A 203,180-nucleotide genomic window follows, 5' to 3' on the forward strand; every position below is an offset into this window, starting at 1 on the left:
GCAACGGAATGACCCTCGTGTTGCCGGATCGGGCCAGTTCCTCCCGCAGGCCCTCGATCACGGCATCACGCTCGGCGATACCGCACGTCAGCACCTGGATACGCTGCGCGAGCACGTGCGGGCGAGCGCCCGCAGCTCGGCCATCTCGGCCACGCGGCGCAGGTTCCGCTTCGAGTGCGCGGATGCGTCCCTTGAGCACCAGGGGCGACGATTCCCGGCGGCGCGCTTCGGCGGTGGAACTCGGCGAGCACATCGACCGCGCGGTTCGCCGTCGCCCGGCTGACGCCGGCCTCGCGCGCCAGGTTTGAGACTGTCAGCGCGCCGTCGGTACTCGAGGCGGCCGTCGAGCAGCCGCGCCAGGCCAGCCGCCCTCAGCGCGGCTTCCCTCTTCGGCCCGAAGGCGCGGTCATGCATCACCGTCCATGAGCGGTGCGATCAGCCCGGCGCTTGCGCTCGTTGTCCGCAAGGATCGCCGTGCGCTGCAGCGGCGACAGGCGCCGGTCAGTCGGCCAGAAACGCTTCGCCCTCGGCGATCGAAGCCTGCCACGGCTCGCGGTGCCGATCGGTCAGGCAGGCGTTCGGGCAACTGGTCGGGGCTGCATCGCGACCAGGGCTGGCGCCGTTGCTCAGCATCGGTGCATCTTTGAGGCAGAGCGCGGTCGCCGCATCGAACAGGCAGTCGTTGAGGAAGCCGACATGCAGGGTCCGGCGGAATGGAGCGGCATGGTGCGCAGCCGCTTGCGGTCCGTGATCCGGCCCGGAAGATCGCCAAGCTCGTGCTGGACGCGGGCGAACTCGCGGAGCAGTCGGTGAAGCCCGGCTTGCCGATGTACGGCGAACAGGCCTCGTAATGGGCGACAATATCGTCGAGTTGGCCGAGCGCACGCTCGCCGCTCGATCGCCCCAGGCGGAAATCGGCCGGCGCCGATCCGGCATAGCCCTCGAACATGGCGGCCGAGCATGCTTGTACTGGATCTTGCCCGCGACCGTGCCGAACGGCCGGTTGGCGATGTACCCAGGCGATGGTGCGGCGCAGTTGCCGTGTCGTGAACTTCGCCGACGCGCGCAGGATCGCCGGTCCCCCTTCCGAGCGTCCATCAGGGCCGTCGCGGAACAGGTTGAACGTCGGCGTCGCACCCATCCAGGAATGGTGTTGCTCCAGGGCCAGTCCTTCAGCGCCACCCACAGCGACGACAATCCCTTCTCCTTGCGATTGCGCGCCGAGAATACTCCATGACCGCGACGGCGCGGGCGACCGGCTCGATCAGGTCCAGTCGGCCTGAGCGCCTCGTGCCCCATGGCGCTTGTAGACGGTGCTGCGCGCATTAGCGCTCGACCAGGCCGTCGGCGCTGCGCATCACCGACACCCACAGGCGGCGTGTGCATCGCCTGCACCTCGCTGTCGCGCATGCCGGTGAGGTAAACGCAGACGAGATAGCGAGCACCCTGCAGCATCCGTTCCTCGCGGGCAGGAGCTGAGGGAGACGTCGAAGCGCTCGCGCCGCGCGTAGTCCTGGTCGGATCGGTCGAGATCGGCGTGTCGAGGCCGCCCACCTCGGTGCCGAGCTCGAGCCGCCTGCTCGATCAACCGCGCCGTCGGTTCCGGACTGGCTGATGCGGCCGCTCTCGCGCACCGGCGTCAGCCGCATCAGGTGAAGATTGTAGGGCGGGGTCTGTTCGCCGGTGAGCGGGTCGATGCGGCGGGCGACGTTGGGCGCGTGCTCCCAGATCGGTGCGCCTCGGCCCATGGCCCGGCGCACGTCGAGCCACTTGCGCGGGCGCGATAGGTGCTGGCGACGGCTCGTCCCGGTCCACCTCGTCCCGCGCCATCACCTTTGCGCAGCAGGCTTCGAGAGCGTCCAGTTCTGCCCGCGCGGCGAGGATATCGGACGCATAGACTTCGACATATCTGAGCGCCCAGCGCAGCGTAGCGCAGATGACCAGCTCGGAATCCGCGGCGTGGCGTTCTCGGCGGGGCGCCGGCGGCGGCTGCAACGCGGTGCGCCGCACGTCCACGCCCCGGCAGGAAACCTATGCCGCCGCCGGTTGGCCATGGCGCCAGGTGATGCAGGTCGATCGGCACCTCGACCCACTTCACCGTCTCGTGCGGCGTCCGCCGCCCGCCGTCCGGGCATGCACCAGGTAGGCGTCGAGCAGCGCCTGATCGATCCGGCTGAGATCGACGGCGCCAGTCCGCGCGCGGAGGAACGCGGCGAAATGCTGGACGTAGCGCAGCAGCCGGATCGCCGAGGTCGCGCCGCAGGGCGCCCGGTATCCGGCACATGAATGCGCAGCCGGGCGATCATACTCCTTCGCCAACCGTCGCGTGACGGGATCGGCGATGCCGGCGGATTCAGCCGGTAGTTGCTGTAGCGGGCGTTGACCCGGAAGATGGCGGCGCCCAAATCCAGGATCGTCCCCGAAGCGGGGAAGCTCACTGCGGTCGACATCGTCCCTGACCGCGACACCGGCAAGCACGGGCTCGCCGTCGCCATAAATGGCCGACGGCAACGACGTCCGCGGCGAGCGTGATGGAACCCGGCATTATGGCGCTGCCGCTTCGGGCGGCAGGTAGATGAGCGCCGGGTCCGACGCCGCAATCTGGCGAGCCTCCTCAATCTCCGCGTCGGCAAACCGGGACAGATCTGATCGGCAATGCGTCCGTGAACGCGGCCGAACTTGGCGATCCAGTCGCCTTCGCTGAGCGCCTGCCGTTGTGCCCGGATGAAGTTGAGGAATGCGAGAAGCGCGGGCAGCTTGCGGGCGGTAATCACCGCATTGCTGCATTCGAGACACCCCCGGAAGGGCGACGGACAGGCTTCCCCTTCTAGCCCGAACGGGCTCTTGTAGAAGCCGGCGCAACTGGCGAGCCAGACATCCTGCTCGCCGCCGAGCAGCGCGCCGATCGCGGCGGGCATCGGCAACGGGAAGACGTTGCCTGCTCGGGATCGGCCAGGACGGCACCCTCCTCTTCCGAGGACAGGACGCACGGCCGCAACGCGGCATCGAGCGCGATCGCACATGGCGTCGGCCACGGTCGCCTCATGCAGGTGGCGAAGCGCGGGATATCGGCGTAGTGATCGGCCGCGACTGCGACGCTGTGGCCAACTGGCGAAGCGGTCAAGCTGGCCACCGGTGCGCCGGTGCACCATGCCGCCTTGTGCGTCTTGCGCAGGCGCGTCAGGTTGAGGCGAAGGGGCCGGCCCTGTTCATCGAGGATGCCGCTTCGGCCGATCCATGAAGCCACGGGCTCCTTCATGCTGATAGGACGCGGGGTCAATCGGCCCCAGGCGCAGTGGACCCAGAGCGTGTCGGCGCCAAGCCGGCTTCTCGCCGGACCGGTCCATTGCAGCACCTTGCGGATCAAACCGCCCGGCGTCGAGGAGCCGCCGTCGCGCCCGCGCAGCCGGCTTCCACTCGGCGCCCCGCGCCCGCCGCTTGCAATACTCAACCTCGACATAGCCGCCGGACGGGTTCTTCAGGCAGTCCGCCCGCAGGCTCTTGATCGCTTCAATCTCCAGGCCGGTGTCGAGCGGAATGAGGACGATGAGCGGCACGAGGTCGGCAGCGATCAGATGCCGGCGGCCGTGCAGATCGTGGATCAGGCGATCGTTCGGCAGGCCGCTTTCACGGCGCAGCGTGTAGAGGCACTTGAAGAGAGCATGCCGGTGCCCGATGACGCCTTCCGCGTCGATCACCGCCATCACCTGTTCATGCGCCCTCGCCAGAACGCGGCCCGATCGGCATCCTCGACGGTCGGGATGCGATCGGCCTCGGCGAAGCGGCGGATGATAGCAGCGAGATCGGCGCGTGCCGCGGTCCGCAATGCCGTGGCGATGTCGTCGCCATAGGCATCGCGCGGCCGGGCGCGCACACCCGGCCGGTCGCTCGTATACATCAGCCGTCGCGAGGCATCGGGTGGCAGAAGGCCGGGCTCCGCCGCCTCGGCGAGGCGGAGCAGGTTGAGCACCTTGCTCATTCGATGCAGCCGGTGATTGGGATGCAGGCCGCTCTCCTCCATCCATGCGTCGAAGCCGTCGATCAAGGCAGCGCTCACGTCGGGAGAGCCGTGCGACGTGCATTCCGGCGGAATCGAGATAGCGCCAGAACGTCTTGAGCGCATTGGCATAGGCATAGGCCGTCGAGATCGAGCCGGCCGGACCGCCGACCTGGCAGGCGCGCCAGAGCGCGCCGGCAAACGTCCGGGCCAGTGCCTTGCGGCCAGCGAGCATCGTCAGGTCGATCGCCCTGCTGCGGTCTGCCAGCGGGCTGGTGAAAGCCGGAGCGGCACCGCGGTGCAAGCAGCAGCCTCGCGCTCGGGATCGGGCAGCGCCTCGGGAAGAGGCACGGCGGCCCGGCCGTCGTGCTGGAGCCGTCGTCGCGGCCATCATGCTGCATCACCAGCCGTATCGTCCGCCCAGCGGTCCACGGCCACCTCGACCAGCTCCTGCGCCTCGTCGAGACCTGGATAGATGTAGGTGCTGGTGATGCTTGCGTGCCCCAGGAGGTGCTGGAGCTTCTGCAAGGGGTCGCCGAGCATCCGGCGATAGGCCGCGCCGTGCCGGTCGTGCGGATCGAACACGGTTCCGATCTGCTCGCGGATCAGCATGGAGAGCATGTTGACGGCGAAGGTGTGCCGCAGAGTGTGCGGCGTCACCTCGACCTCGATACCGAAGCGGCGAAGCGGCGGACGCAGGCGCGCCGAAAGCGGCTTCCCAGGTTGCGGAGGGCACAGGCCGGCCGGCTTCCGTCAGCCAGAGCAAGCCGTGCTGCGCTCGGCCAGGCGCGTCAGCACGCGGCGGCGCTCACCCGGCGTCAGGCGGTCGAGCCGGACCTTCTTGCCCGCCGGATGCTGCCTTCCCATCCTCCGGTGAACCACAGCGGGATGGGACACCTGGGGTTCGAGACCGGAGCAGTGGAGATCAGCGATCGAGATCGGCTTCGTAGTCCAGCAGCGACTTGCCGCACCCGGCGGGGAACGCGGATGCGCCGCGTACGCCGCCCTTGGCGATCGGACCAGGAAGGTCGAAGGGATCGAGCGTGATGCGGGCTCCGGAAGCTCGGCCAGAAGCAGGCCGCGGCCTGCGGTCGGCCACCGACGGTCGTGACCAGAAGCTCAGCAAACAGCGCATTGCGCTCGCCGTTGCGGCCGCGCCACGTCCGATCTTCGGAGCCGTCGGGAAGCCGGCCTGGCCCTCGCGGAACAGCAGGTAGCGGCCGAGATCGATCACCAGCGGTGTGGCGGCGCGCTCGCGGGCGCGGTTGGCCGCCACGGCGAGCACGGCGCGGCTGCCGGCGGTCCGACGAAGGGTGACGCCATAGCTGAAAGGCGAGGCGAAGATGATCCCTTCCTCGACGGCCCAGCGATAGAGCTTGTCGAGCGCGGCGATGCTTCGGTTTCCAGCTCGCCGCTGAAATGCGGAACGCCGCGTCCGACAGGCGACGTGCCCGGTGAAGGCCAGGACATCATGGCGGTCGAGCTGCCAGGGCGTCTACCCACGCGTCGCTCGCTGAAAAGCGCGCCCAGACGAGAAAGTATGCTTGGGCACCAGGAACGCCTGGCCAGTCAGGCGACCGCGCGCCCATGCCCGGACAGGCGCGGGGAACCGGTTGAGATTGAGATCGTAGCTGCCGTCATCCATCAGGATGAACGGCATGCCGTCGATCAGCCCAGCGCGCTCGACCACGTCGAGCGCGCCAGGAACGAAAACCGCTTTAAAGGTCATCAGGGAAAAGCGGACTGCGCGAAACCCAGCGTCAAGATTGGTAAAATACAAATGCACGCACGATACCTAAGCCCAGGCTGCTTCGGCTGTTATGTCTTATGTGCGAGGGGTTCCCCTCGCGCGCTCTCACTTCGCCGCGTGGCAGAGTGCGAGTTCGCCTGCACCCCATGAACAAGCTTGTGGAGCCGCCGCCGCGTAAAGCGTTGTCCTCGCTTCGCTGCGGGAACGCTTGACCCGGACGTCGACGAGCTTCCCTGGAACCGTCGGTGAGGCGCTTCCATGCCTGATTCTGAGACAGGATTACAGAGTCAGGATAAGGCGCGGTGTGAGGTCAGGCCGCACTGAAGGTTGATGCCGGCCAGCGCGGCAGGGAGCTGCCTGCAGGTAGTTCGCGGGCGCCCCGACCAGGCTGGCGAGCTGGCCGAAGCTCCAGTGCGTGGGAGCGACCGGCGCGTGCGCGTCGGGCAGCATCAACGTCAGGCGTTCGGGATTGTCGCGGCTCGCTGCGACGCAGATGTTTTCGCTTTCGACGATGCGGGTCTTGCAGCGTTTTGATCGCCTGGCCACCAAGGTGTGGAGATGTTGAAGGCGAGAGATAGCGCTCGTCGGCCCGGACGATTGAACCATTCAGACGAAACGCGCCCGATACGCTCGCCTTTGCTGATGTCGACCTTGTAGCCGTTGGGCGCCATGCGCGTCGGCGCGTGAATTTGCATAAGGGTCATTGCTGTTCTCCTCGACGGGCGCCGGGAGCCTCTCCTGGCCTCGACCCGCCGCCACATCCACAGCCTCCCCTCTGCCTCTGCCTGCCCCAACCGCGGAGGAGAAGCGCCAGCGCCGCGGCCGGCTACAAGAAAGCAAAAAGTAGACCGCAGGTCGGGCTTCAATCGAGCCGCAACTCATCGGGACAAGCGGTCGAATTCAGAGCGGCCGGATTGGGGTTGGGGCGAACGCGCTGGCTTCTGCGCCCACTCTTCTGCGGTCGAGGAGGACTTGCTCAGGATGGCAATCCATGACCCAATGGAAGGCAGGGGGATGCGGCGGCGTCCAGGGCGATGGAGGCGATGCGACGTTTCAAGCTTGATGACCAAACGATAGAAGAGACCGCGCCTGCTTTGCAGAAAGTGCTGGCGGATGCCTACCGGCGACGAGTTCAGCCTCTCTGCCTGTGTCGGGAGTCAGGCCTTGCGATGTATATCGCCAACGTGGGCGACCAATACATCGTCAAGCGCATGCCGTTGTCGGGGTGTGGACATGATCCAGCCTGCCCGTCCTACGAACCGCCTGATGAGCTCTCCGGCCTCGGCGCCCTGATCGGTAGCGCGATCCAGATCGACTCCGAAACCGGGCTATCGGCACTCAAGGTAGGCTTCAGCCTGACAAAGTTGGGTGCGCGCGCTGCTCCGGTTCCCGGCGTGGAGGGTTCAGACGGTGTGGTTGGCGAGGCGAAGAAGCTGTCGCTCCGAAGTCTGCTTCACTACCTCTGGCACGAGGCCGAGTTGACGGCCTGGACGGCGCGATGGGCCGGAAAGCGCCATTGGTGGAACGTTCGCTGGCACCTGATCGAGGCAGCCCGCCAGATGACGGTGAAGGGCGGAATATTGAGCGACGTTCTGTTCGTACCGGAATCGTTTCGTTCGGCAGACAAGGTTGCCATCGAGCAACGGCGCGTAGACGCGCTTGCGCCCGCACTTCCTCCCAGGACCGGGCCGAGGAAATTGATGATCCTCGTCGGCGAGGTCAAGGATATAGCGCCGGCTCGCAATGGCTTCCGACTAGTTATCAAGCATCTTCCGGACTTTCCATTGCTGCTGGAAGAAACATTGAATCGTCGGCTTCAGGTTCGTTTCGAGAATGAAATAGCGCTCTGGAGCGCGAACCAGGATTCTCACTTGATCGCGATCGCTACCTTCGGCCTCACGCTTGCCGGGCTCGCGGTTGTCGAGGAAATGGCGGTGATGGTCGTGTCGGAGAACTGGATTCCATACGACTCCATCCATGAGAAGCGGCTTGTCGATGCGCTGGCACGGGTAGGCGATAGAAGTGTGAAGGGCTTCCGCTATAATCTGGCAATGGACAAGCCAACCGCGGCGGCGATGCTGCAGTTGCAGCCAAAGCCGGTTGGGCTCTACATCGTTCCACCATCGGCGGACAGCGCCTACGACGAGGCGCTCAACGAGCTTGTTGCATCTCGACCTGAAATCGATGCGTGGATCTGGCGCACGGCTGATGGCGCGATGCCGCCGCTCCCTTGCCGGTAGTATCGGGCACGATCGTTTTGCGGCGCGCGAGTGAAGCTACCTTACCATGCGCTAGGATGGCGCACCCAAATGTGGTGGTCACGGCAAGTTGGCTATGCATCCGATCGCATTCGTGCGAAGGTTCAGAATGATGCGGATGTCCTCCTCGGCCCGGCTGCTTGCGATCCTCGCCATGATTGGCCTGTTCTTCGCGCCAGTAGCGCCGTCGGTCGCATCGTCCGCGATGGCGATGCCGATGACGGCCGAAATGCCCGACGGCATGCCGTGCTGCCCTGATGATCAGCCTGCGACCCCGGACTGCGCGAAGGATTGCCCGTTCGCCGTGGTCTGCACCGCCGTGTTCGTTAGTGCGTCGACGCCGGAGCACCATCTGCTTGCTCTGCGCATCCTGATGCGGGACCGCTTTACCTCGCGCGGCGATGTCGTGCTTGCGTCCCTGATTGGCGAACCCCCGCCCCGACCTCCTCGAATCTGACTGTCAGCGGCGTTTCGGGCGCCGAAACCCGGCGGGCGAACCCCTCGGGTCGGACCGCTTGGCCTCGGCTAAGCGAGAAGCCGTGCGCGAGCGCGGTCCAATGACAGTCGGAACCATTGACCATGAGAGCGAAACCTTGCCTTCGCGCCGCCCCGCTGGCGCTCCTATCTGCCATCGCCGTCTCCACGGCCACACTGGCCGGTCCCGAAGACTACGAATTCCAGCTTGTCGAAAGCGAGATCAAGCAAGGTGAAGGCGCGACCGTGACGGTCCGGCTGATTGACAAGCGGACCGGCAATCCGGTTGTCGATGCCGTCGTGTTCGCAACCCGAATGGACATGCAGCCCGACGGAATGGAGGCGATGACAACGCCGGTAGAGGCGATGCCGTCCGAAGATCCGGGCGCCTATCGCTTCCAGGCCAACCTCATCATGGCCGGCGGCTGGCGTTTCTCGATCGCGGCCAAGGTTCAGGGTGAGGAGGAGACCGTTGAGAGTCGGCTGGTTTTCGAGGCTGTCGAATGAGCAGGCTCGGCACCTTTCTGGCCTTCGCCGGTCTGGCGGCGGGGGTAGGCGCGGCCGGATACTGGGCCGGACAGCGCGATCTATCCGTCCCGGCGGTCGTACGGGACGTGCAGGCAATGGCGATGCGGGCGCTTGGCGGCGAGGCGGAGCCTATGACCTCCGCAGGCTCAGGGGCAGTCCTCTATTACCGCCATCCGGACGGTGATCCGGTCTATTCGGCGACGCCAAAGCAAACCGACGACGGCCGCGATTTCATTGCGGTGCTCGCCGGCGAGGATGTGAGCTTCGACGAGCCGGGCAAGGCCGACATGACGGTTGTCGAAGCGAACTCCGGCGAACGAGAGGTCCTCTACTACCGCAACCCTATGGGTCTACCCGACACATCGCCGACGCCGAAGAAGGACTCGATGGGGATGGACTACATCCCTGTCTACGACGGCGAGGACGACGACGGCGCCACCGTCACGGTCTCGGCCGGCAAGCAGCAACGGACCGGCGTCAAGACGGTCCTCGCCACGAAAGGCACCATTGTCAGGCCGGTCCGGGTTCCGGGAACCGTGACGCTCGACGAGCGCCGCGTCAGCGTCGTGTCCATCCGAACGGAGGCCTTCCTCGAAGAGGTGGCCGACATCACAACCGGGCAGATGATCGAGCAGGGAGAGCCGCTGGTGCGCTTCTACGCCAAGGAGATCGCCGCGGCCGGCGCGCTTTACGCGGCCGATCTGAAGAGCGGGGCCGGCAAGGGCGCCGCCGGGGGCAGCCTGCAAAGGCTGGAAAACCTCGGGGTTCCAGCCGAAGCCATCGCCGAAATCGAGAAGACGAGGAAGGTTCCCATCTCGGTCACCCTGATGGCGCCGCGCGGCGGGGTCGTTCTCGAGCGCATGGCGATCGACGGCATGATGGCCGAAGCCGGAGAAACGCTGTTCCGAATCGCCGACATATCGACCGTCTGGGTGATGGCGGACGTGCCGGAATATGAGCTGGGTTCCGTGCGCACCGGCGATAGAGCGACCATCAGCATCCGAAGCCTCCCGGGACAGGTGTTCCAGGGCGAGGTCGGCCTTATCCACCCTGAAATCCAGAGTCAGACCCGTACCGCCAGCCTGCGCATCGAACTGCCCAATGCGGATGGGCTGCTGCTCGCCAACATGTATGCCGATGTGGAGATCGCGACCGGCGGCGGCAGGCCTGTCGTGACGGTGCCGGACAGCGCGGTCATCGACACGGGCGACCGCCAGGTGGTGATCCTCGACAAGGGCGAAGGCAGCTTCGAACCGCGCCCTGTGAAGATCGGCGGGCGCGGCGAAGGTATGGTCGAGATCATGGACGGCGTCGCCGAGGGCGAGCGCGTCGTCGTCTCGGCCAACTTCCTGATCGACGCCGAGAGCAATCTCAAGGCGGCGCTTTCCGCGCTGACCCCGGCGGAAGAACAGCCATGATCGCGCGTCTCATCGCCTGGTCGGCGCGGAACCTTGTCCTTGTCTTCTTCGCCGCCGCTCTGGCGACGGCAGCGGGCGTCTACGCGGTCAAGACGTTGCCGCTCGACGCCATTCCCGACTTGTCGGACGTGCAGGTCATCGTCTTCACCGACTATCCGGGCCAGGCGCCACAGGTGGTCGAGGATCAGGTCACCTATCCGCTGACGACAGCGATGCTGACGGTGCCGCGATCCAAAGTCGTGCGCGGTTTCTCGTTCTTTGGCGTGTCTTTCGTCTATGTGATTTTCGAGGACGGCGTCGATCCTTACTGGGCGCGCAGCCGCGTGCTCGAATATCTGAACGCCGCCGCGAGCCGCCTTCCGGCTGGCGTCGCGCCGGCGCTCGGCCCGGACGCGACCGGCGTCGGCTGGGTCTATCAATATGCCGTCGTCGCCAAGGAACTGTCGCTGGCCGAACTGCGGTCGCTGCAGGACTGGGTGGTGCGCTTCGCGGTTTCGAAGGCCGAGGGCGTTTCTGAGGTCGCGAGCGTCGGCGGCTTCGTCAAGCAGTATTCGATCGTCGTCGATCCAGCGCGCATGCGCGCGCAAGGGTGACGCTGTCGGAGATCGGCGAGGCGGTGCGCGACAGCAACATGGACACCGGGGGGCGCACCGTCGAAATCTCCGAATTCGAGTTCATGGTGCGCGGCCGCGGCTATCTGAAGAGCATCGCCGATATCGAAAGCATCGCGCTCAAAACCGTCGGCGGCGTGCCCCTTAGGCTCGGGGACGTGGCCAAGGTCGAGATCGTGCCCGACGAACGGCGCGGCATCGCCGAGCTGAACGGCGAGGGAGAGGTCGCCAGCGGCATCGTGCTGCAGCGCGTCGGTTCGAACGCGCTGACCGTCATCGACAATGCCAAGTCGCAACTCGCAGACATCGAAAAGAGCCTGCCTGGCGGCGCGGAAATCATCACCGTATACGACCGCTCGGAACTGATCGGCGCGGCGATCGAAACCCTCAAGATCACGCTGATCGAGGAGAGCGTCATCGTCGCGCTCGTCACGATCGTCTTCCTGCTGCATGTCAGGAGCGCGCTGGTCGCCATCATCATGCTCCCCGTCGGGATCCTGATGGCGTTCGCCGCGATGAAGCTCCTCGGCCTTGGCTCCAACATTATGAGCCTCGGCGGCATAGCGATTGCCATCGGCGCGATGATCGACGCGGCGATCGTGATGATCGAGAACGCGCACAAACATCTGGAGCGTGCGCCGCCGGACAAACCCCGGACCGAAGTGCTGATCGAGGCGGCGAGCGAGGTCGGCCCGGCGCTATTCTTCAGCCTGCTGATCATCACCGTCTCGTTCCTGCCGATCTTCACTTTGGAAAGCCAGGAAGGGCGGCTGTTCGGGCCGCTGGCCTTCACCAAGACGTTTGCCATGGCTGCGGCCGCGCTGCTGTCGGTGACGCTGGTTCCGGCGCTGATGGTGGTGTTCGTGCGTGGCAGGATCGTGCCGGAGCACAGGAACCCGCTCAACCGCCTGCTGATCGCGATCTATCGACCAGTTATCAAGGGCGTGCTCCGGGCGAAGACGCTTACCATCCTGCTTGCCGTCGTTGCCCTTGCGGTGACGGTCTGGCCGGCGCGGCAGCTCGGCTCCGAGTTCATGCCGGCTCTCGACGAAGGCACGCTGATGTATATGCCCACCACTCTTCCCGGGCTTTCCGTCACCAAGGCGGCGGAATTAATGCAGATGCAGGACCGCATCATCAAGTCGTTCCCCGAAGTCGAGAGCGTGTTCGGCAAGGCCGGCCGTGCGCAGACCGCGACCGACCCGGCGCCGACCGAAATGTTCGAGACAATCATCAACCTAAAACCAAATGGGGAGTGGCGCGACGGCGTCACCTCCGAAAGCCTGAAGGCCGAGATGGACGCGGCGCTGCAATTTCCGGGCGTGTCCAATGCCTGGACAATGCCGATCCGCGCCCGCATCGACATGCTGTCGACCGGCATTCGGACTCCGGTGGGCGTCAAGGTCTACGGCATGGATCTCGACCAGATGGAAAAAGTCGCACGCCAGGTCGAGGCGGTGCTCCGAAACGTCCCAGGGACGTCGAGCGCCTATGCCGAGCGGGTCGTCGGCGGCTACTTTCTGGACATCGTGCCGGACCGTGTGTCGCTCGGCCGCTACGGGCTGTCGGTCGGCGACGTACAGGACGTGATCTCGATGGCACTGGGCGCCGAGGTGATCACCACGACGGTCGAGGGCCGTGAGCGCTACGGCGTCGCCATCCGCTACCCGCGCGCGCTTCGGAGCGACCCGCAGGCAATCGCGCGCGAGGTGCAGGTGGCACTCCCCGGCGGCGGCTCAGTTCCACTGGGCGAGGTCGCCAAAATCGAACTGACGCGCGGCGCGACCTCTATCCGAACTGAGAACGGCCAACTGGCCGTCTACATCTTCGTCGATATCGCCGGGCGAGATCTCGGGGGTTATGTGGCCGATGCGCAGTCTGCGGTCGCGGCGGGCGTTGCGCTCCCGGCCGGCTATTCGCTCGGCTGGAGCGGCCAGTTCGAATATCTGGAGCGCGCCCAGGCGCGGCTGAAAATCGTGGTGCCGCTGACGCTCGCGCTAATTTTCCTGCTGCTGTTCCTGAACTTCCGCCGACTGACGGAGACGCTGATCGTCATGCTGTCTCTGCCCTTCGCGCTGGTCGGCGGCATATGGCTGATGTGGTGGCTCGGCTTCAACACTTCGGTTGCGGTCGCCGTCGGCTTCATCGCGCTCGCCGGCGTTGCGGCCGAAACGGGCGTCATCATGCTGATCTATCTCGATCATGCGCTTGTTGAAGCCCAAGGAAAGTGCGCCGCCCAGGGCCGCGCATTCGCGCGAGCTGACCTAGATGACGCGATCAGGGTGGGCGCGGTGGAGCGCGTCCGGCCAAAGATGATGACAGTGGTCGCCATCATGGCGGGGCTTTTGCCCATCCTGTGGAGCACTGGGGCCGGCTCGGAAATCATGCAGCGCATTGCCGTGCCGATGATCGGCGGCATGATCTCATCGACCATCCTGACCCTAGTGGTGATCCCGGCGGTTTACGGCATCGTGAAGGGTCGGGGCCTGCCGAGGCGAGCCGCGGCTGAGAGCTCATCGGCGCCGGTGAACCCTCTGAAGTCCGCCGCGGAATAGAAGGAAAGAAAATGATGATTGGATGAGCTGATGTCAGGTGAAATGTGTGTCGAAACGGGATCGGCGGCCTGATCGTCCTGGCGATTGCCGGTCTCGTGATCGCCGCCTTGGTGAAGTTTGTTTCTTCCTCGGATGAAATCTTGGTCGTAGGCGCGAGGCATCGACGTCGCGCCTACGAACAATCGGCTATTAAGCCGCCATCTTTCGACAGCTCTCCGCGCAGCGGCGGCAGGTATCGACGCAGTCCTGCATGTCGCCAATACGCTCGCAGTCATCCGCGCACTCGTTGCAGATTTCCGCGCATTCGCCGCAAATATGCTTGTGGTGCTCGGAGCCGATGAGCATGAAATGCGCCGAGGTTCGGCAGATTTCGGCGCAGGCCATCATCAGCGTGAAGTGCTGTTTTTCGGTGTGTTCTCCGCCCATTTCCAAGCAATGGCCCATCGCTGTAGACAGGCACATCGAATAGCAGCGCAGGCACTCGTCGATACAGTTTTTCATCTCGGGGCTGAGGTGATGCATATCATGGATCCTTGTGTGATCGGGGAGCGCCTGTGGCGCCCCCTACGACCTCATTTGACGTTAGCTTCGAGCCATTTTTTAAAATCAGCGATCTCCTTGGTCTGGTCGTCGATGATTTTCTGCGCGGCCTGTTTCGCTTCGTCGTTGTCGCCGTATTTCAGCTCGACGCTGGCCATGTCAATGGCACCTTGATGGTGCGCGATCATCGTGCAGACGAATGCGACATCTGGATCCTTGGCCATGATCCCCCGCATCATCGCCGGTTGCATTCTTATCATTCCGGCCATGAAGGCTTTGTGCGCCTCGTCCATGCCAGACATGTCCATTCCCGACCTATCCGTCATCGGCATCTTCTGGTCTGCGGCCTCACCGCACTGTGCGGGCAGCGTGACTGGGGCCATTTCCATTGGTTTGTTGGAAGATTCCTGCCCTACCGCAAACGACGCGGTCCCCGTGAGCATCAACGTTGCGAGAATGAGCTTCGACGTTTTCATCATATTTCTCCTGGTTTCAGAATACGACTACGGGCTTTGGAGCCCACCTGGGATTCGATAGCAGCTTCGTTAATGATTTCGGAGGCCGCTCAAGTCAAACCGCTGCACCGAATCCCCGTCAGGATGGTCAAGCTCTGCGGCGGACGTCGTTGTCAAAAAGATCGCGGTCAGTGCGACTATCGCAAGCGAAGCCAAGCTGACGAGCCTGACGAACTGGAAAGATTCTGCGCAAGACATCTCCAATAACCACCGCGTCCGGGCTTTGTTCCGGGACCCTATCCGACTTTCTTGGGCGGTGTATCGCCCAAGACAAATGAGCATGTTTGCTCGCGAGGAACCTCCAGCCTGCTTGACAGGCTACGACCTGAGGCGGCGTCCAGCTTTAAAGTGGAGGTGAAAATTCCGCTTGACCTTCCGGTAGCTGGAAGGCGCAACAATACGCCGATCAAATCGGAGGTCGCGCCATGAGCACCCATTCACCTGACAATCACTCGCACGCAACGGGGGACGCGTGTTGCTCGACGCATGCCAAGCTGGCCAAAGGCGAGGTCATACGCGATCCCGTATGCGGCATGACTGTCGACCCAGCCGCAGGCAAGCCCCGCACCGAGTATGATGGTCACACCTACCATTTTTGCAGCGCGTCGTGCCGGGACAAGTTCGTCAAGGCGCCGCAGGAGTTCATCACGGCGATCGATCCGGTCTGCGGCATGAGCGTTGAGCGCGCGACTGCCGCCAACTTCACGCGGCATGAGGGCAAGGGCTTCTATTTCTGCTCGTCGGGATGCAAGGGCAAGTTCGAGGCGGAACCGCCGAAGTATCTCGGCGACCGGCCTGCGCCGGAGCGGATGCCGAAGGGCACGCAATACACCTGTCCGATGCATCCGGAGATCGTCCGCGACAAGCCAGGCTCCTGCCCGATCTGCGGCATGGCGCTGGAGCCCATGGGTGTTCCGACCGGCGACGAGGGCCCCAATCCCGAACTCATCGATTTCACTCGGCGGCTGTGGGTCAGCGGCTTGCTCTCGGTCCCGCTGCTTTTCATCACGATGGGACCTATGCTCGGCCTGCCCGTCCGCGACTGGCTGGGTGCGCAGATCTCGACCTGGCTGGAATTGGTGCTGGCTACCCCTGTGGTGCTCTGGGCCGCCATTCCCTTCTTCCATCGCGGCTGGGAGTCCGTCGTCAATCGTAGCCCGAACATGTGGACCCTGATCTCGATCGGTGTCGGAGTCGCCTATCTCTACAGCGTCGTTGCGACACTGTTTCCGGATCTCTTCCCGCACCAATTCCGTGGCCATGGTGGCTCGGTGCCGGTCTATTTCGAGGCGGCCGCGGTGATCGTGGCGCTCGTCTTCCTGGGACAGGTGCTTGAACTGCGCGCCCGGGAGCGCACCGGGTCGGCGATCCGCGCGCTGCTCGACCTCGCGCCAAAGACTGCGCGGCGGATAGGAGCGGACGGATCGGAAAAAGACGTACCTCTCGACGAGGTCAAGTCAGGCGACAGCCTGCGCGTCCGCCCTGGCGACAGTGTCCCCGTTGACGGAATTGTGCTGGAAGGCAGGACCTCGATCGACGAAAGCATGATCACGGGGGAGCCTCTTCCAGTTGAGAAGACCGAAGGCGACAGCGTCACCGGCGGCACGCTCAACCGCAACGGAACGCTGGTCATTCGCGCCGAGAAAGTCGGCGCCGAGACCATGCTGTCACGGATCGTCGAGATGGTCGCCAAGGCCCAGCGCTCACGCGCACCGATCCAGGGGCTCGCCGACCGTGTATCGTTCTACTTCGTGCCGACCGTCGTGCTCGTGGCGATCCTGGCCTTCGTCGTCTGGGCGGTCTTCGGTCCAGAGCCGTCGATGATCTTCGCCATCGTCTCGGCGGTCTCCGTGCTCATCATCGCCTGCCCGTGTGCTCTCGGCCTGGCGACGCCGATGTCGATTATGACGGCGACGGGTCGCGGAGCACAGGCAGGTGTGCTGATCAAGAATGCCGAGGCTCTGGAACTGTTCGCCAAAGTAGACACGCTGATCGTCGACAAGACCGGGACGCTGACGGAGGGCCGTCCCAAGCTCACCGACGTCGTCGCAGCGGAAGGGTTCGACGAGACCGAGCTGCTATCGCTCGCAGCCAGCCTGGAGCGTGGCTCCGAACACCCGCTGGCCGAAGCGATCGTCGAGGGCGCCGAGGCACGTGGCGCGACGATATCAGCCGCGTCTGACTTCGAGGCCGTCACCGGCAAGGGGGTGTCCGGCTCGGTCAACGGCCGCAAGATCGCGCTCGGCAACGCCGCGATGATGATCGATCTCAAGGCGGACGCGGCCAGCTTGAAGGACCGCGCTGACGCGCTCCGCTCGGACGGCAAGACGGCAATGTTCGTCGCGGTCGATGGCAGGCTGGCCGGCATCGTCGCCGTTGCCGACCCGGTCAAGGCGACCACGGCGGAAGCCATCCGGGCGCTGCACCAAACCGGCCTCCGGATCATCATGGCGACCGGCGACAACGAGCGGACGGCGCGGGCGGTCGCGGCTAAACTGGGCATCGACGAGGTGCGCGCCGACATGCTGCCCGAAAGCAAGCAGAAGCTGATCGAGGAGCTGCGCGCCAACGGGGCCAAGGTCGCCATGGCCGGAGACGGGGTGAACGACGCGCCGGCGCTCGCCGCAGCCGATGTCGGCATCGCCATGGGCACCGGCGCTGACGTTGCGGTCGAGAGCGCGGGAATCACGCTGGTGAAGGGTGATTTGAACGGCATCGTCAGGGCCCGCCGGCTGTCTCAGGCGACGATCCGCAACATCAAGCAGAACCTGTTCTTCGCCTTCGTTTACAACGGGCTCGGCGTTCCGGTGGCGGCCGGGGTCCTCTATCCGGTCTTCGGCACGCTGCTATCGCCGATGATCGCAGCGGCAGCCATGAGCCTGTCGTCGGTCTCTGTCATCGCCAACGCGCTGCGGCTGCGCACGGTAAAGCTTGGCTGACGCGAGGCGAAGGAAGGAGCGCTTCTATGAACATCGGAACCGTGTCGGAAAAGTCAGGTTTGCCGCCCAAGACAATCCGCTATTATGAGGACATCGGCCTCATCCGGCCCGAGCGACGCGACAACGGCTACCGTGACTATTCAGTCGAAGATGAACACCGTCTGCGCTTCCTGCAACGTGCGCGCAGCCTGGGTTTTTCTGTCGAGGAGTGCCGCGAGCTATTGTCTCTCTACAACGACACGTCTCGCGAGAGCGTGGAGGTCAAGGTTATGGCCACGGCCAAGCTTGCAGAGATCGACCGCAAGGTTGCGGAACTCTTGGGACTGCGCGAAATGCTGAGCCATTTGATGGCCAACTGCCATGGCGACAAACGTCCGCATTGCCCGATTATTGAAGGACTCTCAGGCGAGGTAAAGCTTCAGTCGTATGCTGCCATGAGTGAGAACTCACGGCCGGATACCGGCGGCGGTGTATGCGTGGTCACCGCAGGGGGACCACATCCGTGGATCATCATAAATGCGCTCATCGACCGCTTTGGGGACGTCCGCGTCATCATCGAGGATTCGGAACCGCGCGGCGAGTTTCTTGCGCGCCGCGCCCGCCTGAAGGGATGGTTCACAGTTGGCGGCCAATTTGGCACCATGTGCCTCATCGGCCTTGGCAAGGTTCTCTTACATCGGCGGATCGCTCGCATCATCGAATCCGAAAGCCTCTTTGTGAAGCCTCGTGCGGAACGGATCGTTCGAACGGTGCCCTCGGTGAATTCCGTCGGCTTTTTGCAGGCGATCGATGAAATCCAACCTTCCGTCATTCTCCTTGCCGGCTGCAGGATCGTGAAGCCTGAGGTTCTCGCTCGCGTGACATGCCCTGTCCTGAACTACCATGCCGGCATCACGCCGCAGTACCGCGGCATGAATGGCGGCTATTGGGCTCTCGCCAACCGAGACAGCACGAACTTCGGCGCCACCGTCCACGTCGTCGATGCGGGGGTCGACACGGGCGAGGTGGTCGCGCAAGTCCGAGGCGAGCCATCTGGTGACGATAACATTATGACTTACGCGTACAGACTTGCGGCGATATCACGGCAGATGTGCGTCGATGCAATCGAAGACGCCTTGGCCGGCCGGCTCGAGTCTCGTAAACAGGGCGGAAACTCGCGGCAATGGTTCCACCCAACGATTTGGTCCTATGTCTGGACCGGCGTCACGAAGGGGATTTGGTGATGCCTTGGGGACTTCGATCGGAAGCCCCGTCGAATGACGGGGCCCACCGGTTTCCGCTGCTCGAAGCGCCCGAGCTTCCGGTGATCTTCTTCTCGTTCCTTCTCCATTTCGTCTGGGAGTTCCTCCAAGCGCCAACTTATGTTGGTATGATGGAAATGAAGCACTGGGACGGCATCAAGCTCTGCTTGTCGGCAACCTTCGGTGACGCCGGATTCGCGTTGGTCGCATTTTGGATCGCGAGCATGTCAGTGCGCGATCGCAACTGGATAGGCGCCCGTGGGGGTCTGCCGACCGCCATATTCCTGGCCGTTGGCATCGCGCTTACCGTTGGGTTTGAGTACTATTACACCAATGTGAGCCTGCGCTGGACATATTCGGTGCTCATGCCGCTGATTCCTCCCTTCGGAACGGGGCTCAGCCCGCTGCTGCAGTGGACCGTGATCCCGCTAGCCGTAATCAGCTTGGCCCGCAGGCATTTAGCCGGCGCACGCATTCTGCGAGTCAAGCCATGATCACGTTTCGGTTCCCCGACAGAAAAGAAGGATGGCGCAACTTGACTTGGCGCCCGAACTTGTGTGGAAGCTGGTGAGATGACGAACTTCGGTCAACATCGGCTAGCGAGAATTTCGTGGTTTCGTGCCGCGCTCGCGCTCTTGTTTCTCGTCATGGCGTCGCTGCAGCCTGGAATGGTGGCGATGGCCAAATCGGCGATGCACCCCAGCAGCGTCGCCGGCCTCATTGCGTCCTCTGACGCGAAAGTGTACACGAACAGCGATCACGAGCACGGATCGGATGCGACGACTGAGGTTGATGGGGCAAGCGCCAAGAGTCATCACGGCAACCCCAAAACCGCCGATATCTGCTGCGATACCCACTGCGCCCCGTCTCAGGCGGTTCCCGTCAGTTTTCCTCCGTTCCCCCAACCGTGCTCCGGGGTATTGGCGCTCGAAGTTTCTGCGGCAATAATGCCCGGCGAACAGACCGACTTCCTCAGACCTCCTCGAACCTGAGCTGATATGCGCGTCCTCCGGGCGCCACGTTCCGTCCGCGCCTGCTATTGGTACGCGCGGTTCACGCTCCACATCATGTTCAGGGTCGAAAATGAAGCTCATATTATTTGCGATGCTCGCTGCATCGCTGGCAGCGTCAGGCTGTGCATCTACTGCTCCGCCTGACATTCTCCCTTCGTTCAACGCCGCCGATCCCATCATGGGGATCAGCGATGCGCATTATCATCCTGTGGTCACCAACTACCAACACCGCGAACCGGTCGACCCCAAGAACTGGCGCCAACTTAACGATGATCTATCTCCGGCGGAACGCGGGAGCGGATCATGAACAGGATCGCAAAGGGATTTCTGGTCGCAGGCCTGGTTCCGATCGTGGCGGCCGGGTGCACGACAACCGCACTGGTCGACGGCATCTCGGAGCCGGGATCGGGGTTCGCGACGGTAGCTGCCCGAACCGCATCCGTTGCTGGGAAGGAAGCCGTCTGGGTTCAGTCGAGCGCGGAAGCGAGAGTGCTGCAGGAGCGGGTCACCGGCATCGTCCGCAAAAGGACGCTCGGCCCCGATGCAGCGGTTCAGGTTGCCCTCCTGAACAACAAGGGCCTCCAGGCGGCGTATGCGGATATTGGCTTGTCCGCGGCCGACGTCTGGCAGGAGACCATGCTGGTAAATCCGCCGGTTTCGATCGGGGTGATTGGCGTCGATCCGGTGCGAACGGTCGAAACAGCCATCGTCACGAATATCCTTGCGCTCATCACCCGGCCGCGCAGGGTGGCGATCGCCGATGCGCGGTTCCGGCAGGCGCAGTTGCGGGCGGCGGAGGAAACCTTGCGTCTCGCCGCCGATACGCGCCGCGCATGGATCGAGGCCGTGGCAGCGTGGGAGCGCGTTTCCTATCTTAACCGGGCTCAGGCCGCGGCGGACGCAGCTTCCGCGCTGGCGCAGAAACTCGGCGAGACAGGAGCCTTTACAAAGACCGGCCAAGCGCGGGAGCACGTTTTCTATGCGGAACTTGCGGGCCAAACAGCCGAAGCCAAGCTCGCCGCGCGCGGCGCGAAGGAACAGCTCACGCGCTTGATGGGGCTCTGGGGGTCTGACATCGACTACTCGGTGCCCAACGCTCTTCCCGCTCTGCCGAAGGGCGCAAAAGCAAAACGCGCGATTGAGGCAGAGGCACTCAAGAACCGCGTCGATCTAGAAATCGCGCGGCTCGAATTGGAGGCGCTCGCACGATCATACGGCCTGACGGAGGCGACGCGCTATGTGACGGACCTCGGCCTGCGTTCCGGCGTCGAGATCGAGCGTGAAATGGCCGAAGACGGCGGCACAGAAACAACCGTCATCCCTATCGCGGAGGTTGATTTCGTCATCCCTATCTTCGATTCGGGCAAGGCGCGCATGCGCAAGGCCGAATTAGCCTACATGCAGGCTGCAAATCTGCTGGCCGAAAGGGCTGTCAACATCCGTTCAGAAGCCCGTGGCGCCTATGACGCGTATCGCTCGACTTATGACATCGCACGACACTACCGGAATAATGTTCTGCCGTTGCGCACGAAGATCGAAGAGGAATCGGTCCTCACCTACAATGGCATGATCACAAACACGTTCGAGCTTCTCGCTGATACGCGCGCCAAGATCGAGTCGATCATGCTTTCCCTTAACGCCAAGCGCGATTTCTGGCTCGCCGACGTAAATCTTGGCACCGTCGTCTATGGCGGCGGGTCGTCCGGAGCGAGCGAAGCACCCACTGCAATGGCCAGCGGCGGCGACGCCGCGGCGCATTGAACGAGAAGGAGATCTAAATTGGTTACGAGACGTCAGATACTTGGCGGCGGCGCGTTCTCGCAGGTGCGGCCGCATGGACGAAGACATCTGCGATGGGACTTCCTGACGCTGCGATCATGGAATCCCCCGACATGCAGCCGCCGATCTTCCCGTCGAGCGGCCCGGACTATCAGCCGGTGGTAACTCTGAATGGATGGACCGCTCCTCATCGCCTGACTAACGGCGTGAAAGAATTCCACCTGGTCGCCGAGCCAGTCGAGCGCGAGCTTGCTCCGGGCATGACCGCTTATCTCTGGGGCTACAATGGACAATCACCAGGACCGACGATCGAGGCGGTCGAAGGCGATCGGGTTCGCATCTTCGTGACCAACAGGCTTCCGGAACACACCACCATCCACTGGCACGGCATGATCCTGCCGAACGGCATGGATGGCGTAACCGGTCTCACACAGCCTGGCATCCCGCCGGGCAAGACCTTTGTTTACGAGTTCGACCTCGTGAAAAGCGGGACGTTTATGTATCACCCGCATGCTGACGAAATGGTCCAGATGGCGATGGGCATGATGGGGTTCTTCGTCATTCATCCGAAGGATCCTTCCTTCATGCCGGTCGACCGGGACTTCGTCTTCCTGCTCAACGCATATGACATCGAGCCCGGCTCCTATGTTCCGAAGGTCATGGAGATGACCGACTTCAATCTCTGGTGCTGGAACAGCCGGGTCTTTCCAGGTGTAAGTCCGCTGGTCGTTTCGAAGAACGATAAAGTGAGGGTACGGGTCGGGAACCTCACCATGACCAACCATCCGATTCACATGCATGGCTACGACTTCGAGGTGACCTGCACGGACGGAGGTTGGACGCGGCCTGAGGCGCGCTGGCCGGAAGTCTCGATCGACATCCCGGTTGGCGCGATGCGCGCCTACGAGTTCGACGCCAAATCCTCGGCGACTGGGCGATACATTGTCACAAGTCGCATCACACGATGAACGCCATGGGGCATGACGTGCCAACGTTCATTGGCGTCGACAAAACCGAGGTGACGAAAAAAATCCGTCGCGTTCAGCCGGAATACATGCCGATGGGCAACCGTGGCATGGCCGACATGGGCGAGATGGAAATGCCGCTTCCTGACAATACGATAAAGATGATGGAAGGCTGGGGACAATTTGGAGCGATAGAAATGGGCTCCATGTTCTCCGTAGTGAAAGTCCGAGAGGGCATTGCAGCGAACGATTACGCCGATCCGGGCTGGTATCAGCACCCCGAAGGAACCGTCTCCTACGAATGGACGGGCGACACTCCCGCTCCCGTCAAATCAGGCGACGCAAAAACGATGACACCGGCGGCGACGCACGGCGGTCACACCAAGGGATAACAGCGATAATGACAACCGAAAGGAACCCGAGAACATGAAAAGATTTGTGATTGCGACCGCCGTTCTGGCTTTGACGACTGGAGCTGTCTTCGCAGCAGGGACGCACTCAGGTGGCCACGACACTGAAAAAATGGCAATCGGCGAACCCGGAGAGAAAGGAAAAGTCAAGCGCACCGTCAACATTGCGATGACCGAAAAAGATGACGGCAAGATGCTTTTTGAACCGGCGACCATCAAGGTCAAAGCTGGGGAGACAATTCGTCTACGCTTCACGAACAAGGGCGAGGCTGACCACGAATACGTCATGGATCAAGAGCCGGCTGTGATGGAGCACAAAGCGGTCATGGAGAAATTCCCTGACATGGAACATGCCGACGCGAACTCCATACGGCTGGCTCCCGGCAAGACCGGCGAGATCGTATGGACGTTCTCAAACGCCGGGGACTACGTATTCGCCTGCTTGATTCCGGGTCACTATGAATCCGGCATGAAGGGCGCCATTCAGGTTTCGCAGTAACCCGTACAACACAAAGGACCTATTCTATGAAAAATACCGCAAAGATACTATCGCTGCTCGCCGTCATGCTCACTCTTGGCGGTAACGCGTTCGCGCAAGAATATACAAAGGGTGAGATTCAGAAGATCGATACTGCCCAGAAGAAGCTCACCATCAAGCATGGCGAACTCAAGAACCTTGAGATGCCTGCCATGACTATGGTTTTTGTCGTGGCCGATGAAGCCATGCTGAACAAGGTCAAGGAGGGTCAGGCGATCGAGTTTATCGCCGACCGGGTCAACGGCCGCATCACGGTTACAGAAATCAAGTAAATTACAAATGCTTCCCGGGACGAACCCTTCGGTTCGTCCCGGTCTTGGCAGACCTCATCTGTCTCTCAAGCGGGATTCAACCTGCAAAAATCCATAACGGAGTCACGAACCGCGTGCTGTGCCCCTTGGGCATGGCATGCCGCTGCATTCAAGAGGTCAAGGGAGCGACGGCGTGGCCGACGCCTGGAAATCAATGCTTATGAAAATTCTTCTCGTCGAGGACGATGGCCGCACGAGCGAATACATTGCGAAGGGCCTCACGGAGGCGGGCCACACGGTTGACGTTATCAGAGATGGAAGAGACGCTCTGGGAGTCGGACTGCGCGAGGCATTCGACGTCGCAATCGTAGACAGAATGATACCTGGAATAGATGGGCTGGCGCTCGTTAGGAGCTTGCGCGCAGCCGGCTCCAGAATCCCTGTCTTGTTCCTCACTTCCATGGGCGGCGTAGACGATCGTGTCGAGGGTCTCGAGGCCGGCGCCGACGATTACCTCGTCAAGCCATTTGCGTTTTCAGAATTGACTGCACGGGTTAACGCGCTGGCGCGTCGTCCCCCGATCTCGTCCGAGAAGACCAAACTCAAGGTCGCCGACCTCGAACTTGATCTAGTGCGAAGGCTGGCGACGCGCGGCGGCACGGTGATCGAACTGCTGCCGCGCGAGTTTGCACTCCTCGAATTGTTGATGCGAAATGAAGGCCGCATCCTCACCAGGACAATGCTTCTGGAAAGGATATGGAACTTTAATTTCGATCCACAAAGCACGGTGGTCGAGACCCACATCAGCCGACTGCGCAGCAAGATCGACAAGCCGTTCGACACTCCCCTCCTTCATACGACCCGCAACACGGGCTATAGCATCCATGCGCCGCGCTAGCATTGCGCACAGCACATCGTTCCGGCTTGCTGCGCTTTATGTTCTGCTGTTCCTATTCGTCTATTTCGCGGCGAATCTCGTCGCCTATAACCTCGTGGCATCTTACCTCTACGAGCGACTTGACTCCCATGTGATGGAGCGCTTTCGCGAGATTGAGACTGCGTTTGTGGCCCGCGGACTTGCCGGTGCGGAGGCCATGATCGTCAATCATGGCCCAGCTATCCGCGGGCAGGAGACGCTGTATTCGCTCCGCAGTTCGGACGGCTCGTTTCTCGCGGGCAACATCGACCTTGCCGGAGCGGTGAAGGGGCTTTCGACCCTGGACGCGCGTAACCTTGGAACTAAATCGACGAACTATCGGCTATACATGCAGAATCTGGGGCCCAATCAATTGGTGGTCGGTGTCAGCTACGACGATACCAATCGCCTCAGAGATATCGCGCTGGTGAGCTTTGGTTGGGCAACAGCGATTGTGCTGGCGGCTGGGCTCGGGGGAGGTGCATTATTGGCATTCAAAACCAGACGCCGTATCGCCTCTCTGTCCGGCGTGATGCGGATGGTCGGGTCTGGGGAACTCGGGAGACGCCTGCCGATATCGCCGCGAATGGACGATATCGACGCATTGGCTGCGGAGGTCAATGTGGCGCTGGGACACTTGCAGTCAAATGTGAGCGCCATGAAGCAGGTTACAACAGATATCGCCCACGACCTCAAAACTCCGATATCGCGCTTGTTTCTGATGCTGGAAGCCGCACACGAGGCCGACACAATAGCGTCCAGCCGAACGCTGATCCAGGCGGCCATGGAGGAAGTGCGGCGGATCACGTCGACGTTCGAAGCACTTTTGAGGATCTCCCAGATCGAAACTGGCGCCAGACGTGACCGCTTCAGGCGGGTCGACGTGACATCACTCGTTAACGAGGTTTTTGAGGTCTACGCGGATATTGCGACCGAGCAGGGACGAAGATTGAGGCTCCTTAGGTCCGAACAAACGTTCTCGGCGCATCTGATTGGCGATAGCGAACTCCTCAAGCAGATGTTGGCCAATCTGGTTCAAAATGCGGTCCGCCACACGCAGCCCGGCTCACATATCGGCTTGGGCTATATTTGTAGGGCCCAAGGCGTCAGCCTGTTCGTCATCGACAACGGTCCTGGGATACCGCCGTCCGAAACGGACAAAGTGTTCAAGAGATTCTATCGGCTGGACAAAAGCCGTACCACGGAAGGCACGGGTCTAGGGCTTAGCATGGTGAAAGCAATCGCCGACCTTCATGGAGCTACGATCAGCCTCCGTGACAATGGCCCGGGGCTTGTGGTTCAAATCGATTTTCCACACTCGGTTACGGATGAGAAAAGCCCGCCCGCGGAGGTCAGCTACGCGGGCGGGGAAAAGGGCGCTGCTTAGTTGCGCATGGCCCATTGGAGATACGTCGTGAGCTTGGCGACGAAACTTTTGCTCCCGTTTTCTCGGGCCTTACAAATCTGCAAGCTTTCCATGAATGTTCAGCGCCCAAGGCAATTGTAGTCCTCCGGTCCACTAGCGCGGCTCGGCTCGTTATGGCCCGCATGCACCGCAGCCGGAGTATTTTTGCCAAGGGATGATCGCTTCCTGAGCCGGACCAGGACCGGAGGCGAGTGCCACAGCCAGCACTATAGGCAGCGACTCTAGCAGCGGTTTCTTGGCCCCAAAAACGCTTACAATCTCGGGCGCTCCAAGCGCTGGGCTGTGGTCAATCGGCAACACATGGCTGCTGATCTTCGCGGGAGAGACTTATCTTACACGCATGTAAACTTGCCGCAAACGCCGCGCAAACAGCCCAACTCTTACTCCACCTCGCGCTCAAGGCCGGCGATATCCGTCGGAACATCGGCGCAGTTACACCCTAACTGGAGGTGGGAACCCGTGAAAAAATCTCTGATCCTATTGTCTTCGGCGTTCGGCGCATTGGCGGTAATGCCCGCTTGGAGTGCAGACGCTGTCATGGCGCCTGAGCCTGAGCCCGTGGAATATGTGCGCATCTGCGACGCCTACGGGGCAGGCTTTTTCTACATCCCCGGCACCGAGACCTGTCTGCAGATCTCTGGCTACGTCTGGTATCAGATGGGCGCCGGCAGCTATGAAGCTGGCACGGGCGACACACCGTCCTACCACTACGGTGACACTCCGCAGGATGGCTGGCGCAAGAACGTCCGCGCTCGCGTCAACTTCGACGCGCGTTCGGAAACTGAATGGGGCACGCTGCGCTCCTTCATTCGCTTGGAGTCTGTCTGGAACGGCGTGGGCGACGGTCCGGCCTATGTGGACCAGGCTTACATCCAACTCGGTGGTTTGATGATGGGTTACTCTGAGTCGTTCTGGGTCGACTCAAAGAACGGTGGCGCCTCGAACTGGGGCTCGCACTCCTGGTCTGGTATGTACTACGGCTACACCCAGCGTGCCCTTATCGGCTACCGCTTCGACTCGAACGGCTTCTTCGGCGCGATCTCTCTGGAAGACGATGCTCTGGCTGGTGAAGGCTACATGCCCGACGTGGTCGCCAAGATCGGCTATACCGGGGGCTGGGGCACCGCCTGGTTGAAGGCGGCTTACGACGAAAGCGCCGAATTCTTCGCGGCCGGCGCGGGGGTTCAAGTTAACGTCCCGAATATGGCGGGTTCTTCGCTCCGCATCCTTGGCTATTACAACGAGGGAGACAACGCCTACGGCACCGGCAGCCCGCTGGGCACCGACGCAGAATTGTCGATCCTTGCGTCCTACAACCACCAGTTCACCGCGACACTGGGGGCGTCGGTTGGCTTTCACTATTTCAACGATCTGTATGCTGCCGGCACGAATATTAGCACCGGACTTGATGCATGGGCAGCTGAGCTGTCGGTGGTCTGGTTCCCGGTGTCGCAGTTCGAAGTTCGCACCGAACTCGGCTATGCTGAGGTCGACGGTCGCGATGGCTCGCTCTCCGGCTTCCTCCGCTTCACGCGCTACTTCTAACTGATACTTGTTCGGTCCTGTCGGCGCCTTGCTCGCGCGTCGACAGGACTGCTTGTCCTGATGCAAGCGTTCTCCTAATCGCAATTGTGGCGACCGCAAACGCAGGGTCATGACTGTGCTGATACGCGAAAAGTTTGCCGGCTAAAGCTTGGATGCCATTTTCTGAGGCCTTACAAATCGGCAAACTTCGTTGCACGTTCAGCGCCCACGGTAATTGTAGTCTTTTCGCATAATTGAACGCGGCCGCTGGGTTTCGACGATACCGAACCGCTCGTTGCGGCGCTCGATGGACCCCGATTCCGTTACGCGAAACACGACGTCCGGGTTTGAGACCGAGCGCACGACATCACCGGGCTTACCGTCACCTCGGTAAAGGCGTCGATTCGCTGGACATTTGATACGGCTGAGTTCGGTTCGGCCGTTGCGCCAAGCGGGTGCGCGATTGCTAAGGTGGCGGAACTCAGAAGGATAGCTGAAGAAATTGCTGTGAGTTTCATAGATATCTCCTTGCACTCCGGCGGGGAGTTTCTGTGCGGCTAGTATCCGGGCTCATCCTACAAGGTGGCCCAGATTACTTCCCCGAATGATTCGGATCTCGCTCGCCAGGGAGAAGCGGGCGCCGGTAATCGACGGTATCGTAACGCTGGTTGCGCCGCTCAACAGTGCCATTTTCCATCACTGTGAATACGACATCCGGATTTGAGACCGAACGGATGACATCGCCCGGCTGGCCTTGGCCGCGGAACAACCCTTCTATCCGTGCGGCGTTAGATGCCGCAGAGTTCGGTGACGCACCCGGGTCTGCAGTGTGAGCGAATGCTGCAGGCACAGGAGCGACAATCAGGAAGGCAATAAGGGGTGCGGTCGGCCTGATCATGATTTCCTCTTTTCGGTTTCTCTGGGCGCGATCTGCTGATCGCGCCCAGAGCCGCTCAGCGCGGGGGGGACTGGACGCGACTTGCCTACTTGCCCGAATAGATGTCCGAGCGCGTGACGTTTGCAGAGTAACCGTAGAGCGTCGGATCGGTGTCCTGCGAGCGAGGCGCGATGGAATGAGTGCGGTTGTAATCCACCGCCGGCGTGCTGCTTGTGTCGTGGCCCGTGCGCACCGCTGCCGGAGTATTGTTACCCGGGAACACGGTGGCTTCCTGAGCCAGAACGGGACCGGCGGCGAGGGTCAAAGCCAGCACCAGAGGAAACTTGTAGGCAGACATAGGATGGTCCTTTCATTTTCTGCTGCAGCCGTCGGGAGCAAGTGGCTGCACCGCCTATTGATCGGCGATGAAAGGAAGATAGCCGGCGACTCTCGCAGCGGCTTTTCCTTGGCCTTAAATATCTGACAATCTCGGCGCGCCGAGCGTCGCGCTGTGGTCAATCAGCAACACATGGCCGTTGATCTGCGCGGGAGCGACATGCCTTACGCGCATGTAAACTCGACGCAAAAGCCGCGCAAAGAGCCCGGTTCCTACTCCACATCGCGCTCATGACCGGCGATATCCGTCGGAACACCGGCGCAGTTGCATCCAAATTGGAGGTGGGAACCCGTGAAAAAATCTTTGATTCTATTGTCTTCGGCGTTTGGCGCATTGGGCGCAATGCCCGCTTGGAGCGCCGATGCCGTTATGTTGCCTGAGCCCGAACCTGTTGAATACGTGCGCATCTGCGACGCCTACGGGGCCGGCTTTTTCTACATTCCCGGCACTGAAACGTGCCTGGCGATGAGCGGTTACGTCTACTATCAGATCGGCGCTGAGAGCCGAGGCGTCGGTGACACGCCGCCTTTGACCTTTCATCCCGGCGATCAGTTCAACGAAGGCTTCTACAAGACTGTTCGCGCGCGGGTGAACTTCGACGCACGCTCGCAGACTGACTGGGGCACGCTCCGTTCATTTATTCGCCTTGAAGCCAACTGGAATGGAGCAGGCGACGGCCCCGCATTCGTCGATCAGGCGTTTATCGAACTCGGCGGTCTGCGCATGGGCTATACGGAATCGGCATGGACATCCACGCAGGGCGGCGGAGTGTCCAACTTTCCGGGCTCGCACTCCTGGTCTGGACTGGGTTATGGCTACCAGCAACGGCCACTCATAGCCTACACCTATACGGCCGGAAACGGCTTCTACGGTACTCTGTCTCTTGAAGACGATACGCTCGCCGGGGATGGCTATATGCCGGACGTCGTTGCAAAGGTCGGCGTCAATCAGGGATGGGGCGGTGCGTGGGCTCAATTCGGCTACGACGAATCGTTCCTTGGAACTGATGGGTATGCGGCGAAGCTCGGTCTTCACCTGAACATGCCCAACATGCCTGGATCGTCCCTCAGGCTCATCGGCACCTACGCCAACAATGCGAATATCTATTCGACCGGCCAGTTCGATGCAATCAGTTCTGAATGGTCGATCCTCGCGTCGTACAACCAGCAGTTCACAGAAACGCTGGGCGTCTCGGTCGCAGGACACTACTACAACAACCTGCACGCGGGTCTGGCGACGACCGGCATCAATGCATATGCAGCTGAGACCTCAGTAGTGTGGTTCCCTGTCTCGCAGTTTGAAGTGCGCAGCGAGCTTGCCTACAGCAAGATTGAGACTCTCGACGGGACGGTCTCCGGGTTCCTTCGCTTCACCCGCTACTTCTAACTCACGACTTGATCGGTCCTGTCGGCGCATTTTCTCCGTGCCGACAGGACTGGTGATCATAATGCAAGCTCTCCTCCTGTTGACAATAGCAGCGACTGCGAATGCAGGGTCGCAGCTGTTCCTGAAGATGGCAGCCATGCGCCATCTCGGACTCAATGCGACGAGTTACGCCTCCTTTTGGCGACTTGTCGCCTCCTGGCATTTCTTGGCAGGTGTTTTTCTATTTTTCATTTCACTGGCAATATACATTTATCTACTGTCTATTTACGATATCGTTCTAATATTCCCCGCGATGAGCCTTACTTATGTCGGCGTTATCTATTTGTCTTGGCGAGTTCTGGGCGAGCAGATCGACAACTGGCGATTGATCGGCGCAGCGTTTATCGCTGCCGGAATCGCTGCGCTTGCCGTGGGATCCGATTGAGCCGACGGCAAGCTCTCATTCTACGTGGGCTGCGACGATGTGAGGTCGGCACCCACTACGTGCGGCGCGGATTGAACCGGTCCCGGCGAGCGAACGGCCAGCATCTTTGGTCGACTGTAGGCCCGGCAAGGCGATCGTCGCCCTGCTGCCTTGCGGCATCGACGCTTCGGCCTGGCGATCCCGAGGCAGATTAGCCGGGATGGCGGCCTAGCGCCGGAGAGCCCTAATGGCCGCGAGATCGTTTCGGATGGTCGTGGCGGCCACGGCCGCTTGGCCCATCGCATGGCTAATTTGATCCAGCCCAGAAACAACGTCGCCGGCCGCGTAAAGCCCGCGGATGCTGGTTCTTTGATGACGGTCAATCACTGGACAGCCATCGCCTGTCGCCTGCGCGCCGATAGCTAACGCTAGCTCCGATCGGATAGTCGTCCCGAGCGCCGGATATATGCTGGCGAATGCTACAGATCTTGCAGGTAGTTTCACCTGGATGGTTCCGGAATGCAGTGAGAATTCCAGACACGGCCCTTGAAGGAGGTCGATCTCCGCAGATTGGATCCGCGCGCGTTCGCTTCTGTCAAAATCATGATCGCCCTCTGGGGAAATCAAGCTCACCTTGTCCGTATAGCTCCGCAAAAACTCCGCTTCTGCCAGGCCAGATTCGCCCGTGCCAATCACGGCGACCGGGCGATCGGTCACCTCGTAGCCGTCACATATCGGACAATAGCGCAGCAGCCCACTTGCGACAGCTTCGTCATGCTGCCCGCGGGGCATCCTCATCGGGCGATTGTTTAGAACGCCGGTAGCGAGAAGCACGGTGCGGGCCGAAAACGTGCGGTCGACTGTGTTGATGACGAACCGGCCGCCAGCAGCCACCGAGAGGGAGTTGACGATACTTGGTTCGAAGGCTGCGCCATATTTAGTCGCTTGGTCTCGCATGCGGTCGAGCAACTCGAAGCCGCTTATTCCGTCGGGAAATCCAGAATGGTTGTGCGTCATCGGGATCGTTGCTGCCCGACCATCCCCGGCATCGATGACCAGGGTCAACAGATGGAATCGAGCCAAGTAGGTCGCTGCTGTCAGGCCTGCGGGGCCGCCGCCGATTACGAGGCAATCGACGATTTCGGCTGATCGGGCTGACATGGCTGAGGTCCATTTCTCATTCGAGACCAGCACAGCTGTTTCACTGAATCGGTATCATCATCCATCAAGAATTCTGATGCCTAGCCTCGGCGTCACGAATTCAACCGGCCAGGATCCAGCGCCCGCAGCCTGTGACCAGTGCAGTCAGGGTGCCGGGTGCCTTGCCTCGACATATGACACATACGCCGAACTTCCTGCCGAAAGTTCCGCTGGCACTTTTACGATGAAAAAACCCCGTCGACCGTAAACCCTAGGCTTGGAGCGGCCGTGGACGGTGCCATCATGCAATGTAAATTCTGTTCCGTCAGCCGCTCGTATTTGCGCATCCACATGGCCTGAGAATACGCCATTTCTGATACGTTTCGGGAATCCGACATCCCCGCGAATGACAACGCCGGTTTCGGTGGAATAAGCCCGAGCACGTAGGACGCGCGCGCCGGCCGTGGAACTATTCGGGGCAATTGTGACGCTCAATGGGAAGCGATTTTCTAGCTGTGCAGCGGTGCTTGACGGCACGGTGGTCATCAGAGCCAGCGCCACAAGCGCTGTGGAAACGACCGCTCTCATAGTGCTCTCCAAAGATAGACCTAGATGATGCCTTACCATTCCTAACTACGAATTACCTCAGCCTTCCACCAAGCTTACATATTTGTAAAGTGGTGCCCGTTGGGTAATGGTTGGCCGTCGTTGCGGCCGAACGTGGCTTGTTGTAGCGATAGCGAGGGCGCGCACGTCGCGAAGTTTCGCCTAGCTCGTGAGATAAGTGTTCAATCGGTAGGAGAAGCGAATTGAGGACCTACAGATCGATGCTGCGGCTCGCAGTTTTCACCGCGACTGCACTGATCAGCCAAGCCGCGTGGGCGGCGGGGCAAATGGAGGTTCTGAAATCTGCTTCTTGCGGCTGCTGCGTCTCGTGGGGCAAGCACATGCGAGAGGCAGGATTCACAGTTACTGAGCGGGACCTTCCGCTGGCAGATCTCAACGCGGCGAAGGCCGAAGCGGGCCTGAAGCCAGGACAAACGTCGTGTCATACCGCGCGGATCAACGGCTACGTCATCGAGGGCCACGTTCCTGTGCGCGAGGTGACGCGACTGCTCGTGGAGCGGCCGGAGGCAATCGGGCTGACGGTACCCGACATGCCCTACGGCTCGCCTGGCATGGGCGACGCGGCCAACGCTGATCCCTACGACGTGCTGCTGATGAAGCGGGATGGCGCGACCGAGGTTTACGCAAGCTATCCTTAGCTTGCCGCTTGCGACGAGCCTTTCAATCATGCTGTTTGCGACGCAAACTGATGGAACGCGCCGCGGTCACGACACCGGCGCGTGCGCAGACAGCCCATGATTGGCGCGATCGTTCAATAATTCCAATAGGCGATGCGGCATCCTCCGAGGACACAATCCTTGGAGGTCGCCTTGCGCATCACCCTCAACCGCCAGACGGCGGAATTGCCCCGCGAACTGGCCGAAGAGCCACTACTCTTCGTGCTTCGGGATCATTTCGGACTGAATGGCCCACGCTTCGGTTGCGGCGTCGGATCGTGCGGCGCCTGCACGGTCGTCATCGATGGCGAGGCACAGCGCTCCTGCGTCTATGCCACGGCGGCGGCAGACGGCCGTCAGGTGCTGACGCTGGAAGGACTCGCAGAAGGCGACAGTCTGCATGCGGTCCAGCAAGCCTGGATCGAGGAAAGCGTGCCGCAGTGCGGCTATTGTCAGAACGGCCAGATCATGACCGCGTTCGCGCTGCTGGCTGCCCGGCCGGATGCCACGGCGGCAGAGATCGAGGAGGTCATGGACGGGGTCCTCTGCCGCTGCGGCACGCAGGCACGCATCCGCAAGGCGGTGGCGCGGGCGCAATCTGTATTGGCGGGAGGCGCGTGATGGCGGGCCTGTCGCGACGCCGTTTCCTCATGGCGCTCGGCTGGGGCGCGGCCGGGATCACGGCCGTCGCCGGTGGGGCGGCATGGGCGCTGATGCCGACACTGCCTCCGCGCAACGCGCCGACGCATGCAGATGCCACTGCGTGGCTCAGCCTCCGGCCGGATGGGGTTTTCGAACTCTACTCCAGCCGCGCCGAGATGGGCCAGGGGATATCGATGGGTCTCCGCCAGGTCGCTGCCGACGAACTGGGCGTTGAAGTGGCTCGTGTCCGGCTCGCGCAGGCGGATACGAGCCTCGTTCCGGTCGCGCGCTCTACCGTCGGCTCGGACGCGATGCGCGAGACGGGTGTCCTGGTGGCGCGCGCGGCAGCGGCTCTTGCTAGCGCGATCCTGCGCGAAGCGGCGCAGCGGCTCGGCCGTCCGGTTGCGGACCTGCGGCTGGCATCGGACGGTGTCGTATCCGGTGGCAAGACCATGCTGACATTCGAAGAACTGGGCCCGGGCGCGTCACTGCTCGTAACCGCCGAGGATGTCGAGACCGCGACACCCAGGCTGCTTGCGGGTCCGGACGGTCGTCGCGAGGTCGGTCGCGCCCATCCAACCCACGATGTCGATGCGATCGTCACCGGCAACCGCCCTCTCTATGCCGACGACGTGCGCGTGCCCGGGATGGTGTTTGGGGCGGTCGTCCGTCCGCAGACGCTTGGAGGACGAATCCTCGGCATCGACGCGTCGGCATGCCAGTCGGTTCCAGGATTCCTCGGTCTCTACCGCGATGGTGACTTCGCCGGCCTCGTCGCGACCCGGCGCGGCGCGCTGGCGCAGGCATTGGGCATGCTCGTCGTCGAAGAGGAGGAAGGCCCGGATGTTGATTCAGACGACATTTCGGGGATGGTCGACATCCGCAGTGCGTCCGACGTGCTGGAGCATAGTGTCTTCGATACAGGCGACCAAAGTGACGGGCCGTTCGACGTCGACCTGACGCTCACTGTTCCTCTTGCGGCACATGCCTCGATCGAGCCCCGCACGGCCGTTGCCCGGTTCGGCGACAACGGCGGCCTCGAAGTGTGGACAGGGACCCAGGATCCGTTCTTCGTCCGCAACAGTCTCGCCGACACGTTCGGCCTCGGCCCGGACAGGGTGGTGGTGCACGGCATGCGCATCGGCGGGGGTTTCGGCGCACGCACGATCGTCGCCGCGGAGATGGACGCGGCGCGGCTGGCGAGGCTCTGCGGGCGGCCGGTGAAGGTGCAGTGGAGCCGGAGCGACGAATTCCGAGCAGGTTTCCACCGTCCTCCATCGTCGCACCGCATTCGGCTTTCGGCGGACGCAGAGGGGCGGATCACCCACTGGCATCACGCGTTCCGGTCCGGGCACGTGATCTTCACGTCTGCGGCGATGGGTCCGGGCCTGCAGTTTGCGACCAGCTTCGTCGCCGATCCGGGTGTCGCACGCGGCTCCGTCCCGCCCTATGCGGCGGATGCCACCGCCGTCGAATTCGAGGACGTTCGCCTGCCAGTCAAGACCGGTCCGTGGCGCGGTCTCGGTGCGGCGGCCAACAGCTGGGCGGTCGAGACCGCCGTAGATGCGCTGGCGCGGGCGAAGGGCATCGACCCGCTGGACATGCGCCTGAGGTCGATAGGGCCTCAGCACGCGCGATTAAGTGCGGTGCTCTCGGCAGCCGCCGAGATGGCCGGCTGGACCGCGCGGCCGAAGGATTCGGCCGATGAAGGCTGGGGGCTCGCCTGCGGCATCTACAAGGAAATGTCCTACGCTACCGCGGTCGCGCGCGTGACAAGGACGGAGGCCGGATACAGAGTGACGGGCCTGTGGTGCGCGCACGATTGCGGCCTCGTCGTGAATCCCGATCAGGTGCGGGCGCAGGTCGAGGGCAACCTGGTGTGGGGGATCGGCATGGCCTTGAAGGAGGAACTGCTTGTGGACGGCGGTCGTATTCGGCCCGAGAGCTTTTTCGACTATCCGCTGCCTGTGCTGTCGGATGTGCCGGACATCGAAATCCGCCTGATCGAGGACGGCAACGAGCCCACGGGCGCCGGAGAGACCGCTATCGTCTGCGGAACGGCAGCCGTCACCAACGCTGTCGCGGCGATGACGGGCCGGACGGTCACCGCGCTCCCAGTCAAGCAGGCCTGACGTGGAGGATTTCGCCAGCGCGCTGGTTCTGGCGATGGTGCGCCGTTCGCTTGCGCGGCAATCGATCGAGGTTGCCGCTTTAAGTTCTACGGCCAACCGGACCGTCCGCCTGGAGGAAAAACAGGCATTGCTTGAAGCCGTGCTCGTTTCCCACGGCCCCGCAGCCATCCTGAGCGTGGCAGACATCGTGCCGGAGTTCGCCGACCATCCCGTGGCAGGCGTGTTCGCCGGATGTCGGAACCCGACCGATGTGGTGACATGTTGGCTCGCGATCGAGCGCTATTTCCATTCACGGCATCGCACCCGTGTCGTAGACCGCACCGACGATCGGATCGTCATGGAGCACTTCGATACGCGCGGATCGCGGATATCAACCGGTGAGAACCTCGCCGTGGCCGGATTAATCCTCGGCATTCTCCGCTGGCGGGGCGCGCACGGTGTCGAGTTGGGTTTCGATTCGGCAATCTCGACCGCTGATCCTGCCGCATCGGCGGAACAGACACATCGCTGGATGATCTGCTGGAAAGGATTCAATCCTCTGCCAGGCGCTCCTTCGGCATGGGACGACGGGTCGGTTCCTTCCGTGGATTTTAGCGGACGAGCCATATCCGATCCCTTTGTGGCGCGTCTATTTGCCGAGGAACTGGGCGGGCCCCGCGCGCGCCGCAACGCTGCCCGAACTGCGCGCGCCGCCGGGCTCAGTCTACGAACGCTCCAGAGGCGGCTGGCTCAGTCTGGCTGGACTCTCGGTGATATCGTCGCATCCGCCCGCGTTCATGTCGCGACACGCCTGCTCGCGTCAACTGACACGCCGCTTGCACTTGTCGGCCTCCTCGCAGGCTATAGCGACCAGCCGCATTTCCAGCGGGCGTTCAAGATCGCGGTCGGCCCCACGCCAGCGGAGTATAGACGCCTCGTCGCTCCCGTCTGAGCAGGCCAGAAATCGAGGCAGTCGGGCGCGCGCATTATCCGGTAAACGGGAAACTGCCGCGGAAGGCTGCCATCCGCGGCAATGTGATGACCGAAAATTAGTCGGGCTTGAGCTCCGGTGCGTCGGGATCGAATCCCTCAAGCTCCCGCTGTATCGCGTCCTTCGCAGCCGTCGCCTGGTCGCCGTCACTGCCATGCCGCGCTGCGACCGTGAACGTCTCGACGCGGGGCTGCACGACCCATGCGACCTCGATGTCGTGCATCGGGAGGCGCTTTCGGACGAAGGATTCGAGCTTCCGGATCACGTCCGGGTCCTTGAACCGCTCTCCGTTCGGCGGGACGACGATGAACGCACCCGGCGGGCCGGACCCGCCGGGACGGTCGGCTTTTTCCATCGCCGCCTACATCATCCGCTTGATGTCGGAATACGCGCCGCTGGTTTTCAGCGTCACCGTGACGGGCGCGTCCGTGCGATTGCGCCAAAACCAGCCATGATTGCCGTCGAAGGCAGCTTCCAGCACACCCTCGTCCTCGGCGACGCCGCGGCCCTTCTCGTAGGAGATGTTCTCGCCGCCGCCGTCGCCATGGGTGTCGAAATTCACCACGGCGCCATTCGCGGTCCAGGCGTAGTTCGCCTGCGCGCCCTTGCCCATGACCAGCTTGACCTCGACGCCCTCGCCGGGAGCGAGCGTCAACGACATCTCGTCGGAACGCGTCTCCTGAGCATAGGCGCTACCGACGAGGAACTCCGACATGATGCGGTGGAGGAGGCTCGACCCCTGCTGCGAGGTGTTGGGAACGGTGGAAGGCGCGGCAGCCGGAACGGCACTCGGTGCATCACGCATGCGGTCGGCTTCCGCTTCCTCGGCGAGCTGCGTCTTGATCTCGCCCATCTCGGCCAGCCCGAGCGCGCCGCCGACCCCGGTTGGGTCGATGCCGTATTCGGACGGCAGGACGACCGCGACGAGGATGGCGACGGCCGCCACGATCGCGATGATCGTGGACTTGAGGAGCTGCGCCGAGGTCGGCAGTTCGGCGCGGGTGGGGGTGTCGGAATTTGTACATGTGTGGTTCTCCTTGTTCAGGCAACGAAGTAGCCGGTGAGCTGATATCCGATCAGCACGAACCCGGCGGTCATCATGAAGACGTTGGCGGTGTAGGCGTGTTTCCAGAAGCTGGTCGTGCGCCGCCAGTACCCCATCGCGATGAGGATCATGGCGAGCGCGATCAGCTGTCCGATTTCGACGCCGACATTGAAGGCGAGCAGGTTGGGCAAGAGCCCGTCCCGCGCGATGTCGTATTCCAGGATCTTGGTCGCGAGGCCGAGTCCGTGGAAGAAGCCGAAGATGAGCGTCGCGAGCTTGGTGTTCGGCTGATAGCCGAACCAGCGCTGGAAGGCGCCGAGATTGTCGAGCGCCTTGTAGACGACCGACAGGCCGATGATCGCGTCGATCAGATAGGCGCTGACGCCCCACCCGAACCACACGCCGAGGATCATCGTCGTGGAGTGCCCGATCGCGAACAGGCTGACATAGATTGCGATGTGCTGAGCGCGATAGAGGAAGAAGACCACGCCCAGCAGGAACAGGAGGTGGTCGTATCCGGTCACCATATGCTTGGCCCCCAGATACATGAACGGGATGAGGTGGACCCTCGTGATCTCCTGGATATAGCCCTTGTCCCCCTCGGCGACGGCGTGAGCCGCGGCGAGGCCGGTGGACAGGAGCATGGCCAGTAAGACCGACAGGATGGCCACCGGAAGGACGAACGGCGCGCGCGCGGCGAACCGTCCGCCCTGAGGCGGATAGGATGTCATGGGAATTTTTCCGTGATTGCGGGAAGGATGATGACGGCCGGAGCCGGAGTCAGTCCGTCACGCCTGCCGGGGAGGTCGGTCGCCCGGCGGATCGAACCGCGATACGACGCGGTCGTCCAGCATTCCCGGCCCGGAATAATCTGGAGATGCGAACCGGAAACTTGTCAACGCGGCGGCCGCCGGCGTGTCGTGGCTATGGTCGCCGCCATGGGATTGGTCGTGTTGGTGATCGACCGGGGCAGAGGCTTGCTCTTCCTCGTCATGCGAATGGCCGTGATTGTCATGCGCGACCGTGCTGAATTGCATAGGACCGGAAGGCGTGCCGACGGGCGCACGGAAACCGACCAACGCCAGCGCGAGCAGGCAGATCAGCAGCGTCCTTGCGGTGGCGATTCGATCCGGCATCATTGCCAGCCCTATAAGCAGTTGGTTAAGGCAAGGTAAAGGCAGAACCGGGATACATGGTTTGACAAAATCCTAAGGGGGAGGATAGGAAGCCAAATGTCCGAACATCGTCATTCTTCCCATCCCGACATCATCAAGCGTCTCAAGCGTGTCGACGGGCACGTGCGCAGCGTCATAACCATGATCGAAGCCGGAAAGCCGTGCCTCGACATCGCCCAGCAGCTTCATGCGGTTGAGAAGGCGGTCGCGCAGGCCAAGCGGACGCTGATCCACGATCACCTCGACCACTGCCTTGAAGAGACGATCGGACCCCTGTCGCTGGAAAAGCGCGGTTCGGTCGACGAGTTCAGGGAAATCGCGAAATACCTCTGATGTCGAATGGTCACCGCTTGTCCAGCCACATGAAGATGACTCCGACCATATGCTTCGTGACCGCCGGCGGAGATCATCCCTGGATAATTGCGAATGCGTTGGCTGCTCGCTTCGGCGACGCCCTGGTGCTGATCAAGGAGGATCCGGAAAGCAAATGGGATATCCTTGCACGGCGCGCTCGGAAGCTCGGCTGGTTCAACGCCGCGGGTCAGTTCGGCACCATGACACTGATACGGATCGGAAAGCTCGCCCTCCGATCGCGGATACAACGATACATTGGGCGGCAGGGGCTTGACGTCGAGCCGCCCCGATCGTCGGAGGTGGTGAAGGTCCCATCCGTGAACTCCGAGGAGTTCTTCCGCGCCATCTCGAACTTTCAACCCGATCTCATCTTTCTCGCGGGTTGCCGCTTGATGACGAAAAACACCCTCGGTCGAATGCCCTGTCCGGTGATCAACTATCACGCCGGCGTAACACCCAACTATCGGGGGATGAACGGTGGATACTGGGCTCTCGCAAGCGGGGAAACCGATCAATTCGGCAGCACCATCCACATCGTTGACGAAGGGATCGATACCGGACCCATCCTCGAACAGCCGCGGTGCCTGCCCGAGCCGGGCGATAGCATCATCACCTATCCCTACACTCTCGCCGCCGCCTCGCGCGCCGCGTGCGTGAAGGCCGCGGAGGATGTGCTCGCCGGCCGCATACCCACGATTCCAGCGGTCGGGCAGTCGCAGCAGTGGTACCACCCGCCGATCTGGCAGCACTTGTGGACCGGGTTGTCCGCGCGAGTGTGGTGAAGCCCGCTCATCGACAAGGCGAACACGCATGCTGGCACCTCTGAAGAACCGCACCTACCGCCATCTGTTTGCCGCGCAGGTAATAGCCCTGCTCGGCACCGGGCTGTTGACAGTCGCGCTCGGCCTGCTCGCATTCGACCTCGCGGGCGAGAATGCCGGAGCCGTCCTCGGCACGGCGCTTGCCATCAAGATGATCGCCTATTTCGGCGTTGCACCGATCGCCTCGGCCTTCGCGGAGCGCGTGCCGCGCCGGGCCATGCTGGTGGCGCTCGATCTCGTGCGCGCGGGGATCGCGCTGTTCCTGCCGTTCGTAACGGAGATTTGGCAGATCTACGTCCTGATCTTCGTGCTGCAGTCGGCATCAGCCGCCTTCACGCCGACGTTCCAGGCGACCATTCCGGACGTGCTGCCGGACGAGAAGCAATATACTCGCGCCCTGTCGCTCTCCCGCCTGGCCTACGATCTCGAGAGCCTCGTCAGCCCGATGCTGGCGGCGGCGCTCCTGACCGTCATCTCCTTCCACAATCTGTTCGCCGGAACGGTCGTCGGCTTCCTCGTCTCGGCGGCGCTTGTGGTGTCGGTCGTCCTGCCAAGCCCGAAGCCGGCCCAGCCGCGCGGGATATACGACCGGACGACGCGCGGCATCCGCATCTATCTCGCGACGCCGCGCTTGAGGGGTCTGCTCGCGATCAACATGGCGGTCGCGGCGGCGGGCGCGCTGGTGATCGTGAACACCGTGGTCTACGTGCAAGCGGCCTTCGGCCTCGACCAGAGCGACACCGCATTGGCGCTGGCAGCCTTCGGCGGCGGCTCGATTCTCGTGGCGCTCGTCCTGCCGCGCCTTCTCGACACGATCCCCGACCGGACGGCGATGCTCGCGGGCGCATCGGCCCTGGCGTTCGCGACGTTGGTCGGTTCGGTCATCCCATCCTATGGATGGCTGCTGCCGCTCTGGTTCATCATGGGGGCCGGATACTCGATGGCGCAGACCCCGTCGGGACGGCTGCTGCGTCGATCATCGCACGCGGAAGACCGCCCCCGCGCTGTTCGCCGCCCAGTTCGCGCTCTCGCACGTCTGCTGGCTCGTCACCTATCCGCTTGCGGGTTGGGCAGGGACTGTGTTCGGACTTCCCGCGACTGCTGTCATCCTCGCATTGATAGCGGGGACCGCCGTGGCGGCTGCCGCGTGGCTCTGGCCTGCTGGCGATCCGGAGGTGGTCGAGCATTCCCATGACCGGTTGCCCGCCAGTCATCCCCACTGGAACGAGGGAGTTGTCGACGGTCGCAACAGGCATGCCCATGCCTACGTCATCGACGACCTGCACGCCGTCTGGCCGCATGCGCGGTGAGTCCAGCCGGACGCATGGGCGCCGCCGCAGTGGATGACCTTACCATTCTGGGCGGCCTGTTCGCCACCGCCTTCGTCGCGGCAACGATCCTTCCGGCCCAGTTGGGAGCGGCTCTCGTTGGGCCGCTTGTCGCCGGAACGCATTCGCCCATCCTGCTTGTCGCCGTCGCCGGCCTCGGCAATTTGCTCGGCGCGTTTGTCGACTGGGCGCTCGGGCGTGGCGTCGAGCACTTTCGCGACCGGAAATGGTTCCCCATCGGTCCAACTTCGTTCGAACGGGCGACCGGGTGGTACCGAAAGTGGGGCCACTGGAGCCTGCTGCTCTGCTGGGTGCCGATCGGCGGCGGTGCGCTGACGGTCGCCACGCTGGGCGTCCTCGCATGATGGGTCTGTTCCAGGATCTCGTCGCCATCCAGCGCGAGATCTACCTGGCCTTCGCCGACCGCATCGGCGAATTCGCGAAGACCGGGGACTGGGCGCTGCTCGCCGCCTATCTACCGATGGGAATTCTGTTCGGCGCGGTTCATGCGCTGACGCCGGGACACAGCAAGGCGGTGCTGGCCACCTATCTGACGGCTTCGAAGGCCAGCGTGCCGCGCGGGCTGGCGGTGTCGCTGGTCCTCTCCTTTGTCCATGTCGGTCTGTCCGTCCTCATTGCGCTCCTGTCGCTGCCGTTGGTATCGGTGGCGCTTGGCAGCGTCGGCCGCGCGCCGCTGCTGGAGGATATCAGCCGCGGTCTGCTCGGCGTGATCGGCCTGTGGATGCTCTGGCAGGGATGGCGCGGCACCGGACATGCGCACGGCCAGGGGATGGCGGCGGGAATCGCGGCCGGGCTGATCCCGTGCCCGCTGACGCTGTTCGTCATGACCTTCGCCATCTCGCGCGGCGTGCCTGAGGCTGGCGTCGCCTTCGCGGCAGTGATGATGATCGGCGTCGCAATCGTGCTCGGCACGGTCGCGCTGGCGGCCGTCCTGTTTCGCCAGCAACTCCTGCGACTGCTCGCCGCGCGACCTTGCACCGTCGACGCGGTCACGCGCTCAATCCAGATCATTGCCGGCCTGGTTCTGATTGCAATGGCGCTAAACACAATCGCAGTCTAATCGCGATGGTCTTCTGTTAAGGCGACATATTTCGACCGAGGCATCGCGGCCTCAATGTGTTAGACCAAGGCGAAGCTCGTAAGTCTCAGCGCATTCCCGAGAACGAAGACGCTGGGGAGCGCCAGCGCGCCCGCAGCCAGCGCAACTCCGCGCGCCATCGCCTCGGCGAAAGTGGCCGTGGCCAGAGGATGAGAGGAGCCGGTTTCCAGGTCGGCAGCCAGTTTCAGCATATCGGCCTCGCACCGTTCGGCGCCGATGATGTCGGTGACCTTCGGCTTGCCTTCCGTCAGCGTGCAGGCCTTGTCAAACGCCGCGACGGTGATCTCGCCGAGCTGCTCCGGTACCGCTCCGCCCTTAATCAGCATACCGCGCCGCGCGCCCGCAGAAAGACTGGCCGCGAATGCCGCAGGCGTCGATATGACGAGCGCGCACGGGCAGCCGATCAGCAGCACCGCGAGGCCCTTGTAGACCCACTCGTTCCAGTCGCCGCCGAATGCCATCGGCGCGGATGATGGCGATGAGTGTAGCGACACCGCCGCCAACCGGACGGCCGCTGGCGTAAGCGTCTTTGGATCGAATGGATCCGGACTGAATGCAATGAAGTCTTGCACGGGCGAAATGAGCTCCGCCTTACCGTCCCATCCGGAGCGGAACAGCCCGTGGCGAGTTGCGATCAGAAGCTTTTCAGATCTTGGGTATCGACGGCTAGCCCGCGAACGTGCATGTGCTCTTTCAGCTGCGAAACCAAGAGGGCCTCGGCTCCTGCCACCGAGCCTGACGCGACGGCTGCAATCGCAAGGCCTGCGATCAGGTTTGCGGCGATCATTCCCATAAATTTTCTCATCTTGTGCACCGCGCTTGTGAGATTGAAGTTAGTTGCGGAGATAGCGATACCCGAGCCATGCCGACAGCGCGATGGACGCTGCCCATATGCACGCGATCACCACTGCGGCGGTTCGGCTCGCTGGACGCCGTCCAGCGAGAGCCGCGGCCGCTCGGTGCTCGGCCATGACCTCCGGCGGGATCATCTTCACCACGGCCAGAATGCCGAGCGGCACGATTATCGCGTCGTCGAGATACCCCAGGACGGGGATGAAATCCGGGATCAGGTCTATCGGCGACAAGGCATATCCGGCAACGCAAAGCGCCAACGCCCTCGCATACCAGGGTGTGCGAGGGTCGTCGGCGGCAAGGTAGACGGCATGCACGTCACGCTTGATCGTGCGCGCCCAGTATTTCAGCCTGTGGAGCACTAGATGATTCAGGCAGCCTCGTTTGCATATCCGGCGGTCTCTACCGCCTTCGAAATTCTTGAAGCATCGGCGGTCGTTTCGATCGTCACGATTTTCGACTGGAGATCCACGGTCACAGCCGCATTGCTATCGACACTCTTCACCGCCTTCGTCACGGTTCCGACGCAGTGCCCACAGGTCATGTCAGGCACGTTCAATTTCAGCATTTCGGTCTCCTTCATATGGTTTGGCATGTCGCCAGGACTTGAACATGGGGTTTCCAGTCGCTGGAAGGTCAACCCCCATCGCGATCACGGATGCGTTACCGTGGGTCTCTCGCCTTGGTCCGGGGTGTAGAAGACGTGCACATGGACGTCGGTGGCGCAAAGGCCGCGTTTGATCAGCATCGGTCCGGCGGCGTCCACCATTGCTGGCGGGCCATGCAAGATAGGCTTTCCAGCCATCGAGGGCGCCGAGTCAGCGGCGACCGCGCCGGAGACGTAGCCCGGCCCGAAGTCCGGGCCGGTTTCCTCCGACATGACCGTCACAAAGCTGAGATTGGCGTGCCTCCCCGTTAGCGCGGCGAAGCGGTCCAGCAGATAGAGGGTCGCGTTCCGAACGCGCGCCGAAATAAATGCGAATCGGCCGGCCCCATGCCCTTGGCGAGCGCGGTCTCGGTCACCGCCTTGACCGGCGCAAGTCCCGACCCGCCGGCGACGCCGAGGATCGGGCCGGAATGTTTTTCGCGCAGGAGAGCCGAGCCGAGCGGACCTTCGATGGCGACGCGGTCGCGAGTTGAGGCGCGCGCCCAGATCAGCTGGCTCGTCGTGCCTTCGGGAACGCGCCGGACATGGAATTCGACAAGCTCCTCGTCCGGGCGGCTGGCGACGGAATAGTCGCGGGTCGGCGCGCCCGGATAAAACAAGCGGGCATATTGCCCGGCCTTGAAGGTGAAGCCTCCGCGATGGTCGAGCCTGACCCGGATCAGCTTGATGTCATGCGTTGCATCCTCCACAGTCGCGATGGCCCCTTCGAACCGGCCAACAGGTATGTCGGCGATCTCGTCCGCGCCGCCGAGCCATGCGACGGTGGCGTTAGAGAGCGGCTGCGCCCGGCAGGCAAGGATCGGCCCGTGAGCACGTTCCTCCGGGGAGAGCGCGAAGGGCGTATGCGGAAGCAGGTCGACCTCGCCGCTGACCAGGCGCGATTTGCAGGAGCCGCAGCGCCCCGATTTGCAGCCATGCGGATACGCAATGCCGGCTGCGAGCGCGGCGAGGAGGATGGTCTGGCCGTCATTGACTTCGAGGCTGCGGCCGGCCTGCGGAATGAACACTTTCGGCATGGAAGCATCTCCTCTCAGGCCGCCTGGACGAGGCCGAGGGCGGCCGCGATCAGGGGCTTCTGTTGCGGGAAGGTTCCGTAAAACACCTCTCCGCCGACGATTGTGATCGGCGCCACGCGGACGCCGGTGCGGCGCTTTCGCCTCCTCGGCGATCGCCGGGTCGAGTAGGTCGCGCTCGACGAAGGGAATGCCCTGGTTTTCGAGCCACGCCTTCAGCGCGCGGCAATCGGGGCAGGTGGGAGTCGAGAAAATCTCGATCCAGGGATGATGATGGCTGGACATAGCTTTGCCTCGAAGTTGGGCGTTGGGATGAGGGAACCGCCTCGAGGCGGCTCCAGGATCACTCGGCGGGGGCGAGCCGCGCCTGGCCGGCCACGGCGACGCTTTCGCCGCGCCCGAGCGGCTGGCGGAAAGCCTTGAGGCGCAGGGCGTTCGACAGGACAAAGATGCTGGAGAACGCCATCGCGCCAGCGGCGAGCATCGGCGACAGCAACAAGCCATAGGTCGGGTATAGCAGACCGGCGGCGACGGGGATCAGCACCACGTTGTAGGCAAAGGCCCAGAACAGATTCTGCTTGATGTTGCGGATCGTCGCCTTGGACAGCGCGATGGCGTTCGCCACGCCGCGCAGGTCTCCCGACATCAGCACCACATCGGCTGATTCGATCGCAACGTCTGTGCCGGTGCCGATGGCGATGCCGACGTCGGCCTGGGCGAGCGCGGGCGCATCGTTGATGCCGTCGCCGACAAAGGCGATCTTTCGCCCGTTGGCGGCGAGCCGCTTCACGGCGTCGACCTTGCCGTCCGGCAACACCTCGGCGACCACCTCGTCGATTCCGAGCCGGCGCGCGATCGCTTCCGCTGTGCGACGGTTGTCGCCGGTGATCATCGCGACCGTCAGTCCCATCGCGTGCAGCGCCGCGACCGCTTCCGGCGTGGTTTCCCGAACCGGATCGGAGACAGCGATGATCGCCGCAAGCTTGCCGTCGATCGCAGCATAAAGCGGCGACTTGCCTTCTTCGCCGAGCCGGCGCGCGGTCTCGGCGAACGCCGTTAAATCTAGGCCGAGGCGCACCATCAGGCGATCCGCGCCGACTTCGACCTTGCGGCTGCCGACCGACGCCTGCACGCCATAGCCCGGCGTAGCCTCAAAGCCACTCACACCTTGCAGGGTCAGTCCCCGGCGTCCGGCCGCCTCGACGATCGCTTCCGCGATGGGGTGCTCGGAACGCGTCTCCACCGAGGCGACCAGCGTTAGGACCTCGTTGCGGTCCAGACCTTCGACCGTGACGAGATCGGTCAGTTCAGGCCGACCGCGGGTCAGCGTGCCGGTCTTGTCGACAGCGATCACCTCGGCGTCCCGGAGCGTCTGGAGTGCGTCGCCCTTGCGGAACAGCACCCCCATCTCGGCGGCGCGCCCGGTGCCGACCATGATCGAGGTCGGTGTGGCGAGACCCATGGCGCACGGGCAGGCGATGATCAGCACCGCCACAGCGTTGACCAGCGCGAAGGTCAGCGCCGGCTCGGGCCCGAACACGAGCCAGACGAGGAAGGTGAGCGCGGCCGCCGCGATGACGGCTGGCACGAACCACATAGTCACCTTGTCGACCAGCGCCTGGATCGGCAGCTTTGCGCCTTGGGCCTGCTCCACCATGCGGATGATCTGCGCCAGCACGGTGTCAGCCCCGACCTTCGTCGCGCGATAGGAGAAGCTGCCGGTCTTGTTGATGGTGGCGCCGACAACCTGTGCTCCCTCGCCCTTCGAGACGGGCACGGGCTCGCCGGTGATCATGGATTCATCGACGAAGGACGAGCCGTCGACGACTTCGCCGTCAACCGGCACCTTCTCGCCCGGCCGGACCAGCACGATGTCACCAACCCGGACTTCCTCGATCGCGAGCTCGAGACTCTGGCCGGCGCGCACGATCCGGGCGGTCTTGGGCGCGAGCCCGACCAGCCGCTTGATGGCTTCGCTGGTGCGCCCCTTGGCCCTTACCTCCAGATAGCGGCCGAGCAGGATCAGCGTCACGATTACGGCCGCCGCCTCGTAGTAGACATTGGCGGTGCCGGCCGGCAGCGTTTGCGGCGCAAATGTCGCCACCACCGAATAGCCCCAGGCAGCGATCGTGCCGAGTGCGACCAGCGAGTTCATGTCGGGCGCGAAGCGAATGAGCGCCGGAACGCCTTTTCGGTAGAAACGAAGGCCCGGCCCGAACAGCACCAGGGAAGCCAGAGCGAATTGGACGTACCAGCTCTGCCGCATCCCAATATTGTTCATGACGAAATCATGGATGGCCGGCACCAAATGCGCGCCCATTTCCAGCACGACGATCGGCAGCGTGAGCGCGGCCGACAGAGCGAGGCTGCGCTGCAGCCGCGTCATCTCGGCTGCGCGGGCTTCCTGCTCCTGATTCCCGGTCTCGGCCGAAGCGGCGCGCGCTTCGTAGCCGGCGGCGCGAACAGCGGCGACCAGGTCGCCAGTATCGACGACGCCGCGCAGATAACGTACAGAGGCGTGTTCGGTGGCAAGGTTGACCGAAGCATCGGTGACTCCCGGCACGGCCCCCAGCGCCTTCTCGATGCGGCCGACGCAGGACGCGCACGTCATCCCGTCGACGGAGAGTTCGACAGTATCCTCCGGCACGGCATAGCCGGCCCCTGCGATCGCATTCACGACCGCGCCGACATCCGGCGCTCCTGCGAAGGTAACTTCCGCGCGCTCGGTTGCGAGATTGACGGATGCCTTGGACACCACAGGCAGTTTGGCGATGGCGCGTTCCACCCGGCCGACGCAGGACGCGCAGGTCATGCCCTCGATGGAGAACTGGCGAATGGTCCCGCCAACGGCGGAGGGTGGGGAAATGTTCATGATGCAACTCCGTCTAATCGGTAATGCATGCACGTTTGCACCTTCCCACGACTGGAAGGTCAAGGGCTTTTTTTAGCGCTATGCTGTTTTGTTCCTAACGGAGGCCAAAAGCCGCCGTTAGGTGCGGAACCACGCGAGCGACATTGTTCTCATTTTTGCAGGTCCGCCTGGAGAGAAAATTGTTGGCTGTCAATCGGCGCGCAAAGATGACCCCGCATCGGCGTCCAATATTGACCCCCTCGTAGTGCGCGACGGTGAGCGCCCGACCGGGTGGAGCTGGTCTGGGTTGCGCAGCCCGGTCGGGCGCGTCGGTGAGACTTTCCGGCTTTAGCTTTGAGTGCGGTTCTTGAAGCGCCAGGATTCGTTGCCGGTCTCGATGATCTCGCAGTGATGGGTGAGCCGGTCGAGCAGAGCGGTGGTCATCTTGGCGTCGCCGAAGACGGCCGGCCATTCCCCGAAGGCGAGGTTGGTGGTGACGATGATGGAGGTCCGCTCGTAGAGCCGGCTGATCAGGTGGAATAGGAGCTGGCCGCCGGCCTGGGCGAAGGGGAGGTAGCCGAGCTCGTCGAGCACGACGAAGTCGAGCCGGGTGAGGTAGTCGGCGATGCGTCCCTGCTTGCCGGAGCGGTGCTCGGTCTCCAGCCGGTTGACCAGATCGACGACGTTGAAGAAGCGGCCACGAGTTCCGTTGCGGATGAGTGCGCGGGCGATCGCGATGGCCAGATGCGACTTGCCCGTGCCGGTGCCACCGATGAGCACGGCGTTGCGCTGGTCGGCGACGAAGGCGCCGGTGGCGAGGTCGCGCACGAGCGTCTCGTTGACGGGAGTGCCGGGGAAGTCGAAGTCGTCGATGTCCTTGGCCAGCGGCAGCTTGGCGACGGTGAGCTGGGCATTTGATGGAGCGCGCCTGCTTCTCGGCGATCTCGGCCGACAGCAGGTCGCCGACGACCCTCGGCGGCTCATGCTGGCGCTTGATCGCAGTGGTCATGATCTCGTCGTAGGCGCTGCGCATGCCGTAGAGCTTCAGCGTTCCCATCAGGTCCAGAACCTGGGTGCGTTCCATCAGCTTGCCCTCCTGAGGCTGTCGTAGCGGGCGCAGTCGGCCTGCGGCTCGTGTCGCAGGCGAAGCGCATCCGGGGTGAGGATGGTCACGGCAGGCGCCGGATCGCGCCGGCGGGCCAGGATGTTGAGGATGACGGCGGACGAGCAGACGTTCTCGGCAAGCGCCTGCTGGCAGGCGGTCTCTACGGCAGCGAGCCCATCCGACAGCACCGCCGTCAGGATCGACACCATCTGCCGGTCGCCGTCGTCGGCAGCCTTCAGCCTGCGCCTGACCCGCTCCATCGCCGGCGGCAGTTCCCAGCCCTGGAACGGTGCACCGTTGCGCAGCGCGCCGGGCTTGCGCGCCAGCACCGGGACGTAGTGCCATGGATCGTAGACCGTCTGGTTGCGGCCGAACGAGCGGGCATGCTCACCAACGATCGTACCGTCCTGGCGCATGACGATGCGATCAGCATAGGCCTGGATCTCGACGGGCCGGCCGACCGCGGTCGACAGCACCGAGTACTTGTTGTTGTCGAAGCGCACGGTGCAGGTCTTCGTGACAGAGGCGGGAACCGTGTGGAAGCCGTCGAAAGGGCCGCGATACTCGACCAGCTTGCCGCGCTCCTCCTCGAACACGTCCCAGATGGTGCGCTCCGGCTGGTCGACATGGCGGTGGGCCTTGGCGTAGGCGACGCACTTATCGAGCAGCCAGGCGTTCAGCTCCTCGTAGCTCCTGAAGCGCAGCCGAGGCGTGAAGAAGCGCTCCCTCACCAGCCCGACCTGGTTCTCGACCTGCCCCTTCTCCCAGCCCGAGGCCGGTGTGCAGGCAACCGGCTGGACCAGATAATGGCTGCACATCTGCAGGAAGCGACGGTTATGCTGCCGCTCCTTACCGACGAAGACCGTCTCCACCGCCGTCTTCATGTTGTCGTAGATGCCGCGCGTGCAGGCGCCGCCGAAGAAGGCGAAGGCCCGGTCGTGGGCGTCGAACACCATCTCCTGCGTCTCGCGCGGATAGGCCCGCACGAACATCATGCGGCTGTGGCAGAGCCGGACATGGGCGACCTTCACGGTCACCGTCACGCCGGCGAGCAGGACGATCTCGTGGCTCCAGTCGAACTGGTAGGCTTCGCCTGGCGCGAAGAGCAGCGGCACGTAGGCCTCGGCCGTCGCCGATCCTCTCGTCTTCGCCCAGCTCCCGGCGTAGCGGCGCACGGCGTCGTAGCCGCCCTCATAGCCGAGCGCGCGCAGTTCCTCGTAGATCCGGATCAGCGTCAGTTGCTCGCGCGCCGGCTTGCCGAGATTGCCGTTCAGGAGCCCGTCGAGCTGGTCTTTCCACGGTCCGATCTTCGGCTTCGGCTGTCGCTCCCGCTCATAAGAGAACGATGTCTCGTCGGACCTCAGGATCTTGCGGACGGTGTTGCGCGACACGTGCAGCTCGCGGCAGATCCGCTTGAGCGACCACCCCTGCACATGAAAGGCACGCCGAACCCGGGCAATCGTGTCCACTGTCTTCATCCCCTCTCCACCCGCTCGCCAAAACGAACGGATGGTCGCAGATCGACTTCACGAGGGGGGGGTCAAAATTGGACGCCGATCCTCCCGCCTAGGGGGTCAAAATTGCATGCCGATTCACAAGGAAAGAGCGATAGCGAACGATGAAAGTGCGCCGGCTGCTGGCGCGCGCGTGCAGCACTTTGTCCGACGCTCCGCAGCCAATGGGGTTCTTGCGGCCCCGGGCACTGCGGACCGCTGTCGTCCCGTCAGCTTTACCTACGAGGGTCGCGCCGGCGGCGTCAAAAGCGGCCTGGGCCAACGATCGAAGCCACGCGCAGCGGAGATGAGCATGACAAGAACCCAATATTGACGCCGTCGGGCACTACGGAATGAGCCGTTGCATCGTCAAAGTGCGATAGGTGGAGCGCGAAAACCTGTTTTCTAGCAAAGACGCGACCGGCCTAATTCACGCTATGCACCTATAGCCAACCGCGTCTTTTGAAATAAAGATAGGGAAACACTGCCGAGAGCACCATCAGGCCAAGTGCCCAAGGATAGCCGAAGGTCCAATGCAATTCAGGCATGAAATCGAAGTTCATGCCATAGATTGAGGCGACCAGCGTTGGCGGCAGGAGTGCGACGGCGGCAACGGAGAATATCTTGATGATCTGGTTCTGCTCCAGATTAATCAATCCAAGCGTTGCATCGAGCAAAAAGTTGACTTTTCCGGAGAGAAAAATTGAATGCTCCCCCAGTGAGGTTGCATCACGCTGGATGAGTTCGATGCGTTGTTGGCTGTCCTTTGCCGAGCGGGCGGGTCTGCGGGCGCTATGGTAAGCGACCAGCCGCGCTGTGCTGACCAGGCTCTCCCGGACTTTCGTCAACAAGTCGCCCTTACGACCGATCTGTTCAATCAGCGACTGAAGATCGCGCGTCTTTTTGGATGCGCTCGTCGATCTATTGCGGAAAACCTCGCGTGAGATCGCATCGGCCTCGTCGCCGATTCGTTCGAGCGTGTCTGCCGCCCGGTCGATAAGCAGTTCAATGAGGCCCAGCATCACCGATTCGCCTGACATAGCGGGGGCGACACCTACTCGCTGGAACTTCAGCGGATATGTGCGAAACGGCGAAGGGTCGGCATGGCGGACCGTAACCAACGTTGGCCCTTTGACGATGAAGGTAACCGGAGCCTTGACCGGATCGTCGCTGTCGATGTTGGCAACTGCCGTCATCGTCATAAATTCGGCATCGTCTTCATCGTAAAGGCGGGCTGAGGGTTCAATCTCCGCCATTTCGTCGCGCGTTGGGATGTCAATTCCAAGATGCGCTTCGACCAGCTTCACCTCGTCAGCGTCGGGGTTAAGTAGATCGAGCCAGATAGGACCAGTGGCTTCGATCTCATGAAAGTTTTCGGCAAGCGCCAGATGGCCATTCCGGCCCGTGAAAATGCGCAGCATAACGGAGCTCCTTTCGGCAAGGCTTAAGCCCAGCCGCGGAGCCCTTCAGCTAGAAGCGCGGCACGGCTGGTGACATCGAAGGTCGAGATCGACTGTCAGGGTCCATAATTCTTTCCTGTGATCGGCAATGGTCACCTGACCATTGCACCTGCGCAATGCTGCAACTCAAAACCTCTGTCAAGCCGCATCGTGTTAGCCATCGCTCCGCCCACCGTGAGCGCCCTGTACGAGGTCTCAGCAGAAGGTCTGTCCCTTCAAGGGCTATCGAATTCCGTTCGCCCGCTGAAGCTCGCGCACATAGGCCACGATCGTAGCGACGTCGGCCCTCGTCAGACCCGGCTGAGCAGGCATGTTTCCGAATTTCCAGTGATGCGCGCGCACGCCGTTGGCGACGGCCATTTCAAAGGCGTAGTCTCCGTGGTGAGAAGGCTCGTATATCCGATGGATGAGCGGCGGGCCGGCATCGGTTCCGGCCGCGTTCTTGCCGTGGCACGCTGCACAGACGACGTTGAAACCTCGTTCTCCCATCTTTGCGGTGTCGGACAATGACGAAGGCACGACAACCGAGTATGCCGGCCCCTGGCCCGATACTCCTCTTTTGGCTTCGTCTTCCGGTCCGGCTCGGTTCCAAAGCGCAAAGCCCGCAACCGCTGCCGCGGCCACGAGGAGAGCGAAGACGTTTCTCTTGTTCATTTGTGAATCCTCATGTCTTTAGGCCGCCGATCACCCTCTCTGCCGCCATCAACCGCCGAACCCGTCGGCATGAATGTGGTGGTGGGGCAGCGCGCGATTGTGAGGCCACGAAATTGCTTTCGTGGCCTCCGGCGTGTCAGCCGTTCGAGATGCGGCGTTGGTAGTCTGCCTCTCGCTGCGGCCAGGTACTCTTGATGTAGTCGAGGACAGCCTCGATCTCGGCGGAGGTCAGAGCCTCCCGAAAGCCGGGCATGCCACTCTCGTAGCCACCGCCAACCACCGCTGCGGTCCCGTCGGTGATGATTGCGAGGAGTTGCCTGTCCGAATGATGCCAGGTGTGACCGGTCTCATCATGCGGCGGCGCCGGAAGGCGGCCGCTCGTGCCTGGGCTGCGCCAGTCGGGCTGGCCTTCGAGTTTCGTACCGTGACAGCTCGCACAGTTCGCTAGATAGACTGCCCGGCCAAGCGCGATGTGATCGCTCGCCTCCTGACCGGACCGTCCCTTTCCGACGAAGATCGCACCGGCCGCCGCCAGGAGAGTTGCGGCGACCGCGATCCAGAGCGGTTTCATGCAGCGATCCTGAGCTCGGTCATCATCCCGGTGGCCAGATGCGGCATATGATGGCAATGCAACATCCAACTCGCGGCCTCGCCGGCATCAAGGGCAACAGTGACCATCGACATCGGCGGTATGTACGGTGTCGCGGCGCGCACCTTCGAAGCGTCGCCTGTTGATGCCGACAACCTGGAATGCATGCCCATGCAGATGCATCGGATGTCCCATCATCGACATATTGTGGAACATCAGTTCCACCCGGTCGCCGCTCGTTGCGGCAATCGGCCGATGCTTGCCCCATGTTGCTCCATCGATGGTCCAGACGTAGGGCTGCATCGAGCCGCCGAGCATGATCATGTGGCTTCGATCCACCGGACGGGCGGCAAGCGTGTCGACAGCGACCAGCCGTGACTCCTGAGACAGGTCCGTGTCGAAGGCCGGGGCGTCATTCGCTGAAAGGGAACCGATCCTGTCGATCGTGGCGCCCGCGGAGGCGAGAATGATGCCGGTCCTTTCACGTTCGCCCTCCCTGAGCGCCAGAATCGGCCATGCGCGGGTCTCATTCGGAAGGTCGATCTCCAGGTCGAGACGCTGCCCCATGGCCAGCCCGAACCGCGAACCCGCGACCGGCTGGACCTCATGCCCGTCGACAGCGACGAGCCGGGCTTGTGCTTCGCCCGTGTCGATCCAGAAAGCGGTGGCTGCGGCTGCGTTGATGACACGGAGGCGAACTCGGCCGCCGCGTTCAACCTGGACGACATCGGGATCGGACAGGGTTCGGTCATTGGCGAGATAGGCATCCCAGTCGTAGTCGTTGAGATCCATCGCCATGTTACCCATATCCATGGCCATCGAGCCCATTCCCCCGGCCCCGCCCTGGTTCATTCCAGGCATGCCGCCATGGTTCATGCCTTGCATCGCGCCTGGCGTGGCGGCAGCGCCATGTCCATCAGCGCTTGCGCTAGTGATCTCTTCCAGCACTTCTTCCGGTGTCTTGAACGCGAAGTCGTGCAGGAACAGGACGACTTCCTGCCGATCGGCGGATAGGTCTTCTGCCCTCCGGACGATCAGCGGCGCGGCGAGCAATCGCATTTCCTGGATCGGCACATGGCTGTGCATCCAGTGCGTTCCGAGCTGGGGCGCGAAATCGAAGCTGCGCGTTTCACCGGGCTGAAGAAGCGGCTGCGGCATATCCGGGACGCCGTCCTGAGCGTTCGGGGGAATCTGGCCGTGCCAATGAATGATCGTGGGTTCGGCGAGATCGTTGGTCAGATCCACCCGAAATCGCTCGCCCGGATCGAGGAGCAGCCCTTGCCCGTTGGGTCCAGCGAGCCCGAAAACGGTGGCCGGTCGATTGTCTATATCGAGCGTGCGGCTGGTGGCGGCCAGGCGGATCGCAGCCGCGTCCTGGCCGTAGGCCCTGATGGGGAAATGGGATGCAGCAAGCATCGCTGCGCTGGCGGCGAGGAAGCCGCGTCGTGAAAAGGTCGTCATATTCGTCACCTCGGGACGATCTGTCCCGCCTGAAAGGTCCAATGGATCGCAGCGGGATCAGCCCCGCCGCAGGCTCAGAGGAGGCGCGATATAGGAGGGCGATCGTTCCGGCCGGGAGCTGCGGCGACGAAGACGGCATCGGGCGGGAGGGGATATTTTTGCCGCGAGCTGATTTGCTTTGCCGAAATACGCACAACCGGAAGCCAGGCCGATATTCCGGCGCAGGCGAAGGCGCATAATCCGGCATCTGCTTTGCAGGACTCTCCTTCGCTGCAAGCGGCCATCGAAGAAGAGGCTTGCTCCATGTGCTGCGTCAGCGCGGCGTGTTCCAACATCCCGGACATGCGGGTCTCGTGTGCTTGAACGGCAAAAGAAGCAGCGGCAAGCGAGATGGTTGTAACAATTATAAGCAACGCGCGAAGCATGGGCAAAGAATAGAGCCTCCCCGACCCTTTGTCCATTGATGAAGCCTGCACGTGGCCGTCCTGCTCATAGGATTGAAGCCTCTGGCATGCGGGGCGGCGCTTCGCCACCCCGACGTTGCGTCACTAGCGCAGATCCAGAGTGACGAATTTGCGCTGCATCAAATACGAAGGTATTCAATGCGAGCGAGACTGCCTTTTGAACGGCCGGCGCGCCAATCCCCATGTTTGCATAGAAGGCTGCTGGGACGTCTCTTGCGCATTAGGATTGCACATTTCCGGGTCTGCTTCATCGAGAAGATGGTCGCGTGAGTTGAACGGAGCCTGAGGGCTAAGTGTCTAAGGACAAAATGCCTTTCCATATCCTCTACGGGGGGATAGGATTTTGGACATGAATACGACTTCAAACCTTCACGAAACACATCTGCATATCGTCAAGCGCTTGAGGCGAGCCAATGGCCATCTCCTCGGCGTCATAGAGATGATCGAGGGCGGTCGGTCGTGCCTTGACATCGCCCAGCAGCTCCATGCAGTCGAGAAGGCCATCGCGCAGGCGAAGCGAACGCTGATTCACGATCATCTCGATCATTGCCTTGAGGAAGCAGTCGGGCCTCTTCCGCGCGAAAAGCGCGGTTCGGTCGACGAGTTCAAGGAAATCGCGAAGTATCTGTGATGTTGGCGATCCTCCAGAACCGGACCTATCGCCATCTCTTTCTCGCCCAGGTCATCGCGCTAGTCGGGACGGGCCTCGCCACGGTCGCGCTTGGCCTGCTCGCATTCGAGTTGGCAGGGGCGGAGGCCGGTGCCGTGCTTGGAACTGCGCTCGCCATCAAGATGATCGCCTATGTGGCCGTCGCGCCGATAGCCTCGGCTTTCGCCGAACGCGTGCCGCGTCGCGCTATGTTGGTGGCGCTCGATCTCGTGCGTGCGGCCGTAGCTGTGCTTCTGCCTTTTGTAACCGAGATCTGGCAGGTCTATGCCCTGATTTTCGTCCTGCAATCGGCCTCGGCCGCCTTCACACCCACCTTCCAGGCGACGATCCCCGATATCTTGCCGGAAGAAAAGGAGTATACGCGCGCGCTGTCGCTTTCCAGGCTCGCCTATGATCTGGAGAGCGTGGTCAGTCCCATGCTGGCGGCAGCACTTCTCGCATTCATCTCCTTCCACAACCTGTTCGTCGGCACGGTGGTCGGCTTTTTGATCTCGGCCGCGCTGGTCGTGTCGGTGGTGCTGCCCAGTCCGAAGCCCGCGCAGCCGCGCGCCATCTATGACCGTACAACGAGGGGTATCCGGATCTACCTGGCGACGCCGCGCTTGCGCGGCTTGCTGGCGATCAACCTTGCCGTTGCCTCGGCCGGCGCGCTGGTAATCGTCAATACGGTGGTCTACGTGCAGGCAGCCTTCGGCCTTGACAATCAGGCGACGGCGCTGGCGCTGGCCGCCTTCGGTGGTGGCTCGATGGTCGCGGCTCTGGTGTTGCCGAGGCTGCTGGAGTCCGTGCCCGACCGCACCGCAATGCTGGCGGGCGCTTCGCTGCTCGCCGCCGGAACGCTGGCTGCGGCCGCACTTCCGGGTTTTGGCGGGCTGGTCCCGCTCTGGTTCGTGCTCGGTCTTGGCTATTCGACGGCACAGACGCCTTCCGGCCGACTGCTCCGTCGGTCGTCGAACCCCGAGGACCGCCCTGCCCTCTTCGCTGCACAGTTCGCGCTTTCCCATGCCTGCTGGCTGCTTGCGCACCCGCTCGCTGGATGGGCTGGTGCTGCACTCGGTCTGCCTTACACGGCCGTCATACTTGCGGCAGTGGTCGCGGTCGCCATCGCGAGCAGCGTTACCCTCTGGCCCGCTGCTGATCCCGAGGTCGTGGCGCATAGTCACGACGATCTCCCGGCCGGTCATCCGCACCTTATGGAGGCCGGGCAAGACCATCGCCACGCTCATGCTTACGTGATTGACGATATGCACATTGCATGGCCGCGTGAGCGCTGACGAGAAGCGTGGAAGATCTGTTCTCACTGGCCGGACTGTTCGCCATCGCCTTCGTCGCCGCCACGATCTTGCCGGCTCAATCCGAAATCGCTCTGGTCGGGCTCCTGATCGTGGGAAAGCAAGCTCCGATCACATTGCTGATCGTAGCGACGGTCGGCAATGTGCTCGGCTCTGTCGTCAACTGGCTGCTGGGCCGCTGGATCGAGCATTTTCGTCAAAGGCGCTGGTTCCCTGTGAGTGAACATGCGCTCGCCCGGGCGACAGGCTGGTATCGGCGATGGGGCCGATGGAGTCTTCTGTTGTCCTGGGCGCCCATAGGCGGCGACGCACTGACTGTGGCAGCCGGCGTGTTACGCGAACCATTCTGGAGCTTCCTACTACTGGTCACGATAGCCAAGGCAGGTCGCTATGTCGCTCTTGCTGCCATAACGCTGGGGCTTTTCTGAGATGCGCGAACAACAACGGAACCCCTTTCTCCTGACGGTTTGGGCCTTCTCAAAGCGGTCGTTGACGCAACCGCTTCTGGTCACATCTCTTTGGCAGTCACCGCGCCCATGAGATGGCAGAGAAGCGGATGGTCAAGCTCGATGAGCAGATCGCGGAACTACAGCGCTCCCGGCAGAGCTTGCAACTGCTGGCAATGCAATGTGTGGACGGGAAATCTATTCCTGTCCGATCCTTGCCGCGTTCGATGTCTAATTCACCGGCTGTCGCACAACTCCTGACTTTCGGCACATCGCGGCTCGGATTCCGGGCTGCTGCGGACGTGACGCAGATTTTAGGACTTGCGCAGCAAGCGCGAACGGGCTGAGCGCCAGAGGAAAACCGACACGGATACGATGATCCAGGCAACGGCAATGCCAACAAGGTTGGGAAAGATGTCAACAACGCGGGGATTGTGGCCGATTACCGTGGTCTGAACCAGTTCCCAGAACACGCCCACAAGAAAAGTCAGCACGACAGCAAGCCAGATGCGCGCGTAGCCGGTTGCGATGCGGCGAGAACGAACAGCATAGCCATGGAGGCTATGTGCGGCGCCTTGGTCAGGGCATTGGCGAGTGCCTCGAACGTAACCGTGAAGTCCATCTGTGGGGAACGGCGACCCTCAGGAGCCCGGTTGGCAGCCCAAATGCTGGCCAGAGCGAGGGCCGCAAAAGGCAGGACGCGAAGAACGGTTAGAACTTTCATCGCGACGCGCCGGTGAACACCGCCAATTGAGCGGCGAAAGCGCGCTTATGCGCCGGCCGCGCTTCTGCACGGGCGACATAGGCGGAAAGGTTCGCAAATTCCTCCAATATTTCCGACCCCTGCAACCTTTGCAGCACATGCACCATCAGAAGGTCGCCAGCGCTGAAATCGCCATCGAGCCACTCGCTGTCGTCCAGGCGCGCGGAAAGTTGATTTAACCGTTCGCGAATGCGTTCATCGACCATCTCGAAGCGCTCGCCCTGCCAGCTCTTGCCTTCCTCGAAGTTCTCGACGACGTCGCGATCGACGATCGGCGGCTCCACCGTATCGAGCGCAGCGAACATCCACATGATCGCACGCGCCCGCCCATTCGCATCCGCCGGCAGCAGGCCCGGAAAGCGCTCTGCGATATGAAGCACGATCGCGCCTGACTCGAACAGCGTGAGATCACCTTCCTCATAAGTCGGTATCTGCCCGAACGGATTGCGTGCCAAATGCGCGGGTTCCCTGAATGTGCTCCACGGAGCGAGCCGCACCTCGTAAGGCTGGTCCACTTCCTCCAGCGCCCAGCGCACACGCATGTCCCTCGCCAGTCCCTGGCCGCGATCCGGCGAGCTTTCATCAAAGGCCGTAATCGTAATAGTCATCGCGTTTTCCTCTGTTGTGGCGGGCCGGTTGGCTGTCTTCACCGTAACGACGAACGATCCAATCCGAATCCGACAAATCGTGCGGACACCTTCCACCTCTGAAGCATGACAACTTTGTCGGCCTTGCCGCGTTGGCAAGCACGATTCCAGGTCGCGAGAGGCTCATTTCACTTGTCTGTTTCGGCGCTGGCGGTGTGGTTGGCGGTTGTTGAGGGCGGGACAGATGCGAGTGGTCGTGTAACGCGGGCATGCTTACGCAACTGGGCGTGTCTGCGGCTGTCGATACTATTCGGTGTTTCTCCTGTGACAGTTCTCGTCGTCATGCTAAGTTGACCGTTCCTCTTCATCCGCGCATGACGATAATGCCGGGTACTCTTGCCGGTATTGCTCTGGGGAAGGTGGGTCACTGGTCTGATTCCGGCATTTGATTTACTGGCCGGTCCTCAATTCCTTGTCTGGGGAGGCGCTCGCTCGTGACGTGGGGGCTAGAAAAGCCTGCGTAGGCGCCCGACTCAGCGAGGCAATACGAGGCGCAGGGCGAGTTCCCGTAGATTGGGAAAGAACATCGGGACCCGTGCCTGATAGTCGCGATATACCGATCCGAACTCGGCAACGAGCGCCCGTTCCTCGTGTCTTGCCAGGTTGAGGCATAAGAGCAGGATAATGGGCGCGAGAACGACTGTGAGGATTGTCGGCCAGTTTATCAGCTCGCCCAGAACGATGAGAAAGATGCCAGTATACTGGGGATGCCGCATCACGCTGTAGACGCCCGTATCAACGTGTCGTTGGTCCGACAAGTAGATGCGGACCCAGCCTTTGACGACAAGAAGGGCGCCCACGGTAAGAATGGCGTATCCGACGATTGCCTCGATGACGGCGCCTGCCTCTCCCGCGCCGAGCAACGCAGACCAGAGGTGACCGTTCGACGGAGCGAAGGGAAATTGAAACGGAAGCGGGCCACCTAGGAGGTAGAGCGTCAGCGGGAACCCATACATCTCGGCATAGAGCGCTATGATGAAGGCTTGGACGACCCCGGCGCCGGTCCATTCGCGCCAACCTGAGGGTGCCAGGAAGTGATAGAGGGCCCAGGACATCACGGCGATGATGAGCAGGGCGTAGGGCCAAAGGTCGAGCCCGGCCCATTGGACAGGCGTACCGATCATCGAAGTTGGGTTCCTAAGCGGCTTACGGGGCCTCTCTTCCGAGACGCGATTTCGATTGCATCACAGCCCCTCGATCGCTGGGCTGTGCAGCCGGGACCGTCCTTTCGAGCGCTCGGAAGAACGCAACGTCCACTCGCGAGCCAGGGCAAAAGCCGTGACGACGACGCCCAGCAGGGCAAGATACAGGCGCAGCGGCTCATAATAAGTCATCAGCGCGCTCGCGCCGAACAAGAGCAGAAGCACCTTGTTGCAAACTGGGCATGCGATGCCGAGGAAGCTGAGCACGCCGCCGACGCCCGCGGTCCGGATCGAGCACGTCGGTCGCCAGATGGTGGCATAAAGCCCGAGTAGAATGGACTGCAGTCCAAGGAGAACGATTTCCCACCCGCCCGCAGGTGTCATCCGGATGAACAGTGGATTTGGCCATAGGGCAGAGACGGTGCCCAGCACCACGAAGGACAGGGTTCCAACTCCGACGGCTAAACTCGTCGAATAGATTTGGGGCCAGCGAGGCGCAACCATAATCTCGTCCCTTTACTATTCCGATGAGCGCGGTGCCTGATCCCATCGACTTCGGTGACACTCTCACGCACAGAGCCGAATGGAATATGCCCACCGGGCGATGTTTGCATTTTACGACGTTCCAGCGTGGCAAGGTCAAGCTTCATTCACGAAGGATCCTAGTCGGGTCGTCTGCTTGGTTCGTTGAGAAATCCTGTTTGGGAAATCAGGGGTTTGAATCGGCAGGACAAGCTCTTCAGAACTGCCGACCCACCGTCACGCAGTCCGGCGTGAGGCGTCAAAGCATTGGCTGTCCTTGCCCAGGCTGTGTCTTGGACGAGGATGCGCCCCACCCATTTTGAAACGCTGAGTGGCGGCGAGGTTTGCCGACGTGTGGACTGTGGCGCGCTCGCCGAGTTACTGCCCTCGATCCGAAAGCCACTTCTGTATCGTCGCGATCTCGCTCTCCTGCGCCTTGATCACTTCTTCTGCGAGTTTCTTCACCTCTGGGTCCTCTCCATATTGGAGAACCACCTTTGCCATATCGATCGCCCCCTGATGGTGCGGGATCATGCCGCGCATGAAGTCCACATCGGGATCGCCGGAGTAGTCCATCACCATGTTTTGCTGCATACGCTGCATTGCTTCGGTGTAGCCTTTTACCGCAGCATTGTCTGACTCCGACATGTCCATCTGCGACATGTCGTGCCCTGGCATCGGACCCATGTTCATCTGGCCTTGAGCGATTGCCAAGCCGCCTGCGACAGCAACCGCTCCGACGATAAATGCGATGGTCAGCTTTTTCATTCGGTTTGACCTCTTCATGTCGTCGTTGCGGGGTAACCCGCTTTTGCAAGCGCCTGCTCTACTTGTGCTGCGCTGGCTGTGGTTTCGACCTTGACCTTCCGCGTTGCCGGGTTGGGCTCCACTTTGGCGTCGGGGTCAACGCCCTGGATGGCCTTGGTGACAGACCTTGCGCAACCGCCGCAGGTCATGCCTTCGATCCGAAGTTCCATAGAAATGCTCCTTTACTTGATCTCCTGCTGCATAGATGGGGTTTCCAACGGTTGTAAGGTCAAGGTCGCCGGAGCAGAAAATTGCTCTTGACCTTCCCATCGTTGGAAGCCGCAAGTTGTGCGGCAGTTTGAACTCGAACAAGCGAAGGGAGGCCAAAATGAACGCCCCCATCCGCGCCACGGATCTTGTCGGCGCATCGATTTCCCTGCCCATCGAGGGCATGACCTGCGCATCCTGCGTCGGACGGGTCGAACGCGCGCTCAAAGCCGTCCCTGGCGTCGAGACCGCGTCGGTGAATCTGGCGACCGAGCGCGCCAGCGTGATCACCCAAGCCGGTGTTGCGCGCGCCGACCTCGTCAAGGCGGTCGAGGGGGCGGGATACTCCGTCCTCGAGAAAGTTCCCGTCTCGGCGCCGCTGCAGTTGTCCATCGAGGGCATGACTTGCGCCTCCTGTGTCGGCCGGGTCGAGCGCGCCCTGCGAGATGTCCCTGGCGTAGCGGACGCGATAGTCAATCTTGCGACCGAGAAAGCGACCGTTCGCGGGTCAGCCGACGCGGCCGAGTTGATCGCCGCGATCGAAGCGGTCGGCTATGAGGCGAGACTCCATACCCAAGTCACGACCGGCATTCAGGAAAGTGTGGCGGACGATCAGACCGCCCGAAAGGAAGCGGAACGGCGCGGCCTGAGCCGCGACGTCACGCTTGCGGCCGTTCTTACCGCGCCCGTGTTCGTGCTCGAGATGGGCGCACATCTGATCCCCGGCGCGCACGACTTGATCGTCGCGACGATCGGCATGCAGTGGAGTTGGTATATTCAGTTCGCCCTGACCACGATCGTCCTTTTCGTTCCCGGCATCCGCTTCTACGACAAGGGCCTGCCGGCGCTGTGGCGGCTGACGCCGGACATGAACTCGCTGGTCGCCGTCGGCACGCTGGCCGCCTATGGGTACTCGCTGGTCGCCACCTTCGCGCCCGGCTTACTGCCGGCCGGCACCATCAACGTCTATTACGAGGCCGCCGCCGTCATCGTCACCCTGGTCCTGCTCGGGCGCCTGCTCGAGGCGCGGGCGAAGGGACGCACGTCCGAGGCCATCAAGCGCCTTGTCGGCCTTCAGGCGAGGACCGCCAGGGTGCGTCGCAACGGACAGGTAGCCGATCTGCCGATCGAGAGGGTCGTGGCCGGCGACGTCATCGAGGTCAGGCCTGGCGAACGGATCCCGGTCGACGGCGAGGTGGTCGAAGGCGACAGCTTCGTCGATGAATCGATGATCACGGGCGAGCCGATGCCGGTCGCCAAGGCCACAGGGGCCGGCGTCGTGGGCGGCACGGTCAACCAGACCGGCGCCTTCGCCTTTCGCGTCACGGCCGTCGGCGGCGACACCGTCCTCTCCCGCATCATCCGCATGGTCGAGGAGGCGCAGGGCTCCAAGCTGCCGATCCAGGCCCTGGTCGATCGGGTGACAATGTGGTTCGTGCCGGTGGTGATGGCGCTGGCCGCGCTGACCTTCGCCGCCTGGCTCGCGTTCGGGCCGTCGCCGGCGCTAAGCTTTGCGCTGGTCAATGCGGTCGCTGTCCTCATCATCGCCTGCCCCTGCGCTATGGGGCTCGCCACCCCGACCTCGATCATGGTCGGAACCGGCCGTGGCGCCGAACTCGGCGTCCTGTTCCGCAAAGGCGAGGCGCTGCAGGCGCTTAAGGATGCGCGCGTCGTCGCACTCGACAAGACCGGTACGCTGACTGCGGGCAAGCCGGCCCTGACCGACATGGAGCTGCGGGAAGGCTTCGAGCGCGCCGATGTCCTCGCGCTGCTTGCCGCGATCGAGACGCGTTCGGAACACCCGGTCGCCCGGGCGCTGGTCGATGCCGCAGAAGCGGAAAGCCTCGCGCAGCCCGCCGTCTCGCGCTTCGAGGCCGTCCCGGGTCTCGGCGTCAAGGCGCTGGCCGGAGACCGGCCGGTCGAGATCGGCGCCGATCGCTATATGGCCGAGCTCGGCCACGACGTGGCCGTCTTCGCCGAAGTCGCCGGGCGCCTCGCCGACGAGGGCAAGTCGCCGCTCTATGCCGCGATCGACGGCCGGCTTGCGGCGATCCTGGCGGTCGCCGACCCGATCAAGGAGACGACGCCGGCCGCGATCCGCGCCCTGCACGATCTCGGCCTCAAGGTCGCGATGATCACTGGCGACCATGCGCGCACCGCCCGGGCTATCGCGGCGCGGCTGGGGATCGACGAGGTCGTCGCCGAGGTGATGCCGGACGGCAAGGTGGAGGCTGTGCGCCGCCTGAAGGTGCAGCATGGCAGGCTCGCCTTCGTCGGCGACGGCATCAACGACGCGCCGGCCCTGGCCGAGGCCGATATCGGCCTGGCCATCGGCACAGGCACGGATATCGCCATCGAGGCGGCCGATGTCGTGCTGATGTCGGGCAGCCTGCTGGGCGTGCCGAACGCCATTGCGCTCTCCAAGGCGACGATCGGCAACATCCGGCAGAACCTGTTTTGGGCCTTTGTCTACAATGCGGCGCTGATCCCGGTGGCGGCGGGCGTGCTTTATCCGGCCTTCGGGCTTCTGCTGTCGCCGATCTTCGCCGCAGGCGCCATGGCGCTGTCGAGCGTGTTCGTGCTGGGCAACGCGTTGCGGCTACGCCGTTTCAAGGCAGCGCATTGAAAAGGTAATGGCGAGGTTGCCGCGACCTTCGCTGACGGGAAAGACAGGGCAAGATGAACATCGGACAGGCATCGAAGGCGTCGGGCGTCTCAGCCAAGATGATCCGTTATTATGAGCAGACCGGCCTCATTGCGCGCGCCGACCGCACGGCATCGGGGGTACCGCGACTACTCCGACGGGGATGTCCATGTGCTGCGCTTCATTCGGCGAGCCCGGGATCTTGGGTTCGCGGTGACAGATATCTCTGAGCTTCTCGGCCTGTGGCGCGACGACACCAGGCAGAGTGTCGAGGTCAAGCGCCTGGCGCAGGGCCACATCGAGGAACTCAAGAAGAAGATCAGGGCACTGCAGGACATGACTCACACGCTGACCAGCCTGGTCAATGCCTGCCATGGCGATGATCGGCCGCACTGCCCGATCATCGAACGCCTCGAAACCGACGACGTCAACGAAGACATCTCGCTCGAGCCGCGTCGTGGTGCGGTCGCGTCGGGTTCTCCGGCAGCCATCAATCCTCGCCGACAGGCCTCCAGGCAAAACTGAGAACCGACCGGAGAGTGTGTGAATGACGTCCTCGACCAAACGCGCGGAACTGCATCGGATGGTGACCGCCGAGCACACCTGCCCCTGGGGGCTGAAGGCGCTCGACCTGCTGCAACGCGAGGGCTACCAGGTCGACGATCACAAGCTCACCAACAGGCAGGAGATCGACGCCTTCAAGCAGAAGCACGGCGTCGACACGACGCCGCAGGCCTTTATCGACGGCAGGAGGATCGGCGGCTATGACGATCTCGTCCGCTTCTTCGGCAAGATGGTCAAGGACAAGGACCCGTCACCTATACGCCGGTGATCGCGCTTTTCGCCATGGCGGCGCTGATGGCGCTGGCCGCGAGCTGGGCCGCATTCGGCATGGTGATGCCGGTGCAAACGGCCGAGTGGTTCATCGCCATCGCGATGTGTCTGCTGGCGCTGCAAAAACTCAAGGACGTTGACGGCTTCGCCACGATGTTCCTCAATTATGACTTGCTTGCGCAGCACTGGGTGCGTTACGCGAGCATCTACCCTTTCGCGGAAGCCCTGGCAGGGCTGCTGATGCTCGGGGGCGTGCTGATGTGGCTGTCCATTCCGGTAGCGCTGTTCATCGGCGGCATCGGAGCGATCTCGGTGTTCAAGGCGGTCTATATCGACAAGCGCGAGCTCAAATGCGCCTGCGTTGGCGGCGACAGCAATGTTCCGCTAGGCTTCGTCTCGCTTACCGAAAATCTGATGATGGTCGGCATGGCGATCTGGATGATCCTCGAGCCGGCTGGTCTGGGCCACTGATCAAAACCGAAATCCCAACGGAGAGAACTCATGACCCATAGTGACCACGCCATGTCGAAATCGCCGGGCAAGGAGCACGGTTCGCACGGCCGACCCTATCTTATGTTCTGGCTGAACATGCTTCTCGGCCTCGCCGTCATGTACATCGTCATGTTCTCGATGATCGACGGCTGGATCGACTTCCGCAACAATCTCAATATGTTCTACATGGCCGTCACGATGTGGGCGCCGATGGGCATCTTCATGCTGGCGACGATGCCCGGCATGTTCCCGAAACGTAGCCTCAACATCGCGCTCTACGTGGCGTTCGTGGTGCTGACGGCGGGCTCATTCTGGGCGACGCGCAGCCAGGCCGGCATTGATGATCGCCAGTTCGTCGCTTCGATGGTCCCCCACCATTCGGGGGCGATCCTCATGTGCCGGGAGGCCAACCTCACCGATCCCGAGCTCGTCACGTTGTGCCAGAACATCACCAGGACCCAGCGCGAGGAGATCGAGCAGATGGACAGGATTGCGGAGCGGCTCCGCTAGGTCACCGCCTTTTGGGGCCGCCGCGTGCGGAACGAGAGCACATGACACCAGAACAGGAGATCAAGATGATAGTCACCCGCCGCTCGATGATGATGCTTGCGACGGCCGGCGCCGCTGCGACGCTGATGCCGCGAGGCGCCGGGGCGCAAGTCGAGATACCGCAAATGGAGGTGGCGCGCTCGGCGGCCTGCGGATGCTGCGGCGCCTGGGTCGAGCATGTCCGGCGTGCCGGCTTCGTTATGCGAGAGACCGTTCGGGAAGACCTCGATGTCGTCAAAGCCGAACTGGGCGTACCGAGCGATCTGCAGTCCTGCCATACCGCTACGATCGGCGGCTTTGTGATCGAAGGCCACGTCCCGGCGGCGGAGATCCTTCGGCTACTCGAGGAGCGACCGGCGGCCACCGGTCTCGCGGTAGCAGGCATGCCGGCGGGCTCTCCCGGCATGGAGGTCGCGGGAGAGAAGGACGTCTACGAGGTCGTGCTGTTCGGAAAAGCCGGCCGGCAGGTTTTCGCTCGCTACTGAGCATTAGCCGATCTCCCAGCGCGTCGGGCCCCTGGCACAGTCGGCGCGTCGTGGCGCTTGTTGCACCCTCAGCTAATGCGCATACCGACGGTTCACGACCAATTTCTGCAGGAAGGTTTCAAAGTTTACGAAAAATTTAGCTTAATCAACGCTTTCGAAAACGGCTCATTCCCTCAAGAAACGATCGCGATAAATAATCGGCTTCAGCCTTCTATTTGAGCGTCTGGAGCCTCGCTGACGTTGCCCCCTGGAATGCCCTCGGTTTGAACTGGACTCCGTCGAAAGGAGACGGAGATGAAGAGAAGCCGGTTCACGGAAGACCAGATCATCGGCGTGCTGAAGGAGCACCAGGCGGGAATCCCGACGGCAGAGCTGTGCCGCAAACACGGGATCTCGGAGGCGACCTTCTACAACTGGCGTAATCGCTATGGCGGCATGGAAGTGTCGGACGCCCGGCGGCTGAGGAGCCTCGAGGACGAGAACCGGCGGCTGAAGAAGCTACTAGCGGAATCTATGCTGGACGTCGCGACGCTGAAGGAAGCACTGGGAAAGTTCTGACGCCCAGGACAAGGAAGCGCTTCGTGGCCTGGGCGATCGAAGAGAAGTGCTACTCGCAGCGGCGTGCCTGCAGTCTGGTCGGGCTCGACCCGAAGACCTATCGCTATGCGTCGCGGCGACCGGACGATGCCGCGGTGCGGGCGCGGCTGAAAGAGCTGGCGCTTGAGCGGCGTCGGTTCGGCTATCGGCGGCTGCTCATCCTTCTGCGGCGCGAGGGCATCGAACTGAACCACAAGAAGCTGTTCCGGCTATACCGGGAGGAGCGGCTGACGGTGAAGAAGCGCGGCGGCCGCAAGCGGGCGCTGGGCACGCGGGCGCCGATGACGCTGCCGCAGGGAGCAAACCAACGATGGAGCCTGGACTTCGTATCCGACATGCTCGCCGATGGCAGACGCTTCCGCGTCCTGGTGGTGGTCGACGACTTCACTCGGGAGTGCCTGGCACTCGTGGTCGACACGTCACTGTCGGGCATGCGGGTGGCGCGGGAACTGGACGCCATCGTCGAGACGCGCGGCCGACCGCTGATGATCGTCTCCGACAACGGCACCGAGCTGACGTCGCGGGCGATCCTGCAGTGGCAGGAGGACAACCGCGTCGAGTGGCACTACATCGCGCCGGGCAAGCCGACCCAGAACGGCTTCGTCGAAAGCCTGAACGGCCGCTTGCGCGACGAATGCCTCAACGAGCACCTGTTCCGCGGCATGGCAGCGGCACGCCGCATCATTGAAGAGTGGAGGATCGACTACAACGAGCACCGGCCACACACGAGCCTGCGTGGCCTCACCCCGAACGAGTTTGCAAACCGGTCCAGATCGGACCACAAGGAGAACAGAGTCCAGTTATGAATGAGGGCTGATCGGGGGCAACGTCACATATTTTCGGCCACATCGGTAAGCGTCAGGAACCAGTGGGCGTTCAAGCGCTCCGCCCGGAAGCGGCCATTGAAGGCCTCAATGTAAGCGTTGTCAGTAGGCTTCCCCGACCGCTGAAGTCGAACCGTCACCTCTTTTGCATAGGCCCAGAGATAGAGGTCGCGCGAGATGAACTCCGAACCCTGGTCGACGCGGATCGTCTTCGGATAGCCGACCGTCGGGCAGACCCGCTCCAGCGCCGGCAGCGGATGTAGAGATCGCGAAGGCGGTCGGTCTTTACACGATCATTCGGCCGACGCGGCATTGAGGACGGCAAGATCACAACGCAGTCGATCCCGAGACGCTTCAAGAAGGGGTAAATCACGAATCCGCAAGGGCCAGATCCGTAGCAGACCTTCAGCGTCGCGCCGTCCTTGCCGATGCTCGCTAGAGCTTTGGCGAGGGCATCGCCATTGTTGGGAACAGCTCCGAAGAACCGCACGTCCCGATCGCTTCCCTCATCGGCAACCGCGATCGAGATCGTGTCCCGGCGAACATCAAGGCCGATGTATTTCGGCATAATCGACATGGCTTCTTCCTTCCGTTGCACATTTTCCAATGCACAATATCCAGAAACCCCGGCACACGGGACAAGTGACCATCATAGGGTTTCTAGAATTCGGCTTTAAGGGCGTACGAATCATTGAAAGTAAAATATACTTCGGAGCGGGACGTGCTCTCTCGTCATATCCGCTATTACCCAGGTAGCCATCAAAGAGGCGCGATCGCAGCCGACCTATGATAGCTGAACCCTTCGGACGAACGCCGGCAGCCTTGTCTCTCAACTGAATTCGAGCGATCGTTTGCTTTGTTTGCGGCGATCAGTCCCCCTTTTCTGACATGGATTTGATTCTCGCCATCTTTTCTTGCGCCGCACAATGTGAGAGGTTGCGCGCGTGATATTTTGGCCCTTGCTTCTCCGACTGCTCTCGATCCTGGCGGTCCTGAGCCTTCTGACCGCGCCGATGGCTGCTCCATCGGCCGCGGCGATGATGGCTGCCGAGCCGATGGCGGCGATGGCAGACATGCAAGGCAGGTCAGAGGACATGCCTTGCTGTCCGCAACAGAAGCAGTCACTGCCGGATTGCCAAAAGTCATGCCCGCTGGCGACTTTGTGCGTGGCCAAATGTTTCCCGAACGCGCCAACTGTCAAAGCATCTTATTTGGCCATTTTAGTGCCCCGGATCTTGCTCATGCCGTGGGATGACGCCGCGCGCGATCTCCTGGCCGAGCCGCCCCCTCCACGACCTCCCAGAACCTGAGTTTATCGCCGGCTCGTTGTGAGCCGTTTGCCGCCGTGCGCTCGTCTGCCGTGCGGCGAAGCCCCGTGGCTTGTCGCCATGGGCCAGCCGTGCACCTGCGCGGATCAATGATGAAACTTGGGAATTGAACAATGACGTTTTTTGCAATGAAGCGCACCTCCTCCGCGGTGTTGATCGGTCTTGCGGTTGCGGGCCTTTCCTCCAACTCCTGGGCCGGGATTCAGGACTACGAGTTCCAGCTTGTCCAGCCTGAGATCAAGCAAGGCAATGCGGCCGTGATCGCGGTGCGCCTGGTCGACAAGCGCTCGGGCAAAGCCGTGCCGGATGCGGTGATCTTCGCTCAGCGTGTCGATATGGCGCCTGATGGGATGGAGATGATGGCGGCGCCGATCGAAGTGCTCCCCTCGACCGAGCCCGGCGTCTACCGCTTCAAGGCTCAGATCTCGATGGCGGGCGGCTGGCGCCTGTCGCTCGGCGCCAAGGGCACAGGGCGAGACCGGCACGCTCGAAAACAAGCTCGTGTTCAAGGCCGTGCCATGAGCCGGGCGGGCCGGATTGGCCTCACCCTGGCCGCCGTTCTGGTGGCGGGGGCTGGAGGCTATTGGGCCGGGCACCGCGATCTCGCGCTGCCTGACCTTTCACGGCTTCGCGCCGTCCCTCGACTCGAGAGTGCCGATCCCGTGCAATCAGGGCCTGTCAGCTATTATCGCGATCCGGATGGCCAGCCCTTCTATTCCGCCGTGCCGAAGAAGACAGCCGACGGCCGGGACTTCCTCGCGGTCCGTGCCGACGAGGATGTGAGCTTCGAGGACAAGCCGGCGAACAAGGAGGTAGCAGCCGCACCCGCCACTGGTGGCGCGAAGCGCGTGCTGTACTATCGCAACCCGATGGGTTTGCCCGACACCTCGCCGACACCCAAGAAGGATTCGATGGGGATGGACTATATCCCCGTTTATGAGGGCGAGGGCGAGGATGGCTCTTCGGTCAAGGTCGCTCCGGGTAAGCTGCAGCGGACGGGCGTGAGGACAGAGGCCGCCGCCGAAAGGGTGATCGTCAATCCGGTGCGTGTGCCGGGAACGGTGCAACTCGACGAGCGGCGCGTGACCGTCGTCGCAACGCGCTCGGACGCCTTCATCAACACCGTCGCGAGCGTGACGACCGGCGATCGCATCGCCAAGGGCCAAGCCCTTCTTCAGCTCTATTCCCCCGAGATCGCAGCGGCCGGTGCCCTGTTCCTGACTGATCTCAACAGCGGCGGAAGAGATGGTGCTTTGGGCGGTGCCCGTCAAAGGCTTGAGAACTTTGGTGTGCCTCCGGAGGCCATCGCTGAAATAGAGCGGACGCGCAAAGTCCCACTCTCGATGACATGGCGGGCACCACGCGACGGCATCGTGCTTCAGCGGAACGCCGTGGAGGGCATGAAGGCCGCGCCCGGCGATGTTCTCTTTCGGCTCGCCGACATTTCGACAGTCTGGGTCGTGGCGGACGTGCCCGAATATCAGCTCGGTGTGGTCAAGGTCGGAGCGACCGCTACCATCCGGCTGCGCAGCCGGCCCGACCAGACCTTTTCGGGCCATGTGGCTCTGATCTATCCGCAGGTCGCGACGGACACCCGCACGACGAAGGTGCGCATCGAAATCCCGAATCCCGACGGCATCCTGCTGCCGGATATGTATGCCGATGTCGAGATTGCCAGCGGCAGCGGGCGACAGGTCGTGGCCGTACCCGACAATGCTGTGATTGACACCGGAAGCCGGCAGGTCGTCATCGTGGACAAGGGCGACGGCCGCTTCGAGCCGCGACAGGTTCAGGTCGGCCAGCAGGGCGGCGGCTTCACCGAAATCCGTTCCGGGATCGCGGCCGGCGACAAGATCGTCGTTGCGGCGAACTTCCTGATTGATGCGGAGAGCAATCTCAAGGCCGCGTTGAACGGCATGACGAGCGCGGAGGCGACGCCATGATCGCCCGGCTGATCGCGTGGTCCGCACGCAACCTCATCCTGATCTTCGTCGGCACAGCCTTTGCCGTCGCGGCTGGTCTCTACGCACTGAAGACGCTGCCGCTTGACGCCATCCCCGATCTCTCCGATGTGCAGGTCATCGTCTATACCGACTATCCCGGCCAGGCGCCGCAGGTGGTCGAAGACCAGGTCACCTATCCGTTGACGACGGCGATGTTGACCGTGCCGAAGTCCAAGGTCGTTCGCGGCTTCTCCTTCTTCGGCGTCTCCTTCGTCTATGTGATATTCGAGGACGGCACCGATCCTTATTGGGCAAGGAGCCGCGTTCTTGAATATCTCAACGCGGCGGCGCAACGCTTGCCACAGGGCGTGACGCCGGGGCTTGGGCCGGATGCGACCGGTGTTGGCTGGGTCTATCAATATGCCGTCGTTGCGAAGGAGATGACGCTTGCCGAACTGCGCTCGTTGCAGGATTGGGTCGTGCGTTACGGCGCCTCCAAGGCGGAAGGGGTCGCAGAGGTCGCAAGCGTCGGCGGTTTTGTGAAGCAGTATAATATCGTCGTCGATCCGCTGCGGCTGCGCGCCCAAGGCATTTCACTTGCGATGGTCCGCGACGCGGTGCGGGCCAGCAATCGCGACGTTGGCGGCCGCACGCTCGAGCTCTCTGAGTTCGAGTTCATGGTGCGGGGCCGCGGCTACATCAGGTCGCAGGCCGATATCGAGAACATCGTCCTCAAGAGTGCCCAGGGCGTGCCACTGCGACTGAGGGATGTCGCGCGCATCGAGATCGGGCCTGATGAACGACGTGGCATCACCGAACTTAACGGCGAGGGCGAAGTCGCGAGCGGGATCGTGCTGCAGCGCTTCGGCGCCAATGCGCTCACCGTGATCGACAATGTGAAGCTGCGTCTCGCCGACATCGCCGGCAGCCTGCCGAAGGGTGCAGAAATCGTGCCCGTTTACGATCGTTCGCACCTGATCGAGGCGGCGATCGAAACGCTCAAGGGCACGCTCGTCGAGGAAAGCATCATCGTCGCGCTTGTGTGCGTCGTCTTCCTGCTGCATCTCCGCAGCGCCCTCGTTGCTATCCTGATGCTGCCAGTCGGCATCCTGATCGCTTTCGCGGCCATGAGAGCGATCGGACTCGGCTCCAACATCATGAGCCTTGGCGGCATAGCGATCGCCGTCGGCGCGATGATCGACGCCGCGATCGTGATGATCGAGAACGCGCACAAGCATCTCGAGAGGGCCGAACCGGGCAAATCACGAGTCCAGATTTTGATCGTTGCGGCGAGCGAGGTCGGGCCGGCGCTGTTCTTCAGCCTGTTGATCATCACCGTCTCCTTCCTGCCGATCTTCACGTTGGAATCGCAGGAGGGCCGGCTGTTCGGCCCGCTCGCCTTCACCAAGACCTTCGCCATGGCAGCGGCGGCGCTCCTGTCGGTGACGCTGGTGCCGGCTCTGATGGTGGTCTTCGTGCGCGGACGGATCATCCCGGAGCACAAGAACCCGATCAATAGGTTCCTGATCTGGGTCTATCGACCGGTGATCCGGGGTGTGCTGCGGGCGAAAACGCTGACCATTCTCCTGGCGCTGGTCGTGCTCGGCATTTCCGTCTGGCCGGCGCGACAGCTCGGCTCCGAGTTCATGCCAAGCCTCAACGAAGGCACGTTGATGTACATGCCGACCACCTTGCCGGGTTTGTCGGTGACCAAGGCGGCGGAACTCCTGCAGATGCAGGACCGCATCATCAAGTCCTTCCCCGAAGTCGATTCCGTCTACGGCAAGGCCGGGCGCGCGGCGACGGCTACGGACCCGGCTCCGACCGAGATGTTCGAGACAATCATCAATCTGAAACCCAAGGAACAATGGCGGCCGGGCGTGACCATCGACAGCCTAAAGGCCGAGATGGACAAGGCGTTGCAGTTTCCTGGCGTGTCGAACGCCTGGACGATGCCGATCCGCGCCCGCATCGACATGTTGTCGACCGGCATCCGCACGCCCGTCGGCGTAAAGGTGTTCGGCACCGATCTCGCCGAAATGGAGAAGATCGCACGTCAGATCGAGGCGGCATTGAAAGCCGTACCGGGGACATCAAGCGCTTATGCGGAGCGCGTGATCGGCGGCTACTACCTCGACATCGTTCCGGATCGAGAGGCGCTCGGCCGCTATGGGCTTGCCGTCGGCGACGTTCAGGACGTCATCGCGACCGCACTCGGCGGCGAGACGGTGACGACGACGGTCGAAGGCCGTGAGCGCTACGGGGTCAACATTCGTTATCCACGTGATCTGCGCTCGAACCCCAGGGCGATCGAGACGGATGTCCAGGTGCCGCTGCCCGGCGGCGGTGCGGTGCCGCTCGGCGAAGTGGCCAAGGTCGAGCTCACGCGCGGCGCCACCTCGATCCGCACGGAGAACGGCCAGCTTGCGACCTACATCTTCGTTGACATCAGCGGTCGTGACCTCGGCGGCTATGTCGCCGATGCCCAAAGGGCCGTTGCGGAGCGGGTGACGCTGCCACCCGGCTATACCGTTGGGTGGAGCGGCCAGTTCGAATATCTGCAACGGGCCGAAGCACGCATGAAGATCGTCGTCCCGGTCACGCTACTCATCATCTTCCTGCTGCTCTATCTAAACTTCAAGGCGCTGACCGAGACGCTGATTGTCATGCTGTCCTTGCCGTTCGCGCTGGTCGGCGGGGTCTGGCTGATGTGGTGGCTCGGCTTCAACATGTCGGTCGCGGTCGCCGTTGGCTTCATCGCGCTCGCAGGCGTCGCCGCAGAAACCGGTGTGGTCATGCTCATATACCTCGAGCAAGCCATGGCTGAGCTGAAGGAGGAACGCGCCAAGCAGAAGCGGAGCTTCACCCGCGCTGATCTCTATGAGGCGATCATGCTCGGCGCAGTGGAGCGGGTTCGGCCGAAGATGATGACGGTCGTCGCCATTATGGCCGGTCTCGTTCCGATCCTGTGGAGCACGGGGACCGGGTCCGAGGTGATGCAACGCATCGCTGTGCCGATGATCGGCGGCATGATCTCGTCGACCCTTCTGACCCTGGTGGTGATCCCAGCCATCTACGGGCTGACCAAGGGCTGGCGGCTGCCAGCCACGTCTTCTGCGGATGTGACCAAGACAGAGTTCAAGTTGCCCCCCGTCAAGACGGCGCCGAATGAAAGCGGGCTGGCCTGACGAATGACATTATGGGCAGCGGCATGATGTAGGTGCATACGCCTCGTGGGCATCGCCGGGAGATTGCTCTCGTGATCGCAGCGCTCATCAAGTATCCGCTTTTCCGCTGACCAGCGCGAACAGTGGAGTGTTTTCGCCCTACTTCGAGGTCAGCTGAAGGTCGCAAGCATTGGCGACAGCTTGGTTGTGAAATTTCTGGCGGTATCTTTCGAATTATCATGGAACGCTGGTCGGCGAAGAATTGTCGCTGCATTGCGGCATGAGATTGCTCTCATCGGGCAGCTCAATTGCTTCTGGCGTTCCTCATGTCCAGGGCTGATTTCATACCTTCAGTGGGGTCGGAACAAGAACTGCTCAAAATCGTGCGCTAAGGGTGAACGGAGCAAGAACCCAAGCGCGATATCGGCCGTCTTGCACTTGATCTCTGTGGATAGCGTAGCCAAGGCTGATGTATGTGCCACCCAGTTTGACATCGTTCCATCGTGTATTGTGATGGAGTCGGCCGATGCGCAGACGGAAGCTTCTCAAAGATCAAGATCGGCAAGAACTTTTCAGCGTGCCGACCGATGATGACAGCCTCATCCGACACTATTCGCTGTCGTCGGCTGACAAGCTCGAGATTGGCCTTCGAAGGCGAGAACACAATCAGCTCGGCTTTGCTGTTCAGCTTTGCCTGATGCGCCACCCCGGCAGAGTGCTCGCAGCCGGAGAGACTCCGCCTCGCGCAATGCTAAAGTATGTTGCCGATCAGGTCGGCGCCGACCTCGGAACGTTCGCACTCTATGCGCGCCGTGAAGAAACCCGTCGCGACCATGCCGCGCGCTTGATGATGTATCTGGATACGAAGAGCGCAACGGGGGTGGACCGTCGAGCGGCGCTACTGGCTGCGATTCAGGCGGCAACGATATCCGACGACAGCGTCGGGATTGCGAAAGCCATCGCCGCGTCTTTTCGGGAACGCGGTTCTCTACTTCCGGTGACCGAGACCATTGAGAGAATAGGGCTCGCGGGCCGCTCGATTGCTCGTCGGCGGGCAGAGAGAGCGCTGATCGAAGAAATTTCCGTCGATACGCTTCAATCATTGGATAAGTTATTGGAGGTTGACCCGGCCATCGGCCAGACGCGCTTTCATTGGCTGCGATCGGCGCCAGAAGCGCCGGGTGCGTCCAACCTGGTCGGACTGACTGAACGGATTGCATTCCTTCGGACGCTGGAGATCGATCCGAAATTGCAGGCCCGCATATCATCGGGACGGTGGGAGCAAATGATCCGTGAGGGCAACGCCACGCCGGCATGGCTGGCCAACGACTTCAATGCGAGTCGCCGGCACGCTTTGATCGTGGCACAGGTCATCAAGCTCGGCCAGAAGCTCACCGACGATGCCGTGTCGATGTTTATCAAACTGATCGGTCGGCTGTTTTCGCAAGCCAGTAATCGCAAGAAGCAGCGACACATGGACTGCAGGCCGGATTCCGCCAAGGCGCTGCGCATGTTCCTCGACACAATCACAGCCCTGCAGTCCGCGAACGAATATGGCCGGAACGCATTGGAGGTACTCGATCAGGAAGTTGGGTGGCACCGGTTGCTTCGGATGAAGCCTGAGCTTGAGTCGATGGTCGAGGACAATGAGGCGTCGCCATTGACCTTAGCGGCCGAGCAATATGGGAGTGTCAACAAGTATGCCGTGAACCGCGCCGGGTTGATCGGAGGCTCCAATCCTTGAGAAGGTGGAGCCATGACAAGCAAGACAACGAACAGGTTTTCTCCCGAGGTCCGTGCCCGCGCGGTGCGGCTGGTTCTGGATCACGAAGGCGAGCACACCTCGCGGTGGGCGGCGGTGTCGTCGATCGCCGCCAAGATCGGCTGCACGGCGCAGACGTTGCATGAGTGGGTGAAGAAGGCCGAGCGCGATAGCGGCGTTCGCGCCGGTGTGCCTACGGATGTGGCGACGAAGCTCAAGGCTCTGGAACGCGAGAACCGCGAGCTTCGGCAAGCCAACGAGATCCTGCGCAAGGCGAGCGCGTATTTTGCCCAGGCGGAGCTCGACCGCCGGTTCAGGCCATGATCGCGTTCATCGACGATCATCGTGGGGCGCATGGGGTCGAGCCGATCTGCAAGGTGCTGCCGATTGCCCCGTCGACCTACCATGACCGTGTCGCCAAGCGCGTCGATCCCTCCCGGCTGTCGGTTCGGGCAAGACGGGATGCAGCCTTGAAGGATGAGGTTCGCCGCGTGTTCGAGGCTAACTTCCGCGTCTACGGCGTTCGCAAGGTCTGGCGCCAGTTGCAGCGCGAGGGCTTCGATGTTGCCCGCTGCACGGTTGCCCGCCTGATGAAGGCCATGGGTCTCGAAGGCATCATCCGCGGCAAGCCGCTCCGCACCACGGTGAGCGACAAGGCCGCACCTTGTCCGCTCGATCACGTCAATCGCCAGTTCCATGCCCCGGCACCGAACATGCTGTGGGTCTCCGACTTCACCTACGTCGCGACCTGGACCGGCTTCGTCTATGTCGCCTTTGTCATCGACACTTATGCGAGAAGGATCGTCGGCTGGCGGGTGAGCCGGACGGCGCATGCGAGCTTCGTCCTGGACGCTCTGGAACAGGCTCTCCACGATCGGCGGCCAATCCATCGCGGTGGGCTCGTGCACCATAGTGATAGAGGCAGCCAATACGTCAGCATTCGATACACCGAGCGCCTGGCGGAAGCCGGCGTCGAGCCGTCGGTCGGCAGCGTCGGCGACAGCTATGACAACGCTCTCGCCGAAACCATCAACGGTCTCTACAAGGCCGAGGTGATCCACCGACGCGGACCATGGCGCTCATTCGAGGCAGTCGAGTTCGCGACGTTGGAATGGGTGGACTGGTTCAACAATCGCCGGCTGCTGGAGCCCATCGGCAACATCCCGCCGGCGGAAGCCGAGGAACGCTACTACGCCATGCTGGTAGAACCAGCCATGGCCGCGTGACTCAAACGAAACGGCCTCCGGAAAACCCGGCGCGGTTCATCTCGTTACGATGTGTCGGTCCACTTCCAGCGCCTAACTACGAGGCCACCATACACAGACTTCGGTCGCTTGAACCCCGTGCGATACGGCGATGGCCCGTTCAACACCTTTGGTCCTCAACCGCGGCGCTCTCCAGTTCTTCCGCTTCCCTGTCGCCCCACCCACTCGCAAGCCCACTGGGAATGTCGCCGGCCAGCAGTTTCTCCTTAGACAACAACCCGGCATCCTCTAGGGCCTCGAAATCCGGCAGGTCGCGCAGCGTGTCGAGGCCGAACTCCAACAGAAATTCTTTGGTCGTGACGTAGGTGTATGGCGCGCCCGGCGACGGGCTACGCGGGCCCGAAGCGATCAGCTTCGCGCCGCGCAAATGGCCGATCAGGTCGCGCGAAACTTCCTTGCCGAAAAACGAAGACAGTTCTCCGCGCGTGATCGGCTGGAAGTAGGCGATGCACATCAGCACCAGCACGTCGGACTGCGTCAGGTTGGTTTTTGTCTCACCGCCGCCGACCGCCGCATGGATGGCATCGGCATAGGCTGGTCGCGTCAGGTGCTTCCAGCCGCCGGCGACGGCGACCAGGTCATAGGGCCGACCACGCAACTCCTCTCGAATATCGTCGATCAGCAGATCAATGCTGCAGCTTTTGCCGACGATCTTCGCCAGCGTCTCGCGGCCGACCGGCTCACTGGCGGCAAAAATGGTTGCCTCGACGCGATGCATCCATTCGCGCCAGCGCGCCTCCGGCGGCAGGTGATCCAGTTCGCGATCAAACAAATGGTCATTTGGCCGGCTGTCGCCTCCTTGCGGTCCTCCCCTTCTCCTACGTGCACTCTCTGCCATTGTCGTCACAGCCCGTAGATACGGAAGGTCGATCGGCCGGACAGCTCGCGCACGGCGCCGAGTTCGACCAGCCGGTCGAACAGCCGGCGCAGCCCACGGTCGCTCATGCCGGCGATCTTTTCGGATGCGACGATCGCGTCGTCGGACAGGAGCTTGTCGACGACAGCGTCCGCCGCCTTGGCCCTGAGTTTCGGCGCGACGCCGAGCAGCCGATCCGCGCGGCGCTCGAGCTCGGCGGAAAGGTCAATGGCGCGCAGCGCAGCGCGCGCCTGCGCGGCAAGCAGACTTTTGGCACGCTCAGGATGTGTCTCAGTGCTTGTGGCCGCAGAGATGGTTGTCGATCGACGCGGGCGAGCGCTTGTGCCCAACGTCGCCTCGGCGCCCAGCAGCGGTACCGTATGTGTCCAACCCAACCGTTGCGCCAGCAGGGCGTCGGCGAGCCAGGCTCCCAGAACGCGCCCAAAGCCGTGGCGTTCGGCGGCCATGAATGTGCCGGTCAGCGTTGCGACCATTCCGATGCTCGCGGAAAGCTGTCGAAGATCATATGCCAGTTCACCGACCACCTCGTCATCCGGGGCGTAGCCGAACTGTTCCAAGACAGCGGCGAGGTTTTTCTCCGTCAGCATCTTCTCCGCAGGCGAGCTGGCCAGCCGGCGCCAGGCAAGCAGCATCGATCCGGCGGGGCCGACGGACAAAAAATCGCCCGGGCGTGTGAGCAGCACGGCGTCGCGCAGCGCATTTTCATCCTCGACACGCCCCGCCTGCCGCGCTGTTACCGCGGCCGCCGCAAGCGCCAGCCGCTGCCGCCAAGCGCCGGCCCATTTTTCCTGCCGGCGGACCACCGTATCGAGCGCGCCGATGGCAGCGCCGGCGGCGAGCGCGAGATCCTCAAGGGCATTTAGCCCTACCCCGTTTCCGGCAAGGCTTTGCGCATCGGGGACGGCGCGCCGCAGCCATGTCGGGACGAGGACCGCCGATGGGGCAGTTGTCGCTCCAAGGAGCGAACCTGGGTGGCGGGAAAGAGATTTGGATCGCAGAATCATAACAAAGAGGATGAATCACGACGGCGCTTTTGGCAATCGACTTGCACTAAATGCGCCGCACCTGTCGCGTGACGAAAAGGAATGATAATCTTGCATTATCATTCGTTCTGTGAAACCCTTGGAAAATGGCCTCTGTGGCTCGCTTTTCATCGCCGGACGGCCTCCTTTAGGCGTCAGATCGACGAGAATTCGCGTTCATTGAGCGAACCGGGTTTGCGGCCAATTCCCGGACCCCGACCCGGGATGGCCTCACTCGTCGAGCAGAATGCCAAAATTCGCGTCAATCGTGCCTGCGATCGAAATCTCGCGCGCCATAGTGAGATTCCCCGAGCATGATTGTGAGACTGGCTGAATCGGAATTCGTGAGACTGCGCAACACGGCACGTAGTCTCACGATATCTGAATCGCCTGCGCATCGCAGCGCGGCTGGGGTGGCAGTCTCACCCCGGGCGCCGCCGCCGCGTTTTCGGCAAGCAGGGGTCGGCTCCGGCTGAGGGCGGAATCCTACGTTAAGGGTTTTATCAATGTCCTACGTTTAGCGGCGGCTTCAGGGACCAGATTGCTCACCAATTGCTCACCCGAGCCGATTAATTCGCTCAGCCATGGCTTTGAGGGCGCTTTGCACGATGAGTTGGCTTTGGGGAGCAACGTCTGAAGAGCGAAACAACTCGACCAGGCGCTGCAAATCCGCGCCCCATTGCCGTTTCAGGCTGTCGAGTTGGTCGACGTGACGGGCGAAGTCACCGCAATCCACGGCAGACTGGAAGGCACGTTCGAGATCGGCCGCACTGGCCATCAATGCAGCCAAGCTCCGCTTCAGCTTCTCGGGAAGTTCAGGCAGATCGCGGTAGGGGTGCGTTCCCGCCTCGATCATTTGCTGATTTCTCTCGGACATGGACTCCATCATATCCGCATAGCGATAGAAGCCCGGATAGCGCTGACACAGGTTCGACAGCACCTTGTCCGAAGCCGTGTCGTAAATCTGCTGAAGACCCTGCATATAGCCAAGCATATGATGGACGACCGCCGCTCCTTGAATGCCCTGCTTTTCCAGTTGTCGCATTCGCAGATCGATGGCGGCGGCGATCCGATGGTTTTCTTGTGACATGGAATAGCTTTCTGAATAGGGCTAGAGATTGGTCAGGTCTTCCGGGAACTGACCGCCTCTCTGGACGAATTGGCTCCAGGTTTCCTCGCCACGTTTCGAGACGACCCGGTGTGCAGGATCATCGTCATCAGCCTCAAGCAGGCCAAGACGTACGAGCGGTGCGACCGTCTTGTCACCGAATTGCTTTTCATAGGTGTGCCCGGGCACGACAAGCATCCATCCCGATGTTCCGCGTTCGGTGATGGCAGGGACAAGGCGTCCGCCTCGGGCGGGCCTGTCGCCGCGCGAAAGCGTGAACAGGCAGATGCTCCAGAACGCGTTTCTTGGACGTGGCGGTATCAACGCCCAATCCATTGGCCCGTTGTCTGGATATTCGATTATGGGAGCGGGCCTGTTTTCGCCGCCGTTGATGCCTTCCCGGTAGGCCCTCTCAAGCGCATTGGCGATTGCGCCCGCCGTATCGACGGACAGACCGTATTTTCGATTGTAGCGGTCTTTCGCAACGATTTCCCGGGCAATTTCCCTGAAGCGCGCCTTGCGATACGGATCGGGCTGAGGCAGTCTTACTGGCTTGGTCATAATGCGGTCTCCACCTGTGGAGCCTCAGAAGACTTGCGGCGCTTGACGATCTCCGCGACGGTATTCTTGCTGATGCCGAGATCGCGAGCGATCCATCGGTAGCTGCGACCTTCGGCGCTCAACGCAATGACCTTCGGTGCGAGCCGATCGGATTTAGGACGTTGTCCAGATTGTCGGCCGAGTTTCTTACCGCGTGCCTTTGCTGCGGCCAGGCCTGATTTCACGCGCTCGCTCAGAAGATCGCGCTCGAACTGAGCGATGCCGGCGAGCAGGGTCGCCATCATGCGGCCGTGCGGTGTGTCGAGTTCGAAGGTCATGCCGCTCATGGCGACAACCGAGACCTTCCAGCCGGCCAGTTTGTCGAGTGTGTTCAGCAGGTCTTGTGTGGAACGGCCCCAACGCGACAGTTCCGTCACGAGGACGGCATCGATTTGCCTGGCCTGGGCCAGATCGATGATCCGGTTGCGGGCAGTCCGGTTTGCCGATGCTCCGGAGGCGGTTTCCTTGAAGACGCCGAGGACTTCATAGTCGCCGCGCTCCGCGAACGCGGTCAGTTCATCGACCTGCCGCTCACAGGACTGGTCGGCGGTCGAAACGCGGCAGTAGATGGCGGCGCGCTGTCCCAATAGAACCCCTTTGGATTTTGCCCTTGCAAGCCGTTGATTTTGCTGGTCCGATTTTTGTCCAAAACAGACTAATGTTCAAGAGGGACGATTGTTTATGCCTCGACGCCAAATTCTGACCGAGCGACAGCGCTCCGCACTCTTTGATCTGCCGACGGACGAAGCGTCACTGTTGCGGCACTACATTTTGTCCGATGACGATCTCACCCATATTCGGGAGCGACGCCGAGCGCGCAATCGTTTCGGCTTTGCCCTGCAACTGTGTGCCCTGCGCTATCCCGGTCGGCTGCTGTCCCCTGGAGAGCTTATCCCGCAAGAGCTGTCCCGGTTTCTGGCAGCGCAGCTTGGGCTGAGCGTCGGGGACCTGGCCGAATACGCGGCGCGGGAGGAAACACGCCATGAGCATCTGGCCGCGTTGCGTACGATCTACAGCTACAGGAGCTTTGCCGGTCGTGGCGCCCAGGAACTGCGGGACTGGCTTGCCACTCAAGCCGAAGACGCGCGTTCAAACGAGGACCTCGTGCGCCGGTTTGTCGAACGATGCCGCCAAACCCAGATCATTCTTCCGGCAATCACGACGATCGAGCGGTTGTGCGCCGATGCTCTGGTGGAAGCCGAGCGCCGGATCGAGATGAGGATTGCCGAGCGTCTTGATCAACCCATGCGTGACCAGCTCAACGCGCTGCTGACGGAAATGGTCGAGGGCAACATCAGCCGCTTCATCTGGTTGCGCAAAATCGAGACCGGCGACAATTCGGCCATGGCCAATCGTTTGCTCGACAGGCTCGAATTCCTGCAAAACCTCGCTCTCGACCCACAGGTGCTGGCCGGTGTTCCGCCACACCGGGTTGCTCGGCTCCGCCGACAGGGTGAGCGGTATTTCACCGATGGTTTGCGCGATATTGGCACAGACAGGCGTCTGGCTACACTCGCTGTCTGCGCGGTGGAATGGGCCGCCGCGACCGCCGATGCCATTGTCGAAACCCATGATCGAATCGTCGGCAAAACCTGGCAGGAAGCCAAACGGCTCTGCGACGGACGAGCCGCAGATGCCAGGACCGCCGTAACCGATACCTTGCGGGCCTTTTCCGGTCTCGGCATGGTGATGCTCGAAGCGCGAGACGACGGCACCTCCCTGGAAGCGGCGATCGCCACATCACCAGGCTGGACGGAACTGGAGAAACTGGTCGCCACTGCCTCGCAACTCACCGATACACTTGCCGCCGATCCGCTGGCCCATGTCACGCAAGGTTTTCATCGCTTCCGGCGTTATGCGCCGCGTATGCTGCGCAGGCTGGATATCAAGGCGGCCGCCGTGGCCACGCCGCTCATGGAGGCGATTGCCCTGGTCAGGGGAAAATGCGATCCACCGTCACTGCCTACAGCTTTTTTGCGATCGACCTCCAAATGGAACCGGCATCTCAAAACGCAAGACGAAGGCGACAATCGTTTGTGGGAGGTGGCGGTCCTGTTTCACTTGCGCGACGCATTCCGCTCCGGCGATGTCTGGCTTGCGCACTCACGCCGCTATGCCGATCTCAAACAGGCACTGGTGCCGATGGCGGCCGCCCAGGCCACGGCAAGATTGGCGGTTCCATTCGAAGCCGAGGCGTGGCTTGCCGATCGCAAGGCCAGAATGTCGGACGGGCTGAAACGCCTGGCGAAAGCTGCCCGAACCGGGACCCTTCCGCTCGGCAGCATCGAGGACGGTGTCCTGCACATGGAACGCCTGACAGCAGTGGCGCCCAAGGATGCCGACGAGCTGATCCTCGATCTTTACCGGCGTATGCCGGAGGTGCGCATAACCGACATTCTACTGGATGTTGAAGCGGCGACGGGGTTTGCCGATGCCTTCACCCATCTTCGCACCGGCGCACCCTGTCAGGACAAAATCGGTTTGCTGAATGTGATGCTTGCCGAAGGCCTCAACTTCGGACTGAGAAAGATGGCCGAGGCTTCAAATACCCATGACTACTGGCAATTGTCGCGCCTGTCGCGCTGGCATGTCGACAGCGACGCCATCGACCAGGCTCTCGCCATGGTCGTCGCGGCCCAGGGGCGTTTGCCCATGGCCCAATTCTGGGGAATGGGCACTTCGGCTTCCAGCGACGGTCAGTTCTTCCCGACCGCCCGACAGGGCGAGGCGATGAATCTCGTCAACGCCAAATACGGCAACGATCCCGGCCTGAAAGCCTATACGCACCTGTCAGATCAGTTTGCCCCTTTCGCAACCCAGCTCATTCCGGCAACCGTCAGCGAGGCACCTTACATTCTCGACGGACTGCTCATGAACGAGGCCGGCCAACGCGTACGGGAGCAATATGCCGATACCGGCGGCTTCACCGATCATGTCTTCGCCACCGCCTCGATCCTCGGCTACCGCTTCATCCCCCATATCCGGGATTTGCCATCGAAGCGCCTTTATGTGTTCAACCCCGCCGGGACACCGAGCGAGTTGCGCGGCCTGGTCGGCGGCAGGGTCAGGGAAGACTTGATCGTCTCGAACTGGCCCGACATCCTGCGCAGCGCCGCGACCATGGTCGCCGGCATCATGCCGCCGAGTCAGTTGCTGCGAAAATTCGCATCCTATCCGCGCCAGCACGATCTCGCGCTCGCCCTTCGTGAGGTTGGCCGCATTGAGCGTACGCTCTTCATCATAGAATGGATCCTCGATGCCGACATGCAGCGGCGGGCTCGTATCGGCCTCAACAAGGGCGAGGCGCATCACGCGCTCAAGAATGCCTTGCGCATCGGCCGGCAAGGCGAAATCCGCGACCGAACGACTGAGGGCCAGCACTATCGCCTCGCCGCCCTCAACCTGCTTGCCGCCATCATCATCTACTGGAACACGGTGCATCTTGGTCAGGCCGTCGCGCAACGTAGCAATGCCGGCCTCCCCGTACCGCTAGAATTGCTCTCCCATATCTCGCCGCTTGGATGGGCGCACATCCTGCTGACCGGCGAATACAGATGGCCAAAAAATGGCAGCAGGCAATCTATTTTGGGGAGGTGAACAAGATCTGGAAAAGCTCCTCCGCTCGCTTCAACCCTTCATCCGTCAGAACGACAGATTTCGCCTTATTGACCGGATCGGCAATCAGCCCCTTGCGGTGCAACCGATCCAACGCATCCCAGTCATGCCCCCTCCAGGCTCGCCGCTCGTCATGCACCGTCAGCCACAGCAGCCCCAAAACCGCATCATCAATTCTATCGATATCAACGTCATCCATGCCGCCAAAACTACCACAAAGCGCTCAAAATCACTCGCTTGCTATCCAATTCAGACCAGAAATCCCTTAACGTAGGATTCCGCCCTCAGCCGGAGCCGACCCGAAGCACAGCATCGATCAGGCGCGCCCGAACCCGCTCCCGCTTTCGCCGAGGCAGCTCTTCCGCTGCGATCCAGTTCGGATCAGCCAGAATTTGACGGGCCAGGCGCTCGTACTCTGCCGCCGAGCGCTTCAGCAGCTGGACGTGCGACCATCGGCTTGAGCTTGAGAGGCGGATCTGTCGTGACGCGGCGCGCCGCACCAGATGGGCAGCAAAAGGCGGCATTTCCCCGTCACCGCGCAGATCGACGCCGAAAACATCGTCGAGAGCCAGCAGCGTGACGACGCGCCAGCGCACTGGCAATTGTGCAAGCGGAGTTTTGGCGCCGACGGCATGCCTGACGTCATAGGGACATCGCCAGCCCGCCTGGTTGAACCACAGGGCAAGCACGGGCCGCGCGGCTGCCGGATGATCGAGCGGCGCCCAAAGGATCGCAAGCGCCTTCTCGAACTGCGCCCGCTCAGGCTTTTCGCCATTTAAGCTTGCGGTGATCCGCTGCTGGACGGCAAGCGCCCTGCTCATAAGGGTAACGTCGTGCGGCCGACCGCCCTCCCCTCCCCTACCGGCCAGAAGCAGGCCGCAATAGCTGCATGCGGGCTGCGCGCGACCGTCGAGCAGGCGGAAGGCCACGGAAAGACGCCGGTGGCACGAGACACAACGATCCTGCAGCAGCCGGCCGTGAACTGGGCAGATGCTGCGCTCGGCAAGCATCCAGCCGGCTCGCAAATATCCGTCGCGCCCTGCGGATTGATCGGCAGCGAAGCAGGCGAGACAGACCGGGGGCGATCCCGTCACTGTCGACGGCGTCCACTCCGGTCCCCGGCTCCCGTACCATGCTCGAGTGCGGCGCGGGTAGCGCCAACTCAAGGACAGGCGACGCAATCGATCAGGGTCGACACCGCAAGCCCGGGCCCACACCCTCGTCTGGCCGGCCGCCGGAGCGGCATCGTCGATAGGCACGGGTGACGACAGGCCACTGAGATAACCGGCCAGTTCCGGTGCTGTAAGGCCATAGCGATGTGCCACCCGCGCCATCCAGGAGGACAGCAATTCGTCGCGATAGGGTCGCGGCGCGACCGGTAGACGACCCGGCCGCATCACCCGGCTGCCGCCTGCGGCATCCGCCGGCGTGCCGATTGCGTCATCGACACAAGCGGCAGGACGAGATCCTCCCCGAAACTGTCTCGATCAAGCCGTTCCCTTCCCGACCGGATCGCCTCCTCGGCGGCCGTTTCGATCAGCCGGAAAATCCGCGCCGTGACGCCGCTGGTGAGCCTGTGGATCCGTTCACGAACCGCGGCGCTTTCGAGATCAGACGGCGCTCGCAGCGGCAGAATGCCAGCCAGGCTCTTCAAGAGCCGCGCAAAGGCGTGGTCGTTCTTCCAGGGTTTTAGGTGAAACGCCTCGAAGCGCTCGGCGAGCTGCGCGTCGGTGAGCAAGGCCTGGCGCGCCAGATCGGTGCCGGCGCAGACAAGCGGCACTCTCAGGTCGTTCGCGAGAAACCGTAGCGCATTCAGAAAAATCCGCTGCTGCCGATAGGTCCCCGCCAGCATGCCGTTCACCTCGTCGAGCACGATCATCCTGGCGCCGACGGTGCGCAGCAACGAGCGGCAGATGTCCTTCTCGCGGGCAAGTGTGCCGCCGACAAGCGCGGGAGCCTGCAGGCTGGCCAACAATTCCCGATAAAGGTCGCGCTCCACCGGCTCCGAGGGCACCTGCGCCACGACGACCGGTCTGTTCGTAACGCCGGTCGACTGACTGAAAGTGGCCGCGTGTGCACGCTCGAATTTGCGGACGATCTTGGTCTTGCCCATGCCGGTGTCGCCATAGATCAGCAGGCAGGGCATGCGGTCACGCGGCGGATAGGCCAGCAACGCATTCAGACGAACGAGTGCGGCTTCCGCCTGGTCGAAACCGATCCAGCGGTCGCCCTTGATCCAGGCAATGCGCTCGTCATCAGGCAGCGCGGCATGGCGGTGGTAGCGCTCGTCGAGGTGATCGTAGGTCCCCTCCCCTCTCACGACCATTCCTCGACGGCATAGACCGGGATCTTGCTCCAATCGATCGGGCGGTCTTCGACAGCTTGCGGAGGCGTGGTGGTCCGTGCCGGCGATTTATTTGGCTCAGAGGCGAGCGCCCGGTCGCGCCTCTCCGCCAGTTGACGCGCCGCCTTTGTGCGCCTGGTAGCCTCATGGACCAGCGCGCGCTGTGCTTCGATGGTCTCGAAGATCAACTGCTCGTCGACCAGCGCCAGACCACGCTCCCGCAGGGCGGTCCGGGCGCGACGATGCTCGCCGAGCGTGATCGCCGGGCGGCGCAGATCGGCAAAGCGGATAGGCCAGCGCGTCCCGTCCGGGGCGCGCACGAAAACCCTCGAAAGATCGCGCGGATCGTAGGAAACACGCAGCGGCCGATCGAGCCGGCCGGCCCAGATGCTCAGCACGTCATCTCAGTAGCGAAGACCGAACAGGTGAATGCCATCACGCCGCACCAGCCGATCGACGCTGGGCAGGAAATCGACCATGAAACCTGCAAGATCATGGGGATGACGCACGGGCCTGTCACGAAGGGCCGCAGCCTCATGCCAAGCTGCGAGCGGCGGAATCCCAAGCGTTCCGTGCCGATCGGCGTGGTAGCGCGTGATCTCGAGCGCCATCCACCGCTCCAGTTCATCCATCGTCATCGTCGCATTGGCGGCGGAATCGTAGCCGCCGCGCTCCTCGATGCCGCTGAATGTCGTGCCCGGCAGAAGATGGACCGCGCCCATCATGGTGCCGATCAGCCGTTCGATGTGCCCGCCATAGTGGGGCGTGGCGATCGGACGGTGGATGAGTTCAATGCCATATTCCTCAGCGCCGCGCCGCAGGGCGCGTGATCGGAATTCCTTGGCGTTGTCGACATGGATCGCATCGGGAAACCCGGAGGTCGGCCACTCCGCATCGATCCCCAGCCCGCCGAGCCATGCCTCTTTCGGCTGCACGAGGTGCTGGATTGCGAGCGCGACCGAAACCGTCGACGGCGCCTCGAGCGTCAGGTAGAAGCCCGCGACCATGCGGCTTGCGACGTCGATGGCGAGCGTCAGCCACGGCCTCTGCAGCGGCCGACGATACTGGCGATCGACGACAATGACATCGACCAGCGTATGGTCGATCTGGACAATGTCGAACGCGAACTCAGCGGTATATTCCCCCGGCACTGGCCGGAAGCGATCGCGTGCCGCCTTCGATCCTTCCCGTGCCCTGGTCAGTTCGGCGGGGTCCGCGGCCACGGTCCGCGTCTTCACCGCATGCCAGGATGGTGCGCGCACGCCACGCGAACGGCAGAGCCTGCGGATCTCCTTGTGTAGCCGATTGATGCTCGGCTTCTGGCGCGTCCTGTAGAAGTCCCGGAGCGCTTCTGCGATCACCGCTTCGGTCTCGTCCGGCAACCGGCGGCTGCCTTGTCTCGTGCCGGCCGGGCGAGGCAGCAGCGAACTCGTGACCGGACGCTCACGATACGCCCTGATCAGCTCGTAAAGGCGGGTTCGCTTGAGGCCGAGCTCATGGCAAGCCCGCAAGAAATCTGATCGACTGGGGCAGTCGAGCGACGCCAGCCTCCGGATCACGGCCTCCCTTGCAACCGCCTCATCCCAGGCGGCATCATCGATCGTATCCTTGTCGGGTCCGTGAACCACAGCGGCCTCGCTGTAAAGTTCGTCCGCTCGAATGTTACGAAAAATCCGCTGATTCGGCTAGAATCCGCCAATGAAACCCAAATATGATTCGCGCCCGATCAATGAGTTGCCGTCCGTTGATAAAACGCGAGCGACAGCCCAAAACGTCGAGCTGAAGCCCGAAAAACACGTCGCGCGACCCTCCGGACCGTCCCACAGCACAGGGGCGGCGGACGATGTTTTGGCTGCGCGGTCGTCGGCCGGCCTGGAGGCGGACGACGACGATTTGCCCGACATTATCGACCTCGTCATGGAAATGGGCCGCGTCCCGGAAGAGGCGCCGGCGGATGCGCAGGCCCTCCGCTATGGCTCCGGGCGTTCGTCACCCCCCCCCCTTCCGGTCGTCTCGAAGCCGCGCCTGCCAGCGCATCTCGACGCGCTGGCCGATCGCGCCCGCGATTATGTCGAGGCGGCGAGTTCGGCGAATACGCGGCGCGCCTACGCCTCCGACTGGAAGCATTTTGCCAGCTGGTGCCGCCGCCAGGGTTTTTCCCTCTTGCCGCCCGATCCCCAAGTGGTCGGGCTCTACATCACCGCGCTGGCGTCCGGCAGTGCAACAGGCTCAGCATCAGGGGACAAAAAATCGGTGTCGACGATCGAGCGCCGGCTTTCTTCCCTCACCTGGAATTTTGCCCAGCGCGGCCAGCCGCTCGACCGAAAAGACCGGCACATCGCCACCGTCATGGCCGGCATTCGCAACAAGCACGCCGCTCCGCCCCGCCAGAAGGAAGCGATCCTGCCCGAAGATCTGATTGCCATGCTGGAAACGCTGGATCGCGGCAGTCTGCGCGGCCTGCGCGATCGGGCCATGCTGCTTATCGGTTTTGCCGGCGGCCTGCGCCGCTCCGAAATCGTCGGTCTCGACGTCGGCCGCGACCAAACCGAAGACGGACTCGGTTGGATCGAAATCCTGGACAAGGGCATGCTGGTGACGTTGCGCGGCAAGACAGGCTGGCGTGAAGTCGAGATCGGACGCGGCTCTTCCGACGCCACCTGCCCGGTGGTCGCCCTGCAGACCTGGCTCAAGCTCGGTCGCATCGCGCACGGTCCACTGTTCCGAAGGGTGACAGGACAAGGCAAAACGGTTGGCGCCGAACGGCTGAACGACCAGGAGGTGGCCCGCCTTGTCAAGCGCGCTGCCCTCGCAGCCGGCGTACTCGGCGATCTTTCGGAAGGAGAACGTGGAAAGCTCTTTGCGGGCCATTCATTGCGCGCCGGCCTTGCCTCCTCAGCCGAGGTCGACGAACGCTATGTGCAGAAACAGCTTGGCCACGCCTCGGCCGAAATGACCCGCAAATACCAGCGGCGGCGCGATCGTTTCCGCGTCAATCTCACCAAGGCGTCAGGGCTCTAAAAGCCCCCTCCCCTCTCCTGTTGCAGCCACATCGGCGATCCCATATAGTTACGATAGTCAAAGTGGTCATGGAGACCAACGATGCTATCTGCACCCAAAGAAGATGCCAACTGGACCGTTGCCGGGGCCAAAGCCCGGCTGTCGGAGGTCATCGAGCGCGCGCAGTCTACACCCCAAACGATCACGCGGAACGGCAAGCCAAGCGTCGTGGTTGTCTCGGCCGAGGAATGGCAACGCAAGACGGTGCGCAAGGGCACGCTTGCGGAGTTCCTTATGGATTCGCCGCTGCGCGGCGTCGATCTCGATCTCGAGCGTCAGCGCGACGAACCGCGTGATCTGCGGCTGTGAGGCTGTTGCTCGATACGAATGTCTTGTCTGAGGTGACGAAGCCGGCGCCGGATACGCGTGTTCTGAAATGGCTGAACGGCCTCGACGAGGACCGGTCATTCATCAGCGCTATCTCGATCGCGGAAATCCGGCGCGGTGTCGCCCTCATGGATCCCGGTCGCAAGCGCGAGGCACTCGCCGAATGGCTTGCAGAGGATTTGCCGCAACGCTTCGAACACCGCGTTCTTCCAGTCGATGAACCCGTAGCATTGGCCTGGGGCGATCTGATGGGCCTTGCAAAGCGAAGCGGCCGCGGCCTGTCATCGATGGACGGACTGATCGCGGCCACCGCGATTGCCCACGATCTCACCTTGGCGACGCGGAACAGGAAGGATTTCGAAGGTTTTGGGTTAAAGCTGCTCGATCCGTGGACCGCATGACTCTTGGTTGAACGTCGACCGGTTGGAATGGCGGAATCAACAAACATGCGGCAGTTCTCGAACGCGTCATCGGTCAAGAGCCTTCTTGATCGGGCGAAGCGCAACGGCTTGCTCAGTGAGACTTGAGAGACAAGGATTGGAGTGGCGCGAACGCAATACCTATCGCGCGCCCTGATCGTAGCCGGGAATAGGCGAAGAAATCGTAAACGAGGGAGTTCGCTGTCATGGAACCCAGGATCGTCGACAGCCGAGACGATTTCGCACAATGGGCGATCGATCGGGCCAATGCGATCCTGACCGATCAGGGTTCGGACCTGGCCACCGCCGCTCGCAATGGGAACGAAACCCAAGTGGGCGAGACGGCTCAGGCGCTTGGTCAGGCGATCGTCGATGCCCTGCTCGAGGCGTACGACGGTCTCGTGGGCGACGAATGAGCCCTTGGCTCGACCCACGCGCGCGGCCGTACCACCGATCAGCCGTTTGTGGACGCACCGATCCATCCGGTATCACGATTTCGGCCTGCGCAGACTGCGAAGAAGCGCGTCCGACACCTCGAGCCGCCCTTCTGTCTTGTCGCCATCGTCCGGCGGCCCGCCACGGGTCTGGGCAGCGGTCTTTTCGGCATCGAGTTTGGCGCGTAACAGCGCCATCACCATCGGCCAGGCTGAGAATTTCCCGTCGCGGGCCCGGTCCGTCAGGCTGCGCAAATAGCCGCCGGCACTGTTGATCTGGTCGGCGCGCTGATAGATCGCGGCCAGCGTGATCGCCGCCTGGCGCTCGCCCAGCGCCTCGCAGGCCTCTCGCCAGGCGCTGGGGCTTACCCCCAGCATCGGCCGGGCGACCTCCGCCGCCGCCAGAAAATCCCGCCAGTTACGGATTTCGCCATCCTTGGCCAGCTCGCGCCAGTTTCCGCAGGCGTCCAGCACGATCCCCAAAGGCAATTCCCGCTTGGGCAGGCTGTGCAGGTTGTCGTTTTCCGCAGCGTCGCCGCCCGCTTCTTCTTTATTTCCTAAGCCGTTTTCAGATTCAGATATGGAGTCTGGATTTGAATTCTGTATGTGGCGACCGGAATGGGACTCATTGGCGTCCGGATTCTGTGTTTCCGTGAAAGATTCCAACACGTCACGAATTTCAATCCAGAGCAGTTCAAGGTCCTCGCCGATATCCTCGAGGAGTTGCCGTGGAGCGGTTCGGGGGAGGCGGCCGATGATCTCGTGATAGGTCCGGATCTTCTTGCCCCAATTGCCAGGAACGCCCTCCTCTATGCCGGCGTCGATCATCTTCACGATGTCCCGGCGCAACAAGGTCAGGCGCTCTCTGGCAGCCTTGTGGGCGCGCTTTTCGGCCTGAACCATCTCCGCCAATTCGGCGAACTCCTCGGCTCGCGCGATGATCGGCGACAGATCGAAGCCGTAGGCCTGCTCGATCTGTCCACCCCTTCCCTTGCGTGCAAAGCGTTTGCCGTTCGGGCTGTCCCGGCGGATGATCAGCCCGCAATCGACCAGGACGGCCAGATGACGCCGCAATGTTGTCGCCGGCATGCCGTTCGCTCGGGCCATGAGCTGCTCGTTCGACGGCCAGACCACGAGCTCGCCCTCGGCCGAAAGCTCCATACCCCGATGGAAGGACAATAGCGCGTTGAGGATCGCCAACGCGCGATCCGTGGCGCCAACCAGATCCTTGGCTTCGCGTATGGATTTGAAGACGTGCCATTTTTGAACGCTGGCCCCTTCCGGCAAGGCGTTCGCTGCGACCTGACTGGCCATCATGGCGAGCGTCATCGGCCGCCGCCCAAAGGGCGTCGTTGTGATATGCGTCTGCATCTTTCTTCACCTATTGCTAGGCAAAAGAAATCTGCTCGCCGAATCGGCGCTCAAACCGACCTGAATGGTCTTGACTATGATTCGCGGAAGTGGGATTCTCTCAGTCGCCAAACTTAAAGAGAAGGTCTTCCGGAATTGCCGTTTCGGGGGCCTTTTTCTTTTGCGCTCAGTCTCCGTTCGTGGTTGCTCGTTTTTCCAGACGGAAAGCCTCATACAATTGGCTGAGATTTTCCGAGAGGTAGTCACCAAACGCTGCTGCGTCGGTCCCCTTCGCCTTGAGGGCGATGGTGAATTTCTTGCCACTGGCCACCATCTCCGCGGCGACACGCCCATCAGACGGCGCCCAGCTGCGTTTGGATGGCGCCTGCGCGGCACGGCGGCGCGGCTTGGATGCCTTCAGCTTCGCGACGATCGCATCGAACCGCGCTTCGCTTGGCATCCCATGAAAATCGGAACTCGATGCCAGAGCCAAGGCAGTGTCGACATTGCCCGGCTTGTCGAGGAGAAGCTTGAGCTCATACCAGCGATCACGACCGACAGCCTTCGCGCGGCCGATCGCTTCGAGCAGATCCTTGGGCATCGAGGCGACAGAGAGCATCTTTGAAAGCGTCGGCCGATCGACACCGATTGCGGCGAGGGCTGTGGCGTTGTCCTCGTCGAATTTCCGCTGAACGATGTCGGCGGCAAACAGTGCTTTCTCGATGAAGGACGTGTTCGCTCGCGCGTTGTTTTCCTGTCCCTGGGCGATCACATGATCGCGCTCGGAGATATCCTTGATGACAGCGCGAAGTTTGAGACCAAGCTCTTTTGCGGCGCGCCAGCGGAGGCGACCGAAGACCAGCATGTAGCGGCCGGGCCGCTGCGGGTGAGGGCGAAGGAGCGCCGGCGAGTTCTGGCCGGAACTGCGGATCGACTCCAACACCTGAGCGTAGTCGGCCTCGTAATCTTCCTGATCGACGTTGAGCCGGTCGTTGGCGAAAGATTGGTCAACCAGGCCGGGGTCAACCTCGATTATCGTCTCACCCTCGAGCAGCTTGCCTGCCTGGGCCGCCATTTCGTCGATCGTGCTTATGAGCGAGCGTGATGCCCCCTTGAAGGTGTAGTCTCGTGCAACTGGGCGCTCGGCGGGAGCGTCGCCGTTGTCCATGATGCTGGCAAAGGGATTTTTCCGCGCCATTTGACTAGCACCCCCTTATGCGGCTTATGCGCTTGAATCCGTGGGTTTTTTTGGCGGCTTTGACGGCAGTCAACATTATAACCGCCCCCATGCCTGGTGGATCAGTCCCTGAATCTCGAAGTTCACGGCATCCATGCTGTCGATCGCCCGATCATAGGTATCGCGATTGAAGTTCGATCGCTCGACCTCATAGAGCGTCTGCTTGGTGAGGCCGGCGTCAGAAATCGCCGTGGATTTGAGCATCGGGCTTTTCAGGATTTCCTCGGCAAGCATCGACTGCATGAAGCCGACCATCTGCGCCTGGGGAATGTCCGTGGGCTCGTATCGAGTGATGAGATAACGCAGCCAGTCCAGCTGGACCTTCGCGCCAGCATTCTTAATGGACTTCATGATATTGCCCAGCATCAGCAGAAACTGACTCATGGACATCAGGTCCAGCATCTGCGGGTGGACGGTGATCAGAACCGAGGTGGCGGCCGACAGTGCCGACAGCGTCAGATAGCCAAGCTGCGGAGGGCAATCGACGACCACGACGTCGTAGCGCTCACTGACCGAATCCAATGCCCGGGCGACCCTCGTGAAGAACCGCTTTCCTTCCTGAGACGGAGACTGCATGGCAAGCGGCGTCTCGTACTCATATTCCTGCAGCTCCAGGTTTGCCGGGATGATGTCGAGCAAGGGGAAGTTCGTCTTGCGGATGACATCTTCGGCCGGGGCGGGGTTGTCGTACCGGATCGCGTCGTAGAGCGAAGGGTTCTTGTCAAGTTCCGGCTGGAAGCCATGCAGGGCTGAAAGCGAAGCCTGCGGATCGAGATCCACCGTCAGGACCCTGTGACCGGTGAGCGCCAGGTGCTGCGCGAGGTGCGCAGTGGTGGTGGTCTTTCCCGATCCACCCTTGAAGTTGACGACCGCAATGACCTGCAGCTTCTCGCCAAGTTTGCGGTAGGGCACGGCTTCTTGGAATCCGATCGCCCGTGCTTATCGAGATAGTCCCGAAGCTCGGTCATCTGCTCGGCCGCGTAAAAGCGCCGCCCGCCGGCACCGACGAAAGGCTCAGGACCTTTCTTTTCAAGATGGAGGCGCTTCAGATTGTTCGGACTGATCCCAAGATAGTGTGCGACTTCGGCCATCGAAAATCGCCGAAGGGTCTTCTGTCCCTCCGTCGGAAACTTCTCGACGCGCAATTGGTCGAGCTTGCGCGAGATCTCGGCCCCCTGGGCAAGGATCTTGTCGTCAAACTCAAAACTTGGGAGAAATGTCATCTCCGCTTTGTCCCCCGAACGAGAAAATAGCGCCATATTCGACCTTTCGGCCAATCTAGCGCCAGTATGAGCGATTCCCGTTCCCTGGCAAGCGATTTTGGGTTAACGAAACCTTAAGACATGCCCCGGTCCATTCCAATAAGATCACTCAGCAGAGCCTCACAGTCCGGATCCGCGGCGTCGGCAATTACGCTTTCCATCGCGTTTTCAATCGCTTACTTGCTCCGAGGTTGGCATTCCGAGAGAACATTCAATGCTACGTGCCGCTGGCTTGATCCATGCAGAACCCTGCGGAGTTTCACAGTCGTGCATTGTGTCAAACTGGGTGAGTCAGCGCGACTGCCGCTCCCTTGCGACGACTCACTTTCACCCGAGAACAGCCGACTCTTAGCCGGCTATACGACGTCCACGGTGACTCGAAGATCATTGACCGGCGGACGCGGCGAGTAGACGACCTCAATCCCCTCCGATCGATCGTCTTTCTCGGCAGAGGCAACTATCACCGACCTGAATCCCTCGCGCCCAAACGATTCAGCCAATGAATTGGACGCGGGCACCGGAAGCCGGTGACAATCAGACATGGTCGAGCCGAAGCTCCAAGTTGTCCTTGAGCGCCGCGATTGCGTCCGCAACGTCGCGAGGTTTTATACGTGCTATAGAACCGTCGTTGTACGGTGATGCGGTCCTGATGCGCGCATGGGGGGCGGATCGGCTCGCTCGGCCGACAACGACTTGACCTCTATGCGTCGGCCATTGAAGCACGCGAAGCGCTCGAGGCCTGGCTCGCGCGAAGGGTCCGGCGGGGCTACACGCCCGTCACTTCCAAGGTCACATTCCAGTCCAAGGGGCCATAGTCACCGGCAATTGCTGCCGCAGCTGCAAAGGAGCTTGCACAGCGGCATAGCGCCGACCGTGTCGATACTCGGCGACCGAAGGCAGTGTTCCTACTCTTTTGTCGGGTCGGCTTGGGTTGTTCTGGGTGTCACCGCCGATATCCCACTCATCTGAAAGACAGTGAGGGCGGTTCCGGGACGTTGGGTTCAACATCGGTGAACAGATTAGGAAACAGCCGTTCCCTGAAATCGAGAGGGAAGGCAATGCGTACCGGTGCCTTCGGAGTGTCCGACTTTAGAAAACCGCGCTCGACCAGATCCGACAGCGTGCTCCTTGCCGTACGCTCGGATGTCTTCAGCACGAAATTGGCCTCACCACGGGGCAGCCTCCCGTGCCGCAATACGGCCGCCACCAGATCAGGTGCTCGTTTGTCGTCGACGACATCTTTTATTAGGGCGCGGTAGCGAGCAGCGAGCCGTCCGAGGTCGAACATTGCGTTAGAGAATCGCACCTGGTCGAGCGCGACCGTAAGGAACCATTCGACGAAATCCTTGAGTGCCGATTCCGAAAGATTTCCTCGTCCATCGCGATCGCCTTGTCTGGGACTGTCGGCGTGATCCATCATGCGCTTGTATTCGCCACGATCTTTCAGGCCACGAGCGAGGCCACGAGACATCGACCACAAGCCGTTGCCTCCAATCCCGGCCTTGAGGGCCATGGCGTGAGACATCAGGCGGCTGACGCGACCGTTGCCGTCTGGAAACGGGTGGATGTAATTGAGGCGGTGATGAGCTGACGCAATCGCTATGATCCGCAGGCTGGCCCGCTTTTCGGCCATCCCATACCGCTTCTGAAAATACTCCATAAAAGCCACCACCCTGTCAGACGATGGCGGCAGATGGCGGCCGACAGCGACATCATGATCCGCGGACAACCGGAACTCGCCGGGCACGATCTCGGTCTTGGTGCCGTTAGGTTTGTCGATGAATCGGAATTCCTCGGGCATCTCGTTGTAGAAGGCGCGGTGAACCCAACGGATGAAATCGATCGAAGTCGGGCTCGGCAGCTCGCCACGCAACCCGAGGCCGTCAATCGTCCTCTGCACTTCGACATGGGCCTTCGCCTCCAGGGCGAGGGGACGACGTTCAGGATCTATCTCGGCTCCGGCCAGTGCGCGCTCGATATCTCGAGGTCGGGTGTTGTGGCCTTCGATCAAATTCGAATAGTAAGAATTCATGACTCGTACGAGATCGGCCAATTCGTCGGCCGACTCCGGATGCAGGCCTCGGCCGAGTTCATCGGCGGCCTTCTGCAGCTCGATCGCAAGATCGGCCAGAGCGGTCGGCACCGCGTCGTCAAAAAACAGCGGTTCGATGCGGGCAGGGGTTTCAAGCATTCTTTGCCGATCTCTATCGCGCCTCAATGGATTGCAATGTAAGGCATTAGAGGCAACAAGTCAGCACAATTGCCGATATTGGTTGCCGATCTCCCTTGCCGATATCGGCCGCCGATTAGGACGCGAACCGAATATGCCTCAAACGGCCGGCCGGACAGGGGAGCGATTTCGGACATTCGCTTGCCTTTTGCCATCCAGCTCAGGCAGAGCCTCTCTCTGGGGCTTAGCTTGACCGCGACAGCAGGCGCTGGCTCTAGCATCCAGCGCCGCGCATAGACATCCACGTGCGATGCTATCGAAGCGGCAAGGAAACCGCTATCTCGCAGTCGTGGCAATCGACGGTTTTCCGGCCGAGAGCTGGCCGGGCATTCTCAATTCTCTGGATCGTCACCGCCGCGCCGCACGGCTTTGGTGCGCCTCCGCTTCCTGACCCGCTTGAATCGTCCTTCAGCGCATCGGCCGCCGACGGCCTGCACGCCATCATGGCGGACGACCATGGCGATCATCGCATCTGGTTTCCGCACGGCGAGCATCCTGCCAGTGCCGCTTTCCTCATCCCGCGCGACGCGCATTTTCTGTGGCGCATCCGCAGTGCGCTATGCCTCCACCGGCTCCTCGGCGGCCAGCCGTCAGGTGCGTGGCCCCGCGAGCAGCGCCTGACCCGCTTTCAGGTTCATCGAGCATCCCTCATGCTGCGCGCCTGGGATGGTGTCGAGTCGGGAGCAACGCGTCGCCACGTCGCCAGCGTAATCCTCAATCCTGATGTCGCCTTCATGCGCGCGCTCGACTGGAAGAACGCATCCGAACGCCGTCGCCTTGCCCGTATCCTCAAAGCCGCCCGGGAAACCATCGATGGCGGGTATCTGCACTGGCTTGTTCCAAGATCGCGACGGTCGTGAATCCTGCTCTAGCAGCCATCCTGGTGCCAACCAAACGTCAGGTAGAAGGTCGGCGGTTGGGACTGCTCAGCTCTGCCGAAGGCTCAAGTCAGACTGCCGACGAATGCTTGAGCGAGAGCACCAGCGTCATGGGATGACTGGGGGAGCAGTGGAATCCGTAATGCTCATAAAACGCCTTGGCCTCGTCGGAAATCGCATGAACGAGAAGGCCGCGAATGCCCATGATGGATGCTGCCTGCGACGTGCGCAGCACGGCATCCTGCAAGAGTGCCGCCCCCAACCCCTTGCCCTGCCACTCGCGATCGATGGCGAGCCGGCCGAGAACCGCCATGGGAATAGGGTCGGGCATGTTTCGGCGGACCGATCCGGGCGCGTCGGCCAGATCGAGCGCGCCGGACGCAAGACAGTAGTAGCCGACGACGCGCCGCTCGACGGCAATGACATAGGTGCGCGAAGCGCCGCTGACCTGATTGGACCGGGCGCGGCGACGCAGCCATTCATCTAGGGAGCCGTTGCCGCTGTGGAAAAGGTCGAGGTCGTGGGATTCCTCCAGCAGCGCCGGCGCGGAGAGCATCAAGGCTGCCAAGGTTTGCGCGCGTTCATCAACCGCTCGAAGCCTTCGCCGCCCGGTGGCTGGTCGAGGAGGAGAGAGGTAATGCCGGTAGCTGTCCTCATCGACCCGCACGAGGGTCTGGTCGAGCAAGGCGTCTTCGGCGGCACGATAAGCCGCGTCGATCATGAAATCCGTACGGCTTTTGCCGCGAATACTCGCGGCACGGTCGATCACCTTGCGCACGTCCTCGCGGATGCGCAGGTGAACCGGCTTGGCGTGTGAATCGATCAAAGGTGATTTCGTGGCCATGGGCGGCTCCTTTCCTAGCCGTGGTAGCACAGGCTGACACACAATGTGTATCTATATCTGCCGTCGCGCCAGGGTTTACGAGGGGGAGCCCGTAAAGGTTGCGATGGCCAAGGGGCCCGGCACACGATCGAGGTGATCGACAAGGCGCTCTCCGCTCCCGATCATCCTGGCCGCTATCGGTGACTACTTCCGCGCTCCGGCGATGAGGGACATAGCCCTGGCATGCCGACTGCACTGTGTATCGACCAATCGCGCCATTTCCTGGAAGGGGACAATGGCCGGAGAGCATTGAGCGAGCGCAGCAAATCAGATTTGCCAAACTATGAAGAATGTCTCGGGCTACAATGGTGCTCTACTATGATGGGGCGAGTCGCGTTCGTTTGCTTTGGGCGTTTGCAGCTTTGCGGTCGAAGCAGCGCAGGCATAATTCACTTCACGAGGGCACATTGGCGGGCGTATTCTTCTCATATTCTCACGCTGATGAGGCGCTGAGGGATCAACTCGAAAAGCAGCTGTCGATGCTGAAGCGCCAAGGGGTGATCGATACCTGGCACGATCGCAGGATTGGAGCCGGCCAGGAAATCGCCCAAGCGATCGACGAGCAGATCAATCGCGACGACATCATCCTGTTGCTCGTCAGCGCCGATTTCCTAGCTTCCGATTACTGCTACGACATCGAGGTGAAGCGGGCGATGGAACGACATGAGACCGGAGAGGCGATCGTCATTCCGGTTATCCTGCGGGCTTGCGACTGGCATCATGCGCCATTCGGCAAGCTCAACGCCGTGCCGCGCGACGGCAGGCCGATTACCCAGTGGGCGGATATCGACGAAGCATTCCTGAAGGTCGCGAAAGCCGTTCGGGAGGCTGCAGCTCGACTGAACAAGGCTATGCTTTCACAAGCAACTGCCATGGGTGCACCGAATACCTTCCAACCAGCGCCACGTGCAGCCGAAGGACCGCGTTCCAGCAACCTACGTCTGGCCAAGTCCTTCACGCAGCGGGATAAGGACCGATTTCTGGCAGAAGCGTTCGAATTCATGGCGCGCTTCTTCGAGAACTCGCTGGCCGAACTCGCAGACCGCAATCCGGGTATCGAAGGAGCGTTTCGACGGGTCGACGCAAACCGCTTCTTTGTGACCGTCTATCGTGATGGAAAGGACATTGCCAAGGCGACCATCTACATGGGCGGTGACAGCTTCGGAGGCGGCATCAATTACGTCCAAGGCCACACGACGGCCAGTAATACAATCAACGAGTCGCTCAGTATCGCAGCCGACGATCAGACCATCTACCTGACGGCAATGGGCATGATGCACTATGGCGTCCAGAAGGAGAGGAAGATTTCCCACGAAGGTGCTGCAAAACTCTATTGGGAGAACCTGATCCGTCCGCTGCAGGAAGGGTTGTAGTCGATGCTTGCGCCTGAAGAATTTACGGTCGGAACGTTTGCCTCGGCTCCCGCCGGAAGTCTTATTCTGCCTCGCAACAAGCATGAGGCGACAGCCATTGTCGGGCTACTTGACGATGCACCCACAGCTGTCCTTCTCGGCAATCGGTTCCCATTCCACTATTTTCCAACTGCCGGTTCAGAAACCTGGTCCGGCATGATCATTCCAAAAGTGCGTGTCGAAGTCGATGAATCTACGGCCTTCGATCCAGCGTATGGTGGTTCTCCTCTTGGAGTACCGTGGTGAGAGCAGCTGCCGAGTTGAGTATATACGGGACAACTGAGAGATCTTTTGGACGGCATGTTGCCGTGTCACTGGTTTCAAACCTGCCAGCTACCCCTGACGGCAGTGTCGGGTTTTCGAGATGGCAGGTTGTTCTGGGGGCAGGCACCGAGAAACGGATACTCTTCAAGGTCGATGTGCCGACCGCAGATCGATGAATCGCAAATAGCTTCTTGATAGAATTCTTGCGGATGAGTTTTTGGCGCTTCGAGATTGTTCTCACCGATCCTGGGGTCGCGATTCCTTATGCTGGGATAACGCCAGCTGATGTAACGCTATCGCTCCTGTCTTCTGCTATCATTCTTCCACAGGATTCGAAGTGATGCCCCTCGGACGCGATGCACGCACGCTTAAGTCAAAAGCGATCTGCTCCCTCCGGATCGCAATGACCTCGTTCAACTCCTATGACGAGGATGGGCGTGTCACGTCGGTGCTGCTCCACCTGCAGCATGCCGTCGAAATGCTCCTGAAGGCCGTTCTTTGTCAGCGGAAAGCCAAAGTCTTCGACAAGGAGACAGGGAAGTCGATGGGCTTCGAGAAATGTCTCCGCCTCTGCCAAGCCAACCACGGTCTCACGGAGTCGGAAGCCGGCATTTTCCGCGCCGTCGATGCTCTTCGGGACGCCGCCCAGCACTGGTTCATCTTTGTGTCGGAGGACCCGCTATATATGCACACCCGTGCGATGATAACGGCATTCGATGCCTACCTGCAGCTCCATCTCGAGACTGACCTCAACTCTCACATTCCCCCGCGCGTACTCCCTGTATCGACGATGCCGCCCGGCGATTTTGATTTCCTGGTGGACCGGGAATACAACCTGATCACCGACCTTCTTGCGCCGGGAAAGCGGCAGCGTGACGAAGCCCGCGCCCGCATCCGCTCTCTCCTAGCCATGGAGGCTGTAGTTCACGAAGGCGTCGAGATATCGGAGAAGGATATCAACCGCATCGAGAAGGCTGTGAAGGAGGGCAGGTCGTTCGCTGAGGTGTTCCCACGCCTGAACACGGTTAGCACCGAGACCGGTGGCGAAGGCCCGACGATCACGGTGCACTTCACCAAGAAGCAAGGTGCACCGGTCCAGTTCATCGCGGGTGATGATCCCGCGGGAGCGGCTGCTGTGCGCGAAGTCGATCTCAACAAGAAGTTCTATTTACGTGCCAGCGACTTGGCCAAGAAGCTAGCGCTGACGGAGCCGCGCTCACTTGCCCTTCGGCGGCACCTCGAGATCGACAAGGACGGGGGTTGCTGTCATGTTTTCGAGTACGGCAACCTGAAGATCCCGTGCTTCTCCGATAACGCCAGGAACAAGATGAAGCATGCGATCGACGACGGCGTCGACATGAACGACGTGTGGCTGAAGCATCGCCCTGGGAATAAGAAGAAGGCGGCCGCTGCCAAGCCCAGGTAAGCGGTCTGCTCTTCTTGGTCGAGCCAGCGCGCGCAGGTCATAGTTCAGCTGAATGACTAGTTTCCAGGGCAGTAGCGATCCTTTGGAGCCTCCCGGAATAGTTGCCGAGAGCACCTCGGGGTCGTGCTAACGTCAAGCCGACCACGGCTATGCTCTGGTCGTCCAGCTCACTGTCCTCGTTGCTGACCATGCTGCTTTGCGTTTCCGTAATGGCTGATTTAGACAAAGCCCTTCGCGCCTTTCAGCCTTGATCGGATCGACGCGCCAAGCGCACGCCAACGCCGCCACCGTTCTCGGGGATAAACTCAATTCCCGCAGCTTCCAACGAGCGAACTAGCGATTGCATTGTCGTCTGGCGGGGTGAGGTCTGTCCGCTTTCGATTCGTGCCAAAGTTCGAATCGTGACGCCGGACGCAGCTGCCAAGTCGTCCCGGTTCCAATTGATAAGCGCACGGGCTGCTCGCAGCTGTTCCGGCTTAATGTCTCTTTTCATGACATTTCTTCTTGATAAAGTCACAAAAAGTGACATAAGGTCGGCACTACAGATTCGGCCGCACGGGATGCCTTCAACATCCTGCGCGGCCTAACCAATACCAAGCTGTCTGGAGCTCGGATCATGGCTGATTCCGACAATACCACGACTTTGCCTTCCGTCACGCTTGGACGGGAGACGTCCACGATCCGTTCCGCGGATTGTGCGCCGACCCGCACGGACCCGGCCCTGGCGTTGTCACAGGCTTGGACCGAGGCGCATGCCGCGATGGCGGAGCAATGTCTCAGGCAACAGCGGCTCGAGACCGAGCTGCTGGAGCGCAGACGATCCTCGGGAAGCCTCGACGGAAAACCTGCCGGCAGGGCAGGGGGCCGCGACGGCACGAGGCGGGCCTATGCAGAGGCAAAGGCGGCCGAGGCGCTGGCTAGTAAGCGCGAACAAGAGCTGCTGGAGCGCCTTGTCCGGACGCCCGCAACCTCGCTCGCCGGGGTCGCCGCGAAGCTCTCCGTCATCGTGACCGAGGCGGAGGACAATACGGACCTGACGGATTTTCCGGTGCCGCATATGCGATCCGCACTCGAGGATCTTCGACGTTTGATGAACCGGGCGACCGTCGATGCCTGTCCGGTTCCGGAAGGCGGCCGCGAAGACGTCGGCGGCCTTTGCCGCGCGTGACATCAAGCAATTCAACGGGAGAGGTGAAAATGGCTGCACAGGCCTTGAGGAAGATGGGGCTGTTCGGGATGGCGGCGGCGCTGCTGCTGGCCTGTTACGGGAACGCGTCCGCCGAAACGACGAAGGAACGGATCCTGCGCGAAGGGCGGATGGTCATCGGCATCCACAACCGCTCGCCCTGGGGATTTCGCGACGAGAAGACAGGCGAACCCACCGGATGGCATCCCGACATTCTCAAGGCCGCCTTCGCCGATCTGGGCGTCAAGGACCTCGAATTCCAGGTGACCGAGTTTGGAGCCCTGATCCCGGGCCTGCTCGCCGGCCGCTTCGACGTCGTCGCATCGGGTCTGGCGATTACGCCCGAACGCTGCAAGCAGGTGGCCTTCGGTGCGCCGGACCTCCAAGCCCCGGACGCAGCGATCTGTACTTGCCGGCAATCCGAAGAAGATCCACGGTTACGCCGATATCGCCGCCCAGGAAGCGATCATCATGGGCGCAGGGCGCGGCAGCGTTGTCACCACCAACGCCAAGGCGGCCGGCGTGCCCGACAGCCGCATGCTGCTGTTTCCGGACATCGAATCGAATCTGTCCGCGCTGCGTGCCGGCCGCATAGACACCGCACTCATGGCGTCGCCGACCGTCATCGGCCTCCTGGCCGGCAAGGGTGCACAGGGCCTGGAACGAGCCGAACCCTTCGATGTGGGCGAAGCCCACACGAACTTTGCGGCCATCGCCTTCCGGCAGGAGGATGTCGATCTGCGCGCCACATACGATGAACAGCTGGCCAAGCTGAAGAAGACCGATACTTTCGCCGACATCATGAAGAGATACGGCTTCGGCGACGCAGAAGCCGTTCCACAAGGCGTCACCACGGCCGACCTGTGCAGCAGAAAGCCTTAAGGATGCCGATGAGCCTGTTCGACATCTGGCTAGGCATTCTGCAGGGGCTCGGCACGACCGCCGCCGTCACTGCCTATGGTCTGGTCTTCGCCGTTCCATTTGCGCTGGTGTTCGGCGTCGCCCAATATCTCACGCGTGGCGTCGCCCGACTGCTGGTAACCGGCGTCATCGAGTTCTGGCGCAGCTCTGCCGTCATCATCCTGCTATTCGTCTTCTACTATGCGCTGCCCGTCTTCGGCATCACCTTGTCGGCCCTGACGGTCAGCGCCATGGTTCTTGGCCTGAATGCCGGCGGCTATGCCAGCCAGGCGGTGCGCGCCGGCCTCCAGGCGCTCCCGTCGGGCCAGAAGGAGGCCGGCGTGGCCCTTGGCCTGTCGCGACCGGCAATTCTCCTCCTGATCGAACTGCCGCAGGCACTGGTCGCGATGAGCCCGACCTTCGTCAACACGCTGATCCAGTTGGTCAAGGCGACGGCGCTGGTGTCGCTCGTGACGCTGACCGACATGACCTTCCGCGCCAAGGAAATCGCGCAGGTCGAGTACAATCCTGTCGCGATCTACACGGCGCTGCTCCTCGCCTTCTTTGTCGTTTGTTACCCGATCGCGCTGGCCGGCCGCTGGCTGGAAGCGCGTATCGCCGCACCGGGGAGCCGCTCCCGTGGGATTTGATCTGGCCTTCGCCCTGTCCAGCGTACCGACGATCCTCGGCGCGGTCGGCACGACACTTTGCGTGGCGTTCGTCAGCTGCGTCGGTGCCGCTGCAATCGGCTTTTTCTTCGAGATGGTGCGCCGCGCCGGTGGAATCGCCGGCCTCACCGTCGGCTTCGTGATCGACTTCATCCGGTCGACACCTGTGCTGGCCTGGCTCTATTTTCTGTATTTCGTCCTCCCCTTCTACGGCATTCGCCTCGGCTCGATGACTGTCGGCGTCATGGGCCTCAGCCTCTATTACAGCGGCTATCTGGCTGAGGTCTTCAAGGCGGGAATCGATGCCATCCCGAAGGGCCAGTCGGAAGCGGCTCGTGCGCTGTCGCTGGGCCGGCGCGACACCGTTCTCTATGTGATCGCGCCCCAGATGCTTCGCAACATTGCGGCCCCACTGGGCAACTACTTCGTGTCGATCCTCAAGGCGACGCCGTATCTGGCGGTGCTGGCTGTTCCCGAAATGCTGGGACGCGCCTTCGATATCGCCTCGGAGACCTATCGCTACACCGAGCCGCTGGTCGTGGCCGGCCTCATCTTCCTGGCGCTCGCCCTGGTCATTTCCCACGGCGTCAAACGTCTGGAGCGGCGGCTGCTTGCGGTCGGCACACGATAGATCACGAAAAGTCAGGTCAAGCCATGCTCGCACACTCGGAAATCATCGTCGGCATCGAGGGCCTCAACAAATGGTTTGGCGCGCTTCACGTGCTGAACAACATCGACCTCGATGTTGCAAGCGGTGCGCGCGTCGTCGTGTGCGGACCGTCGGGCTCGGGCAAATCGACCCTCATCCGCTGCATCAATGGGTTGGAAAGCTATCAGGAAGGCACGCTGCGTCTCGCAGGAACGACACTCGGCCTCAATGCCAGGGAGACAGCCACCGCGCGCCGCCAGACCGGCATGGTGTTCCAGAGCTTCAACCTGTTTCCACATCTGACGGTGCTGTCCAACTGCACGCTGGCGTTGCGCCGCGTGGCCGGCAAGGGTCGCGGAGAGGCGGAAGATATCGCCATGGCCCATCTGGAGAAGGTCAGGATACCAGAGAAGGCCATGTCTTATCCCGGCCAGCTCTCCGGTGGGCAGCAGCAGCGCGTGGCGATTGCCCGGGCACTGTGCCTCAATCCCCGAATCATGCTCTTCGACGAACCGACCTCGGCGCTCGATCCGGAGATGATTAAGGAGGTGCTCGACGTCATGGTCGCGCTGGCCCGTGACGGCATGACGATGGTCTGCGTCACCCATGAGATGGGCTTTGCCCGTGAAGTCGCCGACCAGGTCGTCTTCATGGACGGCGGATGCATCCTCGATCGCGCGCCCGCGCGCGACTTCTTCGGCTCGGCGGGACATCCCCGCTCGCGGCTTTTTCTGGAAACGATCCTGAAACACTGAGAGAGCGTCAATGACGGGTTACACGCAGGTTTGGACGCCGCTCGATCTCGAGGCGGACGGGAAGCAATGCGACTGGCTGCGCGTGCCCTATTCGACGGACCTGTCGGGCTATGGCGTGGTGCCGATCCCCGTCGTGTGCATTCGGAACGGCGCAGGTCCCACGGCTCTACTCATGGCTGGCAGCCATGGCGACGAATATGAAGGGCAGGTCGCGCTTGCCGCGCTGGCGCGTGAGATTGATCCGGCCGATGTGAAGGGGCGGATCATCATCCTGCCCGGGCTCAACGCTCCCGCCGTCGAGGCCGGCCGGCGCGTCTCGCCGCTGGACGCAGGCAACCTCAACAGGTCCTTTCCAGGCGATCCCGTTGGCGGGCCGACGGCGATGATCGCGCACTACGTCACCACCGTGCTCCTTCCCATGGCGGATCTTGCCGTCGACCTCCACGCAGGCGGACGATCATGTGACTACCTGCCATGCGCGCTGATCAGAAGCGGGGGGACCGAAAAGGAGCAACGGGAGCTTGCCGACCTCGCGGTCGCGTTCGGCGCTCCGATCACCTCCATCAGCGACGGTTCTGGCGGCGGCGGCAGGACCACGTTCTCGGCAGTCGGGCAGGGGCTTGGGGTGCCGGTGCTGACCGCCGAACTTGGCGGCCGCGCTACCCTGTCGCGGGAGGGGTTGGCGATCGCCGAACAGGGACTGCGGCGCATCCTGAAGCGCGCTGGCATCCTGCCGCGCATCGAGACCGACACCGCTACGCCGACCCGTTTCATGCGAGTTCGGGACAGGGGGGCCTTCGTCTACGCGATGCACAAGGGGCTGTTTGAACCAGCGGTCGATCTTGGCGCAGTGGTCCAGTCCGGTCAGCCGGCCGGGCTCATTCATTGCATCGATCGGCCGTGGCGAAAGCCGGAAAAGGTCGTGTTTACGGAGGACGGGATGGTTGCCTGCCGCCGCGCGCCCATGCTCGCCGCGGCGGGCGATTGCCTCTACAAGCTCCTGGTCGATGTCGAGGCTGGCTGATCAGCGCAAAGACGTTGGATCGGAGCGATCATGATTTTTTGGCGCCCGATCCGCCCGTCGACGATCCGCCCCGTGGGCACCAGCCCGCAGGAAAGGTTCAAGTTGAAGGCCGCGAGATTGGCGACGTTCACGCTCGACATGACATGGGTGACGGCCGGCCGCTCTCGTGCGATCCATTGAGCTGCAAGACGGATGGCGGCCTTGCCGTAGCCGCGCCCCTGGAGGCGCGCGTCGATCCGCAGATTGTTCAGCGTCATGCAACCTCTTTCTGCCCAGGCGGGCAGGGCTGCGTCTTCCCGTGCAACGATGAAACCGACAACGCGATCATCATCGAAAAGCGCAAATGGCGTTTGGCGTGGCGGCGAGGCGCGCAACTGATCGAAAATGCCAGCGATTGATCCCCCGGAATAGGGCTCAGTGTCGGGATCGACAGCTATGCCGGCGACCATTTCCTCATCATTGAGACCGATCTCACGCAACACAGCCGTCATTCCGGCACGCTCCCATCCGACAATCCTGCGGTCAGGCTGTCACACCCGCGTCTGGCTTGGTGTGGCGGAATCCCGGCATGGACACGAGGCTGGCGAGTCGCGCATCGACCTTCGGAACGGCACAGAGGCTGGTGACAGTGTGGTCATCAGCCAGGCAATCTGGGACGCCAGTAGGCAGGACAGCGGTGTTCCTGGCAGCTCGATCACGGCCGCAAACAGCTGACTATCGATTCCGCGCAAAGAATTCGGACGAACACCAGGAAGAAGGCCGGGGCGCTGGAATGGGTCAGGCCATCTGACTCATGCACGGATCAACCTGCAGCGTTGCCGTCTGCTAGCTAGCTGACGACCGCGCCGACCGTGGCGGTGACAAGCTGGTCAGCCGTGGTCCGGCGACCGGGACGGTCAACCGGTGATCGAAGTTTCAGCCAGAACTGGCTCGTGGATCCCATAAGCGCGGCGTGTGCTGGCAATCGCTTCCGGTGTGACTTCGATCAAAAGGGCAATGATGTCGCCATCGTCGTGCTGAAGCACATCACCGAGTTCAACGATCGTCCAGCCAAGGGCACGCAGTCGACTGGGCCAAAAGGATTCACACACGACACTGATCTGGCGGATACCGAGCGCGCGAGCGACCTCACAGCACCACAAAGGACGACGCCCGCGACCGGAGACGACCTGCCACGGCTGCGCAGCGCTGGACTGATGAAGAAGCGCGTCCACTCGTAGATGTCCGCAGCCCGAGGCGGTCCGCCGGGAGCGAGCTGCGGAAAGACATTGCCCAGCAAATGAGGCTGCAGCGTGGGGACGAGTCGTGACCCGCCCACGAGCTTGTCCGCGCTGTCGAGCGCCATCAGGTACACGGCATGCTCCGTATCGAACGCATCCATCTCGATGTTGATGGGACGCGCCACCGCACGCCATTGTCGCCGTTTGACGTAGATATCGTAGCGGATGCGAAAATATCGCTCCAGCAGGTTCCTGTGCTGCTTCCTGTTGGCCCAAGTGACCACCTGCATCCGAACCATGACGCCTCCTGGCGCCGATGGTAGTTTACAGCTCCTACGACTCCATATGCCTGAATTTCGGCATTGCTAGATCTGGATTTCGTGTCTGCGCAGTGCCTTCACGATGGCATGGGCGATGTTTATCGCGTCAAGCTTCTCACGGATATTGCGGTGATGGCTCTCAACCGTGTTTGTAGTCACCCCGAGGATGCAGGAAATATCTTCCGCCGATTTGCCGTGGGCGCTCCACTGCAGCAGCTCGCGCTCTCGTGGCGTCAGCGGCGCTGTGGGCTTGTCGCGTCTAGGCTCCAAGCGGCTGAGCTTGCGAAAGGTGTACGCAAAGCGTCTCGATCACAGGCATCGCGCCGGGTGGGATCTCGATGCGGTCGCTTGCCGCCGTCACAACCGCTGGGCCCGCAAGCGGGACGTGGATGGGGACGCAGAGCCCATCTTTCATGCCGAACTCGGTCGCCTCATCCATGACCAGGCGCCCGCGGGAGGTGAGGCCTTCCGTTGGCAGTTGATGCCAAAGGAAGGGCTCTGCGGAAATTCGGCTGCGGGCAGCGCATGGATCATGGAGGAAATGATTTTCGGACTCGTAACGCGTCAACCATTCGCGTGGCCATCCGTCACACAGGATTGCACGTTGCCATTTGTCGTCGTGCGGTACGGGTAGTCCAGTAATGAGAAAGCTCTGCAAGCCGTACTGCTCAAGCACAATACGAAATATCTCAAGGACTTTTTCATATGATCTCGAGGAGTCGATTTCAGAAATCGTCTTGAACAGCTCTAGAATGGCCTCATTATTCATCGTCAGACCTTTCCGGGGTCGTGCAATGTCGGCATCCACTTGAAGGCGACCGCGACCAGCTTCAACGTCAAGGGCGTCGAATATCCACTAAAGGAGCCAGGATATGTTCACGATTCTGCAAGTCGTCTTCCATTTTTTAGACCGCCGCTCGCTCAAGCCTGGTCTTCTGACGTCTGTCGTTTCGCTGATCGACGAGGGCGGCGTTCCGGAATTCTTGCCGTGATCAGGTCCCCTGGTTCGACGCCCAAAGCGTTCGCGAGAATCTCCAGCGTGTCCAACGTAGCGTTGCGCCGACCGGCCTCGACGCTGCTGATATAAGCCCGCGTCCGCCCCGAGACGAAAGAGAGCTGCTCCTGGGAGAGCTTTCTTTCCCTGCGGAGTCGCTGCACGTTCAGACCAAACACGGCGCGAAGATTCATCACGCGAAAGATGCGGCGGTGCACACTATGGTGCGACACACTCTAGTGAACATTCCGCGTTGACAGGGCCGCCGGCGCCTGTTTGTAAGAGCCCCTGATCGAGTGCTCTCGCGAAGGGGAATTGTGATGCCCGGCCAATCTCTTAGCAAGCTTGCTGCGAATGCCGCGACCGCAGCCGGCGAGGGTCGGTCAGCACCGCAGAACGATCGCCAGGAATGGCACAAGAACGCGGGCTCAGCGACGATTGTCGGCTTCGCCTGCCTACGCTGCGGCGCCTCCTATCCGGCCATCGCGATCGATTCCAGAGGCTGCCCGGCCTGCCACGACGTTGCACCGGCCAACCTCAGACCGGTTTATCGCAGGCCGGTCGAACCCCGTGTGATCGCGGCCACTCCGCCACGTTCATTGTGGCGATTTGCCCACGCCCTGCCATGCACAGCCCGCGACGCCGTTTCGCTGGGGGAAGGTCAGACGCCGCTGATCGAAGCGGAACGCATCGGTCGGATGTTGGGTGTCCCGAGACTCGCGATCAAGGACGAGGGTCGAAATCCGACCTGGTCTCACAAGGATCGCTTCTCGACCGTTGCCGTGTCGGTGGCGCGGGCGCAGGGCGCCCAGGTCGTAGCGACCGCCTCATCCGGGAATGCCGGCGCCTCGCTTGCGGCCTACGCGGCCCGCGCAGGCATGCGTTGTGTTGTCACAACCTTCCCCGGATCGACCGGCGCGATGCTGGCGCAGATCCGAAAATACGGTGCGACCGTTCTGCCGCTTGTCAACAGGATGGACCGCTGGACGCTGCTTGCTGAGGCCGCGACGCGCCATGGCTGGTTCATTGCCTCACCCTTTCGCGCGCCTGTCGTCGGCAGCCATCCCCTCGGCATCGAGGGCTACAAGACCATTGCCTATGAGCTGGTCGAACAGTCCGATGGCGTCGCGCCCGACTGGTGCGTCCTGCCCGTCTGCTACGGTGACGCGCTCTCCGGTGTCTGGGCCGGGTTCCAGGAGCTGTTTGCGCAGGGCATGATCTCGAGCCTGCCACGGATGGTTGCAGCAGAGGTGCACGGATCGCTGACGCGGGCGCTCGCCACGGGAAGCGACAGACTTGAAGAACGCAGCATTGCGTTCGAAAGTCTTGCCGTGTCCATCGGCGCACCGCGAAGCGCCTACCAGGCGCTTAAGGCGCTGCGGGACTCGTCCGGTTGTGCCGTGTCGGTCACCAATGACGGGCTTGTGGATATGCAGGAGCGCCTGGCGGCGAGTGAAGGGATCTTCGCCGAACTGACGTCGGTGACGCCGCTTCTCGCCATTGCAAGACTGCGGCGTGAGGGCGTTATCGCTCCTGAGGAGCGTGTCGTCGCGGTCGTCACTGCCAGCGGGCTCAAGGACCTCGATCGTTCGGTCAGCCGTGCTGCGGACCACACCGTCTTTCAATCGACGGGCGACGCCTGGGAGTGGCTGGCTCATAACGACCCTAGGTTGCTGATTCCGAGGGCAGAGCGTGGCCCTGAATGTTAATTCGAGCGCCCCCGAGGTATGGGCTGGGCGCTGACGACCTTGTCGAGGCTCCGTCTCGACCATGCGAACCTTGTCCAGTCCGCCTCGGAGGCGGGTGCGATCGCGGTGAGCAATCTTGGTTCCGGATGCCGCTGCCAGGACCATCCAGGCAATGAGGCAAGCCAGGCATCATCAAAGACGGTATCCGCATAGCGGTATCCCTCATCCGCCATGATGACCGCGACTCGGGCGCCGGGCTGCCTTGTCGCCGCCCACCTACCGACAAGGGCGGCGGCGGCGCTGGTCGGCCCCTGGAAAATGCCATGCTCCCGCAACAGGCGCCGCGCTTCACCGAAGGCGGGGTAGGCGCCGACCCAGTGTACCTCGTCGACAAGGTCGTGGCGCAGGTTGCGCGGCAGGACGCTGTTGCCGAGGCCGCGCAGTAGTCTTCTTCCGACCGGTTGTCCGAACAGAATGCTGCGGTGGGTGTCGACCGCGATGATGACAAGGTGCGGAAAGACCGCGCGCAGAAATGCCCCCGTGCCGCATAGCGAGCCGCCGCTCCCGACGCAACCTACAAGGCAATCGATCTTGCCCATCGTCCGCACCAGGGTTTCGGCCAGACGTGCATAGGAAAGCGCGTTTCCCGGATTGTCATATTGCCGTGGCCAGAAGCAATCCGGTTCTTCGCGCCGGATGCCCTCGAGCCGCTGCAGACGCCGCAGCTGATCGCCATTGCCGTCAGGATCCTCGGTAATGATCATCGTTGCGCCAAGCCCTTCAAGGCGCGCCCGATACTTCGCATCGATGAGGCTTGAAGCGGTGACCAGGGTCAGGCGATATCCCCGGGCAGCCGCCAGCAGCGCGAGAGCCATGCCGAAGGTGCCAGACGTCGACTCGACGATGCGCCCCCCGGTCTGGAGCGCGCCGTCGGCGGCGGCACGATCCAAAATGTATCGCGCCGGCATGAGCTTCATCAGCGGGAAGGCTGCTGCGACCAGATTGGGAGACAGCGTGGCCATGCGCGGTGTCTCGAGCGCGCGGAAGTAGTCGCGCTCCAGAGCTACCATTTTGCGCCATCGTCATTGATCTGGTGAAACTCGATGTCGCAGAAGCCCGCCCTGCGTAGCGAAGCCGCGACGCGATGCGCCCGCCGCCGCAAATCCTTGCCCGCCCGGTCGAAGAGGATGCCAACGAGTGAACCGCTATGCGCCACCTGGACGCCACAAGCTTCGGCATTCTGTGCGATCGCGATGGCCTGTTCGAGACCCTGTTTGGGCAGCCGTCGCTGGCTGATCCAGGCGCTGGCGGTTGCCGCGCGTCCAAGACAGACCGGATCCTGATGACGGACGGCATAGGCGACCAGTCCGCGCAGCATGGAACTGTTGAATCTCCATACTGTCGTAGCGTGCGGGTGGCAGGGTGAGCGTGTCGATCGGCTGGCCACCATTCGCCTTTGACCCAACCAGGAGGAGCGGCGGCAAAGCGCCGCCGAAATCCTCCAGGACGATGCCCTCCCGCTGCGCAAAGAGGATGGCGTGGCCATCGAAGACGATGGCGTCGCTGGCCTGTTCGGCGGCGACCGCAAGTCGACCGATGCGGGACGGCACCAGTTGGGCAGCGTATGCTGCCGCCACGGCGCGTATGGCCGCCACCACATCGGCGGTCGATGAGCCGTAGCCGTGACCGATTGGTATGTCGCTCCTTATATCCAGCGCACCGCCTTCAGCGATGGCCAGATGATCAAGCGTCAGACGCGCCGCGGCGCTCGCCTTTGCCTTGCCATCGGGGCGAACGGTGACGTTGACTGAATGGCCCCCGATGAAGGTCGCCTGCGATGTCATCGCTGGGAGGGGGAGGGTCACCAGGCCCCGATGAAGCCGCCCGTTCTCGTCTTCGAAAACGCCTTGCAGCAGCTCTCCATGATGAGCGATCGCTGTTCCGACGCCCTCCCGCGATGACGGCTCGCCGTTCCGCGCCGATCTGGAGATTGCAAGCACAATCCGCTCCCGGTGTTCCGCATCCGGGGCGATGGTGACGTCGATGGCTCGAGGGCGACGTCACCAAATTCCGGCATAGACCAGGAATTGCCTGCCCGGTTCACTGCTCTGAGCAATGCCGCGAGACCCAAACCCTTCAATTCCTTCCCAGGAGATACGTCCTGGGCAGCCCCCAGAGTGCCGACGCTAATTGTGAGCATGGAACTTGGTTCCAGTAATGCCTGGTGAGCCAAAAATGACTGGATTCTTCACGCGATCCGACAAGACGATGTGGTCGAACATCGCGCGTCACAGTCGATTGCGATCTGAGAGGGTCGCACTGGAAAGACATCATGAGCAGGCGCGGCTGGTTCTGCGCTATCCGGTGCTGGTCTATTATCGCTGGCGAGAGAAGTCCGCCTTCGCACGGCTGATTTCTTCCAAGCCTGCAAACGCTCGAGATGCACGTGAGAAGCTGGTCTACCTGATGGCGCTCATGACCTCCAACGTCGCAGCCCTACATGTCAGCGAAGTCCAATGTGCCGTCCGCACACTGCACCCTTTCAGGTCGGACTTGGCCGAGGCTCTCGTTTGCAGCACGAGCCGGCGCTGGTGACCAGGGATCCAACGGAACAGGCACGTGCGTTGCGGCAACCGGCATTCGTGCCGGTGACTACCGGCGTAGGTTGAACCAGTGTCGGGTGAGACTGCCGTCATGATGCCGGATGTCGAAATAGTATGGTTCCTCGCGCACAGGCCTGGGCATCGTGACGGTCTGCTGGCAATCGTCGCGGCCACCGAAACCTGGGGGACAGGTGTTTCTCACCTGCACGCAGAGGTCGGGCTGCCCGCCGCCGTGGTCCTGGTCGCTATAGCCAATGCTCCACCCTGCCGGGCAATCGTCATACACTTCATAGCCCGGTCTGCCAGTCCCTGCTTCGGGGCAGGTCGGCCAGGAGAAGCCCCAGCCTCGCATCGCCGAAATCAGGCGATGCATCGGAGGGTGGCACGCCGGCACACCCCGCCAGGATGGATTCGAGGACGAGGCGCATAGAAGCACCTCGCAGCCCCATTCGCCGGCCTCGGCGCGATCGGCCAGCGAGAGACATCCGGCACCGGACAGCACGGTGGCAATTGCGGTCAGTTTCGCAAGATGCATGGGAGCTCTCCTTCGATTATTTAGCGGTCGGTTCGCAGTGGACGCTTTCGTGCATCCTCGAATGGTGGCGAAATCTCGCGCTCGCGTTCGGCCAGCAGGTTGAAATCCGCGATCGGTCGGCGCGACAGTGTCCGGTCGACAGCCTTGGCGCGCCATTCCGGCATGTCGAGCACATAGGTAGCCCACATGCCGTGGCGGGCCGACATGGCGTATTGCTGCCAGGCCGTATATTCAGCAGGCGCCGGAGAGATCGTTTTCGCCCAGCCGACGCGCAGCATTTCCGGGGCGAGGTCTCGGCCGCGGACGGAGCAACGGCCGAGAAGGGCGCCGTCAGAATCGGCCGCCTGGACGATGCAGGTCACCTGAGCGTTGCCAACCGTGCGCTCCAACCAAGCCTTAGCCAACGGCCCACACGGCACCGGTTTGGGGATTTCGCTCTCGCCATGCCGGCGCGGGTCGTAAGACCATTGCGGCAGTTCGCAGGTGTCAAGCGAAGCAAGGCGGATCTTGTTGCCCCCTGCGGGAAACCGGAGCGTTCGTCCATCGATGACAGATGTGCGACCGGAGATTTTCAGGGGCGCGCCCGCAGAGTGAGTTGGTTCCGCGACGCCGGTGGAAAGGCCCTGGTGCGATAGGTCTGCTGCAAGGGCAGGGCAGGGCAGGGCGGCCATGAGCAGCACGAGCAGACTCGCCCGAACCATCGGTCGAGTCACGGCTGGCTCCCTCCATCGCGCGCGGCCTGACCAAGCAGGACTGCCGGATGCTGAACATCGTCGAACTGCCAGAGTCCGATCTTTTTCTCCCGCGCGGCCTGCTCCACGACAGCGTAAGGGGCGTGATGGGGCAGGCCGCGCACGTCGAGGGAGGCGAAGGCAAAGCCCGAGGAGATCATCAGAATGGCGAGATCCAGCCGATCGGGCCCGATCGACGCGTAGCAGGACACGAAGGCCGTTTCGGGCGTTTGCGCGACCTGCGCGCAGAGGGGCTTTGTGTCGGCAATGTAGGCGGCAAGGACGGCAAGCGAAGCTTCACCGCAATCGCGTCGGGCGCCGGTCCTATCCGTGTAGACAGTTCCGCGCAGACAGGCCTGCATACCGAACAGACGAAAGTGCTGGCCGCCGTCGCTCCAGCTATCGCCGCTTTCAAGCGTCACGCCCGTCTCGAGCTCGAAGTAGCCGTCGGACGGCGCAGCAATGGCCTGCGTCGAACCGATTGCCAGCACAAGGAACAGGGCAGGGCACTTCATTGCCCCGAGACCCTGGGATCGGCCCACATGCCGTAACCTTTGCGGCCGATCGCCTCGGCCTCCTCGAGGTCAGTTCGTGCCGGCGTACCATCTGGCCGCTTCGCAATGCGGTGGCTACCCACCGAGACCAGTTGCTCCTCGAACATGTCGATTATGTCGAGGCTGCCTGGATAGTTGTAGTAGCCGTAGCAGGTCGCGTCCTGGGCTTTCGCCCCCGCCTCGCTGACGAAGGCTCGGCAGTAGATCACCTTTGGCGACTGGAGCAGCGTCTCGAGACCGCGCCGGGCATATTCGTCGCAGGAGCCTGCAAAATCCTCCTTGCGATTGACCATGTCGCCTTCGCAGGGCTCGATGCCGCACAGATGCACCGTCAGGTTGGTGTCCACACGGAAGTCAGTTGCGGAGACGGCGCGGAATCCTGAAGCAGAGGCAAAGCCTTTGCGTTCCGACACCGTTCCCTGTCCATCATAATACTCCATGACCAGGACGGTCTTTCCTGGCGCCGCCAGCGACCGGACATAAGCCTCATCCACCGGCTCGGCCCCATATGCCCGCAAGCAGGCGCTGACCGCCATCACGCAAGCGGCTGCCCGTCTCATCTGCTGTCGCCTCCAGGTTGTCATCTTGCTCGACATTGACGCGCCTCCATCCATATTGCAAGAAAAAATCACAATCAAATTGACATTATTTTTGATCTCACCTAACCATGCCGAACACCCGTCGTTACAAGGCTTTGGATGCGACACCATGGCGACTCAATCGTCCATTCGACCGATCGGACCGCTGCTCGCGGTGACAATTCTCACGAGCTTATGCGCGATCGTACCAAGGGAATCGCATCCTTCCGAGGCGTCGGAAGGAGTGGCCGATATGGGTGAAAACTGGGCAGAACCGGGGCAGGGAAGCGCCACTACATTCTCGGCAGATGCGGTCGATGAAGCACGCTGGGCGAGGTCGCAGCGCCAGTATGTCGTTGGCGCGACCGGTGAAGTGGTTCCCGCAGCGGCACCGGAGGACGCGGCAGAAGGAGCGCTTGCGGTAACGTCCGATGACGCATCCGAGCCAAAGCAGGATACTTATCATTTTGACAGCAATTTTGTGAGCGAAGCTGGTCCCGATGAAAGTCGCTGTGGCCCGTCCCCGGCCACGCCGGCAGAAATCACGAGCATGGTTGTCGCGGCCGCACGGCGCCACGGCGTCGATATCCAATTTGCGATCGCGATCGCCACGGCGGAGAGCCGGCTCGATCAGTTGCGCAATTCTCCCAGGGGCGCACGCGGACCGATGCAGTTGATGCCGGACACAGCCGAGCGCTTCGGCGTCTCGGACATCTGCGATCCGAAGCAGAACATCGATGGCGGCGTTCGGTATTTGCGCGAGCTGACGGACGAGTTCCGCAATCCCCTGCTGGTCGCGGCCGCCTACAACGCCGGCGAGGGCCGCGTCCGCGAACATGGCGGCATTCCCCCTTTCAACGAGACGGCAAGGTACGTCGCGGAAGTCATCAACCTCCAGCTCGGGTTGAACGGATTTGGGCCAACGGCAAGCGCCAATCACGAAAGGACCGACGCGACTGCTTCAAGCGTCAGCGGCGTCATCACATCGAGAGAACGTCGGCAGTGGGTCGGCGGGGTCATGCATTTTTAGCCGGAGGCCGACATGAGCAACATTTCCTACCATCGACCCGAGCGCCCCACCTCCCAGGCTTTGGTCTTCGCGACGATTCTGTCCGCAGGCGTCATCCTGTCGGAGCCCGCATTGGCGCAGTCCTCGGGTGCCTTCGCCCCCCCTGGAAACAGCGGTACAGATGATCGTGGATTTCATCACGGGTCCGTTCGGGCGTCTGCTCGCGATCATAGCGGTGATCGCGCTGGGTTTTCTCGCCTTCGCCGGCCGTCTCTCGTGGTTCACCGCCGGCGCGGTCGTGCTCGGCATCGGCCTGGTCTTCGGAGCGCCTGCGATCGTCGACGAGATGATCGCAGCAGTGGGAAACTAGGCAAATGGCCGAATTCACCGACGAGAAGCCTGAGCTGACGCCTCTTGTGATCGGCCTGACCAGACCGCCGATGATGTGGGGGATTCCGCTGAACGCCTTCTACATCATCGTCGGCGTGACGCTGATCGCCTTCCTCGTGAGCGCGAGTTTCTGGTCGGTGGGAATCGCACCTCTCACCTATCTTGCGCTCTTTGCCTTGTGCAGCCGCGACATCCGCATCCTCGACCTCGCCCAGGTCGTGGGGCGTCGAACGCCGCGCACGCCAAACCGCCTGTTCTGGCGGACCAACTCCTACGGGCCCTGATCATGCTGAACGTCGTCATCGAAGAATTGGGATTTGGCCGGGAACAGCGACGTGAGCGGCCGCTATCCACGCACGTCCCGTATCTGCGTCACGTTGCCGACACCGTGATCGGGCTCGAGAGCGGCGCAATTCTCTCGGTGATCAAGCTCGACGGATTGTTCTTCCAGACGGAGGACCAGGCCGAGCTCAACATGCGCGCGGTCGTCCAGAACACCCTGATCCGGGCACTGGGCTCGAGCCGGTATTCGCTTTGGTCGACGGTTATCCGCAGGCAAGTCAAACCGGCGATCGCGGGCAGCTTTTCCGATCCGTTCTGCGACCTCTTGAACACGCGCTACATGGAGGCGCTGCGTGAGAAGCGCATGTTCACGAACGAGCTCTACCTGACGGTCGTTCGCTCCGGCATGCGTGGCGCGCTGGGTGCCGCCGAGACGTTTTCAAGTCTGCTCGATCGATCTTCAGGCGCGGAAGTCATGCAGCAGAAGCTGCACGAGCGGGTCAACGAGCTCGAAGAGGTCGTCGGCAACGTCACCCGCGAACTGCAGAAGTATGGGGCACGCCCGCTCGGGATCGTTCATCGCGACGGCGAACCCTATTCAGAGCCCTGCGCGTTTTTCAACTCGATCCTCACATGTGGCCTTTCGCGCGATCTGCGACTGCCGCGGATGGGCATCCGCAGCTATGTCGGAACGTCGCGGCTGCACTTCTCGAAGCGGACCATGCAGGCGCAGGGCCCAACCGCAGCCGAGAACCGGTTCGGGGCGATGCTGTCGATCAAGGAGCACCCACCCTTTTCAGGACCGGGGATGCTCGATGGCCTTCTGCAGATGAACCACGAGTTCATCTGCACGCAATCGTTCACGCTCGCCGACAAGCCGATCGCGCAGGAACGCATTTCGCGGCTGCAGCGCCAGATCAGGGCATCGGATGAATCGGGCAGCACCGTCGAAACCGATATCGACTTCGCGCTCAACAGCCTGCTCAACCAGGAGGCCGTGTTCGGCTATCACCATTTCAGCCTTCTGTGCCTGTCACGCGATCTCGCCGGTCTCGACAAGGCGGTCGCCGAGCTTGGGTCATGTCTGACCGACATGAACATCAACTGGCTGCGCGAGGACCTCAACATGGAGGCCTCGTTCTGGGCGCAGCTGCCAGGCAACCATGCCTACATCGCGCGTTCCTGCATGCTGTCCAGCGCAAACTTTTCCGGATTCTCGTCACTCCACAATTTTGCGACCGGGAAGGCCTCCGGTGTGCATTGGGGCCTGCCGATTTCGATCCTCGAGACGACGTCGCAGACACCTTACTGGTTCAACTTCCATCAGCGCGACATCGGCCATTTTCTCGTGACCGGCCCGACGGGGTCGGGAAAGACCGTGGCGTTGACCTTCCTGCTGGCGCAGGCGTTCCGCATCTCGCCGGAACCGCGCGCGGTGTTTTTCGACAAGGACCGGGGCGCCGAGATCTTCATCCGCGCCGTCGGCGGCGACTATGAGGTGCTGCAGCCCGGGGTCGCAACCGGCTTCAATCCACTGCAGATGGAGAATACGGCGTCAAACCGCGAATTCCTGCATCGGCTGCTGAAGGCCATGCTCGATCCAGCGGACGGCAGCGGATTCTCCCAGGAAGAAGAGGACACGCTGGAGGGTGCGATCGGGCGCATCTGCCAGGAGCCCGTCGAGCAGCGGACACTTGCCAATCTGTCCGGGCTGCTGATGGGCAGGGCGCGCTCCGGCGCGAACGACCTTCAGTCACGCCTGCGCCCGTGGTTCGAGGGTGAGAAGGCGTGGCTCTTCAACGCGCCACGGGACGTCCTGTCCTTCTCCGGCCGGCGGATCTTTGGCTTCGACATGACGCACATTCTGGACAACAGGGAGATGCGCGCTCCCGCGCTGATGTATCTCTACCATCGGCTGGATGAGCTTCTCACCGGCGAGCCGGTGCTCATCTTCATGGACGAAGGCTGGAAGCTTCTTCAGGACCCGATCTTCTCCGACTACATCGTCGACAAGATGAAGACGATCCGAAAACTCAACGGGATCGTCGGATTCGGGACCCAGTCGGCGGCCGACATCGCACGCGCGCCCCAGTCGCACACGCTGATCGAGCAGTCCGCGACGAACCTGCACTTTCCGAATCCGCGTGCCGACGAGGAGAGCTACATTCGGCGCTTCGGCCTGACCGCCAAGGAGTATTCCTTCATTCGCAATACGCCGCCGGAACGGCGGACGTTTCTCATCAAGCACGGCAATGATTCCGTCATCGCCCGCCTCGATCTGTCCTCCATGCCGGATCTGGTGCGCGTGATGTCCGGCCGCAAGGAGACGATTGAGCAGTGCGCAACCCTTCGCGCGCGGCTCGGCGACGATCCGGCGAACTGGTTGCCCGAATTCTGCGGCTGGGGGCGTGCGTCATGATCACGCGTCTGTCTATCGTACTCACCTTGCTTGCCTCATCGGCCCTCGCCGACATTCCGACCATCGACAAGAAGATCCTGGACGAGCGCAAGGATCGTGATGAAAAGACCACCGAGATCGAGGAGGTCGACGAGGACCGATACGTCAGCAACCAGAGCGTGACCTGCTCGATGTATCGGCCGGCTAGAAAAGACGATCCGGTGGCCGCGGCGAATGCCAACCCGGCGATCGCCGGCCTAAGTACGTCGGATCGCGCGGGAAGAGGGGATCGACGAGAACCAATTCCTGGCGCTCGTCTATCAGGAGAGCCGCTTCAACCCGTGTGCCAAATCTCCAGCGGGTGCGATCGGCCTTGCCCAGCTCATGCCGGGGACCGCCGGCGACCTCGGCGTCGACCCCTACAATATCGAGCAGAATTTGCGCGGCGGCGCGCGCTACTACAAGCAGCAGCTTCGAAAGTACAACGGCAATGTTTCGCTGGCGCTTGCCGCCTACAATGCCGGCGCGGGCAACGTGAGCAAATATGGCGGCATCCCGCCCTTCAGGGAAACGCAGGGCTATGTCGCCAAAATAACCCAAAGGTGGCTTCCGGCCTTCGGCGGTTCCGACAAGTCCGGCATTCCGCTGAACTATGGCGGTAGCGGCGCTTATGAGAGTGCTCGAACCAGCACCATGAACGCGATGGGCCTGACCTCGGCGATCGGGGACGGCTCCGGCGACGTCGTGTCCTGGCTCACGCAACTCGGCGACATGGGGTCCGGCACCATCCAGGACAGCTGGGATCACAATTCCGGGGCGCGCAACGCCAACATCGAGCTCGTGAACCGGCTGATCCTGCTCGGAACGGCCTTCGCCGACCTTGCCAATTCCAGCAATGCGATCACGCTTGGCGACCTGTCCGGCACGAACCGCTCGACCCGATACGACGGAAACGAAGGCGATGATGATCGGCCGGTGGCCGGTTTCTGCGACGACCGCGAGGGCTTCGTCTGGGATGCCGATGCCAAGGCTTGTGTCCAGCGCATCGACCGCCAAGCGGAGCTGCTTCTCGAGACACAATGATGGAGATCGACATGAAACGTTCAATGGCAATCCTGGGTTTGGTCGGCGCAGGCATTGTGCCGGCGGCAGCAGATATTCCGGTCATCGACAAGACCAACTACGCGGTTGCGCGCGACACCGCCGAGAAGACCGGCAAGATCCTCGACACGAACAAGGAAATTCTCACCACCGTCGAGGAGACCCTGAAGGCGGTGACCGGCGACCGCGGCAGCGACGCCGGCCCGCTGAAGGACATCGCGATCGGCAATGGCTTCAGCGTGTCGTCAATGCCCCTCCTTCGACAGCATCCTGAAGAGCGGCGTAGCCGACTTCGGATCTCTCGACCCCAACGTCGTGCAAGCCGCCACCCTCTTCATCAACGGCCTGCAACTGGTGCGTTCGTTGTCCGGGAAGGACAACAGTTCGCTTGCCAGCGACAAGTCCTACGAGGAGCTCATGAAGACGGTCATGGGCGTCTCGGCGTTGATCACCGGTTCTCAAGCTGCGGTGGAAATGCGCCGCTCCGCCCTCGAAAGCGCCGGTGGCGAGATCGGGCAGGCGGAAGACATCAAGGGGTCGATCGACCAGAACACGCAGCTGCAGGTTCAGACGGGACTGACGCTCAACGAGATGATCGGCGTCCTGAACGCCGGCGTGCAGTCGCTGCACGCGGAGAACCAGCGCAAGCTGACCGACATGTCGAACACGAAAAAGGCGCTGCGGTACGAATGAGACGCCGTCGATTCGCCCCGACCATCATCTTACTCACTCTGGCCGTGCTTGCCGGTGGGTGCGGTACACCGCGCGAGAAGACCGCGCCGTGCAAGCGGCCGGCCAATCTATCGAGCTATGCCAGCACGGGGGACGAATGCGGGCCAATGATTTCCGTCAATGCGGACCGGTCCGCGGCGTTGGCGGCAATCCAGGACCTGGCGTCCGCGGAAGAAGAATAGGGCAGGGCGGTGGACGACTTCATTGGCGAACTCTTGGATCGGATCGATGCTTCGGGGCAAAATTTCTCGCAGAGCGCCTACGAGGTTTTGAGCCGCGATCTCGAGCCGCTCCTGCGTCTCCTCTTCATCCTGGCCGTCCTGTTCTATGGTGTGCAGCTCTTCCTCGGAACCTCACGGCTTAGCGTCGCCGAGATCATCGGCCGGCTGGTGCGCGTGTTCGTCATCCTGATCCTGGTCGGCACCTGGTCGAACTTCAACGATCTTGTCTATGACTGGCTGACCACGGTGCCGGAGGCGGCGGGCCGCGCTATCCTGGCGGCATCCGGAACGGGCGTGACCGAGCCCACGAATGGGCTATCGCAAATTTGGAAGACCGCGAACACCGCCGCCGCGGCGTTTTCGGAGCAGGCTGGTTATCTGTCGGTTCTGCCCGCTTTGATCGGCATGATCATCATGGTTTTTGCCGGCCTGTTCGTCGCCATCGCGCTGGGCATTCTCGTGCTGGCCAAGGTCGTGCTGTGGGTGCTGCTGGGCACCGCGCCGATCTTCATTGCCTGCTTCTTTTTCGATGCGACTCGCAGCTACGCCATGGGATGGCTGAACCAGTCGCTGCTCTACGCGATCATTCCACTCTTCGTCTACGTGATCGCCGCCTTCCTGATCGCAGCGATGGAGCCGGAACTGACGTCAATCGACCAAATCTCCGGCAATCGCGAACTGACGTTGAGCGACTTCGCCGCCTTCATCATGCTGTGCCTCGCGGGCAGCTTTGTGCTCTTCCAGGTGCAGTCGCTCGCGCAGGGAATCGCTGGCGGCCTGGCGACTCCGATCGGGCCGCGCTCGCGCTTCATGACGGCTCGCAGCATCTTCTGGGGCCGTGAGGCGATCAGTCAATCGGCGAGGCAGACCCAGGCCGCCGTCCATCGCGTGCAGGCGAGACTTCGCTCGCCGCGACAGGATGGTGCAGGCGCCTCGATGCAGCGTGCGATCACATCCAACGGAACCCCGAGGCAACCCTGATCGGCAAGACGATGCACGATCGAGAAGGACAGGAACTGAGCAGGGATGGCCGACAAGTTCGAAACAGCGCTGTGCTCGTACTTCCAGCAAGGCGACATCTGGGAGCAGGAGATCATCAAGCGGGCCAAGCGGTCGGCGCGTGTCGCGTGGTTCTTCTCGATCGTCTTTGCCGGGATCGCCGTTCTCAGTTTGCTGGCCGTGGTGCTGATGTTGCCGCTGAAGAGTTTCGAGCCCTATGTCGTCACTGTCGACCAGACGACGGGCTACATCGAGGTCAAGTCGGGCCTGACACGGCCGGCGAATCTCACCGAACAGCAGGCCATCACCCAGGCGAATGTGGTCCGCTACATCCGCGCTCGGGAAGGCTACGATCCATATGCGATCGAGGAGAATTTCGGGATCGCCGCTCTCCTGTCAACGGACGAGGCAGCGCGCGAGCTGCAGAGCCTCTACAGCGCCGCCAATGCGCAGAACCCGACCAAGGTCTACGGGCGTCTGAAGCGGGTCCTGGTCGACATCAAGTCGGTGACGTTCCCGAACGCCAGCACCGCGATCGTCCGCTTTTCGACCAACGAGCGCAGCGACACGGAGTCGATCGTTCGTCATTGGATCTCGGTTGTCCGCTTCCGCTACACCGACATACCCATGCGCAACGAATGGCGCTTCGAGAACCCCCTCGGCTTCCAGGTCTACGCCTATCGTCGCGACCAGGAGACCGTCACCCCGGGGGACGCGCGATGAGGGGCCGCGCCTTTGCCGTCGCCTTCTTGCTTGTGGCGTCCTGGCCAGGTCACGCGGCCCAGACCCCGAAGGGCGGCTCGCTCGATGCGCGTGTGACCAGCGTCACCTATCAGGAAAACAACGTCGTCCAGGTGTTCGCCACCTACGGCATCTCGACGATGATCATCTTCGACGAGGAGGAAAAATTCGAGACGATCTCGCTCGGCGACACCGAAAGCTGGCAGGTCGTGCCGGCCGAGAAGGGTAACATCCTCTTCGTCAAGCCGATCGCCAAGGACGTCGTGACGAACATGAACGTCGTGACGACCAAGCGCATCTACTATCTCGAGCTTCATGATTTCGCGCCCGAGGCCGCCCGCAAGGTTTTTGGAATCCGCTTCCATTATCCGGAGAAGAACCTCAATGCCGCCTTGCGTAAGGAGGCGGAGCAGCGCGCCGCCTGGCCGAACATTTCCGGGATCGACAAGGCCAACGTCAATATCGACTATTCGTTCTCCGGTGACGCGCGGCTGAAGCCGCTGATGGTCTTCGACGACGGCAACAAGACCTTCTTCAAGTTCGACGGCCAAGTGCCTGCGATCTTCGCCGTCAACTCGGATTTCTCCGAGACGCTGAGGAACTTCCGCAGGGAAGGGGACTACATTGTCGTCGACGGCACAGCGACCCAGTTCACCCTTCGCGAAGGCAATCAATGGGTCTGCATCTTCAATTTGAGGAAGCCCGATTTCGGGGCACCGGACCCTGCCATTCTAGGACCGGTCGAGGATGACAAGGCAAAGCGTCGGCGCCGGAGCGGCAACGGATGAAACGCTCGCCCGAACTTGAAACCCTGGCCGACAACGACGATCCCGCCGTCGCCGACACCTCCGTCCGTCGCAAGCAGCTGGCCGGCGGCGCCATACTGATCCTGCTCGGCCTCGTGGCGGCATACATGATCCTCGCCAACCGGCAGCCGCCGGTGCGCGACATGCTCGACGGGGACGAGGAATTCACCACGACGACGTTCCGGCCGCCCTCCTTCGTGCGCGAGGGCGAACCGGCGCCTGAGCCGCCGCCGCCGGATGTGGTCCAGATACCGCCTCCACCCCCACCCCCGCCTCCAGCAGAAGAGGTCGATACCACCGAGTTCGAGGTGCCGCCTCCGCCCGTGCCCGGTGCAGCCCCGCCGCCCCCCCGATGCCGTCGAGGCCGCTTCGGAAGAGTTTCCGGAAAGGCTCCGGTCGAAACTGATCGTGCTCGATAATCCCGCTTCGAGCGGGCCCGGCACTCTGACCGGAGGGGAGGGGGAGGGGCTCTCCGTCGCGGGTGAGGATCGCAGCAGCAAGTTTCTGGCGGCTGCGACCAGCCTTTCCGATCGCAGCGCCAAAGCCAGGAGGATCGCGCGGATCGATGCCCTGGTCCCGGAGGGTACGCTCATCCCGGGTATTCTGGAGACGGCAATCGTCAGCGATCTGCCGGGGCAGGTGAGGGCGATCGTCTCCCAGGACGTCTATTCCTTCGATGGACGGCGTGTGCTGATCCCCACCGGAACGCGCCTCATCGGTGAATACCAGTCGGAGATCATGCGCGGCCAAACGCGGATCTTCGTCGTGTGGAGCCGTATGCTGCGCGATGACGGCGTGACAGTCCGGTTGAACTCGATCGGCGCCGACAGTCTGGGCCGGTCCGGACTGACGGGCCGAGTCGACAAGAAATTCCGCGAGCGCTTTGGCGCCGCCATTTTGCTCTCGGTCGTTGGCGCCGGCGCCAGCTACCTGACGGGTTATGGCAGCCAGACCGCATCCGGCGACAGCGACGATGCGCAGCGCGCGGAAGAGCTGGCCAGGGAAACACTCGCGCAAACCTTCTCGGACATGGCCAACCAGGCGCTCGGCGACTCTCTGCGCATCCCGCCCACGATCAGCGTGAGCCAGGGTGAGCGCATCTTCGTTTTCGTTCGGCAGGACCTCGACTTCTCCGCACTCTATGAAGACCCGGTCGACGAAGCGTTGAAGGAAATACGCCGTGAACGTGGCCTCAACTGATCCCGCGTCCAGCAGGCACTATTTCCTTTATCGGGCGCTCGCTCCGCTGAAGGCGTTCCTGACCGATGCGGAGGTGGTCGAGATCTCGGTCAATCGGCCCGGGCAGGTCTATGTCGAACGTCTCGGCTCGGCCCACATGGAGTTCCAAGAAGTTCCGGAGCTCACCACGGCCGAGATCGTCAACATCGGCGAGCGCGTGGCGGCGAGCACCAACCAGTTCGTCAGCCCCGCCAATCCGATCCTCAGCGCAGCGCTTCCCACGGGCGAGCGCATCCAGGTCGTTCTGCCGCCCGCGGCGCCGGATGGCGGCACGCTGTCGATCCGCAAACAGGTCATCAGCAACTTCACACTCGAAGACTACCGCGACCAGGGATCGCTCGACCAGGTGACGGTTGCCGTCGGTGGCCTGAGCGAGACCGACCAGGCCCTGGTCGAGCAGCTCTCGGCCAGGGACATCTACGGCTTTATCCGGACAGCGATCGTCAACCGGGTGTCGATCCTGATCAGCGGCGGCACCTCGAGCGGCAAGACGACCTTCCTGAACGCATGTCTCAAGTCGGTCGACCCGCATGAGCGGATCATCACGCTGGAAGACACACGCGAGCTGTTCCCGCCTCAGAAGAACGCTGTCCATCTGCTCGCATCGCGCGGCGATCAGGGAACGGCGAGCGTGACGATCCAGTCCTTGCTCGAGGCCTCGCTGCGCATGCGGCCGGATCGCCTCTTCGTCGGCGAGGTGAGGGGATCGGAGGCCTTCGCCTTCCTGCGCGCCATCAACACGGGTCATCCAGGATCCATGTCGACGGTTCATGCCGACACGCCGCTCGGCGCCTATGAGCAGCTCGCCATGATGGTCATGCAGTCGGGCCTGTCGGCCGCCTACCCGAAGGCCGATCTCATCTCCTACATCCAGAGCGTCATTCCGATCGTCATCCAGTTGCGCAGGGAAGGGGGCCGACGTGGCGTCTCCGAGATATTCTTCGCGCGCGAACGGATGGATGTGACATGACCGGCTCGCTTCGCGTCTTCTATCTCGGCTTCTGTCTGGCCATCGCCTTGGCGGCCTGGCTGCTGGCCTATGGTCTCGCGCTGCAACTCGTCTATGGCGACGGACGGATCCTGCAGGCGACCATCACAACAAATCCGTTCGCGCCGTTCCAGCAGCTCGTCGCCTATGGCGATAGCTCCGTCCTGCGCGTCGTCGCGCTCGGCGCACTCTTGCCTGCGTGCCTTGTCGCCGGCGCTGTCGCCTATGCCGGTCTGCGCCCCAATTCGAGCCCCCTCGGCGACGCCCGCTTCCAGACAGCGATGTCGCTGCGACGCGACGGATGGTTCCGAAGGAGAGGCAAGATACTTGGTCGTTTCGGACGGCAGATACTTCGCGTCGACGACGACCGCCATCACCTGATCATCGGACCGACGCGCTCGGGGAAGGGCGCTTGCTACGTCGTGCCGAATGCGCTCACCCACGAAGGCTCGATGATCGTCACCGACCTCAAGGGCGAGATATTCCGCAGCACGGCCGGCTATCGCAAATCGAAGGGTAACCAGGTCTTCCTGTTCGCGCCGGGATCGGAGAGGACGCATCGCTACAACCCGCTCGACTTCATCCGGCCCGATCGCGGCGACCGAACCACCGACATCCAGAACATGGCTGCGATCCTCGTCCCGGAGGTAACGGAATCCGAGAACTCGATCTGGCAGGCCACGGCCCAGCAGGTCATGGCCGGCGCGATCAGCTACATCAATGAGAGCGTCTTCTACGAGGGACATCGCAACCTCGGCGAGGTCACGGCCTTCTTCAACAGCGGGGCTAGTCTGCAGGCGCTGATGATCCTCATCAAGGAGCGCGAACCCTATCTGTCCCGCTTCACGGTGGAGAGTTTCAACGCCTACATCGCCCTGTCCGAGCGCGCTGCAGCGTCGGCGCTGCTCGATATCCAAAAGGCGCTCAGGCCGTTCCGCAATGAGCGCGTCGTCGCCGCAACGTCGGTCACGGACATGGATCTACGCGCCCTTAAGCATCGGCCGGTGTCGATCTATCTTGCCCCCAACGTCACCGACATCACGCTGCTGCGGCCGCTGCTCGCGCTCTTCGTGCAACAGACGCTTGATATACTCATGCTCGAGAATACCGAGCGATCCGTGCCGGTCTACTTCCTGCTCGACGAATTCCGGCAGTTAAAAAAAATGAACGAGATCACGACGAAGCTGCCCTACGTGGCGGGCTACAACATCAAGATGGCTTTCGTGATCCAGGACCTGAAGAACCTCGATGAGATGTATGGCGAGACGTCCCGCCATTCCCTCATGGGCAATTGCGGCTACCAGCTGGTGTTCGGCGCCAATGACCAGGTCACCGCGGAGGCAATCTCCAAGGGCCTTGGCAAGCGCACGGTCCGCTACAAGACCGAATCCCGCACGATCGAGCTGATGGGCCTGCATCGTCGGACCAAGGTTGAGCAGTTGCGCGAACGCGACCTGATGATGCCGCAGGAAGTCCGCCAGATGCCGGCGAGCAAGATGGTCATCCTGGCCGAGGGCCAGAACCCGGTCTTCGCCGACAAGCTGCGGTTCTTCAGGACTTCGCCGTTCAAGACGATGGAGTGGTTCTCCAGGGCAAACCCGCTGCATGTGCCTGCGATCGAGTTCCTGCCGCAGCGGCCAGTGCCGGCAACAGTCGGGTCCTATGCTGGCCAGGATGCGGATGCCTTGAAATCGGAGGGGCAGGGCGCCCCACCGGAAGAGAAGGCTAAGCGTCCCGCTCGGAAATCACCGGCCGCACCAAAGCCCGAGGCCGTCGGCGGCAGGGGCCAAAGAACTGTGGTCGCGACCGCGACGACACCGCCGCGAGCTGGGGCTTCTGCGAGGCCCGCGCGCGGCGCACTCGATGCGCGTTTCGCCACAGCCGCCCGAAAACTGAAATCTCTCGCCAAGGCGCCGGCCAGGTCCGGGAGCCAGCGCGGAAAGACAGGCAGTTGGGCACGGGTGTTCGACGAGACAGTTCCAGACGAATTGGAAATCGCTGAGGCCGACGCGGGCTGACATTGAGTCCGCCATTTGAAAGACAGGCGCCAGCGCGTGGAACCGCATCGCGGTCACGACCGTGGTGCGCGCTCGGTTTGCAACCAGATCCCAACAGGCCGGAAAACGGCGTGCCGCAGCGTTGCTCTGGGATGCTCGAACATCAGTCGCGATACCGTTCGAAGCTGCTGCCGACGAAAGCCCTGAAGATCGACAGGGATCATGGTGGCGGGTTGTGAGCAACAGGGCTGTTGCGCGCGTTTGACTGGCTTGAAGGTCGCGAAATGAAGTATTCGTCTAGGGGATTGGGCGAGTCGGGCGACTTTGGAGATGAAGAACTCAAAACGAAGCCAAAGCAGGACGTCACTTGACGATCGGTTTCACTTCGTCGGTGACGCGGTCGCCGCCGGCGACCAGGCTGCGCTCCGATCCGCGATCTTTGAGGTCGAGGACCGCGCCTCCGGAGGTGAATTTCTGTTGAAGCTTTGGCGCAAATCGGATGCGCAGGTCGATGATCACCTCCGGCAATTGTGGCTGCACGAGATGCGCCAGGTACAACGCATCATGGCGTATGCGGGTGCCCGTGATGTCATCGTGGAGGTGCTTGAATTCGTCGAGGACGACGAGCATTTCGGGGTGCTCCTCGAGAAGGACGGACATCCCCTGAGCGAGCGCATCCGACGTGTCTCCAGCCAACACTGGCTTCGCAATCTGGGTGCAACGAGATCGCGGGTGCTCTTCTGGCGCAACATCAAGCGTGTCGTCGCGGCGCTCGGGATCATCCATGCGCAAGGGCTCGTGCATGGTCGCCTGACCGCGGATGTCATCATGACTGAGGGATCCGATGAGCCGGATTTTCAGGTCGGCGGCTTCGAGTGGAGCCTGCGGGTCAGCGGGGACGCGGTCGGTCAGGTGCCGGCATCGGTGATGCCGCGGAAGAGTGCCGAAACGGCGCGACACTATTCGTTCGCGGAAGACTGGCGCGCTTTGGGCTTCCTGGCCGCGAACTGCCTCGACGCCGAGGTTCTGCCTTCCGGCAATGTCGCACCCCGCGCGGGAGCGCCGTCATCGATCGTGCTGCAGCCACCGGAGCAGATCTTTCTGAAGCGGCTGGTCGCGCCTGGGCGCATGGACCAACTCGACGCAGATTCGCTCGGCCGCGCCCTGGACGACGTCATCACCAATATCGGTGTCGTCGCAGCTGCCCACTCAGGCAGTTTCATCTTGATGTTCGATCTTCAATCGAAACTCGGCGATGCCGTCTACCGAGCGAGTGAAGGCGCCATTGCGACCGACGAGTTTCGCAAGCAGTTGGACTGGGTGCGGGCCGACCTGGATGGCGGGGCAACGCTCCTGGTGCCGCGCGAATTCGACCCGGCGAATGGCCGGCTGAAGCTTGTGACAGACAGCATGACCTATCGCCTGAGACCGTCGCGCGGGGAGGGAAGCGCAGCGGTTTGGGACATTGCAATCTGCCAGGAGGTTGAGCCTCGCGCTGCATCGTTCAGTGTCGGCGACACGGTTGAACATGCGATCGATCAGGAGGTTCTTGTAGCCACCGGCATACGGAACGCGCAGGACACGCGGGCACGACTTGGGCCGGACGTGCTCGACTGGAGCGCCTTTGCTGCTTCCCCGCAAAGCCGATCCCCTGGGATGGGCGACACCAATGCAGTGAAGAAAGCACTTCTGTTGATTCAGATCATTGAGGCGGTTGCAAAGGCGCTTGAGGTCTATCCGGTCGAGGTGCTCGACACAGGACAACAGGACGGCCGGAAATATGTTGTCTTGCGTGCCGAGCCGAACAACGATCGCGATCGGCTCGCCAAACGCATTGGAATGGTCGAATCGGCCAACGCGCTTGTCCGGCTTTTCGAGGAGGAGCACCAGGAAGCCGAAGCGAAATGGCGACTGAGCCAGGCCGCGAGCCTTGGGGCGACGCGCGCTGCCGATGTCGTCGCGAGCTTCATCGATCTCGTCGACCATCGTGGTCGCCGGGGTTACCGGTTCGAGATCGACGAGGAGTTGCCGGGGGAGCGACCCCTCTTCCTGCGCACGGAACGTGACGCCGGGACCGAACAGGTCATCGCCCGCCGGCTTCGCAACATCAAGGCGATTGATACGCGCGTCGATCTCGCTGCAATGCTTGTCGATCCCTGGCAGATTCGGCGCTCGAGCCGGGAAACACTAAGCGATGATGATCGGCGCGATGCGGCGTTCGTCGATCTCGACAAGCCTAAGCAGGAAGCTCTGGTCGGACTTTGGTCGACATTGCCGTCATTCTTCGTCGTCGGCCCGCCCGGCGTCGGTAAGACGAAGCTCGCCACGGAAGTAGTCCGCCGGCGGTTCAAAGGCGATCCGTCAACACGTATGCTGGTGTCCGCCCAAGGGCACGATGCACTCGACAACCTCCAGACGAAAATCAAGGAAACATTCGCCAAGGCCGGAATGAACGACGTCCTCCTTGTGCGCTCCACAACGCCGGAGGAGCGGCCCACGAGCGATGAGGAAATCCATCGTGCCGGAGCGGATTTCATAGGGAGGCTTGCGAGCAGCGCGCTGGCGAAGGACGCACCCCCGCAGATCAAGTCCCGCATAGTTGCATTGAATGATGCCGCAGAGCGGTTGAACGTCGCCAGAGACGGTGTCGATCGAGAACTGCGAGCCGGCCTCGGCGCCATTTCCCACCTCGTGCTCGACGCCGCGAACATCGTCATCTCGACCGCCAATTCGTCGGATGTGGAACGCCTGGTCGAGGCTCGGGAACAGTTCGATTGGGTCATCATCGAAGAAGCGGCAAAGGCATTGGGACCAGAGTTGCTCGGTCCGCTGATGCTTTCGGGCCGGCGGTTGATGATTGGCGATCACAATCAGCTTCCGCCTCAGGATGCAGAGCGGCTCGCAAAGATACTGGGGGACCATAGTCTGGTGAGCGAGGCCTTGGCACTTGCCGAGCAGATGATCGGGCCGCTCTTGAAGGACGATGAGCTGGACGACCTTGATTTTGACGAGGCAAGGAACCTGGTCGACACATGCGATATGGCTTTGCGCCTGCTCGAGCCGTTCCGCACCTTTGTCGAGGAAGACGAACGGCGGAACCGAGTCCAAGCCGGCCACAGGCCGATCGCTGCGACGCTGACGGAACAGCGCAGAATGGACCCTGCGATCGCCGAGGTCGTGTCGAAGGCATTCTACAAGGGGACGCTCCGGACCGAGGCGCGACGGGCGCGCGCAGCTGTAGAGGAAGCGCCGCCATTCGTTCATTTGGGCGGTGTGCCCGTGTCGCCGATCGTCGTGGTCGATTTTCCGCACGTAAGTTCGACCGGCAAATCCGACGCACTGGAAAGGTCACGCCCGCGTTGGCACAATCCGTCCGAGGTTGCCGCGGTGATCGATGTGCTGCGCCAGGTCAGAGCGCGGGAGGGATCCGAACAGCCAAGCCTCGCAATACTGACGCCCTACAAGGTTCAAGCCAAGAAGCTTCACGAACGCCTCAACGCGCTTCGGCGACAGGAGCTGAAGCACCTCGACGACTTCAAGGCCATCCGCAGCAATGGCGATTTCATCGGCACGGTGGACTCGTTTCAGGGCGGGGAAGCCGACCTCGTGATCCTGTCCCTCGTCAGGAACAATGCGATGGCGGGCGGGCGCGCCCTTGGATTCCTTCGAGATTCGCGACGGATGAACGTCGCGCTCAGTCGCGCGAAGTCGCAGCTGATCCTGGTCGGCAGCCTGGATTTCCTTCGTGAAACCGTCCGGGGTGTAAATCCTGACAACGAGACACACGACCTCTCGTTTCTCACCGAGGTCGTTGCCGCAATCACCGCGCTTCGCGACATAACGCGTAATGGCCTCCCTCTGGCCAGTTTCCTGAAGCCCGATGCGCTGAGACCGCGCGGATGAGCGTCGTCATTGCCATTCCTGTGTTCCGCATTGCCTGCAAGGTCGGTCTCGATCGGGGGCGGGCGTGGAGCGTGGTCGACGAGCTCCTGCTCTGGGCGGTGTGGAAAGAACCGAAGTCGATTGCAGCATTGGCCGCTGGCGCGAACCTCCCGCACCAGCTTGTGGTTGCGTCGATTGCACGGTTGATGCGCTTCCGGCTTGTAGAAGTGGTGCTGACCGACGAGGGCGTGACCTTCAAAGCCAGCGCCTTCGGGTTCGAGGCCGTCAACAGTGTCAACCCGTTGCCGTTCTTTCCGACACGGGTTTCGCGCCGGGTCAGCTTCGTCATCGAATGGGCAACGGGAGATTTTTTTCCGACCCGCCAGATCCGCCTCGTGACGCAGGCCAAACTTGAGGAATTGCGCAGCATCGGCACCGAGGTACGGGTCATTACCGTGGATGGTGGTGGCCCGTCGATGTCGCACGAGGCCAATCTCAATCGTCTGTCGGATATCGCCACACGCGGCCTGGACGAGCAGGTCGCATTGGTCGATGGGCGGACAGCTACGATGCGGGACGACGAATTCATGCTTCTTCGGGTGATCGACGGGTCAGCGCAGGGCGTCCCGCAGCATGCCGGGACGGCGCTGCGGGCTCTCGTGGATGAGGCCGCCCACTTGCCGGCCGGGACGACCGATTTCCAGGTCACCTACGCGGGGCCGAGGGAAACCCGGGACAATGAACCGGTTGTCCATGATTGCCGCTTTGACCCTGCCGACATCATAATCGGCGGTTCAGCGCAGCGTGATTGCCTCGAGCAGCTGTTGGGTCGGGCACATCGAAGGGTCATCATCCATTCGACATTCCTGGATGCAGCCCGTTTCTCGCAGTTGAAGCCCCTCATCCAAGCCGCATGCGCTCGCGGGGTTACCTTTGATCTGCTTTGGGGGGCGGAGAAGGACGAAGAAACGGCGGCAAGAAACGGAGCTGCAGCGTCCTCGATCGCCCAGATCGTGAGGGAGGATCGCGACATGAGAGGGCGGTTTCGCATTCACATGCGCACCACCGGCTCTCACGCCAAGGTGATCCTCGTCGACACCCCTAGCGATGGCTGGGTTGCCGGCATTGGATCGTGCAACTGGCTCTCCTCACCCTTTCAGTCAGTCGAGCTTTCGGTCCTTCTGCGCGACCAGCATCTCGTGGCCGATGTCGCGTCAGCTCTTCAGCGTCTGACCGGACGCCGCGGTCTGGCGGACTCGATCGCAACCGAGATGGCGATCACCGCCCGCGACATGCGGCGTTCGCCGAAAGTGGGCGGCAACGCACGGGTGTCGATTGTCGTGGGCGACGCTCATGACGGGATACTGCGCACCGCCAGCGGAACGGCCGAGCACAGGTTCGTTATCGGAAGCAATCGGCTCGGATCCACCGCCAGACCCGGCGCGCTGCTGCAGGGGGAGGTCGCGGCCCGCCGGGACGGGTTGCGATCTGTCGTTTTACACTCAGCCCTCCGGCCCCCTCAAGAACAGACATGCCCAGGCGCTAGAGGAGGAAGCACGGGCTGACGGCGTCGTCCTAGTGAAAACTAAAAAGATCCCACTGCATGGGAAATTTGCCCTGTGGGATAATGACGATCTCGTCGTGACCAGCTTGAACTGGGCGTCGGCCTCGGCCGACCCTGATTTTCCCTGGGGAGAAATTGGGGTCCATATCAATGCGCCGAACATCGCGTCGCATTCGCTTGCCCGGCTCGAAGCCATCTTCCCGATGTTGAACAGCTCGTCGGTCTGACGTGAGCCGAGAAAGGCTCTCAGCAGGCCGGATGGCGCGGCGGCGACACAATACGTGCAAATGGCGTTGTTCTAACGAGACTTCGCACCAAGCTCGTAGCCGCCAACCTCTTCGGTCAGCTGGCTGAGACGATCCAATGCCGTCGAACGCTTGGCGTCACGGCCTTCTTTGAATGCCATGACGTCCAGGACCCTAAGGCGCCGATGGCTGCCGACCTTTACAGCCGGCAGTTCACCGGCGTCGACCAACCGGACAAGATATTGGCGAGAGACGTTCAGGAATTCCGCCGCATCCTGCGTGGACAGCATGGCTTCCTCGGGTAGGACCGCAACTGGCGTTCCGTCGGCGAGCAGCTCCGCTGCGCGATAAACGACGTCGGTCAGGGCGTTCGGGAGCGTCAGCCGTTCACCTTTCGAATTGACCAGTTCAACCGTCTCCCGCCTGCTTCTCGACCCGGCCGAGATGAGCGATACCACACGAGCAGCCGCCGTTCGTTCGACGGCCGCAACGGCTTTCGAGATTTGAGGAGGCCTTTTGCCTGACTGTGTGCGGTGTGACGAAGCCATGTCGGCTATATGGCCCATAAACGCTACAAACGCAACCACCGCCCTCTCCGCGTCGGCATTGGAGCACATCGGAGCACCGATAAGCACGGGCAGCACAGTAGCACGCGCGAGCACTTATCGGCGGCTCCTAAGCCTCAGAAACTCTTACCATTTTCCGTTGAGGTGTGACGCATCCATGTCAATGCAAGGAGCTTACTGACTCATCCAGGCCACGAAGGCGTTTCAAACTTGACTGTTTCAAGCGCTCTTGAAATCCTCATGACTCTATTAAGTCATTGCTTTTGCACGATATTTGCCACATATATGCAGGCAACGAGCGATTCTCATGCGAGGCAATGATGGCGACGATAAAAGGGAAGGCGATAAAATCCAAGGACGTCGAGCTGCGCGATACGTTCTGGCCCGAAGCCGCAGAGCAGATCTGGGATCGCGGGCGCTACGACGGCTACGCGACCGTTCCGAAGACGATGCCACTCCTGATGCGAGCGCTGGATGAGCTTTCGAAAGGCAAGCCTCTCGGCCCGACCTATTTCGCGCTCTGGTGCGCCACATGGGACAACGGCTTCGTGCGGCTCGGCCGGTCGCCCGACCTCGCCTACGCCTCCGGATTTACGGGTCCGCGCGGCGTTCGGGGCTGGCAGGAACGATTGAAGATCCTCGAAGCCTTTGGCTTCGTCAAACTCCGTTCGGCAGGCGGTCAGAAATTCGGCCTGGCGCTCCTTCCCAATCCCAACATCGTGCTGCTGCGCCTGTGGGATCGCAAGAACCGCCACCAGAAGGGGCCGCTCGAACCCGCCGGTTTGGCCGGGCTCCAGGATGCGACGATGGCAGCCTTTCTCGAACGTGCGATCGACGTGAGCGCAAACGATGTTACCCGCGAGCATGCCCGCCTCAACAAGGCGTTGCGCGACGAAAGCGAGCAGGCTGAGGCAGGCAGTGCGAAACCTCGGAGCAAGCCCAAGCGGCCGGGAAAATAACTGGACCATGGAAAACCAATGCTGATCGCCATCCTTGACGCCGACGTCCTTTTCCCCATGCTGTTGCGGGACACGCTGCTGCGCGCAGCAGCGGCCGGCTGCTTTCGCCTTCAATGGTCCACCGAAATCCTTGACGAGGTCGTGCGCAATCTGGTTCGCGACTACGGCATGGACGCAGAGAAGGCGTCGGCACTGCGCGACCTGATGGAGGATGCTTACCCCGAGGCGAACGTTGAGGGATGGCAAGAGCTCGAAGCGGCCATGCGCAATCATCCCAAGGATCGGCACGTGGTGGCCGCGGCGGTTGCCGCCGGCGCGGATGTTATCGTGACGTCCAATGTAAGGGACTTCCAAATCCTCCCGCCCGGAATCGCTGCGATGAGGCCGGACGATTTTCTGGTCAAGCTGATCGAGACGTCCCCGGCAGAATTGAGGACAGCACTCCTTCGGCAGGCGGCCGGATACAGGCGGCCGGCCATGACCCTCGGCGAAGTGATAGAGGCTCTGAGGAGCGTCGCGCCACAGTTTGTCGCCAAAGCACTGGCAGAATTCGCCGGCCGAATCCGCTGATCGGATCTCGTTTTGAGCCTCGGAGGTGACGCGCCCCCATCTTGACTCGACATGTGGCGCTCTCCAGCGGCACACGATTGCCGTCTTCCCGGCTATCCTGGCGACTGGTGATTTAACGTACGTACGATTATGCGAATGATATCAATAAGTTAGTTCCATAACAAAACTTATGCGACTTTGCATTGAATTGTCTTGCAAGCTCAATCTTTGCTAGAAAGTCGAACGGGTTCTTTCGCAATGCAATATGGAAATTGTGCATTGCAATATCCCAAGCAAAAGGTATGATGCCAAGTGTCGGCCATCTACTCCTCCCAGATGCGATGCCGACATTGAAAGGTGGCGCACCTCCTCCCGCGCCGCTTTCGAATCGAGCCCGCTGCCACCTCCTCCCGGCAGCGGGCTTTTTTCGTCGCGGTCCTGATTTGTTCCAGTCCCGGATCCGGGGCTACCCCACAAGCCCCAGGAACCAGTCCCTGATCGGAATGAGCCAGCCTTCGACGGTGCTGTAGGCCCTTGCAATCCAGCCTTCCAACATGCGCAGCTGCGGCCCGAAATAGATCAATGGACCGACGACGACGAATGCCAGCATCAGGTAGGCCGAGATGGAGTCGAGGCCTTGGTCATCCGAGCCTTCTGGCGGTGGAAGTGGATTGATGTCCCAATCGCGTTTCATCTGTTGCTCCTAGCGCTCCCGGTCATCGCGATCCCGTTCGCGCCGCTCCTCGATCTCGCGCTCCAGTTCCTGCAGACGTGGAACGTGCTGCTGCGGTGGATCGGACCGCGCGTCGACCGCTGTCCGCTCGGGACTGTCCCGAACGACCGTTGGCGGCACATGCTGTCCCTCTGGACCTGAGAGATTGGCCTCGCGTTCGCGCGCGATCTCGCCATGGGCAAGCGGAACGACACGGTCATCATCATGGTCAAGCTCGTGTGCTCGCTCGTCGTTGGACGACTCCGCGGTGGTCGAGGGATTGTGGTGCCTCGGCGCCGCCTGCCCTTGTTCAGCCTGAAACGCCTCAAGTTCGCTGCTTCGCCGGTTGAAGTTCTCCCATGCGGCTTTTGAATCTTCCCTGGTCCAGGAGCCGTCGGCGCGGCCCCAGCCCGCTGACCCGATCCCGTTCTCCGCATCCGTGACGGCGATCTCCATTTCGAGCGTTCTCAGCCCCTGCTCGTAGTGTGCAAGCAGCTTCGCATCGCCCTTTGCGATGTCCGGGATGGGTCTTCCCTCAAAACCGTCATTGTATGAGGCGTCGCGCTCTTCTCGCATTTTCTCAAGCAGCTTGATCCGATCTGCGAGCTGCTCGTCATCCTGTGCGGCGTCGCGCACATGCGTGTTCTGATGTTCTACGGCGAGTTCCGCCGCCCGCCACAGGACAAGATTGAGGTTCTCGCGATAGGTCTCGACCGTTGCCTCGGAGTGGCTCCCGGTCCCGGCGCCGATCAACGTTGCACGCGAAGACCGGAGTTCGGCCAGAACTTCCTTTGCCGCTTCGGCCGACTGTCCGATCGGCGTCAGGTCCGCGCCAGCGTTGCGGCCGTGCAAATCATCCGGCGCATCGCGATACTCCTGCCGGGCGCCCTGAGGCTCGGCCGAGAGTTGCCGTTCGGTGAGATCCAGATACTCGCGACGAACATCCACCACTTCACGTGCGGCGGCAGCGACCTCGTCGAACTCCTCGCGCTCAGCTGGGTCAAGGGTCTGCTCGACCGAAGCTAGAACCGCTTCCACGCGTTTTTCGTAGGCATCGAATTCCGGACGCGTCATCTCCCGCATCTGTCCATCCTCACCGTTCACGATCTGACTAAACGTTATCATATTGGCTGCATTTTTGACAGCTCCTTGCTTAAAATCCTCTAATACTAGGCTATTTTGGTTGATATCTGGAGCGACTTCGAGACGGGCTTTCTGCAGCACCGCAAAATTGCGTTCCGGGGCGCCCGGCTCCTCGCTCGCTAGATCGCTCCAGACCTGCGCTGCCGTCGCCGCGTACTGGCTGCTCCGGTCCGAAGTTGTCGGGCTCAACGCATTCGACCGCTTCGCCTGATATCGAGCCTGTGCCGCGGCGCTCGTCCCCTCATACTCGGTTCGGCCACGATAGCTGACGGGCCGCACCTGGTTGCGCGTGTAGGCCGGCGCGCTAGCGAACTCCCGCCGATCGGTCAGTTCCATGTCGATGCCCTGCTCGCGCGCCTTCTCGGCCATCAGCGAGCGCCATTCCCGGAACAACTGCGGACTGGTGACGATCCGTTCGCCGGTTTCTGACCGCATGGTCACGATGGCATGGGCATGGATATGCGGACGCTTGCCGCCTTCCGCCATCTCCCTCGGATCGAGCGCCGGATCGTGGACGGCGAACACATAGCGGTGTCCCGCAAACTGCTCGCCCAGGAATTCGCGGACCGCTCCCTCGAACGCGGACGCATCCGTGCCGGCCCGGGCCGAGACGATCAGGTGCAGGACGTCCCTGCCCTTGCGGCTGTGCAGTTCCTTGCGCCATTCCTTCTGCACGAGATCGCCGGCCTGCGTCGCATCACCGATCAGCCGGCCGCTATCGTCGCGGACCTCGCCGTCGGTTGACGCGATCAGTTCCCGAACCCGGGCGGTGCCCCATTCCACGCAATTGCCGTAGCCATGAAAACGGAACCGCGCCTCGACGTCCCGGCCGGCCTTTGTGTCGTCGTAGCGCTGCTGCACGATCTCCGCGGCTTTCCGATCGCCAGTCAGCCGCTCTCCACTCCGGTCGCGCAGAACGACGACGCCACTGACATAGAGTTCCCCATCGGATCGCTCGCGCGCCGCATAGACGAACCGACGATCGCCAAAACCCGATCGCAGGATCTCGCTCAGCTGATCGTTCTGGTCGACGCCTGAGGAGAGCGAAACCGCGTCTATCGAGGCATGGAAGACGCCGAGATCCCGGCTGGCGGCACGATTGTCGAAGAGATGCTCCCACTCCGCGCGCTGTTCGGCGAGCGCGTCCCGGCCAAGCACGCGCTCGCCGCGCTCGTTCTCAACGGCAAGTTCTCCGCTTCGCGACGTGTAGCTCATCATCGCGGCCGCGCGACCGCCGCCGCCATAGGAGGCGAGCTTCACCACCGCCGGCTGGCTCCCCCGCGCCAGCGCCGCGAAGCGCGTTCGCATCGAGCGGCCGGCCGAGCCTGCGCCGCCACGCGACCACCGCGGTCGACTCCCGCCCAGCCGCCGCGCCCTGCCTAAGCCGCCAGACCCCTCCTCAGAAAGGCGCGCCACCCCTGCCCTTCGCGGCTCGTCCCAGTCGCTCTTTCCGACCTGGCCGAGTTGCATCTCATGCGTCAGCATGGCGCGTCGGCGCTCCCACTCCTGCTCGAAGGCGCCGGGAAGGATTTCCATCAGGCCCCCTCCCCACGTCTGACCGCAGCACACCGCCTGGTCATTTCAGCCAGCTCCGCTGCGAGAGCCGTCGCCACCCCATGCGCGTCCTTGATGCTGCCGGCGACGGCTCCATCGGCCGGCACCCTGCCGGTGTTGATGGCGCGCGCGATCTGGTTGAGGTTGCTGCCGATCGCACGCATGCCCTCGGCGAGCAGACCAAACACTGCACGATCTCCCTCCCCGAGGAACGGCCGCACGCCGGCGCCATCCATGGAGAGCGACCGCAGGAAGGCCGAGACGGTCATCCCGGCCGCGCTCGCTGCCGCCTCCAGGGCCTCGAACTCGGCCGGCGAGAAGCGTATATGCGCCACCCGGTCCTTGCGTTTCGATGCTTCTGAACGGCTGCCGGCCATCGACACACGCACCCTTGATCGTGGTGTTTGCGGCCGCAGGCCGCGGATCGAGGGCCTGTCCCTCGATCGTCAGGAAAAATGTATCACATTTTTCCGTATCCTGCCAACTCATAACACATGGATTTTTGCGACAATCTCCTTGAAGTGATGTTTTTCCATATCAATATGACTGTATTTTTCCATGTTCGTGTGCTTGCATGTCAATGTGAATCCACGTCCACACGGAAATGGATTCATGCGTCAGTAGAAACACATTTTTGTGGAGATTCCCCAATGACTGTCGTGATCGCAGCCATCAACGGCAAGGGAGGCGCGGGCAAGACCACCGCGCTGATGAACATCGCCGGCGAATATGCCCTGCGTGGCGGCAGAGTCGCCATGATCGACATGGACGCACGCAACAATCTGATGAAGTGGTGGATGGACTGCCAGGAGAAGGACGCCCAGCCCGGGGGGATCGAGGTCTACAGCCACAAGACGGCGAGAGGACTGGAGCGGTGGATGGAGGAAAGCGCTGCCGGGTTCGATCACGTGCTGATCGACACTCCGGGTGAAGATACCTCGATCGTCGATCCTGTGATCGCAGCGGCCGACCTGGTGATCTCGCCGATCCAGCCGTCAAAACGCGAAGTGCTCGGAGCCATTGATAGCTTCGAAAACGTAGTGCGCGTCAATGAGGCGCTGGGCCGTCAATGCCGGCACGGCGTGCTGCGGACGCGCATCACCGTGACGGTCAGGCATACGGAACTCTACCGGAAAATCAGGCCGATCATCGAGGACAAGGTTGGGACTTACCTGTTCCGCACCGAGGTGTTTGAGCGGAATGTCTATAAGGACATCCATAACGGCATCGGGACGCTGCAGATGCAGGAGGTGACGGAGGCGATCGCCAAGGCGCGCCGGGAGACGCAGGTGCTGGTGGAGGAAGTCGACGGATTGCTCACGGGCAGGATGCCAGCGTGGCGTGCGGCATGACCGGCAAAGCGACCCTGTCGTTCGATGAATTTGCCACCGCGCCGCGCAGGCAGCGGGCGGCGGCACCGGAAGGACCGCCTGGAGGGAACGCCGGACAGCCCCGCCAACCTGCGCCGACAACGGATTCGGGAAGCAAAGAAAGTCCAGAAGACGGTATCGTACAGTCGGAGGCGAGCAAGGCGCTGCGCCAGATGAAGCGGGCGCGCATGAAAGGCGCGAGTCATTTCGTGAACGTCAATCTGGACCGGGAAACCAAGCGGCGGCTGAAGCTGGCCTCCTTCAACATGGACACGTCGATGCAGGCGATCATGGAAAAGGCCATTCGGCAGTATCTCGACACGAACGGCTATTGAATGGAAGGCGGTCGCGGCTAGACTAGATCAAAAGACGAGTTGAAGTCGAGTCCGAATCCCTGCTAGGAACACCATCGTTTTGGCTCTGATTTCTTGGGGCTTTGAGCCAATGTGGGGATTTTCCTCGTCTCTTTTGACAGGGTTGGGGCAACGGGATTCGGGTCGAGCCCAGCAGATGGCGATCAAGGACGTACAGACTTACATCGACAGGCACGGCCTGGTCGAGACGAACGACTCAGAGGTCGACAAACCGATTTATCGCAAGCCGGGATTTGGCGGCGTTCGCAGCCTTCTGGAGATGGAGGAGGAAATCAGCCGCTATCTGCGCGAGCGACGCGATGCGCAGAACCTGAACCGCGAGCAGGTCGGCATGATGGTCGGGCTGCACCACGAAATTTACGCCCGCCACGAGCGGGCCGGAGCCAAGCTCAGGGTGACCCGGCTGCTTCATCTGGCAGAGTTGCTTGACTTCTCGCCGATCGAGGCGATTTACGCGGCGGCTCCGCAGTTTTTTGGTGAGACCGAGCAGGAGGCAGAGGTCCGATTCAAGCTCGTGATGCGCATGCTCGACCTGCCGGCTGCGACAGCCCAGAACCTTCTTATGCTGGTCGAGGAACTGTCGCTAGACAGCGGCGCGGAGAACGCGGCCAAGCCACCGGACACGAAACGCCGAGGCTGACTTGGATCCGCAAAAGAGGACCGGCGCTATCGACCGATAAGCGGGCATCGACACAGTGGGCCTGCCTCGTTGTGACAAACAGATAATCGAGGCGGCGACTTGCACCGCCTCGATCGCCGGCCTCATGGGTGACCGGCATCGGTCATTGCGAAAACCTCGTCTGGGTCCGCTCCGCTGCTTTCCCACCAGGCGGCCTCGGCTTCGGCCTCGTTGTAGTAGACGTTCTCGACGCTGAACCTCACGCCGCTGACGTCCTCGATTTCGGCGATGATGCTTGCGAGACCGCAGAGCTTGTCGGCCGGAACCGGAACCGTGATCGGCACATCGGAGTCTCGGAGATGCCATTCACCGGTGCTGAAATTGAAGTATTCGTGGGTGAGATCGTCAACGAGATACTCGTCGAGAAGCGCAACCGGTTCGACCAGCCACGTTTCATAGTACGCCATCTGGTAATGGTGCAGGTCGTAAGATGCATCCTCTTCGTCTTCGGTGCCGCGCGCTGCGACACGCGCCCGGTCAGCGGCGAGGATATTGCGTTGCGCGGCGATCATTTTCGCAAGCTTCGCGGCGAGCGAGTCGTGCACGCTGCGCGCCAGTTCGGTGTCGCAGCCGAGCCGGTTGGCGAGAACGAGGATGCGCAAGCCCGAGAGCTGCGCGACAAGCATGAGAGTGTTGTGTGCCATGTCATGGCCTCCTTCATCTTGATGACGGAGGCCCGGTGACGGGCAAGTCGAGCATCGGGTCAAGGATCGCGAAGCGACCGCCGGAGGCGGCAAGCGGAGGAACCGATTTTCCGTCGGCGCCCTCCTTCAGGGCGACGGCTGAAAATTGGAGGGGCCGCGCAGTCCTTGAGGCGATGGGAGCGGCCAGTAGACTGGGACGTCAGAGAGATCCGCATCCCCGTCAGGGGATGCGCCCATATCCGGCGACCAGCCGGCGGGGAGCGCGAGGGGTTGACCCTCGTGGCATCGGGGGCCGGTCGATCCGGTCCCCGATGCCCTGCGAGATGGGATCGTTACCGAAGGCGGAGACCGCTTCAGCGGGCTCCGTGAGCGGCGCGCGAGCGACGCGAGTAGAGCCCGGTCGGCCGCAGGCCGGCTCGCCCAAACATTGCACTTCCGGCCGATGCATCAGCAACCTGAATCGATGGAGACCGACCGATTCATAGAATGCGTTGGACGGCGTTGATCCGGGAAGCAACGATCACGTCATGCAGGCCGAAGACGCGATCCATCTCCACCGCATCGATCCTGCGCGCAACATGGCGCGGTTCTATCGCATGTCGTCGACGCCGAGCCTGTTCGGCGACATATGCCTCGTGCGTGAATGGGGACGGATCGGCAGGCCCGGCCGTATCCGGGTCGACCTTTACGAGACCCGGGAAGAAGCCATTGCCGCACGCGAGGCTCTATCGCGCCTGAGGCGGCGACGCGGCTATCGCGACCTGTCCAGAACGGAATGACGTTCGAGGGTGACGGCTAGCCCGGCACGAAAAGGGCCCGCGCCGGAACATCGTCCGGCGCGGGCCTTATGTGTCGGCTACTTGGATTGCAGGTGTCGCAGCAACGCAGCGAGCGGGCCGTCATGGGGAGGACGGTCGGCCTCGTCTGCGAAGTCGGCGCGGAGCTGCGCCACGACATCTTGGGGCAGCGGCATGAAGCTGTAGCCTCTGGACAGCGTCGCCGTCTGTAGAGCGTCGATCGTTTCGAACTCGCGATCGCTGTTGCCGAGCCACAGAGCGAGATCGTCGCCGGTCTCGTCGGGGAACGCCTGCAGGAAGAAAGTGCGCAGCGGCGGATCGTAGCCGATGACGGCTTGCGTGTCGGAGCGGCCGTCGCTGGTGACGGTGATGGTGTAGCGGCTCATGGAAGCCTCCTGATCGTGTGTCGAACGAAAGAGAGCCGACCCCTTGCGGGGCCGGCTCGCTGCGGTTCACTGCGGGTTGTTCCACAGGATCACCTTCTTGTTCTCGTCGCCGCCCGGTGCGGGAGCGAGGTTGCCAAAGATCACGCCGATCTCGGGGGCTTCGAGCTTGACCGAGAGGTATTCCTCGCCCGAACGCTGAGAGATGCGGTTCCAGCCGGCTCCGATCTCGAAGCCCGTGCGCTTGTTGACGATGCGGTAGTCGGGAGCATCCTCGCGGGACTTGTTGGTATTCGGGATCAGGGTGATCGGGGCGTTGACCCGCAGCGTGGCGAACACCCCTTCCATCGAGCCGTCGGCCTTGGCGGTGAGGTTTGCGATCGTGGTGGCCATGGGCATTTCTCCTTCGTTTGCATCGGGACCATTCCCGATGGCGCCGCTGGAGAGGGCCGACCTGCTGCGGTCACTCGGCACAAATTCTGGAAAATTCTATTTGCCGCAGACAGCGGGCCGCACTTTCAAAGGGCCCCGCTTGCGGGAAGGAAAGTGCCTGGCCCGCAAACAAAAGACCGAAATCGAATTTTCCTGAATTTTTGCCGAGCGTACCCCCAACGGGGGTTGACCGCAAAAGCAGGCGGTCCGCTACAAAGGCGACATAACCACGGGAATGCTCCGGATGTGAGCGAAGGTGACGAACCCCGGCCACCATCGCAGATCCTGCCCGGCGCGGCGGCGGTGGGTATGCGTTTGCCGCCCTGCGGATCTGTCCCTTCGTCACCGTGCCGCTCCGACCGCCCGCGAGGTGATCCCCAGCCCCAGCTTCCGTCACGCGCCGGGTTTCGCGGTCGCGGCAGGCTGGTGGTGCTCTGCTCCAACACCGGCGAGATGGCCCGCGATCAGGCACGACAGCCGAGTTTGTTGGCCCTGATCCGCAACCGCCCTGCCCTTGGCGCAACAGACAGGCAGGACGTCACTGAGGGATTGCCCGTGGTCCGCGACGGCCGGTCTCGCGGGGGCCGGCTTCGATTGGAGCAAGTGAACGATCGCCGCAGCCGGCGCCATCGTCGGGGTTGGCCTTCGGCCGGGTCAAAGTGGGCGGCTGGCGCCGCCTGGTCGCAAGCCGGGTAAAGTGGTCCGCCACGATCAGGCTTCGAGAGCGAGACGCTCGTCCGCCGTCATGCGGGCTTCGACAGCGCCGCGCACGTCAGACCCGGCATTGCGCAGCATGGCGCTCCAGTCCGCCGTATTGTGGATGGTCGCCGCCCTGCCACGCAGGATATCGTAGACGACGCACGGCGATCCGATCACGGCAAGGCGCATGACGTTGAGGCATGTGCCCGGCGAGGCGCCGTCCCAGATCATCAGGCCGAAATCGGCGCGCCGGGCCATCTCGCGGTCCTTCGCTGCATGGAACGCAGATCCCTGAGCACCGTCGGCCGGCGGTATGCGATAGGCCGCCCAGTCGCCGAGATTGTTGCGAGGTTCCCTTCCGGCATGGAAGACGCCGACATGTTCGTAGCCGTGCCCCGGCGAGCAGGCTCTGCACCTCGGCATCTGCGCCAGGTGCATCGCCGATCAGCACGCCGTGCTCGGCCGCCACGATCGCGCCGATGCGCGCGACGGCGGATTGCGGCAATTCGAATATGTCGCGTGACCCGCCTATGAATATCATCGCCATGGTGACTCTCCTTTTTCCTGCAACCCCCGCCCCTCTGCCTCCTGCCTCTCCCTCTGGGCGCGCGCGACATGCTGCGCTGTGCCGGCTGTCGAGGAGCGACGCGCCGTGGTCGGCGCATCGCCAAGGAAACCGGCGCTTACGCGCCGGCCTCCGTGAACCGCCACACCGGGATGCCGAGGCGGCGGGCCTTGTCAGCCAGGTTCTCGGTGATGCCCGAGCCGGGGAAGACGATCAGCCCGTAGGGCATCACCGAAAGAAGCTGGTCGTTGCGCCGAAACGGGGCGGCCTTGGCGTGCCGGTTCCAGTCCGGCTTGAAGGCGATCTGCGTGACCTTCCGGCTCTCGGCCCAGCAGGCGGCGATGCGCTCGGCTCCGCGCGGGCTGCCGCCGTGCAGCAGCACCATATCCGGGTGCTTCTCGCGGGCCTTGTCGAGCGCATCCCAGATCCGCTCGTGATCGTTGCAGTCGAGGCCGCCGGCAAAGGCGATCTTGGTGCCGGCCGGCACGAGCACCTCGGTCTCGGCGTGGCGGCGGGCGGCCAGGAAGTCGCGACTGTCGATGACCGCTGACGTCATCGCCTGATGGTTGACCTTGGAACCGGTGCGTGGCCGCCAGGCCGATCCCGTTTGCGCCTCGTAGAGGTCGGCGGCCTCGTCGCGCATGATTTCCAGCACGTTGCGGCGCTCGACATAGGTGATGCCCTCGGCCGTGAGCCGTTCCAGCTCGACGGACTTCACCTCCGAGCCATCCTGCTCTTCCTGACTCGATCGCTGCGCTTCCTCGTTGCGGTCGAGGTTGCGGGCGACGCGCTCGGCGGCGCGGTGGAAGAGATTGGCGAACGACCAGAGCAGGTCGTCGAGGTCGGGTTCGAGCCTGGTGTCGCCGAGCATGCCGGCGAAGGTCTCGACAATCCCGGCGAGACCGGCCCGGATCACCTCATGGTCGGGCAGCGGCCGCGGGTCCGGCTCGTCCTGATGCGGACGGTGGCCGTACATCTGCAGCTCGAGGATGACGCGGTCGGTCGGCGAGGAGGCGTGGTAGGGCTCGTAGGCGTCGTCGAAGGGAAGCTCGTAGGTCATGGCGGGTTTCCGTCGGTTGTGGCCGCGCCTGTCGCGGCCTGACAGCGCATCCCGGCCGCGCCCCGAGCGCGGCCGCACCGAAGGCCGAAGCGAGGCGGAGGACGGCGCAGCCGTTGCGGCCGTGACCGGGGGGTGGCAGGGATCGCCCCTCAGGCAGGCCGCGGGCGCGGCCTCTCCGGCGGACCGCCGCCATGCCTGCGAGACTTCCGATGATGCTGCCCTGCCCGCCTGCCGGCAGATGCCTATCGGTTGGGCCGCTCATCCGGACGGCAGGAAGCGACCGGCATCCTCCGGGATTAGCTGATTACCGAGCCATGCGGCGAGATGAGCAGGGCCGAGATGGCGCAGATCGTCGTTGAAGTCACCGAGCTGCGGCCGCAGCGACAGAGCGAGGATCCCGGCCTCGCCTGCGCGCTGGCTGAGACGTTCGATGCCGTGCCGGCCGGCGGCGTCGGCATCGGCCGCGATGTAAAGGCGACGGCAGCCAGGCGGGAAGGTGAGGCCGGCGAGGTGATTTGCCGAGGTGGCGGCGGCCACCGGCAGCGCCGGCATCACCGTGCGCAGCGACGCCATCGTCTCAAAACCCTCGCCGGCGGCCATGACCGGAACGGGCTTGCCGGGATCGAGGCCGAGCCAGATGCCGTTGCCCAGGAGATGACCGAGCGAGCGGCGGGGGTCGGCAATCCGCGCCTTGCCAACCTTGCCGCTCGGATCGAGCCCAGAGGACAGATAAGTGCGCTGCAGGCCGCTGATGCGTCCGTCCAGACTGGTAACGGCCGCGATCAATGCGGGCAGGGTCAGCGTCTTGGCCGTCACGAGATCGCGGTAATAGCAGCCGGGGTGAAAGCGCAGGGCGCGCTCACGCGCGGTCAAGAGAATGCCGCGGCCAGCGAGATAACGTTCGGCAAGCGAGCCGGCGATCGGCTGCGACATGGCGAACAGGCGACACGCCGCCTCGGGAGAGCCGCTTGCCGCGGCAGGCTGGTGCCGCGCACCAGGGTTCTGGGCCTGCGGTCGCGGCATGGCGAGGAAGCGCAGCGCTTCATCCACGACATCGCGGAACTCGACGAGGCCGCAGCTTTCGCGGATGACATCGAGCAGATCGCCGTATTCGGACGTCGCCTCGTCCACCCACTTGCCAGCCGGGCCCTTGGCATTGGATTTCAGCCGCACATGCAGGGAGCGGCCGCGCGTGTTGCGGACATCACCGACGATCCAGTGATTGCCGGAGCGATGACCGTTGGAGAGGTATTCGCGGCACACCGCCTCGGCATGTTCGCCGAGACGGCGTGCCAGCTCGGAGGCCGAGCCGTTCATGATCGCCTCCAATCACGCTGCCGCCGTGCGGTCGGTGACCCCGACCAGCGTGTGGCGATCGAAAAGTGAGGCAAGGATGGCGGAGCCTTGCCCACCCGTTGGGATGAACAATCGCAGCTTCCAGGAGATGATTTCGGAGATCAGGCCGAGGGCCTTGAGACGCGGAATCATCGCGTCGGTGAAGCCGATCAATTCGACGCGATAGTCGCTCATGACGCGGCTGCGGCGCAGGATCAGGCCATCGGCAAGCTGCAGTCCGATCCGTCCTTCGACTAGCCCGGTCCAGGCGTCCTCCAGTGCTAGCGTCGGCATGTTGTCTATACCGAGATTGCGCAACATGGTCGCCACCATCGTCGGCGCGATGTGGCGGCCGATGATGCGTTCGCCCGCGTCGGTCTGGATCCGGTAGACCTGGCAATCATGGTCAGGCAGACGCCGCCAGATCGGCAGGAGGAGTCCCGTGACGATGTGGAATGTGCTGGTGGTGAACTCCGGGACGGCGGCGACCTCCGTCTGCCACAACTCGCAGAACAGCTTTCGGTCGGCCGGCTGCCAATGGGTTTCGGCAAGGGCGTCGAGGCCGAAGCGCAGCTCGTCGGTCGGCCGAAGCAAGCGCACGCGGTGTTCGACAGTGCCATCGTCGAGCATGAGGCTCGCGGTCGGAAGCTGGATCGCCGCGCGGCTCGATCGCGTGTTGACCAGCAGGACCGATTGCGGCTCCGCACGTGCGATAGCCAGTGCGTCGACCAGGCCGAGCGGGAGAATGCGGTCTTTGCGCGCGACGGTGAGCACGTGTGACTGCGCACCTGAGACCGGGTGGGTGTAGACGGTCCTGCGGTCGGTGACGACGATGCTTTCCGCCGTGATCGTCTCCAGCCCCTTGTCGTAGGCGCCGGCGGCAATGGCGCCCTCAACCTTCGCCGCCATCAACTGCTCGAACACTTCGAAGAGCAGATTCTGGGTTTCGATACGCAGGGCCAGCAGCCGGTTGAGCCAGGTCGTGATCGGCGGCAGCTCGTCGCGCAAACCGCCCTCGTCCGTGGTCAGCGACAGGCCGGTGACTGTCTCGAAACTCGTGAGCGAGCAGCCCTCGATCTTGCCGTGGTGCAGCAGCCAGTAGAACTGGCGTAGTGCGGCGCGGGCATAGGGGCTTTCCAGATTGTCCTCGGACCGGAACAGCCCTGCGCCGCCGGTCTGGCGCTGGCCGCGCGTAATCGCGCCCAACGTGTCGAGCCGTCGTGCGATGGTCGACAGGAAGCGCTTGCCCGCCTTCACATTGGCGGCCATCGGCCGGAACAGAGGCGACTGCGCCTGGTTGGTGCGATGGGTCCGTCCGAGACCCTGGATCGCATTGTCGGCGCGCCAGCCGGCTTCCAACAGATAGTGCTTGCGCAGCCTCTGGTTCCTGGCCCCAAGATCGGCGTGATAGGAGCGACCAGTGCCGCCGGCGTCGGAAAAGATCAGCACGCTTTTGTCGTCATCCATGAAGCTCTGGGTCTCGGCGAGATTGGCCGAACCCGGACGGTTCTCGACGGCGAGCCGGTCGATGCCGTCGCGGCCGGTCTTCCTGACGGTACGGCGCGAGCGCCCGGTCACCTCGGCAACGGTGTCGGTGCCGAAATGATGGATGATCTGATCGAGCGCGCTGCCGACTGGCGGCAGCGAGGCCAGCCTTTCGATCATTTCGTCACGCCGGCGCACCGCCTCCCGGCACTGCACCGGATTGCCATCGGCGTCATGCACGGGCCGCGAATAAACATTGCCCTCGGCGTCCGAATATTCCTCGAACAGTTGCGTCGGGAACGAGTGCATCAAATACCCGCCGACGTATTCGCGTGGCGTCACATCGACATGGAGATCGGACCATTCCTCGGTCGGGATTTCCGCCAACCGCCGTTCCATCAGCGCCTCGCCAGTCGAGACGATCTGCACCACCGCGGAATGGCCATCGGCCCGGTCCTTCTCGATCGCGCCGATCAGCGTCGGCGTCATCATCGAGGTGATGAGGTGATTGAAGAAGCGCTGCTTGGTGCTCTCGAAGGCCGAGCGCGCTGCGGCCTTGGCGTTGCGGTTCAGCGTGCCGGCATCGCTTGTGATGTTCGTTGCTTCGAGCGCCGCGGTCAGGTTGTTATGAATGACCTGGAAGGCGTCCGCATAGGCATTGTAGATACGGATCTGCTCGTCGGTCAGTTCGTGCTCGAGCAGGTCGTATTCGACGCCGTCATAGGAGAGCGAGCGCGACGTGTAGAGCCCGAGCGACTTGAGGTCGCGCGCGAGCACTTCCATCGCCGCCACCCCGCCGTCCTCGATCGCCGCGACGAACTCGGCACGGTTGGCGAACGGAAAATCCTCGCTACCCCAGATGCCGAGGCGCTGCGCATAGGCAAGGTTCTCGACGGCGGTCGCCCCTGTTGCCGAGACATAGACGATGCGGGCGTCGGGCAGCGCATGCTGCAGGCGCAAGCCCGCCCTGCCTTGTTGTGAGGGAGCCACTTCACCGCGCTCGCTCTTGCCGCCGGCGGCATTGGCCATAGCGTGGGCTTCATCAAACACCACCACGCCACCGAAGTCCTTTCCGACCCAGTCGATGATCTGGGCGATGCGGGATTTCTTGCCGTCGCGCTCCTGCGAGCGGAGTGTGGCGTAGGTTGTGAACAGGATGCCTTCGGCAAGGCGGATCGGTGTGCCCTGCCGATAGCGCGAGAGAGGCTGGACGAGAAGGCGCTCCTGTCCGAGCGCTGCCCAGTCGCGCTGGGCGTCTTCCAGAAGCTTGTCCGATTTGGAAATCCAGATCGCGCGGCGACGGCCTTGCAGCCAGTTGTCGAGAATTATTCCGGCAACCTGTCGTCCCTTGCCGCAGCCGGTTCCATCGCCCAAAAACCATCCACGGCGGAAGCGGACGGCGTTCTCGGCGCCTTCGGGGGCGGCCGAGACGACATCGCAGGTTTCGTCGACCGTCCACGTGCCGGAGAGGTGACCGGAATGCGCCTCACCGGCATAGATCACACTTTCGATCTGGGCGTCGGACAGCTTGCCCTCGTCGACGATCGCATCCGGCAGGAGGGGCCGGTAGGACGGCTTCGGCGGCGCGACCGCAGCCATGGCGGCTGACTGAACGAGGGCTGTCGGATGCGGTTTGGCGCGCGCGATGTGGATCGACTGGAGCGCGTAGGGCTCGTAGATCGTGTCAGTGAGCCGGCCGCCCTCCTCCGGCATCCAGTCGCGCAGTTCATAGGCAAGCGGATCGGCAGGCGTGGCGTCTGGCACGACCGGTCGGGTGGGCTTCGCCCGGGCAACCGGACGGGCCGGCCGGGTGGTCTTCGCAACGGACGCCGCAACTGCGACGGGTGCGGCTCCCGGCGCGGATCGCGCGGCCATCTGAATGGCGGCATGGCGCAGGATGTCGCTCGATAGGGCACCGATCGAGTCCGGAAAGCCGCCCGGTGCGCGGGGCGGAAGGGCGGATACCCACGACAGCAGCGTTTCAACGTCTAAGGCCTTGCCCGGCGACGCAACGAATCCGGACGGGTCTGCCGCGGGCACCTTGTCGATGATCGTCAGGCGGGTTTCGGCCGTGGTGCCATGGCGGGCATAAACACGGCCATCGATCGCGGCTGTGAAGATGATCCTGCCCTGCTGCTGGAGCCCCTCGAAGGCAGGCCGCCATTTGGGATTCTCCGGCGAGAGCCCGGTGCCGGTGATGGCGACAAGTCGCCCGCGGGCGCGCAGCCGGGCGAATGCGGAGGACAGGTGCCGCCATGCCGCATCGGCGACATGGCCGTCGACATAGGCTCCGACGGTAAAGGGCGGGTTCATAAGGACGACGGAGGGCTGCACCGCCGCATCGAGATGATCGTCGATATGGGCTGCGTCGTGCCGGGAAACGGGGGCACGCGGAAACAGCAGGCCGAGCAGATCGGCGCGCGTCGCGGCAAGCTCGTTGAGGGCGATCGAGGCTCGGGCGATCTCAGAATGGACGGCGAGAAGGCCTGTGCCGGCCGAGGGTTCGAGAACGATGTCCGAAGAGGAGATCGCGGCTGCGTGCGCGGTGACGAAGGAGAGCAGCAGGGGCGTCGACAGCTGCTGCATGGCCTGGCTCTCGTCCGAGCGGCGCGTGTGGGTGGGAACAAGTTCGGCGATACGCCTCATCATCCCCAGTGTCGCCTGCGGCGTGGCGGACCGAGACAGGATCGTCGGTCCGAAGCGGCGCAGAAACAGAACCTGGGCGGCTTCGAGCGCCTCATAGGCGTCTTTCCAGACCCAGAAACCTTGTGCGTCGGTGCCGCCGAAGCTGTCGGTCATGGCCGTGCGTAATGCCGCGGTGGTGATGGCTTTGCCCTGTTCGAGAAAGGGCAAGAGCGACACTGCCGCCCGGTGAAACGCCTGGGCGGTGTCGATGGCGTCGGATGCTGGTGCGGCAAGGGGAGCGGCCGTCCGGGCGACGGCCAATGGGCCCGAAACAATGTTCATGGAGATGTCCTTCGCGAGAGAGAGTGTCTGCCCCGCCGGCACTCTCTGTGCCCCGGCCGGGCCGCGCTCCTTCCGGCCCCGCTCTTCCTCTTGCGACGAGAAGCGAGATGTGGCGAAAGGCTGTTCGATAGGAAAGCTGCAGACTACCGAGCGGCTCGAGGTCGCGGCTGCGGTGGGAATGGTGGACCGCTGTGCGTGACCGAAGTAGATGACGACTGGATCCCGCAGCTGGATCGATTCTCACAAGGGAACGCGTTTATGAAACGACCCACGCGACCTTTCGTCGTGGAAGTGAAGAAGAAGCGTGGCAGTCCGGCAAAACCGCGATCGATCTGGGGCGATCTGGATCTTTCGGCTTTAGCGGCAGACCCGTCGCCCGTTACCGCGTTGACCTCTGAGCCGGTCGGGAACGATCCCGATCCGGCCGTCGAGATTGACCGCGCGACCGGTACCGCCACCTCAATCGATACTCAGTCGGAAGACGGTGATGCACATGCCGTTGCCGATGCAAACCTTGCCGAACCGCATCCGGCTGAGGTCGCGACGGAAGGCGCTGTCGACGAGCCTGCGCGGTCGCCTCGAAAACGTGTCGGAGGGCGCGACGAACCAACGTTGCCCCGTGGGCAGCGCTGGAAACGTCGACTGCCAAAAGCTCTTCGTCTGTGACATGGCGGTTTTCTCACCCACGGTAGTCTGTTGCGGAGCGCACAGCATGGCTGTGGGAGCGATTTTCGAGATCGGTGCCAGCGTCGGCCTTTTGCTGCTGTTCGAACCGGATATCGAACTCGGCCTGCCGGCGGGGAGCGATGGAGCACACGCCGGCGCTCGCCGACCTTTCGGCGTCGAGGTGCCTATGTGATTTGTATGGTTCTGGACGGCTGGGTGTCGGCCGGTCGGATTCGGTCAACGACGAATACCTCGTCTGAATTCGCCTCGAACAGCATCAGGATATGGTCGCCGACGGTGACACAGTCGTTGATCCAGTGACGATCGGCATCGCGGTAATTTCGCCGCGCGATCGGGCGGACATAGAAGATGGTGAAATGCGATAGCGTTTCGCCATTCGGCGCGGCGTAGTGTTCCTTCACGTCGATCACGACGCCGCCGGTGCTGTAGAAGGTCGAGACCGTGTCGCCGGGCCTGACCAGATCGCCGACGGTTGGGCAGCCCGGCGGCGTGCGCCGGTAACGGCGGCGATCGGGAACACCTAGTCTGGCGGTATAGGTCGAGTGCGCCTCCCAGATGTGTTTGGCGGTCGGGGACTGCTTATGATGGCTCCGCATCGCTCGCCCCTCCCCTCCTCGACCGTGCGCGGACGTTCTGCATTCGGCTGTCTATCTCTTCGTCGGAGAGATCCTCCAGGAGCTTGAGGGTGGTGCCCTGCCCGACGGCGTGAACAAGGATGGTCCGCTTGCTGTGATGTTCGACGAGCCAGGCGTCCGGGTTTGCCTCGCCGGCGATGCCCCTGAAGTCGGCATTGGTGGCGGACCAGATCGCCTCGAGCTTTTCCTCGCGCGTCATGCTGTCGACGGCGCCCGTCTCGTGGGCGATGATGGCCGCGCGCATGGTGTCCGGACTGCGTTTGTCGGAGAGGTCGCAGAAGCCGTGGAACCACCGTTCGCGACCGCGGATCCTCATCGCGCAAAACACGCTTGTGACATTGCCGGCCTTGAATTCGGACATGCCGAACATGCCCGTGCGCATGAAAAGCGGCGGCAGGAGAGCGAGCATGAAGTGGTATTGCTCGGCGGCAATCTCGAAATATTCGCCCGTATAGGGCGTGCCGGAAATTGGATCGACACCAGGAGTGTCCTTATGCCGGTTGAAAAGCTGGAACATCTGCTCGCGCGTTGCGACGCCGTCGAACACCTTGCGGAACGGTGGGGGTGAGGTCATGGAGGTTCTCCTGAGCGCAGGTCGACGCGTGCGGCGTGACCTGGAACGAAGGAGCCCGGCGCGATGGCCGGGCTCGGGATGAATGGGATGGTGATCGAGATGCGGATAGCGCGGATGACCGTGGGCGTTGACGGCGCCGGCTGTCGTCCTCGTCGGCCAGATTCAGGCCGCGTACTGTCTGGCCGGAAGCGCACCGTCTCGGCCCACGCCGGTGATGGCGCGGACAGCCGCGGCGAGTGCCGGAATGTCGTCGAGCATGCCGAGTGCGACGAAGTGGTTGGCCCCGCTGGTATAGTCCTTTCGGCCCTTGCAGGTCCGGATCAGGATGCCATGACCCGAGGACATTCCGAACTGCCCGACCTGAATATATGCCCGGTCATGGTGCAGGGTGATTTCGCCGGAGACGGCGATACCCGCTCTGTTCGAGCGAAGGTCAAAGCTGCCCGGCGGCAAGGCAAGTTCGGCGGCAAGCTTCTTCAGCCGCGAGCGGGCTACCGTGTGAAAACGTCTCTTCTGTTGCTCGTCGTAGGAGCAGCTTCTGTTCCAGTCGAACATGTCGATCTCCATAAAACGGAACAGGCCCGGCGATCGCTTGCGCGATGCCGGGCCTGCTCTCGGTTGCTCTATGCGGTGAAACGGTCAGGCGGCCGTGCGGCCCTCGACGACGTCGGCTCCGACCTCATCGGCTGTGACCTCTTCGAGATAGGCCCGACTGTACGGATTGGCGGCGAGCCAGCGTTCGGCCGCCTCGCGATCCCTGGCGAGATGCAGGAGTTCCGGGCTGTCGCCGAAGTCCTGTAGAACGCGGGCCGTGCCGATTTTGGGACGCTCGACGATCTCGAAGCGCAGGTCGCTCTCCACGGACCAGGTGCGCCGGACCGAAACGACGATGATGCCGCCCTGCCCGAAATCGCCTTCATGCAAGGTGAAGCAAGCCGGAGAGCTGTAGGTCGCCCGCGACTGCGGCGGCTCCTTCTTGACCAGTCGGCCGGTGCCGTTGCGCCTTTCCCAGTCGGCGACCTTCCTCGTGAACCGGGCTGGCGGTTTCGGGGTGCCGTCGAAGTAGCGGATGACGCTCCCCAACGGGGCGGAATCGTAGACGATATGTGCGGACATGCGGATCTCTCCATGTCGGAAAACAAATAGGGCCCGGGGGAGATGCCGGGCCCGGTGCGGAGCGGGAGGCCGATTATTCGGCGGCCTGGAGGTGGTCGGGTTCCTCGCCGGGGACGGTCACCGGTTCATCGGAGGACATGCCGGTATCGTCGGCGAGGAAGGCCGGAAGCTCGGCGGCATCGCCGTCGACAGCCGTCTCGTCCGTCACATCGCCGGTGACGACTTCGACGGCTTCACTAACCGCGGCGTCGCCGCCAAGGCGCAGCGGCTCGGGCAGCCAGTTCGACCCCTCGAGAAGACGAGCGGCCTCACGTGCCATCAAGTCCTTCTTCATATGGTCGATCAGCTGCGCGGAGTCCTCGCCACGTGCTTCACGGACTGCCTGAACGATCCGGGCCTTGGTGACGCGGCCGAGATAGTTGTCCAATGTGGGCGACCAGCCAGCCTCGACCATGTCGAAGCCGAGCGTGGCGGCCAGCTCATCGGCATGAGCAAGCGCGCCCGGCCGCTTGTTCCAGGGCTCGACCACGGCGTTGAGCGAGAGCGAAGCGCAGTGCGCGAACAGCGCCTCGCGGCTCGCCTCGTCGAGACCGAGCAAGAATTCCCACAGCTTGTCGCTGTCTGGCATATCCCTGTCCCAGGCCTCGTGCCGCTCGGCGATCTCCTTCGCCCAGGGAGTCTCGGCGAGACCCTGGACTTGGCCGAAGCTGTTGCTCACCATGCTGATCTCGAGGCAGCTGTCCTTGGCGAACCGGTAGAACACCTGCAGCACGAGCGCGTGCAGGACCGTGACGAAGGCGATGTCGACGTCACTTGCCAATGCGTTGCGCAGCGCAAGCGTCTTCTGCGCGGTGAGATCGAAAACGAGCCGTTCGGGCAGCGGCTTGATGCCTTCGTCCTCGGGTTCCTCCGGCGTATCGGATCCGCCGTTCGTGTGCCGACCGTTGACGACGACGCCAGCGCCGTCCTCGTCGGGCTGCGACACGTCGCGATCCTCGCTGTCAGCCTCCTCTTCGTAGTCGACTTCGGCGCGCGGCTCATCCTCGGGACGGACAAAGCCGGCTTCAACCTGAAGCTGGCCATTGGCACCGAGGGTCAGAAACGCGCCGGCGATGGCCTTCTGCGCCGGATCGTAGACCTGGGGACGATCGCTGAACGCGTCGAGTTCGCCGCCGAGCTGATCGAGCTTGTCCTCGATGTCCTGGTCGGCGTCCTCCATCTCCGCATACTTCGCGTCGAGCGCATCATACTCGGCCTTCACCGCATCGTAGCGGGCGATCTCCTCGGCGCTCATCTCCGCCGGCTCGGCGTAGAGACGCCGCATGCCGGAGGTGTGGCCATAGGGAAAGCTGATCGCCGCCTCGACCCACTTCCAGCCGTCGGCGCGAACGGCCTCCGCGGCGATCTTCAGCCTGTCGAAGACCAACTGCTCGAGGAGCGCTGCATCCTGGAACCAGCCGCCACCATCCTGCTCGAACAGGTCACGCAGGATGACGCCGCCGGCAGCCTCGTAAGCTTCGGCGCCCACATAGACTGCGCGGCGATCGTCGGCACGCACCGTGGTCTCCGTCAGCAGGCGCCTGATGTAATAGGGCTCCCGCATATTCGGGTTGTTGTTGATGCGCTCCCAGACCTGCTTCTGGCGGGCATGGTCGTGGGAGATCGAGAACGCCATGATCTGCTCGAGCCGGATCTCATCCCGTTCGTAGAGCTCGAGCAGCGTTGGCGAAACCGAGGCGAGCCTCAGCCGCTGCTTGACGGTCGCGGCCGACACAAAGAAGCGTGCGGCGATCTCCTCAACGTCGAGGCCCTGCTCTTTCAGCGCCTTGAACGCGCGAAACTGGTCGAGCGGATGCAGGTTCTCGCGATGCACGTTTTCGGCAAGCGAATCCTCTTGGGCCGAGGTTGCTCCGCTACGGTTGACGATGCAGGGGATGGGCTCGTTCTTCGCCAGACGCTTCTGCTTGACGAGAATGCCCAACGCGAGATAGCGGCGGCCGCCCGCTGGCACTTCGAAGGAGCCGGTTTCCTCGCCGTCGCCGTCGAGCACGGGACGGACGTTCAGGCTCTGCAGGAGCTTGCGTCGACCAATGTCCTCGGCGAGCTGCTCGATGGTGAGGCCGTCCTTCACCCGGCGAACATTCTCCTGCGACAGCACCAGCTTGTCGTAGGCGATGTTCTCCGAGGGGTTCATTGCGATCTTCTGAATGGCGCTCTTTGCCATGGTCAGGGTCTCCATGACGGGCGGTCCGGGGCCTCTCCCCGAACCTCCAAACCCATCGCAAAACCTCCCCTCCGCCCTCTGCCTCCCGGCCTCGCACGGACCTTGCCGGTCTGAGAGCCGGCGAGGCGCAAGGCCGATGGGAGGTCAATGAACGATGTCGAGAAGCTTTTTTGCCTTTTGCTCCATGTCGAGCCGCACATCCTGGTGGTGTTTGTCGCGCGCAACCTGGGTGATGCCCTGAACGAAATCGAAGATGGAGGCAGGCGGGTGGCCCTCTTCGGCGAGTACAGCGTCGATGATCTTCGTGGTCTCGGCCCTTGAGAATCCTCGCTTGCGCAGAAAGGTGGTCCGGTCATCATCGTCGCGCGCGACAATTTGTTCCCGCGCCGACTTGATCCCGTTGATGAATGGCATGGGCGAGGATTCAGCGAACCGGATCAGCGCCGGTTCGGCCTCGAGAGCGAAGCGAGACGCAGCGCACTTGGAATGCCGGATGGTGATTTCCTCAAAATCCTCGACCCCCCACAGATTGCGATTCTGGCACACTGCGCGCAGGTAGAAGCTTGCGATGCCGAGGGTTCGCGCCCCGACTTCCGAGTTCCAGCAATAGAATCCCCTGAAGAAGAGATCGGGATCACCATTGGGCAGCTGGCCTGCTTCGATCGGATTCAGATCGTCGACAAGGAAGATGAAAACATCGCGATCAGACGCATAGAGCGTCGTCGTATCCTGCGAGACAGCGACATTGGGATTGTAGACGCCCGTGGACCAGTCGAGCACTCCGGGATAGATCACGTCACGGAACTGTCCTGATAGTCTTGTATGAGACGGTAGCGCAGGCGCCCTCAAGGGAGCATCAGCGTGCCTCCAGTCAGCATTGCGCCGGGAGATCCGCGCAGGGCGGAGGCGTAGCCGAAGCCCGGAGCGGATTTCCCGGCGCGGCCTCGATCCAGACCCCTTTGGAGGCATGCCATGGCAATGATCGTTCGTGCCGCGCCTGGCTATCCTCCAATCCCGGCCGAGTTTCCCCTCCTCCTTTCCAATCAGATGCAGATCATCGAACCCGCCTTCGCCTATCTGATTGAGCAGGCTGAGTTGCGGGCGCACTCGCTGGAAACGGTCCGAACCTATGGCGAGCATCTTTACGACTGGTTCGACACGCTCGAACAATCGGAGCTGTCCTGGGACACGGTCGATGAAGGCACCATCATGGCCTATCGAAACAGGATGCTTGAGACGCCGAGCCCGTATACGGGAAGGCCGTATGCCCGCTCGACCATCAATGACCGGGTCCGGTCGGTCTGCCGCTTCTACGCCTGGGCGCATCGCCGCAAGATGATCGACGAACTCCCGTTCAGCTATCGGGACGCACCGCCGATCAGAGCCGCCTCAAAGGGCTTCCTTGCGCACGCGGCGGGCAAGCCTGCGCTGGGAAACATACTGACGGTCGCGGAATATGAAACCTTGCCTCGGCCGCTGCGCGTCCGCGATCTTCACCGGCTGCTGGCCGCCCTCGACATGCCCTATCGGCTGATCGCGGAGTGGGCGGTGACCAGTGGCATGCGACGGATGGAGCTATGTGCGCTCACGGTGGATCAGGTGCCGCGCAGCGACAGGCTGCACATGGAAGATCACCCGCTGGTGGGAATCCCGCTCACTGTCACGAAGGGCAGCCGAAGGCGCACGGTCTATCCGCCGCTGAGGCTCATCGACCGCACCAACTGGTATATCGGAGAAGATCGCGCGGGGCTCATAACGCGGCTGCGGCGACGAGATTCGAGTTACGCGCCGCCGAATACGCTGTTCCTCAACAGACGTGGCGCGCCAATCACCAAAGCCCGGTTGTCGGCCGCGTTCGCGCGCGGCTTTGCCGCGGCGGGGTTGGACGGGTCTGCCCATTGGCTGCGACACACCTTCGCGACGGTCATGCTGGTGCGGCTACAGGCGGAAGCGCAACGCAATCCCGACATCAATCCCCTCAAGGTCCTCCAGGTCCTGCTTGGTCATGCGTCGATCGAGACGACGGCGATCTATCTGCGCTGTGTCGAATTGCATGGAGACGAGATCGCCGAAACGATCGAGTATCTCTACGGACGCGTGATCGACGATGCGTACTGACCGCCGTCGCATCGACCGTCGGCTATCGGATGAGGCCCAACCCACGGTCTCGATTGAAGGTGGGTCGGTCATGCTGTTCCGGGATGCGTGGGGCGAGCCGGTGCAGCGGTTCGACCTCGGGCAACTCAATCTCCCGGCCGAGCTTGTTGCTCCCTATGCCGAGGCGTTCCGGGGACATCATGCGGCGTCGTCACCCGCCACGCGTCACCAGTGCTGGAACGCACTGAAGTTCTTTGCCCGCTTTCTCGCCGATAGCGGCAGTGTTCAGGCACCGGCTGATTTGACGACCGAATTGTTCGGCCGATACATCTTATGGCTGGACGCCTTGTCTTCCCGAACCGGCAAACCCTGTGCTCCGGGTCTGCGTCACAATCGCTATCAGCCGGTCAAGCTTCTGACCGAGTGGATGGCGAGACGACGGCCGGATCTGCTGCCGGCACGCCCATCCTTCCCCTTCAATCCGTTTCCCGGCAGGCATGCGCCGAAGGAAGGCGGCCGGCTGTCCGGCTCGCAGCTCAAGGCTATCCTGCGGTCCTGCTATGAAGAGATCGACGATGCCTGGGCACTCTTTGAGGAAGGACAGCGACTGCTTGCGGCTCCGGCAAGGAGCGACGATCCGGACGGCTTTGAAGCAATGTTGCGGGAATTCCATCGCCTCGGGCACGGCGTGATGCCATCGCGTCGTGCCTTGCCAGATCGGCTCGGTCGAAGGTTATACCTTCATGGTGGACACGACAGGTTCGAACGCCATCTTCACGTAACGCCAGACTGCCTGGCCTCCTTCTTCATCGCCATTGCGATCCAGACGGCGGGAAACGCCGAGGCGCTCCGGCTTATCGACCGCGATTGCATCGAGCCTCATCCGCTGATCGAACATCGGACGATGATCGACTGGCAGAAGGGCCGCGCCGGACACCTGTTCAAACGCGCGCAGCGCCGATCCTTCGATCGCCGGCGGCGCTATGCGGCACCCAATCTCATCGACAAGGTGCTGAAAATGACCGCGTCACTGGCGGGGCGCGCACCTGCGAGTGAAAAGGATCGGCTGTTCCTGATGCGCAGGCCGGGCCGGGACGTCGGCGTCATCCAGCGCACGACCCTCGAAGGCGCCATGGCTCGATTCATCGAGCGGGCAAACCGGCGTATCTATGCATGGAATGCCGAACATCCCGACCAATTGCGAACGGCGTTGCCGCGCTTCCACACGAGGATGTTCCGGGGCAGCGTCGCCATCGAGCACTATCGAGCATCGGGCGGCGACGTGCGCGCGGCGCAGAGCGTGCTCAATCATGCCAGCCCGGAACTCACCGATCGCTATATCAGGGGAGATCAAAGCCGCGCGCTCCAGCATGGAACCATCGCCAGGTTGCAGACTATGATGATGTCCTGGATCCTTGAACCTCCCGGTGAAGCCAGGCAATGTTCGTCACCGTCGGCCCTTGCCGCGGAGATGTTCGGCCATCGCTGTACCGATCCGACGGCAGGTGGCGAAAAGCTCTGTCCTCACTTCGGCGGCTGCCTGTCCTGTCCGGGCCTGGTGGTGCCGATCGATGCAACGCATCTGGCGCGCATCCTTCTGGCGATAGAACAACTGGAGAAGGCCCGCACACGCCTCGACCGGCAAAGGTGGGCACTGATCTACAAGCCCAGCCACGATCTTCTGGTCGAGAGTATTTTGCCGGACTTCCCTGTCGAACTCCACGGCGAAGCGCGCGCGCTGATGGCCTCGCTGCCCGCCTTGCCGACACTGGAGTGAAACTATGGCGCTGGCTGCACCGAGCAAACGAAATGCTCCCGCACTGCCTCAGGCAATCTCCTCGACCTCGACCTGGAATGACGACATATGGCGCTTCGATCTTACCCGACCCGGTGTAACCGACACTAGCCGGACGATCGACTGGACGTTCGAGCTTCTCGATGGCAGCCGGTTCACCGACCCGACATGGACGGTGTTGCGCGAGACCGTCAAATGCTTCCTGTGGTCGCTCAGAACAGACCCGCCGACAGGCAAGCGAAGGCTCGGACCCAGTTCCCTCATCTCGATCTTCCACCAGATGCGTGTTCTGGTCTGCTGGATGGTCAGCGAAGACTATGACCGATTCAATCAGCTTGATGCCTATGCTGCGGCCCGATTCATGACCACGCTGACGGAACGACCGGGACGAAAAGGCGAAGCGCTGTCGCTTGGAACCCGAGCCGGGTATCTGTCGACGCTGGCGCGCCTCCATTCTCAACGTGAGAAACTGGTCGACGGCGTTCCCGATGATCTTCGCAGATTCCTGGATGAATACGGCCCCCGACTTCCCCGCCTCGATCGACAGGGGCGAGGCTTCCCCTATACGCCAGATGCGGTTGCAACGGCGCTGATCGGCGGCGCCCTCCGGCTCATCGGCGCGCCAGCCGACGATGTGATCGCGCTCCGCGATCGGGCCGCGGTTGCTTATGCCTACCGGCTTGATGGCAGGCCGACGCCGGCGAGAGAAGCGGAGGCTCGTCGAATGCTCGATGACTTCTCCTTCTCGACCTTGCCGAACGAGGACAGCCCATGGCACGCGCCAGTCGTGCAGTTGAAAGACATCCATAAGCTGATCGATCGCATCTACGATGCCTGCTTTGTGGTGATCGCCTGGCTCGTCGGAGCGCGCGTCTCGGAAATCCTCGGGCTCGAGGCCGGATGCATCGAGCGACATGTCGGCCCGGATGGCCAGGAGGTCACCTATCTGCATGGACGGATTTACAAGATGGCGACGGGCGACGGTGGCCAGCCTCATCGTTGGATCGCATCCAAACCCGTGGTCCGTGTCGTCGACGTACTGGAGCGGTTGTCGGCACCCATCCGCAAGAAGCTTGGGACACGCAATTTGTGGATGCTGACGCGGGATCCAGCGCTGCTGCGACAGCCGATCGGCATCCCACACAGTGGAGCCTTCGGCGGCCGGCTGAACAGCAGCTTCCGAACAATGCTCGACCTTCCTCTTCATCAAGGAAGACCTTGGCACCTGAACGCGCATCAGGGACGGAAGACGTTCGCGCGCTTCATCGGCAAGCGCGACAGGACAGGCCTTCATGCCTTCCAGGAGCATCTCGGACACGTGAGCCGGGTGATGACCGATACCGCCTATGTGGGCACAGACTTCGAGCTCGCCGAATTGATCAACGACGAAATCCTGAGGGAAACACGGGCAGCGCTCGAGGACCTTCTGACGGCGTCAAATCTGTCGGGCCATGCCGGGCGCATGATCGCGTCACGGTCGCCGTTCCGGGGCCGCACACACGATGGCGATCTCGGCGAATATATAGACTTCGTCCTGAAAGACAGCGGAATGGTGCTTGGCGTCTGCGACTGGGGTTACTGCCTCTATCGTCGTGAGCATTCAGCTTGCCAGGGCGATGACCACGGACCGAATGCAGTGTTCCGCACACAGAGCGCATGCGCCCGCTGCGCCAATTTTGCGGTCAGCGAGCGCCATAGAGCGGTTTGGGAGGATCGGAAGGTGCGCAATGCTCAGTTGCTTGAGCATCCTGCCCTCGATCGTGAAAGCCGTAAGCTCGCTCAAGAGCGCATCCTCGAATGCGATCGAATCCTCCGGGGGCTGGATGGGGAGAGCGGGGGTGTCCGGTGAAAAAACGGGCATCACGCCCCAGCAAAAGCGCCGTTATGCTACTGCCCAGCGCCTGCGCGCGGCGCTTGCTCGGTTGTTGTTGGCGCAGGAGCGAGGCGCGAAGCTGTCGGTCGCCGCACTTGCGCGTGAAGCGGGCGTCGGGCGCAATGCAATCTACGTCAATCATCGCGACGTCGTTGCGGAGTTGCTGCAGGCGGCTTCGCATCGGATCGACGCTGCAGTGGCATCGAAAGAAGCGCCGGAAACCGATTGGCGCGCCGTCGCTACCGAGTTGAGGGAGCAGGTTCGCGGTCTGGCAACCGAGAATGCGATGTTGCTTCGGCGCGCGCAGGACGCCGAACAGGCAACTGCGCGCGCCGAAAAAAGAGCCGCGAAGCTCGATGCGGAATTGCGGGCGCTGCGGTCTCCCGTGCATCTGCACGGGACGGAGCCGAACACCCGCAACCGTTGATCAAGCGGCCTGTTCATGCCGAGCGGATTGCTGCGCGTGCATCCAATCGGCGGCTTGTTGCGCCTTGCTCGCGGCCGTGAAGATGGCGCGGGAATCGTCCTTCAACACCTTGATCCACGAGGCAACATAGGCCGCATGATCGGGACGCGGATGGTGGGCGATCCCGAGATCGGCAAGGACAAACCCGCTGAGAATCTCGACGCAGCATTCCTCCGCGGCATAGGCAGCGGAGCCAAACCGGCCCGAGAGATCGCGATCAAGCCGCTTCTTCGACCCCGAGGCGTGCCCGCATTCATGCAGCAAGACGCCATAGAACGACGCGGCATCGCGGAAGGAGGCGAAGTCCGGCATGAACACCGTGTCCGAAGACGGAAGATAGTAAGCTTCCGATCCGCCGAACACGGTCTTGATGTCGAGGTTGGCGATGAACGCCTCTGCGTGCGCGAGACGCTCGTTCTCCGGCAGCGTGTCCGTCGGCGGGCGCTCGTATCCGTCCACCTGAGCGACATTGAACACCGAAAATGCCCGGGCGAACATCCGGCGGCGGCCACCTTCATCATCGTCGTCATCGTCATCAGCCGGCTCGGAGGAAGCGATCTGCTTCCACAGCACCACAGTGGTCGAATGCTCTCCCTTGCGCACCTGCGCGCCGGCGTCCTGCCATTGGCGGTAGGTCCCCCATAGACCGTCGCCGTAACCTGCGGCCATGGCTGCGACCCAAAGCGCCACCGTATTGATGCCGCGGTAACGCTTGCCAGACGAAATATTGGTTGGCCGTGCAGCGCTCGTACCGTCGTGGAACCACGGCGGGTGCCACTCGCCTGCACCTCCCTCGATTGCCGCGATGATCTCCGCCGTGACGCGGGTATACATCTGCCCGATCTTGAGCCGCCATGATCAGGCCCTCGCTGCGCAGGAGGTGTCAGCACTCAAGAATACAGTTGCAAAATGACCTAAGCCGGGAACTTTCCAGCGCGTGTCGCCGGTGCCGTTGCCTGCGATCTTCTGAACGGCCTCCACCAGTTCGTGGTCGAAAATCCGCCCATAGTCAGGACCTGTCACCGCGCGCAACTCCACGCGGCCGTTTTCGATCTCCAGCGTCTTGACCTGTTCGGCGCGTTATCTGAACAGTCAAGCTGTCTCAGTCGGATTTTGCGGCGTCGTTTGCCTGAAAACCGCAGGGTCCGATCGATCTCGGCCCCGTGAGACAGATTCGTGTAGCGCGCAGAGGTCCTGACGGCTGCTCAGCCGGCGCAGCAAGACAGCTTGGCGACGTCCTTGCTAAAGGACAGGGCCGCGAGCTTGAGGCCCTCGACCGTGGTGAGGTACGGAAAGATCGTATCGGCGAGGTCATCGACGGTGAGGCCCTGCCGGATCGCCAAAGCGGCGGTCTGGATGCTGTCGGCGCCTTCGGGTGCGAGAATGTGCGCGCCGAGTAGCCGACCGCCGGCGGCATCGGCCACGAGTTTGATGAGGCCGCGGGTGTCGCGGGCGGCGAGCGCACGCGGCACCTGGTCGAGCCCGATCGTCGAGACGCGAACGGCATGGCCAGCCGTCCGCGCCGCGGCCTCGGTTAGTCCGACGCTCGCAACCTGCGGGTCGGTGAACACGACGGCGGGCATGGCGCTGTTGTCGTAGCGTAGGCTGTCGCCGTTGAGGGCGTTCCTGGCGGCGAGCTTGGCGCCATAGGCGGCCATGTAGACGAACTGGTCGCGGCCGGTGACGTCGCCGGCGGCATAGACGCCGGCTTTGGTCGTGCGCATGCGGTCATCGACGATGACGCCGCCTTTTGGCGAGAGGGCGACGCCATGCTCGGCGAGCCCGAGGCCTTCGATGTTGGGCGCGCGCCCGGTGGTGATCAGCACCTGATCGACTTCGATGGCCATGTCCTGACCGTCGCGCCCAGCCGTCAGCGAAACTCCGCCCTCGGTCTTGCGGATCGCACGATAGGCGATGCCAGGGACGACAGTGATCCCTTCCTCCTCGAAATACTTGGTCAGCGCCGCGCCGATCTCGGGCTCGGCGTCGGGGAGCAGACGGGACCGACAGACGAGCGTCACCTTGACGCCGGCACGGGCAAACATCTGGGCGAGTTCCGCCCCGATATAGCCGCCGCCGATCACGAGCAGCGAGCGCGGCAGCGCCTCGAGGTCGAGCGCGGTCGTGCTGGTCAAATACGGCACGGTGTCGATGCCGGGAATGGCCGGGACCGCTGGTCGTGCGCCGGTTGCGATGATGATCTTGCCGGCGGGAAGGTGTGTGCCGTTCACTGCGACACCGCCGTCAACGAGGCGCGCCGGACCGTCGCGATACGCGATGCCGTTGTAGGCGGGGAGCAGGTCAACATACTTGGCCTGGCGCAGCTCGGAAACCAGCGCGTCCTTCTGGCGGACGGTTCCGCGCCAGTCGATCAGTTCGGCCTCCGCCGTGATTCCGGCAAAGCGGGTTGCAGCCCGGGCGTTGTGTAGCGTCTCGGCGGCGCGGATCAGGGCCTTTGACGGCACGCAGCCGATATTGACGCAGGTGCCGCCGATGGTGCCGCTGCCGATGAGCGCCACCTGTGCGCCCTGGTCGGCGGCCGTGATCGCCGCCGAGAACCCGGCCGAGCCGGCGCCAATCACGACGAGGTCGTAGGCACCCCCATTGCCACGGTTCTTGCGGACGGGGCGGTCCGTCACTGCCGTGCTTCCCAATGTCGGCTCAACCGGCGGGCGTGGCGCTGTATCGAGGCCGGCGAGGCTCGGCCCGAACAGAGCGCAGCCGGCCTCCAGACCTTCCTCGATCGACAGCCGAAATCCCGGGGAGTCTGCAGGATGCTCCTGACGCCACGCGGCAAGATGATCGTCCGAGCAGAAGAACGAGGTTGCCGTGCACAGAGAACTCGCCGCGCACCCGTCTTCGTAGAGGACGCTGAGCCACATGACGGCCGTCACCGGTTCGACCTGCGCTACGACACGGCCGCGATCTCGTGTGGTGATCCGGATCGGCGCACCGCAATGGCGGCAGCGCGAGGCGATCGCAATGTCGCGACCGGTCATGGCGCCGATGCCGAGCGCGTCGACCGCGCACATGGCATTGAGAACGCGCCCGTCCAGCGTGACCTGATGACCCGTGTCCTGGTCAGTGAAGGGATAAGCGCCGACGATCCGCTCGCCGTCGAGCACGACGAGGTCGCGGCGGCGAAGTTCTTCGAGCTGCGGCCAAATGGCCGTCTCGCTCACCCCGGCGCGCTCGGCAAGAGCGCTGGGGAGTGGAGCTCGGCCGTGTTCCGCATAGAACTGCAGTAATGCCACCCGAACGGCGTCGACGGCCGCATCATAGCCGCTCCAGCGATTGAGCACATGATCGGAGCCGGCCATGGCCGCAAGGGCATCTCTGACCGCGGGCGATATGACCACCGACCAGTCGGGAAACGTCACACCCGGCCGCACCTCATAGTTCGGCAAGGTCACCGATGCGGATACCGCAATCTTGTTCCGAGAAGAGGACGCACAGCAATCGTTCATGGCTTCAGACTTCCCTGTGGTTCTTGCTCTCGCTGCTGGCCGCATCGGCGCGGCGGCGGTAGAGGCCCCACGCTATGAGTCCCAGGCTGACGGCGAGCAGCGAAAACGCCACTATATCCGCGCCGCCCAGCCATGCGCCCAGACCGACAAGCGGCAGAAGGACGGCCAGAATGGGCGTCGCGCAGCAGATCGCGGCGATTATGGCGCCCGCCGCGCCGGTGCGGACCAGGGCGCGGTCGTTCATCTCAGCTGCCCTGTTGTCGAGGGTGTGCGGGATAGCCGGCATTGGCGCTGGCAGCCGCGATGGCGTCGGAGTTCGTCTTCGTGTCTTCGAAGGTGACGGTCGCGGTCTTGGCTTCGAAGGAGACGACCACATCCGAGACCCCGGGGACCGCCGCCATCGAGGTCTTCACGATGTAGGGGCAGGAAGCGCAGGTCATGTTGTCGACGGCGAAAGTGACCGTGCGGTCGGCGGCGAAGGCGGCCGAAGCCGTCATGATGGCGCCGATCAGGGTGAGCGTGCTCAAAAGCTTGTTCATCAGGCAGGTCTCCTCTTGGTCTGGTATCAGGGGGCAAGCAGCAGCGGGGCGACGTAGTCGAAGGCAAAGGCGGCTGCGACGAGCACCGTTGCGCTCCACAGTGCAATCTGAACGAGACCGCTGGGGATCGGGCGTGCGCAGGCGGCGTCATCGGCGCAGGCTTGCCGCGGCTTCCAATAGACGAGGTAGTAGCCGTAGCCGAGGACGCCTACCGTCCCCGTGACGAAGAATGGCTTGTATGGCGCGAGCGCCGTCAGGTTGCCGATCCAGGCGCCGCCGATGCCGAGACTGAATAGGATGAGCGGGATGATGCAGCAGGACGAGGCGGCAAGCGCACCGAGAACACCGCCGACGGCAACCAGGCGCTGCCGCCCGGCTTCGCCACGCTGTGCCGCCGCCAGGTTCTCTGCAGTCGGCGCAATCTCCGCCGTTCCGTGTCGAAATACACTCATGTCGGGCCTCGCCTTCCTTGCCGAATTCCTATCTGCGCGCTAATGTGCGGTCTGTAGCAACTACAGGGTCAAGAGGGAGTTTGCGATGCGCGATCACACCGGCGTGAAGGGCCTGCAGCGGGCCGAGCTCGCGCGGCGGACGGGCAGCAATCTGGAGACCGTGCGCTATTACGAGAAGGTCGGGCTCTTGCCCGAGCCGCCACGCACGATGGCGGGCTATCGGAGCTACGACACCGCGCACGAGCGGCGGCTCCGCTTCGTCTTGCGGGCGCGCGAGCTCGGCTTCTCGCTCGATGAGATCCGTGAGCTGCTGCGTCTCGTCGACGAGCGCGACCGGCCTTGCGCCGAGGCAAGCACTATCGCCGCGACGCATCTCGACGACGTGCGGGCGAAGATCGCCGATCTGAAGCGCATGGAAAGAGTGCTGAAGGACGTGGTCGCGCAATGCGCCGGCGGCACGCGGCCGGAATGCCCGCTGATCGAGACGCTGTTCCAGGAATCGGCTGTCAACTGATCGAGTTGAAGGGCGCCTATGCGGCGCCCCTGACATCGTGCTCACGAGTCTCGGCCTGCTGGTCGTGCATCCAGTCGGCGATCTGCTGTGCCTTGCTGGCAGCGGTGAAGATGGCGCGCTTGTCGGAGCGCAGCACCTCGAGCCATGAGGCGATGTAGCGGGCGTGGTCGGGCCGCGGCTCGACGCTGAGATTGAGATCGGCGCAGATCATGGCGCTCAGGAGCTCGACCGTGCATTCCTCCATGGCGTAAGCGGCCGAGCCGAACCGTCCGGAAAGATCGCGGTCGAGGCGGTGCCTGGCGCCCGAGGCGTGCCCACATTCGTGAAGCAGCACGGCGTAGTAGGCGACGGCGTCGCGGAAGCAGGCGAAGTCGGGCATCTGCACATGGTCCCTGGAGGGGATGTAACAGGCCTGCGATCCGCCGTGGTGGATGTCGATGCCGAGAGCGGCGCAGAAGCGTTCGGCATGCGCGATCCGTTCGGCCTCGGGCAGCACCGGCATCTCGGGCGGCGTGTAACCGTCGACCTGCGCGCAGTTGAAGACCGTATAGCCGCGGGCGAACATGCGCTGGGCGGGCTCGTCGCGATCCTCGTCGCCGTCCTCAGCGTCTGCCTCACTGTTGCGACCGGAGATCTTCCAGAACACGACCAGGTGGCCGCGCTCGCCCTTGCGAACCTGAGCGCCGAGCGCCTGCCATTGGCGGTAGGTGGCCCAGATGCCAACGGAATAGCCCGCCGCTTGCGCCGCGGCCCAGAGCGCGATGACGTTGATGCCGCGATAGGCCTTGCGCGAGGCGAGGTTGACGGGCGTGGTGATGGCCGATCCGTCATGATGCCAGGGCATCCGGTACTCGCCGGCGCCGGCCTCTATGGCGGCGATGATCTGGCTGGTGACGCGCTCGTAGACATCGTTGCCAGTCCGGGCTTGGCTGCTGCGATTGGTGGTCATGGGTGCCTCCTGTGCTCGCCCTCTCCGTCGAGGGCGAGGCGGCAGGGGCAGACGCGGCGAGCCGGCCCGTCACACCCTGTTCTCGGTGCTGGTGCGGAACAGGGTTGATGGGCCGGCAGCGTCTGCCACAACCCGAGCCCTGCCTCGACGGGCGAGCACAGGAGGCACCGGCCATGATCGGCGGAGCGCGGACCGACCGGTGCGTGGATACGCGGCTCTCAGCCGGCGCCGTCTTGGGGCGAGCGCCGCAACGGAATGACCCTCGTGTTGCCGGATCGGGCCAGTTCCTCCCGCAGGCCCTCGATCACGGCATCACGCTCGGCGACCTGCAACGTCAGCACCTGGATACGCTGCGCGAGCGTGCGGGCGAGCGCCCGCAGCTCGGCCATCTCGGCCCCGCGCACGGCGCGCAGTTCCGCTTCGAGTGCGCGGATGCGTCCCTTGAGCACCAGGGGCGACGATTGCCGGCGGCGCGCTTCGGCGGTACGGAACTCGGCGAGCACATCGACCGCGCGGTTCGCCGTCGCCCGGCTGACGCCGGCCTCGCGCGCCAGGTTTGAGACTGTCAGCGCGCCGTCGGGTACGCTCGGGGCGGCCGTCGAGCAGCCGCGCCATGGCCGCCCTCAGCGCGGCTTCGCTCTTCGGCCCGAGCGCGGTCATGCATCACCGTCCATGAGCGGTGCGATCAGCCGGCGCTTGCGCTCGTTGTCCGCAAGGATCGCCGTGCGCTGCAGCGGCGACAGGCGCCGGTCGGCCAGAAGCGCTTCGCCCTCGGCGATCGAAGCCTGCCACGGCTCGCGGTGCCGGTCGGTCAGGCAGGCGTTCGGGCAGCGGTCGGGGCTGCATCGCGACAGGGCTGGCGCCGTTTGCTCGGCATCCGGTGCATCTTTGAGGCAGAGCGCGGTCGCCGCATCGAACAGGCAGTCGTTGAGGAAGCCGACATGCAGGGTCCGGCCGAGATGGGCGAGCATGGTGCGCAGCCGCTTGCGGTCCGTGATCCGGCCCGGAAGATCGCCAAGCTCGTGCTGGACGCGGGCGAACTCGCGGAGCAGTCGGTGAGCGCCTGGCCCCGCCGGGCCTTCACGGCGAAGACAGGCCTCGTAATGGGCGACAATATCGTCGAGTTGGCCGAGCGCACGCTCGCGCTCGATCGCCAGGCGGAAATCGGCCGGCGCCGATCCGGCATAGCCCTCGAACATGGCGACCGAGGCATGCTTGTACTGGATCTTGCCCGCGACCGTGCCGAACGGCCGGTTGGCGATTACCAGGCGATGGTGCGGCGCAGTTGCCGTGTCGTGAACTTCCATGGCTCGTCGCCGACGCGCGGGATCGCCGGTCCCCCTTCCGAGCGTCCATCGAGGCCGTCGCGGAACAGGTTGAGCGTCGGCGTCGCACCCATCCCGAGATGATCGTTGCTCCAGGGCCAGTCCTTCAGCGCCACCCACAGCGACGACAATCCCTTCTCCTTGCGATTGCGCGCCGAGAGTACCTCCATGACCGCGACGGCGCGGGCGACCGGCTCGATCGTGATCCAGTCGGCCTGAGCGCCTCGTGCCCCATGGCGCTTGTAGACGGTGCTGCGCACCCGGTAGCGCTCGACCAGGCCGTCGGCGCTGCGCATCACCGACACGCAACCCGGCTGCATCGCCTGCACCTCGCTGTCGCGCATGCCGGTGAGGTAGGCGCAGACGAGATAGCAGGCACCCTGCAGCATCCGTTCCTCGCGGGCGAGGCTGAGGGCGTCGAAGCGCTCGCGCCATGGCAAGCCGGTGTCCGGATCGGTCGAGATCGGCGTGTCGAGGCCGCCCACCTCGGTGCCGAGCTCGGCTGCCGCCTGCTCGATCAGCCGCGCCGTCGGTTCGGACTGGCTGATGCGGCCGCTCTCTCGCGCACCGGCGTGAAGCCGCATCAGGTGAAGATTGTAGGGCGGGGTCTGTTCGCCGGTGAGCGGGTCGATGCGGCGGGCGACGTTGGGCGCGTGCTCCCAGATCGGTACGCCTCGGCCCATGGCCCGGCGCACGTCGAGCCACTTCGCCACGCGGGCGCGATAGGTGCTGGCGACGGCTCGTCCGGTCCGCTCGTCCCGCGCCATCACCTTTGCGCAGCGGGCTTCGAGAGCGTCCAGTTCTGCCCGCGCGGCGAGGATATCGGACGCATAGACTTCGACATATCTGAGCGCCCAGCGCAGCATGGCGCCGATGACCGGCTCGGGAATCCGCGGCGTGGCGTTCTCGGCGGGCGCCGGCGGCCGGCCCGCAACGCGGTGCGCCGCACGTCCACGCCACGGCAGGAAACCTATGCCGCCGCCGGTTAGCCATGGCGCCAGGTGATGCAGGTCGATCGGCACCTCGACATACTTCACCGTCTCGTGCGGCGTCCGCCGCCCGCCGTCGCGGGCATGCACCAGGTAGGCGTCGAGCAGCGCCTGATCGATCCGGCTGAGATCGACGGCGCCAGTCCGCGCGCGGAGGAACGCGGCGAAATGCTGGACGTAGCGCAGCAGCCGGATCGCCGAGGTCGCGCCGCAGGGCGCCCGGTATCCCGGCACATGAATGCGCAGCCGGGCGATCACATACTCCTTCGCCAACCGTCGCGTGACGGGATCGGCGATGCCGGCGAAGTTCAGCCGGTAGTTGCTGTAGCGGGCGTTGACCCGGAAGATGGCGGCGCCCAAATCCCAGAGATCGTCCCCGAAGCGGGGAAGCTCACTGCGGTCGACATCGTCCCTGACCGCGACACCGGCAAGCACGGGCTCGCCGTCGCCATAAATGGCCGACGGCAACGACGTCCGCGGCGAGAGCGTGATGGAACCCGGCATTATGGCGCTGCCGCTTCGGGCGGCAGGTAGATGAGCGCCGGGTCCGACGCCGCAATCTGGCGAGCCTCCTCAATCTCCGCGTCGGCAAACCGGGACAGAATCTGATCGGCAATGCGTCCGTGAACGCGGCCGAACTTGGCGATCCAGTCGCCTTCGCTGAGCGCCTGCCGTTGTGCCCGGATGAAGTTGAGGAATGCGAGAAGCGCGGGCAGCTTGCGGGCGGTAATCACCGCATTGCTGCATTCGAGACACCCCCAGAAGGGCGACGGACAGGCTTCCCCTTCTAGCCCGAACGGGCTCTTGTAGAAGCCGGCGCAACTGGCGAGCCAGACATCCTGCTCGCCGCCGAGCAGCGCGCCGATCGCGGCGGTACCGGCAACGGGAAGACTGGTTGCCTGCTCGGGATCGGCCAGGACGGCACCCTCCTCTTCCGAGGACAGGACGCACGGCCGCAACGCGGCATCGAGCGCGATCGCACATGGCGTCGGCCACGGTCGCCTCATGCAGGTGGCGAAGCGCGGGGATATCGGCGTAGTGATCGGCCGCGACTGCGACGCTGTGGCCAACGGCGAAGCGGTCAAGCTGGCCACCGGTGCGCCGATGCCCATGCCGCCTTGTGCGTCTTGCGCAGGCGCGTCAGGTTGAGGCGAAGGGGCCGGCCCTGTTCATCGAGGATGCCGCTTCGGCCGATCCATGAAGCCACGGGCTCCTTCATGCTGATAGGACGCGGGGTCAATCGGCCCCAGGCGCAGTGGACCCAGAGCGTGTCGGCGCCAAGCCGGCTTCTCGCCGGACCGGTCCATTGCAGCACCTTGCGGATCAAACCGCCCGGCGTCGAGGAGCCGCCGTCGCGCCCGCGCAGCCGCTTCCACTCGGCGCCGCGCGCCCGCCGCTTGCAATACTCAACCTCGACATAGCCGCCGGACGGGTTCTTCAGGCAGTCCGCCCGCAGGCTCTTGATCGCTTCGATCTCCAGGCCGGTGTCGAGCGAAATGAGGACGATGAGCGGCACGAGGTCGGCAGCGATCAGATGCCGGCGGCCGTGCAGATCGTGGATCAGGCGATCGTTCGGCAGGCCGCTTTCACGGCGCAGCGTGTAGAGGCACTTGAAGAGAGCATGCCGGTGCCCGATGACGCCTTCCGCGTCGATCACCGCCATCACCTGTTCATGCGCCCTCGCCAGAACGCGGCCCCGATCGGCATCCTCGACGGTCGGGATGCGATCGGCCTCGGCGAAGCGGCGGATGATAGCAGCGAGATCGGCGCGTGCCGCGGTCCGCAATGCCGTGGCGATGTCGTCGCCATAGGCATCGCGCGGCCGGGCGCGCACACCCGGCCGGTCGCTCGTATACATCAGCCGTCGCGAGGCATCGGGTGGCAGAAGGCCGGGCTCCGCCGCCTCGGCGAGGCGGAGCAGGTTGAGCACCTTGCTCATTCGATGCAGCCGGTGATTGGGATGCAGGCCGCTCTCCTCCATCCATGCGTCGAAGCCGTCGATCAAGGCAGCGCTCACGTCAGAGAGCCGTGCGACGTGCATTCCGGCGGAATCGAGATAGCGCCAGAACGTCTTGAGCGCATTGGCATAGGCATAGGCCGTCGAGATCGAGCCGGCCGGACCGCCGACCTGGCAGGCGCGCCAGAGCGCGCCGGCAAACGTCCGGGCCAGTGCCTTGCGGCCAGCGAGCATCGTCAGGTCGATCGCCCTGCTGCGGTCTGCCAGCGTGACAGTGAAGCGGAGCGACGCGATCGCAGCGGCGGCCTCGCGCTCGGGATCGGGCAGCGCCTCGGGAAAGAGGGCACGGCGGCCCGGCCGTCGTGCTGGAGCAGTCGTCGCGGCCATCATGCTGCATCACCAGCCGTATCGTCCGCCCAGCGGTCCACGGCCGCCTCGACCAGCTCCTGCGCCTCATTGAGACTGTCGAGATAGATGTAGGTGCTGGTGATGCTTGCGTGCCCCAGGAGGTGCTGGAGCTTCTGCAAGGGGTCGCCGAGCATCCGGCGATAGGCCGCGCCGTGCCGGTCGTGCGGATCGAACACGGTTCCGATCTGCTCGCGGATCAGCATGGAGAGCATGTTGACGGCGAAGGTGTGCCGCAGAGTGTGCGGCGTCACCTCGACCTCGATACCGAAGCGGCGGCAGCGGACGCAGGCGCGCCGAAAAGCGGCTTCCCAGGTTGCGGAGGGCACAGGCCGGCCGGCTTCCGTCAGCCAGAGCAAGCCGTGCTGCGCTCGGCCAGGCGCGCCGATCAGCACGCGGCGGCGCTCACCCGGCGTCAGGCGGTCGAGCCGGACCTTCTTGCCCGCCGGATCTCTTGCCTTCCCATCCTCCGGTACCAACCACAGCGGATCGGACACCTGGGGTTCGGACCGGGCAGTGGAGATCGCGCGCTCAAGATCGACATAGTCGGCCATGAGCGCCAGCACCCGGCGGGGAACGCGGATGCGCCGCGGCCGCCCGCCCTTGGCGATCGGACCAGGAAGGTCGAAGGGAATCGAGCGTGATGCGGGCTCCGGAAGCTCGGCCAGAAGCAGGCTGCCGGCTTCGGTCAGCCGCAGGCCGGTCGTGACCAGAAGCTCGGCAAACAGCGCATTGCGCTCGCCGTTGCGGCCGCGCCACGTCCGATCTTCGGAGCCGTCGGGAAGCCGGCCCCGCAGCCCCACCTCGCGGAACAGCAGGTAGCGGCCGAGATCGATATAGCGGGTGTCGTGGCGGCGCGCGGCGCGCTCGCGGGCGCGGTTGGCCGCCACGGCGAGCACGGCGCGGCTGCCGGCGGTCCGACGAAGGGTGACGCCATAGCTGAAAGGCGAGGCAGAGATGATCCCTTCCTCGACGGCCCAGCGATAGAGCTTGTCGAGCGCGGCGATGCTTCGGTTCCAGCTCGCCGCTGAAATGCGGAACGCCGCGTCCGACAGGCGACGTGCCCGGTGAAAGGCCAGGACATCATGGCGGTCGGCCTGCCAGACCGTCTTGCCACCGCGTCGCTCGCTGAGAAAGCGCGCCCAGACGAGAATGTCGCGGGCATAGGAACGCCACGTGTTCGGCGACCGCGCGCCCATGCCCGGACAGGCGCGGAAGAACCGGTTGAGATTGAGATCGTAGCTGCCGTCATCCATCAGGATGAACGGCATGCCGTCGATCAGCCCAGCGCGCTCGACCACGTCGAGCGCGCCGGGTGCGAGGCTCACTGCAAGGTCATCAAGGAAAAGCGGACGCGAAATAGCGTCAAGATTGGTAAAATACAAATGCACGCACGATACCTAAGCGGAGCGCCTTCGGCGCAAGTTATTGTCTTATGTGCGAGGGGTTCCCCTCGCGCTCTCCCGCTCGCCGCGTGGCAGGGGTGCAGGACTAAGCCTGCACCCCATGAACAAGCTTGTGGAGCCGCCGCCGCGTAAAGCGTTGTCCTCGCTTCGCTGCGGGAACGCTTGACCCGGACGTCTGACGAGCTTCACCGGAACCGTCGGTGAGGCGCTTCCATGCCTGATTCTGAGACAGGATTACAGAGTCAGGATAAGGCGCGGTGTGAGGTCAGGCCGCATGCTGAAGGTTGATGCCGGCCAGCGCGGCAGGGAGCTGCCGCAGGTAGTTCGCGGGCGCCCCGACCAGGCTGGCGAGCTGGCCGAAGCTCCAGTGCGTGGGAGCGACCGGCGCGTGCGCGTCGGGCAGCATCAACGTCAGGCGTTCGGGATTGTCGCGGCTCGCTGCGACGCGGATGTTTTCGCTTTCGACGATGCGGGTCTTGCAGCGTTTTGATCGCCTGGCCACCGAATTGTGGAGGTCGGTGAGCGAGAGATAGCGCTCGTCGGCCGGACGATTGAACCATTCAGACGAAACGCGCCCGATACGCTCGCCTTTACTGATGTCGACCTTGTAGCCGTTGGGCGCCATGCGCGTCGGCGCGTGAATTTGCATAAGGGTCATTGCTGTTCTCCTCGACGGGCGCCGGGAGCCTCTCTCCTGGCCTCGACCCGCCGCCACGTCACAGCCTCCCCTCTGCCTCTGCCTGCCCCAACCGCGGAGGAGAAGCGCCAGCGCCGCGGCCGGCTACAAGAAAGCAAAAGTAGACCGCAGGTCGGGCTTCAATCGAGCCGCAACTCATCGGGACAAGCGGTCGAATTCAGAGCGGCCGGATTGGGGTTGGGGCGAACGCGCTGGCTTCTGCGCCCACTCTTCTGCGGTCGAGGAGGACTTGCTCAGGATGGCAATCCATGACCCAATGGAAGGCAGGGGATGCGGCGGCGTCCAGGGCGATGGAGGCGATGCGACGTTTCAAGCTTGATGACCAAACGATAGAAGAGACCGCGCCTGCTTTGCAGAAAGTGCTGGCGGATGCCTACCGGCGACGAGTTCAGCCTCTCTGCCTGTGTCAGGAGTCAGGCCTTGCGATGTATATCGCCAACGTGGGCGACCAATACATCGTCAAGCGCATGCCGTTGTCGGGGTGTGGACATGATCCAGCCTGCCCGTCCTACGAACCGCCTGATGAGCTCTCCGGCCTCGGCGCCCTGATCGGTAGCGCGATCCAGATCGACTCCGAAACCGGGCTATCGGCACTCAAGGTAGGCTTCAGCCTGACAAAGTTGGGTGCGCGCGCTGCTCCGGTTCCCGGCGTGGAGGGTTCAGACGGTGTGGTTGGCGAGGCGAAGAAGCTGTCGCTCCGAAGTCTGCTTCACTACCTCTGGCACGAGGCCGAGTTGACGGCCTGGACGGCGCGATGGGCCGGAAAGCGCCATTGGTGGAACGTTCGCTGGCACCTGATCGAGGCAGCCCGCCAGATGACGGTGAAGGGCGGAATATTGAGCGACGTTCTGTTCGTACCGGAATCGTTTCGTTCGGCAGACAAGGTTGCCATCGAGCAACGGCGCGTAGACGCGCTTGCGCCCGCACTTCCTCCCAGGACCGGGCCGAGGAAATTGATGATCCTCGTCGGCGAGGTCAAGGATATAGCGCCGGCTCGCAATGGCTTCCGACTAGTTATCAAGCATCTTCCGGACTTTCCATTGCTGCTGGAAGAAACATTGAATCGTCGGCTTCAGGTTCGTTTCGAGAATGAAATAGCGCTCTGGAGCGCGAACCAGGATTCTCACTTGATCGCGATCGCTACCTTCGGCCTCACGCTTGCCGGGCTCGCGGTTGTCGAGGAAATGGCGGTGATGGTCGTGTCGGAGAACTGGATTCCATACGACTCCATCCATGAGAAGCGGCTTGTCGATGCGCTGGCACGGGTAGGCGATAGAAGTGTGAAGGGCTTCCGCTATAATCTGGCAATGGACAAGCCAACCGCGGCGGCGATGCTGCAGTTGCAGCCAAAGCCGGTTGGGCTCTACATCGTTCCACCATCGGCGGACAGCGCCTACGACGAGGCGCTCAACGAGCTTGTTGCATCTCGACCTGAAATCGATGCGTGGATCTGGCGCACGGCTGATGGCGCGATGCCGCCGCTCCCTTGCCGGTAGTATCGGGCACGATCGTTTTGCGGCGCGCGAGTGAAGCTACCTTACCATGCGCTAGGATGGCGCACCCAAATGTGGTGGTCACGGCAAGTTGGCTATGCATCCGATCGCATTCGTGCGAAGGTTCAGAATGATGCGGATGTCCTCCTCGGCCCGGCTGCTTGCGATCCTCGCCATGATTGGCCTGTTCTTCGCGCCAGTAGCGCCGTCGGTCGCATCGTCCGCGATGGCGATGCCGATGACGGCCGAAATGCCCGACGGCATGCCGTGCTGCCCTGATGATCAGCCTGCGACCCCGGACTGCGCGAAGGATTGCCCGTTCGCCGTGGTCTGCACCGCCGTGTTCGTTAGTGCGTCGACGCCGGAGCACCATCTGCTTGCTCTGCGCATCCTGATGCGGGACCGCTTTACCTCGCGCGGCGATGTCGTGCTTGCGTCCCTGATTGGCGAACCCCCGCCCCGACCTCCTCGAATCTGACTGTCAGCGGCGTTTCGGGCGCCGAAACCCGGCGGGCGAACCCCTCGGGTCGGACCGCTTGGCCTCGGCTAAGCGAGAAGCCGTGCGCGAGCGCGGTCCAATGACAGTCGGAACCATTGACCATGAGAGCGAAACCTTGCCTTCGCGCCGCCCCGCTGGCGCTCCTATCTGCCATCGCCGTCTCCACGGCCACACTGGCCGGTCCCGAAGACTACGAATTCCAGCTTGTCGAAAGCGAGATCAAGCAAGGTGAAGGCGCGACCGTGACGGTCCGGCTGATTGACAAGCGGACCGGCAATCCGGTTGTCGATGCCGTCGTGTTCGCAACCCGAATGGACATGCAGCCCGACGGAATGGAGGCGATGACAACGCCGGTAGAGGCGATGCCGTCCGAAGATCCGGGCGCCTATCGCTTCCAGGCCAACCTCATCATGGCCGGCGGCTGGCGTTTCTCGATCGCGGCCAAGGTTCAGGGTGAGGAGGAGACCGTTGAGAGTCGGCTGGTTTTCGAGGCTGTCGAATGAGCAGGCTCGGCACCTTTCTGGCCTTCGCCGGTCTGGCGGCGGGGGTAGGCGCGGCCGGATACTGGGCCGGACAGCGCGATCTATCCGTCCCGGCGGTCGTACGGGACGTGCAGGCAATGGCGATGCGGGCGCTTGGCGGCGAGGCGGAGCCTATGACCTCCGCAGGCTCAGGGGCAGTCCTCTATTACCGCCATCCGGACGGTGATCCGGTCTATTCGGCGACGCCAAAGCAAACCGACGACGGCCGCGATTTCATTGCGGTGCTCGCCGGCGAGGATGTGAGCTTCGACGAGCCGGGCAAGGCCGACATGACGGTTGTCGAAGCGAACTCCGGCGAACGAGAGGTCCTCTACTACCGCAACCCTATGGGTCTACCCGACACATCGCCGACGCCGAAGAAGGACTCGATGGGGATGGACTACATCCCTGTCTACGACGGCGAGGACGACGACGGCGCCACCGTCACGGTCTCGGCCGGCAAGCAGCAACGGACCGGCGTCAAGACGGTCCTCGCCACGAAAGGCACCATTGTCAGGCCGGTCCGGGTTCCGGGAACCGTGACGCTCGACGAGCGCCGCGTCAGCGTCGTGTCCATCCGAACGGAGGCCTTCCTCGAAGAGGTGGCCGACATCACAACCGGGCAGATGATCGAGCAGGGAGAGCCGCTGGTGCGCTTCTACGCCAAGGAGATCGCCGCGGCCGGCGCGCTTTACGCGGCCGATCTGAAGAGCGGGGCCGGCAAGGGCGCCGCCGGGGGCAGCCTGCAAAGGCTGGAAAACCTCGGGGTTCCAGCCGAAGCCATCGCCGAAATCGAGAAGACGAGGAAGGTTCCCATCTCGGTCACCCTGATGGCGCCGCGCGGCGGGGTCGTTCTCGAGCGCATGGCGATCGACGGCATGATGGCCGAAGCCGGAGAAACGCTGTTCCGAATCGCCGACATATCGACCGTCTGGGTGATGGCGGACGTGCCGGAATATGAGCTGGGTTCCGTGCGCACCGGCGATAGAGCGACCATCAGCATCCGAAGCCTCCCGGGACAGGTGTTCCAGGGCGAGGTCGGCCTTATCCACCCTGAAATCCAGAGTCAGACCCGTACCGCCAGCCTGCGCATCGAACTGCCCAATGCGGATGGGCTGCTGCTCGCCAACATGTATGCCGATGTGGAGATCGCGACCGGCGGCGGCAGGCCTGTCGTGACGGTGCCGGACAGCGCGGTCATCGACACGGGCGACCGCCAGGTGGTGATCCTCGACAAGGGCGAAGGCAGCTTCGAACCGCGCCCTGTGAAGATCGGCGGGCGCGGCGAAGGTATGGTCGAGATCATGGACGGCGTCGCCGAGGGCGAGCGCGTCGTCGTCTCGGCCAACTTCCTGATCGACGCCGAGAGCAATCTCAAGGCGGCGCTTTCCGCGCTGACCCCGGCGGAAGAACAGCCATGATCGCGCGTCTCATCGCCTGGTCGGCGCGGAACCTTGTCCTTGTCTTCTTCGCCGCCGCTCTGGCGACGGCAGCGGGCGTCTACGCGGTCAAGACGTTGCCGCTCGACGCCATTCCCGACTTGTCGGACGTGCAGGTCATCGTCTTCACCGACTATCCGGGCCAGGCGCCACAGGTGGTCGAGGATCAGGTCACCTATCCGCTGACGACAGCGATGCTGACGGTGCCGCGATCCAAAGTCGTGCGCGGTTTCTCGTTCTTTGGCGTGTCTTTCGTCTATGTGATTTTCGAGGACGGCGTCGATCCTTACTGGGCGCGCAGCCGCGTGCTCGAATATCTGAACGCCGCCGCGAGCCGCCTTCCGGCTGGCGTCGCGCCGGCGCTCGGCCCGGACGCGACCGGCGTCGGCTGGGTCTATCAATATGCCGTCGTCGCCAAGGAACTGTCGCTGGCCGAACTGCGGTCGCTGCAGGACTGGGTGGTGCGCTTCGCGGTTTCGAAGGCCGAGGGCGTTTCTGAGGTCGCGAGCGTCGGCGGCTTCGTCAAGCAGTATTCGATCGTCGTCGATCCAGCGCGCATGCGCGCGCAAGGGGTGACGCTGTCGGAGATCGGCGAGGCGGTGCGCGACAGCAACATGGACACCGGGGGGCGCACCGTCGAAATCTCCGAATTCGAGTTCATGGTGCGCGGCCGCGGCTATCTGAAGAGCATCGCCGATATCGAAAGCATCGCGCTCAAAACCGTCGGCGGCGTGCCCCTTAGGCTCGGGGACGTGGCCAAGGTCGAGATCGTGCCCGACGAACGGCGCGGCATCGCCGAGCTGAACGGCGAGGGAGAGGTCGCCAGCGGCATCGTGCTGCAGCGCGTCGGTTCGAACGCGCTGACCGTCATCGACAATGCCAAGTCGCAACTCGCAGACATCGAAAAGAGCCTGCCTGGCGGCGCGGAAATCATCACCGTATACGACCGCTCGGAACTGATCGGCGCGGCGATCGAAACCCTCAAGATCACGCTGATCGAGGAGAGCGTCATCGTCGCGCTCGTCACGATCGTCTTCCTGCTGCATGTCAGGAGCGCGCTGGTCGCCATCATCATGCTCCCCGTCGGGATCCTGATGGCGTTCGCCGCGATGAAGCTCCTCGGCCTTGGCTCCAACATTATGAGCCTCGGCGGCATAGCGATTGCCATCGGCGCGATGATCGACGCGGCGATCGTGATGATCGAGAACGCGCACAAACATCTGGAGCGTGCGCCGCCGGACAAACCCCGGACCGAAGTGCTGATCGAGGCGGCGAGCGAGGTCGGCCCGGCGCTATTCTTCAGCCTGCTGATCATCACCGTCTCGTTCCTGCCGATCTTCACTTTGGAAAGCCAGGAAGGGCGGCTGTTCGGGCCGCTGGCCTTCACCAAGACGTTTGCCATGGCTGCGGCCGCGCTGCTGTCGGTGACGCTGGTTCCGGCGCTGATGGTGGTGTTCGTGCGTGGCAGGATCGTGCCGGAGCACAGGAACCCGCTCAACCGCCTGCTGATCGCGATCTATCGACCAGTTATCAAGGGCGTGCTCCGGGCGAAGACGCTTACCATCCTGCTTGCCGTCGTTGCCCTTGCGGTGACGGTCTGGCCGGCGCGGCAGCTCGGCTCCGAGTTCATGCCGGCTCTCGACGAAGGCACGCTGATGTATATGCCCACCACTCTTCCCGGGCTTTCCGTCACCAAGGCGGCGGAATTAATGCAGATGCAGGACCGCATCATCAAGTCGTTCCCCGAAGTCGAGAGCGTGTTCGGCAAGGCCGGCCGTGCGCAGACCGCGACCGACCCGGCGCCGACCGAAATGTTCGAGACAATCATCAACCTAAAACCAAATGGGGAGTGGCGCGACGGCGTCACCTCCGAAAGCCTGAAGGCCGAGATGGACGCGGCGCTGCAATTTCCGGGCGTGTCCAATGCCTGGACAATGCCGATCCGCGCCCGCATCGACATGCTGTCGACCGGCATTCGGACTCCGGTGGGCGTCAAGGTCTACGGCATGGATCTCGACCAGATGGAAAAAGTCGCACGCCAGGTCGAGGCGGTGCTCCGAAACGTCCCAGGGACGTCGAGCGCCTATGCCGAGCGGGTCGTCGGCGGCTACTTTCTGGACATCGTGCCGGACCGTGTGTCGCTCGGCCGCTACGGGCTGTCGGTCGGCGACGTACAGGACGTGATCTCGATGGCACTGGGCGCCGAGGTGATCACCACGACGGTCGAGGGCCGTGAGCGCTACGGCGTCGCCATCCGCTACCCGCGCGCGCTTCGGAGCGACCCGCAGGCAATCGCGCGCGAGGTGCAGGTGGCACTCCCCGGCGGCGGCTCAGTTCCACTGGGCGAGGTCGCCAAAATCGAACTGACGCGCGGCGCGACCTCTATCCGAACTGAGAACGGCCAACTGGCCGTCTACATCTTCGTCGATATCGCCGGGCGAGATCTCGGGGGTTATGTGGCCGATGCGCAGTCTGCGGTCGCGGCGGGCGTTGCGCTCCCGGCCGGCTATTCGCTCGGCTGGAGCGGCCAGTTCGAATATCTGGAGCGCGCCCAGGCGCGGCTGAAAATCGTGGTGCCGCTGACGCTCGCGCTAATTTTCCTGCTGCTGTTCCTGAACTTCCGCCGACTGACGGAGACGCTGATCGTCATGCTGTCTCTGCCCTTCGCGCTGGTCGGCGGCATATGGCTGATGTGGTGGCTCGGCTTCAACACTTCGGTTGCGGTCGCCGTCGGCTTCATCGCGCTCGCCGGCGTTGCGGCCGAAACGGGCGTCATCATGCTGATCTATCTCGATCATGCGCTTGTTGAAGCCCAAGGAAAGTGCGCCGCCCAGGGCCGCGCATTCGCGCGAGCTGACCTAGATGACGCGATCAGGGTGGGCGCGGTGGAGCGCGTCCGGCCAAAGATGATGACAGTGGTCGCCATCATGGCGGGGCTTTTGCCCATCCTGTGGAGCACTGGGGCCGGCTCGGAAATCATGCAGCGCATTGCCGTGCCGATGATCGGCGGCATGATCTCATCGACCATCCTGACCCTAGTGGTGATCCCGGCGGTTTACGGCATCGTGAAGGGTCGGGGCCTGCCGAGGCGAGCCGCGGCTGAGAGCTCATCGGCGCCGGTGAACCCTCTGAAGTCCGCCGCGGAATAGAAGGAAAGAAAATGATGATTGGATGAGCTGATGTCAGGTGAAATGTGTGTCGAAACGGGATCGGCGGCCTGATCGTCCTGGCGATTGCCGGTCTCGTGATCGCCGCCTTGGTGAAGTTTGTTTCTTCCTCGGATGAAATCTTGGTCGTAGGCGCGAGGCATCGACGTCGCGCCTACGAACAATCGGCTATTAAGCCGCCATCTTTCGACAGCTCTCCGCGCAGCGGCGGCAGGTATCGACGCAGTCCTGCATGTCGCCAATACGCTCGCAGTCATCCGCGCACTCGTTGCAGATTTCCGCGCATTCGCCGCAAATATGCTTGTGGTGCTCGGAGCCGATGAGCATGAAATGCGCCGAGGTTCGGCAGATTTCGGCGCAGGCCATCATCAGCGTGAAGTGCTGTTTTTCGGTGTGTTCTCCGCCCATTTCCAAGCAATGGCCCATCGCTGTAGACAGGCACATCGAATAGCAGCGCAGGCACTCGTCGATACAGTTTTTCATCTCGGGGCTGAGGTGATGCATATCATGGATCCTTGTGTGATCGGGGAGCGCCTGTGGCGCCCCCTACGACCTCATTTGACGTTAGCTTCGAGCCATTTTTTAAAATCAGCGATCTCCTTGGTCTGGTCGTCGATGATTTTCTGCGCGGCCTGTTTCGCTTCGTCGTTGTCGCCGTATTTCAGCTCGACGCTGGCCATGTCAATGGCACCTTGATGGTGCGCGATCATCGTGCAGACGAATGCGACATCTGGATCCTTGGCCATGATCCCCCGCATCATCGCCGGTTGCATTCTTATCATTCCGGCCATGAAGGCTTTGTGCGCCTCGTCCATGCCAGACATGTCCATTCCCGACCTATCCGTCATCGGCATCTTCTGGTCTGCGGCCTCACCGCACTGTGCGGGCAGCGTGACTGGGGCCATTTCCATTGGTTTGTTGGAAGATTCCTGCCCTACCGCAAACGACGCGGTCCCCGTGAGCATCAACGTTGCGAGAATGAGCTTCGACGTTTTCATCATATTTCTCCTGGTTTCAGAATACGACTACGGGCTTTGGAGCCCACCTGGGATTCGATAGCAGCTTCGTTAATGATTTCGGAGGCCGCTCAAGTCAAACCGCTGCACCGAATCCCCGTCAGGATGGTCAAGCTCTGCGGCGGACGTCGTTGTCAAAAAGATCGCGGTCAGTGCGACTATCGCAAGCGAAGCCAAGCTGACGAGCCTGACGAACTGGAAAGATTCTGCGCAAGACATCTCCAATAACCACCGCGTCCGGGCTTTGTTCCGGGACCCTATCCGACTTTCTTGGGCGGTATCGCCCAAGACAAATGAGCATGTTTGCTCGCGAGGAACCTCCAGCCTGCTTGACAGGCTACGACCTGAGGCGGCGTCCAGCTTTAAAGTGGAGGTGAAAATTCCGCTTGACCTTCCGGTAGCTGGAAGGCGCAACAATACGCCGATCAAATCGGAGGTCGCGCCATGAGCACCCATTCACCTGACAATCACTCGCACGCAACGGGGGACGCGTGTTGCTCGACGCATGCCAAGCTGGCCAAAGGCGAGGTCATACGCGATCCCGTATGCGGCATGACTGTCGACCCAGCCGCAGGCAAGCCCCGCACCGAGTATGATGGTCACACCTACCATTTTTGCAGCGCGTCGTGCCGGGACAAGTTCGTCAAGGCGCCGCAGGAGTTCATCACGGCGATCGATCCGGTCTGCGGCATGAGCGTTGAGCGCGCGACTGCCGCCAACTTCACGCGGCATGAGGGCAAGGGCTTCTATTTCTGCTCGTCGGGATGCAAGGGCAAGTTCGAGGCGGAACCGCCGAAGTATCTCGGCGACCGGCCTGCGCCGGAGCGGATGCCGAAGGGCACGCAATACACCTGTCCGATGCATCCGGAGATCGTCCGCGACAAGCCAGGCTCCTGCCCGATCTGCGGCATGGCGCTGGAGCCCATGGGTGTTCCGACCGGCGACGAGGGCCCCAATCCCGAACTCATCGATTTCACTCGGCGGCTGTGGGTCAGCGGCTTGCTCTCGGTCCCGCTGCTTTTCATCACGATGGGACCTATGCTCGGCCTGCCCGTCCGCGACTGGCTGGGTGCGCAGATCTCGACCTGGCTGGAATTGGTGCTGGCTACCCCTGTGGTGCTCTGGGCCGCCATTCCCTTCTTCCATCGCGGCTGGGAGTCCGTCGTCAATCGTAGCCCGAACATGTGGACCCTGATCTCGATCGGTGTCGGAGTCGCCTATCTCTACAGCGTCGTTGCGACACTGTTTCCGGATCTCTTCCCGCACCAATTCCGTGGCCATGGTGGCTCGGTGCCGGTCTATTTCGAGGCGGCCGCGGTGATCGTGGCGCTCGTCTTCCTGGGACAGGTGCTTGAACTGCGCGCCCGGGAGCGCACCGGGTCGGCGATCCGCGCGCTGCTCGACCTCGCGCCAAAGACTGCGCGGCGGATAGGAGCGGACGGATCGGAAAAAGACGTACCTCTCGACGAGGTCAAGTCAGGCGACAGCCTGCGCGTCCGCCCTGGCGACAGTGTCCCCGTTGACGGAATTGTGCTGGAAGGCAGGACCTCGATCGACGAAAGCATGATCACGGGGGAGCCTCTTCCAGTTGAGAAGACCGAAGGCGACAGCGTCACCGGCGGCACGCTCAACCGCAACGGAACGCTGGTCATTCGCGCCGAGAAAGTCGGCGCCGAGACCATGCTGTCACGGATCGTCGAGATGGTCGCCAAGGCCCAGCGCTCACGCGCACCGATCCAGGGGCTCGCCGACCGTGTATCGTTCTACTTCGTGCCGACCGTCGTGCTCGTGGCGATCCTGGCCTTCGTCGTCTGGGCGGTCTTCGGTCCAGAGCCGTCGATGATCTTCGCCATCGTCTCGGCGGTCTCCGTGCTCATCATCGCCTGCCCGTGTGCTCTCGGCCTGGCGACGCCGATGTCGATTATGACGGCGACGGGTCGCGGAGCACAGGCAGGTGTGCTGATCAAGAATGCCGAGGCTCTGGAACTGTTCGCCAAAGTAGACACGCTGATCGTCGACAAGACCGGGACGCTGACGGAGGGCCGTCCCAAGCTCACCGACGTCGTCGCAGCGGAAGGGTTCGACGAGACCGAGCTGCTATCGCTCGCAGCCAGCCTGGAGCGTGGCTCCGAACACCCGCTGGCCGAAGCGATCGTCGAGGGCGCCGAGGCACGTGGCGCGACGATATCAGCCGCGTCTGACTTCGAGGCCGTCACCGGCAAGGGGGTGTCCGGCTCGGTCAACGGCCGCAAGATCGCGCTCGGCAACGCCGCGATGATGATCGATCTCAAGGCGGACGCGGCCAGCTTGAAGGACCGCGCTGACGCGCTCCGCTCGGACGGCAAGACGGCAATGTTCGTCGCGGTCGATGGCAGGCTGGCCGGCATCGTCGCCGTTGCCGACCCGGTCAAGGCGACCACGGCGGAAGCCATCCGGGCGCTGCACCAAACCGGCCTCCGGATCATCATGGCGACCGGCGACAACGAGCGGACGGCGCGGGCGGTCGCGGCTAAACTGGGCATCGACGAGGTGCGCGCCGACATGCTGCCCGAAAGCAAGCAGAAGCTGATCGAGGAGCTGCGCGCCAACGGGGCCAAGGTCGCCATGGCCGGAGACGGGGTGAACGACGCGCCGGCGCTCGCCGCAGCCGATGTCGGCATCGCCATGGGCACCGGCGCTGACGTTGCGGTCGAGAGCGCGGGAATCACGCTGGTGAAGGGTGATTTGAACGGCATCGTCAGGGCCCGCCGGCTGTCTCAGGCGACGATCCGCAACATCAAGCAGAACCTGTTCTTCGCCTTCGTTTACAACGGGCTCGGCGTTCCGGTGGCGGCCGGGGTCCTCTATCCGGTCTTCGGCACGCTGCTATCGCCGATGATCGCAGCGGCAGCCATGAGCCTGTCGTCGGTCTCTGTCATCGCCAACGCGCTGCGGCTGCGCACGGTAAAGCTTGGCTGACGCGAGGCGAAGGAAGGAGCGCTTCTATGAACATCGGAACCGTGTCGGAAAAGTCAGGTTTGCCGCCCAAGACAATCCGCTATTATGAGGACATCGGCCTCATCCGGCCCGAGCGACGCGACAACGGCTACCGTGACTATTCAGTCGAAGATGAACACCGTCTGCGCTTCCTGCAACGTGCGCGCAGCCTGGGTTTTTCTGTCGAGGAGTGCCGCGAGCTATTGTCTCTCTACAACGACACGTCTCGCGAGAGCGTGGAGGTCAAGGTTATGGCCACGGCCAAGCTTGCAGAGATCGACCGCAAGGTTGCGGAACTCTTGGGACTGCGCGAAATGCTGAGCCATTTGATGGCCAACTGCCATGGCGACAAACGTCCGCATTGCCCGATTATTGAAGGACTCTCAGGCGAGGTAAAGCTTCAGTCGTATGCTGCCATGAGTGAGAACTCACGGCCGGATACCGGCGGCGGTGTATGCGTGGTCACCGCAGGGGGACCACATCCGTGGATCATCATAAATGCGCTCATCGACCGCTTTGGGGACGTCCGCGTCATCATCGAGGATTCGGAACCGCGCGGCGAGTTTCTTGCGCGCCGCGCCCGCCTGAAGGGATGGTTCACAGTTGGCGGCCAATTTGGCACCATGTGCCTCATCGGCCTTGGCAAGGTTCTCTTACATCGGCGGATCGCTCGCATCATCGAATCCGAAAGCCTCTTTGTGAAGCCTCGTGCGGAACGGATCGTTCGAACGGTGCCCTCGGTGAATTCCGTCGGCTTTTTGCAGGCGATCGATGAAATCCAACCTTCCGTCATTCTCCTTGCCGGCTGCAGGATCGTGAAGCCTGAGGTTCTCGCTCGCGTGACATGCCCTGTCCTGAACTACCATGCCGGCATCACGCCGCAGCACCGCGGCATGAATGGCGGCTATTGGGCTCTCGCCAACCGAGACAGCACGAACTTCGGCGCCACCGTCCACGTCGTCGATGCGGGGGTCGACACGGGCGAGGTGGTCGCGCAAGTCCGAGGCGAGCCATCTGGTGACGATAACATTATGACTTACGCGTACAGACTTGCGGCGATATCACGGCAGATGTGCGTCGATGCAATCGAAGACGCCTTGGCCGGCCGGCTCGAGTCTCGTAAACAGGGCGGAAACTCGCGGCAATGGTTCCACCCAACGATTTGGTCCTATGTCTGGACCGGCGTCACGAAGGGGATTTGGTGATGCCTTGGGGACTTCGATCGGAAGCCCCGTCGAATGACGGGGCCCACCGGTTTCCGCTGCTCGAAGCGCCCGAGCTTCCGGTGATCTTCTTCTCGTTCCTTCTCCATTTCGTCTGGGAGTTCCTCCAAGCGCCAACTTATGTTGGTATGATGGAAATGAAGCACTGGGACGGCATCAAGCTCTGCTTGTCGGCAACCTTCGGTGACGCCGGATTCGCGTTGGTCGCATTTTGGATCGCGAGCATGTCAGTGCGCGATCGCAACTGGATAGGCGCCCGTGGGGTCTGCCGACCGCCATATTCCTGGCCGTTGGCATCGCGCTTACCGTTGGGTTTGAGTACTATTACACCAATGTGAGCCTGCGCTGGACATATTCGGTGCTCATGCCGCTGATTCCTCCCTTCGGAACGGGGCTCAGCCCGCTGCTGCAGTGGACCGTGATCCCGCTAGCCGTAATCAGCTTGGCCCGCAGGCATTTAGCCGGCGCACGCATTCTGCGAGTCAAGCCATGATCACGTTTCGGTTCCCCGACAGAAAAGAAGGATGGCGCAACTTGACTTGGCGCCCGAACTTGTGTGGAAGCTGGTGAGATGACGAACTTCGGTCAACATCGGCTAGCGAGAATTTCGTGGTTTCGTGCCGCGCTCGCGCTCTTGTTTCTCGTCATGGCGTCGCTGCAGCCTGGAATGGTGGCGATGGCCAAATCGGCGATGCACCCCAGCAGCGTCGCCGGCCTCATTGCGTCCTCTGACGCGAAAGTGTACACGAACAGCGATCACGAGCACGGATCGGATGCGACGACTGAGGTTGATGGGGCAAGCGCCAAGAGTCATCACGGCAACCCCAAAACCGCCGATATCTGCTGCGATACCCACTGCGCCCCGTCTCAGGCGGTTCCCGTCAGTTTTCCTCCGTTCCCCCAACCGTGCTCCGGGGTATTGGCGCTCGAAGTTTCTGCGGCAATAATGCCCGGCGAACAGACCGACTTCCTCAGACCTCCTCGAACCTGAGCTGATATGCGCGTCCTCCGGGCGCCACGTTCCGTCCGCGCCTGCTATTGGGTACGCGCGGTTCACGCTCCACATCATGTTCAGGGTCGAAAATGAAGCTCATATTATTTGCGATGCTCGCTGCATCGCTGGCAGCGTCAGGCTGTGCATCTACTGCTCCGCCTGACATTCTCCCTTCGTTCAACGCCGCCGATCCCATCATGGGGATCAGCGATGCGCATTATCATCCTGTGGTCACCAACTACCAACACCGCGAACCGGTCGACCCCAAGAACTGGCGCCAACTTAACGATGATCTATCTCCGGCGGAACGCGGGAGCGGATCATGAACAGGATCGCAAAGGGATTTCTGGTCGCAGGCCTGGTTCCGATCGTGGCGGCCGGGTGCACGACAACCGCACTGGTCGACGGCATCTCGGAGCCGGGATCGGGGTTCGCGACGGTAGCTGCCCGAACCGCATCCGTTGCTGGGAAGGAAGCCGTCTGGGTTCAGTCGAGCGCGGAAGCGAGAGTGCTGCAGGAGCGGGTCACCGGCATCGTCCGCAAAAGGACGCTCGGCCCCGATGCAGCGGTTCAGGTTGCCCTCCTGAACAACAAGGGCCTCCAGGCGGCGTATGCGGATATTGGCTTGTCCGCGGCCGACGTCTGGCAGGAGACCATGCTGGTAAATCCGCCGGTTTCGATCGGGGTGATTGGCGTCGATCCGGTGCGAACGGTCGAAACAGCCATCGTCACGAATATCCTTGCGCTCATCACCCGGCCGCGCAGGGTGGCGATCGCCGATGCGCGGTTCCGGCAGGCGCAGTTGCGGGCGGCGGAGGAAACCTTGCGTCTCGCCGCCGATACGCGCCGCGCATGGATCGAGGCCGTGGCAGCGTGGGAGCGCGTTTCCTATCTTAACCGGGCTCAGGCCGCGGCGGACGCAGCTTCCGCGCTGGCGCAGAAACTCGGCGAGACAGGAGCCTTTACAAAGACCGGCCAAGCGCGGGAGCACGTTTTCTATGCGGAACTTGCGGGCCAAACAGCCGAAGCCAAGCTCGCCGCGCGCGGCGCGAAGGAACAGCTCACGCGCTTGATGGGGCTCTGGGGGTCTGACATCGACTACTCGGTGCCCAACGCTCTTCCCGCTCTGCCGAAGGGCGCAAAAGCAAAACGCGCGATTGAGGCAGAGGCACTCAAGAACCGCGTCGATCTAGAAATCGCGCGGCTCGAATTGGAGGCGCTCGCACGATCATACGGCCTGACGGAGGCGACGCGCTATGTGACGGACCTCGGCCTGCGTTCCGGCGTCGAGATCGAGCGTGAAATGGCCGAAGACGGCGGCACAGAAACAACCGTCATCCCTATCGCGGAGGTTGATTTCGTCATCCCTATCTTCGATTCGGGCAAGGCGCGCATGCGCAAGGCCGAATTAGCCTACATGCAGGCTGCAAATCTGCTGGCCGAAAGGGCTGTCAACATCCGTTCAGAAGCCCGTGGCGCCTATGACGCGTATCGCTCGACTTATGACATCGCACGACACTACCGGAATAATGTTCTGCCGTTGCGCACGAAGATCGAAGAGGAATCGGTCCTCACCTACAATGGCATGATCACAAACACGTTCGAGCTTCTCGCTGATACGCGCGCCAAGATCGAGTCGATCATGCTTTCCCTTAACGCCAAGCGCGATTTCTGGCTCGCCGACGTAAATCTTGGCACCGTCGTCTATGGCGGCGGGTCGTCCGGAGCGAGCGAAGCACCCACTGCAATGGCCAGCGGCGGCGACGCCGCGGCGCATTGAACGAGAAGGAGATCTAAATTGGTTACGAGACGTCAGATACTTGGCGGCGGCGCGTTTCTCGCAGGTGCGGCCGCATGGACGAAGACATCTGCGATGGGACTTCCTGACGCTGCGATCATGGAATCCCCCGACATGCAGCCGCCGATCTTCCCGTCGAGCGGCCCGGACTATCAGCCGGTGGTAACTCTGAATGGATGGACCGCTCCTCATCGCCTGACTAACGGCGTGAAAGAATTCCACCTGGTCGCCGAGCCAGTCGAGCGCGAGCTTGCTCCGGGCATGACCGCTTATCTCTGGGGCTACAATGGACAATCACCAGGACCGACGATCGAGGCGGTCGAAGGCGATCGGGTTCGCATCTTCGTGACCAACAGGCTTCCGGAACACACCACCATCCACTGGCACGGCATGATCCTGCCGAACGGCATGGATGGCGTAACCGGTCTCACACAGCCTGGCATCCCGCCGGGCAAGACCTTTGTTTACGAGTTCGACCTCGTGAAAAGCGGGACGTTTATGTATCACCCGCATGCTGACGAAATGGTCCAGATGGCGATGGGCATGATGGGGTTCTTCGTCATTCATCCGAAGGATCCTTCCTTCATGCCGGTCGACCGGGACTTCGTCTTCCTGCTCAACGCATATGACATCGAGCCCGGCTCCTATGTTCCGAAGGTCATGGAGATGACCGACTTCAATCTCTGGTGCTGGAACAGCCGGGTCTTTCCAGGTGTAAGTCCGCTGGTCGTTTCGAAGAACGATAAAGTGAGGGTGCGGGTCGGGAACCTCACCATGACCAACCATCCGATTCACATGCATGGCTACGACTTCGAGGTGACCTGCACGGACGGAGGTTGGACGCGGCCTGAGGCGCGCTGGCCGGAAGTCTCGATCGACATCCCGGTTGGCGCGATGCGCGCCTACGAGTTCGACGCCAAATACCTCGGCGACTGGGCGATACATTGTCACAAGTCGCATCACACGATGAACGCCATGGGGCATGACGTGCCAACGTTCATTGGCGTCGACAAAACCGAGGTGACGAAAAAAATCCGTCGCGTTCAGCCGGAATACATGCCGATGGGCAACCGTGGCATGGCCGACATGGGCGAGATGGAAATGCCGCTTCCTGACAATACGATAAAGATGATGGAAGGCTGGGGACAATTTGGAGCGATAGAAATGGGCTCCATGTTCTCCGTAGTGAAAGTCCGAGAGGGCATTGCAGCGAACGATTACGCCGATCCGGGCTGGTATCAGCACCCCGAAGGAACCGTCTCCTACGAATGGACGGGCGACACTCCCGCTCCCGTCAAATCAGGCGACGCAAAAACGATGACACCGGCGGCGACGCACGGCGGTCACACCAAGGGATAACAGCGATAATGACAACCGAAAGGAACCCGAGAACATGAAAAGATTTGTGATTGCGACCGCCGTTCTGGCTTTGACGACTGGAGCTGTCTTCGCAGCAGGGACGCACTCAGGTGGCCACGACACTGAAAAAATGGCAATCGGCGAACCCGGAGAGAAAGGAAAAGTCAAGCGCACCGTCAACATTGCGATGACCGAAAAAGATGACGGCAAGATGCTTTTTGAACCGGCGACCATCAAGGTCAAAGCTGGGGAGACAATTCGTCTACGCTTCACGAACAAGGGCGAGGCTGACCACGAATACGTCATGGATCAAGAGCCGGCTGTGATGGAGCACAAAGCGGTCATGGAGAAATTCCCTGACATGGAACATGCCGACGCGAACTCCATACGGCTGGCTCCCGGCAAGACCGGCGAGATCGTATGGACGTTCTCAAACGCCGGGGACTACGTATTCGCCTGCTTGATTCCGGGTCACTATGAATCCGGCATGAAGGGCGCCATTCAGGTTTCGCAGTAACCCGTACAACACAAAGGACCTATTCTATGAAAAATACCGCAAAGATACTATCGCTGCTCGCCGTCATGCTCACTCTTGGCGGTAACGCGTTCGCGCAAGAATATACAAAGGGTGAGATTCAGAAGATCGATACTGCCCAGAAGAAGCTCACCATCAAGCATGGCGAACTCAAGAACCTTGAGATGCCTGCCATGACTATGGTTTTTGTCGTGGCCGATGAAGCCATGCTGAACAAGGTCAAGGAGGGTCAGGCGATCGAGTTTATCGCCGACCGGGTCAACGGCCGCATCACGGTTACAGAAATCAAGTAAATTACAAATGCTTCCCGGGACGAACCCTTCGGTTCGTCCCGGTCTTGGCAGACCTCATCTGTCTCTCAAGCGGGATTCAACCTGCAAAAATCCATAACGGAGTCACGAACCGCGTGCTGTGCCCCTTGGGCATGGCATGCCGCTGCATTCAAGAGGTCAAGGGAGCGACGGCGTGGCCGACGCCTGGAAATCAATGCTTATGAAAATTCTTCTCGTCGAGGACGATGGCCGCACGAGCGAATACATTGCGAAGGGCCTCACGGAGGCGGGCCACACGGTTGACGTTATCAGAGATGGAAGAGACGCTCTGGGAGTCGGACTGCGCGAGGCATTCGACGTCGCAATCGTAGACAGAATGATACCTGGAATAGATGGGCTGGCGCTCGTTAGGAGCTTGCGCGCAGCCGGCTCCAGAATCCCTGTCTTGTTCCTCACTTCCATGGGCGGCGTAGACGATCGTGTCGAGGGTCTCGAGGCCGGCGCCGACGATTACCTCGTCAAGCCATTTGCGTTTTCAGAATTGACTGCACGGGTTAACGCGCTGGCGCGTCGTCCCCCGATCTCGTCCGAGAAGACCAAACTCAAGGTCGCCGACCTCGAACTTGATCTAGTGCGAAGGCTGGCGACGCGCGGCGGCACGGTGATCGAACTGCTGCCGCGCGAGTTTGCACTCCTCGAATTGTTGATGCGAAATGAAGGCCGCATCCTCACCAGGACAATGCTTCTGGAAAGGATATGGAACTTTAATTTCGATCCACAAAGCACGGTGGTCGAGACCCACATCAGCCGACTGCGCAGCAAGATCGACAAGCCGTTCGACACTCCCCTCCTTCATACGACCCGCAACACGGGCTATAGCATCCATGCGCCGCGCTAGCATTGCGCACAGCACATCGTTCCGGCTTGCTGCGCTTTATGTTCTGCTGTTCCTATTCGTCTATTTCGCGGCGAATCTCGTCGCCTATAACCTCGTGGCATCTTACCTCTACGAGCGACTTGACTCCCATGTGATGGAGCGCTTTCGCGAGATTGAGACTGCGTTTGTGGCCCGCGGACTTGCCGGTGCGGAGGCCATGATCGTCAATCATGGCCCAGCTATCCGCGGGCAGGAGACGCTGTATTCGCTCCGCAGTTCGGACGGCTCGTTTCTCGCGGGCAACATCGACCTTGCCGGAGCGGTGAAGGGGCTTTCGACCCTGGACGCGCGTAACCTTGGAACTAAATCGACGAACTATCGGCTATACATGCAGAATCTGGGGCCCAATCAATTGGTGGTCGGTGTCAGCTACGACGATACCAATCGCCTCAGAGATATCGCGCTGGTGAGCTTTGGTTGGGCAACAGCGATTGTGCTGGCGGCTGGGCTCGGGGGAGGTGCATTATTGGCATTCAAAACCAGACGCCGTATCGCCTCTCTGTCCGGCGTGATGCGGATGGTCGGGTCTGGGGAACTCGGGAGACGCCTGCCGATATCGCCGCGAATGGACGATATCGACGCATTGGCTGCGGAGGTCAATGTGGCGCTGGGACACTTGCAGTCAAATGTGAGCGCCATGAAGCAGGTTACAACAGATATCGCCCACGACCTCAAAACTCCGATATCGCGCTTGTTTCTGATGCTGGAAGCCGCACACGAGGCCGACACAATAGCGTCCAGCCGAACGCTGATCCAGGCGGCCATGGAGGAAGTGCGGCGGATCACGTCGACGTTCGAAGCACTTTTGAGGATCTCCCAGATCGAAACTGGCGCCAGACGTGACCGCTTCAGGCGGGTCGACGTGACATCACTCGTTAACGAGGTTTTTGAGGTCTACGCGGATATTGCGACCGAGCAGGGACGAAGATTGAGGCTCCTTAGGTCCGAACAAACGTTCTCGGCGCATCTGATTGGCGATAGCGAACTCCTCAAGCAGATGTTGGCCAATCTGGTTCAAAATGCGGTCCGCCACACGCAGCCCGGCTCACATATCGGCTTGGGCTATATTTGTAGGGCCCAAGGCGTCAGCCTGTTCGTCATCGACAACGGTCCTGGGATACCGCCGTCCGAAACGGACAAAGTGTTCAAGAGATTCTATCGGCTGGACAAAAGCCGTACCACGGAAGGCACGGGTCTAGGGCTTAGCATGGTGAAAGCAATCGCCGACCTTCATGGAGCTACGATCAGCCTCCGTGACAATGGCCCGGGGCTTGTGGTTCAAATCGATTTTCCACACTCGGTTACGGATGAGAAAAGCCCGCCCGCGGAGGTCAGCTACGCGGGCGGGGAAAAGGGCGCTGCTTAGTTGCGCATGGCCCATTGGAGATACGTCGTGAGCTTGGCGACGAAACTTTTGCTCCCGTTTTCTCGGGCCTTACAAATCTGCAAGCTTTCCATGAATGTTCAGCGCCCAAGGCAATTGTAGTCCTCCGGTCCACTAGCGCGGCTCGGCTCGTTATGGCCCGCATGCACCGCAGCCGGAGTATTTTTGCCAAGGGATGATCGCTTCCTGAGCCGGACCAGGACCGGAGGCGAGTGCCACAGCCAGCACTATAGGCAGCGACTCTAGCAGCGGTTTCTTGGCCCCAAAAACGCTTACAATCTCGGGCGCTCCAAGCGCTGGGCTGTGGTCAATCGGCAACACATGGCTGCTGATCTTCGCGGGAGAGACTTATCTTACACGCATGTAAACTTGCCGCAAACGCCGCGCAAACAGCCCAACTCTTACTCCACCTCGCGCTCAAGGCCGGCGATATCCGTCGGAACATCGGCGCAGTTACACCCTAACTGGAGGTGGGAACCCGTGAAAAAATCTCTGATCCTATTGTCTTCGGCGTTCGGCGCATTGGCGGTAATGCCCGCTTGGAGTGCAGACGCTGTCATGGCGCCTGAGCCTGAGCCCGTGGAATATGTGCGCATCTGCGACGCCTACGGGGCAGGCTTTTTCTACATCCCCGGCACCGAGACCTGTCTGCAGATCTCTGGCTACGTCTGGTATCAGATGGGCGCCGGCAGCTATGAAGCTGGCACGGGCGACACACCGTCCTACCACTACGGTGACACTCCGCAGGATGGCTGGCGCAAGAACGTCCGCGCTCGCGTCAACTTCGACGCGCGTTCGGAAACTGAATGGGGCACGCTGCGCTCCTTCATTCGCTTGGAGTCTGTCTGGAACGGCGTGGGCGACGGTCCGGCCTATGTGGACCAGGCTTACATCCAACTCGGTGGTTTGATGATGGGTTACTCTGAGTCGTTCTGGGTCGACTCAAAGAACGGTGGCGCCTCGAACTGGGGCTCGCACTCCTGGTCTGGTATACTACGGCTACACCCAGCGTGCCCTTATCGGCTACCGCTTCGACTCGAACGGCTTCTTCGGCGCGATCTCTCTGGAAGACGATGCTCTGGCTGGTGAAGGCTACATGCCCGACGTGGTCGCCAAGATCGGCTATACCGGGGGCTGGGGCACCGCCTGGTTGAAGGCGGCTTACGACGAAAGCGCCGAATTCTTCGCGGCCGGCGCGGGGGTTCAAGTTAACGTCCCGAATATGGCGGGTTCTTCGCTCCGCATCCTTGGCTATTACAACGAGGGAGACAACGCCTACGGCACCGGCAGCCCGCTGGGCACCGACGCAGAATTGTCGATCCTTGCGTCCTACAACCACCAGTTCACCGCGACACTGGGGGCGTCGGTTGGCTTTCACTATTTCAACGATCTGTATGCTGCCGGCACGAATATTAGCACCGGACTTGATGCATGGGCAGCTGAGCTGTCGGTGGTCTGGTTCCCGGTGTCGCAGTTCGAAGTTCGCACCGAACTCGGCTATGCTGAGGTCGACGGTCGCGATGGCTCGCTCTCCGGCTTCCTCCGCTTCACGCGCTACTTCTAACTGATACTTGTTCGGTCCTGTCGGCGCCTTGCTCGCGCGTCGACAGGACTGCTTGTCCTGATGCAAGCGTTCTCCTAATCGCAATTGTGGCGACCGCAAACGCAGGGTCATGACTGTGCTGATACGCGAAAAGTTTGCCGGCTAAAGCTTGGATGCCATTTTCTGAGGCCTTACAAATCGGCAAACTTCGTTGCACGTTCAGCGCCCACGGTAATTGTAGTCTTTTCGCATAATTGAACGCGGCCGCTGGGTTTCGACGATACCGAACCGCTCGTTGCGGCGCTCGATGGACCCCGATTCCGTTACGCGAAACACGACGTCCGGGTTTGAGACCGAGCGCACGACATCACCGGGCTTACCGTCACCTCGGGCATAAGGCGTCGATTCGCTGGACATTTGATACGGCTGAGTTCGGTTCGGCCGTTGCGCCAAGCGGGTGCGCGATTGCTAAGGTGGCGGAACTCAGAAGGATAGCTGAAGAAATTGCTGTGAGTTTCATAGATATCTCCTTGCACTCCGGCGGGGAGTTTCTGTGCGGCTAGTATCCGGGCTCATCCTACAAGGTGGCCCAGATTACTTCCCCGAATGATTCGGATCTCGCTCGCCAGGGAGAAGCGGGCGCCGGTAATCGACGGTATCGTAACGCTGGTTGCGCCGCTCAACAGTGCCATTTTCCATCACTGTGAATACGACATCCGGATTTGAGACCGAACGGATGACATCGCCCGGCTGGCCTTGGCCGCGGAACAACCCTTCTATCCGTGCGGCGTTAGATGCCGCAGAGTTCGGTGACGCACCCGGGTCTGCAGTGTGAGCGAATGCTGCAGGCACAGGAGCGACAATCAGGAAGGCAATAAGGGGTGCGGTCGGCCTGATCATGATTTCCTCTTTTCGGTTTCTCTGGGCGCGATCTGCTGATCGCGCCCAGAGCCGCTCAGCGCGGGGGGGACTGGACGCGACTTGCCTACTTGCCCGAATAGATGTCCGAGCGCGTGACGTTTGCAGAGTAACCGTAGAGCGTCGGATCGGTGTCCTGCGAGCGAGGCGCGATGGAATGAGTGCGGTTGTAATCCACCGCCGGCGTGCTGCTTGTGTCGTGGCCCGTGCGCACCGCTGCCGGAGTATTGTTACCCGGGAACACGGTGGCTTCCTGAGCCAGAACGGGACCGGCGGCGAGGGTCAAAGCCAGCACCAGAGGAAACTTGTAGGCAGACATAGGATGGTCCTTTCATTTTCTGCTGCAGCCGTCGGGAGCAAGTGGCTGCACCGCCTATTGATCGGCGATGAAAGGAAGATAGCCGGCGACTCTCGCAGCGGCTTTTCCTTGGCCTTAAATATCTGACAATCTCGGCGCGCCGAGCGTCGCGCTGTGGTCAATCAGCAACACATGGCCGTTGATCTGCGCGGGAGCGACATGCCTTACGCGCATGTAAACTCGACGCAAAAGCCGCGCAAAGAGCCCGGTTCCTACTCCACATCGCGCTCATGACCGGCGATATCCGTCGGAACACCGGCGCAGTTGCATCCAAATTGGAGGTGGGAACCCGTGAAAAAATCTTTGATTCTATTGTCTTCGGCGTTTGGCGCATTGGGCGCAATGCCCGCTTGGAGCGCCGATGCCGTTATGTTGCCTGAGCCCGAACCTGTTGAATACGTGCGCATCTGCGACGCCTACGGGGCCGGCTTTTTCTACATTCCCGGCACTGAAACGTGCCTGGCGATGAGCGGTTACGTCTACTATCAGATCGGCGCTGAGAGCCGAGGCGTCGGTGACACGCCGCCTTTGACCTTTCATCCCGGCGATCAGTTCAACGAAGGCTTCTACAAGACTGTTCGCGCGCGGGTGAACTTCGACGCACGCTCGCAGACTGACTGGGGCACGCTCCGTTCATTTATTCGCCTTGAAGCCAACTGGAATGGAGCAGGCGACGGCCCCGCATTCGTCGATCAGGCGTTTATCGAACTCGGCGGTCTGCGCATGGGCTATACGGAATCGGCATGGACATCCACGCAGGGCGGCGGAGTGTCCAACTTTCCGGGCTCGCACTCCTGGTCTGGACTGGGTTATGGCTACCAGCAACGGCCACTCATAGCCTACACCTATACGGCCGGAAACGGCTTCTACGTACTCTGTCTCTTGAAGACGATACGCTCGCCGGGGATGGCTATATGCCGGACGTCGTTGCAAAGGTCGGCGTCAATCAGGGATGGGGCGGTGCGTGGGCTCAATTCGGCTACGACGAATCGTTCCTTGGAACTGATGGGTATGCGGCGAAGCTCGGTCTTCACCTGAACATGCCCAACATGCCTGGATCGTCCCTCAGGCTCATCGGCACCTACGCCAACAATGCGAATATCTATTCGACCGGCCAGTTCGATGCAATCAGTTCTGAATGGTCGATCCTCGCGTCGTACAACCAGCAGTTCACAGAAACGCTGGGCGTCTCGGTCGCAGGACACTACTACAACAACCTGCACGCGGGTCTGGCGACGACCGGCATCAATGCATATGCAGCTGAGACCTCAGTAGTGTGGTTCCCTGTCTCGCAGTTTGAAGTGCGCAGCGAGCTTGCCTACAGCAAGATTGAGACTCTCGACGGGACGGTCTCCGGGTTCCTTCGCTTCACCCGCTACTTCTAACTCACGACTTGATCGGTCCTGTCGGCGCATTTTCTCCGTGCCGACAGGACTGGTGATCATAATGCAAGCTCTCCTCCTGTTGACAATAGCAGCGACTGCGAATGCAGGGTCGCAGCTGTTCCTGAAGATGGCAGCCATGCGCCATCTCGGACTCAATGCGACGAGTTACGCCTCCTTTTGGCGACTTGTCGCCTCCTGGCATTTCTTGGCAGGTGTTTTTCTATTTTTCATTTCACTGGCAATATACATTTATCTACTGTCTATTTACGATATCGTTCTAATATTCCCCGCGATGAGCCTTACTTATGTCGGCGTTATCTATTTGTCTTGGCGAGTTCTGGGCGAGCAGATCGACAACTGGCGATTGATCGGCGCAGCGTTTATCGCTGCCGGAATCGCTGCGCTTGCCGTGGGATCCGATTGAGCCGACGGCAAGCTCTCATTCTACGTGGGCTGCGACGATGTGAGGTCGGCACCCACTACGTGCGGCGCGGATTGAACCGGTCCCGGCGAGCGAACGGCCAGCATCTTTGGTCGACTGTAGGCCCGGCAAGGCGATCGTCGCCCTGCTGCCTTGCGGCATCGACGCTTCGGCCTGGCGATCCCGAGGCAGATTAGCCGGGATGGCGGCCTAGCGCCGGAGAGCCCTAATGGCCGCGAGATCGTTTCGGATGGTCGTGGCGGCCACGGCCGCTTGGCCCATCGCATGGCTAATTTGATCCAGCCCAGAAACAACGTCGCCGGCCGCGTAAAGCCCGCGGATGCTGGTTCTTTGATGACGGTCAATCACTGGACAGCCATCGCCTGTCGCCTGCGCGCCGATAGCTAACGCTAGCTCCGATCGGATAGTCGTCCCGAGCGCCGGATATATGCTGGCGAATGCTACAGATCTTGCAGGTAGTTTCACCTGGATGGTTCCGGAATGCAGTGAGAATTCCAGACACGGCCCTTGAAGGAGGTCGATCTCCGCAGATTGGATCCGCGCGCGTTCGCTTCGTCAAAATCATGATCGCCCTCTGGGGAAATCAAGCTCACCTTGTCCGTATAGCTCCGCAAAAACTCCGCTTCTGCCAGGCCAGATTCGCCCGTACCCAATCACGGCGACCGGGCGATCGGTCACCTCGTGAGCCGTCACATATCGGACAATAGCGCAGCAGCCCGCTTGCGACAGCTTCGTCATGCTGCCCGCCGGGCATCTCTCAGGCGATTGTTTAGAACCCGGTGGCAAAGCACGGTGCGGGCCGAAAACGTGCGGTCGACTGTGTTGATGAGAACCGGCCCGCCAGCAGCCACCGAGAGGAGTTGAGATACTTGGTTCCAAGGCTGACCATTTTTCGGGTCTCGCATGCGGTCAGGCAAGTAAAACCGCTTATTCCGTCGGGAAATCAGAATGGTTGTGCGTCATCGGGTTCAACATGACCATCCCCGGCATCGATGACCAGGGTCAACAGATGGAATCG

185 protein-coding genes, 32 pseudogenes and 1 other annotated feature are annotated in these 203,180 nt (G+C 62.5%); of the genes and pseudogenes, 114 read left to right on the plus strand and 103 right to left on the minus strand.

The features are described 5' to 3' along the window. Both LRS09_RS28845 and LRS09_RS28850 read right to left on the minus strand, forming a co-directional pair. Positions 1 to 199: pseudogene (locus LRS09_RS28845) on the minus strand (hypothetical protein); the annotation flags it as partial. Positions 200 to 501: 302 nt separating this feature from the next. Continuing rightward, the gene (locus LRS09_RS28850; RefSeq protein WP_257810653.1) at positions 502 to 633 is read right to left on the minus strand and encodes a hypothetical protein; all 132 of its coding nucleotides are present in this window, start codon (positions 631 to 633) and stop codon (positions 502 to 504) included. An 80-nt stretch (positions 634 to 713) separates the two neighbouring features. On the opposite strand from LRS09_RS28850, the gene LRS09_RS28855 reads away from it, so the two are divergent. After that, on the plus strand, positions 714 to 851 hold the full coding sequence (locus LRS09_RS28855) for a hypothetical protein (protein ID WP_257810654.1): 138 nt from the start codon (positions 714 to 716) through the stop codon (positions 849 to 851). Positions 852 to 2,094: 1,243 nt separating this feature from the next. Here LRS09_RS28855 and LRS09_RS28860 read toward each other — a convergent pair. The 7 genes and pseudogenes from LRS09_RS28860 to LRS09_RS28890 form a co-directional block, all read right to left on the minus strand. Beyond that, on the minus strand, positions 2,095 to 2,478 hold the full coding sequence (locus tag LRS09_RS28860; protein WP_257810655.1) for a hypothetical protein: 384 nt from the start codon (positions 2,476 to 2,478) through the stop codon (positions 2,095 to 2,097). Positions 2,479 to 3,209: 731 nt separating this feature from the next. Beyond that, positions 3,210 to 3,704 carry a hypothetical protein gene (locus LRS09_RS28865; protein WP_257810659.1) on the minus strand — a complete coding sequence of 165 codons (495 nt, stop codon included), beginning with the start codon at positions 3,702 to 3,704 and terminating at the stop codon, positions 3,210 to 3,212. Continuing rightward, positions 3,704 to 4,057, minus strand: coding sequence for a hypothetical protein (locus LRS09_RS28870; protein WP_257810660.1), 354 nt, complete (start codon positions 4,055 to 4,057; stop codon positions 3,704 to 3,706). Before LRS09_RS28870 ends, LRS09_RS28865 begins: the two co-directional genes overlap by 1 nt. Positions 4,058 to 4,387: 330 nt before the next feature. Continuing rightward, positions 4,388 to 4,657 carry a hypothetical protein gene (locus LRS09_RS28875; protein ID WP_257810661.1) on the minus strand — a complete coding sequence of 90 codons (270 nt, stop codon included), beginning with the start codon at positions 4,655 to 4,657 and terminating at the stop codon, positions 4,388 to 4,390. A gap of 265 nt (positions 4,658 to 4,922) precedes the next feature. Next, on the minus strand, positions 4,923 to 5,282 hold the full coding sequence (locus LRS09_RS28880; RefSeq protein WP_257810662.1) for a hypothetical protein: 360 nt from the start codon (positions 5,280 to 5,282) through the stop codon (positions 4,923 to 4,925). Positions 5,283 to 5,492: 210 nt separating this feature from the next. Beyond that, on the minus strand, positions 5,493 to 5,726 hold the full coding sequence (locus LRS09_RS28885; RefSeq protein ID WP_257810663.1) for a hypothetical protein: 234 nt from the start codon (positions 5,724 to 5,726) through the stop codon (positions 5,493 to 5,495). Positions 5,727 to 6,043: 317 nt separating this feature from the next. After that, positions 6,044 to 6,451, minus strand: a pseudogene (locus LRS09_RS28890) (hypothetical protein); the annotation flags it as partial. A gap of 339 nt (positions 6,452 to 6,790) precedes the next feature. Between LRS09_RS28890 and LRS09_RS28895 the strand changes: the two are divergent. From LRS09_RS28895 to LRS09_RS28915, 5 genes and pseudogenes are all read left to right on the plus strand, one after another. Beyond that, positions 6,791 to 7,987 carry a DUF1173 domain-containing protein gene (locus LRS09_RS28895; protein WP_257810664.1) on the plus strand — a complete coding sequence of 399 codons (1,197 nt, stop codon included), beginning with the start codon at positions 6,791 to 6,793 and terminating at the stop codon, positions 7,985 to 7,987. Between the two features lie 127 nt (positions 7,988 to 8,114). Next, positions 8,115 to 8,462, plus strand: a complete 348-nt coding sequence (locus tag LRS09_RS28900; protein ID WP_257810665.1) for a hypothetical protein — start codon at positions 8,115 to 8,117, stop codon at positions 8,460 to 8,462. A gap of 122 nt (positions 8,463 to 8,584) precedes the next feature. Continuing rightward, positions 8,585 to 8,986, plus strand: coding sequence for a FixH family protein (locus LRS09_RS28905; RefSeq protein ID WP_257810666.1), 402 nt, complete (start codon positions 8,585 to 8,587; stop codon positions 8,984 to 8,986). Further along, entirely contained in the window at positions 8,983 to 10,425 is a 1,443-nt protein-coding gene (locus LRS09_RS28910; protein ID WP_257810667.1) for an efflux RND transporter periplasmic adaptor subunit, read from the plus strand. The genes LRS09_RS28905 and LRS09_RS28910 overlap by 4 nt, the downstream gene beginning before the upstream one ends. Beyond that, a pseudogene (locus LRS09_RS28915) lies at positions 10,422 to 13,591 on the plus strand (efflux RND transporter permease subunit). The gene LRS09_RS28910 and the pseudogene LRS09_RS28915 overlap by 4 nt, the downstream one beginning before the upstream one ends. Before the next feature lie 189 nt (positions 13,592 to 13,780). On the opposite strand, the gene LRS09_RS28920 reads toward LRS09_RS28915, so the two are convergent. Then, a complete protein-coding gene (locus LRS09_RS28920) occupies positions 13,781 to 14,113 on the minus strand; it encodes a four-helix bundle copper-binding protein (RefSeq protein WP_257810668.1) in 333 nt (110 codons plus the stop codon). A 50-nt stretch (positions 14,114 to 14,163) separates the two neighbouring features. Next, a complete protein-coding gene (locus LRS09_RS28925; protein WP_257810669.1) occupies positions 14,164 to 14,607 on the minus strand; it encodes a DUF305 domain-containing protein in 444 nt (147 codons plus the stop codon). A 464-nt stretch (positions 14,608 to 15,071) separates the two neighbouring features. On the opposite strand from LRS09_RS28925, the gene LRS09_RS28930 reads away from it, so the two are divergent. The 12 genes and pseudogenes from LRS09_RS28930 to LRS09_RS28985 all read left to right on the plus strand — a co-directional run bounded on the left by LRS09_RS28930 (position 15,072) and on the right by LRS09_RS28985 (position 27,669). Continuing rightward, a complete protein-coding gene (locus LRS09_RS28930; protein WP_257810670.1) occupies positions 15,072 to 17,585 on the plus strand; it encodes a heavy metal translocating P-type ATPase in 2,514 nt (837 codons plus the stop codon). A gap of 26 nt (positions 17,586 to 17,611) precedes the next feature. Next, positions 17,612 to 17,995: pseudogene (cueR, locus tag LRS09_RS28935) on the plus strand (Cu(I)-responsive transcriptional regulator); the annotation flags it as partial. 231 nt (positions 17,996 to 18,226) lie between these two features. Next, positions 18,227 to 18,808, plus strand: coding sequence for a formyl transferase (locus LRS09_RS28940; RefSeq protein WP_257810822.1), 582 nt, complete (start codon positions 18,227 to 18,229; stop codon positions 18,806 to 18,808). Further along, a complete protein-coding gene (locus LRS09_RS28945) occupies positions 18,808 to 19,320 on the plus strand; it encodes a hypothetical protein (protein ID WP_257810671.1) in 513 nt (170 codons plus the stop codon). Before LRS09_RS28940 ends, LRS09_RS28945 begins: the two co-directional genes overlap by 1 nt. Positions 19,321 to 19,398: 78 nt before the next feature. After that, entirely contained in the window at positions 19,399 to 19,818 is a 420-nt protein-coding gene (locus tag LRS09_RS28950; protein ID WP_257810672.1) for a hypothetical protein, read from the plus strand. Between the two features lie 324 nt (positions 19,819 to 20,142). After that, entirely contained in the window at positions 20,143 to 21,600 is a 1,458-nt protein-coding gene (locus tag LRS09_RS28955) for a TolC family protein (RefSeq protein ID WP_257810674.1), read from the plus strand. Between the two features lie 18 nt (positions 21,601 to 21,618). After that, positions 21,619 to 22,975, plus strand: a pseudogene (locus LRS09_RS28960) (multicopper oxidase family protein). 34 nt (positions 22,976 to 23,009) lie between these two features. Next, the gene (locus LRS09_RS28965; protein WP_257810675.1) at positions 23,010 to 23,492 is read left to right on the plus strand and encodes a plastocyanin/azurin family copper-binding protein; all 483 of its coding nucleotides are present in this window, start codon (positions 23,010 to 23,012) and stop codon (positions 23,490 to 23,492) included. 26 nt (positions 23,493 to 23,518) lie between these two features. Continuing rightward, positions 23,519 to 23,803: a copper-binding protein gene (locus LRS09_RS28970; RefSeq protein ID WP_257810676.1), complete on the plus strand. Its 285-nt coding sequence runs from the start codon at positions 23,519 to 23,521 to the stop codon at positions 23,801 to 23,803. Positions 23,804 to 24,002: 199 nt separating this feature from the next. Beyond that, positions 24,003 to 24,680 (plus strand): response regulator, encoded by a 678-nt coding sequence (locus tag LRS09_RS28975; protein ID WP_257810823.1) that lies wholly within the window; start codon positions 24,003 to 24,005, stop codon positions 24,678 to 24,680. Continuing rightward, positions 24,667 to 26,085 (plus strand): HAMP domain-containing sensor histidine kinase, encoded by a 1,419-nt coding sequence (locus LRS09_RS28980; protein WP_257810678.1) that lies wholly within the window; start codon positions 24,667 to 24,669, stop codon positions 26,083 to 26,085. Before LRS09_RS28975 ends, LRS09_RS28980 begins: the two co-directional genes overlap by 14 nt. 498 nt (positions 26,086 to 26,583) lie before the next feature. Then, positions 26,584 to 27,669: a porin gene (locus tag LRS09_RS28985; RefSeq protein WP_257810679.1), complete on the plus strand. Its 1,086-nt coding sequence runs from the start codon at positions 26,584 to 26,586 to the stop codon at positions 27,667 to 27,669. A 962-nt stretch (positions 27,670 to 28,631) separates the two neighbouring features. Here the strand turns inward: LRS09_RS28985 and LRS09_RS28990 are convergent. Then, positions 28,632 to 28,883, minus strand: a complete 252-nt coding sequence (locus LRS09_RS28990; protein WP_257810680.1) for a hypothetical protein — start codon at positions 28,881 to 28,883, stop codon at positions 28,632 to 28,634. A gap of 330 nt (positions 28,884 to 29,213) precedes the next feature. Between LRS09_RS28990 and LRS09_RS28995 the strand changes: the two genes are divergently transcribed. Next, positions 29,214 to 30,308: a porin gene (locus LRS09_RS28995; RefSeq protein ID WP_257810681.1), complete on the plus strand. Its 1,095-nt coding sequence runs from the start codon at positions 29,214 to 29,216 to the stop codon at positions 30,306 to 30,308. Positions 30,309 to 30,369: 61 nt separating this feature from the next. Continuing rightward, complete coding sequence (locus LRS09_RS29000) at positions 30,370 to 30,732, plus strand: hypothetical protein (protein ID WP_257810682.1); 363 nt, start codon at positions 30,370 to 30,372, stop codon at positions 30,730 to 30,732. A gap of 207 nt (positions 30,733 to 30,939) precedes the next feature. Here the strand turns inward: LRS09_RS29000 and LRS09_RS29005 are convergent, their stop codons facing one another. After that, on the minus strand, positions 30,940 to 31,872 hold the full coding sequence (locus tag LRS09_RS29005; RefSeq protein WP_257810684.1) for an NAD(P)/FAD-dependent oxidoreductase: 933 nt from the start codon (positions 31,870 to 31,872) through the stop codon (positions 30,940 to 30,942). Between the two features lie 806 nt (positions 31,873 to 32,678). On the opposite strand from LRS09_RS29005, the gene LRS09_RS29010 reads away from it, so the two are divergent. From LRS09_RS29010 to LRS09_RS29025, 4 genes are all read left to right on the plus strand, one after another. Further along, positions 32,679 to 33,116 (plus strand): DUF411 domain-containing protein, encoded by a 438-nt coding sequence (locus tag LRS09_RS29010; RefSeq protein WP_257810685.1) that lies wholly within the window; start codon positions 32,679 to 32,681, stop codon positions 33,114 to 33,116. Positions 33,117 to 33,287: 171 nt separating this feature from the next. Next, a complete protein-coding gene (locus tag LRS09_RS29015; protein WP_257810686.1) occupies positions 33,288 to 33,755 on the plus strand; it encodes a (2Fe-2S)-binding protein in 468 nt (155 codons plus the stop codon). Continuing rightward, on the plus strand, positions 33,755 to 35,908 hold the full coding sequence (locus LRS09_RS29020; RefSeq protein WP_257810690.1) for a xanthine dehydrogenase family protein molybdopterin-binding subunit: 2,154 nt from the start codon (positions 33,755 to 33,757) through the stop codon (positions 35,906 to 35,908). The genes LRS09_RS29015 and LRS09_RS29020 overlap by 1 nt, the downstream gene beginning before the upstream one ends. A 1-nt stretch (position 35,909) precedes the next feature. After that, entirely contained in the window at positions 35,910 to 36,839 is a 930-nt protein-coding gene (locus LRS09_RS29025) for a helix-turn-helix domain-containing protein (protein ID WP_257810691.1), read from the plus strand. A 97-nt stretch (positions 36,840 to 36,936) separates the two neighbouring features. On the opposite strand, the gene LRS09_RS29030 is transcribed toward LRS09_RS29025, so the two are convergent. From LRS09_RS29030 to LRS09_RS29045, 4 genes are all read right to left on the minus strand, one after another. Next, a complete protein-coding gene (locus LRS09_RS29030; RefSeq protein ID WP_257810693.1) occupies positions 36,937 to 37,233 on the minus strand; it encodes a hypothetical protein in 297 nt (98 codons plus the stop codon). Between the two features lie 6 nt (positions 37,234 to 37,239). Next, positions 37,240 to 37,923 carry a transmembrane anchor protein gene (locus LRS09_RS29035; RefSeq protein ID WP_374684962.1) on the minus strand — a complete coding sequence of 228 codons (684 nt, stop codon included), beginning with the start codon at positions 37,921 to 37,923 and terminating at the stop codon, positions 37,240 to 37,242. After that, positions 37,920 to 38,567 (minus strand): HupE/UreJ family protein, encoded by a 648-nt coding sequence (locus tag LRS09_RS29040; RefSeq protein ID WP_257810824.1) that lies wholly within the window; start codon positions 38,565 to 38,567, stop codon positions 37,920 to 37,922. The genes LRS09_RS29035 and LRS09_RS29040 overlap by 4 nt, the downstream gene beginning before the upstream one ends. A gap of 144 nt (positions 38,568 to 38,711) precedes the next feature. Continuing rightward, entirely contained in the window at positions 38,712 to 39,059 is a 348-nt protein-coding gene (locus LRS09_RS29045; RefSeq protein WP_257810696.1) for a hypothetical protein, read from the minus strand. A 96-nt stretch (positions 39,060 to 39,155) separates the two neighbouring features. On the opposite strand from LRS09_RS29045, the gene LRS09_RS29050 reads away from it, so the two are divergent. The 5 genes and pseudogenes from LRS09_RS29050 to LRS09_RS29070 all read left to right on the plus strand — a co-directional run bounded on the left by LRS09_RS29050 (position 39,156) and on the right by LRS09_RS29070 (position 42,682). After that, the gene (locus tag LRS09_RS29050; RefSeq protein WP_257810697.1) at positions 39,156 to 39,431 is read left to right on the plus strand and encodes a metal-sensing transcriptional repressor; all 276 of its coding nucleotides are present in this window, start codon (positions 39,156 to 39,158) and stop codon (positions 39,429 to 39,431) included. Continuing rightward, positions 39,431 to 40,234, plus strand: a complete 804-nt coding sequence (locus tag LRS09_RS29055; RefSeq protein WP_257810698.1) for a formyl transferase — start codon at positions 39,431 to 39,433, stop codon at positions 40,232 to 40,234. The genes LRS09_RS29050 and LRS09_RS29055 overlap by 1 nt, the downstream gene beginning before the upstream one ends. Before the next feature lie 28 nt (positions 40,235 to 40,262). Further along, a pseudogene (locus LRS09_RS29060) lies at positions 40,263 to 41,583 on the plus strand (MFS transporter). Positions 41,584 to 41,612: 29 nt separating this feature from the next. After that, positions 41,613 to 41,966 (plus strand): YqaA family protein, encoded by a 354-nt coding sequence (locus tag LRS09_RS29065; RefSeq protein WP_257810699.1) that lies wholly within the window; start codon positions 41,613 to 41,615, stop codon positions 41,964 to 41,966. Further along, complete coding sequence (locus LRS09_RS29070; RefSeq protein ID WP_257810825.1) at positions 41,966 to 42,682, plus strand: ABC transporter permease; 717 nt, start codon at positions 41,966 to 41,968, stop codon at positions 42,680 to 42,682. Before LRS09_RS29065 ends, LRS09_RS29070 begins: the two co-directional genes overlap by 1 nt. 59 nt (positions 42,683 to 42,741) lie before the next feature. Here LRS09_RS29070 and LRS09_RS29075 read toward each other — a convergent pair whose 3' ends face one another. From LRS09_RS29075 to LRS09_RS29140, 14 genes and pseudogenes are all read right to left on the minus strand, one after another. Beyond that, positions 42,742 to 43,182, minus strand: a complete 441-nt coding sequence (locus LRS09_RS29075) for a hypothetical protein (RefSeq protein WP_374684957.1) — start codon at positions 43,180 to 43,182, stop codon at positions 42,742 to 42,744. A 173-nt stretch (positions 43,183 to 43,355) separates the two neighbouring features. After that, positions 43,356 to 43,514, minus strand: coding sequence for a hypothetical protein (locus LRS09_RS29080; protein ID WP_257810700.1), 159 nt, complete (start codon positions 43,512 to 43,514; stop codon positions 43,356 to 43,358). A 40-nt stretch (positions 43,515 to 43,554) separates the two neighbouring features. Continuing rightward, entirely contained in the window at positions 43,555 to 43,935 is a 381-nt protein-coding gene (locus tag LRS09_RS29085; protein ID WP_257810701.1) for a YkvA family protein, read from the minus strand. An 8-nt stretch (positions 43,936 to 43,943) separates the two neighbouring features. Beyond that, the gene (locus tag LRS09_RS29090; protein WP_257810702.1) at positions 43,944 to 44,141 is read right to left on the minus strand and encodes a heavy-metal-associated domain-containing protein; all 198 of its coding nucleotides are present in this window, start codon (positions 44,139 to 44,141) and stop codon (positions 43,944 to 43,946) included. A gap of 84 nt (positions 44,142 to 44,225) precedes the next feature. Continuing rightward, positions 44,226 to 45,256 (minus strand): annotated as a pseudogene (locus LRS09_RS29095) (2Fe-2S iron-sulfur cluster-binding protein). A gap of 14 nt (positions 45,257 to 45,270) precedes the next feature. Beyond that, positions 45,271 to 45,538, minus strand: a pseudogene (locus LRS09_RS29100) (glutaredoxin family protein). Positions 45,539 to 45,596: 58 nt separating this feature from the next. Then, positions 45,597 to 48,125 (minus strand): heavy metal translocating P-type ATPase, encoded by a 2,529-nt coding sequence (locus LRS09_RS29105; protein WP_257810703.1) that lies wholly within the window; start codon positions 48,123 to 48,125, stop codon positions 45,597 to 45,599. Between the two features lie 327 nt (positions 48,126 to 48,452). Next, positions 48,453 to 49,188: pseudogene (istB, locus tag LRS09_RS29110) on the minus strand (IS21-like element helper ATPase IstB). Beyond that, a pseudogene (gene istA, locus LRS09_RS29115) lies at positions 49,085 to 50,687 on the minus strand (IS21 family transposase). The pseudogenes istB and istA overlap by 104 nt, the downstream one beginning before the upstream one ends. Before the next feature lie 458 nt (positions 50,688 to 51,145). Next, positions 51,146 to 52,123, minus strand: a complete 978-nt coding sequence (locus LRS09_RS29120) for a magnesium transporter CorA family protein (RefSeq protein ID WP_257810704.1) — start codon at positions 52,121 to 52,123, stop codon at positions 51,146 to 51,148. A gap of 261 nt (positions 52,124 to 52,384) precedes the next feature. Next, positions 52,385 to 52,816, minus strand: coding sequence for a cytochrome c (locus tag LRS09_RS29125; RefSeq protein ID WP_257810705.1), 432 nt, complete (start codon positions 52,814 to 52,816; stop codon positions 52,385 to 52,387). Between the two features lie 136 nt (positions 52,817 to 52,952). Continuing rightward, positions 52,953 to 53,387 carry a cytochrome c gene (locus tag LRS09_RS29130; RefSeq protein ID WP_257810706.1) on the minus strand — a complete coding sequence of 145 codons (435 nt, stop codon included), beginning with the start codon at positions 53,385 to 53,387 and terminating at the stop codon, positions 52,953 to 52,955. Next, positions 53,384 to 54,866: pseudogene (locus LRS09_RS29135) on the minus strand (multicopper oxidase family protein). Before LRS09_RS29135 ends, LRS09_RS29130 begins: the two are co-directional and overlap by 4 nt. A 74-nt stretch (positions 54,867 to 54,940) precedes the next feature. Continuing rightward, entirely contained in the window at positions 54,941 to 55,342 is a 402-nt protein-coding gene (locus LRS09_RS29140) for a hypothetical protein (protein ID WP_257810707.1), read from the minus strand. 337 nt (positions 55,343 to 55,679) lie between these two features. On the opposite strand from LRS09_RS29140, the gene LRS09_RS29145 reads away from it, so the two are divergent. The 4 genes from LRS09_RS29145 (at position 55,680) to LRS09_RS29160 (ending at position 58,085) form a co-directional block, all read left to right on the plus strand. Further along, the gene (locus tag LRS09_RS29145) at positions 55,680 to 55,961 is read left to right on the plus strand and encodes a metal-sensing transcriptional repressor (protein WP_257810709.1); all 282 of its coding nucleotides are present in this window, start codon (positions 55,680 to 55,682) and stop codon (positions 55,959 to 55,961) included. After that, on the plus strand, positions 55,961 to 57,274 hold the full coding sequence (locus tag LRS09_RS29150; protein WP_257810711.1) for an MFS transporter: 1,314 nt from the start codon (positions 55,961 to 55,963) through the stop codon (positions 57,272 to 57,274). Before LRS09_RS29145 ends, LRS09_RS29150 begins: the two co-directional genes overlap by 1 nt. A gap of 17 nt (positions 57,275 to 57,291) precedes the next feature. Then, complete coding sequence (locus LRS09_RS29155) at positions 57,292 to 57,720, plus strand: YqaA family protein (protein WP_374684963.1); 429 nt, start codon at positions 57,292 to 57,294, stop codon at positions 57,718 to 57,720. Between the two features lie 128 nt (positions 57,721 to 57,848). Next, positions 57,849 to 58,085, plus strand: coding sequence for a hypothetical protein (locus LRS09_RS29160; RefSeq protein WP_257810713.1), 237 nt, complete (start codon positions 57,849 to 57,851; stop codon positions 58,083 to 58,085). A 373-nt stretch (positions 58,086 to 58,458) separates the two neighbouring features. Here the strand turns inward: LRS09_RS29160 and LRS09_RS29165 are convergent, their stop codons facing one another. The 5 genes from LRS09_RS29165 to LRS09_RS29185 all read right to left on the minus strand — a co-directional run bounded on the left by LRS09_RS29165 (position 58,459) and on the right by LRS09_RS29185 (position 61,789). After that, on the minus strand, positions 58,459 to 59,109 hold the full coding sequence (locus tag LRS09_RS29165; RefSeq protein ID WP_257810826.1) for a glutathione S-transferase family protein: 651 nt from the start codon (positions 59,107 to 59,109) through the stop codon (positions 58,459 to 58,461). A gap of 512 nt (positions 59,110 to 59,621) precedes the next feature. Then, entirely contained in the window at positions 59,622 to 60,272 is a 651-nt protein-coding gene (locus tag LRS09_RS29170; RefSeq protein ID WP_257810714.1) for an isoprenylcysteine carboxylmethyltransferase family protein, read from the minus strand. 60 nt (positions 60,273 to 60,332) lie between these two features. Further along, positions 60,333 to 60,725: a hypothetical protein gene (locus LRS09_RS29175; protein WP_257810715.1), complete on the minus strand. Its 393-nt coding sequence runs from the start codon at positions 60,723 to 60,725 to the stop codon at positions 60,333 to 60,335. 465 nt (positions 60,726 to 61,190) lie between these two features. After that, positions 61,191 to 61,580 carry a DUF305 domain-containing protein gene (locus LRS09_RS29180; protein WP_374684958.1) on the minus strand — a complete coding sequence of 130 codons (390 nt, stop codon included), beginning with the start codon at positions 61,578 to 61,580 and terminating at the stop codon, positions 61,191 to 61,193. Between the two features lie 14 nt (positions 61,581 to 61,594). After that, positions 61,595 to 61,789 (minus strand): heavy-metal-associated domain-containing protein, encoded by a 195-nt coding sequence (locus tag LRS09_RS29185; protein WP_257810716.1) that lies wholly within the window; start codon positions 61,787 to 61,789, stop codon positions 61,595 to 61,597. Positions 61,790 to 61,947: 158 nt separating this feature from the next. Here LRS09_RS29185 and LRS09_RS29190 point away from each other — a divergent pair, with 158 nt between their 5' ends. The 6 genes and pseudogenes from LRS09_RS29190 to LRS09_RS29215 all read left to right on the plus strand — a co-directional run bounded on the left by LRS09_RS29190 (position 61,948) and on the right by LRS09_RS29215 (position 68,233). Next, a complete protein-coding gene (locus tag LRS09_RS29190) occupies positions 61,948 to 64,452 on the plus strand; it encodes a heavy metal translocating P-type ATPase (RefSeq protein ID WP_257810717.1) in 2,505 nt (834 codons plus the stop codon). Between the two features lie 53 nt (positions 64,453 to 64,505). Beyond that, positions 64,506 to 64,995 (plus strand): annotated as a pseudogene (cueR, locus tag LRS09_RS29195) (Cu(I)-responsive transcriptional regulator). Positions 64,996 to 65,017: 22 nt separating this feature from the next. Continuing rightward, a pseudogene (locus LRS09_RS29200) lies at positions 65,018 to 65,775 on the plus strand (MauE/DoxX family redox-associated membrane protein). A gap of 30 nt (positions 65,776 to 65,805) precedes the next feature. Next, a complete protein-coding gene (locus tag LRS09_RS29205) occupies positions 65,806 to 66,306 on the plus strand; it encodes a DUF305 domain-containing protein (RefSeq protein WP_257810718.1) in 501 nt (166 codons plus the stop codon). 41 nt (positions 66,307 to 66,347) lie between these two features. Next, positions 66,348 to 66,830 carry a DUF411 domain-containing protein gene (locus LRS09_RS29210; RefSeq protein WP_257810720.1) on the plus strand — a complete coding sequence of 161 codons (483 nt, stop codon included), beginning with the start codon at positions 66,348 to 66,350 and terminating at the stop codon, positions 66,828 to 66,830. Positions 66,831 to 67,124: 294 nt separating this feature from the next. Next, positions 67,125 to 68,233: pseudogene (locus LRS09_RS29215) on the plus strand (IS3 family transposase). A 26-nt stretch (positions 68,234 to 68,259) separates the two neighbouring features. On the opposite strand, the pseudogene LRS09_RS29220 reads toward LRS09_RS29215, so the two are convergent. Beyond that, a pseudogene (locus LRS09_RS29220) lies at positions 68,260 to 68,496 on the minus strand (integrase core domain-containing protein); the annotation flags it as partial. 1,211 nt (positions 68,497 to 69,707) lie between these two features. Here LRS09_RS29220 and LRS09_RS29225 point away from each other — a divergent pair. The 5 genes and pseudogenes from LRS09_RS29225 to LRS09_RS29245 all read left to right on the plus strand — a co-directional run. Next, a pseudogene (locus tag LRS09_RS29225) lies at positions 69,708 to 69,974 on the plus strand (FixH family protein); the annotation flags it as partial. Between the two features lie 123 nt (positions 69,975 to 70,097). Then, positions 70,098 to 71,522 (plus strand): efflux RND transporter periplasmic adaptor subunit, encoded by a 1,425-nt coding sequence (locus LRS09_RS29230; RefSeq protein ID WP_257810828.1) that lies wholly within the window; start codon positions 70,098 to 70,100, stop codon positions 71,520 to 71,522. After that, positions 71,519 to 74,710: an efflux RND transporter permease subunit gene (locus tag LRS09_RS29235; RefSeq protein ID WP_257810721.1), complete on the plus strand. Its 3,192-nt coding sequence runs from the start codon at positions 71,519 to 71,521 to the stop codon at positions 74,708 to 74,710. The genes LRS09_RS29230 and LRS09_RS29235 overlap by 4 nt, the downstream gene beginning before the upstream one ends. Positions 74,711 to 75,215: 505 nt before the next feature. Beyond that, positions 75,216 to 76,394, plus strand: a pseudogene (locus LRS09_RS29240) (DUF4158 domain-containing protein); the annotation flags it as partial. Between the two features lie 51 nt (positions 76,395 to 76,445). After that, positions 76,446 to 77,677 (plus strand): IS3 family transposase gene (locus tag LRS09_RS29245; protein ID WP_257804818.1). Its coding sequence is split into 2 segments (ribosomal slippage): positions 76,446 to 76,737 and positions 76,737 to 77,677, totalling 1,233 coding nucleotides; the frame shifts between segments, so codons are not numbered across the junction. Continuing rightward, positions 76,730 to 76,846 (plus strand) — a sequence feature (AL1L pseudoknot). It overlaps the preceding gene by 117 nt. 139 nt (positions 77,678 to 77,816) lie before the next feature. On the opposite strand, the gene LRS09_RS29250 is transcribed toward LRS09_RS29245, so the two are convergent. From LRS09_RS29250 to LRS09_RS29270, 5 genes are all read right to left on the minus strand, one after another. Next, positions 77,817 to 78,554, minus strand: coding sequence for an SMC-Scp complex subunit ScpB (locus tag LRS09_RS29250; protein ID WP_257810723.1), 738 nt, complete (start codon positions 78,552 to 78,554; stop codon positions 77,817 to 77,819). 5 nt (positions 78,555 to 78,559) lie between these two features. Beyond that, positions 78,560 to 79,597 (minus strand): DUF1403 family protein, encoded by a 1,038-nt coding sequence (locus LRS09_RS29255; RefSeq protein WP_257810725.1) that lies wholly within the window; start codon positions 79,595 to 79,597, stop codon positions 78,560 to 78,562. Positions 79,598 to 80,171: 574 nt separating this feature from the next. After that, positions 80,172 to 80,705, minus strand: a complete 534-nt coding sequence (locus tag LRS09_RS29260) for a hypothetical protein (RefSeq protein WP_203195501.1) — start codon at positions 80,703 to 80,705, stop codon at positions 80,172 to 80,174. Between the two features lie 21 nt (positions 80,706 to 80,726). Continuing rightward, positions 80,727 to 81,284 (minus strand): hypothetical protein, encoded by a 558-nt coding sequence (locus LRS09_RS29265; RefSeq protein WP_257810726.1) that lies wholly within the window; start codon positions 81,282 to 81,284, stop codon positions 80,727 to 80,729. Next, a complete protein-coding gene (locus tag LRS09_RS29270) occupies positions 81,281 to 81,910 on the minus strand; it encodes a recombinase family protein (RefSeq protein WP_203197004.1) in 630 nt (209 codons plus the stop codon). Before LRS09_RS29270 ends, LRS09_RS29265 begins: the two co-directional genes overlap by 4 nt. 94 nt (positions 81,911 to 82,004) lie before the next feature. On the opposite strand from LRS09_RS29270, the gene LRS09_RS29275 reads away from it, so the two are divergent. Continuing rightward, complete coding sequence (locus LRS09_RS29275) at positions 82,005 to 84,920, plus strand: Tn3 family transposase (RefSeq protein ID WP_203197003.1); 2,916 nt, start codon at positions 82,005 to 82,007, stop codon at positions 84,918 to 84,920. Here LRS09_RS29275 and LRS09_RS29280 read toward each other — a convergent pair. From LRS09_RS29280 to LRS09_RS29300, 6 genes and pseudogenes are all read right to left on the minus strand, one after another. Further along, complete coding sequence (locus LRS09_RS29280) at positions 84,904 to 85,137, minus strand: DUF6429 family protein (RefSeq protein WP_203197002.1); 234 nt, start codon at positions 85,135 to 85,137, stop codon at positions 84,904 to 84,906. The two genes, LRS09_RS29275 and LRS09_RS29280, sit on opposite strands and share 17 nt — an antisense overlap. An 85-nt stretch (positions 85,138 to 85,222) precedes the next feature. Further along, positions 85,223 to 85,948, minus strand: a complete 726-nt coding sequence (locus LRS09_RS29285; RefSeq protein ID WP_257810727.1) for a hypothetical protein — start codon at positions 85,946 to 85,948, stop codon at positions 85,223 to 85,225. Positions 85,949 to 85,963: 15 nt separating this feature from the next. Then, positions 85,964 to 86,335 (minus strand): annotated as a pseudogene (locus LRS09_RS30545) (TniQ family protein); the annotation flags it as partial. Beyond that, positions 86,335 to 87,258 (minus strand): TniB family NTP-binding protein, encoded by a 924-nt coding sequence (locus LRS09_RS29290; RefSeq protein WP_257810728.1) that lies wholly within the window; start codon positions 87,256 to 87,258, stop codon positions 86,335 to 86,337. The pseudogene LRS09_RS30545 and the gene LRS09_RS29290, both read right to left, overlap by 1 nt. Continuing rightward, complete coding sequence (locus LRS09_RS29295) at positions 87,255 to 87,680, minus strand: Mu transposase C-terminal domain-containing protein (protein WP_257810729.1); 426 nt, start codon at positions 87,678 to 87,680, stop codon at positions 87,255 to 87,257. Before LRS09_RS29295 ends, LRS09_RS29290 begins: the two co-directional genes overlap by 4 nt. A gap of 6 nt (positions 87,681 to 87,686) precedes the next feature. Beyond that, complete coding sequence (locus LRS09_RS29300; protein ID WP_257810730.1) at positions 87,687 to 88,664, minus strand: transposase family protein; 978 nt, start codon at positions 88,662 to 88,664, stop codon at positions 87,687 to 87,689. A 541-nt stretch (positions 88,665 to 89,205) separates the two neighbouring features. On the opposite strand from LRS09_RS29300, the gene LRS09_RS29305 reads away from it, so the two are divergent. From LRS09_RS29305 to LRS09_RS29320, 4 genes are all read left to right on the plus strand, one after another. Continuing rightward, positions 89,206 to 90,303 carry a site-specific integrase gene (locus LRS09_RS29305; protein ID WP_374684964.1) on the plus strand — a complete coding sequence of 366 codons (1,098 nt, stop codon included), beginning with the start codon at positions 89,206 to 89,208 and terminating at the stop codon, positions 90,301 to 90,303. Between the two features lie 81 nt (positions 90,304 to 90,384). Then, on the plus strand, positions 90,385 to 90,651 hold the full coding sequence (locus LRS09_RS29310; RefSeq protein WP_257810731.1) for a type II toxin-antitoxin system Phd/YefM family antitoxin: 267 nt from the start codon (positions 90,385 to 90,387) through the stop codon (positions 90,649 to 90,651). Beyond that, a complete protein-coding gene (locus tag LRS09_RS29315) occupies positions 90,648 to 91,070 on the plus strand; it encodes a type II toxin-antitoxin system VapC family toxin (RefSeq protein ID WP_257810732.1) in 423 nt (140 codons plus the stop codon). Before LRS09_RS29310 ends, LRS09_RS29315 begins: the two co-directional genes overlap by 4 nt. Before the next feature lie 224 nt (positions 91,071 to 91,294). Then, on the plus strand, positions 91,295 to 91,504 hold the full coding sequence (locus tag LRS09_RS29320; RefSeq protein WP_257810733.1) for a hypothetical protein: 210 nt from the start codon (positions 91,295 to 91,297) through the stop codon (positions 91,502 to 91,504). 72 nt (positions 91,505 to 91,576) lie between these two features. Here the strand turns inward: LRS09_RS29320 and repC are convergent, their stop codons facing one another. The 4 genes and pseudogenes from repC to LRS09_RS29340 all read right to left on the minus strand — a co-directional run bounded on the left by repC (position 91,577) and on the right by LRS09_RS29340 (position 97,562). Continuing rightward, complete coding sequence (gene repC / locus LRS09_RS29325; RefSeq protein WP_257810735.1) at positions 91,577 to 92,893, minus strand: plasmid replication protein RepC; 1,317 nt, start codon at positions 92,891 to 92,893, stop codon at positions 91,577 to 91,579. A gap of 166 nt (positions 92,894 to 93,059) precedes the next feature. After that, on the minus strand, positions 93,060 to 94,070 hold the full coding sequence (repB, locus tag LRS09_RS29330) for a plasmid partitioning protein RepB (RefSeq protein ID WP_257810737.1): 1,011 nt from the start codon (positions 94,068 to 94,070) through the stop codon (positions 93,060 to 93,062). 75 nt (positions 94,071 to 94,145) lie between these two features. Next, positions 94,146 to 95,332 (minus strand): annotated as a pseudogene (gene repA, locus LRS09_RS29335) (plasmid partitioning protein RepA). Positions 95,333 to 96,332: 1,000 nt separating this feature from the next. Beyond that, positions 96,333 to 97,562 carry a Fic family protein gene (locus LRS09_RS29340; protein ID WP_257810739.1) on the minus strand — a complete coding sequence of 410 codons (1,230 nt, stop codon included), beginning with the start codon at positions 97,560 to 97,562 and terminating at the stop codon, positions 96,333 to 96,335. A 383-nt stretch (positions 97,563 to 97,945) separates the two neighbouring features. On the opposite strand from LRS09_RS29340, the pseudogene LRS09_RS30550 reads away from it, so the two are divergent. Both LRS09_RS30550 and LRS09_RS29345 read left to right on the plus strand, forming a co-directional pair. Continuing rightward, positions 97,946 to 98,038: pseudogene (locus tag LRS09_RS30550) on the plus strand (hypothetical protein); the annotation flags it as partial. Between the two features lie 6 nt (positions 98,039 to 98,044). Next, positions 98,045 to 98,461, plus strand: coding sequence for a DUF2285 domain-containing protein (locus tag LRS09_RS29345; protein WP_257810741.1), 417 nt, complete (start codon positions 98,045 to 98,047; stop codon positions 98,459 to 98,461). A gap of 88 nt (positions 98,462 to 98,549) precedes the next feature. Here the strand turns inward: LRS09_RS29345 and LRS09_RS29350 are convergent, their stop codons facing one another. Next, positions 98,550 to 99,035: a GNAT family N-acetyltransferase gene (locus LRS09_RS29350; RefSeq protein ID WP_257810830.1), complete on the minus strand. Its 486-nt coding sequence runs from the start codon at positions 99,033 to 99,035 to the stop codon at positions 98,550 to 98,552. Continuing rightward, a pseudogene (locus LRS09_RS30170) lies at positions 99,035 to 99,323 on the minus strand (DUF1778 domain-containing protein). The gene LRS09_RS29350 and the pseudogene LRS09_RS30170 overlap by 1 nt, the downstream one beginning before the upstream one ends. Before the next feature lie 446 nt (positions 99,324 to 99,769). On the opposite strand from LRS09_RS30170, the gene LRS09_RS29360 reads away from it, so the two are divergent. The 3 genes from LRS09_RS29360 (at position 99,770) to LRS09_RS29370 (ending at position 102,464) form a co-directional block, all read left to right on the plus strand. Beyond that, positions 99,770 to 100,735: a toll/interleukin-1 receptor domain-containing protein gene (locus LRS09_RS29360; protein WP_257810743.1), complete on the plus strand. Its 966-nt coding sequence runs from the start codon at positions 99,770 to 99,772 to the stop codon at positions 100,733 to 100,735. 3 nt (positions 100,736 to 100,738) lie between these two features. After that, complete coding sequence (locus LRS09_RS29365) at positions 100,739 to 101,020, plus strand: hypothetical protein (RefSeq protein WP_257810744.1); 282 nt, start codon at positions 100,739 to 100,741, stop codon at positions 101,018 to 101,020. Between the two features lie 358 nt (positions 101,021 to 101,378). Continuing rightward, the gene (locus LRS09_RS29370; protein WP_257810745.1) at positions 101,379 to 102,464 is read left to right on the plus strand and encodes a hypothetical protein; all 1,086 of its coding nucleotides are present in this window, start codon (positions 101,379 to 101,381) and stop codon (positions 102,462 to 102,464) included. Between the two features lie 241 nt (positions 102,465 to 102,705). Here the strand turns inward: LRS09_RS29370 and LRS09_RS29375 are convergent, their stop codons facing one another. Further along, the gene (locus LRS09_RS29375; protein ID WP_308240383.1) at positions 102,706 to 102,993 is read right to left on the minus strand and encodes a helix-turn-helix transcriptional regulator; all 288 of its coding nucleotides are present in this window, start codon (positions 102,991 to 102,993) and stop codon (positions 102,706 to 102,708) included. Between the two features lie 87 nt (positions 102,994 to 103,080). Between LRS09_RS29375 and LRS09_RS29380 the strand changes: the two genes are divergently transcribed. From LRS09_RS29380 to LRS09_RS29410, 7 genes and pseudogenes are all read left to right on the plus strand, one after another. Continuing rightward, positions 103,081 to 103,632 (plus strand): hypothetical protein, encoded by a 552-nt coding sequence (locus LRS09_RS29380; RefSeq protein WP_257810747.1) that lies wholly within the window; start codon positions 103,081 to 103,083, stop codon positions 103,630 to 103,632. Between the two features lie 149 nt (positions 103,633 to 103,781). Continuing rightward, positions 103,782 to 103,997: pseudogene (locus LRS09_RS29385) on the plus strand (transporter substrate-binding domain-containing protein); the annotation flags it as partial. 22 nt (positions 103,998 to 104,019) lie between these two features. Next, positions 104,020 to 104,532: a transporter substrate-binding domain-containing protein gene (locus LRS09_RS29390; protein WP_257810748.1), complete on the plus strand. Its 513-nt coding sequence runs from the start codon at positions 104,020 to 104,022 to the stop codon at positions 104,530 to 104,532. Positions 104,533 to 104,540: 8 nt separating this feature from the next. Beyond that, a complete protein-coding gene (locus LRS09_RS29395; RefSeq protein WP_257810749.1) occupies positions 104,541 to 105,200 on the plus strand; it encodes an amino acid ABC transporter permease in 660 nt (219 codons plus the stop codon). After that, positions 105,190 to 105,849: an amino acid ABC transporter permease gene (locus LRS09_RS29400; protein ID WP_257810750.1), complete on the plus strand. Its 660-nt coding sequence runs from the start codon at positions 105,190 to 105,192 to the stop codon at positions 105,847 to 105,849. Before LRS09_RS29395 ends, LRS09_RS29400 begins: the two co-directional genes overlap by 11 nt. 23 nt (positions 105,850 to 105,872) lie before the next feature. Continuing rightward, on the plus strand, positions 105,873 to 106,622 hold the full coding sequence (locus LRS09_RS29405; protein WP_308240384.1) for an amino acid ABC transporter ATP-binding protein: 750 nt from the start codon (positions 105,873 to 105,875) through the stop codon (positions 106,620 to 106,622). Between the two features lie 10 nt (positions 106,623 to 106,632). After that, entirely contained in the window at positions 106,633 to 107,646 is a 1,014-nt protein-coding gene (locus tag LRS09_RS29410; RefSeq protein ID WP_257810751.1) for a succinylglutamate desuccinylase/aspartoacylase family protein, read from the plus strand. Here LRS09_RS29410 and LRS09_RS29415 read toward each other — a convergent pair. The 5 genes and pseudogenes from LRS09_RS29415 to LRS09_RS29435 all read right to left on the minus strand — a co-directional run. Next, on the minus strand, positions 107,613 to 108,137 hold the full coding sequence (locus tag LRS09_RS29415; protein ID WP_257810752.1) for a GNAT family N-acetyltransferase: 525 nt from the start codon (positions 108,135 to 108,137) through the stop codon (positions 107,613 to 107,615). The genes LRS09_RS29410 and LRS09_RS29415 overlap by 34 nt on opposite strands. 494 nt (positions 108,138 to 108,631) lie before the next feature. Beyond that, entirely contained in the window at positions 108,632 to 109,165 is a 534-nt protein-coding gene (locus tag LRS09_RS29420) for an acyl-homoserine-lactone synthase (RefSeq protein ID WP_257810753.1), read from the minus strand. A 66-nt stretch (positions 109,166 to 109,231) separates the two neighbouring features. Beyond that, a complete protein-coding gene (locus LRS09_RS29425) occupies positions 109,232 to 109,456 on the minus strand; it encodes a helix-turn-helix transcriptional regulator (protein ID WP_257810754.1) in 225 nt (74 codons plus the stop codon). Continuing rightward, the gene (locus tag LRS09_RS29430; protein WP_257810755.1) at positions 109,446 to 109,955 is read right to left on the minus strand and encodes an autoinducer binding domain-containing protein; all 510 of its coding nucleotides are present in this window, start codon (positions 109,953 to 109,955) and stop codon (positions 109,446 to 109,448) included. Before LRS09_RS29430 ends, LRS09_RS29425 begins: the two co-directional genes overlap by 11 nt. A gap of 278 nt (positions 109,956 to 110,233) precedes the next feature. Next, a pseudogene (locus LRS09_RS29435) lies at positions 110,234 to 110,374 on the minus strand (helix-turn-helix domain-containing protein); the annotation flags it as partial. Between the two features lie 123 nt (positions 110,375 to 110,497). Between LRS09_RS29435 and LRS09_RS29440 the strand changes: the two are divergent. Continuing rightward, positions 110,498 to 111,889, plus strand: coding sequence for a threonine synthase (locus tag LRS09_RS29440; RefSeq protein WP_257810756.1), 1,392 nt, complete (start codon positions 110,498 to 110,500; stop codon positions 111,887 to 111,889). Here LRS09_RS29440 and LRS09_RS29445 read toward each other — a convergent pair. Further along, positions 111,886 to 112,938, minus strand: a complete 1,053-nt coding sequence (locus tag LRS09_RS29445; protein ID WP_257810757.1) for a PLP-dependent cysteine synthase family protein — start codon at positions 112,936 to 112,938, stop codon at positions 111,886 to 111,888. The two genes, LRS09_RS29440 and LRS09_RS29445, sit on opposite strands and share 4 nt — an antisense overlap. Continuing rightward, complete coding sequence (locus LRS09_RS29450; protein ID WP_257810837.1) at positions 112,932 to 113,246, minus strand: hypothetical protein; 315 nt, start codon at positions 113,244 to 113,246, stop codon at positions 112,932 to 112,934. The genes LRS09_RS29445 and LRS09_RS29450 overlap by 7 nt, the downstream gene beginning before the upstream one ends. Positions 113,247 to 113,406: 160 nt before the next feature. On the opposite strand from LRS09_RS29450, the gene LRS09_RS29455 reads away from it, so the two are divergent. After that, complete coding sequence (locus LRS09_RS29455) at positions 113,407 to 113,541, plus strand: hypothetical protein (protein WP_257810838.1); 135 nt, start codon at positions 113,407 to 113,409, stop codon at positions 113,539 to 113,541. Here LRS09_RS29455 and LRS09_RS29460 read toward each other — a convergent pair. Next, positions 113,491 to 113,712 (minus strand): annotated as a pseudogene (locus LRS09_RS29460) (kinase); the annotation flags it as partial. The gene LRS09_RS29455 and the pseudogene LRS09_RS29460 overlap by 51 nt on opposite strands. Before the next feature lie 391 nt (positions 113,713 to 114,103). Between LRS09_RS29460 and LRS09_RS29465 the strand changes: the two are divergent. After that, the gene (locus LRS09_RS29465) at positions 114,104 to 114,463 is read left to right on the plus strand and encodes a hypothetical protein (protein ID WP_257810758.1); all 360 of its coding nucleotides are present in this window, start codon (positions 114,104 to 114,106) and stop codon (positions 114,461 to 114,463) included. Positions 114,464 to 114,520: 57 nt separating this feature from the next. Here LRS09_RS29465 and LRS09_RS29470 read toward each other — a convergent pair whose 3' ends face one another. Genes LRS09_RS29470 through LRS09_RS29485 form a run of 4 tightly spaced genes read right to left on the minus strand, consistent with a single transcriptional unit; the run spans position 114,521 to position 116,827 of the window. After that, positions 114,521 to 115,006: a hypothetical protein gene (locus tag LRS09_RS29470; RefSeq protein WP_257810759.1), complete on the minus strand. Its 486-nt coding sequence runs from the start codon at positions 115,004 to 115,006 to the stop codon at positions 114,521 to 114,523. A gap of 20 nt (positions 115,007 to 115,026) precedes the next feature. Then, positions 115,027 to 115,707 (minus strand): thermonuclease family protein, encoded by a 681-nt coding sequence (locus tag LRS09_RS29475; protein WP_374684965.1) that lies wholly within the window; start codon positions 115,705 to 115,707, stop codon positions 115,027 to 115,029. Positions 115,708 to 115,715: 8 nt separating this feature from the next. Further along, positions 115,716 to 116,252, minus strand: a complete 537-nt coding sequence (locus LRS09_RS29480) for a thermonuclease family protein (protein WP_257810833.1) — start codon at positions 116,250 to 116,252, stop codon at positions 115,716 to 115,718. Further along, entirely contained in the window at positions 116,249 to 116,827 is a 579-nt protein-coding gene (locus tag LRS09_RS29485) for a hypothetical protein (RefSeq protein ID WP_257810835.1), read from the minus strand. The genes LRS09_RS29480 and LRS09_RS29485 overlap by 4 nt, the downstream gene beginning before the upstream one ends. A gap of 49 nt (positions 116,828 to 116,876) precedes the next feature. On the opposite strand from LRS09_RS29485, the gene LRS09_RS29490 reads away from it, so the two are divergent. The 13 genes and pseudogenes from LRS09_RS29490 to LRS09_RS29550 all read left to right on the plus strand — a co-directional run bounded on the left by LRS09_RS29490 (position 116,877) and on the right by LRS09_RS29550 (position 129,793). Further along, on the plus strand, positions 116,877 to 117,899 hold the full coding sequence (locus LRS09_RS29490; RefSeq protein ID WP_257810760.1) for a lytic transglycosylase domain-containing protein: 1,023 nt from the start codon (positions 116,877 to 116,879) through the stop codon (positions 117,897 to 117,899). 12 nt (positions 117,900 to 117,911) lie between these two features. Further along, positions 117,912 to 118,248, plus strand: a pseudogene (locus LRS09_RS29495) (TrbC/VirB2 family protein). A 4-nt stretch (positions 118,249 to 118,252) separates the two neighbouring features. Continuing rightward, the gene (locus LRS09_RS29500; protein WP_257810762.1) at positions 118,253 to 118,552 is read left to right on the plus strand and encodes a type IV secretion system protein VirB3; all 300 of its coding nucleotides are present in this window, start codon (positions 118,253 to 118,255) and stop codon (positions 118,550 to 118,552) included. Positions 118,553 to 118,554: 2 nt separating this feature from the next. Continuing rightward, positions 118,555 to 120,969, plus strand: coding sequence for a VirB4 family type IV secretion system protein (locus LRS09_RS29505; RefSeq protein ID WP_257810763.1), 2,415 nt, complete (start codon positions 118,555 to 118,557; stop codon positions 120,967 to 120,969). Beyond that, positions 120,966 to 122,031, plus strand: a pseudogene (locus LRS09_RS29510) (lytic transglycosylase domain-containing protein). The gene LRS09_RS29505 and the pseudogene LRS09_RS29510 overlap by 4 nt, the downstream one beginning before the upstream one ends. An 11-nt stretch (positions 122,032 to 122,042) precedes the next feature. Continuing rightward, positions 122,043 to 122,742: pseudogene (locus tag LRS09_RS29515) on the plus strand (type IV secretion system protein). Between the two features lie 230 nt (positions 122,743 to 122,972). Further along, the gene (locus LRS09_RS29525; RefSeq protein WP_257810766.1) at positions 122,973 to 123,983 is read left to right on the plus strand and encodes a type IV secretion system protein; all 1,011 of its coding nucleotides are present in this window, start codon (positions 122,973 to 122,975) and stop codon (positions 123,981 to 123,983) included. A 45-nt stretch (positions 123,984 to 124,028) separates the two neighbouring features. Continuing rightward, positions 124,029 to 124,724 carry a virB8 family protein gene (locus LRS09_RS29530; protein WP_257810767.1) on the plus strand — a complete coding sequence of 232 codons (696 nt, stop codon included), beginning with the start codon at positions 124,029 to 124,031 and terminating at the stop codon, positions 124,722 to 124,724. Next, the gene (virB9, locus tag LRS09_RS29535; RefSeq protein WP_257810768.1) at positions 124,721 to 125,530 is read left to right on the plus strand and encodes a P-type conjugative transfer protein VirB9; all 810 of its coding nucleotides are present in this window, start codon (positions 124,721 to 124,723) and stop codon (positions 125,528 to 125,530) included. The genes LRS09_RS29530 and virB9 overlap by 4 nt, the downstream gene beginning before the upstream one ends. Then, positions 125,527 to 125,967 (plus strand): hypothetical protein, encoded by a 441-nt coding sequence (locus LRS09_RS30555; RefSeq protein WP_374684959.1) that lies wholly within the window; start codon positions 125,527 to 125,529, stop codon positions 125,965 to 125,967. Before virB9 ends, LRS09_RS30555 begins: the two co-directional genes overlap by 4 nt. Next, positions 125,957 to 126,748 (plus strand): type IV secretion system protein VirB10, encoded by a 792-nt coding sequence (gene virB10, locus LRS09_RS30560; protein ID WP_374684960.1) that lies wholly within the window; start codon positions 125,957 to 125,959, stop codon positions 126,746 to 126,748. The genes LRS09_RS30555 and virB10 overlap by 11 nt, the downstream gene beginning before the upstream one ends. Then, a complete protein-coding gene (gene virB11 / locus LRS09_RS29545; protein WP_257810769.1) occupies positions 126,729 to 127,757 on the plus strand; it encodes a P-type DNA transfer ATPase VirB11 in 1,029 nt (342 codons plus the stop codon). Before virB10 ends, virB11 begins: the two co-directional genes overlap by 20 nt. Beyond that, on the plus strand, positions 127,754 to 129,793 hold the full coding sequence (locus LRS09_RS29550; protein WP_257810770.1) for a type IV secretory system conjugative DNA transfer family protein: 2,040 nt from the start codon (positions 127,754 to 127,756) through the stop codon (positions 129,791 to 129,793). Before virB11 ends, LRS09_RS29550 begins: the two co-directional genes overlap by 4 nt. Before the next feature lie 342 nt (positions 129,794 to 130,135). Here LRS09_RS29550 and LRS09_RS29555 read toward each other — a convergent pair whose 3' ends face one another. Beyond that, positions 130,136 to 130,402 carry a hypothetical protein gene (locus LRS09_RS29555; protein ID WP_257810771.1) on the minus strand — a complete coding sequence of 89 codons (267 nt, stop codon included), beginning with the start codon at positions 130,400 to 130,402 and terminating at the stop codon, positions 130,136 to 130,138. Here LRS09_RS29555 and LRS09_RS29560 point away from each other — a divergent pair. Genes LRS09_RS29560 through LRS09_RS29570 form a run of 3 tightly spaced genes read left to right on the plus strand, consistent with a single transcriptional unit; the run spans position 130,373 to position 135,445 of the window. Next, a complete protein-coding gene (locus tag LRS09_RS29560) occupies positions 130,373 to 133,675 on the plus strand; it encodes a DEAD/DEAH box helicase (protein ID WP_257810772.1) in 3,303 nt (1,100 codons plus the stop codon). The genes LRS09_RS29555 and LRS09_RS29560 overlap by 30 nt on opposite strands. Next, a complete protein-coding gene (locus LRS09_RS29565) occupies positions 133,672 to 135,219 on the plus strand; it encodes a phosphatidylserine synthase (RefSeq protein WP_257810773.1) in 1,548 nt (515 codons plus the stop codon). The genes LRS09_RS29560 and LRS09_RS29565 overlap by 4 nt, the downstream gene beginning before the upstream one ends. Positions 135,220 to 135,232: 13 nt before the next feature. Beyond that, positions 135,233 to 135,445, plus strand: a complete 213-nt coding sequence (locus LRS09_RS29570; RefSeq protein WP_257810774.1) for a hypothetical protein — start codon at positions 135,233 to 135,235, stop codon at positions 135,443 to 135,445. Between the two features lie 71 nt (positions 135,446 to 135,516). Here the strand turns inward: LRS09_RS29570 and LRS09_RS29575 are convergent, their stop codons facing one another. Next, positions 135,517 to 136,050, minus strand: coding sequence for a helix-turn-helix domain-containing protein (locus LRS09_RS29575; protein WP_257810775.1), 534 nt, complete (start codon positions 136,048 to 136,050; stop codon positions 135,517 to 135,519). 236 nt (positions 136,051 to 136,286) lie between these two features. Here LRS09_RS29575 and LRS09_RS29580 point away from each other — a divergent pair, with 236 nt between their 5' ends. Then, a complete protein-coding gene (locus LRS09_RS29580; RefSeq protein WP_257810776.1) occupies positions 136,287 to 136,988 on the plus strand; it encodes a hypothetical protein in 702 nt (233 codons plus the stop codon). 18 nt (positions 136,989 to 137,006) lie between these two features. Further along, the gene (locus tag LRS09_RS29585; protein WP_257810777.1) at positions 137,007 to 137,558 is read left to right on the plus strand and encodes a PIN domain-containing protein; all 552 of its coding nucleotides are present in this window, start codon (positions 137,007 to 137,009) and stop codon (positions 137,556 to 137,558) included. A gap of 445 nt (positions 137,559 to 138,003) precedes the next feature. On the opposite strand, the gene LRS09_RS29590 is transcribed toward LRS09_RS29585, so the two are convergent. The 3 genes from LRS09_RS29590 to LRS09_RS29600 all read right to left on the minus strand — a co-directional run bounded on the left by LRS09_RS29590 (position 138,004) and on the right by LRS09_RS29600 (position 141,323). Beyond that, positions 138,004 to 138,231 (minus strand): hypothetical protein, encoded by a 228-nt coding sequence (locus LRS09_RS29590; RefSeq protein WP_257810778.1) that lies wholly within the window; start codon positions 138,229 to 138,231, stop codon positions 138,004 to 138,006. A gap of 9 nt (positions 138,232 to 138,240) precedes the next feature. Next, positions 138,241 to 140,655, minus strand: a complete 2,415-nt coding sequence (locus LRS09_RS29595) for a relaxase/mobilization nuclease domain-containing protein (RefSeq protein WP_257810780.1) — start codon at positions 140,653 to 140,655, stop codon at positions 138,241 to 138,243. 272 nt (positions 140,656 to 140,927) lie between these two features. Continuing rightward, positions 140,928 to 141,323, minus strand: a complete 396-nt coding sequence (locus tag LRS09_RS29600) for a MobC family plasmid mobilization relaxosome protein (protein ID WP_257810781.1) — start codon at positions 141,321 to 141,323, stop codon at positions 140,928 to 140,930. A 273-nt stretch (positions 141,324 to 141,596) separates the two neighbouring features. Here LRS09_RS29600 and LRS09_RS29605 point away from each other — a divergent pair, with 273 nt between their 5' ends. From LRS09_RS29605 to LRS09_RS29615, 3 genes are all read left to right on the plus strand, one after another. Next, on the plus strand, positions 141,597 to 142,298 hold the full coding sequence (locus LRS09_RS29605) for a ParA family protein (protein WP_257810782.1): 702 nt from the start codon (positions 141,597 to 141,599) through the stop codon (positions 142,296 to 142,298). Then, on the plus strand, positions 142,295 to 142,651 hold the full coding sequence (locus LRS09_RS29610) for a hypothetical protein (RefSeq protein WP_257810783.1): 357 nt from the start codon (positions 142,295 to 142,297) through the stop codon (positions 142,649 to 142,651). The genes LRS09_RS29605 and LRS09_RS29610 overlap by 4 nt, the downstream gene beginning before the upstream one ends. 175 nt (positions 142,652 to 142,826) lie before the next feature. Continuing rightward, positions 142,827 to 143,330 (plus strand): XRE family transcriptional regulator, encoded by a 504-nt coding sequence (locus LRS09_RS29615; protein ID WP_257810784.1) that lies wholly within the window; start codon positions 142,827 to 142,829, stop codon positions 143,328 to 143,330. A gap of 122 nt (positions 143,331 to 143,452) precedes the next feature. Here the strand turns inward: LRS09_RS29615 and LRS09_RS29620 are convergent, their stop codons facing one another. After that, a complete protein-coding gene (locus LRS09_RS29620; RefSeq protein ID WP_257810785.1) occupies positions 143,453 to 144,013 on the minus strand; it encodes a hypothetical protein in 561 nt (186 codons plus the stop codon). Between the two features lie 527 nt (positions 144,014 to 144,540). On the opposite strand from LRS09_RS29620, the gene LRS09_RS29625 reads away from it, so the two are divergent. Beyond that, on the plus strand, positions 144,541 to 144,792 hold the full coding sequence (locus tag LRS09_RS29625; protein ID WP_257810786.1) for a WGR domain-containing protein: 252 nt from the start codon (positions 144,541 to 144,543) through the stop codon (positions 144,790 to 144,792). A gap of 77 nt (positions 144,793 to 144,869) precedes the next feature. Here LRS09_RS29625 and LRS09_RS29630 read toward each other — a convergent pair whose 3' ends face one another. From LRS09_RS29630 to LRS09_RS29655, 6 genes are all read right to left on the minus strand, one after another. Then, positions 144,870 to 145,196, minus strand: coding sequence for a hypothetical protein (locus LRS09_RS29630; RefSeq protein ID WP_257810787.1), 327 nt, complete (start codon positions 145,194 to 145,196; stop codon positions 144,870 to 144,872). 66 nt (positions 145,197 to 145,262) lie between these two features. Continuing rightward, positions 145,263 to 145,586, minus strand: coding sequence for a DUF736 family protein (locus LRS09_RS29635; protein ID WP_257810788.1), 324 nt, complete (start codon positions 145,584 to 145,586; stop codon positions 145,263 to 145,265). A 750-nt stretch (positions 145,587 to 146,336) separates the two neighbouring features. Then, positions 146,337 to 146,747 carry a hypothetical protein gene (locus LRS09_RS29640; RefSeq protein ID WP_257810789.1) on the minus strand — a complete coding sequence of 137 codons (411 nt, stop codon included), beginning with the start codon at positions 146,745 to 146,747 and terminating at the stop codon, positions 146,337 to 146,339. Positions 146,748 to 147,007: 260 nt separating this feature from the next. Beyond that, complete coding sequence (locus tag LRS09_RS29645) at positions 147,008 to 147,949, minus strand: DUF2493 domain-containing protein (RefSeq protein ID WP_257810790.1); 942 nt, start codon at positions 147,947 to 147,949, stop codon at positions 147,008 to 147,010. Between the two features lie 258 nt (positions 147,950 to 148,207). Then, a complete protein-coding gene (locus tag LRS09_RS29650; protein ID WP_257810791.1) occupies positions 148,208 to 149,266 on the minus strand; it encodes a toprim domain-containing protein in 1,059 nt (352 codons plus the stop codon). A gap of 12 nt (positions 149,267 to 149,278) precedes the next feature. Continuing rightward, positions 149,279 to 153,736, minus strand: a complete 4,458-nt coding sequence (locus LRS09_RS29655; protein WP_257810792.1) for a strawberry notch family protein — start codon at positions 153,734 to 153,736, stop codon at positions 149,279 to 149,281. Positions 153,737 to 153,931: 195 nt separating this feature from the next. On the opposite strand from LRS09_RS29655, the gene LRS09_RS29660 reads away from it, so the two are divergent. Continuing rightward, complete coding sequence (locus LRS09_RS29660; RefSeq protein ID WP_257810793.1) at positions 153,932 to 154,402, plus strand: hypothetical protein; 471 nt, start codon at positions 153,932 to 153,934, stop codon at positions 154,400 to 154,402. 46 nt (positions 154,403 to 154,448) lie between these two features. Next, complete coding sequence (locus LRS09_RS29665) at positions 154,449 to 154,595, plus strand: lantibiotic dehydratase family protein (RefSeq protein WP_257810794.1); 147 nt, start codon at positions 154,449 to 154,451, stop codon at positions 154,593 to 154,595. Here the strand turns inward: LRS09_RS29665 and LRS09_RS29670 are convergent. The 6 genes and pseudogenes from LRS09_RS29670 to LRS09_RS29695 all read right to left on the minus strand — a co-directional run. After that, positions 154,588 to 155,019 (minus strand): hypothetical protein, encoded by a 432-nt coding sequence (locus tag LRS09_RS29670; protein ID WP_257810795.1) that lies wholly within the window; start codon positions 155,017 to 155,019, stop codon positions 154,588 to 154,590. The genes LRS09_RS29665 and LRS09_RS29670 overlap by 8 nt on opposite strands. After that, positions 155,003 to 155,632: a DUF1419 domain-containing protein gene (locus tag LRS09_RS29675; protein ID WP_257810796.1), complete on the minus strand. Its 630-nt coding sequence runs from the start codon at positions 155,630 to 155,632 to the stop codon at positions 155,003 to 155,005. Before LRS09_RS29675 ends, LRS09_RS29670 begins: the two co-directional genes overlap by 17 nt. Positions 155,633 to 155,794: 162 nt before the next feature. Then, complete coding sequence (locus LRS09_RS29680; protein ID WP_257810797.1) at positions 155,795 to 156,187, minus strand: hypothetical protein; 393 nt, start codon at positions 156,185 to 156,187, stop codon at positions 155,795 to 155,797. A gap of 84 nt (positions 156,188 to 156,271) precedes the next feature. Continuing rightward, positions 156,272 to 156,748, minus strand: a complete 477-nt coding sequence (locus tag LRS09_RS29685; RefSeq protein ID WP_257810798.1) for a hypothetical protein — start codon at positions 156,746 to 156,748, stop codon at positions 156,272 to 156,274. A gap of 73 nt (positions 156,749 to 156,821) precedes the next feature. Continuing rightward, positions 156,822 to 158,972: a ParB/RepB/Spo0J family partition protein gene (locus LRS09_RS29690; protein WP_257810799.1), complete on the minus strand. Its 2,151-nt coding sequence runs from the start codon at positions 158,970 to 158,972 to the stop codon at positions 156,822 to 156,824. A 144-nt stretch (positions 158,973 to 159,116) separates the two neighbouring features. Continuing rightward, a pseudogene (locus LRS09_RS29695) lies at positions 159,117 to 159,758 on the minus strand (DUF932 domain-containing protein); the annotation flags it as partial. Between the two features lie 192 nt (positions 159,759 to 159,950). Here LRS09_RS29695 and LRS09_RS29700 point away from each other — a divergent pair. The 4 genes from LRS09_RS29700 (at position 159,951) to LRS09_RS29715 (ending at position 165,164) form a co-directional block, all read left to right on the plus strand. After that, on the plus strand, positions 159,951 to 161,090 hold the full coding sequence (locus LRS09_RS29700; protein WP_257810801.1) for a tyrosine-type recombinase/integrase: 1,140 nt from the start codon (positions 159,951 to 159,953) through the stop codon (positions 161,088 to 161,090). A 70-nt stretch (positions 161,091 to 161,160) separates the two neighbouring features. Then, positions 161,161 to 162,846: a hypothetical protein gene (locus LRS09_RS29705; protein WP_257810802.1), complete on the plus strand. Its 1,686-nt coding sequence runs from the start codon at positions 161,161 to 161,163 to the stop codon at positions 162,844 to 162,846. A 4-nt stretch (positions 162,847 to 162,850) separates the two neighbouring features. After that, a complete protein-coding gene (locus LRS09_RS29710; RefSeq protein ID WP_257810803.1) occupies positions 162,851 to 164,713 on the plus strand; it encodes an integrase in 1,863 nt (620 codons plus the stop codon). Then, positions 164,703 to 165,164: a hypothetical protein gene (locus tag LRS09_RS29715; RefSeq protein ID WP_257810804.1), complete on the plus strand. Its 462-nt coding sequence runs from the start codon at positions 164,703 to 164,705 to the stop codon at positions 165,162 to 165,164. The genes LRS09_RS29710 and LRS09_RS29715 overlap by 11 nt, the downstream gene beginning before the upstream one ends. Here the strand turns inward: LRS09_RS29715 and LRS09_RS29720 are convergent, their stop codons facing one another. The 6 genes and pseudogenes from LRS09_RS29720 to LRS09_RS29745 form a co-directional block, all read right to left on the minus strand. Then, positions 165,165 to 166,037: an ArdC family protein gene (locus LRS09_RS29720; RefSeq protein WP_257810805.1), complete on the minus strand. Its 873-nt coding sequence runs from the start codon at positions 166,035 to 166,037 to the stop codon at positions 165,165 to 165,167. 66 nt (positions 166,038 to 166,103) lie between these two features. Beyond that, positions 166,104 to 166,283: pseudogene (locus LRS09_RS29725) on the minus strand (DUF932 domain-containing protein); the annotation flags it as partial. Positions 166,284 to 166,408: 125 nt separating this feature from the next. Further along, positions 166,409 to 168,670: a bifunctional organomercurial lyase/mercury(II) reductase MerBA gene (merBA, locus tag LRS09_RS29730; protein WP_257810806.1), complete on the minus strand. Its 2,262-nt coding sequence runs from the start codon at positions 168,668 to 168,670 to the stop codon at positions 166,409 to 166,411. 4 nt (positions 168,671 to 168,674) lie between these two features. Further along, positions 168,675 to 168,914, minus strand: a complete 240-nt coding sequence (gene merF, locus LRS09_RS29735) for a mercury resistance system transport protein MerF (RefSeq protein WP_038301267.1) — start codon at positions 168,912 to 168,914, stop codon at positions 168,675 to 168,677. Position 168,915: 1 nt separating this feature from the next. Continuing rightward, positions 168,916 to 169,209, minus strand: coding sequence for a cation transporter (locus LRS09_RS29740; RefSeq protein ID WP_038301266.1), 294 nt, complete (start codon positions 169,207 to 169,209; stop codon positions 168,916 to 168,918). Positions 169,210 to 169,235: 26 nt separating this feature from the next. After that, the gene (locus LRS09_RS29745) at positions 169,236 to 169,661 is read right to left on the minus strand and encodes a mercuric transporter MerT family protein (protein ID WP_038301265.1); all 426 of its coding nucleotides are present in this window, start codon (positions 169,659 to 169,661) and stop codon (positions 169,236 to 169,238) included. A gap of 85 nt (positions 169,662 to 169,746) precedes the next feature. On the opposite strand from LRS09_RS29745, the gene LRS09_RS29750 reads away from it, so the two are divergent. Continuing rightward, a complete protein-coding gene (locus LRS09_RS29750) occupies positions 169,747 to 170,175 on the plus strand; it encodes a helix-turn-helix domain-containing protein (RefSeq protein WP_038301264.1) in 429 nt (142 codons plus the stop codon). Positions 170,176 to 170,191: 16 nt separating this feature from the next. On the opposite strand, the gene LRS09_RS29755 is transcribed toward LRS09_RS29750, so the two are convergent. The 8 genes and pseudogenes from LRS09_RS29755 to LRS09_RS29790 form a co-directional block, all read right to left on the minus strand. After that, a complete protein-coding gene (locus LRS09_RS29755) occupies positions 170,192 to 171,124 on the minus strand; it encodes an ArdC family protein (protein ID WP_038301263.1) in 933 nt (310 codons plus the stop codon). A gap of 218 nt (positions 171,125 to 171,342) precedes the next feature. Beyond that, positions 171,343 to 171,627, minus strand: a complete 285-nt coding sequence (locus LRS09_RS29760; protein WP_257810808.1) for a hypothetical protein — start codon at positions 171,625 to 171,627, stop codon at positions 171,343 to 171,345. Positions 171,628 to 171,780: 153 nt separating this feature from the next. Further along, on the minus strand, positions 171,781 to 172,431 hold the full coding sequence (locus tag LRS09_RS29765; protein ID WP_257810810.1) for a hypothetical protein: 651 nt from the start codon (positions 172,429 to 172,431) through the stop codon (positions 171,781 to 171,783). Further along, positions 172,386 to 173,942: a hypothetical protein gene (locus LRS09_RS29770; protein ID WP_257810811.1), complete on the minus strand. Its 1,557-nt coding sequence runs from the start codon at positions 173,940 to 173,942 to the stop codon at positions 172,386 to 172,388. Before LRS09_RS29770 ends, LRS09_RS29765 begins: the two co-directional genes overlap by 46 nt. After that, positions 173,942 to 174,550 (minus strand): hypothetical protein, encoded by a 609-nt coding sequence (locus LRS09_RS29775; RefSeq protein WP_257810812.1) that lies wholly within the window; start codon positions 174,548 to 174,550, stop codon positions 173,942 to 173,944. The genes LRS09_RS29770 and LRS09_RS29775 overlap by 1 nt, the downstream gene beginning before the upstream one ends. Beyond that, complete coding sequence (locus LRS09_RS29780; protein ID WP_257810813.1) at positions 174,520 to 175,785, minus strand: hypothetical protein; 1,266 nt, start codon at positions 175,783 to 175,785, stop codon at positions 174,520 to 174,522. The genes LRS09_RS29775 and LRS09_RS29780 overlap by 31 nt, the downstream gene beginning before the upstream one ends. Continuing rightward, positions 175,782 to 177,128 carry a site-specific integrase gene (locus LRS09_RS29785; protein WP_252929379.1) on the minus strand — a complete coding sequence of 449 codons (1,347 nt, stop codon included), beginning with the start codon at positions 177,126 to 177,128 and terminating at the stop codon, positions 175,782 to 175,784. The genes LRS09_RS29780 and LRS09_RS29785 overlap by 4 nt, the downstream gene beginning before the upstream one ends. A 329-nt stretch (positions 177,129 to 177,457) precedes the next feature. Further along, a pseudogene (locus LRS09_RS29790) lies at positions 177,458 to 177,864 on the minus strand (hypothetical protein); the annotation flags it as partial. A gap of 287 nt (positions 177,865 to 178,151) precedes the next feature. Here LRS09_RS29790 and LRS09_RS29795 point away from each other — a divergent pair. From LRS09_RS29795 to LRS09_RS29815, 5 genes are all read left to right on the plus strand, one after another. Further along, on the plus strand, positions 178,152 to 179,399 hold the full coding sequence (locus tag LRS09_RS29795) for a DUF1173 domain-containing protein (protein ID WP_257810815.1): 1,248 nt from the start codon (positions 178,152 to 178,154) through the stop codon (positions 179,397 to 179,399). A 127-nt stretch (positions 179,400 to 179,526) separates the two neighbouring features. After that, positions 179,527 to 179,874, plus strand: coding sequence for a hypothetical protein (locus LRS09_RS29800; RefSeq protein ID WP_257810665.1), 348 nt, complete (start codon positions 179,527 to 179,529; stop codon positions 179,872 to 179,874). Between the two features lie 122 nt (positions 179,875 to 179,996). Continuing rightward, on the plus strand, positions 179,997 to 180,398 hold the full coding sequence (locus LRS09_RS29805; RefSeq protein ID WP_257810666.1) for a FixH family protein: 402 nt from the start codon (positions 179,997 to 179,999) through the stop codon (positions 180,396 to 180,398). Then, complete coding sequence (locus LRS09_RS29810) at positions 180,395 to 181,837, plus strand: efflux RND transporter periplasmic adaptor subunit (protein ID WP_257810667.1); 1,443 nt, start codon at positions 180,395 to 180,397, stop codon at positions 181,835 to 181,837. The genes LRS09_RS29805 and LRS09_RS29810 overlap by 4 nt, the downstream gene beginning before the upstream one ends. Then, the gene (locus tag LRS09_RS29815) at positions 181,834 to 185,004 is read left to right on the plus strand and encodes an efflux RND transporter permease subunit (RefSeq protein ID WP_257810816.1); all 3,171 of its coding nucleotides are present in this window, start codon (positions 181,834 to 181,836) and stop codon (positions 185,002 to 185,004) included. Before LRS09_RS29810 ends, LRS09_RS29815 begins: the two co-directional genes overlap by 4 nt. Positions 185,005 to 185,193: 189 nt before the next feature. On the opposite strand, the gene LRS09_RS29820 is transcribed toward LRS09_RS29815, so the two are convergent. Together LRS09_RS29820 and LRS09_RS29825 are read right to left on the minus strand one after the other, a co-directional pair. Further along, the gene (locus LRS09_RS29820) at positions 185,194 to 185,526 is read right to left on the minus strand and encodes a four-helix bundle copper-binding protein (protein WP_257810668.1); all 333 of its coding nucleotides are present in this window, start codon (positions 185,524 to 185,526) and stop codon (positions 185,194 to 185,196) included. Positions 185,527 to 185,576: 50 nt separating this feature from the next. Beyond that, positions 185,577 to 186,020, minus strand: coding sequence for a DUF305 domain-containing protein (locus tag LRS09_RS29825; protein ID WP_257810669.1), 444 nt, complete (start codon positions 186,018 to 186,020; stop codon positions 185,577 to 185,579). A gap of 462 nt (positions 186,021 to 186,482) precedes the next feature. Between LRS09_RS29825 and LRS09_RS29830 the strand changes: the two genes are divergently transcribed. From LRS09_RS29830 to LRS09_RS29890, 13 genes and pseudogenes are all read left to right on the plus strand, one after another. After that, positions 186,483 to 188,996 (plus strand): heavy metal translocating P-type ATPase, encoded by a 2,514-nt coding sequence (locus tag LRS09_RS29830; protein WP_257810670.1) that lies wholly within the window; start codon positions 186,483 to 186,485, stop codon positions 188,994 to 188,996. A gap of 26 nt (positions 188,997 to 189,022) precedes the next feature. Next, positions 189,023 to 189,406, plus strand: a pseudogene (cueR, locus tag LRS09_RS29835) (Cu(I)-responsive transcriptional regulator); the annotation flags it as partial. A 231-nt stretch (positions 189,407 to 189,637) separates the two neighbouring features. Continuing rightward, on the plus strand, positions 189,638 to 190,219 hold the full coding sequence (locus LRS09_RS29840; protein ID WP_257810836.1) for a formyl transferase: 582 nt from the start codon (positions 189,638 to 189,640) through the stop codon (positions 190,217 to 190,219). Continuing rightward, a complete protein-coding gene (locus tag LRS09_RS29845; protein ID WP_257810817.1) occupies positions 190,219 to 190,575 on the plus strand; it encodes a hypothetical protein in 357 nt (118 codons plus the stop codon). Before LRS09_RS29840 ends, LRS09_RS29845 begins: the two co-directional genes overlap by 1 nt. A gap of 233 nt (positions 190,576 to 190,808) precedes the next feature. After that, positions 190,809 to 191,228: a hypothetical protein gene (locus tag LRS09_RS29850; protein ID WP_257810672.1), complete on the plus strand. Its 420-nt coding sequence runs from the start codon at positions 190,809 to 190,811 to the stop codon at positions 191,226 to 191,228. A 325-nt stretch (positions 191,229 to 191,553) separates the two neighbouring features. After that, the gene (locus LRS09_RS29855; RefSeq protein ID WP_257810674.1) at positions 191,554 to 193,011 is read left to right on the plus strand and encodes a TolC family protein; all 1,458 of its coding nucleotides are present in this window, start codon (positions 191,554 to 191,556) and stop codon (positions 193,009 to 193,011) included. Positions 193,012 to 193,029: 18 nt separating this feature from the next. After that, entirely contained in the window at positions 193,030 to 194,388 is a 1,359-nt protein-coding gene (locus tag LRS09_RS29860) for a multicopper oxidase family protein (protein WP_257810818.1), read from the plus strand. 34 nt (positions 194,389 to 194,422) lie between these two features. Beyond that, a complete protein-coding gene (locus tag LRS09_RS29865) occupies positions 194,423 to 194,905 on the plus strand; it encodes a plastocyanin/azurin family copper-binding protein (RefSeq protein WP_257810675.1) in 483 nt (160 codons plus the stop codon). Positions 194,906 to 194,931: 26 nt separating this feature from the next. Beyond that, a complete protein-coding gene (locus tag LRS09_RS29870) occupies positions 194,932 to 195,216 on the plus strand; it encodes a copper-binding protein (RefSeq protein WP_257810676.1) in 285 nt (94 codons plus the stop codon). A gap of 199 nt (positions 195,217 to 195,415) precedes the next feature. Continuing rightward, positions 195,416 to 196,093, plus strand: a complete 678-nt coding sequence (locus LRS09_RS29875; RefSeq protein WP_257810823.1) for a response regulator — start codon at positions 195,416 to 195,418, stop codon at positions 196,091 to 196,093. Then, a complete protein-coding gene (locus LRS09_RS29880) occupies positions 196,080 to 197,498 on the plus strand; it encodes a HAMP domain-containing sensor histidine kinase (RefSeq protein ID WP_257810678.1) in 1,419 nt (472 codons plus the stop codon). Before LRS09_RS29875 ends, LRS09_RS29880 begins: the two co-directional genes overlap by 14 nt. A 498-nt stretch (positions 197,499 to 197,996) precedes the next feature. Continuing rightward, positions 197,997 to 198,605 (plus strand): porin, encoded by a 609-nt coding sequence (locus tag LRS09_RS29885; protein WP_257810819.1) that lies wholly within the window; start codon positions 197,997 to 197,999, stop codon positions 198,603 to 198,605. Continuing rightward, a complete protein-coding gene (locus tag LRS09_RS29890; RefSeq protein ID WP_374684966.1) occupies positions 198,535 to 199,080 on the plus strand; it encodes a porin in 546 nt (181 codons plus the stop codon). The genes LRS09_RS29885 and LRS09_RS29890 overlap by 71 nt, the downstream gene beginning before the upstream one ends. A 964-nt stretch (positions 199,081 to 200,044) precedes the next feature. Here LRS09_RS29890 and LRS09_RS29895 read toward each other — a convergent pair. Further along, positions 200,045 to 200,296 (minus strand): hypothetical protein, encoded by a 252-nt coding sequence (locus tag LRS09_RS29895; RefSeq protein ID WP_257810680.1) that lies wholly within the window; start codon positions 200,294 to 200,296, stop codon positions 200,045 to 200,047. Positions 200,297 to 200,704: 408 nt separating this feature from the next. Here LRS09_RS29895 and LRS09_RS29900 point away from each other — a divergent pair. The 3 genes and pseudogenes from LRS09_RS29900 to LRS09_RS29910 form a co-directional block, all read left to right on the plus strand. Next, a pseudogene (locus tag LRS09_RS29900) lies at positions 200,705 to 201,196 on the plus strand (porin); the annotation flags it as partial. Positions 201,197 to 201,249: 53 nt separating this feature from the next. Next, entirely contained in the window at positions 201,250 to 201,720 is a 471-nt protein-coding gene (locus tag LRS09_RS29905; protein ID WP_257810821.1) for a porin, read from the plus strand. 61 nt (positions 201,721 to 201,781) lie between these two features. After that, positions 201,782 to 202,144 carry a hypothetical protein gene (locus LRS09_RS29910; protein WP_257810682.1) on the plus strand — a complete coding sequence of 121 codons (363 nt, stop codon included), beginning with the start codon at positions 201,782 to 201,784 and terminating at the stop codon, positions 202,142 to 202,144. A 207-nt stretch (positions 202,145 to 202,351) separates the two neighbouring features. On the opposite strand, the gene LRS09_RS30565 is transcribed toward LRS09_RS29910, so the two are convergent. Further along, the gene (locus LRS09_RS30565) at positions 202,352 to 202,627 is read right to left on the minus strand and encodes an FAD-dependent oxidoreductase (protein WP_374684961.1); all 276 of its coding nucleotides are present in this window, start codon (positions 202,625 to 202,627) and stop codon (positions 202,352 to 202,354) included. Between the last annotated feature and the right edge of the window lie 553 nt (positions 202,628 to 203,180).

Source organism: Mesorhizobium sp. J428 (genome assembly GCF_024699925.1).
In the GTDB taxonomy this organism is placed as follows: domain Bacteria; phylum Pseudomonadota; class Alphaproteobacteria; order Rhizobiales; family Rhizobiaceae; genus Mesorhizobium_A.

What these genes read in the sequence shown, in the direction of transcription:
- LRS09_RS28850 (WP_257810653.1), bottom strand. Translation starts at nt 633, where the DNA reads ATGCTGAGCAACGGCGCCAGCCCTGGTCGCGATGCAGCCCCGACCAGT.
- LRS09_RS28855 (WP_257810654.1), top strand. Translation starts at nt 714, where the DNA reads ATGGAGCGGCATGGTGCGCAGCCGCTTGCGGTCCGTGATCCGGCCCGG.
- LRS09_RS28865 (WP_257810659.1), bottom strand. Translation starts at nt 3,704, where the DNA reads ATGGCGGTGATCGACGCGGAAGGCGTCATCGGGCACCGGCATGCTCTC.
- LRS09_RS28885 (WP_257810663.1), bottom strand. Translation starts at nt 5,726, where the DNA reads ATGACCTTTAAAGCGGTTTTCGTTCCTGGCGCGCTCGACGTGGTCGAG.
- LRS09_RS28895 (WP_257810664.1), top strand. Translation starts at nt 6,791, where the DNA reads ATGCGACGTTTCAAGCTTGATGACCAAACGATAGAAGAGACCGCGCCT.
- LRS09_RS28900 (WP_257810665.1), top strand. Translation starts at nt 8,115, where the DNA reads ATGATGCGGATGTCCTCCTCGGCCCGGCTGCTTGCGATCCTCGCCATG.
- LRS09_RS28905 (WP_257810666.1), top strand. Translation starts at nt 8,585, where the DNA reads ATGAGAGCGAAACCTTGCCTTCGCGCCGCCCCGCTGGCGCTCCTATCT.
- LRS09_RS28910 (WP_257810667.1), top strand. Translation starts at nt 8,983, where the DNA reads ATGAGCAGGCTCGGCACCTTTCTGGCCTTCGCCGGTCTGGCGGCGGGG.
- LRS09_RS28920 (WP_257810668.1), bottom strand. Translation starts at nt 14,113, where the DNA reads ATGCATCACCTCAGCCCCGAGATGAAAAACTGTATCGACGAGTGCCTG.
- LRS09_RS28925 (WP_257810669.1), bottom strand. Translation starts at nt 14,607, where the DNA reads ATGAAAACGTCGAAGCTCATTCTCGCAACGTTGATGCTCACGGGGACC.
- LRS09_RS28930 (WP_257810670.1), top strand. Translation starts at nt 15,072, where the DNA reads ATGAGCACCCATTCACCTGACAATCACTCGCACGCAACGGGGGACGCG.
- LRS09_RS28940 (WP_257810822.1), top strand. Translation starts at nt 18,227, where the DNA reads ATGTGCCTCATCGGCCTTGGCAAGGTTCTCTTACATCGGCGGATCGCT.
- LRS09_RS28945 (WP_257810671.1), top strand. Translation starts at nt 18,808, where the DNA reads ATGCCTTGGGGACTTCGATCGGAAGCCCCGTCGAATGACGGGGCCCAC.
- LRS09_RS28950 (WP_257810672.1), top strand. Translation starts at nt 19,399, where the DNA reads ATGACGAACTTCGGTCAACATCGGCTAGCGAGAATTTCGTGGTTTCGT.
- LRS09_RS28955 (WP_257810674.1), top strand. Translation starts at nt 20,143, where the DNA reads ATGAACAGGATCGCAAAGGGATTTCTGGTCGCAGGCCTGGTTCCGATC.
- LRS09_RS28965 (WP_257810675.1), top strand. Translation starts at nt 23,010, where the DNA reads ATGAAAAGATTTGTGATTGCGACCGCCGTTCTGGCTTTGACGACTGGA.
- LRS09_RS28970 (WP_257810676.1), top strand. Translation starts at nt 23,519, where the DNA reads ATGAAAAATACCGCAAAGATACTATCGCTGCTCGCCGTCATGCTCACT.
- LRS09_RS28975 (WP_257810823.1), top strand. Translation starts at nt 24,003, where the DNA reads ATGAAAATTCTTCTCGTCGAGGACGATGGCCGCACGAGCGAATACATT.
- LRS09_RS28980 (WP_257810678.1), top strand. Translation starts at nt 24,667, where the DNA reads ATGCGCCGCGCTAGCATTGCGCACAGCACATCGTTCCGGCTTGCTGCG.
- LRS09_RS28990 (WP_257810680.1), bottom strand. Translation starts at nt 28,883, where the DNA reads ATGTCTGCCTACAAGTTTCCTCTGGTGCTGGCTTTGACCCTCGCCGCC.
- LRS09_RS29000 (WP_257810682.1), top strand. Translation starts at nt 30,370, where the DNA reads ATGCAAGCTCTCCTCCTGTTGACAATAGCAGCGACTGCGAATGCAGGG.
- LRS09_RS29005 (WP_257810684.1), bottom strand. Translation starts at nt 31,872, where the DNA reads ATGTCAGCCCGATCAGCCGAAATCGTCGATTGCCTCGTAATCGGCGGC.
- LRS09_RS29010 (WP_257810685.1), top strand. Translation starts at nt 32,679, where the DNA reads ATGCTGCGGCTCGCAGTTTTCACCGCGACTGCACTGATCAGCCAAGCC.
- LRS09_RS29020 (WP_257810690.1), top strand. Translation starts at nt 33,755, where the DNA reads ATGGCGGGCCTGTCGCGACGCCGTTTCCTCATGGCGCTCGGCTGGGGC.
- LRS09_RS29030 (WP_257810693.1), bottom strand. Translation starts at nt 37,233, where the DNA reads ATGGAAAAAGCCGACCGTCCCGGCGGGTCCGGCCCGCCGGGTGCGTTC.
- LRS09_RS29040 (WP_257810824.1), bottom strand. Translation starts at nt 38,567, where the DNA reads ATGCTCCTGTCCACCGGCCTCGCCGCGGCTCACGCCGTCGCCGAGGGG.
- LRS09_RS29045 (WP_257810696.1), bottom strand. Translation starts at nt 39,059, where the DNA reads ATGCCGGATCGAATCGCCACCGCAAGGACGCTGCTGATCTGCCTGCTC.
- LRS09_RS29050 (WP_257810697.1), top strand. Translation starts at nt 39,156, where the DNA reads ATGTCCGAACATCGTCATTCTTCCCATCCCGACATCATCAAGCGTCTC.
- LRS09_RS29055 (WP_257810698.1), top strand. Translation starts at nt 39,431, where the DNA reads ATGTCGAATGGTCACCGCTTGTCCAGCCACATGAAGATGACTCCGACC.
- LRS09_RS29070 (WP_257810825.1), top strand. Translation starts at nt 41,966, where the DNA reads ATGGGTCTGTTCCAGGATCTCGTCGCCATCCAGCGCGAGATCTACCTG.
- LRS09_RS29075 (WP_374684957.1), bottom strand. Translation starts at nt 43,182, where the DNA reads ATGGCATTCGGCGGCGACTGGAACGAGTGGGTCTACAAGGGCCTCGCG.
- LRS09_RS29080 (WP_257810700.1), bottom strand. Translation starts at nt 43,514, where the DNA reads ATGGGAATGATCGCCGCAAACCTGATCGCAGGCCTTGCGATTGCAGCC.
- LRS09_RS29090 (WP_257810702.1), bottom strand. Translation starts at nt 44,141, where the DNA reads ATGCTGAAATTGAACGTGCCTGACATGACCTGTGGGCACTGCGTCGGA.
- LRS09_RS29105 (WP_257810703.1), bottom strand. Translation starts at nt 48,125, where the DNA reads ATGAACATTTCCCCACCCTCCGCCGTTGGCGGGACCATTCGCCAGTTC.
- LRS09_RS29120 (WP_257810704.1), bottom strand. Translation starts at nt 52,123, where the DNA reads ATGCTGCGCATTTTCACGGGCCGGAATGGCCATCTGGCGCTTGCCGAA.
- LRS09_RS29125 (WP_257810705.1), bottom strand. Translation starts at nt 52,816, where the DNA reads ATGAACAAGAGAAACGTCTTCGCTCTCCTCGTGGCCGCGGCAGCGGTT.
- LRS09_RS29130 (WP_257810706.1), bottom strand. Translation starts at nt 53,387, where the DNA reads ATGAAACCGCTCTGGATCGCGGTCGCCGCAACTCTCCTGGCGGCGGCC.
- LRS09_RS29145 (WP_257810709.1), top strand. Translation starts at nt 55,680, where the DNA reads ATGAATACGACTTCAAACCTTCACGAAACACATCTGCATATCGTCAAG.
- LRS09_RS29150 (WP_257810711.1), top strand. Translation starts at nt 55,961, where the DNA reads ATGTTGGCGATCCTCCAGAACCGGACCTATCGCCATCTCTTTCTCGCC.
- LRS09_RS29160 (WP_257810713.1), top strand. Translation starts at nt 57,849, where the DNA reads ATGGTCAAGCTCGATGAGCAGATCGCGGAACTACAGCGCTCCCGGCAG.
- LRS09_RS29165 (WP_257810826.1), bottom strand. Translation starts at nt 59,109, where the DNA reads ATGACTATTACGATTACGGCCTTTGATGAAAGCTCGCCGGATCGCGGC.
- LRS09_RS29170 (WP_257810714.1), bottom strand. Translation starts at nt 60,272, where the DNA reads ATGATCGGTACGCCTGTCCAATGGGCCGGGCTCGACCTTTGGCCCTAC.
- LRS09_RS29180 (WP_374684958.1), bottom strand. Translation starts at nt 61,580, where the DNA reads ATGAAAAAGCTGACCATCGCATTTATCGTCGGAGCGGTTGCTGTCGCA.
- LRS09_RS29185 (WP_257810716.1), bottom strand. Translation starts at nt 61,789, where the DNA reads ATGGAACTTCGGATCGAAGGCATGACCTGCGGCGGTTGCGCAAGGTCT.
- LRS09_RS29190 (WP_257810717.1), top strand. Translation starts at nt 61,948, where the DNA reads ATGAACGCCCCCATCCGCGCCACGGATCTTGTCGGCGCATCGATTTCC.
- LRS09_RS29205 (WP_257810718.1), top strand. Translation starts at nt 65,806, where the DNA reads ATGACCCATAGTGACCACGCCATGTCGAAATCGCCGGGCAAGGAGCAC.
- LRS09_RS29210 (WP_257810720.1), top strand. Translation starts at nt 66,348, where the DNA reads ATGACACCAGAACAGGAGATCAAGATGATAGTCACCCGCCGCTCGATG.
- LRS09_RS29230 (WP_257810828.1), top strand. Translation starts at nt 70,098, where the DNA reads ATGAGCCGGGCGGGCCGGATTGGCCTCACCCTGGCCGCCGTTCTGGTG.
- LRS09_RS29235 (WP_257810721.1), top strand. Translation starts at nt 71,519, where the DNA reads ATGATCGCCCGGCTGATCGCGTGGTCCGCACGCAACCTCATCCTGATC.
- LRS09_RS29250 (WP_257810723.1), bottom strand. Translation starts at nt 78,554, where the DNA reads ATGGCAGAGAGTGCACGTAGGAGAAGGGGAGGACCGCAAGGAGGCGAC.
- LRS09_RS29255 (WP_257810725.1), bottom strand. Translation starts at nt 79,597, where the DNA reads ATGATTCTGCGATCCAAATCTCTTTCCCGCCACCCAGGTTCGCTCCTT.
- LRS09_RS29260 (WP_203195501.1), bottom strand. Translation starts at nt 80,705, where the DNA reads ATGTCACAAGAAAACCATCGGATCGCCGCCGCCATCGATCTGCGAATG.
- LRS09_RS29265 (WP_257810726.1), bottom strand. Translation starts at nt 81,284, where the DNA reads ATGACCAAGCCAGTAAGACTGCCTCAGCCCGATCCGTATCGCAAGGCG.
- LRS09_RS29275 (WP_203197003.1), top strand. Translation starts at nt 82,005, where the DNA reads ATGCCTCGACGCCAAATTCTGACCGAGCGACAGCGCTCCGCACTCTTT.
- LRS09_RS29280 (WP_203197002.1), bottom strand. Translation starts at nt 85,137, where the DNA reads ATGGATGACGTTGATATCGATAGAATTGATGATGCGGTTTTGGGGCTG.
- LRS09_RS29285 (WP_257810727.1), bottom strand. Translation starts at nt 85,948, where the DNA reads ATGCTTGCCGAGCGCAGCATCTGCCCAGTTCACGGCCGGCTGCTGCAG.
- LRS09_RS29305 (WP_374684964.1), top strand. Translation starts at nt 89,206, where the DNA reads ATGGGCCGCGTCCCGGAAGAGGCGCCGGCGGATGCGCAGGCCCTCCGC.
- LRS09_RS29310 (WP_257810731.1), top strand. Translation starts at nt 90,385, where the DNA reads ATGCTATCTGCACCCAAAGAAGATGCCAACTGGACCGTTGCCGGGGCC.
- LRS09_RS29320 (WP_257810733.1), top strand. Translation starts at nt 91,295, where the DNA reads ATGGAACCCAGGATCGTCGACAGCCGAGACGATTTCGCACAATGGGCG.
- repC (WP_257810735.1), bottom strand. Translation starts at nt 92,893, where the DNA reads ATGCAGACGCATATCACAACGACGCCCTTTGGGCGGCGGCCGATGACG.
- repB (WP_257810737.1), bottom strand. Translation starts at nt 94,070, where the DNA reads ATGGCGCGGAAAAATCCCTTTGCCAGCATCATGGACAACGGCGACGCT.
- LRS09_RS29340 (WP_257810739.1), bottom strand. Translation starts at nt 97,562, where the DNA reads ATGCTTGAAACCCCTGCCCGCATCGAACCGCTGTTTTTTGACGACGCG.
- LRS09_RS29345 (WP_257810741.1), top strand. Translation starts at nt 98,045, where the DNA reads ATGGCGGACGACCATGGCGATCATCGCATCTGGTTTCCGCACGGCGAG.
- LRS09_RS29350 (WP_257810830.1), bottom strand. Translation starts at nt 99,035, where the DNA reads ATGCTCTCCGCGCCGGCGCTGCTGGAGGAATCCCACGACCTCGACCTT.
- LRS09_RS29365 (WP_257810744.1), top strand. Translation starts at nt 100,739, where the DNA reads ATGCTTGCGCCTGAAGAATTTACGGTCGGAACGTTTGCCTCGGCTCCC.
- LRS09_RS29370 (WP_257810745.1), top strand. Translation starts at nt 101,379, where the DNA reads ATGCCCCTCGGACGCGATGCACGCACGCTTAAGTCAAAAGCGATCTGC.
- LRS09_RS29375 (WP_308240383.1), bottom strand. Translation starts at nt 102,993, where the DNA reads ATGTCACTTTTTGTGACTTTATCAAGAAGAAATGTCATGAAAAGAGAC.
- LRS09_RS29380 (WP_257810747.1), top strand. Translation starts at nt 103,081, where the DNA reads ATGGCTGATTCCGACAATACCACGACTTTGCCTTCCGTCACGCTTGGA.
- LRS09_RS29395 (WP_257810749.1), top strand. Translation starts at nt 104,541, where the DNA reads ATGAGCCTGTTCGACATCTGGCTAGGCATTCTGCAGGGGCTCGGCACG.
- LRS09_RS29405 (WP_308240384.1), top strand. Translation starts at nt 105,873, where the DNA reads ATGCTCGCACACTCGGAAATCATCGTCGGCATCGAGGGCCTCAACAAA.
- LRS09_RS29410 (WP_257810751.1), top strand. Translation starts at nt 106,633, where the DNA reads ATGACGGGTTACACGCAGGTTTGGACGCCGCTCGATCTCGAGGCGGAC.
- LRS09_RS29415 (WP_257810752.1), bottom strand. Translation starts at nt 108,137, where the DNA reads ATGACGGCTGTGTTGCGTGAGATCGGTCTCAATGATGAGGAAATGGTC.
- LRS09_RS29420 (WP_257810753.1), bottom strand. Translation starts at nt 109,165, where the DNA reads ATGGTTCGGATGCAGGTGGTCACTTGGGCCAACAGGAAGCAGCACAGG.
- LRS09_RS29430 (WP_257810755.1), bottom strand. Translation starts at nt 109,955, where the DNA reads ATGAATAATGAGGCCATTCTAGAGCTGTTCAAGACGATTTCTGAAATC.
- LRS09_RS29445 (WP_257810757.1), bottom strand. Translation starts at nt 112,938, where the DNA reads ATGGTAGCTCTGGAGCGCGACTACTTCCGCGCGCTCGAGACACCGCGC.
- LRS09_RS29450 (WP_257810837.1), bottom strand. Translation starts at nt 113,246, where the DNA reads ATGCTGCGCGGACTGGTCGCCTATGCCGTCCGTCATCAGGATCCGGTC.
- LRS09_RS29465 (WP_257810758.1), top strand. Translation starts at nt 114,104, where the DNA reads ATGACTGGATTCTTCACGCGATCCGACAAGACGATGTGGTCGAACATC.
- LRS09_RS29470 (WP_257810759.1), bottom strand. Translation starts at nt 115,006, where the DNA reads ATGCATCTTGCGAAACTGACCGCAATTGCCACCGTGCTGTCCGGTGCC.
- LRS09_RS29475 (WP_374684965.1), bottom strand. Translation starts at nt 115,707, where the DNA reads ATGGTTCGGGCGAGTCTGCTCGTGCTGCTCATGGCCGCCCTGCCCTGC.
- LRS09_RS29480 (WP_257810833.1), bottom strand. Translation starts at nt 116,252, where the DNA reads ATGAAGTGCCCTGCCCTGTTCCTTGTGCTGGCAATCGGTTCGACGCAG.
- LRS09_RS29485 (WP_257810835.1), bottom strand. Translation starts at nt 116,827, where the DNA reads ATGGCGGTCAGCGCCTGCTTGCGGGCATATGGGGCCGAGCCGGTGGAT.
- LRS09_RS29500 (WP_257810762.1), top strand. Translation starts at nt 118,253, where the DNA reads ATGGCCGAATTCACCGACGAGAAGCCTGAGCTGACGCCTCTTGTGATC.
- LRS09_RS29505 (WP_257810763.1), top strand. Translation starts at nt 118,555, where the DNA reads ATGCTGAACGTCGTCATCGAAGAATTGGGATTTGGCCGGGAACAGCGA.
- LRS09_RS29530 (WP_257810767.1), top strand. Translation starts at nt 124,029, where the DNA reads ATGGCCGACAAGTTCGAAACAGCGCTGTGCTCGTACTTCCAGCAAGGC.
- virB9 (WP_257810768.1), top strand. Translation starts at nt 124,721, where the DNA reads ATGAGGGGCCGCGCCTTTGCCGTCGCCTTCTTGCTTGTGGCGTCCTGG.
- LRS09_RS30555 (WP_374684959.1), top strand. Translation starts at nt 125,527, where the DNA reads ATGAAACGCTCGCCCGAACTTGAAACCCTGGCCGACAACGACGATCCC.
- LRS09_RS29550 (WP_257810770.1), top strand. Translation starts at nt 127,754, where the DNA reads ATGACCGGCTCGCTTCGCGTCTTCTATCTCGGCTTCTGTCTGGCCATC.
- LRS09_RS29555 (WP_257810771.1), bottom strand. Translation starts at nt 130,402, where the DNA reads ATGCTCGTCGTCCTCGACGAATTCAAGCACCTCCACGATGACATCACG.
- LRS09_RS29565 (WP_257810773.1), top strand. Translation starts at nt 133,672, where the DNA reads ATGAGCGTCGTCATTGCCATTCCTGTGTTCCGCATTGCCTGCAAGGTC.
- LRS09_RS29585 (WP_257810777.1), top strand. Translation starts at nt 137,007, where the DNA reads ATGCTGATCGCCATCCTTGACGCCGACGTCCTTTTCCCCATGCTGTTG.
- LRS09_RS29590 (WP_257810778.1), bottom strand. Translation starts at nt 138,231, where the DNA reads ATGAAACGCGATTGGGACATCAATCCACTTCCACCGCCAGAAGGCTCG.
- LRS09_RS29600 (WP_257810781.1), bottom strand. Translation starts at nt 141,323, where the DNA reads ATGGCCGGCAGCCGTTCAGAAGCATCGAAACGCAAGGACCGGGTGGCG.
- LRS09_RS29605 (WP_257810782.1), top strand. Translation starts at nt 141,597, where the DNA reads ATGACTGTCGTGATCGCAGCCATCAACGGCAAGGGAGGCGCGGGCAAG.
- LRS09_RS29610 (WP_257810783.1), top strand. Translation starts at nt 142,295, where the DNA reads ATGACCGGCAAAGCGACCCTGTCGTTCGATGAATTTGCCACCGCGCCG.
- LRS09_RS29615 (WP_257810784.1), top strand. Translation starts at nt 142,827, where the DNA reads ATGGCGATCAAGGACGTACAGACTTACATCGACAGGCACGGCCTGGTC.
- LRS09_RS29620 (WP_257810785.1), bottom strand. Translation starts at nt 144,013, where the DNA reads ATGGCACACAACACTCTCATGCTTGTCGCGCAGCTCTCGGGCTTGCGC.
- LRS09_RS29625 (WP_257810786.1), top strand. Translation starts at nt 144,541, where the DNA reads ATGCAGGCCGAAGACGCGATCCATCTCCACCGCATCGATCCTGCGCGC.
- LRS09_RS29630 (WP_257810787.1), bottom strand. Translation starts at nt 145,196, where the DNA reads ATGAGCCGCTACACCATCACCGTCACCAGCGACGGCCGCTCCGACACG.
- LRS09_RS29635 (WP_257810788.1), bottom strand. Translation starts at nt 145,586, where the DNA reads ATGGCCACCACGATCGCAAACCTCACCGCCAAGGCCGACGGCTCGATG.
- LRS09_RS29640 (WP_257810789.1), bottom strand. Translation starts at nt 146,747, where the DNA reads ATGCCGAGGTGCAGAGCCTGCTCGCCGGGGCACGGCTACGAACATGTC.
- LRS09_RS29645 (WP_257810790.1), bottom strand. Translation starts at nt 147,949, where the DNA reads ATGACCTACGAGCTTCCCTTCGACGACGCCTACGAGCCCTACCACGCC.
- LRS09_RS29650 (WP_257810791.1), bottom strand. Translation starts at nt 149,266, where the DNA reads ATGAACGGCTCGGCCTCCGAGCTGGCACGCCGTCTCGGCGAACATGCC.
- LRS09_RS29655 (WP_257810792.1), bottom strand. Translation starts at nt 153,736, where the DNA reads ATGAACATTGTTTCGGGCCCATTGGCCGTCGCCCGGACGGCCGCTCCC.
- LRS09_RS29665 (WP_257810794.1), top strand. Translation starts at nt 154,449, where the DNA reads ATGGCTGTGGGAGCGATTTTCGAGATCGGTGCCAGCGTCGGCCTTTTG.
- LRS09_RS29670 (WP_257810795.1), bottom strand. Translation starts at nt 155,019, where the DNA reads ATGCGGAGCCATCATAAGCAGTCCCCGACCGCCAAACACATCTGGGAG.
- LRS09_RS29675 (WP_257810796.1), bottom strand. Translation starts at nt 155,632, where the DNA reads ATGACCTCACCCCCACCGTTCCGCAAGGTGTTCGACGGCGTCGCAACG.
- LRS09_RS29680 (WP_257810797.1), bottom strand. Translation starts at nt 156,187, where the DNA reads ATGTTCGACTGGAACAGAAGCTGCTCCTACGACGAGCAACAGAAGAGA.
- LRS09_RS29685 (WP_257810798.1), bottom strand. Translation starts at nt 156,748, where the DNA reads ATGTCCGCACATATCGTCTACGATTCCGCCCCGTTGGGGAGCGTCATC.
- LRS09_RS29690 (WP_257810799.1), bottom strand. Translation starts at nt 158,972, where the DNA reads ATGGCAAAGAGCGCCATTCAGAAGATCGCAATGAACCCCTCGGAGAAC.
- LRS09_RS29700 (WP_257810801.1), top strand. Translation starts at nt 159,951, where the DNA reads ATGATCGTTCGTGCCGCGCCTGGCTATCCTCCAATCCCGGCCGAGTTT.
- LRS09_RS29705 (WP_257810802.1), top strand. Translation starts at nt 161,161, where the DNA reads ATGCTGTTCCGGGATGCGTGGGGCGAGCCGGTGCAGCGGTTCGACCTC.
- LRS09_RS29710 (WP_257810803.1), top strand. Translation starts at nt 162,851, where the DNA reads ATGGCGCTGGCTGCACCGAGCAAACGAAATGCTCCCGCACTGCCTCAG.
- LRS09_RS29720 (WP_257810805.1), bottom strand. Translation starts at nt 166,037, where the DNA reads ATGTATACCCGCGTCACGGCGGAGATCATCGCGGCAATCGAGGGAGGT.
- merBA (WP_257810806.1), bottom strand. Translation starts at nt 168,670, where the DNA reads ATGAACGATTGCTGTGCGTCCTCTTCTCGGAACAAGATTGCGGTATCC.
- merF (WP_038301267.1), bottom strand. Translation starts at nt 168,914, where the DNA reads ATGAACGACCGCGCCCTGGTCCGCACCGGCGCGGCGGGCGCCATAATC.
- LRS09_RS29740 (WP_038301266.1), bottom strand. Translation starts at nt 169,209, where the DNA reads ATGAACAAGCTTTTGAGCACGCTCACCCTGATCGGCGCCATCATGACG.
- LRS09_RS29745 (WP_038301265.1), bottom strand. Translation starts at nt 169,661, where the DNA reads ATGAGTGTATTTCGACACGGAACGGCGGAGATTGCGCCGACTGCAGAG.
- LRS09_RS29750 (WP_038301264.1), top strand. Translation starts at nt 169,747, where the DNA reads ATGCGCGATCACACCGGCGTGAAGGGCCTGCAGCGGGCCGAGCTCGCG.
- LRS09_RS29755 (WP_038301263.1), bottom strand. Translation starts at nt 171,124, where the DNA reads ATGACCACCAATCGCAGCAGCCAAGCCCGGACTGGCAACGATGTCTAC.
- LRS09_RS29765 (WP_257810810.1), bottom strand. Translation starts at nt 172,431, where the DNA reads ATGGAAGTTCACGACACGGCAACTGCGCCGCACCATCGCCTGGTAATC.
- LRS09_RS29770 (WP_257810811.1), bottom strand. Translation starts at nt 173,942, where the DNA reads ATGCCGGGTTCCATCACGCTCTCGCCGCGGACGTCGTTGCCGTCGGCC.
- LRS09_RS29775 (WP_257810812.1), bottom strand. Translation starts at nt 174,550, where the DNA reads ATGGGCATCGGCGCACCGGTGGCCAGCTTGACCGCTTCGCCGTTGGCC.
- LRS09_RS29780 (WP_257810813.1), bottom strand. Translation starts at nt 175,785, where the DNA reads ATGATGGCCGCGACGACTGCTCCAGCACGACGGCCGGGCCGCCGTGCC.
- LRS09_RS29795 (WP_257810815.1), top strand. Translation starts at nt 178,152, where the DNA reads ATGACCCAATGGAAGGCAGGGGATGCGGCGGCGTCCAGGGCGATGGAG.
- LRS09_RS29800 (WP_257810665.1), top strand. Translation starts at nt 179,527, where the DNA reads ATGATGCGGATGTCCTCCTCGGCCCGGCTGCTTGCGATCCTCGCCATG.
- LRS09_RS29805 (WP_257810666.1), top strand. Translation starts at nt 179,997, where the DNA reads ATGAGAGCGAAACCTTGCCTTCGCGCCGCCCCGCTGGCGCTCCTATCT.
- LRS09_RS29810 (WP_257810667.1), top strand. Translation starts at nt 180,395, where the DNA reads ATGAGCAGGCTCGGCACCTTTCTGGCCTTCGCCGGTCTGGCGGCGGGG.
- LRS09_RS29815 (WP_257810816.1), top strand. Translation starts at nt 181,834, where the DNA reads ATGATCGCGCGTCTCATCGCCTGGTCGGCGCGGAACCTTGTCCTTGTC.
- LRS09_RS29820 (WP_257810668.1), bottom strand. Translation starts at nt 185,526, where the DNA reads ATGCATCACCTCAGCCCCGAGATGAAAAACTGTATCGACGAGTGCCTG.
- LRS09_RS29825 (WP_257810669.1), bottom strand. Translation starts at nt 186,020, where the DNA reads ATGAAAACGTCGAAGCTCATTCTCGCAACGTTGATGCTCACGGGGACC.
- LRS09_RS29830 (WP_257810670.1), top strand. Translation starts at nt 186,483, where the DNA reads ATGAGCACCCATTCACCTGACAATCACTCGCACGCAACGGGGGACGCG.
- LRS09_RS29840 (WP_257810836.1), top strand. Translation starts at nt 189,638, where the DNA reads ATGTGCCTCATCGGCCTTGGCAAGGTTCTCTTACATCGGCGGATCGCT.
- LRS09_RS29845 (WP_257810817.1), top strand. Translation starts at nt 190,219, where the DNA reads ATGCCTTGGGGACTTCGATCGGAAGCCCCGTCGAATGACGGGGCCCAC.
- LRS09_RS29850 (WP_257810672.1), top strand. Translation starts at nt 190,809, where the DNA reads ATGACGAACTTCGGTCAACATCGGCTAGCGAGAATTTCGTGGTTTCGT.
- LRS09_RS29855 (WP_257810674.1), top strand. Translation starts at nt 191,554, where the DNA reads ATGAACAGGATCGCAAAGGGATTTCTGGTCGCAGGCCTGGTTCCGATC.
- LRS09_RS29865 (WP_257810675.1), top strand. Translation starts at nt 194,423, where the DNA reads ATGAAAAGATTTGTGATTGCGACCGCCGTTCTGGCTTTGACGACTGGA.
- LRS09_RS29870 (WP_257810676.1), top strand. Translation starts at nt 194,932, where the DNA reads ATGAAAAATACCGCAAAGATACTATCGCTGCTCGCCGTCATGCTCACT.
- LRS09_RS29875 (WP_257810823.1), top strand. Translation starts at nt 195,416, where the DNA reads ATGAAAATTCTTCTCGTCGAGGACGATGGCCGCACGAGCGAATACATT.
- LRS09_RS29880 (WP_257810678.1), top strand. Translation starts at nt 196,080, where the DNA reads ATGCGCCGCGCTAGCATTGCGCACAGCACATCGTTCCGGCTTGCTGCG.
- LRS09_RS29895 (WP_257810680.1), bottom strand. Translation starts at nt 200,296, where the DNA reads ATGTCTGCCTACAAGTTTCCTCTGGTGCTGGCTTTGACCCTCGCCGCC.
- LRS09_RS29905 (WP_257810821.1), top strand. Translation starts at nt 201,250, where the DNA reads ATGCCGGACGTCGTTGCAAAGGTCGGCGTCAATCAGGGATGGGGCGGT.
- LRS09_RS29910 (WP_257810682.1), top strand. Translation starts at nt 201,782, where the DNA reads ATGCAAGCTCTCCTCCTGTTGACAATAGCAGCGACTGCGAATGCAGGG.